The organism is Acuticoccus kandeliae, assembly GCF_003073115.1.
On sequence record NZ_QBBV01000001.1, the window covers coordinates 1,418,021 to 1,645,939 of the forward strand.

Below are 227,919 nucleotides of genomic sequence, written 5' to 3' on the forward strand. Positions count from 1 at the left end.
GAGGGCGGACCTCTCGATGGGGTGGTGCGTCGCGGCGGGGCCGAATCGAAGACGGCGTCGATGCATAAGAGCACGGCGGTTACGCCATCTTGCAATCACTTGCGCCATCGAAGACAGTCCAGGCGGCGCACGACCCCCGAGCCATGCGCGGTCTCGCACCCTGGGACACAGACGACGAGGACGTCCATGCCTACCCCGATTCTCATGCCCGCTCTGTCTCCGACCATGGAGGTTGGGACGCTGGCCAAGTGGCTCGTGAAGGAAGGCGACACGGTCTCCTCGGGCGACGTCATCGCCGAGATCGAGACCGACAAGGCGACGATGGAAGTCGAGGCCGTCGACGAGGGAATCATCGGCAAGATCCTCGTCGGCGAGGGGACGGCCGACGTCCCCGTGAACGAGCCGATCGCGATGCTGCTCGGCGAGGGCGAGGACGCGAAGGATCTCGGCGCCGCCCCGGCCGCCGCCGCCGCGAAGCCCGAGGCGAAGGCCGAGCCGGCGCCCGCCCCCGCACCGGAGAAGGCCGCGCCCGCAACGACCGAGAGCAGCGCCGAAGCGCCGCGGCCCGCGACGAATGGCGCCGCCGCGCCGGCCCCTGCGGCTGAGGGCGAGCGCGTGTTCGCCTCCCCGCTCGCAAAGCGCCTCGCCGCCGAGAAGGGGATCGACCTTTCCGCCGTCGCCGGCACCGGCCCGCACGGGCGCATCGTGAAGCGCGACGTGGAGGAGGCGAAGCCCGGCGCCGCGAAGCCCGCCCCGGCCGCCGCACCCGCACCCGCCATTGCTCCGGCCGCCGCCGCAGCGAAGGCGCCCGCCGCAGCGGCCCCCGTCGGCATGTCCGACGACCAGATCCGCGCGATGTTCGAGCCCGGCACCTATCGCGAGATCCCGCACGACGGGATGCGCAAGACGATCGCGCGCCGCCTCACCGAATCCAAGCAGACGATCCCCCACTTCTATCTCAGCGTCGATTGCGAGCTCGACGCGCTCCTGAAGGTGCGGACCGAGATCAACAACGGCGCCCCGACCGACAAGGACGGGAAGGCGGCCTACAAGCTCTCGGTCAACGATTTCGTGATCAAGGCGCTCGCGCTCGCGCTGAAGTCCGTGCCGCTCGCGAATGCGACCTACACCTCCACCGCGCGCCTTGTGCATGAAGGCGTCGATGTCGGCGTCGCCGTCGCGATCCCGGACGGGCTCATCACCCCGGTGGTGCGCAAGGCCGACCAGAAGACGCTCTCCACCATCTCCAACGAGATGAAGGACCTCGCCAAGCGCGCGCGGGACAAGAAGCTCCAGCCGTCCGAATATCAGGGCGGCTCCACGGCGGTCTCCAATCTCGGCATGTTCGGGATCCGCGAGTTCGCGGCCGTCATCAACCCGCCGCACGGCTCGATCCTCGCGGTGGGCGAGGGCGCGCAGCGGCCGGTGGTGAAGGACGGGGCGATTGCGATCGCGACGGTGATGACGGTGACGCTCTCGGTCGACCACCGCGTCGTCGACGGCGCGCTCGGCGCCGAGACGCTGCAGGCCTTCAAGGGGCTGATCGAAAACCCGATGCGCCTCTTCGTCTGAGGCGCCCGCCGCGGGCCCCGCCCGCGGCCGGCCTCAAGCCTAGTCGCGCGTCTTTCCGCGCTGGGCGAGCGCGTGCAGCGTCTCGCCGACCGCGGTGAAGTGCTTGTCCCACCCCTCCGGCGGCGTGATCTCGGCGGCCTTGCGCGCCGCGAGGGCGGGATCGCGCGCATAATCGAGGATCGCCTTGCGCCATCCCGCCCCGTCGATCGGGGAGAGATAGAGCGTCGACGCGCCTCCGATCTCGCGGTGCGGCGCGATGTCGGACGCGATCACCGGCACCCCCATCGCATGGGCCTCCACGATCGGCAGGCCGAACCCTTCCGTGAAGGACGGGGTGAGAAGCGCACGCGCGCCCGCGAGGTGGCGGGCCGCCTCCGTGTCGCTGATGCCGCCCGTCGCAGTCACGAGCGGGGCGAGCGCGTCGCAGCGCGCGATGAGGTCAAGCGCCGTCCCGTCCCCGCCGCGCTTGCCGATGATGGTGAGGCGCGGCGCATCCGGCTCCTTCTCGGCGATGTCGCGCCAGACCTGGAGCAGCATCGCCAGATTCTTCCGCCGCTCGATGCTGGAGAGATGCACGAAAGTCGGGCGGTCGGTCGCGATCGGCGCGTCGGGCGGCGAGAGGCCGGGCGCGACGTGGACGACGGAGGAGGTGAAGCGCTCCTGCGGATAGAGGGCGCGCAGCACCGATTCGGTCGCCTTCGACACGGTGAAGACGTGGTCGGCGTGGAGCGCGATGGTGTGGAGGCGCCGCTCGTGGAGGACGGTCGCGCGCGGCGTCTCGTACTCCGGATGGGTGATCGGGATGAGGTCGTGGAGGAGGACGGCGAGCGGGCCGGGGAGGGAGGCGAAGCGCGTCGGTTCGTCGAGCCCGTCATGGCCGACATTCAGCGTCACGTTGGGCGCCTCGCCCGCGTCGAGCGCCTTCGCCCCGCGCACCAGCGCCCAGAGCCGCGTGCGGCCGGCGACGCGCTCGGAGGCGAAGGCGACGCGCGAGCGGCCGCCGCGCCCGTACTGGGGCGGACTGCCGTCGGCCCACCGCTCCGACAGCACGGCGACGACATGGTCGAGCGCCTCGGGGCGCAGCATCACGAGGCGGCGCCCCCAGCGCGAGACGGCGCGCACGGTGAAGCCGGCCTGCGCCTCGGTCTGTGCCCAGCGCGCGTACATCAGCTCGATGCGGTCGATCCCCGTCGGCCCGCCGAAATGTTCGTAACGGCGCACAAGACGGCTGATGTCGAGAAAAAGGATGGGACGATGCATGGAAGTTTGACTTGCCGCCCGGTCAACAGCGCCGTCAAGTGAACGCGAAGAAAGGCCTGTGCGTTCACCCGTGAGAAGGAGGCGATCGCTATGCAACGCGCGTGCCGGATCATCCTCGCAACCTTGATGGGCGCGGTCGTCCTCGCCCCGCAGATCGCCGACGCCGCGCGGCCCGACACGCGCCGCATGACCTGCCGCCAGGTCAACGCGCTGATCCAGCGCAACGGCGCGGTGGTGATGACCACCGGCCAGTACACCTTCCGCCGATTCGTCGCCGACCGGCGCTTCTGCGATCCCTGGCAGTGGACGAAGCCGGAATATGCGCCGACGTCCGACACGCCCAAATGCCCCGTCAATGGCGTATGCTATGAGCCGCCGATCGACTTTCACATCTTCGACTGAGACCCGCCCTTGACCGTCACCGCCGTCTCGCGCGCGATCTGCCTCGCGGCCCTTTGCGCGCTCGCGACCCCGTCCGCCGCGGCGGACCCGAACCTTGCCATCGGCCGCGCCAATCATGCGAGCTACGACCGCACACGCCATTGCACGATGTTCGCCGTCGGCCCGCGCGTCGCGATCACGGCCGAGCATTGTCTCTACAAGATCGACCCGGCCGCGCTGCAGCTCCTCTTCGGCTACGACCGGATGGAGTGGGCGCTCCACGAGAGCCCGGACCGTTTCGCCGAGATCGCGCGCGACGTCGTGGCGCTCTGCCTGCCGAAGGACGCGCCGGCGACGCTGCCCGGTCCCTCGAAGCCGGTGGCGGAGGGCGACACGGTCTCCGTCGTCGGCTACGCGCGGCGTCGGCCGCACGTGCAGACGGTGACCTCCTGCAAGATCACCGCCCAGGATCCGGAGTTCCTGCTCCTCGACTGTCCGCTCGACCCCGGCACCTCCGGCGGGCCGGTGCTGAACGCGGCCGGGGAGGCGGTGGGGGTGATTTCGATGTCCGCGCCCGAGACCTCCATCGCCGCGCGCCTACCGGAGGGGGCGGCCGCCGCCTGCCGCTGAGGCGGGCCGCCTTCGCCCGCGCGAATTCCGATCGACGGGCATCTCCTGCGCGGTGGTGGGGGTTTCACGCTGCCCGCTCCGGTGCTACCGACCGCAGAGCGATCCACACCGGCGAGACGATGCCCGAACTCTTCTTGGAACTCCTGAGCGAGGAAATTCCTGCGCGGATGCAACGCCGCGCGGCCAATGATCTGACGCGCCTCGTCACCGGCGCGCTGGTCGATGCCGGCCTCACCTATGAGGGCGCGTATGCGACGGCGACGCCGCGTCGCCTGGTGCTCGCCGTCACGGGCCTGCCGCCGCGCTCGCCCGACCGGCAGGAAGAGCGCAAGGGTCCGCGCGTCGGCGCGCCCGAGAAGGCGCTCGAAGGGTTTTTGCGCGCGGCCGGCTTGTCTTCGATCGAGGAGGCTTCGGTCGAGAGTGATCCGAAGAAGGGTGATTTCTACGTCGCCCGCACCACCATCGCGGGGCGCGACACGGTCGCGATCGCGGCGGAGGTAATCGCCGACACGGTGCGCCGCTTCCCCTGGCCGGTCTCGATGCGCTGGGGCGCCGAATCCGCCGATCCCGGCTCGTTGCGCTGGGTGCGCCCGCTCACCTCCATCATCGCGACCTTCGGGCCGGAGAACGAGGATCCGGACATCGTGCCGGTGGACCTGCCGGGCGTCCCGGTCGGCGACACCACGGTCGGCCATCGCTTCCTCGCGCCCGGCAAGATCCGCGTGCGCCGGCTCGACGACTACAAGTCCGCGCTGGAGAAGGCGTTCGTCGTCGTCGACCTCGACCGGCGGCGCGACCAGATCGTCCACGACGCGCGCAACGCCTGCCACGCGCTCGGCCTCGACCTCGTCGAGGATGACGGGCTCCTCGAGGAGGTCGCGGGCCTCGTCGAGTGGCCGGTGGTGCTGATCGGGCGCTTCGAGGAGAAGGCGCTGGAGCTGCCGGACGAGGTGATCCGCCTCACGATCCGCGAGAACCAGAAGTGCTTCGTCACGCGCGACGCCGCGACGGGCGCGCTCGCCAACGCCTTCGTGCTGACCTCCAACCTCGTCGCGCCGGACGACGGGGCGGCGATCGTCGCGGGCAACGAGCGCGTGGTGAAGGCCCGCCTCTCGGACGCGCGCTTCTTCTGGGAGCAGGACCGCAAGACCCCGCTCGCCGACCACGCGAAGAAGCTTGCCGCCGTGACCTTCCACGAGAAGCTCGGCAGCCAGGCGGCGCGGGTGAACCGCATCGCCGCGCTCGCACGCGAGATCGCCCCCGCGGTCGGCGCCGATCCCGACACGGCCGAGACCGCGGCGCGCCTCGCGAAGGCCGACCTCACGACCGGCATGGTCGGCGAATTCCCCGAGCTTCAGGGCTATATGGGCCGCCGCTATGCCGAGGCCGAAGGGCGCCCGGCCGAGATCGCCGCCGCGATCGAGGAGCACTACGCCCCGCTCGGCCCCAACGACGCCGTGCCCGAGGGGCGCGTGTCGGTCGCGGTCGCGCTCGCGGACAAGATCGATTCGCTGGTGTCGCTCTGGGCCGCAGGCGAGAAGCCGACCGGCTCGGGCGACGCGTTCGGCCTGCGCCGCGCCGCGCTCGGCATCATCCGCCTCATCCTTGCGAATGGCCTGCGCCTGCCGCTCGCCGCCGACGGGGAGACCATCCTCGGCAAGGCCTGGGCGCAGCTTCGCGCGCTCGACACCTACGAGGCGATGGCGGCCGAACTGACCGGCGACGCCGGCGGGGCGGGCCGCGACATCGCCGCCGCACCCTTCATCGTCGACTTCCTGCTCGACCGCTTCATCGTGCAGCAGCGCGACAGCGGCGTCTCGGCCGACACGGTGCGCGCGATCATCCCGGTCCTGCGCACGATCGACCTCGTCGACATCGTGAACCGCATCGCGGCCCTCTCCGACTTCCTCGCTACCGAGGATGGGGCGACGCTGATGGCCGGCTATCGCCGCGCCACCAACATCCTGCGCGCCGAGGAGAAGAAGGACGGGCCGGTCGAGGGCGCGCTCGAGACGGGGGTCCTCGTCGAGCCGCAGGAGATCGCGCTCGCCGAGGCGGTCGCGGGCGCGAAGGAGACCGTCGCCGCCGCCGTCGCGCGGGAGGACTACGCCGCCGCGATGGAGGCCCTCGCGGCGCTGCGCGGCCCGGTCGACACCTTCTTCGACACCGTCCTCGTCAACGCCGAGGATCCGGCGCTGCGCCTCAACCGCCTCCGCCTTCTGGCTGCCCTGCGCGAAACGGCACTCCAAGTGGCGGATTTCTCCGCCATCTCCGGCTAATCCACCCGTCTTCGGACGACCCTTCGGAGGACAATCATGGCTGACAACGGCGCCGGCTACGACGTCATCATCATCGGGTCGGGTCCCGGCGGCTACGTGACCGCGATCCGCTCCGCGCAGCTCGGGCTGAAGACGGCCATCGTCGAGAACAAGCATCTCGGTGGGATCTGCCTCAACTGGGGTTGCATCCCGACGAAGGCGCTGCTGCGCTCGGCCGAGATCTACGACCACTTCAAGCACGCCAAGGAATTCGGCCTCGCCGCGAAGGACATCGCCTTCGACCTCGCCAAGGTCGTGGAGCGCTCGCGCGGCGTGTCGAAGCAGCTGAACACCGGCGTCGGCTTCCTTCTCAAGAAGAACAAGGTCGACGTGATCTGGGGGACGGCGAAGATCGAGAAGGCCGGCACCGTCAGCGTCGCCGATGCGCCCGAGCCGCCGAAGGGGGCGCTGAAGGGCGGCACCTACACCGCCAAGCACATCATCGTCGCGACCGGCGCGCGGCCGCGCGTCCTGCCGGGCCTCGAGCCCGACAAGGAGCAGATCTGGACCTATTTCGAGGCGATGGTCCCGAAGGAGATGCCGAAGACGCTCCTCGTCGTCGGCTCGGGCGCGATCGGAGTGGAGTTCGCGAGCTTCTTCAACTCGATGGGCGCGAAGGTGACCATCGTGGAGGTGCTCGACCAGATCCTGCCGGTCGAGGATGCCGAGATCGCCGCCCACGTGCGCAAGCGCCTGGAGAAGCAGGGGATCGAGATCCTCACCGGCGCGAAGGTGACCAAGGTCAACAAGGGCAAGACGCTGAAGGCCACCATCGAGTCCGGCGGCAAGACCGAGACGCGCGAGTGCGACAAGATCATCTCGGCGGTCGGCGTCGTCGGCAACATCGAGAACCTCAACCTCGAGGCGCTCGGCGTGAAGACCGATCGCGGCTGCATCGTGATCGACGGGTACGGGCGCACGAACGTCGAGGGGATCTACGCGATCGGCGACGTCGCGGGCCCGCCGATGCTCGCCCACAAGGCCGAGCACGAGGGGGTCGTCTGTGTCGAGGCGATCGCCGGCCTCCACCCGCACCCGCTCGACAAGCTGAAGATCCCCGGCTGCACCTACTGCCAGCCGCAGGTTGCGTCCGTTGGTCTCACCGAGGCGAAGGCCAAGGAGGGCGGGCGCAAGGTGAAGGTCGGCCGCTTCCCGTTCATCGGCAACGGCAAGGCGATCGCGCTCGGCGAGCCGGAGGGCATCGTGAAGACGGTGTTCGACGCGGAAACGGGCGAGCTTCTTGGCGCGCACATGGCCGGGGCCGAGGTCACGGAGCTGATCCAGGGCTTCGTCATCGCCATGAACCTCGAGACGACCGAGGAGGATCTGATGCACGCCGTCTTCCCGCATCCGACCCTTTCGGAAATGATGCACGAGTCGGTGCTCGACGCGTACGGACGTGCGATCCATATCTGAGCGCAGGGTGCCATCCGTCTGCCACGTTCAGGCGCCATACATTCGGGCGAACTAGGACGGGTGGAGAAACGAAAGGATCTGACCATGCGCAAGACGTTCAAACTCGGCCTCGCTGTCACGCTGGCGACGCTTCTGTCGGCTCCCGTGTACGCCGATTGCGGGTCCGACAAGAAGCCGGCTCCTGGGGAGAGCGCGCAGGCTGAGGCCAGCATCGTCGTCGCCCAGGCGCAGGACCCGGACAAGGCGCGCCGCAAGCGTCAGGCCGAAGCCCAGCGCAACCAGCAGGCCCGCGAAGCCCAGCGTGACCGCAACCAGGCCGCCCGCCAGGAGCAGGCCCGCCAGGAGCTTCTGCGCCGTCAGTCCGAGGCCCAGCAGCAGCTCGAGGCGAACCGTCGCCCGGTGCCGACGCCGCTGACCGGGAACTGATCCCGCTTTCCAAGTCCATCCGCCGGTTGCGGCGGGTTGATCATCGTTACGGCCACGGGGGCGGAGAGCCCCCGTGGCCGTAAGCATTTGTACAACCAGCGGAACGATTGGTTGTTTCAGCCGTTGCCGCCACTCTGTGCATCTGGAGACGACGCCCACCACTTCCGACCGGCCCGTCATCCGTCTCGGGCTCCGCCGCCGAATTCCATGGAACGCGGCGATCCGGCCCTCGGGGATGAAGCGAAGATGAGCGCCGTATTCAGAGTGCATACATCCGCGCTGCCTAAATTGGCATCAGCGCAATGCGAAAGGATGGGCAGATGCGACATGTGTTGACATGGGCCTTGGCCGCAGGGCTAGCCGCGACAAGTGTCCCGGCTTCGGCCCGCTTGGCCGGACCGGACCTTGCGAACGTCGCGAGTTCCGATGTGATTCTGGCACAGGGCCAGGAATCGCAGGAAGAGCAGAAGCGCCGCAAGCAGCAAGAGCGTCAGCAGCGCCAGGATCGCGCGCAGGACCGCCAGAAGCAGCGACAGGAAACGCGTGATCAACGCCAGGAGCAGCGTCAGCAGCGCCAGGCCGATCAGCAGCGCCAGCAGCGCCGCGCCGAACAACAGCAACAGCAGCAGCGTCAGGCCGACCAGCAGAAGCAGCGGCAGGCCGAACAGCAGCGCCAGCGTCAGGCTGAGCAGCAGCGTGCCCGTCAGGCCGAGCAGCAGCAGCAGCGTCGCGCCGAGCAGCAGCGCGAGCGTCAGGCCGAGCAGCAGCGTGCCCGCCAGGCCGAGCAGCAGCAGCAGCGTCGCGCCGAGCAGCAGCGTGAGCGTCAGGCCGAGCAGCAGCGTGCCCGCCAGGCCGAACAGCAGCAGCAGCGTCGCAACGAGCAGCAGCAGCAGCGCCAGGCCGACCAGCAGCGTGAGCGTCAGGCCGAGCGCCAGCGTCAGCGTCAGGCTGACCAGCAGCAGCAGCGTGAGGCCGAGCAGCAGCGCCAGCGCCAGGCCGACCGCCAGCGCGAGCGCAACGAGGCGACGCGCGATGCGAACCAGCGCGAGCGCCAGAATGTGACCGAAGAGGAGCTGCGCCGCCGCCAGCGCGAGCGTCAGGCCGAGATCGAGCGCAACCGCAACCCGGTCCCGACCCCGCTCACCGAGCCGCGTCAGGCCAATCGCAACGAAGAGCGCAACGGCAACCGTCAGCAGGGCACGCGCGAAGGCCGCCTCGACGAGCTTCGCGAGGAGCGCCGCCGCCAGGCCGGTCAGGAAGAGCGTCGTGAGCAGCGCCGTGACGAGCGTCGCGAGGCTGCCCGTGAGGAGCAGCGTCGTGAACAGCGCCGTGACGAGCGTCGCGAGGCTACCCGCGAGGAGCAGCGCCGTGACCAGCGCCAGGAGCGCCGCGAGGCCGCGCGTCAGGAAGAACGTCGCGAGCAGCGCCAGGAGGACCGTCGTCTCGAGCGTCGCCGCGAGGTCCAGCGTGCCCGTGCGGAGGATCTGCGCGAGGAGAACCGCCGCGCCGATCGTCGCGCCGCGGAGCTGCGTGACCGCCGCCAGGAGCTGCGCCAGGAGTTCCGCCGCGACCAGCAGGTGGCCGACCGCCGTCGTGAGCGCGACCGCGAGCGGGATGCCCGCGTGCGGGAGTGGGAGCGCCGTCAGGTGGCCGAGCGCCGCCGCGACGACCGCCGCTACGACTACTGGGACCGCCCCTTCTTCGATCGGGGTGATGTGATCCACCGCGGCCGTGACCGCGTGGTCTACGAGCCCTGGGGTCGTCCGTTCGTCGTCAACGCGCACCCGAACCGCTTCCGCTGGCGCGCCGACGCGTACGACATCTACGGCTACAACAATGGCTGGACCCAGACGGTCATCGTGCGCAACGACGTCCGCATCGTGACGATCAGCGACCGCTATGGCGTGCCGATCCGCCGCTATCGCGAGCTGCCGAACGGCACGACCTACACGCTGTTCAACAACATGCCGGAATGGTGGGGCGGCGACCGTGACGTGATCGTCGACGTGCGGCCGGTGACGGTGAACATCCCGCAGACGCAGTACATCGTGGAGCCGTCGCGCGCCCCGGTGGAGCAGGTCTACCAGGCCGTCACAGCCGAGCCCGTCGCCGAACTCGACCGGACCTATACGCTCAACCAGGTGCTCTTCAATCAGTCGCTGCGTGACTACATGCCCCGCGTCGACATCGACACGATCACCTTCGAGACCGGTTCGGCCGAGGTGCCCACCGACCAGATCGACACGCTCGAGGTGATCGGCGCGGCGATCGAGGAGGCGGTGGCCGACAACCCGCAGGAAGTGTTCCTCATCGAGGGTCACACCGACGCGGTGGGTTCGGACATCTACAATCTCGAACTCAGCGACCGTCGCGCCGAGTCCGTGGCGACGATCCTGACCGAGTATTTCGAGATTCCGCCGGAGAACCTCGTCTCGCAGGGCTTTGGCGAGCAGTATCTGAAGGAGCAGACGGACGGCCCGAGCCAGGTCAACCGGCGCGTCGCGATCCGTCGCATCACGCCGCTGCTCTCGACCGACGACGAGATCGCCGGCCTCGATGAAGAGGACGAGCAGGCCTTCGTCGAGTAGGAGCGCCGATCAGGCCAGGAGTTGGAAAGGGCGGGAGCAATCCCGCCCTTTTCTTTTATTCGCTGCGGACGGTTTCCTCGACGGCGAGCGCGGCGCCGAGGACGGCCTCGTCCTCGCCGGCATTCGCCGAGATGAGGAAGGAGACCGGCAGCGGCGAACGGCTCGACATCGGCATCGCGACGCCCGGCAGGTCGAGGAAGTTGCCGACCATCGTGTTGCGCAGCGTCTTGAGGTTCACCGTGTTGAAGAGGTTGGGGTCCTCATCGAGCGGGCCGATCTCGGGCGCGACGTGCGGCACGGTCGGGCCGACGAGGTAGGCGCCGTCGAGCGAGGCCTTCAGCGTCGCGGCGAGGTGCTTGCGGGCGCGGATCACGGTGAGGAGGTCGTGCGCCGTCATCGACTTGCCGCGCAGGATGCGGGCGACGACGCGGCCGTCCATCTCCTCGACGTCCGACCCGTCGACCCGGTCGCGGTGATAGTCGTACGCCTCGACCGCCGTCAGCGTGCCGTTGTCGGCCATGATGCGCGCCGCCTCGCCGACTTCCGGCACCTGGCGGGTGGAGACGGTCGCGCCCGCCTTTTCGAGCCGCTTGATGGCCGCCTCGAAGGCGTCGATCACCGCCGGCTCGCAATCGTCGAGGAAGAGCGTCTCGCACACGACGAGGTGGAGGCGGCTGATCTCCGCCCGCGTGACGGTCGGGCGCGCGCCGCGCATCGCCGCGTCGAGGAGGACGCAATCCTCAACGCTGCGGGCAAGGCCGCCGACGGTGTCGAGCGAGTAGGAGAGGGGGATGACCCCGTCCTTGCTGATCCGCCCTTCGGAGGATTTCGCGCCGACGATGCCGTTGAGCGCGGCGGGCACGCGCACCGAGCCGCCGGTGTCGGAGCCGATGGCGGTCGTCGCGAGCCCGGCCGCGACGGCGACGGCGGAGCCGGAGGACGAGCCGCCCGGAACGCGCGGCGTGTTCTCGTCGTGCGGGTTGGCGCAGGTGCCGTAGTGCGGGTTGAGGCCGAGGCCGGAGAAGGCGAACTCGGTGAGGTTCGTCTTGCCGAGCGCGACCATGCCGGCGGCGGCGAGGAGGGCGACGACCGGCGCGTCCTTCTCGGCGGGGGCGGCGTGACGCAGAAGCGCCGAGCCCGCCGTCGTGACCTCGCCTTCCATGTCGAAGAGGTCCTTCCAGGCGACGGGCACGCCGTCGAGCGGGGAGGCGGGACGACCGTCCTTGTAGCGCGCACGTGACGCCGCGGCCTCGCGCCGGGCCCGCTCGGCGGTGACGGCGAGGAAGACGGCCGAGCCTTGTGCCGCCGCGATGCGATCGAGGAGAACCTCGGTCACGGCGACGGGGTCGGCATCGCCCGTGAGATAGGCGCGGGCGAGCGGCGCGGCGGCAAGATCGGCGGCGCGGTCGGGTGAAAGGTCGGTCACGCGGAGAAACCCCCTGAAGATTGGGACTCCTCCTTAGAGCAAGCCCGAACGGGCTGTACACAGGGACGTGGCCCCTTGTGCGCCCGCGCGGGCGCCTATCGGGCCCGGATCAGGCGTTCGCGCGCGGGGTTTCTATGAGGACGCCGTCGGCCGTAGGGGGCATCGGGCCGCCATAGGCCCAGTCGAGGAGCTCGATCGTGTGGACGGCCGGCCGCGTGTCGCTGCCGAGCTGGGTGATGCAGCCGATATTGCCGGTCGCGATCAGCTCGGCCCGCGTCGTGTCGATGTTGGCGAGCTTGCGTTCGCGCAGGCGCGCCGCGATCGCCGGCTGCATGATGTTGTAGGTGCCGGCCGAGCCGCAGCACAGGTGCCCCTCCGGCACGTCCTTTACGTCGAAGCCGGCGGCGGCGAGGAGGGCCTTCGGCAGGCGCGTGATCTTCTGCCCGTGCTGCATCGAGCAGGCGCTGTGATAGGCGATGGAGATCGGCGTCGCGCGGCTCGGCGCGCCGAGATCGAGCCCGCCGAGAAGCTCGGTGATGTCCTTCGTGATGGCCGACAGCGTCGCCGCCTTCTCCGCGTAGAGCGGGTCGGTGCGCAGCATGAAGCCGTAATCCTTCACGGTCGTGCCGCAGCCGGACGCGGTGATCACGATCGCGTCGAGCCCGCGGCTCTCCCGCTCGGCCCACCAGGCGTCGACATTGCGGCGCGCGGCGTCGAGCGCGTCGTGCTCGCGCCCCATGTGGTGGACGAGCGCGCCGCAGCACCCTTCGCCCTTCGGCAGCACCACCTCGACCCCGGCGCGGTTGAGGAGGCGGATCGTCGCCGCGTTGATCGAGGGGGCGAGCACGCTCTGCGCGCAACCGGTGAGGAGGGCGACGCGCTGGCGGCGCGGCCCCTTGGCGGGGTAGCTGCCGGCGGTCGCGACCGGCGCGGGCGGCAGGCCGCCGGGCGCGAGGGAGAGCATCGCGGCGAGGCGCGTCATGAGGTTCGGCACCGGCGCGACCGTGCGCTGCGTGTTGCAGGTGGCGGGCGCGGCGAGGCCGGCGAGGGCGCGGTTCTCGTTCCCCGCCCGGCTCGAGCCGACCGGGCGCGTCGCGGGCCGGTTCGGGTCGGGGAGGGCGAGGCGCGCGAAGGGGCGGGCGAGGCGCGCCATCGAGAGGGCGGCACGGAAGCGGCGCGGATAGGGCAGGACGAACGCCAGGATCTCGCGGATCAACCGGTCGCCGAGCGGGCGCTTGTAGGTGTTCTCGATGTGCGTGCGGGCGTGGTCGACGAGGTGCATGTAGTGGACGCCCGAGGGGCAGGTCGTCATGCACGCGAGGCAGGAGAGGCAGCGGTCGACATGGCGCACGTCCGCCTCGGTCGCCGGCCGGTCCTTCTCCAGCATGTCCTTGATCAGATAGATCCGCCCGCGCGGGCTGTCCCTCTCGTCGCCGAGGAGGACGAAGGTCGGACAGGTGGCCGTGCAGAACCCGCAATGAACGCAGGCTCGCAGGACCTTGTCGCAGGATTGGATGTGCGGATCGGCGAGCTGCTCGGCCGTGAAATGAGTCTGCATGCGCTCAAGCTATTGCGGAATTTATTGTTGTTCCAGTTTCGCGTTCCGCGTTGGACATAGCTTAGATGAAGAATCCGTTCGGGTCTTCGATCTCGACGCGTTGGGCGACATTGATGAGCCCCTTCACCGACCGCGCCACCACCCAGACCGCGATCAGCGGGTAGAGGAGGAGGCCGATCCCGACGAAGGAGAGGATGAGCGCCACGACATTCGCGGCGAACCCGATCCAGAAGGTCCGGACCTGGTAGGTGTAGTGCGAGGCGAGCCAGGCGGACGGGTTCGCCCGCAGCGCCTGGTGCGCGTAGAGGACGCCGATGATCGCGACCAGCGGCAGGGCGAGGCTCGCGAGATAGGCCGAGTAGATCAGCTTCACGTTCACGACGCTCGGCCGGACGCGGAAGAGGTCCCACGCCGCGCGCTTGCCGCCCGTCTCGCCGCCCGCGCTCTTCCCGTTCGTCGCGCCGGCATCCTTCGCGCCCGCCTTGGCCTTCGCACCCTTGCGCGGGGTTGCGGCCTCGACGGAGGGGGTCGTGTCGATGGCGGGGGGCGTTTCGGCCGGGACGGAGGCGGCGTCGGCGTGACCCGCGCGGCCGGCGGCGGGGGTCGCGCTCCGGCGCGCGGGCGGCGTCGACGGTGCCTCATCGCGCGCGTCGCCGCGCGCACCGACGCTCGGCACGCTGGACCCTGACCTCGGGCGGCGCGGTGTGTGCTCGTTCATCGCCGGAACAATGATCGTGGCCGTGTTAGCGTTGCGTCGACGTCGAAGCATCGCGTCATCCACCTTAACGTGCCATGCGGCCAGGGTTCAAAATAGTTTGTGGGTCGAAGGCGTTGCGCATCCGTTCGCTGAGCGCCTCGAGCGCCGGCGCCGTCGGCTGGAAGGTCGGAACGGCGCTGCGCAGCGAGGCGGGGGCGCGGATCAAGGTTGCGTGACCGCCGCCCGAGGCCATCACCGTCGCCCGGATCGCGGCCTCGCCACCGTCACCGACGGCGGGCGTCTCGATCCAGAGGAGCCCGCCAGCCCAGTCGAAGAGGATGCGGCTTCCGGGCGGGGCGGCGGCGGCGACCTCCGGCCCCGCCGTCGGTGCGACCGAGACGCGCCAGACGACGTGCGGCGTGCCGACGAAGGGGGTGACGTCCCGCACCGCGCGCCAGAGGGCGCGGGAGGCGTCGACCTCCAGCACCGACAGGCTGTGCTCTGCGAGGAGCTTGGAGAGATGGTCGCGCCGCGCGGCGACGGAGGGGCCGAAACCCTCGAGGCGCAGCGCCGTCACCGGACCGTCGATCCCGTCCGGCGCAACGTCGGCCGGCAGGTGCGCCGCGCCCGAGACGTCGCCGGAGGAGCCCATCGCGCGCGCCATCGCCGCGACCGCGCGCTCGGGGTCAAGCCCCGTGAGGAGGAGGGTGATCTCGGTCTCGGGGCGCGGGAGAACCTTGACGGTCAGCTCCGTCGCGACGGCGAGCGTCCCCCACGAGCCGCAGAGCGCGCGGGCGAGATCGTAGCCGGTGACGTTCTTCACGACGCGCCCGCCCGCCTTGAAGGTCTCGCCACGGCCGGAGACCGCGTGGACGCCCAGCATGTGGTCGCGCACGGCGCCGGCGGTGAGGCGGCGGGGGCCGGCGAAATTGGTCGCGAAGGTGCCGCCGAAGGTGGCGCCGCCATCGACGCCGAGGAGGGGGGAGAGGTCGGGCGGCTCGAAGGCGAACATCTGGCCCTTCGCCTCCATCGCCTCGGCGAGCTCGCGCATCGTGGTGCCGGGATGGAGGGTGAGGACGAGCTCCTCCGGCTCGTAGGCGACGATGCCCGCGTGACCGGAGACGTCGAGCGTGTAGGCGGTCTGGCGCGGCGGCGCGATGGCGCGCTTCGTCCCGTTGCCGACGATCTCGAGCGGCTCTTGGGCGCTGATCGCCCAGTTGATGGCCTCCTTCACCTCCTCGGAGGTGCGTGGCGTCAGCGTTCCGCCCAACCCTCAGTCTCCTCAACGCACATCTTCGCTCTTATCGGATTCGCGGGCCCGCGCCTTGTTCTTCGGGGCAGCGGGGCCGATCCCGGCGTGGATAAAGGGGCGCGCCGATCGAACGGGGCGCGCGCCATGCCGCTAGAAGCGGGGAATGTCGGGGAAGGGGAGCTTCCCGTGATGGACGTGCATCCGGCCGAGCTCGGCGCAGCGGTGGAGCGTCGGGAACACCTTGCCGGGGTTGAGGAGGTGGTTCGGGTCGAACGCGCACTTCACGCGCTGCTGCTGCTTGAGATCGTCCTCGGTGAACATCTCCGGCATCAGGTCCCGCTTCTCGACGCCGACCCCGTGCTCGCCGGTGAGGCAGCCGCCGACCTCGACGCACAATTTCAGGATATCCGCGCCGAACGCCTCCGCCCGCTCCAATTCGCCGGGGGCGTTGGCGTCGAAGAGGATGAGCGGATGGAGGTTGCCGTCGCCGGCGTGGAAGACGTTCGCGACGCGCAGCCCGTGCTTCTTGGAGAGCTCGGCCATGCCGTTCAGGACGCGCGGCAGCTCGCGGCGCGGGATCGTCCCGTCCATGCACATATAGTCCGGCGAGATGCGGCCGACGGCGGGGAAGGCGGCCTTGCGCCCGGCCCAGAAGGTCGCCCGCTCCGCCTCCGACTGCGAGACGCGCACGTGGCTCGCGCCGAACTTGCGGGCGATCCCCTCGACCCGCTCCAGGAGATGGTCGACCTCGACCTTCGGCCCGTCGAGCTCGACGATGAGGAGGGCCTCGACGTCGCGCGGATAGCCGGCGTGGACGAAATCCTCCGCCGCGTGGATCGCGGGCTTGTCCATCATCTCCATGCCGCCCGGAATGATGCCGGCGGCGATGATGGCGGCGACGCAGGCGCCCGCATCCTCGGTGTCGGGGAAGCCGACGAGGACGGCGCGCGCGGTCTCCGGCGCGCGCAGGATGCGCACCGTCACCTCGGTGACGACGCCGAGGAGCCCCTCCGAGCCGACCATGAAGGCGAGCCAGTCATAGCCTTCCTGGTCGAGATGCTTGCCGCCGATGCGGATGACCTCGCCCTCGATGGTCACCACCTCGAGGCCGAGAATGTTGTTGGTCGTGAGGCCGTATTTCAGGCAGTGCACGCCGCCCGAATTCTCCGCGACATTGCCGCCGATGGAGCAGGCGATCTGCGAAGAGGGGTCGGGCGCGTAGTAGAAGCCCTCGTGCGAGACGGCCTGGGTGATGGCAAGGTTGGTGACGCCCGGCTGCACCGTCGCGCTGCGGTTCGCGTAGTCGATGTCGAGGATGCGGTTGAAGCGCATCATGGACATCAGCACCGCGTCGCCGAGGGGGAGCGCGCCGCCGGAGAGCGAGGTGCCGGCCCCGCGCGGGACGACGCGAATCTCGTTCTCATGACAATAGCGCAGCACCGCTGCGACCTGCTCGACCGTCTCGGGCAGGACGACGACGAAGGGCATCTGCCGGTAGGCGGTGAGCCCGTCGGTCTCGTAGGCCCGCATGCCGGTCTCATCGTCCACCGTGCCCTCGCCGGGGATGATCGCGCGCAAGGCGGCGACGATCTCGGCGCGGCGGGCGAGCGTCGCCTGGTTGAGGGCCGGCATCGCCAGTCCGGACATCGTGGCCTCCCTTATCGTTGGTGCGAGGCTGACGCGGCGGCGCCGAGAAGGCAAGCGCGTCGGCCCTCGGTGCCCACATTGTGTATGGGCCCATCGTGACCGGGCCAGCCCGGCGCCCGCTCAGCCTGCGAACATCGCCGTGCGGCTCGTTTCGGCAGTCCAATATGTGACAAGTTGCGCCGCAACATTTGACGCGACGCAACATATCGGCCGCGATGCATCCGAAAATCTATGCGAACGATTGTGGAATGTCGAAACTCTATGGGAAGTGGCCCGGAGTTTGTTGCCACCTCCGCACCTTACGACTAGAACCCACCCTGAATTCAGGCCAGAGGAGAATTGGCGTGTCGGCGGCAGTTCAGCACACTCACGACATCGACCCGAACGCGAGCGGCGAGATCCCGCAGATCGACTTCGCGGAGCACGAGCGCACGTATGAGGCGTTCCTCAACGGCGCGAAGTGGACGATCATTCTCGTCGCGATCCTGCTCTTTGGCATGTTGTTCTTCCTCGTCTGACGACCTGCCCACTAACGACTCTCTCCAATGATTGGGGGCCAATTTGAAGATCGCCGTAGCCGCTGAAGCGGACGATACGCGCGTCGCCGCGACGCCCGATGTGGTGAAGCGCTATGTGAATGCCGGCGCCGAGGTCGTGATCGAGACCGGCGCCGGCGCGACCGCGCGCGTCACCGACCAGGCCTTCCAGGATGCCGGCGCGACGATCGCCGCCACCGGCGCCGACGCCGTCTCCGGCGCCGACATCGTGCTCACCGTACGCCGCCCGACCCCGATCCTCCTCGGCGCGATGAAGCGCGGGGCGATGGTCATCGGCGCGCTCGATCCCTATGGCGACGCCGACGGGCTGAAGGCGATGGCCGACGCGGGCGTCGCCGCCGTCGCGATGGAGCTGATGCCGCGCATCACGCGCGCCCAGTCGATGGACATCCTGTCGAGCCAGGCGAACCTCGCCGGCTACCAGGCCGTGATCGAGGCCGCGTCCGTGTTCGACCGCGCCTTCCCGATGATGATGACCGCCGCCGGCACGGTTCCGGCCGCGAAGGTCTTCGTCATGGGTGCGGGCGTCGCCGGCCTCCAGGCGATCGCGACCGCGCGCCGCCTCGGCGCCGCCGTCAGCGCGACGGACGTGCGCCCGGCCGCCAAGGAGCAGGTCGCCTCGCTCGGCGCGAAGTTCGTCGCCGTCGAGAACGACGAGTTCAAGCAGGCCGAGACCGCCGGCGGCTACGCCAAGGAGATGAGCGACGACTACAAGCGCCAGCAGGCCGAGCTCGTCGCCTCCCACATCGCCAAGCAGGACATCGTCATCACGACCGCGCTCATTCCGGGCCGTCCGGCGCCGAAGCTGATCTCGGCGGCGATGGTCGCCTCGATGCAGCCGGGCTCCGTGATCGTCGACCTCGCGGTCGAGCGCGGCGGCAATGTCGAGGGCGCGGTCGCGGGCGAGGTCGTCACCGTCGGCCCGACCACGATCGTCGGACACCTCAACGTGCCGGGCCGCATCCCGACCACGGCCTCGCTCCTCTACGCGAAGAACCTCTTCACCTTCGTGGACACCGTGCTGGTCGACAAGGAGACGAAGTCGTTCGCGCCGAAATGGAGCGACGAGCTGCTCACCGCGACGCTCCTCACCAAGGACGGCGCGCTCGTCCATGAACGCTTCGGTGGCGCCGCGCCCCAGAGCGCTGCCTGACAAGGACCTGCCATGAAAGCGTACGCACAAGAAGCGGCCGCCACCGCCGACACCGCAGCCCACGCGGCCGATGTCGCGGCCGAGGCCGTGTCCGCCGCGACGGGCGGGGCGATCGATCCGACGATCTTCCGCCTCTCCATCTTCGTCCTCGCGATCTTCGTCGGCTATTACGTGGTCTGGTCGGTGACGCCGGCCCTCCACACGCCGCTGATGAGCGTCACCAACGCGATCTCCTCGGTGATCGTGGTCGGCGCGCTGCTCGCGACCGGCGTCTCCTTCGCCGACGCCGAAGGCGCGATCTGGGCGAAGATCTTCGGCTTCCTCGCGCTGGTCCTGGCGAGCGTCAACATCTTTGGCGGCTTCCTCGTCACCCAGCGCATGCTGGCGATGTACAAGAAGAAGAAATGAGCGAGCGGACCAACCCGACCGCGGCCCGCGCCATGACGGGCCGCGCCGTTAGCCCTGCGATCGCACTCCAGGCCAAGGAAGTCACAGCGCGATGACCGCCAACCTCGCCGCCATCCTCTACCTCGTCTCGGGGGTTCTCTTCATTCTGGCGCTTCGGGGGCTCTCGCATCCGGAGACCTCCCGCCAGGGCAACTATTTCGGCATGATCGGCATGGGCATCGCCGTCGTGACGACGCTTGCCCTCGGCCTGCCCGACATCACCGGATGGGTGCTGATCATCGCCGGCATCGCGGTCGGCGGCGGCATCGGCGCGGTGATCGCCCGCCGCATCCCGATGACGGCGATGCCGCAGCTCGTCGCCGCCTTCCACTCGCTGGTCGGCCTTGCCGCCGTGTTCGTCGCCGCCGGCGCGCTCTACGCGCCCGAAGCCTTCGGCATCGGCCTCCCCGGCCACATCCACGGCGCCTCGCTCATCGAGATGTCGATCGGCGTCGCGGTCGGCGCGCTGACCTTCACCGGATCGGTCATCGCCTTCGCCAAGCTCGACGGGCGCATGTCGGGCAAGCCGATCATGCTGCCGGGCCGGCACATCCTGAACGCGGCGATCTTCATCGGCCTCATCGTGATGGTCGTGCTCTTCGTGCAGACCGACTCGGTGCTCGGCCAGCGCGGCTTCTTCTGGGCGATCACCATTCTCGCCCTGATCCTCGGCGGCCTCATCATCATCCCGATCGGCGGCGCGGACATGCCCGTCGTCGTGTCGATGCTGAACTCCTATTCGGGGTGGGCGGCGGCCGGCATCGGCTTCACGCTCGGCAACACCGCGCTCATCATCACGGGCGCGCTCGTCGGCTCCTCGGGTGCAATCCTGTCCTACATCATGTGTAAGGGCATGAACCGGTCCTTCATCTCGGTGATCCTCGGCGGCTTCGGCGGCGAGAGCGCGGGCCCGGCCGGCGATCTCGGCGATCGCACCGTGAAGCAGGGCTCGGCCGAGGACGCGGCCTTCATCATGAAGAATGCCGGCTCGGTCATCATCGTCCCCGGCTACGGCATGGCGGTCGCCCAGGCCCAGCACGCGCTGCGCGAAATGGCCGACACGCTGAAGGCCGAGGGCGTGGAAGTGAAGTACGCGATCCACCCGGTCGCGGGCCGCATGCCCGGCCACATGAACGTCCTCCTCGCCGAGGCGCAGGTCCCCTACGAGGAGGTCTTCGAGCTTGAGGACATCAACTCCGAGTTCGCGCAGACCGACGTCGCCTTCGTCATCGGCGCCAACGACGTGACGAACCCGGCCGCGCGCGACGACCCGTCCTCGCCGATCTACGGGATGCCCATCCTCGACGTCGACAAGTCGAAGACGGTCCTCTTCGTGAAGCGCTCGCTGGGGTCGGGCTATGCCGGCATCGACAACACGTTGTTCTACAAGGACAACAACATGATGCTCTTCGGCGACGCCAAGAAGATGGTCGAAGAGATCGTGAAGTCGCTCTGACCGCCCCGCGCGGCAGCAGCGAAACGGCCCCGGCGCACCCGCGCCGGGGCCGTTTTCGTATGGGCGTCCCGCCTCAGCGGGGGAGGCGGGCGGCGCTCAGCTGCTGGCCCTCGTTGCGCATGCAGTCCGGGTAGGTGCTGCGCAGCGTCGCGAGCGTCAGGAGGTGGAGCGAAGAGGCGAAGTAGGTCGTCGTGCGGTAGCGGCGGAGCGCCGTCGGGACGGGCCGGCCCCGCGCCGCGCAGGCCGCGAGCGCCGCGATCGCCCGGTAGCCGGTGTCGTTCATGTCCATCACCGCGCGGTCGGCGGCGAGGTCATAGTCCTTCGGCGCACGGTTGCCGCGCACGTTCCACGCATTGTCGAAGGGCGCGAAATACTGACCCGGCACGCGCCCGCCGAGCGCCATGTAGAGCGGGATCCGCACCGCGTCGTAGGAGGACTTGCGCGGCATGGCGGAGGCCGGGGCCATGAAGCGGTCGCGGCGCAGCGTGATCCAGTCCGGGGCAAGCCCCTCGCGCCCGGTGAGGGCGGCGAGCGTCATCTGCAGCCCGCTCTGCCACGCCTCACCCCAGGGGTGGCGATCGTCGATGGAATCGAACAGCAGGAACGCGCCGTAGACATAGTAGGAGAGGTTCACGACCGGCCCGTCGACATGATGGGGCGCCTCGAAGCCGAACATCGCCGGGCGCACGCGCACCACGCCATTCCGGTCATCGAGCAGGTGCCGGCCGATCGCGTCGATCAGCGGCATCGCGGTCTTCAGAAAGCGCGCGTCGTTCCACTTCACCGCAGCGACCGACAGCGCGTAGGCGATGAGGATGTCCCCGTCCGTCGCATTGTTCGTGTCGGCGATCGCCGGATATTGGCGCGGATCGTAGAGCCAAGAGATCAGCCCGTCGCCGCGCCGCATCCGCGCCATCGTGAAGCCGAGAATGCGCTCGAACGTCGCCCGGTCGTCGGCATAGACGGAGAGGAGAAGGCCGTAGCCCTGGCCCTCGCTGTGCGACACGCCGCCCTTCTCGCGATCGATCACGCGACCGGACCTGTCGATGAAGTTCGCGGCGTAGGCGCGCCACTCGGCAGCGCCGATGGTTGTCGCGACCGCCGGGGCCCCGAGGGAGCTGGCCGTCGACGGGGCAGGGGCGATGACCGTTGAAATAACCCCCGCGAGGATTGCCAGAAATGAGGTCCGACCGAATGCCTTGAAGACCATGATACACAACTCCACCACGCAAACTCATGGTGGAAACGCGGATCTCGTCGAAAAAGCGGACCGATTTCGGCGCGTCTCTCTGTATATCAGACTTATCTTCGAAGCTTCGATCTCTGCCTAACAGATGTGTTAATAGATAAATTGACGAGGGTGTAAATAAAGATCGCCGAAATTACAGGCGTCGTGCAATTTTACGGCTGATGTATTGTGGGGAGGCCTTGCCGACGATCGCGTCCGGCGCGCGAAGCGGGTGGCGGACAAGAAAACGCTCGCCACGAGGGCGAGCGCGGAGTTGGTCTGCAATGTCAGCCCCATAAGAACCAAATCCTGAGCAAAAATTCAACTGAAAGTTTGTTCGTTGTGTGGATAATTTCTGCGACCTGTATCGCCGCCCGGCTTGGTGAATGCGTCTGAGCCCGGCGCGTGTGGGATTCTGCGCGGCTTTGTGTCCTGTGCCGGGCAGCCGGCGGGGCCGTGCGGCCGGCGCCGGGCCGGGCCGCCGCGTCCGCGCGCGCGACCGGCGGTGGATCGCGGCGCCGTCGGCCACTGGCGGCGGCTTCCAAGCCTTGTTAACAAACGTGTGAGTGCGATCGCGCCCGCCCCCGGCGGTGCGTCGACGAGACCGACCGATGAGGCCAACCTGAGAACACCGCGCGCGCGGTGATGAAGTCGCTGATGCTCCTCCCGCCCGTCCCCACCGCCGATCATGCGAGACGGTGCCGCCAGCCGGCATCGGCGCGACGCGGGCTGAAATTCTCGGCAGCCTCGACTTTGGTGAAGCGTCTCTACCCGATGTTGAGACCGTCGGGGCGGAAGGCGCTTAGTATCAGGGAAAATGTTCCGAGTTTCTCTGAGGCCCTTGATGCGAATTGGATGATGGAAATTCCTGAGAATACTTCGTCAGGGAATTCCGGCGCGTTCGGTTGAAACCGGTCCGAAGGGCTGTGATCGTGCGCGGCGACAGGAATGCGGAGACGACATGACGACTGACCTTGCCATTGCCCAGCGCGCGACGCTGCGTCCGATCGGAGAGATCGCGGCCCGCCTGGGGCTCACGGATGACGACATCATCCCCTATGGCCGGGGCAAGGCGAAGCTCGCGAACCCGCCCTCGGGGGGCGATGGCAAGCTGATCCTCGTGACCGCGATCAGCCCGACGCCGGCGGGGGAGGGGAAGACCACCACCACCGTCGGCCTCACCGACGCGCTGCGCGAGGTCGGCGCCAACGCTGTCGCGTGCCTGCGCGAGCCCTCGCTCGGCCCCTGCTTCGGCGTGAAGGGCGGGGCGACCGGCGGCGGCTATGCGCAGGTGATCCCGATGGAGGACATCAACCTCCACTTCACCGGCGACTTCCACGCCATCACTTCCGCGCACAATCTCCTGTCCGCGATGCTCGACAATCACATCCACTGGGGGAACGCGGCCGGGATCGATCCGGGGCGGATCACCTGGCGCCGCGTGCTCGACATGAACGACCGCGCGCTGCGCAACACCGTCGTCGGCCTCGGCGGGCGGGCGAACGGGGTTACGCGCGAGACGGGCTTCGACATTACCGTCGCCTCCGAGGTGATGGCGATCCTGTGCCTTGCCCGCGACAAGGCCGACCTCCACGCGCGCCTCAGCGAGATCCGCGTCGGCGCGCGGGCCGACGGCTCGCTCGTGAAGGCGGAGGAGATCGGCGCGCCGGGGGCGATGGCCGCGCTCCTCAACGACGCGGTGCTGCCGAACCTCGTCCAGACGCTCGAAGGCACGCCCGTGCTGATCCATGGCGGCCCGTTCGCCAACATCGCCCATGGCTGCAACAGCGTGATCGCCACCAAGGCGGCGCTCGGCCTTGCCGACTATGTGGTGACCGAGGCGGGCTTCGGGGCCGATCTCGGCGCGGAGAAATTCTTCGACATCAAGTGCCGCAAGGCCGGGCTCGCCCCGTCCGCTGCCGTGGTGGTCGCGACGGTGCGGGCCTTGAAGATGCACGGCGGCATCCCGCGGGGCGAACTCCAGGCCGAGAATGTCGCCGCGGTGAAGGCGGGGGCCGCGAACCTCGTGCGCCATGTGGAGAACGTCAAAGGGTTCGGCGTGCCTGTGGTCGTCGCGATCAACCGCTTCACCGCCGACACCGAGGCGGAGCTTGCCACCGTCGCCGAATGCGTCGAGGCGCTCGGCGTCGAGGCGATCCTGTGCGAGCACTGGGCGAAGGGCGGCAAGGGCGCGACGGCGCTCGCCGAGGCGGTGATCGCGCTCGCCGCCGAGCCAAGCGAATTCTCCGTCCTCTACCCCGACCGCATGCCCCTCTGGGACAAGATCGAGACGGTCGCCCGCTCGATCTATCGCGCCGGCGAGATCGTCGCCGCGCCCGGCGTGCGCGAGCGGCTCTCGCAGTGGGAGGAGGCGGGCTTCCGCGATCTGCCGATCTGCATGGCGAAGACGCAATCCTCCTTCTCTGCCGATCCGACCAAGCTCGGCGCGCCGAAAGGCTTCTCGCTGCCGATCCGCGAGGTGCGCCTTTCGGCCGGCGCGGGCTTCGTCGTGGCCCTCACGGGCGAGGTGATGACGATGCCGGGCCTCCCGCGTCACCCGGCCGCGGAGCACATCGACGTCGTCGATGGGAGGATCACGGGGCTTTCATAGTCTGGCCTGATCATGTTGGTTATGTCTGCCGGAGCGAAATAAACGTGCGCGTCCGCCACCCGGCCCGGCGGACGCCGATAAAAATGGGAGCACGGTCGCCGTGACGGCGTTGAGATGAGCGTGACGAGCGCGCGCGCGGCGACAGGCGGGGCGGACATCGATCGGCAGCATCCGATCGCGTTCACGCTCGAAGGCCGGCCGCTCTCGGGCCTTGCGGGCGACACCATCGCCTCCGCGCTCCTCGCGAACGGCATCGCCGAGATCGCGGGCGTCTCCCTCCTCGGACCCGACGCCCCCGGTGCGCTCCTCTATGCGGACGGTCTCCCCCTCCAGGTCGACGTGCCGCTCGTCGCCGGGATCCGCCTCACGCAGGACCGTCCGGCCTCGCCGCGCCTCGTGACGCGGCGCAACTGGTTCGCCCGCCTCTTCGGCCGTGCGCCGAAGCCTGCTCCGGTGGTTGCCCCGCCGGCGCCGGAGCCCTCCGACCACGTCACCCTCCATGCCGACATCGTCGTCCTTGGCGCGGGTGCGGCCGGGCTCGCCGCAGCGCTGACGGCGGCGCGGGCGGGCGCGCGCGTCGTCCTTGCCGAGGCGAGCCCCGAGATCGGCGGCGCGCTGCGCACCCTCCCGCCGGAGACGCTGGTGGATGGGCGGCCTGCCGACGAACTCCTCACCCGCATCCGCTCCGCGCTCGACCAGCTCGACGCCGTCATTCTCACCGCGACCCTCGCGGTCGAGGATGACGGCGAGACCCTCACCCTCTACCGCCGCGCGGGGAGCGGGGGCGACCTCATCCGCGTCCACGCCGCCGAGCGCATCCTGGCGACCGGCGCCGCCGACATCCTCCCGGACGCGGCGGCGGAGATCCCCGGCGTGATGACGGCGCGCGCGGCGCTCGCCGCCACCCGCCGCTACGGCCTCGCCCCCGGCGCGCGGGCCTCCGTCGTCGCCGCCGGCCCGGTGGGGCGAGACGCCGCCGAGGCGCTGCGCGCGGCGGGGGTCGAGATCAATCTCATCGAAGACGCCGCGCTCGCCGGGACGGCGCGCGGCGGGCGCGAGCGCGACCTTGTGGTCATCGACGCGCCTGCCGCGCCCTATGCGGCGCCCGGCGCCACGCCCTGGCGGCTTGCCGGGGCGGCGGCGGGGGCGGCAAGCGTCGGCGCTGCGCTCTCCTCCGGTGCGGAGGTGGGGGCGGAGGCCGCCGGTGCGATCGGCTTCATGGCCGAGGCGCGGGCGATGGCCTGCCTTCCCGACTCCGAAGGCCCCACGCTTCTCGCCGAGCCGGTCCCGGCTCTCTCGGCGCCCGTGCCGGTGGGGGTCGCGGAGGGGCCGTTCACGGGGGCGCTCGCGACGCCCTTCCGCATCGGCCCCGCGGACGACTGGCACCGCCGCCGCGCCATCTTCGAGCGGGCGGGCGACTGGCTCGTCCCGTCCGCCTATCCGCGCGCGGGGGAGCGGGCCGAGGTGGCGGCGCTGCGCGAAGCCACGATCGTGCGCGAGATCGGCGGCATCTCGGACATCTCCGCCGGCGAGCGGTTCGAGCTGAAGGGCGGGGCGGCCGCCGCCTGCCTCGACCGCTGGACGCTCGCCGACGCCACCAACCTTGCCACCGGCGCCGTCATCAACACCTTCGCCGTCGACGAGGCGGGCCGGCTCGCCGCCCCCGTGCGCGTCCTCGCGATGGGGCCGGACCAGTTCGAGATCGCCTGCCCGCCGGGCGAGACGGGCCTGATGGACCGGCTCGGCGCGGAGGAAGGCGTCGCCGTCGCCGACCTCTCCGACACCGTCTTCGCCGTTGCCCTCTGCGGGCCCGACCATGACCGCCTCCTTGCCCGGATCGTGCGCGAGCCGGTGCCCCATCTCGCGCGGCAGACCGTCGCGTGGCTGCGCTTCGATGGCGGCGCGGTGCGTCTCGCGCGCGGCGCGGTCGTGGGGCGGAGCGGGGTCGAGATCGTGCTGCCTGCGCGCTTCGGCGCCACGGTGTGGGAGCGGATGGTGGAGGAGGCCGAGGAGATCGGCGCCACCGTCTTCGGCGCCGAGGCGATGCGCATCCTGCGCGTGGAGGACGGGCTCTTCGACATTCCGCCCGGCATGGTGATCGACCCGAGCGAGATCGGGGCGGGCTATGCGCCGATGCCGGCGGCGAACGGCGCGGCGCGCGCCCTCGTCGGCCTACTGCCGCAGGGACGCCATGCGCCCGCGATCGGCGACCGGGTGACGGGGCGCGCGGGTGCGCCCGTCGGCATCGTCGTCGCGAGCTGCCCCTCGCCGATCCTGAAGCGGCGCGTCGCGCTCGCCCTCGTCGAGGGGGGACGCACGCTTGCCGGGTCGACCCTCAGCGTCGCGCGCGCGGCGGGGCGGCCGATCAAGGTGCAGGTGGTCTCGCCGCGCCTCATGGAGGTCGACGCCTGATGCACCTCGCCTGGAACGCGCCGCTCGGCGGGCTGAGCCTCCACAACGCGGACCGCACGCTCGGCCTCGAGGAGGGGCCGCCGTCGAGCCTTCTCCTCCTGCGTGTCGGCGAGGCGGAGCGCGCGGCGGTGACGCAGGCGATCGGTGTCATGCTGCCGCGCATGGGCGTCGCCCATGTGGAAGAGCCCGCGCACGGGCCGATCCGGGGGAACACGCTCGCCGTCCTCGCGGCGGGGGAGCGCTACCTCATCAAGGCCGCGATCGGCCACGCCGATGCGATCGCGGCGGAGATCGCCTCCGCGCTGGCGGCGACGGAGCACCAGCTCGTCGACGTGACGCACGCGACGGCGACGCTGATCCTGTCGGGGACAGTGGAGCCGGTGCTGTCGCGCGTCTCGACGCTCGACCTGCGCGCCTTCCGGCCCGGCGATGTTGCGGCCGCGCCGCTCGCGCGCGTCCCGGCGACGCTGTGGCGGCAGGAGGACGGGTGCGAGATCTACGTCCCGGCCTCGCGCGCGCTCTTCGTGGCGGCGCACCTCGCGCGGGCCGGGCACGTGCTCGGCCTTCCGGCCCTCGCGCTCCCCGAACGGCAGATGGCGAACGACGGCGGCCTCGCGCGGGCATGAAAAAAGCCCCGCCGGTCGGGCGGGGCTTTTCGTGTCGGTGCCGCCGGAATCAGGCGGCCTGGATCTTCTTCTTGTTGCGCAGCGCCAGCGCGCGATCGAGGAGCGTCGTGTCCGACAGGAGGCTCAGCCGCTCCTGCGGCTCCAGCCAGTCGGCAAGCTCCTCAAGGCTCTCCGCCTCGCCGAGCTTGGCGGTGGCGAGGGCCGTCGCCGCGTCGAACTTGCCCCGGCCGCGCTCGCCGGGCTCCAGCGAGAGGCGGTGGGCCCAGAAGAGGTCCTGATCGTCGGCGAGCGTGATCAGCGCGTTGCCCGGCAGCTTCGCCGGGAAATAGTGCGCGAGGCGGTTCGCGGTGCGCACGATCTCCGGCGGCTCGGATTCCTGCGGGGTGATCATCAGGTAGGCGCGGCGCAGCTTGCGGCCGAGCCACGGGGAACCGGCCGCCTTGGAGATCGGAACCGCGAGGATGAGCGCGACGAGGGTCGGCGACATCCAGGCCGCGAGCTCGGGCGAGTGGAAGAGCGCGATCGCCGCGAGACCCACGCCGACGATGACGTGCATCATGTGGTAGCGCGCCACGATCGCCCACGGCACACTCGACCCCTGGCGCGCCTGCGGGGTCCACCCGACGGCCCGGCCGAGCAGGATCGAGAACACGATCTGCGTCTGCGCGAGCATCATGATCGGCGCGATCAGCGTCGAGATGACGAGTTCGAGGAGGGCGCCCGCCATCAGGAAGCCGGAGCCGCCCGCCGCCCGCCGCGTCGGCCCGTGCATCATCGCCCGCACGAGGCCCATCGCCTTCGGCAGGAGGAGGATGACCACGGAGAGGACGAAGAGCTGGATCAGCCGTTCGACGTCGAAGGCCGGCCAGGTCGGGAAGAGGGCGAAGCCGTTCGGGAAATATTCGGGGCGGATGAACGTCGCCTGCACGGCGAGCGCCATGCCGACGAGGATCAGGAGGAGCCAGATTGGGCTCATCAGGTAGGCGAAGATGCCGATCAGGAAGTGGACACGGCTCGTCGCGCGCAGGCCCGCCGCGCCGACGATGCGGCCGTGCTGGAGGTTGCCCTGCGCCCAGCGCCGGTCACGCGTGATGATGCCGAAGAGATCCGTCGGCGCGCCTTCGTAGGAGCCCGAGATGTCGTTGCGCAGCGTCACGTTCCAGCCGGCGCGGCGGATGAGCGCCGCCTCGACGAAGTCGTGGCTGAGGATCGTGCCGCCGAAGGGGGGCTTGCCGGGGAGCTGGGGCAGGCCCGCCGCGCTCGCGAACGCCTCCATGCGGATGATGGCGTTGTGGCCCCAATAATTGCCGTCCTCGCCCTGCCAGGCGGAGACGCCTTCCGACACGATCGGCCCCGTGACGGTGTTCGCGAACTGCTGGGCGCGCGCGAACGGGGTCGTCGCACCGATCAGCATCGGCGAGGTCTGGATGATTCCGGAGCGCGGGTCGTCTATCATCGCCTGGCGCAGGTCCGCGAGGCACTTGCCGGTCATCAGGCTGTCGGCGTCGAGCACGACCATGTGCGCGTAGCGGCCGCCCCAGCGCCGCACGAAATCGGCGACGTTGCCGGCCTTGCGGTGCGTGTTGTGACGGCGGCGGCGATACCAGACGCGCGTGCCGCCGGCGAGGCGGCGCAGGTTGGTGAGCGCCTGCTCCTCGGCGATCCACGTCTCGGCGTTCGTGGTGTCGGACAGGATGAAGACCTCGAAATGCGGGCGAACCGCCTTCGGCAGGTCGTCGACCATCGCGGCGAGGGCGCTGAACACCTCGCGCGGGTCCTCGTTATAGACGGGCATCACCAGCGCGGTGAGGCCGCCCTCGGCCTGCGGGCGCGCGCCGCGAAGGCGCCGCGGGTGCCGCCGGGCGAAGAAGGCGCCCGCGATGGCGGTGCCGGCGCTGAAGCCGATCCACAGGGTCGTGACCGCGAAGACGGCGATGAGCAGCCACTCGAGGCTCGCCATGCCGCCGACGCTCGCCGCCGCGTACATCTCGCCCACCGCGAAGATGGTCACGGCGAGGGTGATGACAGCGACGGTCGTCCTGGCGGCGGCGGTGCGCCAGCCGGGCCAGCCGAAGCCAGCGAGATGGGCCGATGGAAGATGCCCTGCCCAGTCGAGATTCTGCTCGGGCATGAGCATGGGCGACGGGGGAGGAGTAAACGTTACGTTGTCCATCGATAGAGCCACTGCTCCGCTGGCTGATCGTCAGCCACTTTGAGTTGAACCCTTAGTTCGATCAGGCTTTCGCCGTCGGGATCGAGCTCGAAGCTTACGCGGAGGGTGTCCTGATCCGGGGTCGGGTAGCTCGCCAGGTTGACGATCTTGCCCGCCGAGGACTGGACGCTCACTTCGACATCATCAACTGAGTGCCCTCGCATCGCGTAGTCGATAACAAAGAGTTCCCGAGTGTCGAATTCGTTCCGCCCGATGCGCGTATTTATCACCCTCGGGCCGGACGCGACCGTAGGGGCGTCGGCATTCCAGTGGATGCGATACGTCAATTCGAACGGTTCGCCGGCCTTCACTGGCGCGTTCGGCTGCCAGTAGACGACGATATTATCATTATATTCGCGACGGCTCGGGATCTCGAACAGGACCACCGCGCCGGACTGCCAGTCGCCGATCGGCTCGACCCAGGCTGTGGGCCGCAGCTCGAACCGGGCGCCGACGTCCTCATAGTCGCGGTATTTGCGCTTGCGCTGAACGAGGCCGAAACCGCGGGGCGTCGTGTCCACGAAGGCCGACACCTGGAGGCGGGACGGATTGCTCAGCGGGCGCCACAGCCATTCCCCGGCGCCCGTGTAGATGGACAGGCCGTCGGAATCGTGGACCGCGTTGCGGTAGTCGTCGAAGTCGCTCCGGTTCACGGAGCCGAAGAGGAACATCGACGAGAACGGCGCGAAGCCGATGGTCGTGATGTCCCGACGTGGAAATAATGTCAGTTCGACGTCCGTGACAGTTGCGTCACCTGGTCGCACCGTGATGCGATAAGCCCCTGTGGTTGAGGGCGAATCCAGGATCGCGTTGACCACGACCGCCTTGGCCCCCTCCTGCGGCCGCTCGATCCAGAAGGAGCGGAAGACGGGGAACTCCTCGCCGGTCGGCTGGCCGGTGTCGATCGCGAGGCCGCGGGCCGACAGGCCGTAATTTTCGGCGGCCCCGACGGCGCGAAAATAGCTCGCACCCTGGAAGACGGCGAACTCGTCGAGCTTGTCCGGGCTGTTGATGTGGGTGCTGAGGCGGAAGCCGGAGAAGGGGATGTTCTCCTCCGGCGCGATCTCGTCGGCCGGCGGATTGAAGGTGAAGGTCGAGCGGTCGAAGAGGACGCGCTGCGCCTGGTCGCCGGTCACGAGCCACAGATCCACCGGCTGGTTGAACACGAAGCCGGCGAGCAGCGCCTCGAAGAAGAAGCGGTTCTCGGAGGAGAGGGGCACGGGCCATGGGTCGCTCGCGCGCATCGCGGCGTAGGCCTGGTGGTCCATCGTGCGCAGCGCCTCTGGGATCTCCTCCCGGCGGTCGACGAAGGGCTTGGCGGCGAGAGCCCTTGCCGCGACGATCATCTTGTCGCGCGAGAAGGGAACGGTCTCCCCAAAGGCTTGGGCCTGAGCCAGCGTCGCAAGCGCGAGAGGCGATGAACCGATCGCTGCGACGCAAGCGCCGGCAGCTGCACCCTTGAAGAGGTGCCGTCGGTCAACGGGCATCCGGCCTTCTCCTCATCTTCAGTCGCTCTCTCGTGGTCCTAGAAACGGAATGGGTCAGTTCCATGACGCGCGAATGGCATCCCGGTTCCCGTCCATGGCAGGGTTATGATGCAGTGCACAGCTACGGGAAGGGGGCATGCGTGAACCGTTGCTGAATTGCAGCGACGAGGGGCCCATCGGCGGCCGGCATCGCAAAATCGCTCAGCTTTTCCGGTGCGACGAATTGCAGGTCTGCAACCTCCCGCGCGACCGGCGTGCCCGCCCAGGTCCGCACCTCATAAAGGGGCATCAGGAGGTGGAATGTGTCGTAGGTGTGGCTCGCGAAGGTCATGGGGACGAGGGCGTCGAGGGGAACCTCGACGCCGATCTCTTCGCGCAGCTCGCGGATGAGGGCGGCTTCCGGCGTTTCGTCCGCCTCGACCTTCCCGCCCGGAAATTCCCAAAGGCCGGCCATGGCCTTCCCGGCCGGCCTCTGCGTGATCAGGATGCGGCCGCCCTTGTCGATCAAGGCGGCGGCGACGACGAGAAGGAGCCGCATCGGCGGGCTTTCAGGTGCGGTAGTCGCCGTTGATGGCGACATATTCCTTGGTTAGGTCGCAGGTCCACACAGTGTCCCGCCCGTCGCCGAGGCCGAGGTCCACGCGAATGGAAATCTCGGGCTGGCGCATGACCGCAGACGCTGCCGCTTCCGAATACTCCGGGTCGCGCTCCCCGTCGAGTGCGACGCGCACGTCGCCGAACCAGATGGCAAGCTTGTCACGGTCGGCCGGCTCGCCCGCCTTCCCGACGGCCATCACCACGCGGCCCCAGTTCGCGTCCTCGCCGGCGATCGCCGTCTTCACGAGCGGCGAGTCGGCGATGGAGCGGGCGATCTTGGCGGCGGAAGCGTCGCTCTCGGCGCCCTCCACATTGACCGCCACGAACTTGGTGAGCCCCTCGCCATCCTTCGCGACGAGGTGGGCGAGCTCCAGGGCGAGGCTCGCGAGCGCTTCGGCGAAGGCGGCCCCGTCGGGGGCGGAGAGGTCGGTGATCGCGACGCCGCTCGCGCCGGTCGCGAAGGCGAGGACCGTGTCCGACGTCGACGTGTCGGAATCGATCGTGATCTTGTTGAAGCTCTTGTCGACGGCCGCGCTCAGCGCCTGCTGAAGCACGGAGGCCGGCATCTTCGCGTCCGTCGCGATGAAGGAGAGCATCGTCGCCATGTTGGGGGCGATCATGCCGGCGCCCTTGGCGATCCCGTTGATCGTGACCGAGCTGCCGTCGAGCGTGACGGTGCGCGTCGCGACCTTCGGGAAGGTGTCGGTCGTCATGATCGCCTTGGCGGCGGCGGCCCAGCCCTCGCTCTTCAGCGAGCCGACGAGGTCGCCCATCACGGCGCCGAACTTGTCGGCCGAGAGCGGCTCGCCGATGACGCCGGTAGAGGCGAGCATCACGGATTCGGGCGCGATGGAGAGCCCTTCGCCCGCGAGCTCGGCCGAGCGGCGGGTCGAGGCGCGCCCCTTCATGCCGGTGAAGGCGTTGGCGTTGCCCGAGTTGACGAGGAGGGCGCGGGCGATGCCGGCGCCGAGATTGGCCTTGCACCAGTCGACAGGGGCCGACGGGCAGCGCGACGTCGTGAAGACACCAGCAACGCTGGTGCCTTCATCGAACGCCATAAGGAGCACGTCCGTTCGCCCCTTGGTCTTGATGCCGGCCATCGCCGTGGCGATGCGGACGCCGCCGATGACGGGCGGCTCGTCGGTCGTGGTGGGGGCGAAAGGTGAAAGCTTCATTCTTGTGTCGCGCGTTCGATCGTGGCGGTTTGCTTGAGCTTGTCGAGTTCGGAGACGTAGGCCTCGCGGATCAGCACCTGGCGGATCTGGTCGGCGACCTCCTCGAAGGTGGGCACCGCGATCGGGCGCTTCTCTTCGACCTTGATAATGTGCCAACCGAAGCGGGACTGCACGGGCGCCTCGGTCATCTGACCGGGTTCTAGGGCGAAAGCGGCCTCTTCAAAGGCCGGGACCATCTGACCCGCGCGGAAAAATCCGAGCGCGCCGCCGCGCGTCTTGGAGCCGGGGTCGGTGCTGTTCTCCTCGGCGAGCTTGGCGAAGTCGGCGCCGTTGTTCAGCTCCTCGATGAGCTTCTTGGCGGTGTCCTCGTCCTCCACGAGGATGTGGCGGGCGCTCACCTCCTCCTGCGGGCCGAGCTTGGCGACTTCCTCGTCATAGCGGGCCTTCACGGCCTCGTCGCTCACCGCGTCGCCGATCTTGCGCTCCATGTAGATTTCGCGCAGCGCCTGGGCGCGCAGATAATCCATCCGCTGCTTGAACACCGGATCGTCGGCGAAGCCGTCCTTCTCGGCGGCGGTGGCGAGGATCTCCATGTCGATGAGGAGATTGAGGACCATTTCGTCGCGCTGGCCTTCGGGGACGTTGTTCAGCGAGTCGCCAAGCGTCTGGGTGGCGATCGCAAAATCGGATGCCGTGATCGGTGCACCATTGACGGTGGCGAGCACTTGGTCATCCTGCGCCATGACCGGAGTCGTGGCAAAGCCTGCGGCAATGGCCACAGTTCCGAGAATACGCTTAAACATGGGTAAGGTCCCTTTGGGTGGGCCGAGGAGCGCTTGTTTGACATGCCCTCCGGCCAAACATATGTCGGATCGCGCGCGCTAGACAGCATTTTCGCCGCCCCGCGCTGGTTTCGTTGCCGCGCGCCGCCCGCTTCGACGAAGGACATTGGATGCTCGGCACCTTGACCAAACGCCTTTTTGGCTCGGCGAACGACCGCCGGCTGAAGGGCTACCGCAGCCGCGTTGATGCGATCAACGCCGCGGAACCCGAATTCCAGCGTCTATCCGACGCTGAGCTGAGGGCAAAAACGCAGGAGTTCAAGGACAAGCTCGCCGCAGGTGCGACGCTGGACGATCTTCTCGTCCCCGCTTTCGCCACCGTCCGCGAGGCGGCAAAGCGTGTCCTCGGCCAGCGTCATTTCGACGTCCAGCTCATTGGTGGCATGGTCCTCCATGAGGGCGGGATCGCCGAAATGAAGACCGGCGAGGGCAAGACCCTCGTCGCGACGCTCCCGGTCTACCTCAACGCGCTCTCGGGCCGCGGCGTCCACGTCGTCACCGTGAACGACTATCTCGCCCACCGCGACGCGGGCTGGATGGGGCGGATCTACGGCTTCCTCGGCCTCGAGACCGGCATCATCGTGCACGGCAAGACCGACCAGGAGCGCCGCGCCGCCTACGGTGCCGACATCACCTACGGCACGAACAACGAGTTCGGCTTCGACTATCTGCGCGACAATCTGAAATACGATATCCGCGCGATGACGCAGCGCGAGCACGCGTTCGCGATCGTCGACGAGGTGGACTCGATCCTGGTCGACGAGGCGCGCACGCCGCTGATCATCTCCGGCCCCCTCGAGGACCGGTCCGAGTTCTACAACACGATCGACACCTTCGTGCCGAACCTCGTGCCGGAGGATTATGAGGTCGACGAGAAGATGCGCACCGCGCACTTCACCGAGGTCGGCAACGAGAAGCTCGAGGTCGTGCTGCGCGAAGCGAACCTCATGAAGGGCGACTCGCTCTACGACGTCGAGAACGTCTCGGTCGTCCACCACCTCCAGCAGGCGCTGAAGGCGCACAAGCTGTTCCAGCGCGACCGTGATTACATCGTCAAGAATGGCGAGGTGATCATCATCGACGAGTTCACCGGCCGCATGATGCCGGGCCGCCGCTATGGCGAGGGCCTGCACCAGGCGCTGGAGGCGAAGGAAAAGCAGCCGATCCAGCCGGAGAACCAGACGGTCGCCTCCATCACCTTCCAGAACTATTTCCGCATGTACGACAAGCTCGCCGGCATGACGGGCACCGCCGAGACCGAGGCGGAAGAGTTCATGGACATCTACGGGCTTGAGGTCGTCTCGATCCCGACCAACGTGTCGGTCGCCCGCGTCGACGAGGACGATCAGGTCTACCGCACGCAGGACGAGAAGTACGCGGCGATCCTGGAGATCATCCGCGAGGCGCACGCCCGCAACCAGCCGATCCTCGTCGGCACCACTTCGATCGAGAAGTCCGAGCAGCTCGCCGAGCGGCTGAAGAAGGACGGCTTCCGCCAGCGCGACGTGACCGCGCCGGGTGCGGCGGTGCGCATCGGCGAGACCGGCAAGGGCGGCAAGCCCGCCTTCCAGGTCCTCAACGCGCGCTATCACGAGCAGGAAGCGAAGATCATCGCCCAGGCGGGTGTCCCCGGCGCGATCACCATCGCGACCAACATGGCCGGCCGCGGCACCGACATCCAGCTCGGCGGCAACGCCGAGATGCTGATCGCCGAGGAGCTCGGCCCGGTCGGCGAGGGGGACGATCCGGAGCGCGCGAAGAAGGAGGCGGAGATCACCGCCCGCGTCGCGGAGCTGAAGGAGAAGGCGCTCGCCGCCGGCGGTCTCTTCGTCATCGCGACCGAGCGGCACGAGAGCCGGCGCATCGACAACCAGCTCCGCGGCCGTTCCGGCCGTCAGGGCGACCCCGGCCGCTCGCGCTTCTACCTGTCCCTCCAGGACGATCTGATGCGCATCTTCGGCTCCGAGCGGATGGACGGCATGCTCCAGCGGCTCGGCCTCGAGGAGGGCGAGGCGATCGTCCATCCCTGGATCAACCGCGCGCTCGCCAAGGCGCAGCAGAAGGTCGAGGCGCGCAACTTCGACCAGCGCAAGAACGTCCTCAAGTACGACGACGTGATGAACGATCAGCGCAAGGTGATCTTCGAGCAGCGTCGCGACCTGATGCAGGACGAGAGCGTCCGCGACACGATCAACGAGATGCGCCACGACGTCGTCGACACGATCGTCGCCAAGCACATCCCGGAGAAGGCCTATCCCGAGCAGTGGGACACCAAGGGCCTGCATGACGAGGTGCAGCGCGTCCTCGCGCTCGACGTCCCGGTCGTCGACTGGGCGCACGAGGAGGGGATCGCCGACGAGGAGATCCGCGAGCGCCTAAAGAAGTCGGGCGACGAGGCGGCGGCGCGCAAGGTGGCCAAGTACGGCTCCGACATGTGGCGCCAGGTCGAGAAGTCCGTCCTCCTGCAGACGCTCGATCACCTCTGGCGCGAGCACATCGCCGCGCTCGACCATCTGCGGTCGGTCATCGGCTTCCGCGGCTACGCCCAGCGCGACCCGCTGAACGAGTACAAGACCGAGGCGTTCGAGCTGTTCGATGCCATGCTGCAGGAACTGCGCATGGCGGTGACGGCGCAGCTGATGCGGATCGAGATCCAGATCGCGCCGAACGCGCCGCAGCGCCCGGCCGAGCCCTCCGACGAGGAGTTCCAGGGCCACCACATCGACCCGATGACCGGCGAGGACGAGTTCGACGCGGCCGACTACACCGAGTCCCGCCCCGAGCCTGTCGACGAAGACGGCGACGTGGCGCTCGCGCCGGACACGCGCACGGCGGCCGCGCCCGCGCAGGCGCGCGCCTCGGCCAATGGCCAGCGCGACCCGAACGACCCGAAGACGTGGGGCAAGGTGAGCCGCAACGAGGCTTGCCCCTGCGGCTCAGGCAAGAAGTACAAGCACTGCCACGGCCGCTCGGCCTGATCGGGTGCCTCCCGGCCGGTCGCCGTTGACGCGGCGGCCGGGCCGGGCAAATTTGCGCGAGACCGGGCGGCGACCCGCCTCCCGGTGACGGTTCGGAACCGAGATCGTCGGCAAGGGCGGACACGGGCGATAGCATGAATGCACTCGCGACCAATCCGACCCTCATCCCCGAGCTTGAAGAATTCCTCGCGCTCAGCGCGCTGTCCGACCGCTCATTCGACGCGGTTTTCAGCGAGTTCTGCGAGCGGGTCCGCGCGGGCGGCGTCTCGCTAAAGCGCGCCAGCATCGCCTGGCGCCTCCTCGACCCGATCTATTTCAGCCAGAATATCGTGTGGCTCTCCGGCGAGCCGATGGCGATCGAGCGCTTCCGCCACGACCCGAGCGGGCGGCCGCAATCCTATTTGCTGTCCCCACTGAAATACGTCATCGACCACGACATCTCCTTCTTCCGCCGGCGCCTGTGCGAGACCGAGGCGCCGCGCGACTTCCCCGTCCTCGACGAGTTCGCCGAGATCGGGATCACGGACTATGTGCTGATGCTCGTCGGCTTCGGGATGGGCGAGGAGCTCGACATGCCGGGCGCGGGGATCATCCTCGGGACCTCCTCCGATGCGCCGAACGGCTTCACGGACGCGGAGATCGCGCTCTTCCAGCGGCTGAAATTCATGCTGGCGCTCGCCGCGCGCACGCAGATGCAGCGCGAGGCGGCCGAGCAGGTGGTGACGACCTATCTCGCCTCCACCGCCGGGCGCAGCGTCCTCGGCGGGGCGATCCGGCGCGGGGACGGCGCGGTCGTCGACGGGGTGATCTGGTATTGTGACCTCCGCGGCTCCACGGCGCTCTGCGAGACGCTCGGCATGGAGCGCTATGTCGACTTCCTGAACGACTATTTCGCCGCGACCGCGGGACCCGTGGCGGACGCCGGCGGCGAGGTGCTCGATTTCGTCGGCGACGCGGTGCTCGCGATCTTCCCGAAGGGGGAGGACGAGGTCGCGCGCGCCGTGGCGGCGACGGCGGAGGTCGAGACCTCGCTCGCCGCCTTCCTGGAGCGGCGGCGGGCGGACCTTCCGGGGCGGGCCGACATCTCGGACGTCGCCGGGATCGCGATCGATGTCGGCACGGTGATGTACGGCAATATCGGCATCCCGACGCGGCTCACCTTCTCGGTGATCGGCTCCACCGTGAACCGCATCACCCGCATCGAGCGGCTGACGAAGACGCTCCACGTGCCGCTTCTGGTCACCGCGCCGATCGCGGCGACGGACCCCGCGCGCTGGCGAAGCTGCGGCCGCTACGCGCTCGACGGCGTCTCCGCCCCGCTGGAAGTGTTCGCCGAGCAGCGGTTCGTGCCGGTCAGCGGATTGGCCTCGTCCCAGGCATAGGCGATCGTCTCGAAGCGTGTGAGGCGCGCGTCGAAGAGGAGAAGCTGCCCGTAGAGCGGCGCGCCGATCCCGAGGATCAGCTTCAAGACCTCGTTCGCCTCCAGCGTGCCGATGATGCCGGTCACGACGCCGAGGATGCCGTTCGCGACGCACGAATCGACGAGCGGATCGGGCGGCGGCTCGGGAAAGAGGCAGCGATAGGTCGGGAGCGGCAGCCCGTCCGCCCCGGTGAGGTGGGGGGCAAGTGTCGTCACATGCCCGTCGAACCCCGTCACAGCGCCGCTGACGAGGGGGACGCGCGCGTGATAGGCGGCGTCGGAGAGGATGTAGCGCGTCGCAGCGTTGTCCGTGCCGTCGACCGCGATGTCGCAGTCGGCGAGAAGCGCGGCGGCGTTCGCCTCCGTAAGGCGCGCCTGGTGGGTGATGACCGTGACGTGGGGGTTGAGGCGGGCGACGGCGTCCGCGGCCCGCGCGACCTTCGGCGCGCCCACATCGCCGGTGCCGTAGAGGATCTGCCGCTGGAGGTTCGAGAGCGAGACGACATCCTCGTCGACGACGATGAGCGTGCCGACCCCGGCCGCGGCGAGATATTGGATCACCGGGGTGCCGAGCCCGCCGGCGCCGATCACCAGCACACGCGCGGCTTTCAGCTTCGCCTGGCCCGGCCCGCCGACCTCGTTGAGGACGAGATGGCGGGCGTAGCGCTCCACCTCCTCGCTGGAGAAGCTCATCGGCCGGTGGACCCGAAGCCGCCGCTGCCGCGCGCCGTGTCGTCGAGCGTCTCGGCGGGGATGAGGTTCGCGCGGGTGACGGGGGCGATCACCATCTGCGCGATGCGGGCGCCGCGCTCGATCACGAACGGCTCGTCGGAGAGGTTCACGAGGATCACTTTCACCTCGCCGCGATAGTCGGCGTCGATGGTGCCGGGGGTGTTCAGCACCGTCACCCCGTTGCGTGCGGCAAGGCCGGAGCGGGGGCGGATCTGCGCCTCGTACCCGGCCGGAAGGGCGAGCGCGATGCCGGTCGGCACCATCATCCGCTGCCAGGGGGCGAGGGTGAGGGGGGAGGCGGCGTCGATGGCCGCGGCGAGGTCGAGCCCCGCGGCGCCGTCGGTCGCGTAGGCCGGGGTGAGGCCGTCCCCGTGGGGAAGGGTCTTGATGGCGACGTCGATCATGGGTGCGTCTCTAGAACCCTTTGCGCCGGATGGGAAACGGGGCTGCACCGGGCGGCGGGCGCGGGGCCCGGCGCAGCCATCGCGTCAGGCGCCGGAGAGCGCCTCGTCGAGGCGCAGGATCGTGTCGAGGAGGACCTGGGCGCCCGCGCCGCAATCATCCTCGGTGGCGCTCTCTTCCTCGTTGTGGCTGATGCCGCCCGCGCAGGGGACGAAGATCATCCCGGTCGGGCAGGTGGAGGCCATGAAGAAGGCGTCGTGCCCGGCGCCGGAGATGATGCGGCGCGCGCTGAAGCCGTTCTTCTGCGCGGACGCCGCGACGGCCTCGACCACCATCGGGTCGAAGGCGATCGGGTCCTTGCGCCAGACGCGGCGGATGTCGATCGTGACGTTGCGCTTCTGCGCGATCGCGGCGACGCGGGCGTGGAGGTCCTCCTCCATGTGGGTGAGGGCGTCCCGGTCCGGGTGGCGGAAGTCGGCCTTGAAGTGGGTCGTGCCGGGGATCGTGTTGCGCGAGCCGGGGAGGGCGAACACCTCGCCGACGGTCGCGTGGCCGGAGGGCGCGTGATCGAGCGCGATCGCCTCGATCGCGAGGATCATCTCGGCGAGCGCCACGAGCGCGTCGCGCCGCATCGGCATCGGCGTCGTGCCGGCATGGCAGTCCTGGCCGACGATGGTGCCGTCGAACCAGAGGATGCCCTGGCCGTCGGTCACGATGCCGATGGTCTTCTCCTCCGCCTCCAGGATCGGCCCCTGCTCGATGTGAAGCTCCACGAAGGCGGCGAAGCTGCGCGCGCCGACGGTCTCCGGGCCGCGATAGCCGATCCGCTCCAGCTCCTCGCCGAAGACGCGGCCATCATTGTCCTTCGTGGCGAGGGCCTGCTCCATGGGGATCTCGCCGGAGAAGACGCCGGAGCACATCATCGCCGGGGCGAAGCGGGCACCTTCCTCGTTCGTCCAGTTGATCAGCGTGATGGGGGCGCGGGTCTGGTAGCCGGCCGCGTTCATGGTGCGGATCGCCTCGAGCCCGGCGAGGACGCCGAGAATCCCGTCGAACTTGCCGCCGGCGGGCTGGGTGTCGAGGTGGGAGCCGAAGGCGATGGGGGCGGCGTCGGGGTCCGTGCCGGGGCGCGTCGCGAACATGTTGCCGAGCGCGTCGATCGCGACCGTGAGGCCCTCCGCCTCGCAGGCGGCCTTGAACCAGTCACGCACCTCTTTGTCCTCGTCGGAGAGGGTCAGGCGGCGGATCCCGCCCTTCGCCGTCCCGCCGATCTTGGCCGTCTCCATCAGGCTGGACCACAGCCGTTCCTTGTCGATTTGCAGATTGGTCGCCATGCCGCCTCCGAAATTCCGCCCGCAGACTACGCGCGAGGAGGCGGTCGCGAAAAGCGCAAAGGCTGGGCAGGCGCGCCCGTCTTCTCAACGCGCGCCGCGCGGCCCACATTGGGAGCGGCGCTTTTGCACGGGGTGAATGGCAGGGTGGCGCCGTGCCTCTTCCGTCGCGCGCCCAAACGCTTGTAGTGAGACAGAAACGGTAGATGGAGGGCGGTATGCGCCAGATCGGACACTTTATCGGCGGCAAGGTGGTGGCGGGCGCTTCGGGCCGTGAAGCGGACGTCTTCCGTCCCGCGACGGGTGAGGTTCAGGCCCGCGTCCCGCTCGCCTCGGCGGACGAGGTCCGCGCCGCCATCGCCAACGCGGCGGAGGCCCAGCCGGCCTGGGCGGCGACCAACCCGCAGCGCCGCGCGCGCGTGATGATGCGCTTCGTCGCTCTCCTCAACGAGAACATGGACGAGCTCGCCGAGCTTCTCGCCGCCGAGCACGGCAAGACTGTGCCGGACGCCAAGGGCGACATCCAGCGCGGCCTCGAGGTCGCCGAGTTCGCGATCGGCATCCCCCACCTCATGAAGGGCGAGTTCTCCGAGAGCGCCGGCCCCGGCATCGACATGTATTCGATGCGCCAGCCGCTCGGCGTCGTCGCGGGCATCACCCCTTTCAACTTCCCCGCCATGATCCCGATGTGGAAGTTCTGCCCGGCAATCGCGTGCGGCAACGCCTTCGTGCTGAAGCCGTCCGAGCGCGACCCGTCCGTGCCGGTGCGCCTCGCAGAGCTGATGATCGAGGCGGGCCTGCCGGCCGGCATCCTCAACGTCGTCCACGGCGACAAGGTGGCGGTCGACACGATCCTCACCGACCCGCGCATCATGGCGGTCGGCTTCGTCGGCTCGTCCGACATCGCGCAATATGTCTATTCGACGGCGGCCGCGCACGGGAAGCGCGTCCAGTGCTTCGGCGGCGCGAAGAACCACATGATCGTGATGCCGGACGCCGACATGGAGCAGGCCGCGAACGCGCTGATCGGCGCGGGCTACGGCTCGGCCGGTGAGCGCTGCATGGCCGTCTCCGTCGCGGTCCCCGTCGGCGACAAGGCCGCCGACGCGCTGATGGAGAAGCTCGTCCCGAAGGTGGAGGCGCTGAAGATCGGCCCCTCGCACGATGCGGACGCCGATTTCGGCCCGCTCGTGACGCGCGCCGCCCTCGACCGCGTGCGCCGCTATGTCGACCGCGGCGTGGAGGAGGGGGCCGAGCTCGTCGTCGACGGGCGCGGCTTCAAGATGCAGGGCTACGAGAACGGCTTCTACATGGGTGGCTGCCTCTTCGACCACGTCACCCCGGAGATGGCGATCTACAAGGAAGAGATCTTCGGCCCGGTCCTCTCGGTCGTGCGCGCGAAGGACTATGCGGAGGCGGTGCGCCTGCCGACCGAGCACGAGTACGGCAACGGCGTCGCGATCTTCACGCGCGACGGCGACACCGCGCGCGACTTCGTCTCCCGCGTCGAGGTCGGCATGGTCGGCGTCAACGTGCCGATCCCCGTGCCGCTCGCCTACCACACGTTCGGCGGCTGGAAGCGGTCCGGCTTCGGCGACCTCAACCAGCACGGCCCGGACTCGATCCGCTTCTACACCCGCACCAAGACGGTCACGACGCGCTGGCCGGGCGGCGTGAAGGAAGGGGCCGAGTTCGTGATGCCGGTGATGCGCTGAGCCTAGGCATCCGGCGGCCTGCTCCGGCGGGCCGCCCATTGCGGGGCGGCGCCGGCGCCGCTCCGCGCCTGTGCCGGCTCAGCGGCGCCCCGCGGCTTTGTGGGCTCAGCGGCGCTCCGCGCCGGGGCCGGAGAGGTACATGACGGCGGCCGGCTCGTAATTGTCGATGAACTCGGTGACGAGCTCGTTCGTCACCTCCCGCCGCTGCATCGGCAGGAAGTGGGCCTGGATCGATTTACCGTCGCTGCCGATGAGGTCGATCGTCGTGGTGCGGCGCTCGCGCAGGGTGGCGAGGATCGCTGCCTCGATTGCGCTGGCGCTCGCCTGGCAGGCTGAGGTCACCGTCCCGCCCGCGCCGAGCCGCATCGCGGTGCTCGTCGCCAGCATCGCCTCCGCCGCCGTGTTGGTGCGGATGATCTTGCCGTCCGGGTCGAACACCACCGCCGGGATCTCCAGATTGAGCAGCGCCCCCTCGATCCGCTGATGGTCCATGACGACCGCCCCGCGGATCGCGAGCTGGAAAGCACGGCGTGCGTGGGGAGCGATGGCGCGGTGGAGCTGCATCCCCGGCGGAATGCTGAAATTCTGTTCCTTGTAGGCATAGTGGAAGGCGAGGCAGGCGAAATGGCTCTGCGAACGGGCGAGGAAGCTGCCCGAGACGGCGCGCACATCGTCGAGCTTCGTCAGGAAATCGGCCCAGAAGGCGGTCTTGACCAGCTCCTCCTGGGGGACGTGGTCCGTCGTCAGGAAGACATCGTGGGGCTTGGCGCGTTCGGTCGCGACGCGGAAGGCGTTCATGGCCGAATATTCGGTCATGTAGTCGTGGATCAACTGGTGATCGATGTTGGCGTAGCGCACGATGACGTTGCGCGCCGGGTGCCACCGCTCGATCGCGAGCGTCGGACGGAGCTCGGGGATGGTCTGCGCGATGGTGCTGATCGACCGATCCCACGCGAGAGGATCAAAAATGCCATCATACAGTTCGCAGATGACATCGGCCTGAGTGTCCGTCACAACCTGGGATGAAATCATAGCTGGCACGAGGTTAGACGCCGCGCCATGCCCGGTTTCCTGAGCCGTTAGACGCGGAGAAAATTACAATCTAGGCGTATTTAACGCCGCGCGTGCCTAAAAGTGCAACAACTTTTCGCAACGCTCTGCACTATGCTTCTCAATCCGCGAATACGATTGTTTTCGGTGACGCAAAACCGATAAACAGTGACGCCTCTTTCAAAGAAAACCGGTTTACTTTAACGATAGAGATCTCCTTCCGATAAAAGGCGATCCCTATACGTCATGGCATCAAAGGGAATTCCACAGTTGATTTGATTTAAATCAATGGTGCTTTACGTATCCGTGCAGTCGATTCCGGCTACGCGAAAGATCCCGAAAGTTTTTTGGCATTCGGCTTTCCGCCTCTCGCGTCCGCCCCGCTTTCCGGCTGGAGGTGGGCGCGGATGAGCGGCCAGTTCGCCGCCAGGAAGGCGACATTGAGAAGCGGCGACCCGGCCTTGAACCAGGCCCAGATCTCGGTCGAGAATGCCCGGCGGATGATTTCGTTGAGGGTGGCCATCACAGCGAGATAGAGCGCCATGCGGATCGACAGGGTCCACCAGGCCGCGTCCGTCAGGCGGAACCCATCTTGCAGGGCCTTCTTGAGGACGAGGTGTCCGCTCATCAGGCCGATGGTGATCGCCAGCGCGCCGCCCGCGTTCACCAGGGTGGCGCGAAACTGGATATAGGAGGCATTGTCGAGGACGATGGTCAGCCCGCCGAAGACCGCCGTCATCAGCAACATGCCGGCCGGAATGTAGGGGAAGTGCCGTTTCTCATACCAGGAATAGCCCGCCGCGATGCCCGTCGCGACGACGAAAAGCACGGTTGCCGGGTTGAGCCCCACGATCACCAATGCCAACACGAAGACGAGGGCGGGCCCCATCTCGATCGCGAACCGCTCGAACAGCTTGCGCGTGTTCACCTGCTCCAAGGCGCTTGCCATGACCCATCCCTCTCGCGACAGGGACGGAACGTGCGGGCGCGCAGGAGGATCCCGTTTGCGTTTCGTGCCACACCTTCATAGATAGCGACCTCAGGACTAGGACAGGACGCGATGCCGATTCTCCCCCGTTTTGACGACGAAGACGAAGAAGACGAGAAGCTGAAGTCGCAGCAGTCGATTCCGGTCGACAAGCACCTCTTCGAGGCCCGGCAGGTCATGATCGTCGGCCAGATCTCCATGGATCTCGCCCGCGACGTCTGCCAGCGCCTGCTTGCTCTCGCGCATGTCTCCAACGACCCGATCACCGTGATCGTCTCCTCGCCGGGCGGGCACGTGGAATCGGGCGACATGATCCACGACACGATCGGAATGATCAGCCCGAAGGTGAACATCCTCGGCATGGGCTGGGTCGCTTCGGCCGGTGCGCTGATCTACATCTCCGTGCCGAAGGAGCAGCGCTACTGCACACCCAACACGCGCTTCCTGCTTCACCAACCGTCCGGTGGCGCCGGCGGCGCGGCCTCGGACATCGAGATCCAGGCGCGTGAGATCCTGAAGATGCGCGAGCGTCTCAACATCCTTTTCGCCAAGGCGACCGGCCAGCCGATCGAGCGGATCGAGAAGGACACCGATCGCGACTATTGGATGGGGGCCGAGGAGGCCGTCGCCTATGGTCTCGTCGGCAAGGTCGTGTCGCGCGCGACGGACCTTTCCTAACAGCGCCGTTGGCCGGCGCGGCGTCCGACCCGGCGCCGCGCGGGCCCCAGAATGTTGACCAGAGAGAGGATGATCGCGTGGCGGCAACCTTCGACGTGGCCGGTGTTTCGATTCCGAAGCTCGGCATTGGCACCTTCGAGCTCCATGACGAGGCCTGCATTCGCGCGGTGTCGTCCGGCCTCCAGGCCGGCTATCGGCACGTCGACACCGCCGAGCGCTATCAGAACGAGCACGCGGTGGGCGAGGGCATCCGCGCCTCCGGCCTCCCGCGCGACGAGGTCTTCCTGACCTCGAAGGTCTGGCACGACCATCTCGAGGACACGATGATGACGGCCGCTGCCGAAGCCTCGCTCGAGCGGCTCGGCTTCGACCGGCTGGACCTCTACCTCATCCACTGGCCGAGCCCGGACGTGCCCGTCGCGGATGCGGTGCGCGCGATCTGCCGCCTCCAGGAGCGCGGCCTCACGCGCCTCGTCGGCATCTCGAACTTCCCGGTGAAGCTCATCGAGGAGGCGGTCGCCGCCGCCACGGTGCCGCTCGCCGTCAACCAGGTCGAGTATCACCCCTTCCTCGACCAGACGAAGGTGCTGAACGCGCTGCGCAAGCACGGCATGGGGCTGACGGCCTACTGCCCGCTCGCCCGCGGCCGCGTGCTCGACAATCCGGTGATCGCCGGGATCGCCGAGAAGCTGGGCGTCACCCCGGCTGTCGTCACGCTCGCCTGGCTCATCGGCCAGGACAGCGTGCTCGCCATCCCGAAGAGCGGCTCGCCCGAGCGTCTCGCCGAGAACCTCAAGGCGGAGAGCCTCACCCTTTCGGCCGAGGACCGTGCGGCGATCGACGCGCTCGCGAGCCCTGAGGGCCGCGTCATCAGCCCGGCCTTCGCGCCGGAGTGGGACACGGCCGCCGCGTGAGCGGCGCGGAGCTTCTGTTCGCCGCGCTCCAGCCGTCGAACACGCTCCTCATCCTCTTCCTCGTCGGCTTCGCGGTGGCGCTGCGCCACCGCCGCGCCGGGCTCACCCTGCTCGGCATCGCGATCGGCCTCTATGCGGCGCTCGGCATCCTGCCGGTCGGCCGCGCCGCGCTCCTTCCTCTCGAAAGCCGCATCCCCTTCGCCGGGATCGTGGAACCGCCCGACGGGATCATCATCCTCGGCGGCTACGTGATGCCGGAGCGCTCGGCCGCACAGCACCACGTGGTCCTCAACGAGAACGGCTCCCGCTTCACCGAGGGGGCCGGGCTCGCCGTGCGCTTTCCGGACGCGAGGATCATCCTGACCGACGGGCGCGTGCGGCCGGACGGGCCGTCGGGGGCGGAGCTCGCCGCCGCCAAGCTGCGCGAACTCGGCATCGACACCAAGCGCTTCGTGGTGGAATCCCAGTCGACCTCCACCTGGGAGAATGCGCGTTTCTCCTACGATCTCGTGCAGCCGAAGCCCGGCGAGCGCTACGTCCTCGTCACGAGCGCGTCGCACATGCCGCGCGCGCTCGCGACCTTCCGCACCGCCGGCTGGCCCGTCCTCATCCCCTGGCCGGTCGCGAGCCTCGACGACGGGCGGCCGCTCTGGAAGGACATCGGCGGCTCGGTCGGCGCGAACCTCAAGAAGGTCGACGACGCGGCGCGCGAATATATGGCGATCATCCTCTACCGGGTGCTCGGGCGCACGGACGCGCTCCTGCCCGCCCTCGAGGGCGACCCGCGGTGAGGGACGCCGGCGCGGCACGCGCGCTGGCATCGCGCCGGCCCGTGTCGTATGGAGCGGGACGATCCTTGTCCCGTCGTCCCGCGAGCGCCCCATGGCTTTGACCCTCGTCATCGGCAACAAGAACTACTCATCCTGGTCGCTGCGGGCCTGGCTGGTGCTCGACCATTTCGGCTTCACCTTCCACGAGCGCCTCATCGTGCTCGACCAGCCGGACACGAAGGCCCGCCTCCTCGACGAGTCGCCGGCCGGGCGCGTGCCGGTGCTGATCGACGGCCAGCTCGCGGTGTGGGAGAGCCTCTCGATCATCGAATATTGCGCCGAGCTGAAGCCGGAGGCGGGGATCTGGCCGCGCGCGGCCCGCGAGCGCGCGATCGCCCGCACGCTCGCCTCCGAGATGCACGCCGGCTTCATGGGGCTGCGCCAGGCCTGCCCGATGAACCTCAAGGCGCGCCGACCTTTTCGCCCGCGCGGTGCGGCGGCGGAGGCCGACGTTGCGCGCTTCGAGGCGATGGTCGCGGAGCGCATCGCGATCTCGGGCGGGCCGTTCCTGTTCGGCCCCTGGTGCGCGGCGGACGCGATGTACGCCCCGGTGGTGACGCGCCTCACGAGCTATGGCTGGCCGCTGGCGGACACGACGCGCGCCTACGCCGACGCGGTCGAGACGGAAGCGAGCTTCCTGCGCTGGAAGGAGGCCGCGCTGCGTGAGACGTGGATCCTCCCCGCGGAGGAAGTGGAATAACAGTGATGGGTTGCGTGGCAGGGGAGAGACGCCGGTGAACATTGCGACGAAAGAGGAAGCCGCGGCGACGCTCGACGCGCCGATGTTCGAGCCTTCCGCCTTCGGCCTCACCGAGTTCGAGGCGGCCTGGACCGCCAAGGCCCGCGCGCTGGGGCCGACCTTCGCCGCCCGCGCCTTCGAGATCGACCGCGACGCCCGCTTCCCGACCGAGAACTACCAGGATCTGCGCGAGGCAGGCCTCCTCGGCATCTGCGTGCCGGAGCGCTTCGGCGGGCAGGGGGCGGACTATCGCGCCTACTCGCTCGTCGCCGCCGAGATCGGCCGCTATTGCGGCGCGACGGCGCTGACCTGGAACATGCACGTCTGCTCGACGCTCTGGTCCGGTCCGCTCGCCGACGATCTCGACATGGACGAGGCGACGCGCGCCGCCCACGAGGAACGCCGCGCCAAGCACTATGCCCGCATCGTCGAGGATGGCGCGGTCTACGCCCAGCCCTTCTCCGAAGGCGGCGCGGCGGCCGCCGGCGCCGTCGCCTTCTCGACCGAGGCCGAGCCCGTGGAAGGCGGCTGGATCGTACGCGGCAAGAAGATCTTCGCCTCCCTCTCCGGCAACGCCGACTATTATGGCGTGCTCTGCACGGAGACCGACGGATCGGGCAAGAAGAGCCGGCGCAACACGCTCTATCTCGCGGTGCCCGCCGATGCGGACGGCGTCTCGGTCGTCGGCGACTGGGATCCGCTCGGGATGCGCGGCACCGTCTCGCGCACGCTCCTCTTCAACGACGTGTTCGTCGCGGCCGACGAGGCGCTGATGCCGCCGGGGGTCTACTTCCAGGCCGCCTCCAACTGGCCGCACATGTTCATGACGCTCTCGCCCACCTACATGGGCCTCGCACAGGCGGCCTACGATTTCGTCGTCACCTATCTGCGCGGCGAGATGCCGGGCACGCCGCCGGTCAAGCGGCGCCAGTATCCGACGAAGCAGCTCGCCGTCGCCGAGATGAAGATCAAGCTCGAGCAGGCGAAGGCGCTCTGGTTCCAGGCGATCACCGAGGCGCGGCCGCGGCCGAGCAAGGACCAGGTGATGCGCGCCTGGGCCGCCCAATACACCGTGATGGAATACGCCAACGACCTTGCCCGCCTCGCGATCCGCACCTGCGGCGGCCAGTCGATGCTGAAGTCGCTCCCGCTGGAGCGGATCTATCGCGACAGCCGCTGCGGCGCGCTGATGCTGCCCTGGACGGCCGAGCTCTGCCTCGACCGGCTCGGCAAGGCGACCCTCTATGAAGACGGCGAGGGCGACGATTGATCGACCTCTTCGCCCCCATCGAGCGGCACGCCGCGTTCGACCCCGACAAGGTCGCGATCCGCTTCGAGGGGGATGAGACGACCTATGCCGCGCTCGCCGCCCGCGTGCGCGCGATCGCGGAGGGGTTCGTCGCGGCGGGTGTCGGGCCGGGGGACCGGATCGGGGTCCTCTCCGAGAACCACCCCGACATTCTCGCCATCCTCTACGCCGCGGCGCGCATCGGCGCGATCATGGCCCCGCTCAACTGGCGTCTCGCCGACGCCGAGCTCGCCTTCGCCCTCGTCGACTGCGCGCCGAAAATCCTCGCCTACGGACCGGGCTATCAGGACCGCGCCGAGGCGCTGGCGGCGGAGGCGAAGGGGGCCTTCGCGCTGCGCGCGATGGGGCCGGGCAGGGACCTCGCCACCGCGCCCGACGGTGCGCCGCCGCGGCTCGGCTCCCCCGGCGCCGAGTGCCTCCTCGTCTACACCTCCGGCACCACGGGGCGGCCGAAGGGCGCGCTGATCTCGCAAGGCGCGCTGCGCGGCAACGCCATCCAGTCCCAGCACATGCACCAGATGAGCGCGGCGGACCACGTCCTCACCGTGCTGCCGATGTTCCATGTGGGCGGGCTCAATATCCAGACGACGCCGGCGTTGATGGCGGGCGCGACGGTCACGATCCACGCCCGCTTCGAGCCCGAGGCGACGCTGCGGGCGATCGAGGCGGAGCGGCCGAGCCTCACCCTCCTGGTGCCGACGACGATGCAGGCCGTCCTCGCCCAGCCGGGCTTCGCGGCGGCGGACCTCTCCTCGCTGCGCGCCCTCTCGACCGGGTCGACCATCGTGCCCGAGGCGCTGATGGAGGCGTTCGAGGCGCGCGGCGTCCCCGTCCTCTCCGTCTACGGCGCGACCGAGACGTGCCCGATCGCAGCCTATGACCGGCTCGGCCTTCCCCGCCGCAAGGGCGGCACGGGGCAGGCGGGGCTCTTTACCGACCTCGTGATCTTCGACGATCGCGGCAGGGTCCTCCCCGCCGGCGCGCACGGCGAGATCGGGGTGAAGGGGGCGATCTTCTCCGGCTATCTCGGCAACGCGGCGGCGACGCGAGAGGCCTACCGCGACGGCTACGTGCTGACGGGCGACATCGGCAGCCTCGCCCCGGACGGGACGCTGACGGTCCACGACCGCAAGAAGAACATGATCGTCTCGGGCGGGGAGAACATCTATCCGGCCGAGGTGGAGCGGGTTCTTGCGGCCCACGCGGCGGTGGTGGAGTGCGCGGTGGTCGGCCGGCCGGACCCGCGCTGGCAGGAGGTGCCGGTCGCCTTCGTGCGCTGCACCGGCCCGGTGGACCCGGAGGCGCTGATCGCGCACATGAAGGCCCACATCGCCTCCTACAAGGTCGCGCGCGACATCCGCATCGTGGACGACTTCCCCCGCACGGCCCTCGGCAAGATCCGCCACGACGTGCTTCGCTCGATCGCGCGCGGGGAGGCGCGGGACGTCGCCTGAGGGGCCCCGGGCGGCGCCGCCCGTGCCCCAATCCGTCCACAGGCGGCACGGAAGCATCACGACCCCCTTGCCACCCCGGCCGAGGCGTCGTATGTGACCCGCCCTGAGGGCGCGTAGCTCAGCGGGAGAGCACCTCGTTCACACCGAGGGGGTCACAGGTTCAATCCCTGTCGCGCCCACCATCCCCTCTAGGACCTCTTCAACAATCGGCACTTTGCGCAACTGCTGAGCGTAGCTGCAGCTAGGCATTTGGCTTGAGCTCGCCACTCTGACCATATCCCAACCGTTTGATAGGTCGCTAGCGATCTTGGACGCGGCTGCAACGCTAGTTTGGTGCAGAATTTTCTACATATCTATGCGCGGTGGCTCGAAGCCGTTCTGAATGATCGTATATTTGGTCGAGCGATTCTATTTTCGCCCTCTCTTCCTTCTCTCCGTCGAAGAAGCTGATCGATTTTGTTTTGCCGTTGAAATGTAACCTCGTAAGAGGTTTTCGATTGTTGTCATCGACGATAATTCCGCAATACGATTTCTGATCTCTAATAAAAACTCGATTTACGGCAATTACGTCTCTTACAATCGCTTTTACTATCATGAATGCTTCTAGCTCGTCCTGAGTGGTGACAATTTCTTCCTCAGGGACCGAAGCCGGCGTATCGACATTTTCGTCTGGATACGTTTCAGTGCTGGCTAGGGCGCTGGAAAGTCTTGCCTGGACCGATTCTCGCAATAGATCCCTAAAAGCAGACCTAACCAGAGGGGTGAAACGTTCTCGAACGGCTTTTGTGAAGTGACCATCATGAATTGGTCCGCATATGAGCCGAACAAACTCATCTGTCGGCTCATCCATCAATTGAGTCAATTGATACTTTATTGCGGATGTATATTTAAGTCTCTCTGCTGATTCAACAATTCCGACGACGTCAAAATTATCTTTATGAAATTTTCGAATCTCAGATAGTAAATTCGCTTGTGGATCGGATATGTCGAATACAAGGAATGGCCTAATATCTAACTTATTTGGTTCTTCAATATCTGTATGAAAATGGAAATATCTTCCATTTGTTAATATTGCAAATTTTGCTGGGGTTACAGTAAAATACCTGAATAATTGTGCTAAATGTGTTTTGCTTAAATCTGAGGTTATTGGTTTGCATTCAACAAGTATTCTAACTTCTCCATCCTGTTTTATTGCGTAATCAACTTTTTCTCCCTTCTTTCCAACGGCATCAGCGGTGAATTCAGGAATAACTTCGTGCGGGTTGAAGACGTCATATCCCAGCGAATGCAGGAAGGGTAGTACGACGGACGTCTTTACAGCCTCTTCAGTCATCATCGCATCGGCGTGCTTATTTACTCGATCAGAGATGATGCGGATTGTATCTTCTAGGCTCACAAAATTTCTCCATCCCCGAAATTTATTTTTGATTGTTTCAAAGAGAGTGCATCTGCGCTGCTTATTTATCAAGCAGATTCAATGCCGGTGCCTCGGACGCCGCGGCGACCAAGGCACAGCACCTCGCAACTGAGCCGCTTAGAGCTGCGGCAAGCGTTTGAGGAGGTGGGAAGAGGTATTTACGAGGTATCGGATCGGTAAGGCGATCCGATACTACTAGACACTCATGGCCCGTACGCCACCCTAGGCAGCCACGTCGCCAGCGCCGGGAAGATGTAGACCAGCGCGAGGCCCAGGAGCTGGACGAGGATGAACGGGACCACGCCGCGATAGATGTGGCGCACCGTCACCTCCGGCGGCGCGACGCCCTTCAGATAGAAGAGCGCGAAGCCCACCGGGGGCGTCAGGAACGAGGTCTGCAGGCACACCGCCACCAGCACCACGAACCAGATCATCCGCGCGCCCGGATCGTCGGGGCCGACATCGAGCCCCGCGATCACCGGCGCCACGAACGGCAGGACGATCAGCGTGATCTCGATCCAGTCGAGCACGAAGCCGAGCAGGAAGATCAGGATGAGGACCGAGATCAGGATCCCGTCCTGCGAGAAGGGGAGGGAGGTCAGCGTGTGGTCGATGAACTCCTCGCCGCCGAGCGACTGGAACACGAAGGAGAAGGCCGTCGCGCCGAGGAAGATCGCGAAGATGAAGGCGGTCGTCTTCGTCGTCTGCTCGCACACCTCGCGCATGACGCGCGGGGAGAGCTTGCCGTGGGCGAGCGCCAGGAGCGTCGCGCCGAAGGCGCCGATGCCGGCCGCCTCCGTCGGCGTCGCGACGCCCGCGAAGATCGAGCCCAGCACCGCGATGATGAGGATCGCCGGCGGCAGCACCGACTTGATGACGCCGAACGCGTCCGACAGGCGCATCGGCTCGGCATCGGCCGGCACCGGGGCCGATTTCGGGAAGATCGCGGCGAAGACGATCATGTAGACGATGTAGAGGATGCCGAGGAGGACGCCCGGAATCAGCGCGCCCATGAAGAGGCCGCCCGCGTCGACGCCGGGCGTCCGGTCGGCCATCAGGACCAGCATGATCGATGGCGGTATCAGGATGCCGAGCGTGCCGACGGCCGAGATCGTCCCCGACGCGAAGACGGGACTGTAGCCGCTTCTGAGCATGATCGGCAGGCCGAGGAGGGCAAGCAGCACCACCGAGGCGCCGATGATGCCGGTGGAGGCCGCGAGCAGGATGCCGATCAGCGCGACGGTGATCGCGAGGCCGCCCGGCACGCGGCCAAACATCTTGACGAAATTCTCCATCAGCTCGGCCGCGACGCCCGAGCGGTCGAGCATCAGCCCCATGAAGACGAACATGGGCAAGGCGACGAGCACCCAGTTCGTCATGATCGCCCAGATGCGCTGGACGATGATGGAGAGCTGCTGGATCGTGACGCTGTAGAAGCCGTCGGAGAGCTGCGGCTCAAATACGGTCGCGGCGAGGACCGCGCTCGCGAGCGCGACGCCGCCGAGCACCCAGGCGACGGGGAAGCCGGCGAAGAGGATCAGGACGAACGAAACGAACATCCCGATGCACATGATCTCATAGAATTCCATCAGCGCGCCCCGCCATTCTCGACGCTCGTCGCGCCGCGCAGGAATGCGACGCAGCGGTGGAGACGCGCGATCGCGGTGAGGAGGAGGAGGCTGAGCCCCAGGATCAGCACGCTCTTGATGATCCAGTAGTTGGAGAGGCCCGCGGGCGAGCTCGACCGCTCATGATCGGTGTACGCCTTCAGGACGAACGGCCAGGAATAGTAGATCATCAGGAGGAGGAAGGGGATCAGGAAGAAGATGATCCCGAGCGTGTCGACCCACGCCTTCGCCTTGAGGCTGAAATTCTCGTAGAGGATGTCGACCCGCACATGGTCGTCATAGGCCATCGTGTAGGAGAGGCCGATGAGGAAGAGGGCGGCATAGATGTGCCACTGGATCTCCTCGAACTGCACGCTGCCCTGGCCGAGCGCGTTCTTCATGAAGACGTTGACGCAGATGACGGCGAGGAGCGCGACCCAGAACCAGCTCATGAACGAGCCGAAGCGCTTGATCGCCCCGTCGATCGCGCGCGAGAAGCCGGTCTCCGGCAACGCCGCGTGATGGACGATGTAGTTGAGGTCGTCCGGCTCCGTCGAAGAGATGCCGGGTGGGTTGCGGTCGGGCGTGGTCATCCATCCTCCGGGGCGGGCGCGTTGCGGGCGCGGCGTGGGCGGCCGCGCCCGGGGCATCGTCTCGGCCCGACGCGGCCCCCGCCAGGCGGCGGAGCGGCGCTCGGGGGCTCGCGCGCGGGTCTCAGCCCGCGCACGGGGGGTTATTGGCCTTCGGCGTCGTCGAAGTCGCGCGGGAGGTAGGCGAGGTCCTTCCAGGTCTTGTAGCCCTTCATGAAGGCTTCCTGGCTATCCAGAACCTTCTTGAAGTCCTCGTCCGCGGCGGCCTGCTCGGCCAGCACTTCGCCGCTCAGCTTCTTCAGGTCGTGCAGGAGGTCCTCGTTCACCTTGGTCGCCTGCACGCCGCGCTCCTTGAAGCCGCGGATGACCTCGCCCTGGATCGCCTCGCCGCGCGACAGGCTGAGCATGGTCGTCGCCGCGCACGCGGTGTCCATCATCGCCTTGGTCTGGTCGTCGAGACCGTTCCAGACGTCCTTGTTGATGATGAGGTGGAAGGCCGTGTAGGTCTGGTGCCAGCCGGGGAAGTAGTTGATCTTCGCGACCTTGTCGAAGCCGAGCGTCTGGTCGACGGCGGGCATCGAGAACTCGGACGCGTCGATCGCGCCCTTTTCGAGCGCCTGGAAGATCTCGCCGCCGGGAATGAGCGTCACCGAGGCGCCGGCCTTCTGGAGGACCTGGCCGCCGAGGCCCGCGAAGCGGATCTTGAGGCCCTGGAGGTCGGCGAGCGTGTTGATCTCCTTGTTGAACCAGCCGGCCGTCTCCGGACCGTTGATGCCGCACAGGATCGGGTGGACGTTCCGCTTGCCGTAGACCTCCTCGCCGAGGGCCTTGCCGCCGCCATCATACCACCAGGCGGTGAACTCCCAGGGCTCCATGCCGAACGGGCGCGCCGCGAAGAGCGGGGAGGAGGGGATCTTGCCGGCGTCGTAGCCGACCCAGGTGTATCCCGCCTCGATCGAGCCGTTCTGCACCGCGTCGGTCAATTCGAGCGGCGGCACGAGGTTGCCTGGCTCGAAGATGCGGAACTGGATCTCGCCCGCCGAGACCCCGTTGAGGAGATCGGCGACGATCTTCGCGTTCTCGCCGATCGCGGGCAGGTGCGACGGGAAGGCGTTCGGCACCTTCCAGCGGATGCGGTCGGTCGCGTGGGCGCCCAGAGTGAACGCAAGGGTCGCGGCGCCGGCAAGAACCAGCGTGGCAACACGCCTATTCATGAGTTTCCTCCCTCAGACATATTGTGAAACGTTTGCCGGCTGTTCGGGCGCAAGGGCTCGGTCATGTCGCGCGTATCCCCCCGCCGGATTGTTCTGATTTCGCCTTTAGGCTGCGCCGGCTGCCGGGAACGAGACCACAACACGCCGTCAGTTGGCAACTGACAAAACGCTGAGGTTGTATTTGGGCAATTGTTGCCATTTTCGTCGACCTCGCCTTGCGAGGCCGCGCCGACACGCCACACGTCAAGGTGGTTTAAAAGATTGTGAGAATTCCGAAATTTCTAAGATGGATGTGCCGCTTAGCGTTGGCGCTCTATATCCAATTTTCGGGATTGTTCGGCGCGCGTGCCATGGGGCTTCGACGCACGGCCGGATCGGGCGCGCCGGGCCGGATCATTTGGCACGCAAAAGAACACCGTGTACGAGGAGCGATCCCCGGGGAGCGCTACCACGCGTGAGCGGCGAGGATCGCCGGGCCAAAAATCCGTGTTGGCACGGGACGTGCGGCTGTGGGGAATTTATATGGGCAACGCACGGACGCGCGTCCGCCCCGTGCGTGGAGGGTATCGGGTGAGCGATTTTGATCCACGGCACGGTGAGGCCGTCCACGTCGCGAGCGGGATCGCGCGGGTGACCGCGCCGAACACGGGCCCGTTCACCGGGACCGGCACCAACACCTATTTGCTCGGCGAGACCGAGCTGATGATCGTCGATCCGGGGCCGAGCGATCCGGCCCACCTGGAGGCGCTCGTCAACGCGGTCGGCGGCCGGCGCGTCACCCACATCCTCGTCACCCACACCCACCGCGACCATGTCGACGGGCTCGGCGCGCTGCAGCGGGCCGTCGGCGGCGAGACGGTGGGCGAGGGGCCGTATCGCGACGCCCGCCCGCTGAAGCCCGGCGAGGTGAACCCGTTCGCGAGCGCGTCCGACACCGGCTTCCACCCCGAGCACCTCGTCGGCGACGGGGACCAGGTGTCGAACTCGGACGTGACGGTGACGGCCATCGCGACCCCCGGCCACACCGCGAACCATCTCGCCTTCACGATCGGCGACGACCTCCTCAGCGGTGACCATGTGATGGGCTGGTCGACGACGGTGATCGCCCCGCCGGACGGGTCGATGAAGGACTATATGAGCTCGCTCGACCGCCTGATGGCGCGACCGCACAAGCGCTATTTTCCGGGCCATGGGGATCTCATCGTCGAGCCGCAGCGCGCGGTCGCGGCGATGAAGTCGCATCGCCTGATGCGCGAGCGGGCGATCGCGGACCGCCTCAGCAAGGGCGACCGCACGATCGCCGAGCTCGTCGACGCGCTCTATGTCGGGCTCGACCCGCGCCTCAAGAAGGGGGCGGCGCTCTCCGTGCTCGCCCATCTCGAAAAGCTGGAGCTGGACCGCAAGGTGCACGCCGAAGGCTTCGGCACCGACGCGGTGTGGACGCCGGCCTGAGGCTTCATTCCGCGTCCTGATAGGCGTCGCGATAGTCCTCCCGCAGCGTCGTCTTCTGGATCTTGCCCGTCGCGGTGTGCGGGATCTCGTCGACGAAGACGACGCTGTCGGGCAGCCACCAGCGCGCGACGTGCGGGCGCATGTGGGCAAGGATTTCCGCGCCCTCCAGCGCGGCGCCCGGCTTCTTCACCACGATGAGGATCGGCCGCTCGGTCCATTTGGGGTGCGGCACGCCGACGACGGCCGCCTCGGCGACCGCGGGGTGGGACATCGCGAGATTCTCGAGGTCGATCGAGGAGATCCATTCGCCGCCCGACTTGATGACGTCCTTCGAGCGGTCGGTGATGCGCATGAAGCCGAGCGCGTTCAGCGTCGCGACGTCGCCGGTGTCGAACCAGCCCTCGCCGTCGAAATGCTCGTCCGCCGCGCCGCCATGATAGTGCGCGGTGACGGCGGGGCCGCGCACCATCAGGCGGCCGAAGGTCCGCCCGTCGCGCGGCATCGTCCGGCCCTCATCGTCCACCACCTTCAGCTCCACCGTGAAGGGCGGGCGGCCCTGCGATTCCTTCACGCGAAGGCGGCCGTCGAGGTCGAGCGCGTCGTGCTCGGGCATCAGCGTCGCCATGGTGCCGAGCGGACTCATCTCGGTCATCCCCCAGGCGTGGATCACCTCGATCCCGTAATCCTTCTCGAACCGCTCCGTCATCGCGCGCGGGCACGCGCTGCCGCCGATGATGATGCGCCGCACGGTGGAGAGGGGGCTGTTGGTGGCGTCCATATGGTTGAGGAGGCCGAGCCAGACGGTCGGCACGCCCGCGGTGCAGGTGACGCCCTCGGTCTCCATCAGCTCGTAGAGGGAGGCGCCGTCGAGCGCGGAGCCCGGCATCACCATCGCCGCCCCCTGCATCGGGGCGGCGAAGGGGAGGGCCCAGGAGTTGGCGTGGAACATCGGCACAACCGGCATGATCACGTCATGGCAGGAGGGGCCGAGCATGTCGGGCGCGGACATCGCGAGCGCGTGGATCACGTTGGAGCGGTGCGAGTAGACGACGCCCTTCGGCAGCCCCGTCGTGCCGGAGGTGTAGCACATGCCGCACGCGGCCCTCTCGTCGACCTCCACCCACTCGGCGGGCTCGATGTCGCCGAGCCACTCGTCGAACGATTCGATCGGCAGCGGGGAGGGCGGCAGGCCGGCGCGCGGGGCGAAGATCACGATCCGCTCGACGCTCTTCAATTGCGGGGCGATCGTCTCGATCATCGGCAGGAAGGTTGCGTCCGCGAAGAGGATACGGTCGGCTGCGTCGTTGATGATGAAGGCGATCTGTTCGTGGAAGAGGCGCGGATTGACGGTGTGGTGGACCGCGCCCGCCCCCATCACCCCGTACCAGAGGGCGAGGTGCCGGTCCGTGTTCCAGGCGAGCGCCGCGATCCGCTCGCCGGGGCGGATCCCGTCGGCGACGAGGCGGGCGACGATGCGCCTGGCCTCATGCCGGATCCCGGCATAGTCGGTCCGGGTGATCTCGCCGTCGGGCCGGCGCGTGACGACCTTGCGCGTCGGGTGAAAGACGCCCGCGTGATCGATGATTTTGTGGACCAGCAGTGGCCAGTCCTGCATGGAGCCGCGCATCGTTCACCCCGGCCATCCCATTTATGCAACCAAAAATGGGACGGGTTCGGCTGCCGTGCAACTCCGATTTGATCGCGCGGCAGCGATTGCGCCGCGCGATGAAGCGCTCAGGGGAAGAGGCGCGTGATCGTCCACCCCGACCCGCTCGGCACGAAGCGGAAGCGGTCGTGGAGGCGGTAGTCGCCATTCTGCCAGAACTCGATCTCGACCGGTGTGATGCGGTAGCCCGACCAGTGCGGCGGGCGCGGCACGTCGCCGGGGAATTCGGCGTCACGCTCGGCGACGCGGCGCTCGAGCTCGGCACGGTCCTTCGCCGGACGCGACTGGTCCGAGGCCCATGCACCGACCTGGCTACCGCGCGGGCGGCTCGCGAAATAGGCATCGGCTTCGGCTGGCGTCACCGGCGTCACGGTCCCGCGGACGCGGACCTGCCGGCGCAGGCTCTTCCAGTGGAAAAGCAGCGCCGCCTTCGCCGCGCCATCGAGTTCGTTGCCTTTGACACTCGTGGTGTTGGTATAGAAAACGAACCCGTCGCGGTCGTGGCCTTTCAGGAGTACGGTGCGCACGTTCGGCATGCCGCTTGCGTCCACGGTCGCAAGGGCCATGGCGTTCGGATCATTGATCTCCGCCGCGTTCGCTTCGGCAAACCAGGTTTCGAAAATTTCGTACGGGTCCGGGGCTTGTCCGGACAGCACGGAGGTATCGTTGAGGGTCGCGCTCATGCTGCGCTCACACTACATAGTGATGTCTTCATGATCAGACCGTGGTTGGGGATGACGGGGCGAGCCACCTTGCCCCGCCCTCACATTCGCTAGATTGGACAAGGATGGCGCGCGATCCATACACTGTTCTTGGGGTATCGAAGTCCGCTTCGGAAAGCGAGATCAAGTCCGCTTACCGTCGGCTCGCCAAGCGCTATCACCCTGACACGAACGCCAACGACCCGAACGCGCAAGAGCAATTTTCCGAAGTGAACACCGCCTACGAGATCGTGGGCGACAAGGAGAAGCGCCGCCAGTTCGATCGCGGCGAGATCGATGGGGCCGGCCAGCCGCGCTACCATGGGTTCGGCGGCGGCGGAGGCGCGGGCGGTGGCGATCCCTTCGCCGGATTCGGCGGTTTCTCGGGCGGCTCGCGCTATACGGGCGCGGCCGGCGCGGGCGGCGGCGCCGGGGGCGGCAGCAGCCGCTTCCGCTTTTCGACCGACGGCACCTCCGGCGTCGACGAGATCCTGCGCGAGTTCATGAGCGGGGCGAGCCGCGGCGGCGCCGAGCGCCAGTCCGGCTTCGGCAGCGCCCCGCCCCAGCGCGGCCAGGACCTCGAAGTCGTGGTGACGGTGACGCTCGAGGATCTCGCGAGCGACGAGAAGCTCCGCGTCTCGCTGCCGACCGGGCGCACTGTCGACGTCAAGATTCCGGCGGGCGCCGAGCAGGACCAGCAGATCCGCCTGCGCGGCCTCGGCCACGAAAGCCCGACCGGCGGCCAGCCGGGCGACGCGATCCTGACGCTGCGCATCGCCTCCCACCCTGAGTTCATCCGCGACGGGTCGAACCTCATCCTCGACCTGCCGATCACCCTCTACGACGCCGTCCTCGGCGCGAAGGTGCGGGCGCCGACGCTGACGGGCTCGGTCAACATCACGATCCCGGCCGGCTCCTCCGGCGGCAAGACGCTGCGCCTGCGCGGCCTTGGCCTGCCGACGAAGAGCGGGGGGAAGGGCGACCTCCTCGTCACGCTGCAGATCGACCTGCCGCGCGACCTCCCGCGCGACTTCGTCGACATGATGAAGCGCTGGCGCGAGGACGAGCCGTACCAGCCGCGCACCCCGTCCTGACCGCCTAGCCTGCGATCTCGCGAAGAAGCCACGCCGCGTGCCGTTCCAGGCCCGAAAGGGAGAGCGGGCCGCGGCGGTGGGCGAGGGGGACGTGGACGAAAAGCGTTCGCGGGTTGACCCCGAGCGCCGCGCCGTAGCTCGCATTGCAGATATAGGTCCCGGCGCTGGAGCTCGGCACGACCGGGAAGCCCGCGGCGCGGGCGCGCGCGGCGAGGCGGTCGACATCGAAGCGGGTGCGGTGCGAGCGGGGCGGCGGGGCGAGCGCCTTGCGGCCGGCCGCGTCCAGCGAGCGCGAGGCGTCGGGGAGGGAGACCCGCTCGTAGCGGATCCGGTGCGCGCGGCCCGCGACGCCGAACATCAGCACCCTCTCATAGTCCGCCGCGACCGCGGCGAGCGTGCCGCACACGTCCCATTCGGTCGCGAGCAGCAGCGTGTCGATGCCTGCGGGCGGCGCGGCGGCGATGGCGCGCACGAGGTGGCTCGTCGGGTTGTCGGGCATGCCGGGGAAGGGGCCGAAGCCGGTCACGAGCGTGCGCTTCTTCATGGCAGGCGTCCCAGGATGTCGGTGGCGGCCGCGCTCGGGGCGAGGGTTCCCTCGCGCACCGCCGCTTCCGCCTCGGCGCGCGCGGCGCCGGCGTGCTTGGCGAGGTAGGCGTCGAGCCCGTCGCGGATCATATCACGCATCCACACGACACCCTGCTCGCGCCGCCGCGTCGCGAGCCGTCCGTCCGCGGCGAGGCGGGCGCGATGGTCGAGGACGGCCTGCCACAGATCGTCGAGCCGGTCGCCGGTCGCGGCCGAGAGGGTGAGGACGCGCGGCGGATCCTCGGAGGCGAGGATCTTGACCGCGCTCAGCAACTCCGCCGCCGCCCGGCGCGCCGGATGGAGCGCGTCCCCGTCCGCCTTGTTGACGGCGATGATGTCGGCGCGCTCCAGAAGCCCCTTCTTGATGCCCTGAAGCTCGTCCCCCGCGCCCGGCAGCATGAGGGCGACGAAGGTGTCGACCATCTCGGCGACCGCGAGCTCGGACTGGCCGACCCCCACCGTCTCCACGATCACGATATCGAAGCCCGCCGCCTCCACGATCAGCATCGCCTCGCGCGTCTTGGCGGCGACGCCGCCGAGCGAGCCGGCGGAGGGAGAGGGGCGGATGAAGGCGTTCCGCTCGGCCGAAAGGCGCGTCATGCGCGTCTTGTCGCCGAGGATCGCGCCGCCGGTGCGGGTGGAGGAGGGGTCGATCGCGAGCACGGCGACGCGGTGGCCGGCGGCGACGAGCCGCATCCCGAGCGCATCGATGAGGGTGGATTTGCCGACGCCCGGAACGCCGGTGATGCCGACGCGGATCGCCTTGCCGGTGCGGTCGAGGAGCGCCTGGATCAGCGCGCTCGCCTCGGCGCGATGGTCGGCCCGGCGCGATTCGACGAGGGTGATCGCCCGCGCGAGCGCCGCGCGTTCGCCGGCGGCGACGCGCGCGGCGAGGTCGTTCAGGCCTGCGCCCGCCACACGATGCGCTGGAGCTCCGCCTTGTTCAGGATCTCGGCGGAGGGCAGACGGTCGAAGGGGCCGTCGAAGTCGGGGATGGAGAAGACCAGCTCCACATGGCTCGCGCCGCGCGCCTTGCAGATGGCCATGCCGACCCAGAGCGACTTGCCGGCCCGGCAGTCGCCGCGATTGACGCGGGCCTGGGCGAGCGTCATCCCGATGCGCTCGCCGTTGGGACCGGCGAGATGCTGGGCGACGCCGTGGACCTCGCCGACGGTGTTGCCGGGGCCCTTGAAGAACTGGACGGCCTGGACGTCGCCCACGAAGGCGGCCTGGGTCCAGACGGTGGTGTCTTCCTTGGCGGTCTGGATCGGGCGGATTTCTGCGCCCGGGGCGACGGAGGCGAGGACCTTCTCCTGGAAGGGCGTCCCGCGATGGATCGTGCCGACCCCGTCGTCCGTGATCGTGAGCCACGTGCTCGAAGACACGGTGGCCTCGGTGACGGGCTCGGCGGGCGTCGCCACGCAACCCGGCAGCATCAGGATGAGTGCAAGTAGGGAAAGTGAGCGGACCATGCCCGTGCCCTAGCAGGAGTGGATCGCACTGTCAGTGACGAGTGCGACCCATCCTCAATGCTTCGCCAAGCCGGTCGATGCAATCCTCTCGATCGATGAAACGCCCCGGAAATCTCCGATTTCCCGCTCACATTCGGCTGAACTGATGGCCCTCCTCGTCGGCCGAATCGGCGGGGGCGATGGGGGCCATGAAGTTGCCGTCCCCGTCGAAATGCAGCGAGGCGACGTGCAGGTGGCGGGGCAGGGAATGCGCCGTCGACTGGGAAAAGCGGGCGCCGCCGACCAGGGTCGCCTCGGGGCGGCGGGGCTTGTTGCCACGGTTGGTGAAGGTCATCGTCGTTTCCTCCTGTTGGGGAAGACTTGTTCTTCCCTTCGATGAGGAGACCTTGCCCGAACCCGGCTCAGCGTTCTGTGATGCCCATCACGCTTCTGTCGTTGGCGTTCCCGAAAGCACCGCGCGGCCGAAGGCGAGGGGGAGAAGCTCTTCGATCGTGTGATGGGTGACGATGGTCTGCGCGCGATTGGCGAGGATGATCTCGGCCCCTTCCACCGCAAATTCAGCGATCATCTGGCGGCAGCGCCCGCACGGGGCGGCGATGGTGTCGTCCGGCGGCAGGGCGGCCGGGTAGCCGATGACGGCGATGTGGGTGATCTCGCGCACGCCCGCGACAGCGGCGGCCGCGATGGCGTTCGCCTCGGCGCAGAGGCTGAGGCCGTAGGAGGCGTTCTCCACGTTGGAGGACGCGAAGAGGCGCCCGTCCGCCGCGCGCACCGCGGCGCCCACGTTGAACTTCGAGTAGGGCGCGTAGGCGTTGTCGGCGGCGGCGCCGGCGGCCGCGAGGAGGGCCGCCACCTCCGGACTATTCTGCGGCGGCACGCGAGGAATGACCGAGTCGCTCGTTGAGCGTCTTGAGGAGGGATTGGGCGGCGTCCGCGACGACGGTGCCGGGCGGGAAGACGGCGGCGGCCCCCATCTCGTGCAGGATCGGCACGTCGGCGGGTGGGATCACGCCGCCGATGGTGATGAGGATGTCCTCGCGCCCTTCCGCCGCGAGCGCCTTTCGAAGCTCCGGCAGGAGCGTCAGGTGCGAGCCGGCGAGGGAGGAGACGCCGACGATGTGGACGTCGTTGTCGACGGCCTGGCGCGCGCACTCCTCGGGCGTCGCGAAGAGCGGGCCGATATCGACGTCGAAGCCGAGATCGGCGAAGGCGGAGGCGATGACCTTCTGGCCGCGATCGTGCCCGTCCTGGCCCATCTTGGCGACGAGGATGCGCGGGCGGCGCCCGTCGGCCTCGGCGAAGGCGTCGGCCTGGCGCCGCACCTCTTCGATCCTGGCACCCATGCTGCCTGCCTCCCGCTTGTAGACGCCGGTGATGGAGCGCAGCTCGGCCGTGTGGCGCTGGAAGGCCGCCTCCATCGCGTCGCTCATCTCGCCGACGGTCGCCTTTGCCCGCGCCGCCTCGATCGCGAGGGCGAGGAGGTTGGCGTTGCCGCGCGCGCCCTCGGTGAGGGCGGTGAGGGCGGCGCGCGTCTTTTCCTCGTCGCGCTCGGCGCGCAGCTTGGCGAGTTTCTCGATCTGGCGGCGCCGCACGTCGGCATTGTCGACCCTCAGAACCTCGATCTCCTCCTCCATCCGCGCCTTGTAGCGGTTCACGCCGACGACGGTCTGCTCGCCCGAATCGATGCGCGCCTGCGTCTTCGCCGCGGCCTCCTCGATGCGCAGCTTCGGCGTCCCGGCCTCGATGGCCTTCGCCATGCCGCCGAGCGCCTCGACCTCCTCGATGTGTTCCATCGCGCGGGTGATGAGATCGTTGGTCAGCCGCTCGATCGCCGGCGCGCCGCCCCACGGGTCGATGAAGCGCGTGGTGCCGCTCTCCGCGGCGATGACGAGCTGGGTGTTGCGGGCGATGCGGGCGGAGAAGTCCGTCGGCAGCGCGATCGCCTCGTCGAGCGCGTTGGTGTGGAGGGACTGGGTGCCGCCCTGCGTCGCGGCCATCGCCTCGATCATGGTGCGGCCGACATTGTTGTAGACGTCCTGCGCGGTGAGCGACCAGCCGGAGGTCTGGCAGTGGGCGCGCAGCGACAGGGAGCGCGGATCCTTCGGCGCGAAATTCTTCTCCATCAGCGTCGACCAGAGATAGCGCGCGGCGCGCATCTTCGCGACTTCCATGAAGAAGTGCATCCCGATCGCCCAGAAGAAGGAGAGGCGCGGGGCGAAGGCGTCGACGTCGAGGCCGGCGGCGATGCCGGTGCGGACATATTCGAGACCGTCCGCGATGGTGTAGGCGAGCTCGAGGTCCGCCGTCGCCCCGGCCTCCTGCATGTGGTAGCCGGAGATCGAGATCGAGTTGTATTTCGGCATGTTCTCCGCCGTGTAGGCGAAGATGTCCGACACGATCCGCATCGACGGGCGAGGCGGATAGATGAACGTGTTGCGGACCATGAACTCCTTCAGAATATCGTTCTGAATGGTGCCCTTGAGGTCCTTCTGCGGCACGCCCTGTTCTTCGGCGGCGACGATATAGAGCGCGAGGACCGGGAGCACCGCGCCGTTCATCGTCATGGAGACGGTCATCTCGCCGAGCGGGATGCCGTCGAAGAGGGTCCGCATGTCGAGGATGGAATCGATCGCGACGCCGGCCATACCGACATCGCCCGCAACGCGCGGGTGATCCGAATCGTAGCCCCGGTGGGTCGCGAGATCGAAGGCGACCGAGAGGCCCTTCTGCCCCGCCGCGAGGTTGCGGCAGTAGAAGGCGTTCGACTCCTCGGCCGTCGAGAAGCCGGCATATTGGCGGATCGTCCAGGGCTTCTGGACGTACATCGTCGGATAGGGCCCGCGGATGAAGGGGGCGAGGCCGGGGGCGGTGTCGGTCGGGAAGGTGCCGATATCGGCCGCGCTCGAATGCGGGTGGATGACGATGCCTTCCGGGCTCGTCCATGGCGGCGCGGCGCTGTAGGCCGCGAGGGGACGGGCCTTGTAGGGGATGGCGGAGAAATCTGGGACCATCGTGTCAGCCCTCGAATGGCGCGGCGGCGCGCGAAGGAGTGATGGGCGGCGCTGAGAGCGGCGCGTCCGTGGCGCCGGCGCCGACGAGGTCGGCGAGCGTCGAGCCCGCCATCGCCGAGGCGAGGAGGTCGCCGAATTCCGGCCCGAACGGGCGCAGCACGCTCCCTTCGGGCGGGGCGACGGGCGTCGCGTCGGGGATCGGCGTGGGGTCGGCCGGCGGATGGCGGGTGACGCCGATGATCGTCGCCTTGCCCGCCTTCAGCGCGTCCTGTGCCGCCGCCGCCGATTGGACGACGCGCTCGGCGAGCGCACCGCTTGCGATCTCCTCGATGAGGCCCGCCTTCTCGTGCGCCTGGAAAAGCGCCCAAGCCTCCTCGCCGATCGCGTCGGTGTAGGCCTCGATCGCGCCCGATCCCGCACCGGGATCGGCGATCGCCGCGACGTGCGACTCTTCGAGGAGGAGGGACTGGATGTTGCGCGACATGCGCCGGGCGAAGGGCGAGCCGACCCCGTCGAACGGAAGCACGGTCACGCTGTCGGCGCCGCCGGTGCCGGCCGCGAAGGCAGCGATGGTGAGGCGCAGGAGATTGGTCTGCGGATCGCTCATGGAGAGCATCCGCGCGGCGGTGGTGGCGTGGAGATGGACGCGGGCCGCGACGCCGCACGCCTCGCCGAGGAGGGCGAAGAGGCGCCGTGCCGCGCGCAGCTTCGCCATGGTGGCGAACTGGTCGACCGTCGCCGTCAGCGCGACCTGGAAGCGGGGGAGCGTCCGCTCGGGGCCGACGCCCTCCGCGTCGAGCGCGCGCATGGTGGCGGCGGCGGAGGCGAGCGCGAAGGCGAGCTCCTCGGCCGGCGTGGCTCCGGCCTCGGCGACGATCCGGCCGTCGGCGCACAGGATCGTTCCGCTCGGCACGAGGTCGGCGATGGCGGTGAAGGCGCGGGCGAGGCGGGGGAACACCGTCTCCGGACGCGGCATCGTGCCGCTCGCCGCGAAGGCGCCGATCGGGTCGATCCCGGCGTGGATGAGCTGGGGTGCGGTCGCCCGCGTCTCGGCGAGCGCGAGGAGGAGGGTCAACGCCTCGACGGCCCGCCCGCCGGCCTCGACCGAGATCGGCACGAGGTCGAGGAGGACCCCGTCTAGCCGCGCGTCGAGCTCTGCGACGGAGTTGACGGTGAGGCCGCGCCCGAACGCACCCGGCGCCCCCGCGAAGACGAGGGAAAGACCCGTCGCGCCGTTCTCGAGATCCTCGCGGGCCTGGGCGGCGGCGATCGAATCATCGTCGACCCGCTGCACCACGTCCCACGCGCGGTGGTCCTCTCGCCCGGAATAGATCGCCTCGGCGGGCGAATAGAGGGGTTGGAGCACCGCACCGTCGGCCGTGTGGGTGGTCAGCGTGTCGAAGGGAGCGCCCTTCAAGGCTTTTTCCACCAACGGGCGCCACGCCTCGTGCAGACCGGCTGTCACCGTATCGACCATATCTGTTCCTCCAGGCTGGAGTATGGTCAAGGAACGGCGGAAGGCAACACGAAGGACCATGCCATGGATATCGACGCTATCCTGAAGCGGATCGACGACCACCTCGACGAGAGTGTCGCGCGGCTGTTCGCGCTCCTGAAGATCCCGTCGATCTCCACGGATCCCGCCTATGACGAGGCCTGCCGCAACGCCGCGCACTGGCTGCGCGAGGATCTCGCCGCGCTCGGATTTCTCGCCGAGGTCCGCGACACCGAGGGCAAGCCGATGGTGCTTGGCTTCCCGAACGAGGTGGCGGCGAACGACAAGCCGCACGTCCTCTTCTACGGCCACTATGACGTGCAGCCGGTCGATCCGCTCGACCTCTGGGACGCGGACCCGTTCGAGCCGCGCCTCGTCTCGCGCGAGGACGGCTCGCAGATGATCGTGGCGCGCGGCGCGTGCGACGACAAAGGCCAGCTGATGACCTTCATCGAGGCGATGCGGGCGATCCTCGCCGTCGAGGGTCGCCTGCCGGTTCCGGTGACGGTGCTGATCGAGGGGGAGGAGGAATCGGGCTCGCCGAGCCTGCCGGGCTTCCTCGCCAAGTCCGCGTCCGAGATCCGCGCCGACGCCGCCCTCGTGTGCGACACCAGCATGTGGGACGCGAAGACGCCCGCGATCGCGCTGTCGCTGCGCGGCCTCGTCGGGGACGAGATCTTCATCCGCGCGGCCGACCGCGACCTCCACTCCGGCGTCTTCGGCGGTGCGGCGCGCAATCCCAATCATGTCCTTGCAAAAATCCTCGCCGATCTGCATGACGACACCGGCAAGGTGATGATCCCCGGCTTCTATGACGGGGTGGGCGAGCCGGCACCGGCGACGCTCGCGAACTGGGACGGTCTCGGGATGAGCCCGGAGCGGTTCCTCAGCCCGATCGGGCTGTCGCAGCCGGCCGGGGAAGAGGGGCGGACGGTGCTGGAGATGGTCTGGTCACGCCCGACATGCGAGGTGAACGGGATGATCGGCGGCTACACCGGCCGCGGCTTCAAGACGGTGATCCCGGGCGAGGCGAGCGCGAAGATCTCCTTCCGTCTCGTCGGAGACCAGGATCCGGACAAGCTGCGCAAGAATTTCCGCGAGTTCGTGAAGGCGCGCGTGCCGGCGGACTGCTCGGTCACGTTCAAGGCGCACGGCAACGGCCCGGCGCTGCGCGTCGACGAGGAATGGCCGATGCTGAAGAAGGGCGCCGCCGCGCTCGCCGCGGAGTGGGGCACGGAGACCGCGATGGTCGGCATGGGCGGCTCGATCCCGATCGTCCACGATTTCAAGCACAAGCTCGGCATGGACACGCTCATGATCGGCTTTGCGCTGGAGGATGACAACGTGCATTCTCCCAACGAGAAATTCGACCTCAAGTGCTTCCACAAAGGGATCCGCTCCTGGGCCCGCGTGCTTGCCGCGCTGTGATCCGCGTTCGATCGTGAAACTTTCGACATTGTAACTGTTGCGAAGCGCAATATCTACGTAACAAAAATTACAACAGTGTCTGTATAAGTGTCGTAGCTCGACAACTCGATTGGGGGAATTTCATGAGCAACACTGGAATGGCAACCGCGTCTGATCCGCTATACGGCGAACTGACGATCAACTGGAAGTGGATGCTCGCGCTGGGCATCCTGATGACGGTTCTGGGCGTCATCGGCCTCGGTCTCACCTATGGCCTGACGATCCTCTCCGTCATGTGGTTCGGCGTGCTCTCCGTCGTCGGCGGCATCGCGCAGCTGATCGACGCGTTCAAATGCAAGGGTTGGAAGTCGGTCGCGGCGCACGTGATCCTCGGCCTTCTCTATCTCGGCGCGGGTATCGTCCTCATCACGATGCCGGTGCAGTCGGCCTGGTGGCTGACGCTCTTCATCGGCGCGATGTTCTTCGTGACCGGCATCATGCGCCTCATCCAGGCCTTCCAGATGAACGGGGCCGGCGGCTTCCGCCTGTTCATGGGCCTCTCGGGCATCGTGTCGATCCTCCTCGGCGTGATGATCTACTCGATCGTCGACTTCCCCGAGGCGGAGACGCTCGCCACCGTGGAAGGCGCGGTGGGCTGGTTCCGCGAATGGGGCTGGGTGATCGGCCTCTTCGTGGCGCTCGAATTCATCGTCCACGGCGCGTCGCTGATCGGCCTGTCGCTCGCCGCGCGCAAGGCGTCGAACTTCCTGTCCGGCCACTCGGGCACGGCCGCGACGGCCTGAGGCGCGTCGCAGATTCCTCCAAGGCGTTCGCCTTGCTGGCGAAGATCGGATGCGGGGCCTCGGCCCCGCATTTTTTTTGTGCCCGGCTCAGGCCGCGGGAAGGCCCGCGAGGGAGTGCAGCGTCACCGCGGGGGACATGTCGGCATATTCGTCGGCCTCCTGCGCGCGGTTGATCCAGACCGTGCGGAAGCCGAAGGCGCTCGCGCCCGCAATGTCCCACCGGTTCGAGGATTGGAACGAGATCGAGGCGGGGAAGAGGCGGAAGCGGTTCGTCACGAGCTCGTAGACGCGCGGGTCGGGCTTGTAGATCGCGAGCGAGTCCACGGAAATCACCGCGTCGAGGAGGTCGGCGATGCGCGCGCCGGTGACGGCGGCCTCCAGCATCTTCGGCGAGCCATTGGACAGGATCGCCGTCTGCGCGCCGCCCTGCTTCAAGGCGGCGAGGACGTCCATCACCTCCGGATAGGCGTCGAGCGTGTGATAGGCCTCGAGCAGCGTCTCGCGCATCGCCACGGGGGCGGACGAGATCTTCGCGAAGGCGAAGTCGAGCGCGTCGACCGTGAGGTCCCAGAAGTCTCGATAGCGCCCGGCGAGGCTGCGCACCCAGCTATATTCGAGCTGTTTCGCCCGCCAGAGCGCCGACAGGCGGTCCGCGTCGGGGCCGAGATCGACCGCGTGCCGGCTCACCGCCGAGTGGACGTCGAACAGCGTTCCATAGGCGTCGAAGACGTAGACCGCGTGCATGGCCTTTTCCCTCTCTCGCTCTCGTCCTACACCAGCATATCCCCCGCCGCCTCTTTCGGGCGCGTGGGCGAGGGAATGGACGCGGCTCGATCGCGGCGTCCGCCCCCAAGCGAAGGATTGAAGAACATGGTGAACTGGTCGGCAACGTGGACGTGGATGGAAGGGGACTGGTTCTCCGGCAATCAGGCGGTCATTGGCCCGCGCACCCATGCCTTCTGGCTCGGCTCGTCGGTGTTCGACGGCGCGCGCGCGTTCGAGGGGGTGACGCCGGACCTCGACCTGCATCTGGAACGCGTCAACCGCTCGGCCGAGGCGCTGATGCTGAAGGCGACGATGAACGTCGGCGAGATGACGGAGATCGTCGCCGAAGGGCTGACGAAATTTCCCGCCGGCACCCCGCTTTACATCCGACCGATGTACTGGGCCGAGGATGGCGGGCCGAGCGCGGTCGCGCCGAACACCGAATCGACGCGCTTCCTCCTCTGCCTCTACGAGACCCCAATGCCGGAGCCGAAGGGCGCCTCCATCACCGTGTCGCCCTTCCGCCGGCCGACGATCGAGACGATGCCGACCAACGCGAAGGCCGGCTGCCTCTATCCGAACAATGCGCGGGCGCTGACGCGGGCGCGCGACAAGGGCTTCGACAACGCTCTGGTGCTCGACATGCTCGGCAATGTGGCCGAGCTCGCCACCTCCAACGTCTTCATGGTGAAGGACGGGGTGGTGCTGACGCCGCGCGAGAACCGGACCTTTCTCGCCGGCATCACGCGCGGGCGCGTCATGTCGCTGCTCTCGGCCGCGGGCTATCGCGTCGAGGCGACGACCCTCACCGTCGCCGATTTCCTCAACGCGGACGAGATCTTCGCGACGGGGAACTACAGCAAGGTGACGCCCATTACGAAGATTGAAGACCGGGTTCTGCAGCCAGGACCCGTATCGCAGGCGGCGCGGACCCTTTATTGGGAATACGCTCACGCTTAAAGCTGGGCACGCATTGGGTTCGGGCGATTCGCGCTTGAAGGCGGCCTCGCCCGGCCTAATTCGCGCTGCAACGAAACCGCGCGGGGATTGCCGCGCGACAATGGAGGACGCAGATGTCGTTCCAACTTCCCGACCTGCCTTATGCCTATGATGCGCTGGCGCCTTACATGTCGGCCGAGACGCTCGAATATCATCACGACAAGCACCACCAGGCTTACGTGTCGAACGGTTCGAAGCTGCTCGAAGGTTCGGGCCTCGAAGGCGCGTCCCTCGAGGAGATCGTGAAGAAGAGCTTCGGCACGAATGCCGGTCTCTTCAACAATGCCGGCCAGCACTACAACCACATCCATTTCTGGAAGTGGATGACCCCGAATGGCGGCAAGGGCACGATGCCCTCCGAGATCGCCTCGAAGATCGATTCCGACCTCGGCGGCTACGACAAGGCGCGTTCCGACTTCCTTGCGGCCGGCGCCGGTCAGTTCGGTTCGGGCTGGGCCTGGATCGCGGTGAAGGACGGCAAGCTCGAGATCATGAAGACCCCGAACGGCGAGAACCCGCTTGTCCATGGCGGGACCCCGATCCTCGGCGTCGACGTGTGGGAGCACTCCTACTACATCGACTATCGCAACGCCCGTCCGAAGTATCTGGAAGCCTGGTTCGACAACCTCGTGAACTGGGAATACGTGGCCGAGCTCTATTCCAAGGCCTGAGGCGCTCTAAGCACCGTCAGGACGAACATGCGGCGGGACCGGAGACGGTCCCGCCGCATCTGTTTTCAGTAGCGATAGCTGCATTGGGACTGGATCAGCCGTCCCGAGATCTTGCCCGACACCGGGCCCTTCCAGGATTCGCAGGCCCCGAAGGAGGGGAAGCAGCCTGTGAAGGTCACGCCCCGCGACGGGCTCCCCCCGACGATCCCCGACACGCGCCCGACGATCTCGAACTCCGGATAGTCGCGACACTGCGGGGTGTAGGAGTTCACCTCCGAGATCATGAAGGCGGTGTTGACGCCTTGCGCGGCGGCCGGAGTGGCGGCGGCGACGGCCGCGAAGCCGGAGGCGGCGACGGCGGTGGCGAACATGGCGTTGCTGAAGAATTTCATTGTCCTGGTCCCTCTCTGGTGGCCGCTTCGTTGCGGCGATGGGACCGATATGTGCGGGCCGGATGACCACGGAAGGCGGCGGGCCGGGCCAAGCGCCCAAGCTGTGACGGGGGTCACGTCGCGGGGCGGAAAATCGTCGCCGTGGGACGATCCGGCGGGGCGATCCGGCCGGGCGCGCCGGCCGGATCGGGTGGCTACTGCCGGTAGCGGCAGCTGTTCTGGATCAGCCGGCCGTCGATGTGGCCGGAGAGGGGGCGGCGCCAGTTCTCGCACGCCGCGATGCTCGCAAAGCAGCCGGTGAAGGAGACGCCGCGGGCGGGCGAGCCGCCCATGATGCCGGAGACGCGGCCGACGACGGGCGCGTCCGGATGGTCGCGGCAGCGCGGCGTCACGGCGTCGACGCGGGCGATGAAGAACTGGGTCTCGACGCCCTGCGCCACCGCATCGCCGTGAGGCGCGAGAAGGGCGGCGGCGAGGAGCGCGGCGGGGAGGAGGGCTTTCATCGTCATCGGGGCTCCCGGGGCGAAGGTGGCGTGGTCGGGGGAGGGGCCGCCTCGGCGGCCCCACGTCCTTGGTCGGGCCGTTGCCCGTCGGCTCATGCTGCCGTGTCGCGGCCGAGGACCGCAATCACGAACGACTGAACGAGGGCGATCTCCTCCAGCCGCTTGAAGCGGCCGGATGCGCCGCCGTGCCCGGCCTCCATGTTGGTCTTGAGGAGGATGAGCGGGTCGTTGGTGGCGGTGTCGCGCAGGCGCGCCACCCATTTGGCCGGCTCCCAGTAGGTGACGCGCGGGTCCGAGACGCCGGCGAGCACCAGCATCGCCGGGTAGGCCTGCGCGCTCACATTGTCGACCGGCGAGTAGGCGTGGATGCGCCGGAAGGCGGCCTCGTCGCGGATCGGGTCGCCCCATTCGGGCCACTCGGGCGGGGTGAGGGGGAGCGTGTCGTCGAGCATCGTCGTGAGCACGTCGACGAAGGGCACTTCGGCGACGATGCAGCCGAACCGGTCGGGCGCGGCGTTCGCGACCGCTCCCATCAGGAGCCCGCCCGCCGAGCCGCCCTGCGCGGCGATGCCGCCGCGATGGGTGTATTTCTCGGCGATCAGATGGTCGGCGGCGGCGACGAAGTCGGAGAAGGTGTTCGGTTTATGCTCGCGCCGGCCCTTGTCGTACCAGTCGAACCCCTTGTCCATGCCGCCGCGAATGTGGGCGATGGCGTAGACGAAGCCGCGATCGACGAGGCTGAGCGCGTTGGCGCTGAAGCTCGCCGGGATCGTGATGCCGTAGGCGCCGTAGCCGTAGAGGAGGCAGGGCGCGCTGCCGTCGATCGGCGTGTCGACATGGTGCATCAGGCTGACGGGGACGGTCTCGCCGTCGGGCGCGGTCGCCATCAGGCGGCGCGTCACGTAGCGGCTCGCGTCGTGCCCGCTCGGGATCACCTGGCGCTTGCGCAGCCGCCGCTCGCGCGTCGCCATGTCGTAGTCCCAGACCTCGGTCGGGGTCGTCATCGACGAGTAGGAGAAGCGCAGCGAGTTGGTCTGGAACTCGTACCCCTCGCCGAGGCCGAGCGCGTAGGCCTCCTCGTCGAACGCGATCTGGTGCTCGTCCCCGTCGGCGAGGCGGCGGATCACGATGCGCGGCAGCGCGTTCTCGCGCTCCAGCCAGACGAGATAGTCGGCGAACACGATCATATCGACGATCAGGATGCCGGGGCGGTGGGGGACGATGTCCTCCCAGTTCTCCCGCGCCGGATCGTCGACCGGGGCGCGCACGATGCGGAAGTCGCGCGCGTCGCGGTTGGTGCGGATGAAGAGCGTGTCCTCGTTGTGGGCGACGTCATACTCCTCGCCCTCGATCCGCTCGGCGACGAGGCGCGGCTCGGTCGATGGGTCGAGCGCGTCGAAAAGGCGGACCTCCGAGGTCTGGTGGTCGTGCGCGTCGACGACGATGAAGCGGCCCGAGAGGGAGCGGCTCACCGAGACGAAGAAGCCCGGATCCTCCTCCTCGTAGATCAGCATCGGCGGCTCGCCGCTCTTGCGGGCGTAGACGCGCGCCGGGCGGTGGTTCTCGTCGAGCTCCACCGCGACGACGGTTTCGGCGTCGGAGGCGAAGGTGTGGGCGGGGGTGACGCGCTCGAAGAGGGTCACGTCCTCGCCGCTCTCGAGATCGCGCACGAAGAGGGTGAAAAGCTCGCCGCCGGTGCGGTCCGCCGTCCAGGCGAGGCGCTTGTGGTCGGGCGAGTGGCTCGCCGAGCCGAGGCGGAAATAGCCGGTGCCCTCGGCCTCGCGGTTCGCATCGAGGAGGACGTCCGGCGCGGTGGGCGGATTGTCCGGCCCGACCGCTTCGGCGATGTGGCGCGGCATGCGGATGAGGCGCGGATGCTCGGCGCCGTGAATGTAGGCCGAGCCGTAGCCGAAATGGCCGTCGGGGAGGGGGACGGACCAGTCGTCCTCCGCGATTCGGCCGCGCAGCTCGGCGACGAGGCGCTCCTGCAGCCCCTTCAGCGGGTCGAGCACGGCGTCGGTATAGGCGTTTTCCGCTTCCAAATAGTCGCGGATCTCCGGGGCGAGGACGGACGGGTCCGCCATCACCTCGCGCCAATTGGCCGCGCGCAACCAGGAGTAGGGGTCTTCAACCGTGATGCCGTGGTGAGTGACGGCGGTGGGACGCTGGGTCGCGCGGGGCGACCGCGCAGCATTCTTGTCGAGGCTCATTGATCCGAAGCGCTGTGGTCTGGCTGGAAGGAAAGGGCGATACCGTTCATGCAATAGCGCAATCCGGTCGGCGCGGGGCCATCGGGAAAGACATGACCGAGGTGCGCGTCGCAGCGGGCGCAGCGTGTCTCGGTCCGGCGCATGAAAAGCGAGCGGTCTTCGTGTGCAGTGACGGCGTCCTCGTCGACCGGGGCATTGAAGCTCGGCCAACCGGTGCCCGATTCGAACTTGGACTCGGAGCGGAAAAGCGGCTCTCCACAGCACACACAATTGAACGTGCCGGTCCTCTTCTCGTAGTTGAGCGGGCTCGTGAATGCCCGCTCAGTGCCGTGCTTGCGGGTCACGCGAAACTGTTCTGGCGTCAGCTCGGAGCGCCATTCCTTTTCGCTCTTCTCAACTTTCTCGCGTGCGTCTCGCGTCGGCATACTTGTGCATCCTGTTCATCATCCGGCATATGCGCCGACTTAGATGTTCTTCTAGTGGGTGGCGCGGGGTACCTCTTCGTGCCAGCGTCTTCGCTCACTCCCCGTTCATCGATCGGAGTTCCTCTTGTCGCTTCAACCGGACCTCATGCTGTGGCTCGCCTTGGCCCCATTCGTGGCGGCGCTGTTCGCACCAGCGCTCGTCGCGAGGCTGGGCGGGACCGCCGGATGGGTGCTGGCCATCGTGCCCGCGGCCCTGTTCCTCATGTTCGCATCCATGGTGCCCGACGTGGCCGAGGGTGCGAGGATCACCTACGGTGTGGAATGGGCGCCGTCCTATGGTGTCTCATATAGTCATCTGATCGACGGCTTGTCGCTGACCTTCGCGCTGCTCGTCACCGGCATCGGCACCTTCATCGTCATCTATGCCGGCGGCTATCTGAGCGGACACCATCAGCAGGGCCGCTTCCTCTCCTTCCTGCTCCTCTTCATGGGCGCGATGCTGGGGCTCGTGATCGCGGACGACCTCATCTCGATGTTCGTCTTCTACGAGCTGACCTCGATCACCTCGTTCCTGCTGATCGGCTTCGACCACACGCGCGGCCCGGCGCGGCGCGCGGCGCTCCAGGCGCTGATCGTGACGGGGAGCGGCGGCCTCGCCCTCTTCGCCGGCTTCGTCCTGATCCGCGTCGCCTCGGGCGAGACGAGCGTGTCGACCCTCTTCGCCAATCCTGAGGTCCTGCGCGACTCCGCGCTCTATCCGGCGATCTTCGTCCTCGTCGCGCTCGGCGCGTTCACGAAATCGGCGCAGATGCCGTTCCACTCCTGGCTTCCGAACGCGATGGAAGCGCCGACCCCGGTCTCGGCCTATCTCCACTCCGCGACCATGGTGAAGGCGGGCGTCTTCATCCTGATGCGCTTCTCGCCGGTGATGGGGGGGACGAGCCTTTGGGAGACGGTGCTGCCCCTCTTCGGCGGCGCGACCTTTCTGACGGGCGTGATCCTCGGCGTCCGGCAGACCGACCTCAAGCAGATCCTCGCCTACACCACGGTCGCCTCGCTCGGCCTCCTCGTGATGCTGACCGGCGTCGGGACCGAATATGCGATCGCCGGCGCGGTCCTCTATCTCGTCGCCCACGCGCTCTTCAAAGGCGCGCTCTTCATGGTCGCGGGCGCGATCGACCATGAGACCGGCACGCGCGACATCACGATCCTCGGCGGCCTCCTTACGAAGATGCCGATCACCTTCGTCGCGGCCATCCTCGGCTGCGTCTCGATGGCGGGCCTGCCGCCCCTCATCGGCTTCGTCGCGAAGGAAGTGCTCTATGACGGCGTGTGGGAGGCTGGCGGCCTCTCGGCGGTGACGATCACCGCGCTCATCGGCAACGCGCTGATGTTCGCGATAGCGGCCGCGGTCCTCATCCCCTTCTTCGCCAAGCCCGGCGCGCTGCCGAAGAAGGCGCACGAGGCGCCGCCCTCGCTCTGGGTGGGGCCGCTGACGCTCGGCATCCTCGCGCTCGTCGGGGCCCTCTTCCTGGAGGGGACGACGCACGCGGTGATCGGGCCGATGACCTCGGCCGTCGCCGGGGCCGCGGTGGAGCTTCACCTCCACCTCATCCCGACGGGGCTCTATCCGCCGGTGATCCTGACGCTCATCACCATCGGGCTCGGCATCGTCTTCTTCCTCTTCTTCAAGACGCTGCGCGGCGCGATCGCGCGGGCGCTCGAGGCGATCGGGTGGGGGCCGGACATCGGGTTCGACCAGGTGCTGCGCGGGCTCGTCCAGGGCTCCTTCGCGGTGACGCGCGTTCTCCAGCCGGGGAACATGCAGCAATATGTGACGATCACCTTCATCCTGCTCGCGGCCGTGCTCCTCGTGCCGATCGCGGTGGACGGGCTGCCGGAGTGGCGCTTCGTCGGTGAGATCGAGCAGCCCTTCGACCTTGCGATCCTCGCCCTCGCGGTCGTCGGCATCTGGGTGGTCATCGTCTCGCGGTCGCGCCTCGTCGCGATCGTCTCCCTCGGCGTCCAGGGCGTGATGGTCGCGCTGATCTTCATGCTCTATGGCGCGCCGGACCTCTCCTTCACCCAGTTCATGGTGGAGACGCTGTCGGTCGTGATCCTCGCCCTCGTGATGACGCGGCTCGATCTCAAGACGACCGATCATCGCCTGCCCTTCGACGCGGCGAAGGACGGGGTGATCGCGCTCGCCTGCGGTCTCGGCTTCGCGCTGGTGCTCTACAACACGGTGCAGCAGCCCTTCGATGACCGCCTGTCCCAGTTCTTCCTGAAGCACGCCTACGAGGTCGCGCACGGCCGCAACGTCGTGAACGTGATCCTGGTGGACTATCGTGCGCTCGATACGCTCGGCGAGATCTCGGTCGTCATGGCGGCCGGCCTCGCGATCCTGGTCCTCATCCGGATGGGGCCGGCGATCCGCAGCGCCATTGTCGGCCCGCCCGCCGAGAAGGCGGGCCCGAGCATCAGCGCGAACGCCGACGGCGCCGCCGTCGCCCCGTCGAGGTCGTCATGAGCACTCTGATCTTCCGAACCATCGCGCCGTATCTGTCGGCGCTGATGGTGCTGTTCTCCGTCTTCGTGCTCCTGCGCGGGCACAACGAGCCGGGCGGCGGCTTCATCGGCGGTCTGATCGCCGCCTCGGCGCTCGCGATCTACGGCATCGCCTATGGGGTGGACGTGGTGCGCCGGGCGCTGTGGGTCGACCCGAACGCCCTCGCCGGCTTCGGCCTCTTCATGGCCGCCATCGACGGCCTCGCGGCCATCCTCGCGGGCAAGCCGCTTTTGACGGGCATCTGGTACGTGCCTGTCATCTTCGGCGTCGAGATCCCGCTCTCGACGGTCCTCGTGTTCGACGTCGGCGTCTATTTCGTCGTCGTCGGATCCCTGTCGTCGATCGCATTGGCGCTTGAGGAGAGCGACTGATGGAAACCATCCTCTGTATCGTCGTGGGGCTGTTCTTCGCAGCCAGCATCTATCTGATGCTGTCGCCCCACATGGTCCGCATCCTTCTCGGCGTCTCGATCTTCGGCAACGCGGTCAATCTCCTGATCTTCACCTCCGGCCGGCTGACGGCGGCGGTGCCGCCGGTCCTGTCCGAACACGGCCCGCCGACGGCGCTGACGGCCGAGGGGGCCGAGGTGCCGGGCGTCTCCGAGGCCGCGAGCGCCGCGATCATCGAGGGGAGCGAGGCCGCGCACGGCGCCGCTGACGCCGCCGGGGCCGCCGTTCAGGGCGCCGCCGACGCGACGGCCGACGCCGCCCATGCGGTGATGGAGGCCGCGCTCTCGGCGACCGCCAACCCGCTGCCCCAGGCTCTCATCCTGACCGCGATCGTGATCTCCTTCTCCATCTTCGCCTTCTTGCTGGTGCTGACCTTCCGCGCCTACCAGTCGCTCGAAACCGACAATGTCGACGACATGCGCCTCGCGGAACCGACGCCCACCGTGCCGCCGCTCGGGTACTGAGGATCAGAATGCCGCATCGTCTCTTGCCGGTTGTTCTGGCGTTTCTTCTTCCGACCGCAGCCCTCGCCGCCGGCCCGTCCGACGGCGGCGCGACCACCCACGGCGCGATGCTGACCGGCCTCACCGGCATCATCCCCTGGCTCGTCGTCCTGCCGATCCTCTTCCCGATCATCGGGGCGGGCCTCACGCTGACGCTGCGCAACCGTCTCGGCCTGCAGTACCGCGTGGCGCTCGGCGCGATGTTCCTCGCCGCGATCTGCTCGGCTGCGCTCTTCGCGCAGGTCTCGGCGAACGGGCCGCTCATGATGGTGGCAGGCAACTGGCTCCCGCCCTTCGGCATCGTGATGGCGGTGGACCCGTTCGGCGCGCTCCTGGTGCTCGTGACCTCGCTCGTCGGCCTCATCGGGCTCGCTTATGCCCGGGGCGACGTCGACGAGGCAGGCACCCAGTTCGGCTTCTACACCTTCTATTGCCTGCTCATCGCCGGCGTGACCGGGGCCTTCTCCACCGGGGATATCTTCAACCTCTATGTCTGGTTCGAAGTCTTCCTGGTGTCATCCTTCGGCCTCATCGTGCTCGGCGGCCGCCGCATCCAGTTCGACGGCGCGGTGAAGTATGGCGTCCTCAACCTCATCGCGACGACGATCTTCCTGATCGCGGTGGGCGTGCTCTACGGCTTCACCGGCACGCTCAACATGGCCGACATACGCCTCGTGATCGCGGATCTCGAGACCGCGCCGGTGGTGACCGTCGGGGCAATGTTCGTGATGGCGTTCGCCATGAAGGCCGCCGCGATCCCGCTGCACTTCTGGCTGCCGGCGTCCTACCACACGCCCAAAGTCATCGTGTCGGCGTTGTTCGCGGGACTTCTGACGAAGGTCGGCATCTACTCGCTGATGCGCGTGATGATCATGCTTTTCGCCGCGAAGGGCGCGCTCTTCGTGCCGATGATCGGCTGGCTCGGCGTCGTCACCGCGCTTCTCGGCGCGGTCGGCGCGCTCGCGCAGGTGGACCTCAAGCGCATGGCCGCCTTCCTGGTGATCTCCGGCGTCGGCATCATGCTGATCGGCTTCGGCTACGGCACGGAGGCGGGCCTCACCGGCGCGATCGTCTATGCCGTCCACTCGATCATCGTGATGACGGCGATGTTCCTGGTGCTCGGCTACGCCCAGCGCCTCGCGGGCGTCACGCACCTGACGACCGGGACGGACCTCTACGCCGTCCACGGGCTCGCCGCGACGCTGTTCCTGATCTTCGGCTTTGCCGCGGCCGGCCTCCCGCCCTTCTCGGGCTTCTGGCCGAAGCTGATGCTGATCGAGGCGGGCTTCCAGACCGGAGGCACGCTCGGCATCGCGGGCGTCGTCGGCGTGATCCTCAGCGGCCTGCTCACGACGATCGCGGTCGGCCGCACCTGGGTCCTCGTCTACCTGCGCCCGCCGCAGGACGACGGCGTGCCCGATCCGGCGCCGACGCTGGCGGCCGGCGCCTCGCCGCGCCCGTTCGCCTTCTCACTCGTCCTCCTCGCGCTCATCGTCGTCGGGATCGGCCTGGTGCCGAGCCCGCTCATCGAGGCGGCGCGGCAGGGGGCGGCAGGTCTTCTCGATCCGAGCGCGTATCTGGAACGCGTTCTTGAGGTGGAGTGAGCGCGACGATGGCCATCATCCTCATCAACATCATGCTGGCGGTCGCATGGGCGGCCGTGAGCGGATCCTTCTCCTTCGTCCATCTCCTCTTCGGTTTCGTCCTCGGCGGCTTCGCGCTTTGGCTGATTCGCGAGCAGGTGGGCGGCGTCCGACACTTCCGCGGGGCGTGGAACGTCTTGAAGCTCGGGGTGATCTTCATCATCGAGCTGATCAAATCGTCGGTTCACGTGGCGAAACTCGTGCTCTCGCCCTGGCGCACGCTGGAGCCGGCGATCATCGCCTATCCGCTGACGGTTGAGAGCGATGCGGAGATCACGCTGCTCGCGAACATGATCACGCTGACGCCGGGCACGTTGTCCGTCGATGTTTCGGACGATCGCACCACGCTTTACGTCCACGCGATCGACGCGCCGGATCCGAATGCCGTCATCGCCGACATCAAGAGCGGTTTCGAGCAGCTTATTTTGAAGGTCTTCAATCCATGAGCGGCGCTGACTTCCTCACCGCCTGTCTGATTCTGTCGTTCGCGATGTTGTCGGCGGCGTTCGTGCTGTGCATCGTGCGCATCGTTCGCGGGCCGACCTTGCCGGACCGGATCCTCGCATTGGACCTTCTGGTGTCCGTTGCTGTGAGTTACATTGCCGCATTCGGCATTCGGACCGGCTTTTCCATCTACGTCGATATCGCGATCGCGCTCGGCATTGTCGGGTTCCTGTCGACCATCGCGCTGGCGCGTTTCGTGCTGCGTCGCGGGGAATTGTCGCTCGAAGACGGCACCGTGAAAGAGGACGCAAACGATGCCTGAGTGGGCGCTTTACACGGCGGGCGCGCTCTGCGTCCTCGGATCGTTCTTCGTGCTGGTGGCCGCTATTGGCGTGCTTCGGTTTAACGATCTGTACATGCGCATGCATGCCGCCAGCAAATCCGGAACGCTTGGATCCGGGCTTCTGTTGATCTCGCTGGCTGTGTATTCGCAGCAAAGCGAAGTCGTCTTGCGGGCTCTGGCCGGCGTCGCCTTCTTTCTGTTGACGACGCCTGTTTCCGCACATTTGTTGGCGCGTGCTGCCTATACCGTAGGTTATCGTCCTTGTGAGTTGACGAAGCACGACGCCCTTTCGAATCGCGCAAGTGATTGATTTGACTGCTTGGCGAGACCATGCATCTCAGCACGACAGCAATGCTGAGATGCATAGTTGGCGGTTCCTCTTCAGTGCCCTGTTGTCGCAACCTCAGCAGCATCTTTAAGGGATTAACGATTAGGAGAGCAGTGGGGCGGGCTGCTTCTGTTGCTTGATTGTGAATTTACCGGCCGCGGTCTGAAAAACGCAGCCGGTGATCTTGCAGACCTCTTGTCGCTGGAATAGATGATAGGTCGTCTGCATGGGGATGCCGTACCGTCGCCGCTTGTGACTATAGGCGGTATCCTAATACAAAGAATGAGTGACAAATGTCGGAACCCCTACAAGATTCAAACCTTATCGACCTGGCGGCGGAGATTGTTTCTGCATACGTCAGCAACAATTCGGTGGCGTCCCACGATCTTCCTAACCTGATTTCGGACGTCTACGCGGCGCTCCAGAAGACCAATGGTGGCGAGCCCGAGCCTGAGCCCGAGCCCCTGAAGCCTGCCGTCTCGGTGAAGAAGTCGATCACCCCGGACTATCTGATCTGCTTGGAAGACGGGAAGAAGTTCAAGTCGCTGAAGCGCCACCTGCGCACGCACTACAACCTCTCCCCCGAGGAATATCGCGAGCGCTGGAGCCTTCCGGCCGACTATCCGATGGTTGCGCCGAACTATGCCGCCGCTCGCTCCGAGCTTGCGAAGCGCATGGGCCTCGGCCAGCAGCGCAAGAAGCCGGCCCGCGTGTCCCGCGCCAAGGCGGCCGCGAACTAAGGAAGACCCGTCCGGCCCCGGCGCCACCCGCGCCGGCCGCGCTCTGACCGCGCGGGGAGGGACGAGAGAGGCCGCCTTCGCTCCGAGGGCGGTCGGGATGACAAAACGCACGTCGGCCGGTCCTCAGAGATCGGCTTGGCGTGCGTTTGTGTTTGGTGCGCTCGCCCCGGCCGCGACCGCGGCTCCAGCCCCGGCGCGCGCGGCGGTCTCGGCGCGCTTCAGCGCCTGCGAGAGCGCCAGATGGCGCGTCAGGTCGTAGGACCAGTGCCCGCACCGCCCACGTGCCCGCTCGCGCCGCAGCGCCGCGCGCAGACGGCGGATCTCCCGCGACTCCCCCGCCGCCGGCGCCGCCGGTTGCGCGCGCGGCGGACCATCCACAGCCTCGCCCGGATTTGCAATTAACGATTGTATAGAACTTGTTGGCGTGTTGCAGCGGGCCATGATGGCGTCCCCTATGATGCACTAAGCCGCAGGATAGTTTTCTGCAGCGAGGCGGGGACAACCCGTGTGGTTGGGGCAATTTCCCTAGCGATTCACTAAAATTGACTGTCAAACGTTAAATTGTAATTCTCTGAACTTATCCCCGCTTTCCAATCCAACTTTAAATTGTGTTTGCTGACACGCGGAACTGCCCGCCTGCAGGGGAAGGCGAAAAATGCAAACACACCAGTTCGCGGCTCTGGATGCCATGCCGTCCTACGACCCGTGGAAGTCGATAGATCGGCGCACGGTGAGACGCATGATCGAGCTGACGGTCGCCGCCGCGCTCGATCTTCCGGTCGACGAGCTCGCCGCGAAGACAAGACGCACCGCGCCGGTGGCCTTCGCCAGGCAAATCGCGATGTATTGCGCGCACGTCACCTTCGGCTGGTCGCTAACCGAGGCGGGCGAGATCTTCGACCGCGACCGCACCACCGCCTCGCATGCCTGCCGCGTTGTGGAGGATCGCCGCGATGACGAGCGGATCGACGCGATCATCCAGATCGTGGAGGATGTCCTGTCGGCGTGGCTCACCACCATCGAGAATTGCCGGACGCTGTCGCCGCGGGGCGCCGAGTGAGCGCTCTCGTGACACGGGCCCTGCGCCTTCTCGGCGAACGCGAGGTGCGCGAAGGGGATGACCGTGCCGTCCGCCTCAAGGCCGAGGAGGGGGAGATCGTCCTCGACCGCGACCTCGTCCGCACGATGCTGAGCGAGGGGCTCCTGGAGCGGCGGCAGGGCGCGCTTGCCCGCACCACCGCCGGACGGGCGCATCTGAGACGCGCGCTCTCCGCCGGGGAGGGGGCCTTCGCCGCCCAGCACCAGGCCCCGGCCGAGCGTGAGGTCGCCGGCGGGACGCGCGTGGCGGTGAACGCCGCCGAGAGCCCGCTCGCCTGGCTCGCGACGCGCAAGGACCGCGACGGGGCCCCGCTGATCACCGAGGCGCAATACCGCGCCGGCCGCCGCCTCCACCGCGACCACAGCCGCGCACGCGGCGAGGCGCGGGTGACGCAGAGCTGGGACGCGTCGGGCGTGCGCTCGGAGGCGCGGCGCGACGGCCTCTCGGTCTCGGAGGGGGCGATGGAGGCGCGGCGCCGCGTGGTGCAGGCGCTCGATACGGTCGGGGCGGGACTCGCCGAGATCCTGGTCCTCGTCTGTTGCGAGGAGATGGGGCTCGAGGCGGTGGAGAAGCGCCTGCGCTGGCCGGCCCGCTCGGGCAAGGTGGTGCTGCGCCTCGCGCTCGACCGCCTCGCCAATCACTACGGGATCGGCGATCTCGCTTCGGGCGGGGCGGCGCGCGGCATCATCCAGTGGGGCGCGGCCGACTACCGCCCGCGCGCCTGATCGGCCGGCGAAGCGGAATCTTCGGCCCGGCCGTTTACGCCGGGCCGGAAAGCGCACTATCTCCTCTTCAAAAGGGAGTGCCATGACCGACGCTGACGAGATTGCCGAAGCCTTCGAGCTCATCGACGACTGGGAAGAGCGCTATCGCTACGTGATCGAGCTCGGCAAGGAGCTGCCCGACTTTCCGGACGCGCTGAAGACCGATGCGACCAAGGTCGAGGGCTGCGTCTCGAAGGTGTGGCTCCTCACCGGCGTCGACGACGACCGTCTCGTCGTGAAGGGCGACAGCGACGCGATGATCGTGCGCGGGCTCGTGGCGATCCTCATCGCCTACTATACGGGCCGGCCGGTCGAGGCGGTGCCGACGCTCGATGTCGAGGCCTTCCTGCGCACGCTCCATCTCGACGAGCACCTGACGCCGCAGCGCTCCAACGGCCTCGCCTCCATGGTGAAGCGCATCCGCCACGACGCCACGCGCCTCGCCGCGACGACCTGATCGCGGCGCCACGCGCCGGCGTCATTCGCCGGCTGGCGGGGCCCAGCGATAGATCCAGTCCACCCGAGCCAGGATCCCCTTCGCGCCGAGCTGGCGCATCGCGAAATCGCGCGCGAGGGTGAGGGGGGCGGGCATATGGTAGATCCGCCCCTGCTGTACCGTCTGGCGCGCGAGGCGCTGGGTGCGCGGCCGCCGCGCCGCCGCGTACGCGCCGAGGGCCGCGGGGCCCACCCCATGAAGGCGCACCATCGCGCCGAGCACGGCCGCATCCTCGATCGCCATCGCGCCGCCCTGGGCGAGGAAGGGCAGCATCGCGTGCGCGGCATCCCCCACGAAGGCGACGCCGCCGCTCTCATAGATGTGGCGGGGCCGCACCCGCATCGGCCAGGGCGCCCAGTCCGCGACGTCGGCGATGGTCGGGCCGGTGCTGGTGGTGGCGAGCGCCTCGGGCGTGCGCTGCGCCTCGGGCGCGACGAGCACGCAATTCTCGTCCTCGTCCGTCAGCGCGTAGCGGACCACATGGTGGCCGTCGCCGAGGACGAGCTCGGTCCCGCCGCCGGGCGACGTGCGCCCCTTGCCACGCCACGCGATCCACCCGGTGTCCGCCGCGCTGTCGCCGACCAGCCGCTGGCGGATGCGCGAGTTCACTCCGTCGGCTGCAATGACGAGGGTCGCGGCGATCTCCTCCCCCGCGAGCCGCACCGCGCTGCCGTCCTCGGCGACGCGTTCGACCTCGCAATCATAGCGGATCTCGATCGACGGCCGCGCCTCCGCCTCGGTGAGGAGGGCGGTGTGGAGCGCGGCGCGCGAGGCGGTGAGATAGGGGGCGCCGAAGCGCGCCTCGAAACGCGCATCGTAGGGAAGGCGCGTGATCGCGCGCCGCTCGCCCGCGCCATAGACGGCGAGCGCGTTGGGCCGGGCGGCGATCGCGTCGACCCGCGCCTCGGCCCCGATCGCCCGCAGCGCCTTCACGGCGTTCGGGGAGAGCTGGATGCCCGCGCCGGCATTGGCCGCGATCGCGGCGCGGCGCTCCAGGACGAGCACCCGGTTGGCATCGCTGAGGGCGAGCGCGGCCGAGAGCCCCGCGATCCCGGCGCCGACGACGATGATCATGCGCCGTTCATTCCCTTCCGGCGGCGCGGGGTCGCGCCGCGTGTCGTGCTCAGACGGCGCCGTGGGTGGCGGTCGCGGAGGCGACGCACTCGGACGGGTCGGCCTCGTGGTGCTTCAGCGCCGGGTCGTAGACATAGACCGTGGAGCAGTAGGGGCAGATCGCCTCGCTGTCCCCGCCCATGTCGAGGAACTCGTGCGGATGGTCGAAGGGCGCGAGCGCGCCCATGCACATGAATTCGCGCGCGCCGATACGCACCCGGCGAACACCGGGCGTGTTGTGGAAGAGCGGGGTCGACCCCTCAGCCATGATGTTTCTCCATTCCGGCCGGTCCGATATCGCGGGCCCGGCTCACATGCCCAGATAGTTCGGGCCCCCGCCACCCTCGGGCGGCACCCAGTTGATGTTCTGGTTGGGGTCCTTGATGTCGCAGGTTTTGCAGTGAACGCAATTCTGCGCGTTGATCACATAGCGCGGCTCGCCGTCCTCACGGTGCCATTCATAGACGCCGGCCGGGCAATAGCGCGCCGACGGACCGTCGAAGACGCCGAGTTCAGACGACTTTTGCAAGGCCGGGTCCAGCACCTTGAGGTGGATCGGCTGGTCTTCTTCGTGATTGGTGTTCGACAGGTAGACCGAGGAGGGGCGGTCGAAGCGCGTCACCCCGTTGGGCTTCGGGTAGGCGATCGGCTTCGTCTTGCCCGCCGGCTTCAGCTTGGCGAAGTCCGGCCCGCCATGTGAGAGCGTCCCGAACAGGGAGAAGCCGAAGAGCGAGTTCGTCCACATGTCGAGCCCACCGGCCGCGAGCCCGGCAAGCGTGCCGAACTTCGACCAGAGCGGCTTCACGTTGCGCACCGGGTAGAGGTCGCGCCCGATGGTGGAGGAGCGCCAGGCGGCCTCGTAGGAATCCAGGGAATCGTTGGCCCGCCCCGCGGCAAGCGCGGCGAAGAGATGCTCCGCCGCGAGCATCCCGGAGTGGATGGCGTTGTGGCTGCCCTTGATTCGGGGCACGTTGACGAACCCCGCCGCGCAGCCGACGAGACAGCCGCCGGGGAAGACGAGCTTCGGCACCGACTGATAGCCGCCTTCCGCGATTGCGCGCGCGCCGTAGGCCTCGCGCGTCGCCCCTTCGAGCATCGGGGCGATCGCCGGGTGGTCCTTCAGGCGCTGAAGCTCCTGGAAAGGATCGAGGTGCGGGTTCGCATAGTTGAGATGGACGACGAACCCCAGCGCCATGAGGTTCTCGCCATAATGGTAGAGGAACGAGCCGCCGCCGGTGGAATTGTCGAGCGGCCAGCCCATCGTGTGCATCACGAGGCCTGGCTCGAACACGGCGTCGCTGACGCGCCAGACCTCCTTGAGGCCGATCCCGTATTTCTGTGGCTCGCGCCCCTTGTCGAGGCCGTGTTCGGCGATGATCCGCTTCGTCAGCGAGCCGCGCACGCCCTCGGCGAGGACGACATATTTGCCGCCGAGCTCCATGCCGGGGGTGAAGGAATCCTTCGGCTCACCGTCGCGCCCGACGCCGAGATCGCCGGTGACGATGCCCTCGATCGTGCCGTTCTCGCCGCGGATGAGGTCGGCGGCGGGGAAGCCCGGATAGATCTCGACGCCGAGCCCTTCGGCCACTTCGCCGAGCCAGCGGCACAGATTGCCGAGCGAGCCGACATAGTTGCCGTGGTTCGACATCAGCCCCGGCATCAGGACATTCGGGAGCGCGACGTCGCCGGCCGGGCCGAGGAAGCGGAACACGTCGCGCGTCACCGCCGTCTTCAGCGGGCAGTCCTCGCTGGTGCGCCATTCAGGGACCAGCGCGTCGAGGCCGGACGGGTCGATCACCGCGCCCGACAGGATGTGCGCGCCGACTTCGGAGCCCTTTTCCACGACGACGACGGAGATCTCCTCCTCCCGTTCGGCCGCGAGCTGCTTGAGGCGAATGGCGGTGGCAAGCCCTGCAGGACCCGCTCCGACCACAACGACGTCATAGTCCATGCGCTCGCGCTCGATGGTCATCGGTCTCCTCGTCCCCGTTCGTGTTCGGCCGCGCCCTCGACAGTCGGGCGTCGCGGCTCTTACGTTTGTCTACGTTGAAGGTAGGCGGATATGGAAGAGGCACATTTCCCGCGCGACCCCATCCGGGACTTCCTGCGCGCGAGCGGCGTGACCGCCGAGGTCGAGGAAAGTCCGCAGAATCGCTTCGCCGAGCTGCCGCCCGTGCCGATCGCGCCGCACCAGCCGGCCGCGCTCCCGAAGGCGCATCCGCGCCAGCCCGTCGCCCCTCAATGGGAGCCGCCGGCCGAGGCCGCGCCGCCCCAGGCGAGCGCGGAGGCGCGCGCCGCGGTCCACGCCGCGCGCGAGGTCGCACGTCAGGCGGCGACGCTCGACGCGCTGCGCGCCGCGCTCGAAGGGTTCGAGGGCTGTCCGCTGAAAGAGACCGCGCGCTCGACGTGCTTCGGCGAGGGGCCGGTCGGGGCCGCGATCATGTTCGTCGGCGAAGCGCCGGGGCGGGACGAGGACGAGGCCGGGCGCCCCTTCGTCGGCCGCTCCGGCCAGCTCCTCGAGAAGATGCTCACGGCAATCGGGCTCACGCGCGCCGACGTCTATATTTCCAACGTCATCCCCTGGCGCCCGCCCCTCAACCGCACGCCGAGCCCGATCGAGACGGCGACGTGCGAGGTGTTCGTGCGGCAGGAAATCCGTCTGGTGCGGCCAAAGGTCCTGGTGCCGCTCGGGGGCGCCGCGGCCAAGACATTGTTGCAGGTGGACGCCGGAATCGTGCGCCAGCGCGGCCGTTGGGTGCGCTACGCGATCGACCCGGCCGCGCCCGAGGACGCGATCGACGCTGTTGCAACCTTCCATCCGGCCTATCTCCTACGGACGCCGGCGGAGAAGCGGCGCGTCTGGTGGGACCTCATGGCCATCCGGCGCCGCCTCGAGGCCGAGCACGGTCTGCCGCCCGTCCACTGAGACGCGCGGCGCAATCGGAGACGAGGGGGAGCGATGCGGTTCTGGCGATCGCGGAAGGTGACGGTGCCGGTCGTCCGGCTCCAGGGGACGATCGGCATGGGCTCGCCGCTGCGGCCGGGCCTGTCGATGGCGGGCGTCGCGAGCGCGATCGACAAGGCCTTCGCGATGAAGAGCCCGGCCGTCGCCCTCGTCATCAATTCGCCGGGCGGGTCGCCGGCGCAGTCCTCGCTGATCTTCACGCGCGTGCGCAAGCTCGCCGAGGAGAAGGAGAAGCGCGTCTTCGTGTTCGTGGAGGACGTCGCGGCCTCGGGCGGCTACTGGCTCGCGGTCGCGGGTGACGAGATCTATGCCGACGCGACCTCGATCCTCGGCTCGATCGGCGTCGTCACCGCGACGTTCGGCTTCACCGAGCTTCTGGAGAAGCTGGGGGTGGAGCGGCGCATCTATACGATCGGCGAAAACAAGGCGATCCTCGATCCCTTCAAGCCGGAGCGCGAGCAGGACATCGCGATCCTGCGCGCCGTCCAGCAGGACATCCAGGACGCCTTCGTGGCGGTGGTGAAGGCGCGGCGTGGCGAGAAGCTGAGCAGCGACCCGGACCTTTTCACCGGCCGCTTCTGGTCGGGGACGAGCGCGCTCGGCCATGGCCTCATCGACGGGATCGGGGATCTGCGCACCGTCCTGCGCAACCGCTATGGCGCGAAGGTGGTGCTGAAGCCGATCTCGGCCGCGCGCCAGTCCTTCTGGCGCAAGAGCCTCGGCCTGTCGGCGGACCTCTCCGCCGAGGCGATGATCGGCGCCGTCCGCGCCGACCGCCTCTGGGAGCGGCACGGGCTCTAGATCGGCCGTCTCAGGCGCCCGCGAGGTCGAGCATCGCGGCGCGGAAGCGGGCGGCGATGGCGTCGCGGCGGATGTGGCGGCCGTTCTCCACGAGGCGGCGCCCGCCCGACCAGACGGTCGCGACCCGCGTCCCTTCCGCGAAGATCCAGTGGTCGATCGCCTTGTCGGCCGGCACCCACGGCACCGCCGAGTGGTCGAGCGCGAGGAGATCGGCGGCCTCGCCCGGCGCGATCCCCCGCGCGCCGCCGACCGCGGCCGCTCCCCCGGCAAGCGCGTGCTCGAAGAGGTGGCGGCCGGTGGAGCCACCGGTCGGCGCGATGACGTTGCGCAGCCGCTTCGAGAGGCGCTGCGCGTACTCCACCTGCCGCAATTCGCCCGACAGCGTGATCTCGATGTTGGAGTCGGAGCCGACGCCGAAGCGGCCGCCATTGCCGAGCACGGTCGAGGCGCGGAAGATCCCGTCGCCGAGATTGGCCTCGGTGATCGGGCAGAGCCCCACCACCGCGCCGCTTTCCGCGACGCCCTTCGCCTCGTCCTCGGTCATGTGAGTCGCGTGGATGAGGCACCAGCGCTCGTCGACCGGGGCGTTCTCCAGAAGCCACTCCACGGGCCGGATGCCGTTCGCGGAAAGGCACGCGTCGACCTCGCCCGTCTGCTCGGCGATGTGCATGTGGATCGGGCCGCCGTTGGCGAGCGGCTGGACGGCGGCGAGCTCCTCGCCCGTCACCGCCCGCAGGCTGTGCGGCGCGACGCCGAGGACACCGCCCGGAAGGTCCGCGACGAGCCCTGCCGCGCGCTCCATGAGGCGGGCGAAGGCGTCGAGGTCGTGGATGAAGCGGCGCTGGCCGTCGATCGGCGGCAGGCCGCCGAAATCGGAGTGGGCGTAGAAGACGGGGAGGAGGGTGAGGGCGATCCCGGACTCCACGCTCGCCGCGGCGATCCGCTCGCTCATCTCGGCGGGGTTCACATAGGGCGCGCCGTCCTTGTCGTGGTGGAGATAGTGGAACTCGCCGATGCGCGAGAAGCCCGCCTCCAGCATCTCCATGTAGAGCTGCGCGGCGACCGCCTCGACATGCTCCGGCCCCATCGAGAGGCCGAACCGGTACATCTGCGTCCGCCAGCTCCAGAAATTGTCGTCCGCCGGGCCGCGCGTCTCGGCAAGGCCCGCCATCGCGCGCTGGAAGGCGTGGCTGTGGACGTTCGAGACGGCGGGGAGGAGGAACTCAACCCGCTCGTCGCCCGCCACCGGCGCGACGCCGGTCTCCACGCCGCCGATCGTCCCGTCACTCAAGGTGACCCGCACGTCTCGGGCGAGGCCGCCCGGCAGGAGCGCGTTCTCGGCGTGGATGGCGGCCATCGGAATCTCCTTGCGGGGCAGGATAACGAATTTCGGCTTGCCCGTCTCGATAATAAGTATATACATAATAGCGACGCAGGCAAGCGGCGACGAAGAGCGGGGCATCGGGTGGCGGACGGGATTTCGATCTGGACCAACGCGCGGCTGGCGACGCTCGACCCGCGCCTGCCGGGCCTCGGCACGGTGGAGGACGGCGCGCTCGCGGTCCGCGACGGCCGCATCCTTTTCGCCGGCCTCCGCGCCGACCTGCCGGCCGCGCTCGCCGCCGGCGCCGAGAGCATCGATTGCGGCGGCCGCTTGATCACCCCCGGCCTCGTCGACTGCCACACCCATCTCGTCCACGCCGGCAACCGCGCGGCCGAGTTCCGGATGCGCCTTTCCGGCGCGACCTATGAGGAGATCGCGAAGGCGGGGGGCGGCATCGTCTCCTCCGTCGCCAACGTGCGCGCCGCGAGCGAGGACGACCTCGTGCGCGAGAGCCTGCCCCGCCTCGACGCGCTGATCGGCGAGGGCGTCACCACCATCGAGATCAAGTCCGGCTACGGCCTCACGGTCGCCGACGAGGCGAAGATGCTGCGCGCGGCCCGCCGCCTCGGCGAGGTGCGCCCGGTCAGCGTCACGACCACCTATCTCGGCGCGCACGCCGTCCCGGCCGAGTATCGCGGCCGCAACGGCGATTTCCTCGACGAGATCGTCCTGCCCGGCCTCGCCGCCGCGCACGCGGACGGCCTTGCCGACGCGGTGGACGGCTTCTGCGAGGGGATCGCCTTCTCGCCGGAGGAGATCGCCCGCGTGTTCGACGCCGCGTCGGCGCTCGGCCTCCCGGTGAAGCTCCACGCCGACCAGCTCTCCAACCTCTCCGGCGGCGCGCTCGCCGCGCGCTATGGCGCGCTCTCGGCCGATCACCTCGAATATCTCGACGCCGCGGGGGCGGCCGCGATGGGGGCGGCCGGCACCGTCGCGGTGCTCCTGCCGGGCGCCTACTATTTCCTGCGCGAGAAGACCGCGCCGCCGGTGGCGCGCCTGCGCGAGCAAGGCGTCGCGATCGCGCTCGCGACCGACAACAATCCCGGCACCTCGCCGCTGACCTCGCTCCTCCTCACCATGAACATGGGGGCGACGCTGTTCGGCCTCACCGTCGAGGAATGCGTTGCCGGCGTCACGCGCGAGGCGGCCCGCGCCCTCGGCCGTCTCGGCGAGATCGGCACGCTGGAGGCCGGCAAGTCGGCCGACTTCGCGCTCTGGGATGTCGGCGAACCGGCCGAGCTCGTCTACCGTATGGGTTTCAATCCGCTGCACGCGCGGGTCTGGAAAGGCCGCCGCGGCGCTGGCCTCGGAGAACGATGATGACGATCATTCTGCGTCCGGGCGCGGTGCCGCTCGCCGACCTCGCCACGATCTACTGGACCTCCGCCGACGCCCGCCTCGACCCCGAATTCGACGCGGGGATCCAGAAGGCGGCCGCCCGGATCGCCGCGATCGCGGCCGGCAACGAGCCGGTCTACGGCGTCAACACCGGCTTCGGGAAGCTCGCCTCGATCAAGATCGACGCGGCCGACACGGAGACGCTCCAGCGCAACCTCATCCTCTCCCATTGTTGCGGCGTCGGCGCGCCGCTGCCGGAGGGGATCGTGCGCCTCATCATGGTCCTGAAGCTCATCTCGCTCGGCCGCGGCGCGTCGGGCGTTCGGCTCGCGCTGGTGCGCCTCATCGAGGACATGCTGGCGCGCCGCGTGACGCCCGTGATCCCCGAGCAGGGGTCGGTCGGCGCGTCGGGCGACCTTGCCCCGCTCGCCCACCTCGCGGCGGTGATGATGGGGGAGGCGGAAGCCGTCTTCGAGGGCAAGCGCCTGCCGGGCCGCGAGGCGCTGGAGAAGGCGGGGCTCACCCCGGTGGTGCTCGCCGCGAAGGAGGGGCTCGCCCTCATCAACGGCACCCAGACCTCCACCGCGCTCGCCCTCGCCGGGCTCCTCCGCGCGCACCGTGCGGCGCAGTCGGCGCTGATCACGGGCGCGATGTCGACCGACGCGGCGATGGGCTCGTCGGCCCCCTTCGTGGAGGACATCCATCTCCTGCGCGGCCACAAGGGGCAGATCGACACAGCGGCGGCGCTGCGCGGCCTCCTCGAAGGCTCGCCGATCCGCCAGAGCCACCTCGACGGGGACGAGCGCGTGCAGGATCCCTACTGCATCCGCTGTCAGCCGCAGGTCGACGGGGCGTGTCTCGACCTCCTGCGCATGGCCGCGCGCACGCTGGAGATCGAGGCGAACGCCGTCACCGACAACCCGCTCGTCCTCTCCGACGACAGCGTCGTCTCGGGCGGCAATTTCCACGCCGAGCCGGTCGCCTTCGCGGCCGACCAGATCGCGCTCGCCGTGTGCGAGATCGGCGCGATCTCGCAGCGGCGCATCGCGCTCCTCGTCGACCCGGCGCTCTCCTACGGTCTCCCCGCCTTCCTCGCGAAGTCGCCGGGGCTGAATTCGGGCCTCATGATTGCCGAGGTCACGTCGGCGGCCCTCATGAGCGAGAACAAGCAGATGTCGCACCCGGCCTCAGTGGACTCGACGCCGACCTCCGCCAACCAGGAGGATCACGTGTCGATGGCCTGCCACGGGGCGCGCCGTCTCCTGCAGATGACGCAGAATCTCTACACGATCATCGGGATCGAGGCGCTGACGGCGGCGCGCGGGATCGAGTTCCGCGCGCCCCTCACCACGAGCCCGGAATTGCAGAAGGCGCTCGCCTCGCTGCGCGCGGTCGTCTCGCGCCTCGACGAGGACCGCTACATGGCGCCGGACCTTGCCGCCGCCGCCGCGCTGGTCTCGGAAGGGCGCCTCGTCGCGAGCGTTTCCGGCGCGCTGCTCGTCACCTTGGAGGGTTGAGGTGGCGCGCCCCCTCGACCCCGACACGAACCGGACATTTCATCCTGGGACGCAGGCCAGACGCCGCGTCCCGCATTGCACCGAGAGGAACTGACGATGGACGATCCTCGTCGCAATATGCGTGACGTGCGGGCGCCGCGCGGCAACGCGCTCAACGCCAAGAGCTGGATGACCGAAGCGCCGCTGCGCATGATGATGAACAACCTCGATCCGGACGTCGCCGAGCGCCCGCACGAGCTCGTCGTCTATGGCGGCATCGGCCGCGCGGCCCGCACGTGGGACGATTTCGACCGCATCGTCGCCTCGCTGAAGTCGCTCGAGGAGGACGAGACGCTGCTCGTCCAGTCCGGCAAGCCGGTCGGCGTCTTCCGCACCCACAAGGACGCGCCGCGCGTCCTCATCGCCAACTCCAACCTCGTCCCCCACTGGGCGACGTGGGACCATTTCAACGAGCTCGATAAGAAGGGCCTGGCCATGTACGGCCAGATGACCGCGGGCTCGTGGATCTATATCGGCACGCAGGGCATCGTTCAGGGCACCTACGAGACCTTCGCCGAGGCCGGCCGTCAGCATTATGGCGGCGACCTCAAGGGGCGCTGGATCCTCACCGGCGGGCTCGGCGGGATGGGCGGCGCGCAGCCGCTCGCCGCGGTGATGGCGGGCGCCTGCTGCCTCGCCGTCGAGTGCGACGAGACCCGCGTCGATTTCCGCCTGCGCACCCGCTATCTCGACGCCAAGGCCCACACCCTCGACGAGGCGCTCGCCATGATCGGGACGTGGACGAAGGCGGGGGAGGCGAAGTCCGTCGGCCTCATCGGCAACGCGGCCGAGATCTTCCCCGAGCTCGTCCGTCGCGGCGTGAAGCCGGACATGGTCACCGACCAGACCTCGGCCCACGACCCGATCCACGGCTATCTCCCGCTCGGCTGGACCGTCGCCGACTGGCGCGCCAAGCAGGAGAGCGACCCGAAGGCGGTCGAGGCCGCCGCGCGCGCCTCGATGAAGCAGCACGTCGCCGCGATGGTCGATTTCTGGAACATGGGTGTGCCGACGCTCGACTATGGCAACAACATCCGCCAGGTCGCGAAGGAGGAGGGGCTTGAGAACGCCTTCGCCTTCCCCGGTTTCGTGCCGGCCTATATCCGCCCGCTCTTCTGCCGCGGCGTCGGCCCGTTCCGCTGGGCCGCCCTCTCCGGCGATCCGGAGGACATCTACCGCACCGACGCCAAGGTGAAGGAGCTGCTGCCCGACGACGCGCACCTTCACAACTGGCTCGACATGGCGCGCGAGCGGATCGCCTTCCAGGGCCTGCCGGCGCGCATCTGCTGGGTCGGGCTCGGCGAGCGGCACCGCCTCGGCCTCGCCTTCAACGAGATGGTGCGCACGGGCGAATTGAAGGCGCCGATCGTGATCGGGCGCGACCATCTCGATTCCGGCTCTGTCGCCTCGCCGAACCGCGAGACCGAGGCGATGAAGGACGGCTCCGACGCGGTGTCCGACTGGCCGCTCCTCAACGCGCTCCTCAACACCGCCTCCGGCGCGACCTGGGTCTCGCTCCACCATGGCGGCGGCGTCGGCATGGGCTTCTCCCAGCACTCCGGGATGGTGATCTGCTGCGACGGCACCGAGGACGCCGACCGCCGCATCGGCCGCGTCCTGTGGAACGACCCCGCGACGGGCGTGATGCGCCACGCCGACGCCGGCTACGAGACGGCGATCGAGTGCGCCAAGGAGAAGGGCCTCCGCCTGCCGGGCATTCTCGGCAACTGAGGGGCGGGGCCGTCCGCCGAGAGAGCGCCCGCCACCGCGGCGAGCGCGATTCTCGATATGTCTAGACATTATGGCTGCCGCAGGGGGAGAGGCCGCGTTGAAACCCATCCACCAGCAGATCTTCGACGACATCGAAGGCAAGATCATGGACGGGCGCTGGCAGCCGGGGCAGCGGATCCCCTACGAGTACGAGCTTGAAGAGGAGTATGGCTGCTCGCGCATGACGGTGAACAAGGCGCTCACCGCGCTTGCCGATCGCGGCATGATCATCCGCAAGCGCCGCGCCGGCTCCTTCGTCGCCCAGCCCCAGATCGACCGCACCGTCATGGAGATCCAGGACATCGGCGCGGCGGCGCAGCTTGCCGGGCACGACTATGCCTACGAGATCCAGTCGAGCCGGATCGAGCGCCTCGGCGAGGCCGACGCCGCCCGCCTCGGCGTCGACGGCAAGCCGGAGGTGCGGCGCATCACCTGCCTCCACCTCGTCGACGGCAGGCCCCACGCGGTGGAGGACCGCATGATCATGCTCGACGCGGTGCCGCGCGCCCGCTTCGAGGGGTTCGACGCCAAGCCGCCCGGAAGCTGGCTCCTGGAGCAGGTGCCCTGGTCGGCCGCCAAGCACGTGATCACCGCGATCCCCGCCGACGCCGCCATCGCCCGCGCGCTCGACATGGCGAAGGGCGCGCCGTGCCTGCTCCTCTCCCGCCAGACCTGGCAGGGCGGGCGGACGGTGACCTATGTGGAGATCACCCACCCCGGCGACCGCTACCAGTTCACCGGCTACTTCCAGCCCCTCAGCCCGGCGTCCCACTGACGGGACGCGCCACGGCCGCGGCGGCCCGCCCGCCATCCCCGCGCAAGCGCCGGCCGCTATATCCGCTAGAGACGTCATAAGGGGCGGACGATCACGCGTTCGACGCCCGCCCCGCGGCCGCCTCTCGCGCGGCCCCGGCTGCCATGAGTTCGGGCACCCGGTCTGACATGACGAGATCCCCGCGAAGCCACCTCCGGCGCCGCACGCTTGCGGCGGGCGGATGCGCGTGCCCCGGCCGTCCATCGGCCGCACCCGTGGCGCGCCGCGCGGATCCCATCCCGAGGAGACAGACCGAGTGCGCCGCGCGTGACCCGCGCGCGGCCGAAACCAACGCGAGGAGAGCCATGGAGATCAAGCAGTTGCGCTATTTCAAGCGTGTTGCGGATGCGGGGAGCGTCTCGCGCGCCGCAGCGGCGCTCTCCGTGGCGCAGCCCGCCGTCAGCCGCCAGATCGCCAATCTGGAGGAAGCGCTCGGCACGCCGCTCTTCTTCCGCAACGGGCGTGGAGTGAAGCTGACCGACGCCGGCGAGCAGCTCTACTCCCACGCCAACGACATCCTGGAGGCGGTGCGCCAGGCCGAGCAGAATGTGCGCGACACGATGGGGATCGCGCGCGGCACGATCCTCATCGGCTCGATGCCGACGGTCGTGCGCTATCTCGCCCCGCCGCTCCTCCTCAACGTGCAGAAGGCGTTCCCGGACCTCGACCTAGAATTCACCGAGGGGATGTCCGGCTACGTCAACGAATGGCTCTCGAACGGGCTCCTCGACGTTGCGATCCTCCACGACGCGACGCGCACCCAGCATTTCCTCACCGAGCCGCTGATGTGCGAGGCGCTCGTCTTCGTGACCGCGGACACGAAGGGGGAGACGGGACCGATCGCCTTCCGAGATGCCATCGCGCGGCCCCTGGTGCTGCCACGCCGAGTGCACGGATTGCGCCTCTACGTGGAGCGCGTCGCCGCCAACATGCGCCTGCAGCTCAACGTCGCAGGCGAGCTCGACTGCGCGATGGCGATCAAGGCGATGGTGCGCGAGGGGCGCGGCGACAGCATCATGCCGCACGGCGCCGTGGCGGACGAGGAGGGCCTCGCGGTGCGTCCGGTCTCCGATCCCGCCCTGCAACGCACGCTGCTCCTCGCGACGTCGTCGCAGCGGCCGGTCTCGCAATCCACCCGCGCCGTGATCCAGGAGCTGAAGAAGCTCGTGCGCAATTTCACGAGCGGGCGCGGCTGGCCGGGGGCGGAGCGCTATAGCGACCGCCCGGCCCAGCGCCCGGCGCAGGAGCCCTACACCCCCTGTGCGGACGAGGCGCGCGCCGGCTCGTTCGACCACGCGGCGTGAAGCGTGACGCGAACGGCGCACCAGCCGGCGAACCTTCGCGGGAGGGTTGATCGCGCCCGAGAGGGACCGTAAGCCAGCGCAAGTCTACCGGAGTCGCTGAACGTGTCGAATGTCAAAGGGATCGTGCTGGCAGGCGGTGCCGGCACGCGGCTGCGACCGATCACCAACGTGATCTCGAAGCAGCTCTTGCCCGTGTACGACAAGCCGATGATCTACTACCCGCTCGGTGTGCTGATGCTTGCCGGGATCCGTGACATCCTGATCATCACCACCCCGGAGGACGCCCCGCTCTTCCACCGCCTCCTGAACGACGGGTCGGACTGGGGCATCTCGATCAGCTACGCCGTCCAGCCGAAGCCGGAAGGCCTCGCCCAGGCCTTCATCATCGGACGCGAGTTCGTCGGCAACGACCGCGTCGCCCTCGTCCTCGGCGACAACATCTATTATGGGCACGGTCTCGAGGATCGCCTCGCCGCCGCCGCGCAGCGCGAGGTCGGGGCCAGCGTCTTCGCCTATTATGTGAAGGATCCGGAGCGCTACGGCGTCATCGCCTTCGACGAGACGGGCAAGCCGTCCCGCATCCTCGAAAAGCCGCAGGATCCCCCGTCGAACTATGCCGTCACCGGCCTCTATTTCTACGACAACCAGGTTCTCGACATCGCCGCCGCGATCAAGCCGTCCCCGCGCGGCGAGCTCGAGATCACCGACGTGAACCAGGCCTATCTCGACAAGGGCGAACTCCACGCCGAGACCATGGGCCGGGGCTATGCCTGGTTCGACACCGGCACGCACGACTCCCTCCTCGACGCCGCGATGTTCATCCGCGCGCTGGAGCAGCGCCAGGGCCTGCGCATCTGCTGCCCGGAGGAGATCGCCTGGCGGCGCGGCTGGCTCAGCGACGAGGGCCTTGCCGAAATCGGTACACTCCAGGAAAAGAGCGGATACGGTCGCTACCTGCTCGACCTTCTCGACTAGGACCAAGCGTGAATTTTATCCGGTCCATTCGCCAGATTCTGCCGTTCCTCGGGCATCCGCGGTCGGCTTGGCTCCACCTGCGCTGGCACATGAAGGCGCGGCAGCACAACCGCATCCGCCAGGTCCTGCGCAAGGAATTCGACGACGCCTACTACATGCGGACCTATCCCGAGGTCCGCCGGATGCGCATCGGGCCGCTGCGGCACTACATCCTCGTCGGCTGGAAGGAGGGGAAGGACCCCTCCGAGCTCTTCTCCACCCGCGCCTATCTCGACATGTACCACGATGTCGCAGGCCAGAAGATGAACCCCTTCTTCCACTTCCTCGCCTACGGGCGGGAGGAGGGGCGCATCGCCACCATCTCGAACGCGCGCCGGCGCAACCTCCACCGGCCCGTCGAGGCGCTGAAGGTGCCGCCGATCCCGACCGAGGCGGAATGGGCCGCTGCGCCCAAGCGCGTCGTCGACCCGGAGACGGCCCCGGCGGTCAACGTGGTGATCCCGGTCTATAAGAGCCTCCAGCACGTCGCGGCGACGATCTACAGCGTCCTCGTCGCCGAGTGCGAGGTCCCGTTCGAGTGCCTCGTCATCGACGACTGCTCGCCGGAGCCCGAGGTGAGCGCGCTCCTCGCCAAGCTCGGCGCCAGCGGCCACATCCGCCTCATCGTGAACGAGACCAACAAGGGCTTCGTCACGAGCGTCAATGTCGGGATGGCGCACAACACCCACCGCGACGTCGTCCTCCTCAACGCCGACACCGTCGTCCACGACGGCTGGCTCGACCGCCTGATGCGCCCGCTGCGGGACGATCCGGAGATCGCGACGGTCACGCCGCTCTCCAACAACGCGACGATCGCGAGCTATCCGAACACCGCCGTCGACAACGCCTTCGAGCTTGAGGTCGATTCCGCGACGATCGACCGCCTCGCGGCCAAGGCGAACGGGGCGACCGTCGTCGACGTGCCGACGGGCGTCGGCTTCGCGATGGCGATCCGCCGCGCCGCACTCGACGAGATCGGCCTCTTCGACGCCGAGACGTTCGGCCTCGGCTATGGCGAGGAGTGCGATTTCTGCATGCGCGCCATCAAGGGCGGATGGCGCAACGTGCTCGCGACCGGCGTCTATGTGCGCCATTTCGGCTCGATGTCGTTCGGCCCGAGCCAGCTTGCGCGTTCGGAGAAGGCGCAGGCGCTGCTTGCCGCCAAGCACCCCGACTATGCCGGGCGGATCGCGCGCCACATCGCGGCCGACCCCGTGCTCCCCTCGCGCATCCTCCTCGACGTCGCGCGCCTCGAGGCGGCGATGGGGCCGGTCTCGGTCCTCTTCTTCAGCCACACGCGCGGCGGCGGGATCGAGACGTATCTCGAAAACACCGCGAAGACGCTGATCGACAATGGCCTGCGCGACGTCGCGCGCCGCGCGATCGTGGTGCAGACGCAGGTCCAGGGCTTCGTGAAGATCGGCCCGTTCGGCCGCAAGCCGCTGCCCTATCTGCCGAACCTCGAGGGGCTGAACCTCGAGCGGCACAAGGATCTCCTGTCGCCGCTGATCGAGCTCCTCGATCCCGAGCTCGTCCACATGAACTCCTTCGCCGGCCTCTCCGTGCCGTCCATCGCACGGCTGATGGAGGCGCTAATGTCGTCCGGCCGGCCCTACTGGCACGTCTGGCACGACCACCAGCCGCTCTGCCCGCGCCTCACCTTCCTCGACGCCGAGGACCGCTATTGCGGCGAGACGGACGCGACGCGCTGCACCGCCTGCCTCGCGGCGACGAGCACCTCGTTCGAGTGGGTGCGGATCGAGGATTGGCGCGAGCGCTTCCGCAAATATCTCTCACAGGCCGCGATGGTGAGCGCGCCGAGCGAGGCCGCGGCGCTGCGCGCCCGCCGTCTCGCCGACGTCGCGAAGGTGGAGGTCCACCCCCACGCCGAGCCCCACCTTGCCGACATCGAGCCGCTGGAGCGTGGCACGGCCGAGGACGGCAAGCGCCACATCCTGATCCTCGGCGCGATCGGGCCGCACAAGGGCGCCTACCTCATCCACGCGATGCTTCAGGACATCGAGCGCCGCAAGCTGCCGCTCCATCTCGACATCGTGGGCTACACCGCGCTGCGCGAGATCGCGAACGGGCCGAACTGCACGGTTCACGGCAAATATCATGGCGACGCGGACGCGATCGCGCGCATCCGCACGATCCAGCCGGACCTCTGCCTCTTCGCCTCGATCTGGCCGGAGACCTACCTCTTCACGCTCTCGGTCGTGATGGCGCTCCACCTGCCGACCGTCGCCTTCGATCTCGGCGCGCAGGCGGAGCGGCTGAAGGCCTATGCGCGCGGCCACGTCCTGCCGGAGCGGCTGATGGAGGATCCCGTCGCGATCAACGACGCGCTCCTCGCGCTCGACCTCGATCCCTTGTGGTCGGCGCCGGCGGCGGTGGACTTCCCCGTCGACGGCACCCTCTCGGACTATTTCAGGGCGAAGATGGCTCTGCCGGCGCCGGAGGAGACGCCGTCACCGTCTCATGAGAGAATAGCGGCCCCGGCGAGCGCAGAAACTCGCGCAGAATCAGCCGGTCCGATGGCTCTGCCTCTTTGAAGATGTGCTGACGTTCCGCCTCGCTCATGAGGTGGGACATCGAGCCGCTGGCCCGGTGGGCGTTCATGATCGCCTTGCGCTGGCGGCCCTTCTCCGCGTCGTCCGCCTCGGAGCGGTTCACCTCCAGGAGGAGGGCGAGCCCCTCCGACGAGGGTGACGGGTTCACGCGCGCGACGGGGATGTTCGTCTCGACATCGATCCCGACGGCGCGACAGAAGGCCGCGAAGACGTTCGCCTTCGCATCCCCGTAGCGGATGACGTGCACGGGATCGGCCTTCAGGAAATAGGCCCAGCGGCTGATCACGCGGAAATAGTCGAGCCCGCTGTTCAGCCGCCGCAGCGCCTTCTCGAACCACTCCTCGAAAGGCCGCGCCTCGCCGTTCTTCACCGCCTGGAGGTAGGAGGACATCGCCCACTCGTCCTGCCGGCGGATGAAGGCGACGAGCTCGTAGGAGGCCGGCGCGAAGGCCGCGGCGAACGTCTTGTAGACGTGCGGGGGGAGGGAGCCCCAGAAATACTCACTCGAGATGACGATCGTGTGGGCGCCGGTGGAGGCGGCCTCGTCCTTGATCGCGGCGACCATCTCCTCGAAATAGGCTGCGCGGTCTTCCGGCAGATCGTCCTTGTGCATCTGCCAGGCGCCCGGATGGATCGAGGCGGCCAGCAGGTGATGCGCGCCCGCGGCGACGCCGTGGCGGCTGTAGAGCACGCCCGCATCCGCCAGCGCGTCGCGCTTGGCGTAGAGCGTCGCCTGCAGGGCGGAGCTTCCGGTTTTTGTGGATCCGATGTGGAGAATCAGCCGCATCAATCGCAATCTTCAGAGGCGTTGGAGAAACAGTGGGGCAGAACGCGAGGCCGGTGGTGCCGGCCGGAGAGCCGCGAACTGGTGGAATATGCCGCCAAAATCACGCGTCCTCCATGCGGCGGCCGGCCACTCTATGCACGACAGCCTTGCATCCGACAGACTTAAGCTCGACGCGACGTTCGGGCTATGGGGAAAGACGCGCCGAAGGCGCATTAGGGGACGCGCCGCGATGATGCAACCAATGGCGCGCATGGGGGGAAGACGATGAGCGAGGCGAAGCGGCAAGTCGCCGAGGCGGCGGCGGCCCTGGTGGAACCGGGCATGCACCTGGGTTTGGGCTCCGGATCGACTTCGCTCCTGTTCGTCGAGGCGATCGGCCGGCGCGTGCGCGACGGGCTCGCGCTGCCCCCCGCGGTCGCCACCTCCAACGAGACCGAGGCGACCGCCCGCGCCGCCGGCATCGAGATCGTCGACATGTTTGCGGCCGACGCGCCGACCCGGCTCGACCTTGCCGTCGACGGGGCGGACGAGGTCGACCCCGACCTCAGCGCCATCAAGGGCGGCGGTGCCTCGCTGCTGCGCGAGAAGATCGCGGCCTCCCTCGCGGCGCGCTTCATCATCATCGTGGACGGCTCCAAGCGCGTGGCGCGGCTCGGCCGCTATCCGCTCCCCGTCGAGACGGTGCCATTCGGCTGGGCGGCGACGGCGGCGGCGATCGCGAGCGGCCTCGGCGTGACGCCGAAGCTGCGGATGAAGGACGGTGCGCCGCTCGTCACCGACAACGCGAACTACATCCTCGACTGCCCATTCGGCGAGATCGCCGACGCGCCGGCCGTCGCCGACGCGCTGTCGCGCCTACCGGGCGTCGTGGAGCACGGCCTCTTCATCGGCATGGCGAGCGACGTGCTCATCGCGGAGCCCGGCGGGATCGCGAGACTCAGCCGCGCCTGACATGGCGCGCCTCGACGCCATCCTCACCCGGACAGCCGCGGTCGCCTCGGCCGCGCTCCTCGCCCTCATCGTCCTCGCGCTGACGGTGAACGTCGTCGCGCGCACCTTCGCCCTGCCGGTGGTGGGGGCGAGCCTCGTCGCCCAATGGGCGCTGCCGGTGCTCGCCTTCGCCGCGCTCGCCTCGTTCGCCGCCCCCGGCGGGGGCTGGCGTGCGCTGCCGCGCCAGGCCCTCGTCGGCTTCGCGATCGCCTCGCTGCTGGCCGGGATGATCGCCGCCGCCGAGCGTGTCGGCGGCACCGAGCCCGTGCTCGGGATCCCGACCGCCTGGCGCTACTGGGCCTCGGCCGTCTTCGCGGCGATCGGCCTCCTCGCGGCGCTGTCGCAGGGGCGGGCGGCCGGCGCGGCGGGGCTCCTCGGCGCGGCGGTCGCGCTCCTCCCCCTGCCGCAGATGCCGATGGTGGCGGCGGTCGCCGTCTTCGGGATCGCCCTCGCGCTGGAGGTGCCGGTCGCGCTCGCCCTCATCGCCGCGGTCGTGCTCGCGCCGGGGCCGCTCTCGGACGCCGCGATGACGCAGAGCGTGATGCGGGGCCTCTCGCCCTATGTCCTCCTCGCCGTGCCGCTCTTCGTGCTCGCCGCCGCGCTGATGATCGCGGGCGGGGTCGGGGAGCGCATCGTCGACGCCGCGCGCTGGATGGCGCGGCGCCGGTCGAGCGCGCTCGGCGAGGCGAACGTCTTGACGAGCCTCCTCTTCGGTGGGGTCTCCGGGTCGAGCATCGCAGACGCCGCGCTCGGTGCGCGCCTCATCGCACCCGGCATGGTGGCGGCGGGTTACAGTCCCTCGCGCGCTGCCGCGATCACCGCCTCGTCCGCGATCCTGCCCAACGTGCTGCCGCCGTCGATCGGCCTCCTCCTCGCCGCGGCGGCGACCGACCAGTCCGTCGGTGCGCTCTGGCTCGCGGGCGTCGGCGCGGGGCTGACCCTGACGTTCGCGCTCTGGTGCGCCGTGCGCCTCACGCCGCCCAAGGCCCCCGTCGCGGTCCCCGACGCGCCCACGAAGGGCGGCCGCGCCGTCCTCGCCGGCCTCCTCCCGCCATTCCTCATCGGCGTCGTCGTCCTCGGCGGGCTGCGGCTCGGCCTCGTGACGGCGGTGGAGGCGGGGCTCCTCGCCGTCTTCCTCGCCGCGGGGATCGCGTGCGCGATGCGCGGGCTCGCGGCGCTGCCGGCGGCGCTGATGGAGGCCGCGATCCAGACCGGACGTGTCTCCCTCCTCATCGGCGCGGCGGCTCCTGTCGGCTTCCTCTTCGCGACGAGCGGCCTCAGCGCCTCCGACTTCCTGCCGGGCGGGCCGGGGATCCTCGTCCTCATCGCCGCCGTCGGGCTCTGCCTCGCCATCGGGACGGTGCTCGATGTCGGGGCGGCGATCCTGCTGATGCTCCCGGTCCTCCTCCCGGCTGCGGTGGCGGCCGGATTCGACCCCATCCACGCGACGCTCGTCCTCACCGTCGCGCTTCTTCTCGGCGGGCTCACCCCGCCCGTCGGCGTGCTCGTCCTTGTCGTGAAGGACATCACCGGCACAAGCGGCGTTTATCTCGCGGTGGTGCCGTATCTCGCCGCGCTCATTGCCGCGCTCGCCGTCATTCTTTGGATGCCGCCCTTGACGGTCGGCCTCGTCCGACTCCTCTAGATGGGGGACGGCGCCGACGATGTTTCTGCAACGATTGGATAGGTCATGTTCCGCACCGCGCTCGCCCTTCTCCTGATGATCTCGGCCGGATCCGCGGCCGCTCAAGAGAAGCTGACGCTCACCTCGCAATACGGACCGGACAAGCCGCAGACGCTTCTATGGAAGCGATTTGCCGAAATCCTCGAAGCCGAACGCCCCGGCGCCTACGACATCACCATCACGGTGTCGGGTGCGCTCGGCGGCGAGAAGGAGGAGGCGGAGGCGATCCGCCTCGGTGCGATCACCGGCGCCGAATCGACGATCGCGAACCTCACCACCTGGGTGCCCGAGGGGGCGGTGCTGGACCTGCCCTTCCTCTTCTCCGGCCCCGAGGAGATCGAGCGCGTCCTCTCCGGCCCCGCCGGCGAGGCGCTGCGCGAGGCCTATCGCGCGGAGGGGTTCGAGGTGCCGGCCTTCATCATCTTCGGCGCGCGCCATCTCCTGTCGGACCGGCCGCTGCCGACGCCCGATGATCTGAAGGGCCTCACCGTCCGCTCGCTCCAGAGCGATCTCCACGTCGCCCTCTGGCGCCACCTCGGCGCGAACCCCACCGCGCTGCCGATCACCGAGGCCTACACCGCCCTTTCGAACGGCGTCGTCGACGCGATGGACATGACGAAGTCCGGCTACGAGGCGCTGAAGCTCTACGAGGTCGCGCCCGTCCTCACCGAGACCGCGCACATCTGGGCGGTGGGCGTCGTCTATTTCGACGTGAATTTCTGGCAGAGCCTCGACGACGAGGAGCGCGCGCTCTTCGACCGGGCCGCCAAGGAGGGGGCCGCGCACTTCAACGAACTCGCCGCGGCCGAGCAGGATACGGCCCTCGCGCGGGCGATCGAGAAGGGCGCGCGGGCGGTCGAGGTCGACCCGAATCTGTGGCGTGAGGCCGTTGCGCCGTTCGTCGATGACTATGTTGCCGAGATGAACGATCCTGAGGCGCTCGCCATCCTGGAGGCCATTCGCGCATCACGTTGACGGCAAAACGTTGACGATGAGGGGGCGGGCGGCCAATTCTTGTGTCGGACCCTGCCTGATTGGAACGCCGTGACCCAGCGTGTTTTTGACGGGCACAACGATGTGCTCCTCCGCCTCTGGCAACGTGATCGAACCGGAAAACGGTTCCTGGAAGGGGGCGACGAAGGGCATGTCGACCTTCTGCGCGCCCGACGCGGCGGCCTGAAGGGCGGCATCTTCGCCACCTTCGTGCCCGATCCGCCGCGCGCGCCGCCGGAGCGGCGACCGGGCGGCACCAACGGTCCGGTCGATGCGCCGCTGCACGGATCGCTGAGCCGCGAGCGCGCGCTCGACGTGACGCTCGCCCAGCTCGCCGTCGCCTTCCGCGTCGAGCGCACTTCGGGCGGCGAGGTGCGGATCTGCCGAACCCCCGCCGAGGTCGCCGCCGCGAACGCCGCCGGCGCCTTCGCGATGATGCTCCACCTCGAGGGGGCGGAGGCGATCGGCCCCGAGCTCGACGAGCTGGAGGTTCTCTACGCCGCGGGCGTGCGCTCGCTCGGCATCGTGTGGAGCCGGCCGACGATCTTCGGCCACGGCGTCCCCTTCCGCTTCCCCTCGACCCCCGATATCGGCGACGGCCTCACCGAGCGCGGCGTCGCGCTCGTGAAGGCGTGCAACGGGCTCGGCATCATGGTCGATGTCAGCCATCTCAACGAGAAGGGCTTCTGGGATGTGGTGCGCGTCTCGGATGCGCCGATCGTCGCGACCCACTCGAACGCGCACGTGATCTGCCCCGTCTCGCGCAACCTCACCGATGCGCAGATGGACGCGATCCGTGACACCGAGGGCCTCGTCGGCCTCAATTTCGCAACCTTCTTCCTGCGCGAGGACGGGCAGCGCGCGGCCGAGACGCCACTCTCCGTGATGACGCGCCACCTCGACCACCTCCTCGAGAAGCTCGGCCCGCGCGGCGTCGCGCTGGGGTCGGATTTCGACGGTGCGCTGGTCCCGGCCGCGATCACCGACGCATCGGGCCTGCCGAACCTCGTCGCCGCGATGGCGATGGCGGGCTATGGCGAGGACCTCATCGACGCGATCACCTATCGCAACTGGCTCGACGTCATCGGGCGCACGCAGCGAATCGCCGCAGAGCCGAGCGGAACGGCCGCTTCGCCGGGCGGTTGACCCCACGACACCAATTGGGAGGGTCTCATGAGCAAGATTCCGGCCGACGCCTGGGTGATGGTGGGTGACGGCGAGAAAGCGCTCTTCCTGAAGAACAAGGGGACGACCGTCGCCCCGAACCTCGTCGTGATCCGCACGATGGAGCAGGACAATCCGTCCACCCGCGAGCAGGGCACCGACGCGCCGGGCCGCCTGAAAGACGGGCCGGGCCCGCACTCGAGCGCCGTCGAGCAGAGCGACTGGCATCGCCTCGAGAAGGAGCGTTTCGCCAAGGGCATCGCCGAGCGGCTCTACAAGGCCGCCCACCGCGGCGCGTTCGAGCAGCTCATCGTCGCGGCCCCGCCGACGGTGCTCGGCGAATTGCGCAAGGCCCTCCACAAGGAGGTCTCGGAGCGGATTCTGTTCGACGTTCCCAAGGAATTGACGAACCACCCTGTGAGTGAGATCGAGAAGGCGCTGACGGCTCACTGAGCGCGCGCTTGATACGGACGTACACCGTCCGTGATGCGTGATGAGAGCCGCGGCCCTTTCGCCGCGGCTTTCATTCGTTTTAAACGTGGCACTGGACGGCGCAGCGTCCAGCGACATCTTTTCCGCGTGTGGGCATACGCCTCGTGGTTGAAGTGACCGTCGCGGATTCTAATCTGCGTCTGATGACGAGAACGAAGGGCCAAACGTGCGCGAGCTTCTGGACCGGGTGAAATCCCCTAGGGATCTGCGGCTGCTGCCGGAGAAGGAGCTGCGCCTGCTCGCCGACCAGCTGCGCGAGGAGCTGATCGACGTCGTCTCCGTCACCGGCGGCCATCTCGGCTCCGCGCTCGGCGTCGTCGAGCTGACGGTGGCGCTGCACTATGTGTTCGACACCCCGCGCGACACGCTGATCTGGGACGTCGGCCACCAGTGCTATCCGCACAAGATCCTGACCGGCCGGCGCGAGCAGATGACGACGCTGCGCCAGGGCGGCGGCCTTTCCGGCTTCACCAAGCGCTCCGAGAGCATCTACGACCCGTTCGGCGCGGCCCATTCCTCGACCTCGATCTCGGCCGGCCTCGGCTTCGCGACGGCGCGCGACCTCCAGGGCGGCGACAACGAGGTGATCGCCGTCATCGGCGACGGCGCGATGTCGGCCGGCATGGCCTATGAGGCGATGAACAATGCCGGCGCAACGGACGCGCGGCTGATCGTCATCCTCAACGACAACGACATGTCGATCGCGCCGCCGGTCGGCGCGATGAGCGCCTATCTCGCGCGCCTCGCCTCGGGCGAGCCCTACACGACGCTGCGCGAGGCGATGAAGGGCCTCGTGCGGCGCCTGCCGCGCTTCGTGGAGCGCGGGGCGGCGCGGGCGGAGGAGTTCGCCAAGGGCATCACGATGGGCGGCACGCTCTTCGAGGAGCTCGGCTTCTATTATGTCGGCCCGATCGACGGTCACAATCTCGACCATCTGCTGCCGGTCCTGCGCAATGTGCGCGAGGCGGACAACAAGCCCGTCCTCGTCCATGTCGTAACGCAGAAGGGCAAAGGATATCCGCCGGCGGAGAACTCGGCTGACAAATATCACGGCGTCTCGAAGTTCGACGTCTTCACCGGCAAGCAGGCGAAGGGGCAGTCGAACGCGCCGAGCTATACGAGCGTGTTCGGGTCGAGCCTCGTCGACGAGGCGCGGCGGGACGACAAGATCGTCGGCATCACGGCGGCGATGCCGTCCGGCACCGGCATCGACCTCTTCGAGAGGGTCTTCCCCGAGCGCACCTTCGATGTCGGCATCGCCGAGCAGCACGCGGTCACGTTCGCGGCGGGCCTTGCCGCGAGCGGGATGCGCCCGTTCTGCGCGATCTATTCCACCTTCCTCCAGCGCGGCTACGACCAGGTCGTCCATGACGTGACGATCCAGAAGCTGCCGGTGCGCTTCGCGATCGACCGGGCCGGCTTCGTCGGCGCCGACGGGTCGACCCATGCCGGCTCGTTCGACGTCGCCTATCTCGCGTGCCTGCCCAACATGGTCGTGATGGCGGCGGGCGACGAGGCGGAGCTCGTCCACATGGTCGCCACCGCCGCCCGCCATGACGAGGGGCCGATCGCCTTCCGCTACCCGCGCGGGGAGGGGATGGGCGTCGAGATGCCGGAGCGGGGCGTCCCGCTCGAGATCGGCAAGGGCCGCATCGTGCGCGAAGGCAATTCCATCGCGATCCTCTCCTTCGGCGGCCGGCTCGGCGCGGCGCTCGAGGCGGCGGAGATCCTCGCGGGGAAGGGCCTCTCGGCCACCGTCGCCGATGCGCGCTTCGCAAAGCCGCTCGACCGGGACCTCATCCTGCGCCTCGCGCGCGAGCATGAGGTTCTCATCACGGTCGAGGAAGGGTCGATTGGCGGCTTCGGCAGCCACGTCCTGACGCTGCTCGCCCGCGAGGGCGCGCTCGATCGCGGCATCAAGGTGCGCCCGCTGACCTTGCCCGACGCCTTCGTCGACCAGGACAAGCCGGAGGCGATGTACAAGGCCGCCGGGCTCGACGCCACGGGCATCGTGGCGACGGCGCTCGCGGCGCTTGGGGTGGAAACGGTCGCGAACAGGGCTTGAGACAAACAAAATGATAAAAGTCGAATGTGTCGACGACACGCGCTCGCTGCTCGGCGAGAGCGCGGTCTGGGACGTCGAGGACGGGCTGCTCTACTGGGTCGACATCAACGCCGGCATCCTGCACCGGTTCGATCCGGCGGCGGGCAAGGGGCTGACACCGCACGAGATCGGCGAGAAGGTCGGCGGCATCGCGGTGCGCAAGGCCGGCGGGATCGTGATCAGCACCGAATCCGGCATCTACACCTATGATTTCGACACCAAGGCGCGGGTGAAGATCGCCGATCCCGAGGCCGACCGGCCCGAGAACCGCTTCAACGACGCGGCGACCGACCGGCAGGGCCGCTGGTGGATCGGCTCCGTCGGGATGATGAAGCCGCAGCGGGCCGAGGGGGCCTTCTGGCGCTTCGATCCCGACCACACCACGCACCTCTGGCTCGACGGGGTCTACACCACCAACGGTCTCGCCTTCTCCCCCGACGGCAAGACGATGTACCTGTCCGACTCCTTTCCCGAGGTGCGCACGATCTGGGCCTGCGGCTACGACACCGACACCGGGATGCCGACCGACCGGCGCCCCTTCTTCGACACGCGCGCGGTCGACGGCCGGCCGGACGGCGGCACGGTCGACGCGGACGGGTGCTACTGGATGGCGGGCGTCGGCGGCTGGCAGCTCGTGCGCCTCACGCCGGCCGGCGAGGTCGACATGATCGTCGACATGCCGGTGGAGCGGCCGTCGAAGCCGATGTTCGGCGGCAAGGGGCTCGACACGCTCTACGTCACCTCGATCGGGATCGACACCACCCCCGGCACCGACCAGCCGCAGGCCGGCAGCCTCTTCGCGGTCACGGGCCTTCCCGTCGGCGGCGTCCCGACTGAGCGTTTCGCCGGCTAGCGCGCCTGCCGCCCAGGTTGGATCAACCTGGGCGAAGAGCGTCGCGCCATCAATCGAGCCAGAATAGTCATTTGCGCGCCGGGCGGTCCGTCCGGCGCATCGTCTCAAAGTTGTCGACGACGCGCCGATCTCCGCCGCGCCCCAGCGCCCGTCCACCGATGGAACTGCGCGCCGCGTCGCCCGAAACTCAGGCGGGACGCGGCTGATCATCCCGGTTCCGGCTGCATATCAGACCTTCGGGGAATTTAATTCCCGGGGCGGGGTCTACACGCACGAGTAATTCGTGCTATCCTTCAACTATGCCAATTCCCGATGGGATGATTGTGCGGCTTCACCAAATCGGGTGTTGCTGCACTCGCGCGTCGTTGTCCTGAATTCACCACTTCGGTGATTCGGGTTCAATCACCACCTCACTTGCAAGGTGATCCACTTGTATAAGAAAATAGTCGTGCCGGTTGATTTGGCTCATCTCGATAAGCTCTCAAAAGCCATAGATGTTTCGAGTAAACTGGCGAAACTGTACGGGGCGGAAGTCTTTTACGTGGCGGTCACCGCCAACGTTCCGACCGAGGTGGCCCGCACGCCGGCCGAGTTCGTCGCCAAGCTGCGCGCGTTCACGGCGTCCGAGGCCGCACGCAACGGCATCACCGCGACCGCGAAGGCCTACACGAGCCACGATCCGAGCATCGATCTCGACGATTATCTGCCGCGCGCGATCGAGGAGGTCGGGGGCGATCTCGTCGTCATGGCCTCGCATGTTCCCGGCTTCATCGACCAGCTCTGGCCGACGCACGGCGAACATCTCGCGGCCCACACGTCCGCCTCGATCTTTCTCGTGCGCTGATCACCCGCCGCATCGAGGTCCCGTCGCGGAGCACGGCTCACGCCAAGAAAATTCGAACGTAAGGAAGACAATATGTCAGTTGAGACCGACGTTGAGGAGCTGATCCCGCCGCCCGAGGGCGATGTCGCACTGATCGAGACCGACTACACGATCGGACAGGACAACATCCAGCCGAAGGTCGGCCCGTTCGGGCTCGACATCCACAATCCGGTCTTCATGGTGTCGGGGCTGCTCATCGTCGCCTTCGTGCTGCTGACGCTGATCTTCCGCGACGCGGCCGGACCCTTTTTCGAGGGGCTGCGCGGCGCGCTGACGTCGAACTTCGACTGGTTCTTCCTGATCGCCGGCAACATCTTCGTCGTCCTGTGCCTCGTCCTCATCGTGACGCCGCTCGGCTCGGTGCGGCTCGGCGGCAAGGACGCGACTCCCGACTACAACTATATCGGCTGGTTCTCGATGCTCTTCGCCGCCGGCATGGGCATCGGCCTCATGTTCTTCGGCGTGTCGGAGCCGATCTCCCATTTCACCTCCTCCTTCGACGGGGTGAGCGTGGCGGAGGGCGTGCGCACCGACTGGGCCCCGCTCGGCGCGGCCGTCGGCGACGCGGAGGCGGCGCGCCGTCTCGGCATGGCGGCGACGATCTTCCACTGGGGCCTCCACCCCTGGGCGATCTACGCGATCGTCGCGCTCGCGCTCGCGCTCTTCACCTTCAACAAGGGCCTGCCGCTGACGATCCGCTCCATGTTCTACCCGATCTTCGGGGAGAAGGTGTGGGGCTGGCCCGGCCACATCATCGACATCCTCGCCGTTCTCGCGACGCTCTTCGGCCTTGCGACCTCGCTCGGCTATGGCGCGCAGCAGGCCTCGGCCGGCCTCCATTATGTGCTGGGGCTGCCGGGCGGGACGGACACGCAGATCATCCTCATCATCGCGATCACGGGCGTCGCCACCTTCTCGGTGCTGCGCGGCCTCGATGGCGGCGTGAAGGTGCTGTCGGAGGTGAACATGGCGCTCGCCGCGCTTCTCCTCCTCTTCGTCCTCCTCGTCGGGCCGACGCTCAGCATCCTGACCGGGTTCGGCGCGAACCTCGCCTCCTATGCGCAGGAGCTCATCCCGCTCTCGAACCCGTTCGGCCGGGCGGACGACAATTTCCGCCAGGGCTGGACCTCGTTCTACTGGGCGTGGTGGATCTCCTGGTCGCCCTTCGTCGGCATGTTCATCGCGCGCGTCAGCCGTGGGCGGACGGTGCGCGAGTTCATCATCGCCGTTCTCGTCATCCCATCGATTGTCTCGGTGCTGTGGATGACGGTGTTCGGCGGCACGGCGATCACGCTTATCAACTCGGCCGGCCTCACCGAGATCGCGGACGCGGCGCTGGAGCTGAAGCTCTTCGTCATGCTGGAGGGGCTGCCGCTGTCGACGATCACCTCGCTCGTCGGCGTGATCCTCGTGATCGTCTTCTTCGTCACCTCGTCGGATTCCGGCTCGCTGGTGATCGACACGATCACCGCCGGCGGCAAGGTGAACGCTCCGGTGAGCCAGCGCGTCTTCTGGTGCACGTTCGAGGGGCTCGTCGCAATCGTCCTCCTCCTCGGCGGCGGACTCGGGGCGCTCCAGGCGATGGCGGTGTCGACGGGCTTCCCGTTCGCGATCGTTCTCCTGCTCGCGTGCTACGCCATCGTGAAGGGGCTCCTCACCGAGCCGCGCTGACCAAGACGGGGAGGGCCGGCCCGTCCGGGCGCGGCCCTTCCGCCACAAAGCCCCGCGCCAATCCCCAGCCATGTCGCCAAAAGGGTTGCGGAGAGGCGCAGGGCGTGGCCATTTGCGCCACCATGAACCGCACGCCGCCCATCGCCATTGCGCCGATGATGGACTGGACCGACCGGCACTGCCGGGTCTTCCATCGCAGGCTCAACCCTTCGCTGCGCCTCTTCACCGAGATGGTGACGGCGAAGGCGGTGATTCATGGCGACCGCGACCGTCTCCTCGGCTTCGACGCGGAGGAGCATCCGCTTGTCCTCCAGCTCGGTGGCAACGACCCGTCCGAGCTCGCCACAGCGAGCCGCATCGCGGCCGAATGGGGCTATGACGAGGTCAACCTCAATGTCGGCTGTCCGTCCGACCGCGTGCAGGGCGGCGCGTTCGGCGCCTGCCTGATGCGCGAGCCCGCGCTCGTCGGCGAATGCCTCTCGGCGATGGGGGAGGGCGGCATCCCGGTCTCCCTGAAGTGCCGCCTCGGGGTCGACGACCAGGACACCGAGACCGCGCTCGACGCGGTCGCCGATGCGGCGGTCGCCGCCGGCGTCGCCGCGATCTGGGTCCATGCGCGCAAGGCGTGGCTCGAAGGCCTGTCGCCCGCGCAGAACCGCGACATTCCCCCGCTCGACTATCCGCGCGTCCACCGCCTCAAGGCGCGGCTCGGCACGTTCGTCGGCATCAATGGCGGGATCGCGACGCTGGAGGCCGTGGAGGCCCAGCGCGAGAGGGTCGACGGAGTGATGATCGGGCGCGCCGCCTACCAGCGCCCCGGCATCCTCGTGGCGCTCGCCGGCCTCGAAGGGGAGGCCGACTGGGCGCACCGGATCGCCGTCGCCCGCACGATGGTGCCCTATGCCGACACGCATATCGCGTCCGGCGGCCGCCTCGCCTCGGTGACGCGCCACATGCTCGGCCTCTTCCACGGCGAGCCGGGGGCGCGCGCCTTCCGCCGCACGCTGACGGTCGATGCGCTCGGCGCGGCCGACGCCTCGGTCCTGTCGCGCGCGATCGACGCCATCGAGGCGGAGGCGGAGCGCGCCAGAATGCGGCGCGAGGCGCTGATGGGAGACAGCGTGGCCGCATGAGAGCGTGGGGAGACGACCTGTCGGCGGTCGTCGGTTTCTATTCGCGTCTGCCTGTCCCGCCGTCGCGCCACGGGCTGAGCCTTGCCGAGGCGATCTGGCTGATCCCGGTCGCGAGCCTCGTGATCGCCGCGCCCGGCGCGCTGGCGCTCGGCCTCGCCGCGATCCTCGGCGCGCCGCCTCTCTTCACCGCGATCTTCGCGGTCGGGGTCATGCTCGTCACCACCGGCGCTCTTCACGAGGACGGGCTGGCCGATTGCGTGGACGGCTTCTGGGGCGGCGTCACGCGCCCACGCCGGCTGGAGATCATGCGCGACAGCCGTATCGGCGCCTATGGCGTGCTCGCCCTCGTGATGGCGATCCTCGCGAAGGTCGCGCTCGTGGAGGCTTCGCTCGCCCACGGCACGGGGGCGGCGATGTGCCTTCTGCTGGCCGCCGCCGTCGCGGGGCGCACGGTCGCGATATACCCGTGGGTGGGGCTCCCGAACGCACGCGAGGACGGGGTCGCGGTCGCCGTCGGCCGCCCGCACGGCGGCGCCTTCCGCCGCGCGCTGATCCTCGGCATCGCCGTCACCGCGCTCCTCGTCATCTGGCAGACGATCTTCGGCTTCCTCTTCGCCGGCATCGTCGCGGCGGCGAGCGCGATCGGCGTCGCGCGTCTTGCCGAACGCAAGATCGGCGGCCACACCGGCGATGTCATCGGTGCCGCAGTGGTCGCCGGCGAACTGGCATATCTCGCCACGATCATTATCTGGCTGGGAGAGTAGGTCTTCATTCGGAGCAGACGAGACTGATGCGTCACGAACCGTCGGCGGCGACACATGCGGCCCCTACATTCGCCGCGAAGCTTGCCCTCGCGCTCGCGGTGCTTTTCGCCGGGACGCTCGCCGCCGCCGCCCAGTCCGTCCCACCGATCGAGATCGACAACACCGCCCCGCAGGCGGTGAAGCTCGTCATCCTCCTCATCGTCTTCGTGGTCGTCCTCATCGGGATGCGCCGGGTGCGCGTGCCCGAGATGATCCGCTCGGCCGGCATCTGGCTCCTCGCCCTCCTCGCCCTCGTCGCGGCCTACTCCTATCGCGGCCCGATCGAGATGATGGGGCGTGAGATGATGGCGGTCCTCGTGCCGGGGACGGCGGTCATGTCGGGCGACCAGGTGATCGTGCGCCGCTCCTTCGGCGGCCATTTCGTGATCGACGGGGCCGTCGACGGCGCGCCGGTGAGTTTCCTCTTCGACACCGGGGCGAGCAGCGTCGTCCTCACCGCCGCCGACGCGGAGCGGGCCGGATTCGACCCGGCCTCGCTCGATTATCGCCTTCCGGTGATGACGGCGGCGGGCATGACCGAGGTCGCCCCCGTGCGCCTCGACGAGATCCAGGTGGGCGACATTCGGGTCGGCAATGTCCGCGCGGCGGTTGCAAAGCCCGGCGATCTCGATCACAGCCTCCTGGGCATGACCTTCCTCAATCGCCTCGATGGTTACGAGGTGCGACGCGACCGTCTGGTTCTCAATCCATGACCTCTTCCTCTTCCACGGCGAGCGACGTCTCGCCGTTCGACGATTTCCGCAGGCTCGCGAACGATGCGTCGCCCGACCACGCGTCGGCGCTCGCCCGGACGCGGGCGCGCGAGGCCGTCCTCACCAAGCCGGCGGGCTCGCTCGGCCGCCTCGAAGCGATCGCCGAGTGGCTGACGGCCGTGACCGGCCAGGCCCCGCCGAAGGTGGACCGGCCGCGCGTCGTCGTCTTCGCGGCGAGCCACGGCGTCACCGACGAGGGGGTCTCGGCCTTCCCGTCGAGCGTCAACGCGCAGATGCTGAAGGGCTTCCGCGACGGGACGGCGGCGATCAACCAGATCTGCGCGGCGGCCGGCATCGGCCTTTCCGCCTTCGACCTCGCGGTGGAGGTGCCCACCGGCAACATCGCGGTGGAGGACGCCTTCCAGTCGGACCGCGCGACCGCGGCGACGATGGCCTTCGGCCTCGAAGCGATCGCGAACGGCGTCGACCTCCTGGCGCTCGGCGAGATGGGGATCGGCAACACCACCGTCGCCGCCGCGATCTTCGCCGCCCTCTTCGGCGGCACCGGCGCGGACTGGTGCGGCGCGGGGACGGGCGTCTCGGGCGAAGCGCTGAACCGCAAGATCGGCGTCGTCGACCGCGTGCTCGCGCGCCTCGACGGGGAGCGCGATCCGCTCGTCATCCTGCAGCGCGCCGGCGGGCGTGAGATCGCGGCGATGGCGGGGGCGATCCTCGCCGCGCGCAGCCAGAAGGTGCCGGTGATCGTCGACGGGTTCGTCGCGACCTCGGCGGCCGCGATCGTCCACAAGATGGCGCCCGGCGCGACGGCCCACTGCATCTACGCCCACCGCTCGGCCGAGGCCGCGCACGCCCGCGCGCTCGATGCGCTCGGCGCCGATCCGCTCCTCGATCTCGGGATGCGGCTCGGGGAGGGGACGGGCGCGGCGCTCGCCATCTCCATCGTGCGCGCGGCGGCGGCCTGCCACAGCGGCATGGGAACGTTCGCGGAGGCGGGCGTCGACGGACCGGTGTGAGCCGACCCGCGCGGGGGCGAGCGACCGAGGCGTTCGACGGCAACCCGGCGCTCGCGCGGGAAGTCGCGGCGATCCGCGCGTGCCGCATCTGCCGCGACACGCCGCGCGGGGTCACGCTGCCGCACGAGCCGCTGCCGATCTTCCAGATCTCGGCGACCGCGCGGCTCGCGATCTGCAGCCAGGCGCCCGGCAACCGCGCCCATATCGCGGGCGTGCCATTCCACGACCCGTCGGGCGTGCGCCTCCGGTCATGGCTCGGCCTCAACGAGGACGTCTTCTACGACGCCTCCCGCGTCGCCATCATCCCGATGGGCTTCTGCTTTCCGGGCTATGACAAGAATGGCGGCGACCTGCCGCCGCGCAAGGAATGCGCCGCCACCTGGCATGATCGGCTGTTCCCGACGCTGCCGCAGATCCGCCTCTATCTGTGCATCGGCCGCCACTCCATCGCCTATCACCTCCCGGCTCTGAGAAGCGTGCCGATGACCGAGATCGTGCGGGACTGGCGCGCGATCGCGGCTGAGACGGCGCCGCACTCGCGCATCGTCCTGCCGCACCCATCCTGGCGCAACAATGCGTGGCTGAACCGCAATCCGTGGTTCGACGCCGAGCTCGTCCCGGACCTGCGCCGCCGCGTCGCCGAGACGCTCGGCCTCTGAGCCCCGGCGGGTTCGGGAAAAAATCAGTTAACCGTCGCGCGAAATGATTGACGCCTGTCGCGAATCTTGCATAGCGCTCGCGCCGTTTGTGGCGATAATGGTAGAGAGCCACGATGTGTGTCGCGTTTGGGGAACGAGGATGACGACGAACTCGCGCTGGATCCGCGCCGCCCGTGGGCTGGGGCTGACGTGTCTTGCTATCGGCTTCACCGCGACCGGTGCGCTCGCGCAGAGCGAGAACCTGCCGCCGGCCGATCCGATGACGTCCGACACCGAGCGCTTTTTCGTGGACGCGCGCGTCGTGGACGTCGCCGTCGACCAGACCGCCACCATCGCCGTGCTCGACCAGGTGGCGGCGAGCGCCTGCCCCTCGAACAATTATCTCTTCCCGCGCGACGAGCCGAAATGGTTCTACCAGACCGGCCGCCTCCTGCAGGCCGAGAAGGAGGGGGCGCTGATCCGTCTCTCCATCTCCTGCCGTGACGGGGAACAAGCGATCAACGCGATCCAGTTCCTGTCGCCGCCGAACCCGCAGGTGGCGCGCGGCGTGCCGAGCCGTGCGGCGACCGCCGCCTATCAGCCGGCGACGACGCGCTTCGCCACGCGGCCGCAGTCGGGCGCCTTCCCGCTGCCGGCGGGCGCGGCGGCACAGCCTGCCACCGGTCCCGCGCCGGTGCGCGCGATCCCGCTTCCCTGAGCCTCGGCCTCGTCCGGCGGGGCGCTCGCCCCGTCAGAAGGCCTTGAAGGTGATGATGGTCTTGGTGTCGAGGATGCCGGGGACGGCGTGGACCTTCTCGTTCACGAAATGGCCGATATCGCTGTCGCGATCGACATAGAATTTCACGAGCAGGTCATAGTCGCCGGCGGTCGAGTAGATCTCCGACGCGATCTCAGCATCGGCGAGGGCGTTCGCCACCTCGTAAGCGCGGCCGAGCTGCGCTTTGATCAGTACGAAAAATGGCGTCATGCGGTCCTCCTCCCGCCACTAGAAGCGCAAAGCGCCGCGCCCCACAAGCCCATAGAGCGAGGTTGGTCCATCCCGTCGCACAGGGGATCGTGAAGACGCCGCATTTCCCTTTGCGCGCGCGGCCACTACATTGAGGCGTTCCAAGGGGGTGCCTGCGGGCTGAGAGGCGGTTGCCGACCCCAAGAACCTGATCCGGGTCATGCCGGCGGAGGGATTGGATGGATGAGATGACACGGGGCGCACACGCGCCCGCCTTCACCGAATCAGTTGGGGATCGCGCCGGCGACGAGACGCGCGATCGGCTCGCCGCCCGGATCGCGGCGGCGGTCGACCGCCTCGCGGCGGCGCGCCCGCGCGTTCACGCGCTGGTCGCCCCGGTCGCGCAGCCCTTCGTCGCCAATGTGGCGACCGCGGTCGGGATCGACATCTCGATGACGGTCGACGCCGAGGAGATCGGCCCGATGGTCGCCCGCTCCGACGCGCTCCTCGTCAATCTCGGGATGATGGACCGGGCGCGGCGGGAGGGGGCGCTTGCGGCGGTCGCGACGGGCCGCCCGTTCGTCCTCGACCCGGTGAAGGTCGACCGCTCGCCCGCCCGCCTCGACTTCGCCCGCGACCTCGTCGCCAAGGGGCCCGTCCTCGTGAAGGGGAACCGGGGGGAGATGGCGGCGCTCGGCGCGATGCCGGCGGGCGTCGTCGCGGTCACCACCGGCCCCACCGACACCGTCGCCGCCGCCGGCCGCACCGCGCGCCTCCACAACGGCACGCCGCTCCTCGACCGGGTGATCGCCACCGGCTGCGCGGCGGGCGCCCTCTCGGCCGCGATGGTGGCGGTGGAGGAGGACCCCTTCGTCGCCGCCCTCGCGGCGCTCGCGCTGATGAGCGTCGCGGCCGAGATCGCGGCGGTCGACGCACGCGGGCCGGGCTCCTTCGCCGTCGGCCTTCTCGACAGCCTCGCCGCCACCGACGGCGAAACCCTCCTCACGCGCCTGAAGCTCGAAATCTGATGCTGGATCTTTCCGTCTATCTCGTCCTCGGCCCCGACGTCGCGGACCCGGTCTCCCTCGTGACGCGCGCGGCCGCGGGCGGCGTGTCGCTCATCCAGTGGCGCGACAAGTCCGCCTCGACGGCCGATCAGGTCGCGGCCGTGCGCCGCCTCGTCGCCGCGACCAGCGTGCCGGTGCTCGTGAACGACCGCGCCGATGTCGCGGTCGCGGCGGGCGCGGCCGGCGTCCATGTCGGCCACGGCGACCTCACACCGGCGGAGGCGCGGCTGATCGTCGGCGACAAGGCGATCGTCGGCGTCACGATCCACTCGCTGGAGGAGGCTGCGGCCGCCGACGGGGCGCCGATCGACTATGCCTCGGTCGGCGGGGTGTACGAGACGACGAGCAAGCACAACCCGCAGCCGCCGATCGGGATCGACGGGTTCGCCGCCATCGCCGCGCGGTTGCGGCGCGACCGCGCCATGCCGGTCTGCGCCATCGCCGGGATCACGCCGGAACGCGCGCGCGACCTCGCGGCGGCCGGGGCGGACGGCGTCGCGGTCATGAGCGCGATCACCAAGGCGGCGGACCCTGCCGCGGCGGCGGCTGCGCTCCGCCGTGCGCTCGCGGAGGGGCGGGCATGATCGCGCTCACCATCGCGGGCTCGGATTCGGGCGGCGGCGCCGGCATCCAGGCCGACATCAAGACCTTCTCCGCGCTCGGCGTTTACGGCGCGAGCGTCATCACCGCGATCACCGCGCAGAACACGCTCGGCGTGACGGGCGTACACGCGATCCCCGTCGAGATGGTCGCCGCGCAGTTCGACGCGGTGATGAGCGATCTCGACGTGAAGGCGATCAAGATCGGGATGCTCGCCGACATCGCCGTCATCGACCTCCTCGTCGAGCGGCTCGACGGGATCGGCATTCCGGTCGTGCTCGACCCGGTGATGGTCGCGGCCTCCGGCCACCGCCTCGTCACCGAGGACACGGTCGCGGCGCTGCGCGACCGCCTCTTCGCGCGCGCCACGATCATCACGCCGAACCTCCCCGAGGCGGCGGTGATCCTGGGCGAGGCGGAGGCGGAGACGCTCGCAGAGATGGAGGCGCAGGCCGCCCGTCTCGCCGCCTTCGGCCCGGCCGTGCTCCTCAAAGGGGGACACCTCGAGGGCGGGGAGGAGAGCGTCGACCTCTTCGTCGACGGCGATGTCGAGGTGCTGCGCTCACCGCGCATCGCGACGCGCAACACGCACGGCACCGGCTGCACGCTGTCGAGCGCGATCGCGGCGAACCTTGCCAAGGGGGCGACGCTCGCCGATGCGGTGCGGGCCGGCAAGACCTATATCTCCAGCGCGATCGCTGCGGCGGATCGGCTGAAGATCGGCAAGGGCCATGGGCCGGTGCATCACTTCCACGCCTTCTGGGACGAGACGGCCTGACGCGCCGCCCCGCGCCCGCCCTGGGGCGCGGACCGCTCTAACCAACTCAGCGAAATTTTTGAGCCGTCCGGCGTGCCGGAACGCTAAGTCGCGCCTATCAGGATGGTGCGGATCGTTCGTGACGCCTTATGTTGAGGGTCCGAACAATTCTTTCGCAGTCACGGCCCCGGCAGCGGAACTCGCTCCTATGCCGCACGTTCAAAAGATAACAGACGGCGAATTTTATCCGAAGGAGAAAGCCGATGCACAGTTTGATCTATCTCGTCGGCCTCGTCGTGGTGGTTCTTTTCGTTCTCAGTCTCCTTGGCCTCGCGTAGTCCGGCCGTCGGTTCAGACGACTGAAGAATAGATTGTGATGATGAGGAGCACACAACATGTCGACGAAGGATAACATCGATCGGGAAGTCAAGTCGGCCAAGGAAAAGGCCAACGAGGCGGCCGACGTTGTCCGCGACGCGGCGGAAAACGTCGGTTCCGATCTGAAAGGTGCCGCCGCGTCCTACGCCGAGGATGGCAAGGCCTACGCCGCGTCGCACATCACCGATTTCGCGACGGCGGTCCGCCGGGCGAGCAACGAGCTTGCCGAGCGCGACCAGGGCGTCGCGGCGCGCGTGGTGACACAGGCCGCCGACGGGCTGGAACAGGTCGCCAAGTCGATCTCGGGCACGAGCGTCGACGAGATGGTGGTGTCGGTAGAGCGGTTCGCGCGGCGCAATCCGAGCGCCTTCGTGTTCGGCACGATCCTCGCCGGCGTCGCGATCGGCCGCTTCGCCAAGGCGACGTCGGACCGCGCGTCGATGGCCGAGCCGATGGAGCCCATGCCGCACGAGACCCGCCAGCCGACGACCCCCAAGCGTCCGGTTGTGGGGCCGGCCAGCTCCATCAGCCAGTGAGGCGCACCCGATGACCTATGACCCGAACCGCTCGGAAGGGCCGAGCCCGCTGGCGCAATCGATGGCCCACTCCCGCTCGATCCCCGAGCTTCTGACGAAGCTCGTGCGCGATGTGACGGACCTCTTCCGCAAGGAAGGGGAGCTCATCCGTTCCGAGCTGCACGACAAGATCAATCAGCTTCAGATCGGCGTCGGTAAAATTGCCGCGGGAGCCATTACGATCCTCGTTGCGTTGATCGTACTGGCAGACGCGTTGGTTATTGCCGTCGCGGAGATCATCGGATCGGTTCCTGCCTCCCAGAACAACACGGGCTGGGCCGCCCTCATCGTGGGCGGTGTCTTCGCGGCGATCGGCGCGTTTCTGATCCGCAGCGGGACCACCGACCTGAAGGTGGAGAACATGGCGCCGGATCGGACGATGCTGCAGGTGCGGCGGGATGCCGAGATGGCGAAGGAGCAATTCCGATGACCCGCACGACGACACAAATCGAACGTGAGGTCGAAGCGCAACGTTATGAGGTGGAGGAGACTTTGGAAGCTCTTCGCTCGAAACTGTCCACCGGACAGATCATCGACAGCGTGTCCCGTTCGCTGATGGGCGCGGGCCGCGAAGGAAACGAGTTCTTCAGCAATCTTGGCCGTCAGGTCAAAGAGAACCCGATTCCGATCGCCCTCACGGGCATCGGTCTCGCCTGGCTGTTGATGCGCCAGGGGAAGAACGCGTCCTCCAACGGGGGCGGCGGCGGTTATTCGCCCACGCCCCTGCCGCCCTCGGGCCGTCGCGGTCCGGGTGTCGCCGCCTACGACCGCGCCAAGTACGCGGCCGACGAGGCCCGTCACGGCGCGCAATACGCGATCGGCCAGCTGAAGGCCGGCGCGTATGCGGTCAAGCACACCGGCCTTTCGGCGGCCGGGGAGGCCTATGACCGGGCCCGCTTCGCCGCCGACGAGGCGCGCTATGGGCTCGACTATGCCTCGCACCAGCTGAAGACCGGCGCCTATCGCGTGTCGGCGACGGCGAAGGACGCGGCGGCGAAGGCCTATGACCAGGCGAAGTTCGCGGCCGACGAGGCCCGCTACGGCATCCGCTACGCGACGGAGCAGCTGAAGGCCGGCGCGCACGCCGCCTCGGCGACCGGCGCCGCGGCCGCCGCGACTGCCTACGATCAGGCGAAGTTCGCCGCCGATGAGGCGAAGCTCGGCGCCGACTATGCCGCGCAGAAGCTGAAGTCGGGCGCCTACTCGATGCAGGAGACGGCGTCGAGCGCGGCGGAAGCCGCGTATGATCAGGCGAAGTTCGCGGCGGACGAGGCCAAGCACGGCCTTCGCTATGCCGCCGAGCGTCTGAAGTCGGGCGCCTACACCGCGTCCGAGTACGGCTCCAGCGCGGCGAGCGCGGCCTACGACCAGGCGAAGTTCGCGGCCGACGAGGCCAAGCACGGCCTCGACTATGCCGCCGAGCAGCTGAAGTCGGGCGCCTATGCGATGTTCGCGTCCTCCAAGGCGCGCGCGGTCTATGACCGGGCGAAGTTCGCGGCGGACGAGGCGACCCACGGCGCGCGTTATGCGGTGGACCAGCTGATGGCCGGCGCCTACGCGGTGCAGGACCGGGCCGGCGCCACCTTCGACATGCTCTATGACCAGGCGATGTTCGCCGCCGACGAAGCGCGGCACGGCCTTGCCTACGCCACCGAGCAGCTGAAGGCCGGGGCCTACGCCGTCGGCGATGCGGCGAGCTACGCCTACGATCACGCGGTCGACGCGGCCCACTCCGCCCGTTACGCCAGCCGCCGCGCGCGTCGCGGTGTGGTGGATTTCGTGAAGGAAGAGCCGCTCATCGCCGCCGCGATCGGTGTCGCGATCGGCGCGGCCATCGGCGCGGCGCTCCCCTCGACCCGTCGCGAGGACGAGTGGGTCGGCCCCTATCGCGACCGCCTGCGCGACGACGCGTACGACTACGCGGCCGACCAGGTGGACCGCGCGAGCCGCGCCGCCGAGCACGCCTTCGCCGAAGCCGAGGCGACCGCGAAGGAAGAGGGCCTCCTGCCGAAGGACGGCAGCGAGACCATCGCGGACAAGGCCGAGAAGGTCGTGCGCGCCGCGAAGGCCGCGGCCAAGGAAGAGGCGAAGGCCTGATCCAACGACCGCCAGCGCGCCGGCCGCGAGGCCGGCGCCCGGCGAAAAAGGGGCGCCACCCGGCGCCCCTTTTCTTTTGCCCGCCGCCCGGCGAGCGCGGCTGCAATTGCCTCAACACAAGGCATTCTGGCTATCTGTTGAGCGCTCGCGTGCGCCACATGCGCAGATCGGCGGCGGATTCGCGTCTTTGGGCGCACCGGCGGCCGCATCTCTAAAGCGCCCCGATTATTTTACTGCTCAATCATTCGAGCCCCGCGGGGGTGCGACAGAATGGGACGCGTGGCACGCGGGTTGCTTTGGCATTCCAATCAACGATTGGGACAGTCCGCCGCCATGTCGACATCGCCGAACCCCTTCATGGCGCGGGCCATCGAGATCAGCCGCGCGGCCGTCGCATCCGACGATGCCGCCCCGTTCGGGGCCGTCGTCGTCAAGGACGGCATCATCGTCGGGGAGGGGGTGAACCGCGTCGTCTCCACCTCCGACCCCACCTCGCACGGCGAGGTCGAGGCGATCCGGGACGCGTGTCGCAAGCTCGGCACCTGGAACCTCGAAGGGTGCGAGCTCTACACCTCCTGCGAGCCGTGCGAATTGTGCGTCGCCGCGATGTACTGGGCGCGGATCGAGCGCGTCTACTACGCCGCGCACCTCAGCGACGCCGAGGCGCTCGGCTTCGATTGCGCGACGCTGCGCACCCTGGTGCGCGCCGACCCGGACGACCGCGCCGTCCCCTATGTCCCGCTGATGCGCGAGGAGGCCGTCGCCGTGCTCGACGACTGGGCCAAGGATCCGGCCGCCTCCCGCTTCTGACCCGCCTGTCCCTTTCGCCTTCCGCTTCCCAAACCGAGGAACACCTGATGATCCAAAGAGTCGATCCGTTCGCCTTCCTGTCGCGCGGCATCGGGCGGCGACAGTTCCTGCAGGGCGCGACCGCGCTCGGTGCGACGGCTGCCTCGGGCGGCCTGCTCCTGCCGAACGGCGCACGCGCGGAAGAGACGCTGAACCTCCTCTCCTGGCCGGGCCACGCCGATCCGGCGGTCGTCGCGCCGTTCGAGGAAGAGTACGGCGTGAAGGTCATCGCCAAGGAATATGTCGGCGGCGAGAACATGCTTGCCCTCGTCAACCAGTCCCCTCCGGGCACGTTCGACGTCGTCCTCTCGGACGCCGAATATGTCGTCATGCTGCGCGATGGCGGCTTCATCGAGGAGATGGACCCGGCGGACTATCCGTTCGCCGACTTCTGGCCGGACTTCCAGAAGTTCCCGGGTCACTGGCTCGACGACAAGCTCTATTCGATGATCATCCGGTTCGGTTATCTCGGCCTTGCCTACCGGACGGACGTCCTCACCCCCGAAGAGGTCCAGTCCTATTCGGTGATGTGGGACGAGAAGCTGAAGGGGGGCGTCGGCTTCTTCGACTGGTACCTGCCGACCATGGGCTGCCTGTCGCTCTATGACGGCAACAAGGCGCCCTACGACATCGACGATGCCGCCTTCGGCAAGCTGAAGGACACGCTTTTCTCCCTCGCCCCGCAGGGCACCGGCTTCTACTCGATGGCCGACACCTTCTCCTCGCTGACGAGCGGCGCGGCGAAGTGCATTCCGGGCATCGGCGACTGGATCACGCTCCTCCTGTCGAAGGACGGCGTGCCGGTCGACGCGGTCGTCCCGAAGGAGGGTGGCGTGCAGTGGACCGAATCGATGTCCGTCATGGCCGCGTCCACCAAGAAGGACCTCGCCAAGAAGTTCATCCAGTACATGACGTCGGCCGAGGGGCAGAAGCGCTCGGCGGTGATGCCGGCCTACAACGCCTCGATCCCGTCGAAGGCGGGCTGGACGCTCCTCAACGAGGAACTGCCCGAGGAGGCGGTGCGCCTGCGCATGACGTTCGACAACCGCAACGTCATGGACGAGTACGCGGACGGGAAGATCCACATCCGCAAGACGCCCGTTCAGCAGGACATCGAAACCTGGAACGATGCCTGGAGCGAATTCAAGGCGATGTAAGATCGTTGGCGGGCGGGGTATGTTCTCCGCCCGCTTCCGCGCGCCTCGCGACGCGCACGCCGCCACGGCGGAAAGACTTGTGTTGATTGAGCCTGATGTCCGACAAAGCGGCCGATAACGAACCCAGCGCGCCGCCCGCACGGCGCCGCCGCGACGGCTTTCCGGCGATCTTCATCGCGCCGCCCATCCTGTGGCAGGTCGCGTTCTTCGTCGCGCCCCTCATCGTCCTCGTGTGGATGACGTTCTGGAAGGTGCAGAATTTCCGCCTCGTGCGGGACTTCGTGACCGACAACTGGACGCGCGTCTTCTCGCAGAGCTTCTTCTACGACGCCTATGTCCACACCTTCACGCTCGCCACGGCGAACGCGCTCCTTGCGAGCCTGATCGCCTTCCCGGCGGCCTATTTCCTCGCCTTCCGCGCCAAGCCTTTCACGCGGCAGGTGGCGATCGTGCTCCTGGTGACGCCGTTCTTCACGAGCTATCTCGTGCGCGTCTACTCGCTGCAGATCATCCTCGCCGAACAGGGCATCATCAATTACGTGCTCGGCGGGGCGGGGCTCGGCCCCATCACGATGCTCGGCAACTCGTTCGGCACCATCCTCGGATATCTGACGCTGACGCTGCCGCTCGTGACGCTCGTCCAGCTCCTCGCCCTCTCGAATGTCGACACGCGGCTGATGGAGGCGGCGGAGAATCTCGGCTGCCCGCCGCTGACGGTCGTGTGGAAAGTCGTGCTGCCGTCGGCGCGGGTCGGCCTCATCATGGCCGGCACGTTCGGCTTCCTCCTCTCCTTCGGCGACTATGTGAGCCCGCTCTTCCTCGGCGGGTCGAAGCCGCCGACCCTCTCGATCCTGATCGCGGACCAGGTGAAGTCGGGCAACCACTGGCCGCGCGCCTCGGTGGTGGCGGTGGTGATGGTGGGCACGCTCGTCACCGTCCTCCTCCTGATGACGCTGCTCGCCTATGCGCGGAAGGGCAAGCGATGAGCGCGGGGAAGAGGCGCAACTGGTCGACGATCCTCCTGCGCCTCTACGTGCTGGCGCTCTTCGCGTTCGTGCTCGCGCCGATCGTCACGCTGATCGTCTTCTCCTTCAACGCCGACCGCTTCCCCTCGCTGCCGTGGAGCGGGTTCAGCCTCGAATGGTACCGCGCGGTGCTGACGGACGCGACGATCGCGTCCGGCTTCCGCAACAGCCTCATCACCTCGGCGGTGGTGTGCGTGGTGTCGACGACGCTCGGCTTCCTCGTCGCCTATGCCGATTATCGCTTCAACTTCTTCGGCAAGACCGCCTTCGTCGCGCTGGCGGCGATGCCGCCCACCGTGCCGGTCGTCATCCTCGGCATCGCGGACCTCACCTTCATGGCGCAGGTCGGCCTTGCCGGGACGCTCCAGGCGGTGATCCTCGGCCATATCGTCTATTGCGCGCCGTTCGCGATGGCGCTGATCCGCATCCGCCTTGCCGATCTCGACCCCGACATCGAGCGGGCGGCGTGGAATCTCGGCGCGCCGCGTGGCGCGACCGTGCGGCAGGTGGTGGTGCCTTTCTGCCGCCCCGCGATCTTCTCGGCGATGGCGATCACCGCCGCCGTTTCGTTCGACGAGTTCATGATCGCCTGGTTCGTCTCCGGCATCAACGAGACGCTGCCGGTGCGCATCCTCGCCATGCTTCAGGGCCAAGTGTCGCCGCGCATCAACGCGGTCGGCAGCCTCGTCTTCATCGTCACAATCACCCTCGTGGTGCTCGCGCAGATCGCCGTCTTCTCCTTCCGGCGCACGCGCAGGAAAGCGAAAGGCTAGCGCCATGGTGCATCCCATCATGAGCCTCGAAGGGGTCCAGAAGCGCTATGGCGACCACGTCGCGGTGGAGCGGATCGACCTTCAGATCGAGAAGCGCGAGTTCGTCGTGCTGATGGGCCCGTCGGGCTGCGGCAAGACGACGACGCTGCGCATCCTCGCCGGCCTCGAGGCGCCGACGGCGGGGGTCGTGAAGATGTGGGACACCCCCATCAACGACCTGCCGCCCTGGGAGCGCGACACGCCGCTCGTCTGGCAGAATTACGCGCTCTTCCCCTTTCTCGACGTGCGGCGCAATGTGGAATTCGGCCTGAAGCAGCGACGCAAGATGGCGTCGGGCGAGCGGCGGAAGAAGGCGATGGAGTGGCTCGACCGGCTCGGGATCGCGCACCTTGCGTCACGCAATGTGGAGATGCTGTCGGGCGGACAGCGCCAGCGCGTCGCGCTCGCCCGCGCGCTCGTCATGGAGCCTGAGGTGCTGCTTCTCGACGAGCCGCTCTCCGCGCTCGACGCGCACCTGCGCATCCGGATGCAGGGCGAGCTCGCCCGCCTTCACGACGAGCTCGGCATCACCTTCGTCTACGTCACGCACGCCCAGTCGGAGGCCTTCGCGCTCGCCGATCGCGTCGTGATCATGAGCGAGGGCAAGGTGCAGCAGGTCGCGACGCCGAAGGAGATCTATCGCGCGCCCGCGAACCGCTTCGTGGCCGACTTCATCGGCGCCTCGAACGTCTTCGCCGGCACCGTGGTGGAGAGCACCGACGGGCTCGTCGTGATCGAGAACGGGACGGGGCGCTACCGCGCGCGCAACGAGGGGCGGGCGCGCACGAAGGGCCAGTCCGCGGCCTTCGTGGTCGCTGCCGACTGGATCGAGGTTGCCCAGGGGGCGGGCGAGGGCGGGGAGGGGACGAGCGTCTCCGGCCGCCTCCTGACCGAGGACTTCACGGGCGCGGTCGTCACCCTCTTCATCGAGCTGTCGGACGGGAGCCAGGTCTTCGTCCAGAAGCAGCAGCACGAACTGGAGCGGCTGAACCTCGACCGCGGGGCGGAAGTGCGCCTCTCCTGGTCGGTCGACAACACGCTCCTCCTGCCGGACTGAGCCATGCGCATCGCCGAAATGACCTTCGTGGAGTACGAGGCGCGGCTGCGGGAAACCGACCCGGTCGTCGTCATTCCCGCCGGCGCGCTGGAGCAGCACGGCCCGCATCTGCCGCTCGCGACCGACGCGATCATTCCGACCCGGCTCGCCGAGATGGCGGCGCCGCGCATCAACGGGCTGATCGCGCCGGCCTTCACCTATGGCGTGCGCTCGCAGCCGAAATCGGGCGGCGGGGAGCATTTCTGCGGCACGACCAGCCTCTGGGGCTCGACCTACGCGCTGATGCTCTCCGACGTGGTGCAGGCCTTCGGGCGGCACGGGGTCAAGAAGCTCGTCATCCTCGACGGGCACTCGGAGAACCAGCACTTCCTCGTGGAGGGGATCGAGCGCGCGCTCATCGAGCTGCGGCGTGACGGGATCACCGACATGCGCGTCATCCGCCTCGGCTACTGGACGACGATCTCGCAATCCGTGCAGGACGTTCTCTTCCCGACAGGGCCCGTGAACTGGGACCTCGAGCACGCCGCGGTGATGGAAACCTCCGTGATGATGCACCTCGAACCCGGCCTCGTGCGCCTCGACAAGATCCCCGACGAGCCGATGGCCGTCTTCCCGCCCTACGAGACCTTCCCCCTCGATCCCCGCCCGATCCCGTCCTGCGGCGCGCTTTCGTCGGCGCGCGCGGCGACCGCGGAGAAGGGGCGGGTCGTCGTCGACAGCCTGCTCGACGATTTCGCCACCATCATCCCTTCCGCCTTCGCCTGAGCTGCCAGAGGAAATCCGACCATGGCCTTCGACCTCATCATCACCAACGCCACGCTGCCGGACGGGTCCACCGGGCAGACGATCGCGGTGGAGGGGGAGCGCATCGTCTATGTCGGCCCGGCGGTCCCCGCGGGCGACGTGATCGAGACGATCGACGCGGGCGGGCGCCTCGTGTCGCCGCCGCTCGTCGACGCGCACTTCCACCTCGACGCGACGCTCGCCCTCGGCACCGACGGCAAGTACAACGAGTCCGGCACCCTCGCCGAGGGCATCGCCCTGTGGGACGAGATCCGGCCGCACCTCTCGGCCGAGAACTTCAAGCGCCGCGCGGTCGAGTATTGCCACCTCGCGATCAGCCAGGGCCTCCTCGCGATCCGCACACATGTCGACGTGACCCCGGTCAACCTCCTCGGCGTCGAGGTGCTCCTCGAGGTGCAGAAGGAGATGGCGCCCCATATCGACCTGCAGCTCGTCGCCTTCCCGCAGATGGGCTACTTCTCCTCGCCCCAGATGGCCGACAATCTGAACCGCGCGCTCGACATGGGCTGCAACGTTGTGGGTGGCATTCCACATCTGGAGCCGACCTACGAGCTCGGCCAGGAATCGGTCCAGGTGCTGTGCCGGATCGCGGCCGAGCGTGGCCTGATGGTCGACCTTCATTGCGACGAGAACGACGATCCGCTCTCCCGCCATGTGGAGATGCTCGCGTACGAGACGAAGCGGCTCGGCCTGCAGCGCCGCGTGACCGGCTCGCACCTCACCTCGATGCACTCGATGGACAATTTCTATGCGAGCCGTTTAATCACGATGATGGCAAAGGCGGAGATGCACGTCGCCGCCAATCCGCTCGCGAACATGTTCCTGCAAGGGCGCTTCGACACCTACCCGAAGCGGCGTGGCCTCACCCGCATTCCCGAGCTTCTCGCCGCGGGCTGCCTCGTCGCGATGGGCCACGACAGCGTGCTCGACCCCTGGTATCCGCTTGGGCGCGGCGACATGCTGGACGTCGCCTTCATGGCCGTCCACGCCTCCCATATGTCGAGCCGCAGCGCGATCCCGCAGACCTTCGCCTGCGTCAGCGAGATGCCGGCCGAGATCATGGGTCTCGAAGGCTACGGCCTCGCCCCCGGCTCGTATGCCGACCTCGTCCTCCACGAGGCGACCGACACGATCGAGGCGGTGCGCCTGCGCCTGCCGCGGCGTGCGGTGGTGCGGCGCGGCAAGATCGTCTCGCGCTCGATCGCGAGCGAGGTCGGCGCGCCGGTGATCGGCGGCGGCTTCGTTGGCACGCGATTGTCACTGTAATTCGTCCGGACCATTGCCAGTTTGCAAAGTCTATTGAGATCAAATCTGCTGAAAAATTGGTCATTCCGTGTCTACTATATGCCCAGGCGCGGGGGTTTACATTAATTTCGGCATTCCATTAGATCGATGCCGAGTAGATGGCTGATAAATTGTGCAAGTGCGGCGCGTGATCGATCACAGATCGTGCGCCGTTGCTTCGGTGTTGTGGCGAAAGCTTGAGATTTGCTGTCGGTGAGAACGATCCGAACGTCGCCATGCGGCTTCCGCCTCGCCGCCGCCCTCTCGCCAGACACGGCATCCGTTCACCCATGAATGCCTCAACTCTGACCAACCGCCGGCGGCCGCCGGGACAGCAGGAGAATCGAACATGAAGGCTTTGAACGTGGCGCTGGCCGCTGCGCTGGTGGGGCTCGTCGCCGCCCCGGCGATGGCGCAGACGAGCATCAAGGTGATGGGCCAGCCGGGCGCGACCGGTCTCATCCAGAAGAATTTCGAGCAGCCCTTCTTCGAGAACCTCGCCGAGACCACCGGTCTCGACCTCGACGTGACCTACACGCCCGTCGATGTCACCGGCGTGAAGGAGACCGAGCAGCTTCGCATCATGAAGAGCGGCCTGTTCGACATCATCGCGCTGCGCCTGTCCCAGGTTTCGCGTGACGAGCCGACCATTCTCGGCCTCGACCTCGTCGGCCAGAACCCGGACTACGCGACGGGCAAGAAGACGATCGACGCCTTCCTCCCGATCGTCGACAAGCAGCTCCAGGAGAAGTTCAACACGAAGCTTCTCGGCGTGTGGCCGTTCGGCCCGCAGGTCCTCTTCTGCGAGCCCGAGATCTCCGAGCTTGCCGACCTCAAGGGCCACAAGGTCCGCGTCTACGACCAGAGCCTTGCGAACTTCGTCTCCTCGGTCGGCGGCACGCCGGTGCCGATCGGCTTCGCCGAAGTGCACCAGTCGCTGGCGCGCGGCGTGATCGACTGCGCGATCACCGGCCCGAGCTCGGCCAACACCGCCGGCTGGCCGGAAGAGACGAGCTACATGCTCCCGATCGCCTTCCAGATCGCGGTCCAGGGCTACGGCATCAACCTCGACACCTGGAACAAGTTCTCCCCGGAAGAGCAGGAAAAGCTCCAGGCCGCCTTCGACAAGCTGGTCGCCGACATCTGGACCTACTCCGAGGAGATCTTCAACGACGCGGTTCGCTGCAATGTCGGCGAAGATCCGTGCGAGACGGTCAAGAAGTATGACCTGAAGCTCGTCCCGATTTCCGAGAAGGACAAAGAGACGATCCAGGGCGCGCTGAAGAACATCTCGTTCCCGGCCTGGTCCGAGATCTGCGACAAGGTCAACCCGACCTGCTCGGAAGACTGGAAGAAGACCGTCGGCGCCGCTCTCGGCTTCGAATAAGCAACACACCCAACCGGCGGGGCCCACCGGCCCCGCCGGCCCTTTTCTCGGGTCGACGCCTCCCCGCCGACCGTCTCCAAAGAGGTTGGCCATGCATGTGTTTGCCAGGGTGGCGAGCTGGCTGTTCGGGATCTCCCTCGTCGCCCTTTCCTTCTTCGTCGCGGCCGAGACGGTGTCGCGCAAGCTCTTCAACTTCTCCTTCGAGGGGGCCGACGAGCTCGGCGGCTACGTGCTTGCGATCGGCTCCTCGCTCGCCTTCACGGTCGCCCTCGTGGAGCGCGCCCATGTGCGCATCGACTTCGTCCACGGCCGCCTGCCGCTGAAGGCGCGCGCCGTGCTCGACTGGCTCGCCGTCCTCTCTCTGGCCGCATTCGGTGGCTTCCTCGTCTATGTCGGCTACGCCGTGATCGTCGACACGATCACCTATGGCAGCGTCGCGCCCACTCCCTGGGCGACGCCCATGATCTACCCGCAGGCCGGCTGGTACGCGGGCTACGTCCTCTTCGCGGTCGTCGCCGTCGGCTACGCGCTCTACGCGACCTGGCTCCTGGTGCGCGGCCGCTTCAGCGACATCTCCGCCGCCTTCGACCCGAAGGGCGCGGAGGAAGAGCTGCGCGAGGAACTCGAGGAGGTCGAGGCGCGGTGATGGCAACGATCGACGAAAGAACCGCCCTATGAGCGCCACCGCCGTCCTCATCGGCTTCGCCGCCATGCTCGCGATGCTTCTCGCGAGCTTCCCCGTCGCCGTCATCATGGTCACGACCGGGGTGGTCGGCGGCCTCCTCGTGTTCGGCTGGCCGCTCGTGCTCTCGATGGGCCCCGTCGCGTGGGGCGTGCAGAACGAGAACGTGCTGACCGCGATCCCGCTCTTCATCCTGCTCGGCGAGCTACTCCTGCGCAGCGGCCTCGCCGACAAGATGTACACCGCCCTCGCGGTCTGGTTCGTGAAGCTGCCGGGCGGGCTCCTCCACACCAATATCGGCGCGAGCGCGCTGTTCGCGGCGACCTCCGGCTCCTCCGTCGCGACGGCGGCGACCATCGGCACCGTGTCGCTCCCGAACCTCGAGCGCCGGGGCTACAAGCCGAGCCGGTCGCTGGGCTCGCTCGCCGCCGGCGGCACGCTCGGCATCCTCATCCCGCCGAGCGTCAATCTCCTGATCTACGGCTCGCTCGCCGAGACCTCGATCGGCCAGCTCTTCATCGCCGGCATCATTCCGGGCCTCCTCCTCACATTCACCTTCATGGCCTTCATCGCGCTCCAGAGCATCGTCGATGGCGGGGCCTCGGACGGGGAGGCGGACGCGCTCCTGCCGCTGCGCGAGCGCTTCGCGCTGATGCGCCACCTCATCCCGCCGCTGGTGATCTTCCTCGTCGTGATGGGCTCGATCTATCTCGGCATCGCGACGCCGACCGAATCGGCCGCGCTCGCGGTGGTGGTCGCCCTCGTCTTCATCGTGTTCGAGGGCCGACTCTCCTGGCGCCTGCTCGACACGTGCTTCCGCCAGTCGGCGAAGACGACGGGCATGATCCTCCTCATCATCACCGCCGCCTTCATGCTGAACGTGACGCTGGCGCTCGGCGGGGCGGCGCAGGCAATGACCCAATGGGTCGCCTCCTTCGGTTTCTCGGCGACCGGGCTCCTGATGATCCTGATCGTCTTCTATCTGATCCTCGGCATGTTCATGGACGTCCTCTCCATGCAGGTGCTGACGATCCCGATCGCGCTTCCCGTGGTGACGGCCGCCGGCATCGACCCGATCTGGTTCGGCATCTTCGTCGTTCTCATGTGCGAACTCGGGATGATCACCCCGCCCGTCGGCATGAACCTTTATGTCGTGCAGGGCGTTCGTACGGACGGCGGGCCGTTCATGGACGTCGTCTATGGTGCGATTCCGTATGCGGTGATCATGATCCTGTTTACGATCCTCCTCATCTTCTTCCCGGAGATCGTTCTCTGGCTCCCGCGCAACATGAGCTGACCTTGTGACACCGATTGATCCTGAGAAGGCCTGGGAACTCGACGCCTCGGCGCTCCTCGTCGCCTATGCGGCGGGGACGCTGGACCCCTTACGTGTTTTCGACATGGTTCTGGCGCGGATCGAGCGCATCGACCCGCAGCTGAACGCCTTCGTCTGCTTGTCGCCGACCGCGCGGGACGAGGCCGCAGCCTCCGCCGAGCGCTGGCGCCAGAGCATGCCCGTCGGCCCGCTCGACGGCGTGCCGATCGCGGTGAAGGACAACATCGCCGTCGCGGGGATGCCGGCGACCTTCGGCAGCGGGCTCTATGAGCGGAACGTCCCGACCGTCGACGAACTGCCGCTGAAGCGGCTGCGCGATGCCGGGGCGGTCGTGGTCGGGAAGACCAACACGCCCGAGTTCGCGGTGGAGGGCTACACGAACAACGCCCTCTTCGGCGTCACCCGCAACCCGTGGAACCCTGAGCTGACCCCCGGCGGGTCGAGCGGGGGCTCGGTCGCGGCGGTCGCGGCCGGCCTCGTCCCCGTCGCCATCGGCACCGACGGGGGCGGCTCCACGCGCCGCCCCGCCGCCTATGCAGGCCTCGTCGGCATGAAGCCCGGCAACGGCCACATCGCCCGCGCGGACGGGCTGCCGCAGATCCTCCTCGATTTCGAGGTGATCGGCACCTTCGCGCGCACCGTGCGCGACGCCGTGCTCCTCGACCGCGTGCTCGCGGGGCCCGACCGGGCCGACCCAACTTCGCGCCGCATCAAGTCGGGCGACGACGAGATCGGCCCACTGAAGATCCTCTATGTCGAGCGGCTCGACGGGAACGCGTGCGACGCCTCGATCCTCTCCGCGGTGCGCAAGGCCGCCGACGTGTTCGGCCGGATGGGGCACACGGTGATGGACGGCGAACTGCCGGTGAACACCAAGGCGCTCGCCGACGTGTGGCCGATGATCGCCGATATCGGCCTCTCGCGCGTGCTCGCGACCGAGCCCGACATGCGGGCGCTCGCGGCGGAGAAATATGTGGCGATGGCCGAGCGCGGGGCTTCCATCCCGGCGAGCGACCTTCTCGGCATCCTGGAGACGGTGGCGAAGGCGCGGCGCGAGGTGTCGGAGCTCTTCGGCAGCGTCGACCTCGTCCTGATGCCGAGCTGCGCGGCGATGCCGTGGGCGGCCGACGTGCCGTTCCCGACCGAGATCGACGGCGTCCCGGTCGGTCCGCGCGGCCATGCGGTCTACACCGGATGGGTGAACGCGGCCGGGCATCCCGCCATCGCGCTTCCCTGCGAGGTTGGGCCCGGCGAGATGCCGATCGGCTACCAGCTCATCGGGGATCTCGGCTCGGAGCGGCTGCTCCTGGCCCTCGCCGAGGCCTACGAGGAGGCCGCGCCCTGGGCCGATCGCTGGCCGCGGATCGCCGGCGTCTGAGCGCGTCCACGCCGATCAGGTCGGGCCTGATCGGCGTTTCGGCGCGAGGGCTCAGGCGAAGGTGAGGTCCACCGCGCCGAGCCCTTCGACCCAGCCCTCGACCTTCGTGCCGGGATCGACGAAGAGCATCCCGCTCAGCGATCCCGTCGTGATGATCTGGCCGACCTGGAAGCCGCCGCAGTGCGCGCCGACATTCTGCGCGAAGGCGATGAAGGTCGCGTAGGCGTCGCCGCCCGGCACCTTCTGGCGTCCGGACGTGACCACCTTGCCGTTGAAGGCGAGGCGCACCTCGGGGGTGGAGAAGTCCACCGCCGCGCCCGGCGTCTCGGGCTGCGCCCACACGAGCGCGCCGTTCAGCTGGTTGTCCGCCATCTTCACCGTGTCGGGGAGCTTGGTGAAATCCTCGAAGCGGCCGTCAACCACCTCGATCGCGGCGACCGGGGTCACGCACTCGCGCGCGGCGAGCGCGAAGTTCGGCGCGTCCACCGGGGGGAGGGGCTTGTCGAGGCGGAAGGCGATCTCGAGCTCGATCCCGCACTTGTAGAGGTCGTCGCTGCTGAAGGTGGCGCCGTTCTCGCGCAGGCCGTCGAGGACGGGGGCCGCGAGCGGGCGCTTCTCGTCCACCTTCGGACCCGCCTTCCACGCGTCCACCGGACCGCACGCCTCGGCGACGCGCTGCTGCACCGCGTCGATCGTCGGGCGATCGATGTCGGCGAAGGGGGCGGCGGCGCTGAGGGGGGCGGGCGTGCGCGACTTGCGCGCGGTGATGATGAGGTCGGCGAGGCGGTGGGCGGTGTCTTGGTTCATGCGTTTCTCCCGGCAAGGTCGGTTGGAGGGGCCGTGCCGCGTCCGGGAAGATGCGGCACGCTTGCCTCGCGACCAGTCATAGCCGTTATCGCAAGCTTGCTCCAAGCTTGCATCGCCCCGGCGCGCGCCCGGTTCCGGTCAGATGACGACGAGCGAGTTCGGCAGATAGTCGACCTTGGGCGTCTCCTCGGCCGGCATATGCGCGGCGAGGATCTCGCCTGCGGTCCCGATCGCCTCCACGAGCCCCTCGGTGAGCGCCCCCGCTTTTATGCGCACGATGAGCTGGTCGATCATCGCGACCCACGTCTCCTGCGGCACGACCTCGAAGATGCCGCGATCGGCGACCACCTCGGCGTGATGCTCGGCCATCGACACGAAGATGAGGATGCCCGTGCGGTCGGGCGTCGCGTGGATGTTGTGGGCGAGGAACATGTCGACCGCCTTGAGGTGGGCGCGCTCGCGCCGGACCGCCCGCGGCACGAGATGGACGCGAAGCGGCGTCCATTGGGAGAGGGCGAGGAGGGCGATGCCGGTCCCGAGCTGGATCATCACGAGGAGCGGCGCGCTCGTCGCCCCGAAGATGAGGAGCACCGAGGGAACGGTCAGCGCCGTGAGCAGCGCCCAGATCGCCGGGTAGAGGCGATAGTCGTCGCTCTGCTCGGCGGCGACGCAGAAGATCTCGCCCGTCGTCTTCGCCTCCGCCGCGCGGATCGCGGCGGCGACGGCGCGGTGCTGCCCTTCGCTGATCGTCACCATGAGCCGGACGCGCCCCCGCCGCCGAACGAGCCGCCGCGGCCGGAAAAGCCGCCGCTGGAGCGCCCGCGCGAGCTGCCGCCCGAGCGGCCCGGATAGAGGATGATCGGCCGCCCGCCGGAGCCGCGGCGGATGCCGCCGCCGCCGCCATTGTTGCGGCTGACGAGATACATGATGAAGACGAAGATCAGGATGTTCGCGACGACGACGAAGATCCCCTCGATGTCGTCCGCCGTGTCGGCCGCGACCGGCAGCTCGATCGGGTCGCCGTCGAGCACGGTGAGGATCGCCGCCGTCCCCGCCTCGACGCCGCGGGGGAGGTCCCCGTCGCGGAAGGCGGGCAGGATCGCCGAATCGATGATGGCGCGCGACTGCGCGTCCGTCAGCGTGCCTTCGAGGCCATAGCCGACCTCGATGCGCACGCGCCGGTCGTTCGGCGCGACGATGAGGAGGACGCCGTTGTCCGCCTCTGTCCCGATCTTCCATTCCCGGCCGAGGCGGTAGCCATAGTCGGCGATGTCGTAGCCCTGGAGGTCGGGCAGGGTGACGACAACGACCTGGGTGGACGTCTTCGTCTCGTGCGCCGCTAGACGATCGCTCAGTGTCTTCTCGACGTCGGGCGGCAGGATGTCGGCCTGGTCGACGACGCGCCCGGAGAGCGTCGGGAAGGTCTGCGCGAGCGCGGCCTCTGCGCTCAGCAGGACGAGGAGAAGGAGCGCGGACGCCGCGAGGCGCACCGCGCGATGGTCAGTTCGCATTGGGCGCCGGCGCGGGCTGGCTGTTCGACGAGGAGCCGCGCGAGAAGTCCACCTGCGGCGGGGAGAAGGTCGCCTGCGGCACCTCGAAGGTCGCCATCGGCTCGTAGCTCGAATAGAGCGTCGCGGCCCAGAGGCGGCCGGGGAAGGTCTTCAGCTCCGTGTTGTAGAGGCGCACGGCCTCGATATAGTCCCGCCGCGCCACGGCGATGCGGTTCTCCGTCCCTTCGAGCTGCGACTGGAGCTGCAGGAAGTTCTGGTTCGCCTTGAGGTCGGGATAGCGCTCCACGGTCACGAGGAGGCGGCCGAGCGCGCCTGACAGCCGCTCCTGCGCGGCGTTGAACTGCTCGACGAGGGCGGGGTTGGTCAGGTCGTCGACATTCAGTTCGATCTTCGAGGCGCTCGCGCGCGCCTCGACCACCTCGTTCAGCACCTCGCGCTCGTGGTCGGCATAGCCGCGCACGGTCTCGACGAGGTTCGGGATGAGGTCGGCGCGGCGCTGATACTGGTTCTGCACCTGGCTCCAGTCGGCCTTCGCCTGCTCCTCGAGCGTGGGGATCTGGTTGATGCCGCAACCCGCGAGGGCGAGCGGCAGCAGCAAAATCGCGGCAATTCGGGCTAGCACGTCAGCTCCTTGGCGTCTCTTGGCGCCCCCGGATCGAGGCACTTCAAGAATGCCATAAGCCGGCAAGAAGATCCCGTCACGACCCGATGGCGGTTCGGGATCGGCCGATCGGCGTCAGGCGGCGCGGCCGAACGAGGTCGGGACGTCGAGATGCATCGCCGTCCGCCGCCAGAAATCGGAGACGATCAGCGGATCGCGCACCGCGTCGACGAGGTGCCAGTCGGGCATCGAGCGGGCGAAGGTCTCCGCGCTCATCCGCCGGTCCTGCGAGGGATTGACCGCGCCGCCGGCCGAGAGCGCGATCGCGTCGAGCCGGTCGAGCATCGCCTCGGTCGACTTGCCGTGGTTCGGGAAGTCGAGCGTCAGGCTGATGCCGCGGCGCGCGAAGCTCATGAGGCCGGGCGACTGGCTCTTGCCGAAGACGCGGATGGCGGCGTGGGAGGAATATTCGCGGCGGCCGTGCGTCTCGGCGATCATCTCCGCGATCGCCTTGCGCGCGTTCGCGAACGGAATGACCGTCTGGTGCTGGTGGAGGCCGCGCGGGCCGAAAAGGCGGTTCCACTCGCCGAACCGGTCGAACGGGAAGGTGAAGGCCTCCTGCGTCATCCGCTCGGTCGTGCCGTCGGGCGGGAGGCCGCGATGCTGGAGGGCGTTGTAGGCGCGCACGGTGAGGGCGCTCACCACCGGGATCGGCGGGGTGAAGGGGACGCTCATCGCCCGGCCTATGCGGTGGGCCAGCTCCCGCGTCGGCGGGGCATGGTCGCCGATGATGAGTTTGCCGCGGCCGAATTGCGCGCCGTTCGACAGCGCGTCGACCCAGGCGAGCACATATTCATGGCACTGCGCCGCCTCCTCCACGAGGGCGAGCCCGTCTTCAAGGCCGGTGAAGGGGATGGTGGACTGAGTGATGTCGGTGGACGGCACCCGCATGCATCTGAGCGTCACCGTCTCGATGAGGCCGGTCATCCCCATGCCGCCGATGGTGGCGTCGAAGAGCGGGTCGCCGGGGCGCACGCGCAGCCGGCCCGGCTGGTCCGAGCGGCGCAGCGTGAGCGCCTCGACCGCCGCGCCGAAGGAGCCGCGGCGGTGATGGTTGCGGCCGTGAATGTCGTTCGCGACCGCGCCGCCGAGGGTGACGTGGCACGTGCCGGGGAGGGCGTGGAGCGTGTAGCGCGGGCCGATGAGGCGCAGGACCGCGCCGAGCGTGACGCCGGCATCGGCGACGAGGCGGCCATTGTGGGGGTCGAACTGGCGGATCATCGCGCCGGGGCGGCTGTCGATCAGGCGCCCGCCCTCGACCATGCAGCTGTCGCCATAGGAGTTGCCGGCGCCGAAGGGGAGGACCGGGCCGACGATGTTCGGGAAGATCGGCGCGGGCACGGCGCATTCCGCCGTGCCGCGTCCCGGCCGGCCCCACGGGGCGTATCGGGGTTTGCGCAGGTCAAACATCGCGTTTCACCTCCCACTCACGCTGCGGTTGGACAGGGCTGGCATCACCAAAATCCAATGAGCCGTCGAACGGTGATCGCGGATGCTCCACGCCGGTCCAAGGCGAAGAAACTGTCCGCGATGCGCAAAAATCAGAGCGTGACAACAAGTTTGCCTGCGCTATGACACAATTGCGCCTCATTTGATGCCGACTTGCCTCCGCGAGATCCTTCAGGTTCCGTGTCTGTGAACCATGGATGATCAACCGCCTGTCGCGCTGGGTCAAGATTAGGCGCGCAATGAGGAGCAAATATGATCAAGGTGCGGGTTACGGCGGGGCCGTATACATTCGGTGCCGTGCTTGAAGACGAGAAGGCGCCGAAGACGTGCGCCGCGATCCTGGCCGCGATGCCTTTCGAAAGCCAGGTCGTCCACGTCCGCTGGTCGGGCGAGGGGGTCTGGGTCCCGCTCGGCGAGCGCGATTTCGGTGTGACCTATGAGAACCACACGAGCTATCCCGCGCCGGGCCAGATGATCCTCTATCCGGGCGGCATCTCCGAGACGGAGATCCTGCTCGCCTATGGCGGCGTTCATTTTGCCAGCAAAATGGGCCAGCTCGCCGGCAATCACTTCCTCACGATCACCGAAGGCCTCGAGAATTTGCACGACCTTGGTGTGAGAACCCTGTGGCAAGGTGCCCAGGCTCTTCGAATCGAGCGCGTTTAAGGCTTGAGGTCGTCCCCGTCATTGGCTATGTGGCGGGGGCGGTCGGCGGAGTGTAGCGCAGTCTGGTAGCGCACCTCGTTCGGGACGAGGGGGTCGCAGGTTCGAATCCTGCCACTCCGACCACGCCTTCCCAAAATTTTCCCAATCGATTTCGCCCACTGGATCTGCACCGGGTCCAGCGTCCGCACGTGCGCATCCCCGGCGCGGTGGCCTCCGCATCTCGCGACGGCGATCGATTCCCCCGATACGTCCCCGTCACCGGCTGAAGCGCGCACCGTCGACAGTGCGGCTCATCGAGCGCGCGCCTCAGAGAAGCACGACACGAGCGCGTCCTGACGCGTTCCGCCCTGCGGACGCGCCACCCCATAAGGCCAAAGCGAAGCGGTCCGACCGCCGCGATAGCGCGCGCCGTCGCGGCGATGGGCCCGTTGCGCCGCCGTGCGCCACCCCCGGTCTCCCTCTCCAAAGTGAAGCGCAAGACACTCCGAACGGGCTTCCGTTGCCGTCCGCATTCGTTTAGGATCCTAATGTAACTAGAATTCTAGTCGGCATGAACCGGCGGGACAGGGAGGACGAGCGATGCAGTTCAAGGTGCAGATTCTCGCGGGTGCGCTCGCGGTGGCGGTGGCGGGGTTCGCCGGAGCGGCGCAGGCGGAGACGACGCTGCGCATCGGCACGGTGCTCGCGCCCAGCGACCCGATGGGGCAGGGGCTCGAAAAGTTCGCCAAGGAGGTCAAGGAGGCCACCAAGGGCGAGGTCGTCGTCGAGGTGTTCCACTCCTCGCAGCTCGGTGACACGACCGAGATGCTCGACCAGGCCCGCGCCGGCGCCAATGTCGGCACCGTGACCGACGTCGCGCGCTTGTCCGACTTCGTGCCCTCGCTCGCCATCATGTCGGCCCCCTTCCTGTTCGACACCTATGACGACGCCGACAAGTTCGCCGGCTCGCCCGAATATCTCGGCTGGGGCGACGAGCTGACCGAGAAGGCCGGCATCGTGATGCTCGCCTCCAACTGGTACCAGGGCGCCCGCCATGCGCTGACGCAGAAGCCGATCGCGTCGCCGGCGGACCTGTCGGGCGTGAAGATGCGCACCATCGGCGCGCCGGTGTGGATCGAGACCATCCGCGCGATGGGCGCCGAGCCGACCCCGATGCCCTGGGGCGAGGTCTACTCCGCGCTGCAGCTCGGCACGCTCGACGCCGCCGAGGCACAGCCCACCGCCATCTGGGGCGCGAAGCTCTATGAGGTCATCAAGGACGTGAACAAGACGGGCCACATCCAGCTCGTCACCGCCCTCGTGATCGGCGCCGACACCTGGAGCCAGATCTCGGCGGAGAACCAGAAGATCGTGCGCGAGCTCGCGGTCGAGAACGGGCGCTACGCCTCCCAGCTCACCATCGAGCTCGGCGAGAAGGCGCTCGAGGACGTCGCCGCCAAGGGCGTCGCGGTGAACGAGGTCGACCTCACCCCGTTCAAGGAGGCCGTCGCGCCGGTCTACGCGACGCTCGGGCTCGAGAAGGAGAAGGCGATCGTGGAGGACGTGCTGTCGCGCTGACCTCACGCTGATCGTCGAGGCGCACCCTCATGTATCAACGCATCGAGACGGCGTGCGCCGCCGCGCTGCTGGTCGCGATCGTCCTCCTCGTGGGCATCGCGGCCGTGTCGCGGTCGGCCGGTTCGCCGATCATCTGGTCGATCGAGGTCGCCCAGCTGATGTTCGTCTGGCTCGTGGTGCTCGCGGCCGACATCGCGTTCCAGCAGGGGCGCCATTTCGGCCTCTCCATGCTCCTCGACCGCCTGCCGCCGCGCGCGCGTCAGGCGGCGGACATCCTCAACATCCTCATCATCGCGGGGCTTCTCATCTTCCTTCTCTCCTACGCGTACAAGAACGTGGAGCTGATGCATCCGCGGCGGGTCGGGGCGATGCGCCTGCACGGTTCCTACTATCACGCCGCGCTGCTGGTCGGCTTCTGCCTGTGGCTGCGCACGCTCGCCTTTCAGCTCTTCCAGCGCGTGCGGGCGGGGGCGGCCTGATGCTTCTCCTCATCACCGGGCTCTTCGCCCTCTTCCTTCTCATCGGCCTGCCGGTCGCCTTCGCGCTGGCGCTCGCCGCGATCCCCGTCTTCGTCGCGACCGGCACGATGCCGCCGACCGTCGCGCTCCAGAAGATGGTGACGGCGACGCAGAGCTTTCCGCTGCTGGCGGTGCCCTTCTTCATCCTCGCCGGCAACCTGATGAACGCGACCGGCATCACCGACCGGCTCGTGCGCTTCGCGCGGCTCCTGACGGGCTGGCTCGCCGGCGGGCTCGGCCAGGTGTCGATCGTCCTCTCCTTCATGATGGGCGGCATCTCGGGCTCGGCCGTGGCGGACGCGTCGATGGAGGCGCGCATCCTCGGGCCGAGCATGATCGCGCAGGGCTACTCGAAGGCCTCGACGGCGGCGATCCTGGCGTTCGGGTCGATCATCACCGCGACGATCCCGCCCTCGATCGGCCTCATCCTGTTCGGCTTCATCAACGAGGTCTCGATCGGCCAGCTTTTCCTCGGCGGCCTGATCCCCGGCATCCTCCTGACGCTCGTCCTGATGGGGACGCTCGCACTCGTCGCGCGCGGGCGGGGCTGGCGGGCGGACACCGAGGTGCCGTCGACGCGCGCGCTCTGGGACGCGTTCGTCGAATCCATCTGGGCGCTCGCCTTCCCGGTGATCCTCATCGTCGGCTTCCGCTTCGGCTTCTTCACCGCGACCGAGGCGGGCGTCTTCCTCGTCTTCTACGCGCTCTTCATCGGCACGGTGATCTATCGCGACCTCACCTGGAGGAAGCTCGGTGCGGCGCTCGCCGAATCGGTGTCGGACATCGGGATGATCATGCTCCTCATCATGATGGCGGCCGTCCTCGGTTATGCCGTCACGATCGAGCGGGCGCCGCAGGAGATCACCGAGTGGGTGACCTCGCTGACGGACGATCCGCGCATGATCCTCGTCCTCGTCGTCATCCTCCTCATCGTCACCGGCATGTTCCTCGAAGGGGCGGCGAACATCCTCCTCGTCACGCCCATCGTGCTGCCGGTGCTCGTGAACGCGGGCTACGACCCGGTCCACATGGGGATCCTGATCGTCCTCCTCATCAATTTCGGTGGGCTGACGCCGCCGGTGGGGGTGATCATGTTCACGGTTTGCGGCATCCTCGACGTGCGCACGGGCGCCTTCACGCGCGCGTCGGTGCCCTTCTTTGTGGCGATGCTCGTCTTCCTCGTGCTACTCGCCGCGATGCCGTGGCTGTCGCTCGTCCTGCCGCGGGCGTTGATGTGATGGGGCGGGCGATGGGCAAGGCACGCGCAGCATGAATGTGGGTCTCCGCGCCGAAGGAGGCCGTGCCTCGACCGGCATCTATGAGGACGTGCGGCGGCGCATCATCGACATGACGCTGCCGCCCGACACGACGCTCGACCGCTCCGACCTCGCCGCCCAATATGACGTGAGCCCCGGCCCGATCCGCGAGGCGATCCGCAACCTGGAGCAGGACGGCCTCGTCCGCTCCTATCCGCAGTCGCGCACGGTCGTCACGCGCATCGACCCCGCGCGCATCGCCGAGGAGCATTTCCACCGCGTCGCGGTGGAATGCGAGGTGGTGCGCCGCCTCGCGCTGCGGGCCGACCCTTCGGCGCTCAACACCGCTCGCGGGCTCTTGCGCACGCAGGAGGCCCTCGTCGGCGACGTCACCCAGATCGAGATGTTCCGCCAGCAGGACGACGCCTTCCACGAGAGCTTCTTCCGCGATGTCGGGCTTATCGGCCTCCACCGCCACATCCGCTCACGCTCGGGCCAGCTCGCCCGCGTGCGCACGCTGGACCTGCCGAGCGACGGGAAGATGCACGCCGTCTTCAAGGCGCACATGGAGATCCTCGCGGCGATCGATGCGGGCGACCCGGCGGCCGCCAGCGATGCGATGCGCCGCCACCTCTCCGGCACGATCGAGCGGATCGACACCATCCGCCGCGAGCATCCGCACTATTTCCTCGGCGGGTGAGGGCGTCCGCGAGCGAGCGGTTGGGAGACCGGCCGGAAAACACGTAGGGTTGATCCGGAGCCGACCCACCGCCGCGCATTCGAGGAGATCTCCATGATTGTCCGCCGCGCCATGGCCCTCGTCCCCCTGGTCCTCGCCGCGCTGTGGCCGGCTGTGGCGCTCGCGCAGGACAACACCCTGTGCGCCGCGAACACCTACGCGCTCTGCTCGCACGCGCTCTGCACCTGCCGCGACGCCGACGGCCAGCCGACCGACTGCCCGACCGGCAAGGATGGCGGCGGGGAGACGGTGTGGTCCTCCTGCGAGTGTCCGGTGGTCCGGCAGAGCAAGGACGCGCTCTACAACGCCAACATCGGGAACACGGCCTGCGCCGCGCGCACGCCCGTCGCGATGCCGCCCTTCCTCGTCTCCCCGCCCGGCAGGGACACTCAGCTCATCTACTCGCAATATTCGCTGGGAGATGCGGTCCCGAACGCCGAGTTCGGCACCCTCTCGGGCGCGAAGATGCAGGTGTGCCCGCCGGCTGGGACGGGCGGCACGACCGCGCATTTCGCCAACTGCCTCGACCAGCCCTGCTTCTGGGACGGCAGCTCCGACACCGCGATCTGCTATTGCCCGGTCAATCCGGCCGGCTCGACCTGGAACACGTTCGTCGCCGGGTGCGACGCCTCGATCTGCACGACGGCGGCGGGGAAGGTGTGGTCGGCGGCGCCGGTGGACGTGACGCGCAGCGCGAGCGACGATCTCGCCCGCTTCATCTCGGGCCTCGGCACCAAGGCGCCGACGGTCGACTATTGCGCCCCCGGCTGAGAGCGCCGAGGAGGGGCGGCTAGAACTGCCAGACGCCCTTCACCCAGAAGAAGTCGCCCTTCACGCGGTTCTTGGTGTCGATCTCGGGCAGCCAGCGCGCCTCGATGAGGGCGGTGGAGCTGCCGATCGGGACGATATAGTCGAGCACCGGCCCGATGCCGACCGACCGGCCGCGGAAGCCGCCGAGGTTTGCGCCCGCGCCGCTATCGTCGGTGATCTGGGCGTAGAAGAAGGCGTTCGCGCCGACGCCGATGAACCCTTTTCCGAGCGGGAAGAGCTGCTGGACGCTCCCCTCGATGTGGACGGCCGAGCCGCTCCGATAATCGGTCGCGGGGTTCTCCGAGTTGATCGTGACGCCCGCGAAGGCGGCGGCGTTGAAGCCTTTCGGCCCGGCATAGGCGACGGAGACGGTGGGATCCGCGGTCCAGTAATTGAGGCCGGGGTTCGCGAGGTGGCCGGCCTTGTAGCTGCCGGTCGGGGCGTAGATCGGGAGGGCGAGGCTGAACTGATAACTCTCGTGCTTCCACGCCATCAGGGCGGGGACGATCGTGATGTCGCCGAGGCCGGTCGCGCGGTCGCTGCGCCGCGTCGTGTTGCCGAGAGGCCCCGTCACCTGCGCCGACACCTGCTCGTCGATCAGCGGGATGAAGACACCGGCCGAATAGAAGGCGCCGAGGATGCGGTCCTCCAGCGTGTAGATCCCGGCGACGGTCACGGCGTTCGCGGTGGCGTCGAGCCCGGCGGTGATGTTGCCGCCGACCGGAAGCTGCGCGCGGGCGCCGACGCTCCCGGTGAAGCCGAGATAGATCGTCTCGAGGAGGAGGCCGGGGTCCGTCGGCGGCACGTCGATAAGGGTGGCCGCCGTGCCGGGGACATAGTGGCCCGATCCCCCTTCCTCCGCGTGCGCCGCGGGCGACAGGATGAGCGGGATCGTGAAGAGCGCGCCGATGGCTCGTGTGATGAAGCGCATGCCGACCTCCATTCGATCGCACCGTCGGCGGCTGGCCGTCCGGACGGCGCGTAAGCTACTCTCGGTTGAGGATTGGGGCGCTTTCGTGAACAGATTGGCTGGAAACGGCCAATCGGATCGCAAACCTCGCAGGTGTTGCTTGGTTGCTACTCGCCTCGATCGCCGAAAGCAGCGTCACCGCCACTATTGAGACAGGAGACAGCGCAGCTCCGACTGGTTGAGCACTTCGATGCGCCTGTATTTGCGCCGGATCAGCCCCGCCGCCTCGAACGCGCCGAGGCACTTCACCACGGCGGAGCGGCCCATATTGGCCATCGCGGCGATGTCGTCCTGCGTCGCGTCGATCTCTGGGACCGCCTCGACCGTGTTGTCACGGATGCGCGCATCGATGAGGCGCAGGAGGATGGCGGCGATCCGCTCGGTCGAGTCGCGGATCATGAGGTCGTCCACCGCGCCGATGCTGAGCGCGATGTGCTCGACGCTGAGGCGGCCGAGACACTTCCACAGCGTCGGATGGGCCGCCGCGAGGCTGTCGATCGCGTGGAGGGGGAGGAAGAGGCACGAGGTCGGCCGCGTCGTCACGAGCGTGTAGTGGCGCGGGCAGTCGCCGAGGATCTCCATCTCGCCGAACCAGAAGCCGGGCCGGATATAGTGGGCGAAGTTCGGCCCCTTCTCGTAGGGCGCGATCTGGAAGGCGATCCCGCCCTCGACGACGCCATAGAGCCCGTTGGTCGGATCGCCCTGCCGGTAGACCGCGACGTCCCGCTCGAACTGGCGCAGCATCCCCTCCTGCAGGAACGCCTCCCGCAGCGGTTCGGGGATCCCCGCGGACCAGGAATTCTGACGCAGAAAGTCGCGCGCGCGCTCTAGGTCTCGCACAGTCCCCTCCCGTGCGGGGTCCGATCGGAGGGGCCGGCTTCGGCGTCCGATCCGCAAGCCATCTCGTTACGCAGAAGTAAATTAAATCTCACAACAAGAGACTATCGTTCAATTGTCATTGGCTGGTTTTCGTCGATCGGTCGGCATCCTATCCGCATATGCAGCAAATCCTGACGTGGTGACTTCACGATCCACGCGGAAATTTTCCAAAAGCTTATCAGGGCCCGTGCCCTATACGGCGACTTCTGTCTGAATTGGTCGTTTTCACGCAATCTGACGCACCCTGACGGCATATACCCCATACGTCTCCAAAGAAAGATGAGAAGAGACGGGGAGCCAAGGATGCTGAAAATCTTTCAGATGGTCGGCGCGCTCGGCGCCATGGCGCTTGGAACAATGCCAGTCGCGGCCCAGGACGCCCCACGCCCCAACATTCTCATCTTCTGGGGCGACGATGTCGGGATGTGGAATATCAGCGCCTATCACCGCGGGATGATGTGCTGCGAGACGCCGAACATCGACAGGATCGCCAATGACGGCATGCTGTTCATGGATCACTACGCGCAGGCCTCCTGCACGGCAGGGCGCGCGGCCTTCATCACCGGCCAGTATCCGCTGCGCGTCGGCCTCAGCACCGTCGGCCTGCCGGGCTCCCCCATCGGCCTCCAGAAGGAGGACCCGACGCTCGCCGAGATGCTGAAGCCGCTCGGCTATCGCACCGGCCAGTTCGGCAAGAACCACCTCGGCGACCGGGACGAGCACCTTCCCACCGCCCACGGCTTCGACGAGTTCTTCGGCATCCTCTATCACCTCAATGCCGGCGAATATGTCGAGCAGGTCGACTACCCGCTGGCCGCGGTGGAGGCCGCGGGGCTCGCCCAGCGCGGCATCATCCATGCGCGCGCGACGGAGGGGGGCGGCCAGGAGATCGAGGATCTCGGCGGCTTCGGCGCCGAGCGGCAGCGCAATCTGGACCAGGAAGTCCTGGAGGAATCCACCCGCTTCATCCGCGACGCGGTCGCAGCGGACGAACCCTTCTTCGTCTGGCACAACACGACGCGGATGCACTACCGCACCAACCTCAACGACCATTATGACGGCATCACCGGCACCGGGAACGTCTATGCCGACGGCATGACCGAGATGGACGACGATGTCGGCGCGCTGCTCGACCTCATCGACGAGCTCGGCATCGCCGACAACACGGTCGTCATGTTCTCGACCGACAACGGCGCCGCCTCGAACAGCTGGCCCGATGGCGGCAACCAGCCCTTCCGCGGCGAGAAGGGCCTCGGCGGCTACGAGGGCGGCTACAAGGTGCCGATGGTGGTGAAATGGCCGGGCCTCATCCCCGCCGGCACCACGACCGGCGAGCTGATGACGATGGAGGACTGGATCCCGACCATCATGGCCCAGCTCGGCCAGCCGAACCTCAAGGAAGAGCTGCTCGAGGGGCGCGAGATCGGCGGCACGCGCTACCGCGTCCACCTCGACGGGTACGACCAGACCTCGATCCTCACCAAGTCGGGTCCGAGCAACCGCAAGGAGTTCTTCTTCTTCACCGAGACCACCTTCCACGGGGTCCGCTACGGGGAGTGGAAATTCCTCTTCACCAAGCAGGACAAGTGGTTCAACGGCGTCCAGGAGGAGCTCACCTCGCCGGTGATCGTGCGCCTGGACCTCGACCCCTTCGAGCGCTTCCAGGAGGCGCGGGGCTTCGACGAGTGGCAGGAGAATCGCTCTTGGGCGATCTCGCCGGCGCTCGGCGTCGTCACGCGCTTCGTCGAGTCGTTCGAGGAATTCCCCGCGCGTCAGGCGAGCTTCTCGCCCAGCACGGCCGGGATCGTCGAAAAGATGATGTCGCCCGACGCCCGCTAAGGGAGAAAGCGGCGGCCGGACTTGCGAACCGGTACCGAACTGCGAGCCCGGACGCCTTCGAGACGACAAGAAAATGTCCATCGGAGAGGGAACGTGTTCCATGACAAAGCCACGCTACGCGCAAGTCTGGCGTCTCGGCGCCGCCATTCTCTTCGCCGCGGCCTTCACGGCGGCCGCGACGGCTGACGACGATCCGAACCTGTTGAAGGGCGCCACGAAGGGGGCGGCTGTCGGTGCGATCACCGGCGTCGGCGCCGGGAAGGGGGCCGCCGTCGGCGCCGCGATGGGTGCGGCGGGCGACGAGGACCGGGAAGGCGGGGCCGTGAAGGGCGCCGCCACCGGTGCCGCGGTCGGCGCCGTCACGGGCGTCGGGGCCGGCACGGGCGCCGCCGTCGGCGCGACGGCCGGGGCCATCAAGAAGGCCAAGCAGGATTAGAGCACGAACAAGCCGCTCGACGTCGAAGACGAGATCCTCCCGCATTCGGTGGAGCGCGGGAGGATCGGACGCACGTCAGCCCGTCATGGGTTCATGACGGGCTGAGTTTCGGAAGGAAGGGCGCCCACGGTCCGCCGCGGGCGCCACCGCCGACCGCCATGCCGGACGCGGCGCGGCGGTCGGGCCGGGTCATTGGAGGTCGATCACCAGCTCCTTGATGCGGCCGGTGAAGGCGAAGGGCGGCGCGTACTCGGTCGAGACCGGCGCGCCGCTGTCCTCGCCGACGCCGAACGTGTCGATGCCGAAGCGCGCCGCGACCGTGCGGTCGATCTCGACGGATCCCACAGCCTCGCCGTCGATGAAGAGCGTCGCCGTTCCGCCCTTGCCGAGTTCGCCCTCGGCCCCGGCATAGTCGAACGCCATCCGCACCTCCGATTCACCCGCCGGCACCGGCTTCGACGAAACGATTTGCGGGCGATACTCGTCGAACCAGTTGTAGTGATAGACGAGATTGCCGTCCTTCACGTAGAGCGCGAACCCCGCCGAGCTTCCGCCCGCCGCGACGATCACCCCTTCGCCGCCGCCCTCGGGCATCTCGATCTTGGCCGCGATCGTATGCGAGCGGTTCTTGGTGTTGGGCGAGGCCGTCTCCGGCAGCCGCGTCGCGCCCGGATAGAACACGAAGTGGGTGCGGTTCGGATCGGAGGGGGTGGGCTTCGGCACCGCGAGCCGCGCCGTGCCGCGATCGTCGAGCGGGTAGACGTGGTTCTTCTCGGCCTCCTCGTCGAAGATCGCCTTCATCGCGGCGAGCTTGTCCGGCATCTCGGCCGCGAGATCGTGCGCCTCGGAATAGTCCTCCGACAAATGGTAGAGTTCCCACTTGTCGTTCTCCCAGTTGCCGGGCGCGACATCCTGGCGCCAGGGCAGGGTGTGCTGGGCATTCGCCTTCCAGCCGTCGTCATAGATCGAGCGGTTGGAGAAGACCTCGAAATATTGCCGCGTGCGCACCTCCGGCGTATCCGCCGCGTCGAGCACGTTGAGGAAGGAGGCCCCGTCCATCGGCTTCTGCGCGATCCCGTCGACGGTGTCGGGCGCGGGGATGTGCGCGGCGTCGAGGATCGTCGGCAGCACGTCGATGAGGTGGGTGAACTGGGTCCGCACGCCGCCTTTGTCGCTGATGCGGGCGGGCCAGGTGATCACCATCGGGTTGCGCGCCCCGCCGAGATGGGAGGCGACCTGCTTCACCCACTGGAAGGGCGCGTTGCCGGCCCAGGCCCACTCCACCGGGTAGTGCGGCTCGGTGTCGGGGCCGCCGAGCGCGTCGAGCCGCTCCTCCACCTCGTCGAGGTCGGTCGGGAAACCGCTGAGGCTCTTCACCTCGTTGATCGTGCCGTCGAACCCGCCCTCCGAGCTCGCCCCGTTGTCGCCCACGATGTAGATGACCATCGTGTTGTCGGCGTCGGGAAGCGCGCGGATGGCCTCGATCAGCCGGCCGACCTCGTGATCGGTGAAGGCGAGATAGCCCGCGAAATTCTCCATCAGCTTGGCATAGACGTGCCGCTGCTGCTCGTTGAGGCTGTCCCAATGGCGCGCCCATTCCGGCCGGTCCGTGAGGTCGGCGTCGGGCGGGATGACGCCGATCTCCTTCTGACGGGCGAAGGTGTGGTCGCGGATCGCGTCCCAGCCGTCGTCGAAGGCGCCTGCGAAGCGGTCGCGCCACTCGGTCGGCGCGTGGTGCGGGGCGTGCGCGGCGCCGGGCGCGAAATACATGAGGAACGGCTTCTGCGGCGCGATGGACTTCGTGTAGCGCATCCAGTCGATGGCCTTGTCCGTCATGTCCGACATGAAGTGGTAGCCCTCTTCGGGGCTCTGGTCCGGCTCGACCGGCGTCGTGTTCTCGAAGATCACCGGATAATATTGGTGCGTCTCGCCGCCGATGAATCCGTAGAAATAGTCGAAGCCCATGCCGGTCGGCCAACGGTCGAACGGGCCGGCGACGCTGCTCTCCCAGTCGGGCGTGTTGTGGTTCTTGCCGAACCACGAGGTGGCGTAGCCGTTGTGCTTGAGGATGGCCCCGATCGTCGCGGTGCTGCGCGGGATCATGTTGTTGTAGCTCGGGAAGCCGGTCGCCCACTCGGCGAGGAAGCCGGAGCCCGCATTGTGGTGGTTGCGCCCGGTGATGAGGGCCGCGCGCGACGGGCCGCAGATCGCCGTCGTGTGGAAGCGGGTGAATTTCAGCCCCTCCTCGGCGAGCGCGTCGAGCGCGGGCGTCGGCACGGGCCCGCCGAAGGTGGAGGTCTGCCCGTAGCCGACATCGTCGAGGAGGATGATGACGACGTTCGGCGCGCCCTCGGGCGGCGTCGGCAAGGCCGGCCATTCCCCGGTCGATTCCTGGTAGGTGCGCCCGATCGTGCCGCCGAAGGGCGGGAGCGGCATCGGCAGGGCCGTCCGGTCCGGCGCTAGCGGAGCCTGCGCGAAGGCCGGTGGCGCCGCGACGGCGCCGAGTGCGATGGCGATGAGAATCCGAACAGATTTCATGGCGCGTTCCCCCCGGAGGCTGTGCCGCCTCCCACCCAGTTTGTTCTGGAATTCAGACACAAAATCTTCCGCCCAAGATACGGCAAACTTGTGTCACTTGGCGTTGCAACGCGATTACGCCACGCCCACTGAGTGTGCGCCGAACGGGGAAGATCTCTGGGAGGAATTGCGCCGGTAGACCCAGGCGGACGGCCGTCGCGGGACGGATTCGCCGAACCGGGGCTCGCGCGTCGCGGCGTTCAGGAATGGAGCGTGGGACGCGGCCGGCAGGCGAGGGCAAAGGCGCGGGGGCACGGCCTTCAGGCAGACAGGCTGTGGCGCGCGCCGTCGTCGGCGCGCGCCTCGGGGGGACGATGTTAGCGCGCGCTGCCCAGCTGGGGGCGCTCCTCCCAGCCGCCGTCGGGGCGGTGGACCCAGGCGCGGTCGTAGAGATAGGCCGTGGTGCAGGCGTGCTGCGGCATCAGGAGGACGCGGGTGCCGGGCGCGAGGTCGCCGTCCACGATCGTGTGCTCCTCGTTCATGAGGCGGATCTTGCCGTTCCAGCGGAAACGCTCGGCGAGCGGCTTGTCGGGGGAGATCGCCTTAGCCCCGGCGTCGAGGGTGATCGTGTCGCCATGCGCCGAGATCACTGTCGCGAGGACGAAGGCGGCGGGGAGCCAGCCGAGATGGGGGAGCTCCAGGTCGTGCTGCGCGCTCGAATAGGTCCAGCTGCCGGGGCAGACGCCGACCGCGACGTCGGCCGGCCACAGGTCGAAGGTGTAGCTGCCGCCCGCGATCGTGTCGGCCGCGATCCCCTCGGCCGCCAGCGCGGCGGTGAGGGTGCGCACCTTGGCCGCGAGCGCGTCGACCGCCTCCTGCCGCTCCGCGACGGTGCCCTTGATGTGTCCGTCATAGACGTGCCAGCCCTTGAAGCGGCCGGTCTCGGCGACCGTGCGGGCGAAGGCGAGCGCCTCGTCCCCGATGGGCAGGCCCGTGCGGCCGAGGCCGGGATCGAGGTCCACCCGCAGCCCGATCTTGTCGTCGGGCTTGAGCCGCTCCTTCCAGAGCGCCAGCGCGAACGGGCTGTCGACGAGCGCTTCGAGCGTGACGCCCGGGTTGGCGCGCGCCACGGCGATGAGGCGCTCGATGTTCGCCTTGTTGGCCGAGGGATAGGCCCACAGGACGCTCTTCGCCCCGGCGCCGACCGACATCTCGACCTCGGCGACGGTCGCGGCCTTGAAGGTCTTGATCCCCGCCTCGATCAGCAGCTTGACGATCCAGGGCGCGCGGTGGGTCTTGAGGTGCGGCATCAGCCGATCTGCCCCGCCCGCCGCCTCGAGGGTGCGGGCGAGATTGTGCCGCACGCGCGCCTCGTCGATGACGAAGGCGGGCGTCGCCACGCTCTCCGGCGGCAGCGTATCCGGAACGCCGGCGATGGTGGCGAAGGGGGAGAAGGTGTCCATGTCGTGTCCTCGGATCGGGCGGGCGCCGGGCGCCGCTGGTTTTTTGGCTCGTGCGGCCAGCCGTCAGGCGGCGGCCCGCGCCGGCTGGAGATTGGCGAAGATCGCCGCGACATTCGCGCCGAGCACCGCCTTCTTTTCCTCAGCGCTGAGGAAGGTGCAATAGCGGCGCACATAGTCGAGGCTCTGGCGATAGGTGCAGAAGCGTTCCACGTTCGGCATATCCGAGCCCCAGATGAGCTTGTGCGCGCCGAAAAGGTCACGCATCTGCGCGATGAGACCTTGCGCCTCCGGGTAGGGATAGTCCCATTTCCCGCCCCAGGTGATCGGAAACATGATCTCGATCAGAAGGTTCTCGTGGTGGTAGGCGGCGAGCACCTCGGCCGGGAAGTCCCATTTGCCCTCGGACGCGAAGAAGCCGACCGGCGGGCCCATCACGAGCACCCAGCGGATATTCGGATAGCGGTCCATCAGCCCGTGCAGGCGTTTCAGGTTCGCGATGTAGCTGTCGCGGCTATAGTCCGGGATCGCGGTGATCTCGAAGAAAACGGGCAGCCCCTTGGCGTCGACCTTCGACCAGAAGGTCGCGTATCGCGGGTCGTCGAAATGGATGTCGAAGCCGTTGCGCGCGTAGGCGTCGAGGGCGAAATAGACGCCCTTGAGGCCGAGCCCGATCGCGCGGTCGAACTCGGCGAGCGTCTCGTCGGTGTAGGCGCGCGGCTCGTCGACATTGAGGAGGGCGGTGAACTTGTCGGGGTACTGGTTCTGCGCGAAGGCGTTGTAGTCGTTCATCGCGCCATAGCCCCACCCGGCCTGCAGGATGGTGTGGTCGACGCCGGCATAGGTCATCTGGGCGAGCATCAGCTCGGGCGGCGCCACGATCTGCTGCATCCCGACGGGCATATATTGGGAATGGTAGTCCTCACCGTCGATGGTGAAGTCGAGCCGGCCATAATTGCCGACCCGGAAGCCCACATCCGTCAGTCCCGCCCATGAATTGTCGCCGGCCCGGAACAGCGCCGCGCCGGACATTTCCTTTCCGTCACGCGCGCGGAAGACAGAGGCGGACGTGCGCGTCTGGACCTTCTGCATGTACTTGCGGTGGATCTCGCTCGACGGGTGGCCGCAGGCTCCGGCCCAGTGCTGGAAGACGTGGGCGTGGCAATCGATGATCATCGGGTCCTCGTTGAATGGCGGTCGGGCGGGCCGGCCGTGAAGCCGGCCCGTCCCCGGTTTGGCGGCTTAGGCGAGTTCGGACAGGTACTGGTCGTAGAGGCGCTGCACCTGGCCGTTGGTGATGACGAAGTTCGCCCAGGTATCGAGGAAGAACTTCCAGGCCGGGTCGCCATGGCGGATGAGCCAGGTGTTCGGGCGCTTGTCGAAGGGGTTGTCGACGTCGACGATGTGGGCCCACGCGCCGTTGCGCTTCACGAGCGCCAGCGCGTCGCTGTCGCCCACCACGTACGCGGTGGCGCGCTTGGTGCGCACGGGCTCGGCCGCCATCACCTGCTGGCCCGAGATCGCCATGAACTTCGCCTCGGGGAAGAGGCCGGGCAGGCGCTGCTCCTCGCTGGAGCCGGCGCTGACGGAGAAGGTCACGTCCGCGCTGTTGAGGTCCTCGATCGTCTTGAAGCGCTCGGCGTCGTCCTTGTGGACGATGACGCTGCTCCCCTTCGACCAGAGCGGGCCGACATAGTTGCAGGCGAGCGCGCGCGGGATCGTGTAGACCGCCGAGGAGCCGAAGAGGTCGAAATCGTTCTTGCGCAGGCCGACCGTGGCGTTGGCGAAGGTGACCTCCTGCCAGTCGACCGTCATCTCGAGGTCGGTGGCGAGGCGCTCGACGAGCTCCTTGTAGACGCCGCGCAGCTCACCGGACTTGGCGTCCTTGTAGAACCAGAGCGGGGTCTGGGCGTAGCCGACGCGCAGCGCACCGCCGGCGCGGATGCTGTTCAGCACCGAATCCTCGGGGATGCCGCTGTCGAGAAGCTGGGCCTTGACCTCCCGGACGGAGGTTGCCGCGAGCGCGACACCGGCGACGCCAGCGACAGCGGCGCCCGTGAGGAGAGAACGGCGGTCGACACCGGTGTGACGGGGGGTCTCGGACTTGTCGTTCATGGTGGAAGCTCCCTTTGTGTGTACGAGAAAGAATCCGATCAGGCAGATCTCATTCCGAGTTTTCGGTTGAAGTGGGCGACGAAATAGTTTGCCAACATCGAGATGAGAAAGATCACGATGAAATACATCAGTGCGACGGACGTCAGAATTTCGATCGGTTCGAACCACTGATTGACGATGCGCATCGCCTCGTACATCAGGTCGGGAATGGCGATGACGGAGACGAGCGTTGACGATTTGATGACGACTGCGATCTGGTTGATGAGCGAGGGCGCCATCACCAGAAGAACTTGCGGCATCACGATATGCGCGAACACCTGCCGGTAGCGCATGCCGACGGCGAGGCCGGATTCGATCTGACCGCGTGCGAGCCCCTCGATGCCGGACCGGAACGTCTCCGCGAGATAGCCGCTCGACTGGAGCGCGAGGGCGATCACGCCCGCCGTGAAGACGCTGCGCGGGAAGCCGAAGAGTTCGGGCCAGACATAGTTGACCCAGAGAAGCTGCACGAAGATCGGCGTCGCCCGGCAGAACTCGATGTAGCCGATGGCGAGATAGCGCACGACCGGCACGTAGAGGCGGATGAGGCACGCGGTGAGGCCGAGCACGATCGCGAGCAGGAAGGCGAGGAAGCAGACCGACACCGTGACCCAGAGCCCCTGGAGGAGGGTGTCGATGTTCGCGAGGACGAAGCGGTTGAAGTTGCTGATCATGGCTCAGGCCCAGCCCCGCCGGCGCCAGCCGTTCGTCAGCCTTTGGACGAGCTGCGACGCGGTGATGATGATCAGGCAGTAGACGAGCGCCGCGCCGGTATAGAGGGGCAGGGGGCGCATCTCCTCGATGTTGATCATCGAGACGCGGTACATGATGTCTTCGACGGCGATGAGGGAGACGATCGACGTCGCCTTGAAGAGGGAGATGTACTGGTTGAGGGCCTCCGGCAGCATCCGCCGGACCGCCTGGGGAACGACGATGCGCCAGGTGATGTCGCGCCGCGACATGCCGAGCGACAGCGCCGCCTCGACCTGACCCGACGGCACGGAGCGCAGTCCCGCGCGCACCGTCTCGGCAAGGAAGCCGCTATAGGCGACGCCGAGCGCCAGCACCGCCGCGATGAAGGGGCTGAAGTCGAACCGGGTCTGGAGCAGCTTCGTCAGGAGGACGGGGAGGATGTAATAGACCCAGACGAGCAGGATATATTCCGGCGTATTGCGGAAGAATTCGGTGTAGCCGAGCGCGCCGAAGCGCAGGATCCGGATCCGGCTCAGCCGCGCGCTGCCGATGATGAAGGCGAGCACCGTCGCGAGGATGCCGGCGACCGCGAAGATCAGGATGTTGTTGGCGAAGCCGCTCAGGAGCGCGCGCCGATATTCCCAGAAGAGCGTGAGGTCGAGCGATTGGTTGAGTTGATCCAGCATCGGTCAGCTCGACATGTGCGCGACGAAGCGCCGGCAGGTCTCGCTCTTCGCCTGTCCGCCGAAGACCGCCTGCGGCGGGGCGTCCTCCTCGATCCGTCCCTGGTGGAGGAAGAGGACGCGGTCGGCGACATCGCGGGCGAACTGCATCTCGTGGGTGACGACGATCATCGTCGTGCCCTCGGCGGCGAGGCGGCGCATCACGTCGAGGACCTCCAGCGTCAGCTCCGGGTCGAGGGCGGAGGTCGGCTCGTCGAAGAGCATCACCTTCGGCTGCATGGCGAGCGCGCGGGCGATCGCGACGCGCTGCTGCTGGCCGCCGGAGAGCTGCGCGGGGTAGGCGTTCTCCTTCTCCGAGAGCCCGACCTTGGCGAGGAAGCCGCGCGCGATCTCCGTCGCATCCTTGCGGGACATGTTGCGCACGCGGATCGGCGCCTCGATGACGTTACCGAGCACCGTCTTGTGGGGCCACAGATTGAATTGCTGGAAGACCATGCCGAGCTTGGCGCGCATCGCGGCGATGCTCGCCGCGCTCGCCGCAATGCGGCGCCCGTTCGGGCCGACGGTCGCGCCGATCGGCTCGCCGTCGATATAGACTTCGCCCGCCGTCGGCTCCTCGAGATAATTGAGGCAGCGCAGGAGCGTGCTCTTGCCCGATCCGCTCGCCCCCAGGAGCGTCGTCACCGTGCCCCGGTCGATGTCGACCGAGATGTCCGTCAGGACGGGGAGCGTCCCGAACGACTTCGAGAGGTGACGCACGCTGATCATGGGTGGCTCTGCAGTCATCGCTCGCCTTTCGCCGCCTGGGGTAGGGCAATCATTGATGCTCGTGATCTTAGGGGCAATCCAGCGTGCAGGGATGCAGTCGCGCCCTGGCCGGCGTTCGCCAACCCTCACGCCACCGCGGATGGCGCAAGTCTGTGCATTATCTCTCTGATAAAACGAGGTTATTCTCTATGACCGCCTGACCGGGAGGCGGCAAGTGCCGCGATATTAGCCGCCCCTACAATAGGCGGTTATTTTGTGCTTCATTCGCTGTGCTTATGATGGATTGCAAGGATAGGCCGCGATGAGCGGGGGCTACGATCTAAGAGCGCTGGAGGTGTTCGCCGCCGTCGCCGACCTTCGCTCCATGACGCAGGCCGCCCAGCGCCTCGGCATGACCCAGCCCGCCGTCTCTCAGGCCGTACGCAATCTGGAGGAGAAGCTCGGCGTCCAGCTCCTCGATCGCTCGCGCCGTCCGCTGGTCCTCTCGGCGGCGGGGGAGTGGCTCCAGCGCACCGCGACGCAGATCCTCGGCGATGCGGCGCAGATCGCGCTCACGATCCGCCAGTTCGGGGAGGGGCAGGCGCTGCGCCTCCGGGTCGGGCTCGTGGATTCGCTCTCGGATCCGTTCGTGCCGGAGATGGTCAAGCAGCTCTCGCCCTCGGTCTACTATCTCTCGATCACCTCCGGCCTCGCGCGCACCCTGCGCTATGGGCTGATCGAGCGAAGCATCGACCTCATCATCACGAACGACCCGATCGAGGATCTGCCCGAGGGCGTGCACATCCCGATCTTTACCGAGCCCTATTTCCTCGTCCTTCCCGAGGCGTTCGACGCGGGCGCGCTCGATCTCGCCGCCCTCGTCGCGACGCGCCCCTTCATCCGCTGGAGCGCGCGCTCGTCGATGGGGGCGGACATCGACCGCCATTTCCGCCGGCTGCGGCTGGACCTCCGCCGCCAATACGAGTTCGAATCGGCCCGCACGATCCTTGGCATGGTCGCGGCCGACCTCGGCTGGGCGGTGATGACGCCGCTGTCCGTCTTCGACCTCATCCCGGTGCTCGGCCGCGTCCAGCTCGTCCCGGTGCCGGGCCCGCAATTCCGCCGCACGCTCTCGGTGGTGGCGACCGACGAGCAATACGCGCCCGTCGCGCGCCAGATCGGCCAGATCGCGGGCCGCATCCTGCGCCGCTCCTACGTGCCGCACATGATCCGCGCGGCCCCCTGGCTTCAGCTCGATGTCAGCGAGGCGCGCTCCATGATCCGCCTACAGCCGACCGAGGCGCGCCAGCCCGCCTGACGGGCGGGCGGCGCTCCGGCGGGCTCAGTCCGGGACGCCCGCGCGTCGCAGCGCATCGATCACCATCGCGCGCGAGCGCGGGTTCCGCATCGGGAGGACCCGCTCATAGTGGGAGGCGGTGACGCCGGGGGCGACCGAGAGGAGCGTGCGCGCCATCGCCTTCGCATCGTCGAACCGGCCGAGCGTGTCGTAGATCGCGATCAGCACCCAGGCGATCGTGTCGGTCCGGTCGTTCAGCGCCAGCGAGCGCTGGGCCAGCGCCAGCGCCGCCTCCGGTTCCCCTGCGAAGAGGTGGCCGCAGGCCGCCGTCGCCAGGAACACGAAGAGGTTCGGGTCCTTCGGGCAAAGCGCGATGCCGCGCTCGATGAGGGTAGTGCCCGCCTCGGTCTCGTCGCCGAACATCAGCCCGCAGCCGGCGATGAAGGTCACGAAGCCGGACCCCGGATTGATCTCCGTCGCCCGGTGGAGCGCCTCCATGCCGACCACATAATCCTGGCGCAGCATCACGAGGGCGAAGCCGCCGAGCACCACGGTCTTCGCGTCGTCGCCCCCGGCGGCGAGGGCGCGGCGGGCCCAGGCGACGCTCTGCGCGACATCGTCGGCGCCGCGGGGCGGCCACGCGCGCGTGACGCGCTGGACGAGGCCCCAGGCCGCGTGGGCGAGCGCCGGTCCGTAATTGGGGTCGAGGGCGATCGACTGCTCCAGAAGGTCGAGGGCGATCGTGTTCTCGTCGGGCTGGATCGTATAGAGGTGCGGCAGAGCCTGGAGGTAGAGGTCGTACGCGCCGATATGGCCGGCGGGCTTGCGCCGCGCACGCTCGATCTCGGCCTTGCGCACCGTCGGCTCCAGGATGCCGACGACGGAGGCGGTGATCTCGTCCTGCAGGGCGAACACGTCGTCGAGCCGGCCGTCATACTTGTCGGCCCACAGGTGCGCGCCGGTCTCCGCGTCGATGAGCTGGCCGGTGATGCGCACCCGCTCGCCCGCCTTGCGCACGCTGCCTTCCAGAACGTAGCGCACCCCGAGCTCGCGCCCGACCCGCCGCACGTCGACGGCGCGGCCCTTGTAGATGAAGGTCGAGTTGCGGGCGACGACGAAGAGCTCGTCGAAGCGCGAGAGGGCGGTGATGATGTCCTCCACCATGCCGTCGACGAAATATTCCTGCTCGGCGTCGCCCGACATGTTGGTGAAGGGGAGGACGGCGATCGAGGGCTTGTCCGGCCGGGCCGCCTCGTCCGGCTTTGCCGTGGTGGGGTTGACCTCGCGCGGGCGGGACGGTGCGCCGACCTCGATCGAATAGACCTTCATCGGCTCGGCGATGTTCTTCAGCTGCGCCTCGCCGAGATCGGTGACGGCGACCTCCAGGCGCGAGCGCACGAAGCGGTAGGCGTCGTCCGAGAGGCAGATCGCGCCGGGCGCGGCGAGCGCTTCCAGCCGCGCGGCGACGTTCACCCCGTCGCCCATGATGTCGCCGTCCTCCTCCTCGATGACGTCGCCGAGATGGACGCCGATGCGGAACACCATCCGCCGCGCATCGTCGACGTCCGCGTTCCGCTCCTTCACCGAATCCTGGATCTCGACCGCGCAGCGGACCGCCTCCACGACGCTGCCGAATTCCACGAGCGCACCATCGCCCATCCACTTCACGATCCGTCCCGAATGCTGGCGGACGGACGGGATGATCACGTCGGTCTGGACGGTGCGGAAGCGGGCGAGCGTGTCGTCCTCGTCGAGGCTCGCGAGGCGGCTGAAGCCGACGACGTCGGCGACGAGAATTGCCGCAAGCTTCCGTTTTTCAGCCACGTGGTTCCCCGCAGTGCCCTTTGGTGTGGCACTTGCCCGGCGCCATCGCGGAAATCTAGCGCAAGCTGTCGATGAGGTCCCAGAATTCGTTGCGGTTGTTCGTGCGGGGGAAGGGCTCTTCCGGCGGGTCGACGCCGAGGAAGGAGCAGATCGGCCCCCACCCGTCCTTCACGTTCGTGACGAGGAGGCGATCGGCGGGAATCGCGGCCTTAACCGCCTCGTTGTGCGCGATGAAGGCGGCCTCCATCTCGTCGACGCCGCCGTCGGCCGGGATCCCGTTCTGGAGGATCATCCGGCGCACCATCGCGATCCATTCGCGGAAGATCTCGGGCGGATCGTCCGTGCGGAAAGTGAGCTTGTGGATGGTGGCGTGGAAGCTTTCGGCCCAGGCTCGCGGATCGCGCACGCCGAGGATGAACTTCGCGTCGGGATAGGCGGCGTTCAGCTCGCGATAGAAGCGGGCCGTCGGCCAGTCGACCGCGCTGTTGTAGCCCGCATAGATGGCGTCCCAGTCCGGATCGCCGTCGAGCGCCTTGTTCCAGAGCGGAAGCTGCACCGGCATGTGCTTGGCGACCTCTTCCATGTGGAAGCAGGGGCCGAAGCCGAGCGCTTCGAGAGCAAGACGCAGCGAGTACGTTCCGGTTCGGCCCAACCCAGCGCCGATGACTGCCAGCGACACGCCCGCCTCCCTGGAATTTTTTGGAAACGTGCGACCGAACTTCGGATTCTGCAAGCGGAATCACGAAACGGATCTCACGTTTTTCGTGGGATTTTTTGCTGCAAGAAAAGCTCATCCCGCTCAAATTCTGCCGAAATGCTTTGCTCGCGTTCGTAGAGTGAAGATCTCCGCATTGGCGAGGTTCTGTATGGACGGATCCCGCGTGGAGAATTCTTTTTGGTAATAGTAATAAAAAATCTTGATAGGCGGAAAAAGTTGCCTTCAAAATTCGCCTCTCACGTTCCGCCGGTCGGTGGAGGCCGTGGCCGAGAGGGGGAAGGCGGATGGGTGGGGCGGCGGTCCGCGCGAAACAGACCAGCATCGTCCTGCCGAAGGGCGGCCGCCTACCCTCGGCCCCGCCCGACGAATATTATGAGCAGGCGATCCAGCTTCTCGGCGACACCGAGGCGCGAACCATCTTCGAATCCACCCGCCCGCGCTATCTCGTCGAACGGGTGGAGGACGAGTGCGGCCGGCTGATCGTCAGCCGGGCGCTCGGCGCGGGTGCGCTCCTGACGCCGGACATGCTCCCGCACGCCATCGGGGATGTCAGCCGGCCGATCTGGCGCGAGGCGATGCAGCTTCTCGCGATGCACGGGCTCGTGCGGGCGGTCCAGCGCAAGGGCGTCGTCGTCATGGATGCCGCGGCGTGGAACCTCCTCGATGCCAAGGTGCTGCGCTGGCACAGCCAGACCGGCCACATCGCCGAGATCGTGGAGGATCTCGCCGAGGTGCGCCGCATGATCGAGCCGTTCGCCGCGGCCCGCGCCGCCGAACGGGCGAGCATGGATGAGATCGCGTGCCTCTATCGTGCGCTGGAGGGGGTCGAGGGGCTCGTCGCGGGCGAGCACCGCGACCTCACGGCCGGGATCTATTTCCACGCCGGGATCCTGAAGGCGAGCGGCAACCGGGTGATCCACGGCATGGTCCCGATCCTCCTCCACGCGCTCTATGCGATCTATCGGGGCATCCCGGTCCAGGAGGCGGCGGCGCTCATCGGCGCGGAGATGGTCCGGCACCTGCGCGCGGTGGTGGACGCGATCGCGAACCGCGAGCCCCACGAGGCCGAACGCGCGATGAACCGCGCCATCAACAAGACGAACGCGACCTACCTGCCGTCCGCAAGCTGAAGGGGGCGGGCCCCCTCAGTGGCGGCCGTGCTTGGCGCGCAGATCGTTCATCGCCGCGGTGTAGCCGCCGCCCGATCCGTCGATGAAATGGAAGTGGCGGCTGTCGGTATAGGCCGGGACGATGCAGGTCATCAGCGCGGCGTCCTGGCTGAAGAGGCCGTAATGGAGGGCCTCGTCCGCCTCCGCCGCCTTCAGGTGATCGCGCAGCGCCGTCTCCAGCGTCGCGTCCGCGTCGAGGGTGAGCTGGAGGGCGTCGCCGTACTTGCGATAGTCGGCGTTGAGCCGCAGGAGCGCGCGATAGGCGGCCGGATCGAAAGAGCCGACCCGCATCCCCGTCGCGAACAGGAACCAGCCCATCAGCGCATGGGCGGCGGTGCGCACCACGCGGAGCGGCCCGCCGCCCGCCGCCCGCGCTTCGAGCCGCAGCGCGGACGGGGAAAGCATCGCGAGGGACGGGCCGTCGGTGGGGACCGGGTGCGCGTCGGGTGCAGCATCGATGAGGGCGAAGAGCGTGTCGAGGGCGGCGATGAAGGCCGGCTCGCCCGCGCCGCCCGGCTGCACGACGAGGGACAGCATCCGCCCGTTCTCCGCCCCGATCGGCCGCCATCGGCAGGAGAGGCCCTCAAGGTCGGGGCGCGCGCCCGGCGGTCCGGCGGGGACGGCGAAGTCGCCGGCCTTCATCCGCGCCTCGACCCAGGCGAGCCCGCCCCCCGCGAAGACCGCGTAGCCGACATGCGGCGTCGGGCGGAAGATCGCGATGCGCACATCGTGGCCGGCCGCGCGCACGGTTTCGACGGGGGTGAGCGCGGCGCGCAGCGTCATGCCGAGCGCGTCGCGGACCCAGGCCGCCGTCGCCGACAGCGTCTCGCCGAGCGCCGCGGCGTCTTCGGCGGGGACGGCGAAGGCGCATCCGTCGCCGCCGAAGGTGAAGGGGAAGTCGCGCGTCGCGAGGCGGTTCATGAGGCCCGAGATCGCCGCCGCGCCGGCGATGTTGACGGCCTTCTGACGCCCCCGCGCGATCTCGTCCGTGGAGCGGACGACGTCGGTGACGCCGAGGACCCAGCCGTCCGGCAGCGGGCGGTAGATGTCGGAATGGGTCACGTCGGCGAAGTTGCGGAACGTGTCGAACGCCTCAAGCCGGCCACCCATGCGCCCCTCCCGCGACCTCACCCGTTCGAAGATATAGGGTCGGAGCGGCGGCGATGGCTCCTAGGATGACCAACCTCGCTATGCCACAATGCGTCACACGCTTTGAGGCCCGCCATTGTCTACCATCTACCTCCATATCGGGATGCCGAAGACCGGATCGACCGCGATCCAGAATTTCTTCCACCGCCAGCGGGCGCGGGCGAAGACGGCGGGGCTGATGTACTCGTCCGTCGCCGGGGTGAACCACGGCAGGTTTCTCGATTCCCAATATTCCTACGCGCGGCCCAACGTGGCGCAGCGCCTCGCGCGGCTCGGCGCGTCGCACATGCTGGCGGAGCGGGAGGAATCGCGCGCCGCTTTCATCGCCGAGATGCAGGGGGCGGTGGACGAGGGGCTCGACGGGCTGCTCTCGGCGGAGAATCTCAGCGAGATGCTCGCGAAGGAGCTCGTCGCGCTGCGCGACAGTCTGCCGATGTTCGACCGCTTCGTGGTGCTCGGCTTCGCGCGCCCGCCACACGCCTGGAACCGCAGCATGGTCCAGCAGAGCCTGAAGGACGGGGTGGGCTTCGAGAGCCACGTCCAGACGCCGCGCGTCCCCGTCTATAGCCGCCGCTTCGGCCAGCACCTCGCGGTCTTCGGCGACAATGTCCGCCTCAAGATCTTCCATCGCTCGAAGCTCGTCGAAGGCTGCATCCTCCAGACCCTCCTGACGATGATGGACGGGGACCGGAGCGCGCTCGCCTCCGCCCGCGCGCCGCGCGTGAACGAATCGATGAGCCTCACCAGCGCGAAGCTCCTCGTCCTCCTGAACGAGGGGCAGGCGCGGCGCTCCTTCGCCAAGCTGCCGGGGCGGATCGCGGACGAATTGGGGCGCGGCTTCAGCGGCGCGTTCTTCGAGGAGGCGTTCGCGAGCGAAAAACCCTTCACCCGCTATCCGCAGAAATTCCTGTCCCGGATCCTCGCGATCCCCGGCCCGAAATTCCAGGTGCCGCTGGAGGTGGAGGAGGCGGCGGCCGAACGGGTCGAGACGGAGGTCGGCTGGATCTCCGACCTCCTCGGCGAGGACATCCGGCAGTTCGACGACCGGCAGAGCGGCGAGCGGATGCGCCTCAAGGAATACGCCACCTTCTCGGACGCCGAGGTCGACGCCATCGTCGCGACGATCGAGCGGATCAACGCGAAATAGACCCGCGGCACGACCGCTCGGGCAATCCGGGCAGGTGCCCGCCGCCGGGCCTCAGGTGAGGCGCGCCCCGGTCTCGCCGAAGGCCATCGCCCGCGCGGCGTCGAGGCGGACATGGACCGCGCCATCGGGCCGGGCGTCGGAGGCGGGCTGGACGAGGCGGAGGAGCCCCGCCGCCGTCTCCACATGGACGAGGCGGCTCGTGCCGAGCTCCTGGACAACGTCGACGCGGCCGGGGAGCGTGTCGTCGGACGGGCCGGAGGCGACGGAGAGGTCGTCCGGCCGGATGCCGATCTCGATCGCCGTTCCGTCCGCCACCCGCAAGAGGGCGGGGACGGGGAGGCGGGGGCCGGCCGCGAGCGCTGCCCGCCCCGCCTCGACATGCGCGGCGAGGAACTGCCCCTTCGCGACAACCTCGCGCCAGGGCCGACGGCGAGCCTCCACCTCCTACGTCGGGCGCGGCAATTGCAATGTCCTCATCACCGACGAGCTGACCGCGAACGCGATCCTGTCCCTCGACCCCTGACGGCCTCAGCCGCCGCGCCGATCGAGGACGAAGCGCCCGCGTTCGGCGACCGGCCGGCTCGGATCGGCCGCAAGGCGCGTGGCGAGCGCGGTCCCGGCATCGCCCAAGGCGTGGCGATGGGTGATGAGGGTGTCGGCCGCGACGCGCCGCACCGCCACCGCCCGGTCGGCCGCGGCTTCCCCCAGAAGGGCGAGGCGATCCGGCGGGTTCGCAAGGGGGCGCGTCGCGAAGCGCGGGACCCGTCGGCGCTCGTTGTAGACCTTGTCGATCCATTCCCACCCATGCCCGACGCGCCATCGCACTTCTCCCGCGAGGAGGATGCGGGTCGCCTCCGCCCGGAGCTGCGGCTGCCGGGCGTCTCGGGCGAGGCGGGGGAGCGCCGCATCGAGGGACGGGCGACGGGCGGCCTGCGTCAGGATCAGCGCGGCGGGCCCGGTCGTCGCCGCGAGGAGCCTCTCGGTCAGCACTCCCGTGACACTCGGGATGCCGATCGCTCGGTCGAGCGCGCCCTGGCTCTCCTGCGTGATCCGCCCCCAGGCGGCGCGGTGCGGCAGCAGCGCCATGAGGGCGGCGACGATGGTCTCGGGCGGGCTGGCCGCCGCCACCCGCGGCACCGCCGCCTGCGCCGCCACCTGCACCTGCGGCACCCAGTCATTGAGGCGGCGGATCAGCATCGCCGCGAGCACCATGCTGGGCGCCGACCACTCGATCGTCTCGAGTGCCCGTTCCCGGCGATAGCCGTCCCCGTTCACGAGATCGAGCCACGGCACGAGAGGCGACGACCGCGTCGGCAGCATGATACCCCAGAACCGCCGGGGCCGGCGGAGGGCCTCGGCGATCGCCCAGCGGATCAGGGCCTCGGCCCGGCCGGGATCGAGCCCTGCCGTTACGGCGACATAGGCTGCGAAGCGTGGATCGTCGGGGGCCGGCGGCCGGTGGGCGCGCGCGAGCGGCCGGATGGCGTCGACAAGGCGATCGTCGATCGTGCGCATGTGCCCTCCGCGCGTCTGCGGGCCGCGCCTCAGCCGGCGGCTGGCGGCCCCGCGCTCGCCTCGGCGAGGGTGCGCAGGATCGCGCCGCTCTCGCGGTCCATCGGATAGAAGCATTCGAGCGCGAGCTCGGACAGCGTCACGTCGGTGGCTGTGCCGAACACGGTGGTCGTGCTGATGAGGCGCAGCGTGCCGTGCGCCGTCGCAAGCTCGAGGGGGACGGTGAGGGCGCGCTTCTCCTCCTCCGCGTTGGCGCGATAGGGGCGCGCGCCGGGCGGGACGGGGTAGGTCCGCAACTCGGCAAGGAGCGTGGCGAGCACCGGATCGGCGGCCCGCTCCACCTCCCGCGCCACGCGATGGACGAGATGGGCGCGCCACTCGCGATAATTGGCGATGTGCGTGCCGATCCCGCCGGGGGCGAGGGAGAGGCGCAGGACGTTGACCGGCGGGGTGAGGAGGGAGGGATCCGCGCTCGCGAAGAGGCGAGCCGCGACGGCATTGTGCGCGGTCAGCGTCCAGTGCCGGTCGACGGCGATGGCGGGGTTCGGGGCGTGACCGTCGAGGATCGCCTGCACCTGGGCCGTGAGGTCCAGCGCGGCCCCCTCGAGCGCCTCGTCACGGAAGGTCGGGGCGTAGCCGGCGGCGAGGAGGAGGGCGTTCTGCGCGCGCAGCGGCACGTCGAGCCGCTCGGCGAGGCGGAGCAGCATCGCGCGGCTCGGCGTCGCCCGCCCGGTCTCCACGAAGCTGAGATGCCGCTGCGAGACCTCCGCATCGGCCGCGAGCACGAGCTGGCTCACCCGCCGCCGCTGGCGCCAGCCCTTCAACAACACGCCGACGGATTGGGGAGCCTCGCTCATGCCCCCTTCGTAGGGCGCCCGCCGCGGCCCGTCTACGACCTCGGAGGTAATCGCGATGCCGCGCGGCCGAGGGCACGGTCCCTCGACCCGGCCCGCGTGGGGCCGGCCATCGGGAGAACCTCATGCAAGACGATCGCACCATTTTGCGCCGCATCCTCTACCTCGACGCCGCGACCTGCGCGGCGATGGCGCTCCTCTGCCTCGCCGCCCGCACGCCTCTCTCCGCGGCAACGGGCCTGCCCCCCGGCCTCGTCCTCGGCGCGGGCCTCGCCCTCGTCCCGTCGGCTCTCTTCATGGCGGCGGTGGGGCGCGGCCGCCCGCCGTCCCGCGCCAGCACGGGGCTGGTGGTCGCGGGCAACGCGCTCTGGGTCGCGGCAAGCCTCGCCCTTCTCGCCCTCGTCCCGCTGACGGGCCTCGGCGTGGCGTTCGTGCTTCTCCAGGCGGGGGCGGTGGCGCTGCTTGCGACGGCCGAGGCGAGGCTCATGGCGCCTGCCGCGCGGATCGGGGCGGCATCGTGACGGCCGGGCAGGGGGTGCCGGCGCCGTCGGCCGCGCCGGCGGACGGGCCGCCGGCCTACGCCGTCGGCTGGCTCCGGAACGTGCGGATGGGGCCGGACATCGCCGCCTATCTCCGCGGCATCGACGCGACGCTCGCTCCCCATGGCGGCCGCTTCCTCATCCACGGCGGCCCGGTGACGCCGCTGGAGGGGTGGTGGGAGGCCGATCTCATCGTGATCGCCTTCCCCTCCGCCCGCGACGCCGCCGCCTGGTACGCGAGCGAGGCCTACCAGGCGCTCCTGCCGCTGCGCACAGGGAGCAGCGAGGGGCTCGTGGCGATCGTCGAGGGCACGGAGGCGGGTCACAGGGCGACGGATATTTTGCGGGGTGGTGAGTGAGGGCCGCTCCGGGCCTGATGACAAGGAGCTGGCGTTTGCTGACGCGCGCCATCAGCCCATCAGCCCATCAGCCCATCGGGCGATCCGCGTCCGCCTCGTCCGCGCCGCTTTGCCGGCGCCGAAGGGCGGGCGTCCCACTCCCGCGCCACGGCAGGCGGCCCTCCAATTCGATCTGGAGGGCGAAGCTGAGGAAGGTGCGGATGAGGACGATGAGGGCGAGGACGGCAAGGTTCGAGACCGTCGGCTCGATGAGGACCGTGCCGATGATGTCGGCCGCGACCAGCAATTCGAGGCCGAAGAGGATGCCGCGCCCGAGGCTCATCCGGTAGCGCTGGTAGACCGCCTCCCAGCCCCCGGGCTCGCGCTTCCGGCCCGCGACGATCCACACCCCCGACACGACCCCGACGATGATCGCGATCACGCCGAGAAGCTCGATCCCGGCCGAGATCGTATGGAATATCTCTTTCAGCAACCGCCCCTCCCGCGCGCTTCACCCGGTCGGGGAGGGCTACCCGCCGAGGCAGGTCCGCAAAGCTGAGCGAAACGCATCTTCGTATCCGGATAGCTCATCGCTACTGTTCGCCCGCCATCTTCATAGTCATTGCCAAAGCCTCTTCCCAAAAAGATCTCACGGAGATTCACATTCATAACAATCACAAAGGCAGGTAGTGTTTTGTGACAAGTCCGCCCGTGGCGCGGGGCGCCGCAGGGCGGGACGTCGTGAGCCTCAGAACAAGAACGACAGAAGGTGGAGTGGACGTCATGCCGAAACGAATGCTTGTCGCCGCGCTGTTGGCGGCCCTCGCGGCGCCGGCCGCATGGGCCGACGGGGCGGTCCCGCGATCGCTCGTGACGCCCGACAGGGTCGAGACCTCGCAGGGCACGTTCGAGTTCCACGAGGGGGTGCCGACGGAGGCGAGCGCGGCAGCCCTCTTCGACCAGCTCGATTTCACCTACGCCTACCGCGCCTTCACCGACACGATGCGCGGGGTCAGCATCCGCGCGCTGCGCAAGGGGCTCCTGGATATCGGCGTCAAGAAGAACGAGGTGCTCGTCTTCTCCGAGCTGATGGACGCGAAATCGCTGTTCCTCACCGCAAATGCCGACACGATCTACGTCATGGGATGGCTCGATCTCAGCGACGGGCCGGTGGTGCTGGAGACGCCGCCCAAATTCCTCGGCGCGGTGCAGGATGCGTGGTTCGGCTGGGTCATCGATCTCGGCCTGCCGGGGCCGGACCGGGGGCTCGGCGGCAAATATCTGATCGTCCCGCCGGGCTATGAGGGGACGCTGCCGGAGGGCGGCTATTTCATCGCCCATGCGAAGACGACGGGCATCGTCTGGTTCGGCCGCTCCTTCCTCGACAAGGGCAGCGATCCGAAGCCGGTCGTGGAGACGATCCGCGGCGCGACGCGGATCTATCCGTTCAAGCCCGGCGGCGTCGGCACCCCGATCGCCGCCTTCCTTGCCGGCAAGGCGATGCTCGGGCCGATCGAGGAGCCGGGCCCGACCGTCTTCCACGAGGGCAGCGGCAAGGTGATGAACACGGTGCCGCCGAACGACTGGTCCTATTTCGAGATGCTGAACGAGATCGTCCAGGCCGAGCCAGCGACCTCGCTCGACGCGGAGCTGATGGGCCCGATCGCGGCGCTCGGCATCGTGAAGGGCAAGCCGTTCGCGCCGGACGCGCGGATGAAAAGGATCATGACCGACGCGCTTGCCGTCGCGAATGCCGCCTCGCGCAACGTCTTCCTCAACCCGCGCGATCCGGCCTGGTTCTTCTACCCGGACTCGTCCTGGTACAATTTCCTCTTCGAGACGGGCTACCAGTTCGAGACGCCGATCCCGGAGATCACGCGCGAGGGGGCGAAGCCTTTCCCGCCGACCGGCTATCGCACGATGGATGCGCGCACGAGCTTCTTCTACGGCGTCACCGGCATCACCCCGGCGATGGCGATGCGCCTCACCGGCATCGGCTCGCAATATCTCCTCGCGATGCGCGACGCGGACAAGAAGGTCTTCGACGGGGCGGCGACCTACAAGGTGACGCTGCCGAAGGGGATTCCGCAGGCGAATTTCTGGTCGCTCACGGTCTACGACAACATGACCCGCTCGATGCTCGACACGCCCCAGCGCTTCCCGCGGGCGGGCAGCCAGTCCTACCCGACGCCGGCGGCGGAGGCGGACGCGGACGGGGCCACGACGGTCTATTTCGGGCCGGAGAAGCCTGAGGGCGTTGCGGACGGGAACTGGATCCAGACGACGCCCGGCAAGGGGTGGTTCGTGATCCTGCGCCTCTACAGCCCGCTGGAGCCCTTCTTCGACAAGAGCTGGCGGATCAGCGAGGTTAGCCGCGTCGAGTAGGCGCATACCGCAGGGGCTTTCCCTCGCGATTGCCGTTGTGCAATGCTTTGCGCAGAGCGCAACCGGACCGCGAGGGGCCTCGGTGACCAAGAAGACGCGCACGACGGACGCCGCCAGCAAGACGCCGCCCGCCAAGAAGGGGAGCGCGCCTGTCCTGTTGTCCGGCGGCAATCCGCAGATCCCGAAAGGGGAGGGTGACGGTCCGGTCCAGGCCTATATCGCGGCGATGCCGGGATGGAAGCAGGAGATCGGCCGCAAGCTCGACGCGCTGGTCGTGGCGGTCGTCCCGGATGTCGCGAAGGCGGTGAAGTGGAACTCGCCCTTTTACGGCGTGCCGGGCGAGGGGTGGTTCCTCAGCTACCATTGCTTCACGAAATACGTGAAGGTCACCTTCTTCCGCGGCACCTCGCTCACCCCCGTGCCGCCCGGCACCTCCAAGACGCCGGAGGTGCGCTATCTCGACATCCGCGAGGACGACCCGTTCGACGAGGCGCAGATCCGCGACTGGGTGAGGCAGGCAAGCGCGCTCCCCGGCGAGAAGCTCTGAGCCAAGCGCCTCACGCGGCGAGGCGCGCCGCAAGGCTGTCGCCCGTGCGCCAATGCACGGCGGACCAGCCGGCCGCGCGCGCCGCCTCGACATTCGCCGCCGTATCGTCGACGAGGGTGAGGTTCGCGCCCCCCGTGCCCGCCGCGCGCTCGGCCGCCGCGAAGAAGGCGGGGTCGGGTTTGCACGCACCGATGGCGGCCGAATAGACGATCCCGTCGACATGGTCCGCGAGGGCGAGCGTCTCCATCAGGTGCGCCGCGCGCATGTGCTCCTGGTTGGTCGCGAGGAGGATGCGCAGCCCCTCTGCCCGCATCGCGTCGCACTCGGCGAGGAGGGCGGTGTCGAGCGCGCTGTCATTGGCGAACCAGTAGGCGAGGAAGTCGGAAGGGGCGAGGTTCGGGGCGATCGCCGGCAGGCACGTCTCCAGCGTGTCGAGGAGCGCCTTGCGGCCCGTCACGATCGCGCGCCAGTGCGGGGCGAAGAACTGGGCCTGGAGGGCGGCGGGCGCGATGCCGAGATCGCGCTCGATGTCGTGCGCCCAGGAGCGGCCGTCCTGCGGCCGTCCGTTCACGAGCACCCCGTCGACATCGAGCATCAGGCAGCGTGTCATGTCCCCTCGCGCGGTGAGGCGGCCGCCCCGGCCGCGCGCGAGTGATGGCGGGTCGGCGGCGCGGGGGCAACCGCCCGCCTCGCATCGGGCTACAGGATCTGCGCGAGAAAAGCCTTCGTGCGCGCATGCTGCGGGTTGGTGAAGAAGGCCTCGGGCTCCGCACGCTCCACGATCTCGCCGTCGGCCATGAAGATCACGCGGTGGGCGACGGCCTGCGCGAAGCCCATCTCGTGGGTCACGCAGATCATCGTCATCCCCTCCTCGGCGAGCCAGATCATCGTGTCGAGCACCTCTTTCACCATTTCGGGGTCGAGGGCGGAGGTCGGCTCGTCGAACAGCATCAGCTTCGGCGACATGCAGAGCGCACGCGCGATCGCGACGCGCTGCTGCTGGCCGCCGGAGAGCTGCGCCGGATATTTCTTCGCCTGGTCGGCGATGCGCACGCGCTCCAGATAGGTCATCGCGATGGTTTCGGCCTCGGCGCGCCGCACCCCGCGCACCTTCATCGGCGCAAGCACGCAATTCTCCAGCACCGTCATGTGCGGGAAGAGATTGAACTGCTGGAACACCATGCCGATGTCGCGCCGCACGAGCTCGGTCGCCTTGCGGTCCGCGCCGAGCGTCACGCCCTCGACGACGACGTCGCCATTCTCGATCGGCTCGATCATGTTGATGCAGCGGATGAGGGTCGATTTGCCGGAGCCCGACGGGCCGCAGATCACGATCCGCTCGCCGAGATGGACGTCGAGGTTGATGTCCTTCAGCGCGCGGAACGAGCCGTAATATTTGGACACGCCGTTCATCGAGACGAGCGTCTCGCCCGCTTCGATCCGGCGCCGTTCCTGGGACGTGGTGGCGTTCACGGGGGCTCCTATCGCGTCGACGCGGCGAGCCGGTGCTCGAGGCGCATGCTCCAGAAGGAGAGCGGCCAGCACACGGCGAAGTACATGAGGCCGACGACGCCGTAGACGATCATCGGCTGGTAGGTGGCGTTGTTGATGTATTGCCCGCTGCGCATCAGCTCGGTGAAGCCGACGATCGAGGCGAGGGAGGTGCCCTTGATGAGCTGGACGAGGAAGCCGATCGTCGCCGGCAGCGAGATCCTGAGCGCCTGCGGCAGCACCACATAGCGCATGCGCGAGGCGTAGGAGAGGCTGAGCGCGAAGGCCGCCTCGGACTGGCCGCGCGGCACGGCCTGGATGCACCCGCGCCAGATCTCGCCGAGGAAGGCGCTCGCGTGGCAGGTGTAGGCGACGCAGATCGCCGTCCACGGGCTCACATTGATGCCGAGAATGCCGATCCCGAAATAGACGAGGAAGAGCTGCATCAGGAGCGGTGTGCCCTGGAACACCTCGATCAGATATTGCGCCGGCAGCCGCACGAGGCGCTTCGGCGAGACGCGGCAGAGCGCCACGACGAGGCCCCCGATGATGCCCCCCACGAACGCGACCGCGGCGATCGCGAGCGTCCACTGGAGGCCGATCAGGAGGAGGATGAAGTCGTCGAGCCCGAATGTCCTGACCATGGGCGTCACCGCGTCGGGTAAGAGAAGAGGATGCGGTCGAGGACGTTGAAGATCCTCGTGAAGACGCTCGACATGATCAGGTAGAGCGCCGTCGCGGCGAAGTAGATCTCGAAGCTGCGGAAGGTCACCGAGTCGAGGCGCTGCGCGACCGCCGTCAGCTCGCTCGCGGAGATCGCCGAGGCGATGCTCGAGGTGAGGAGGAGCAGGATGAACTGGCTCGTCAGCGCCGGGTAGATCGCGCGCATCGCGGGGGTGAGGATCACGTAGCGGAAGATCTGGAGGGGGCGCAGGCCGAGCGCGAAGCCGGCCTCCCACTGCCCCTTGGCGATCGAGGCGACGCCGCCGCGCATGATCTCCGCGGCGTACGCCCCGCCATTCAGGGCGAGGGCGACGAGGGCCGCCGTGTTGGGGCTCATGCGCACGCCGAGGCTCGGCAGGCCGAAGAAGAAGAAATAGAGCTGCAGCAGAAAGGGCGTGTTGCGGATGATCTCGATGTAGCCGATCGCGATCCAGCGCAGCAGCGCCACGCGCGAGGAGCGCGCCTGCAGGGTCAGGAGGGCGATGATGGTCGCGGCGATCATCGACAGCGCCGAGAGGCGCAGCGTCATCAGCGCGCCGTCGAGGAGCAGCCCGTAATTGTCCCAGACGACGCTGAAGTCGAATTCGTAAGCCACGATCGCGCGGGCCCCTCAGTCAAGGCGGGCGGCCGCGGATTGGATCCGCGGCAGCCCGCACCGGTCGCTCGTGCCGATCACTGTTCCGTGGTGAACGGAATTTCCGGCAGAGAGGTCGGGAATTCCGGATGATCGGTGCCGAGCCAGCGCTGGCTGATCTCGTTCAACTGGCCGCTTTCCTCGATCCGATTGAGGAAGTCGTTGAGATACTCGTTGAACTCCTTGTCGCCCTTGCGCGTGGCGATGCCGGTCCACTGGTTGTTGACGACGATCTTCTTCTCGAGATTGTGGCCGGGGTTCGACTGGTCGAGCATCTTGAGCGGGAAGATGGCGAGGCCGACGGCGTCCGCCTGGCCGGAGAGGACGGCCTGGACGGCCGAGGCGTCGTCGTCGAAGCGCAGGACCGTCGTGTCGGACGGCGCGTTCTCCGTCACCGCGATGTCGATCACGTTGCCGCGGTTCACCGCGACGCGCATCCCGGCGAGATCGGCATAGTCGGAGATGTTCTTGTCCTTGCCGGCGACGACGAGGTTCACGTTCGCGACGTAGGGGCGGGTGAACTGCACGACCTTCGCCCGGTCCGGGAACATGCCCATCGAGGCGATGAGAAGGTCGACCTTGTTCGTCATCAGCGTCGGAATGCGGCTCGTCACGATGACGCGCTCATATTCCGGCTTCACGCCGAGATCGGCCGCGAGCAGCTCCGCGACGTCGATGTCGACGCCGACCGGCTCGCCCTTGGCGTTGGTGAAGCCCCAGGGCGGCTCACCGCCGAGGACGCCGACGCGGATCGTGCCGCGCTCCTTGATCTCCTCCAGCGCGCCCGAGATGGCGGCCGGTGCGAAGGTCGCCGAAGCGACCGCGGCGGTGACGACGCCGAGGACCGCCCGGCGCGTCGCCTTTCCAAGCTTGAACATCGTTTTCTCCCCATGTGGCGCGAGTGGTCTTCGTTCTGTGGGGCCACTTCGCGATTGAGCTCGATCGTGCGCGCGGGGCGCGCTCGAAGCTTCGTGGCGCGCGCGACGAGCGGGTCGTCGCGCGTGCCGTGTCGTCGGAACGTGCCGTCATGCGCCGGCGCGGGGCCGGCGCGGGCTTTAGTGGATTTCGGTCCGGTCGGCGCCCTTCAGCGACAGCAGCTCGCGCGCCTCGTCGGGGGAGGCGACGCTCATGCCGAGCGACTCGATGACGTTGCGGATGATGCCGACCTGCTCGGCGTTCGTTTTCGCGAGGCGGCCGGGACCGGCCCACAGGCTGTCTTCCATGCCGACGCGCACGTTGCCGCCGAGCGTCAGCGCCATCGTCGCGATGCGCATCTGGTTGGAGCCCGCGCCGAGGACGGACCAGCGATACTGGTCGCCGAAGAGGCGGTCGGCGGTGCGCTTCATCATCATGACGTCTTCGGGATGCGTGCCGATGCCGCCGAGAATACCGAATACGGACTGGATGAAGAGCGGCGGTTTCACGAGGCCGGCGTCGAGGAAATACTTCAGATTATAAAGGTGCGCGATGTCGTAGCACTCGAACTCGAAGCGCGTGTCGTTGCCGCCGCACATGGTGAGCACGTATTCGATATCGGCGAAGGAGTTGCGGAAGACCGAATCCTTCGAGCGCTCCAGCGCCGGACGCTCCCAATCGTGCTTGAAGTCCTTGTAGCGCTCCAGCATCCGGTGCAGCGCGAAGTTCATCGAGCCCATGTTGAGCGAGGCGACCTCGGGCTTGAAGACCGCGGCCGGCTTCGCGCGCTCCTCCTTCGTCATGCCCGGACCGCCGCCGGTCGTCAGGTTGATGACGGCGCTCGTCGCCTGCTTGATCTGCGGGAGGAAGCGCCCGAACGCCTCCGGCGTCTGGTCGGGCTCGCCCGTCTCCGGGTTGCGCGCGTGGAGATGGATGATCGACGCGCCGGCCTCGGCCGCACCCACGGCGGCGTCGACGATCTCTTCCGGCGTGACCGGCAAATGCGGCGACATGGACGGCGTGTGGATCGCGCCCGTCACCGCGCAGGTGATGATCACCTTGTTCTGAGTAGCCAAAATTTCCTCCACGACGGGCTCAATTTGTGAGTCACGCGGCCCGTATGTATCGTTATGTCCCACATAGTGAGACAAAAGTTTGTGTTGTCAACTCAGATCTCATATGAATGGACTGTGACGCAGTGGGTGGCAGGCAGTGACGACGCAACTGGATTCCGAGGCGGTCGACGGCGGACGCGAGGTGCAGGGCGCACAGACCCTGCTGCGCGGCCTCGACATCCTCCTGTTCATCGGCATGTCGCCGCAGCCGCTCCGCTTTCGCGATCTCGAGACCGCCATCAACATCCCGCGCGCGACGCTGCACCGCCTCGTCGCGGCGCTCACGAGCCGGGGGCTCCTGCGCTATGACGAGCGGGCGAAGACCTACTCGGTCGGGATGCGCGTCCTGGAGCTGTCCCGCCGCACGCTCGACACCAGCGGCATCATCCGCACCACCAAGCCCGAGATCGGCCGCCTCGCGCGCCACCTGAAGCGCACCATCCTGGTGCAGGTGCTCGACGGGGCGGACGTGTTCGTCCTCGATTTCGAGGATTACGACCTCTCCTTCGCCCGCCTTGTGCGCGCCTGGCCGCGCTCCAACGCGATCGAGACGGCGGCGGGGCGGGCGATGCTCGCCGCGATCCCGCGCGACAAGTGCGAGCAGCTCCTGCGCCGCGCGGAGGACAGCCCGGACATGGAGCGCATCTGGGGCGACCTCAGCATTGCGAAGGCCCTCGGCTACTCGGTGATGGCGCACGAGCCGGGGTCGGGGAAGGCGAGCGCGGCGGCCGCGATCGTCGACACCACGGGCTACCCGATCGCCGCGCTCTCCTGCCAGCTCGACGCGAACGCCTCATCGGAGGAGCTGCACGAGATCGGCCGCACCATCGCGGAGGGCGCGCGCCGCGCCTCCGGCCAGGTCCGCATCGGGTTCGCGACGCCGACGATCCTGCCGCGCCCCGAGACCCCGGCCGCGCCCGCCTACGATCTCGAGGTGCTGCCGACCGGGCGCGACTTCGTCGGCGACAATCCGATCTGGCACGCGAGGAGCGGGCGGCTCTACTGGGTCGACGTGCTCGCCCCGGCGCTGCGCTGGTGGGAGCCGGCGACGCGGGCGGTCGGCCGGGTCGAGCTCAGCCACATCACGGCCGGCCTCGCCTTCGACACGGACGACCGCCTCATCGCGCTCGGCGAAAGGGGTGTGTGCGTCCTCGATCCGGAGGAGGGGCGGCTCTCGACGATCCTCGACCCGGAGGCGGACCGCAAGGACAACCGCTTCAACATCGCCTCGGTCGACCCCATGGGGCGGATCTGGGCGGGCACGATGGCCGTCAACCACGAGGTGGGGAAGGGAAGCCTCTGGTCGATCGAGGCGGGGCTCGTCGCCAAGCGCCGCCTCGACCGGGTGGGGATGCCGAAGAATGTGGCCTTCGACGCGGCGAGCCGGCACATGTATTTCGCCGACACCGCCGAGCGGACCGTGTTCGTCTACGAGTTCGACCTCGCGCGCGGCGAGCTCGGCGCGCGGCGGCCTTTCGTGGTGGGCGACGCGTCCAGCCAGCCCGGCGGCATCGCGATCGACGCCGAGGACCATGTCTGGGTGACCTTCCTCGGCGGGTGGTGCGTGCGGCGCTTCGCGCCCGACGGGACGATGGTGGCCGAGATCGTCCTGCCGATCCCGATGCCGATGAATTGCGCCTTCGGCGGGCCGGACCTCAAGACGCTGTTCGTGACGAGCACCTGGATCCGGATGCCACATGGTCTCTCGGCGCAGGCGCCGAGCGCGGGCCAGCTCATCGCCGTCCACGGCGACGTCGCCGGCCGGCCGACCCCCGCCGTGCGATTCTAGATCATCCCGCGCTCGATAGAGCGCGGACAAGATGATCGCTAATCCAGATCATCCCGTGCTCGATAGAGCGCGGCTCTAGGCGGCTTCGCAGATCTCCAGGATGACGCGCATATAGATGCGGATCATGTCGAGATAGTCGGCGACGTCCACCCGCTCGTCCGGCATCGTGTTGTAGCGACCGCCGGGGCCGCACACGACGCCTTCCATGCCGAGCTCGGCATAGAAGTGGCCGGCGTCCGTGCCGTAGAAGCGGGCGGGGCCGACGGCGCCGGTCGGCTGCGGCGCGCCGCGCACCGCCTCATACGCCCGGTTCACCGCCTTCACGATCGGACTGTCGGGGGAGACCTCGAAGGCGGGCATCGCCGGTGCGTCGCCGCGCTGGCGCGGGGTGAGGGTGTATTCGAGGCCCGGAAAGCGCGTCGCGAGTCCGTCGAGCTCGGCGCGGATGTCGGCCGTCGCGCCGGCGAGCGTCTGGCCCGGCGCGAACCGCCCCGCCCCCTTCAGCACCACGACGTCGGCGACCTGCGGCGGGCGCCAGCCCTCCATCTGCGGCCCGAGCCCGCCCTGGATCACGCCGACATTGACGCGGTTGATGCTCTCATGGGTCGGCGAGCGGGCGCCGGAGAAGGTCATCGCGTTGAGGCGGGGGATGAGGTCGCACGCGGCCGCGATCGCGTCGACCGCCTCCTCGCGCTTCGACAGGTGCCGCGTGCGGCCCTTCAGTTCGATCGTGAACTGGTAGCCCTCGCCGTGCATCGTGAGGGCGGCGAGGTCGGTCGGCTCGGAGTTGACGAAATAGTCCGCCCGCACGCCCGCCTTGATGGCGTTCCAGGTGCCGATCCCGCCCTGCAATTCGCCGACGACAAAGGTGAGGATCACGTCCCCTTTCAGCCGAATGCCGGCCTCGATGAGGGTGCGGACGGCGCAGAAATAGGCCGCGTCCCCGGCCTTCATGTTCGAGACGCCGATGCCGTAGATGAACTCCGGCGTCACGAGCCCGCGATAGGGGTCGACGGTCCAGCCGGTCGTCACCGGGTTGGTGTCGAGATGGCCGTTGAAGAGGAGGCTCTTGCCTCCGCCCGTCCCGCGCCAGCGCCCGATCGCGTTGTGGCGCGCGCCGCCCTTGCCGTCGTCGAACGCCTGGTGCTCGGCCTCGATGCCGATTTCGGCGAGCGCGTCGACCATGGAGCACACGAGGCGTGCCTCGCCCTCGGTCTCCGAATGGCTCGGCTGACGCACCATCGCGCTCAGGAAGTCGAGGCAGCGCGCCTCGTCGATGTCGGGCAGGCTCAGCATTCGGTGAGGGTCCTCGGATAGAGGGTGAGGCGGCGCGGCCCGCTCTCCTCCACGAGCACGGTCTCGGAAAAGGCGAGACCGCCGGCCGAGCAGTAGATGTGGAAGACCATGCCGGGCTCCATCGGCCAGTCGGCCGCGGGCGTCAGCACCCGCGTGAAGTCGGAGGTGCGGATGGAGGAGAAGTGGAAGAAGCCGAGCGTGTAGCCGGTGGGGTTCACGTAGTCGGTCCTGAGGCCCGCCGCGATCAGCCCCTCGCGCACGATGGCGTCCACGTCGGCCCCGCGCGCCCCCGGCACCATCGCCGCGATCTGCCGGTCCTGCAGCGCCACGATGGTGCGCGCGTTGTCCTGCAGTGCCTCCGGGGCGGGGCCGATGATCGCCGGCCGCATGATGCGCGCGCCGTAGCCCATCACCGTCGGCACGAACTCAAGGTGGAGCATGTCGCCGGGGCCGAGCCCGTCCTCGTGCATGTGGCCGTGAAGGAAGCCCCAGCCATTGCCGGAGCGCGTCACCGGGCCGACGCGGCCATGGTCGGCGCCGTGCCGCAGGAAGGCCGCGCTCGCGATTCCGGCGATGTCGCGCTCGCTCATCCCGGTGCGGAAGGCGCCGAGCGTGTCGGCCATGGCGTTGTCGCACACCGCGGCGGCGCGCTCCAGGTAGCCGATCTCGGCCGACGACTTGTTGAGCCGCAGCGTGCGCACGACCCCGGTGAAGGGGGAAAAGCGCGCCTCGGGCAGGGCGGCCTGAAGCCGCGCGAAGAGGGCGAGCGTCATCGAATGGGAATCGTGGTCGATGCCGATCGCGCCCCGGTCGTGGCCCATCGCGCGGATCGCGGCCGCGGCCGCCGCGATCTGGTCCTCCCAGTCGACGGTCGGCACCCAGTCGCTGAGCCAGCTCCGCTCCAGGAACGGGTCCGCGTCGAGCCGGCGCACCACCATCACCGGGTCGCCGGTGATGGGGACGAGGCAGCCGCGCCAGACATTCTGCGAGATCGTGTAGCCGGTGAGGTAGTGGAGGCTCTCGGTGTCGTCGATGATGACGAGGTCGAGGCTCGCCGCCGCCATCGCCGCCCTCACGCGGGCGAGGCGGTCGCGGAACTCCGCCTCGCTGAAGAGGAGGGAGGGGCCGGGCCCGTCCCGCCGCTGGATCTCAGTAGCCACTCGCAAGGTCCACCTGGTTGAGGAGCGGCTTGCCCGCGCAGGCGCGGCGGATGTTCTCGGCGACCTGGTCGGCCGCCGTCGCGGGGGTGGTGCTCGCGGCGATGTGGGGCGTCACCGTCACGCTCGGGTGTGTCCAGAAGCGGCTGTCCTGCGGCAGCGGCTCGGTCGCGAAGACGTCGAGCGTCGCCCCGCCCACCTGGCCGCTGTCGAGCGCATCGAGGAGGGCGGCCTCGTCGACGACCGCCCCGCGGGCGATGTTGACGATCTTCGCCCCCCGCGGCAGCGCGGCGAAGGCCTCGGCGTCGAGCATCCCGCGCGTCGCCTCGGTGAGCGGCAGGATGCAGACGAGGATGTCGCTCTGGCCAAGGAAGGCCTTCATCTCGTCGGCACCGGCGAAGGTGGTGACGCCCTCGACCTCTTTCGGCCGCCGGCTCCAGCCGGAGACGGTGAAGCCGAGCGAGAGGAGCGTGCGGGCGATGTCGGTGCCGATCACGCCGAGCCCCATGATGCCGACGCGGCAGCGCGCGTTCAGCGGCGGGCGCTGATAGATCCACTCGCGCGTCTTCTGCCGTTCGGCGAAGGTCGCGAAGCCGCGATGGTAGCCGATCACCGCATGGAGGACGTAGGTCGCCATCAGCTGGTTGAGGGTCGGGTCGACCATGCGCGCGATCGGGATGTCGCGCGGCAGGTCCGGATCGTGGAAGAGCGTGTCCACGCCGACACCGAGATTGAGGATCGCCTTGAGGTTCGGATAGCGGCCGAACTCGCCGTGCGGGGCGCGCCACATGAGGGCGACGTCGACCGTGTCGGGGTCGCCGATCTCGGGCCACACGCGCATGTCGAGTTCGGGGATGCGCGCCAACAACTCGCGCCGCCAGTCCTCCACATTGTCCGGAAGACCCTTGAAGACGAACCCGATCACTGTGCTGTTTCCTTCCCTATGATGCGGCAGGTCTCGGCCTGCCATCCGACATTGACGCTCTCGCCGGGGGCGTAGCGCGGCGTTCCGGGCGCATCGGGGAGCCGCATGATCGCGGAGCCCGACGGCGCGTCGAGGAGGTATTTCGTGGCGTTGCCGAAGTAGATGCGCTGGGTGACGACCATCGGCTGCGCGTTGGCCGCCTCGCTCGGCGCGAGATGCTCGGGCCGAACCATCACGAGGCAGGGCGCGCCCGGCGAAAAATCGTGCGGGACATCGAGCATCTGGCCGCTCGCGAGGCGCACGCGCCCGTCCGGCGCGATCTCGGCCGGCCACAGATTGGCCTCGCCGATGAAGCTCGCGACGAACTCCGTCGCCGGGTCGCGATAGAGGACGTCCGGCGCCGCGATCTGGACGATCTTGCCCCGGTTGAGCACGGCGACGCGGTCGGAGATGGCGAGCGCCTCGTCCTGGTCGTGGGTGACGAAGAGCATCGTCGTGCCGAGCTCGCGGTGGATGCGCTGGAATTCGGCGAGCATCTCGCCGCGCAGATGCCGGTCGAGCGCGGAGAGCGGCTCGTCGAGGAGGAGGAGGGCCGGACGCGGGGCGAGTGCGCGGGCGAGCGCGACGCGCTGCTGCTGTCCGCCGGAGAGCTGCGCGGTGCTGCGGGCGGCCATCCCGTCGAGGCGCACCATCGCAAGCATCTCCGCGACCCGCGCGTCGATCTCCGCCCGCGGCCAGCGCAACGAACGAAGCGCGAAGGCGACGTTCTCCGCGACGCTGAGATGGGGGAAGAGCGCGTAGGACTGGAAGACGACGCCGATATCGCGCCGGTGGGCCGGCACGCGCGATTGCGGCTTGCCCTCGATATAGATCTCGCCGCTGCTGACGGTCTCGAACCCTGCGATCATGGACAGGATCGTGCTCTTGCCCGAGCCCGAGGGGCCGAGGAGCGTCAGGAGTTCGCCGCGCGCGAGTTCGAAGGAGGCGTCGGCGACGGCGCTGACCGGGCCGAAGCGCTTCCAGACATTGTCGAGGCGCAGGAGGGTGTCGCTCATCGCGTCGGCCCCCGCTTGGCGCGCTGTCCGAGGATGAACGGCACGAGCACGACCGCGACGGAGAGGAGGACGAGAAGGGAGGAGACGGCCGGGATGATCGGGCTGATCTCCTGGACGCTGTCCCACATGCGCTTGGGCAAGGTGCGCGTGTCGATGCCCGCCACGAAGATCGTGATCATGACCTCGTCGAAGGAGTGGAGGAAGGCGAAGAAGGCGGCGGTGATGGCGGACGGCGCGATGATCGGCAGCGTCACGCGGCGCAGCCGCGCGAGGGGCCCGGCTCTGAGGCTCGCGCCCGCCCGGTCGAGATTGGCGTCGAACCCGCGCAGCGCCGCGATGAGGACGACGAGCGCGATCGGCAGCGCCCCGATCGTGTGGCCGAGCGCGAGGCCCACATAGGTGCCGTTCATGCCGATGCGCGAGAGGAGGAAGAAGACGCTGATCGCGATGATGATCGAGGGCAGCACCAGCGGCGACATGATCACCGCGTAGACGGCGCTCACCCAGCGCGCCGAGGAGCGCGTGATCGCGAGCGCGGCGGGGATCGCGAGCGCCATCGTGAAGACCACCGTCATCAGCCCGACGATGAGGCTGTTGCGGAAGGCCTCCATCCAGCTGGGGTCCGACAGGATCGCCGCGTACCAGCGGAAGGAGAGCGCCTTCGGCGGGAATTGGAGGAAGGAGGTGCCGTTCAGCGAGAGCGGCAGCACGATGAGGATGGGCAGCGCCAGAAAGACGAGCGTCAGCGCGCCGATGAGATAGGGGAGCGCCGGCCAGAAGGGCTCCATCACCCGGTCGAGGATCGCGGTGATGCGCCAGTCGCGGACCTTATGCGTGCGCACGATCCCGGTGGACTTCTCCGCGACCATCGAGAAGCCGCCGAAGGCGCGCTGCATGAAGAAGAGGAGCGCGAAGGAGGTGGCGAGGAGCACCGCCGCGAGCGCCGAGGCGAAGCCCCAGTTGAGGAGGCCGACCTGCTGCTCGATCAGCATGGCGATCATCGTCTCGCGCGCCGAGCCGAGCATCGCGGGGGTGATGAAGAAGGCGAGCGCGGTGACGAAGACGAGGATGAAGGCCGAGCCGATCGCCGGATAGGTGAGGGGCAGGAAGACGCGGCGGAAGGCGGAGAAGCGGGCCGCGCGCAGCGAGCCCGCCGCCACCATCAGGCGCGGGTCGAGCGCGCGCATCGTGTTGAAGAGGATCAGCACCATGTACGGCAGGAGGACGTGCACGGAGGCGATGATCACGCCCGTCCGGTTGTAGATGAGGCGGACCGGCGCGTCAGTGAGGCCGAGCGCGCGCAGCGTCACGTTCACGACGCCGTTGTTCCCCAGCATGAAGATCCACGCATAGTTCCGCACGAGGACGCCGGTGAAGAAGGGCACGAGCACCAGGATCATCAGGATCCCGGCGAGCCGGGGCGGCACCAAGGCGAGGAGATAGGCGAGCGGATAGCCGAGAATGAGCGCGATGACGCTGATCGTGAAGGCTATCTCGAAGGTGTTGAGGAGGACGCGCAGATAGAGCGGCGTGCTCGCGAGGCGCAGATAGTGCGACAGCGTCGGCTCGGGCTCGGTCACGCTGAGGCGCAGCACGTCGGCGAGCGGCAGGACGTAGATCGCGATGATGAAGACGAGCACCGGCAGGATGAGGAGGGCCGGGCCGAAGCGGGGGCGGGAGAGGTTCATCATGCGCCGGTTGCCGGACCGGGAGGGATGGCTCGCATCCTCCCGGCCTTGCGATGGGTGAGGACTATTGGAGCGTCGCGCCGAGGCAGGCCTCGGACCAGGCGTCGCGGTTCTCGGTCCACCACGCCTCGTCCTTGCGATACATCTGCGCCATGTGGTCGGGGTTCGTCGGCATCTTGGCGGCCGTCTCCTCGTCGAGGAGGGCGAAGGCGTCCGGGTTGGTCGGCGCCATCGCGGAGGCCTTGGCGAACGCGGCCTGCTTCTCCGGTGCGATCGTCGAGGCGACGAAATCCATCGCGTTGGCAAGGTTCGGCGCGTTCTTCAGGATGTACCAGGCGTCGTAAGTCCACTGGCCGCCATTCCAGACGATCTCGACCGGGGCGCCCTCGTCCTTCAGCGTCTGGATGCGGTTGGTCGGCGCCATCGCCATCACCACCTCGCCCGAGGCGAGCATCTGGCCGGGCTGGCTGGCGTTCGTCCACCACACGACGTTCGGCGCGAGTTCCTTCAGCTTTTCCGCCGCGCGGTCGATGTCGAGCGGGTAGAGCGCGTCCATCGCCACGCCGTCGGCGAGGAGGGCGGCCTCCGGCACCGGGCGCGAGGCCGAGCCGCAGGCCGCGATCGCGCGCAGGCCCGGAAATTTCTCGAAGTCCCAGAAATCGGCCCAGGACTGGGGCTGCGGGCCCCCCTCGGGGAAGGCGGCGGTCGAGAAGCTCATGCCGTGCGCGTAGACGTAGGCGGCAAGGCCGTGCTCGAGCTTCATCTCGTCCGGGATCTTGGCGAGCGCGTCCTGATCGAACACCGAATAGTCGATCGGCGCCCACAGGTTCTGGCCCTCGCCGATGAGGTAGAAGGCGAGGTTGGTCGCGGTCATGTCGTAGGCGGGGGAGCCCGATTCCACCTCGGCGCGCGAGCGCTGGATGTCGGGCCCGGTGTCCTCGCGTACGGTGACGCCCGCGGCCTCGGCGAACGGGGCGAAGAAGACCTGGCGCATCTGGTCGGCGAGGCTGCCGCCCCACGTGACGATCACGAGATCGTCCGTCTTGTCCTGCGCCATGGTCGGGCCAACGAGCGCGGCGGCGAAGCCGACGCCCATGATCGTCGCGCGGAGAAGCGAGGCGCGCCGCGCACGCACCCTGTGGTTCGACATCCGACACACCTTTTTGCTGAGGCTCATCGCGGTATCCAAGCGATCGCTGGTTGATAAGTCCAATAAAAAAGTGTCACGCTATTTATATGAAAAACGATATCAAAGACCGGCTCGTCTCTTCGCAGATCCGCTGCTTTCTGGCGCTCGCGCGGCACCTGCATTTCGGGCGCGCGGCGGCCGAGCTCGGCATGGCGCAGCCGGGTCTCAGCCAGATCATCCGGCGGCTTGAGGAGGATGTCGGCACCGAGCTCTTCACGCGCACGACGCGCAATGTGGAGCTGACCCCCTCCGGCCAGGCCTTCCTGCTCCACGCGGAGCGGGCGGCGAACGAGTCGGGCCGCGCGGCCGACCTTGCGCGCATCTTCGCACGCGGCGGCACCGGGCGACTGCGGATCGGCTTCATCCAGCCCGCGATGTATGGCCGCCTCCCGGCCGCCATCGCCTCGATGCGGCGCGATCATCCCGACGTGGATCTCGACCTCATCCACATGTCCTCGACCGAGATCGCTGCGGGGCTCATCGCGGGCCGGCTCGATCTCGGCCTGATCCGCCCGCCGATCAACACGCGCGGCCTCAGGATCGGCACGATCGCGCGCGAGGGGTTCGCGGCGGTGCTGCGCCCGGACCATCCGAAGGTCGATGCGAAGCGGCTGACCGTGCGCGATTTCGCCGACGAGCGCTTCGTCTATTTCCGCTCCTCCGAGAATGACAGCTTTCCAGAGCAGGTGGCGATCAGCTGCCGCCTCAACGGCTTCGCGCCGAATTTCGTCGCGCAGACCACCAGCGTCGCCGCGACCCTCACCCTGGTGATCGCCGGGATGGGCATTGCCATCATGCCGCGCTGGACGCGCAATGTCGCGGGCACCGGCCTCGTCTTCCGCCCGCTGGACGACATGCCGACGATCGTCGAATTGTCCCACGCGCGGGCTGATGACGCGGCCGAGGATGCGCTCGCGGAAGCCTTCATCGACCGGTTGACCGAAGCGGGGGCGGCTGCGCCATAGGGCCGCGCGCGCTGGCAATCGCCGGGCGGGGTTCCTCAATTCGTTGGGTGGCCGCGGTGGCGGCGGTGAGGGGAGTTCGGATGAACGATATCTCGGTCCTCGGCGCAGGGGCGTTCGGCACGGCCCTCGCGATCGCCCTCTCGCACCACGGCAACCGCGTGCGCCTCTGGGCGCGAGACGGTGCGGTCGCAGAGGCGATGGCGGCCGAGCGCGTGAACGCGCGCCGCCTGCCGGACGCGCCCTTTCCCGACACGCTCGCCGTGACGGACGATCTCAACGAGGCTGTCGCGGCCGAGACGCTCCTCCTCGCGGTGCCGATGCAGGCGCTGGGCGGCCTCCTCGCCACGGTCCGCCCCGCGGACGGGACGGCGCTCGTCGCGTGCTGCAAGGGGGTGGACCTTTCGACCGGGCTCGGGCCGACGGGGGTGATCGCGGCGGCGGCGCCGGGCGCGGTCGCGGCCGTCCTCACGGGGCCGAGCTTTGCGAGCGACATCGCCCATCGCCTGCCGACCGCGCTGACGCTCGCCTGCGCCGACGCCACCGTCGGCACGCGCCTCCAGCACAGCCTGTCCACCTCCGTCCTGCGCCTCTATCTCAGCCGCGACACCGCCGGGGCAGAGCTCGGCGGGGCGCTGAAGAATGTCGTGGCGCTCGCGGCGGGGATCACGATGGGTGCGGGTTTCGGCGAGAGCGCGCGCGCGGCGATCATCACGCGCGGCTTCGCCGAGATGCTGCGCTTTGCAGAGACGACGGCGGCCGATCCGGACACGTTGCGCGGGCTCTCGGGGTTCGGCGACCTGACGCTGACGGCGACCTCTGAGAAGTCGCGCAACTACACGACCGGCCTCGCCCTCGGCCGCGGCGAGCCGGTACCGGCCGGCAAGACGATCGAGGGGATCGCGACCGCGCAGGCGGTGGCCCGGCTCGCGGCCAAGCGCGGCGTTCCGATGCCGCTCACCGCGATGGTGGTGGCGGTGACGCGCGGCGAGGTCTCGGTGGAGGAGGCGGGGGCCGCGCTCCTCGCCCGGCCCCTCAAGGAGGAGTGAGGCCGCTCAGAGCGGCGCTGCGACGCGGTCGAGCGCGGCTGACAGCCCTTCCGGCGAGGCGTCCCCGCTCACCCAGCCGAGATAGCCGTCCGGCCGCACGAGCCAGGCCATGCCGGGGCGGGCGGCGTAGGCTTCCCCGAACTCGCCCGCGCTGTCGGCGAGGATCGGCAGCGGGTCGTTGCCCATGAGCGCGCATTCGGCCGGGGCGATCGCGTAGGCGGCCGCCGCCGTGCCGAGCCGGTCGCGCAGGTGCGCGGCCATCGCGGCGAGCCTGTCGACCCCGCCCGCATCCGCGCCGATTGCGCCGAGGAGGACGTGGCGTCCGCGGCCGAAGCGTTCGTGAAGGCGGAAGGGGCGCTGCACATATTCGCGCGTCAGTCCGCCCGCGTTCGGGGCGCGGTCGCCGGCGGCGAGTTCCGCCTCGGCGGCGTCCGCCCGGTCGTCCGCCACGATGGGGCTGTCGCGATAGCCGACGAGCAGCTGCGTCTCGCGCATCCCCGGCGTCGGCGCCTTGCGGGCGAAGACGGCGCTCAGCGCCCGGCTCGTGCTCTCCACGACATCGAGCCCGACCGCTTGCCGCTCCGCCGAGTAGCTCGCGAGGAGACCGGGCGCGGCGACGCCCTTCAAGGCGAGGGCGAGCTTCCAGGCGAGATTGTGCGCGTCCTGGAGGCCGGTGTTCATGCCGAGACCGCCGACCGGCGGGTGGATGTGCGCGGCGTCCCCCGCGATGAAGGCCCGCCCGCGCCCATATTCGGGCACGATGCGGTGGCTCACATGGTAGACGGACGACCAGTGGAGGTTGGAGAGGCCCGTCCCTTTCGGCAGGTACGGGAGGAGCATCGCCTTCAGTTCCTCGAGCGTCGGCGGCGGGTCGCCCGAGGGGGGCTCCGCGCCCGCCGGAAGGGTCGAGGACAGGCGGTAGCGCTTCGGAGAGCCCGCGACCGGGACGGCGGCGAGCGTCACCCCCGTCGCGCTGTCGCCGAAGCGGTAGAAGCGGCCGCGGGTGAGATCCCAGTCGACCTCCAGGTCGCCGAGCACGAAGGTCTGCGGATATTTCTCGCCCTCGAAGGCGATGCCGAGGGTCGAACGCACCTTGCTGTGCGCCCCGTCGCACCCGACGATGTAGCGGCATCCGACGGTGTGCCGCGCGCCGTCGGGACCGATGAGCGTCGCCTCGATCCCGTCCGCCGTCTCGGTGAAGGTGTCGAGCGCCGTCCCGTATTGGACGCGGCCGCCGTGGGTGTGGAGGCAGTTCTCCAGGATGCGCTCGGTCTCGAACTGGGCGAGCGCGAGGCTGCCGAAGGGGAGGCCGGGCGGGATGTCGAACGACATCGTCTCCGTGAGGTCGTCGAAATTGTTGAGCCCGCGCAGCCAGATGCCGTGGTCGATCGCCTCGTGGGCGATGCCGAGATCCTCGAAGATCTCCAGCGTGCGCGCGGTGATCCCGAGCGCCTTGCTGAAGAAGGCACGCTCGCCCATCTGGTCGACGATCATCGTGTCGATGCCGGCGCGCGTCAGCTCTGTCGCGAGGAAAAGGCCGACCGGCCCCGCACCGACGACCAGCACCTCAGCAGCATTCTTCATCGCGACCGTCTCCGCATGCCGATGACAGGACGATGGATACCCCGCGTGATCCCGCCGCGACAGCACCAAAAATGTCGGGATTCGTCGCGATCGGCGGGGCGGCATCGCGATCGCTCTGATTTTTCTGCAATTTTTTCGCGTAAGCCGCGCATCAAATCTTTCGTTTTTCGACAATTGCGCGCCCTATTGGCCCGTCGCACTCCAGCGGGCAGACATCGATGACGATCGTGATCGCGCTTCTTCTGGGCATCGTGGCCGGCTTGCGGGCGATGACCCCGCTCGCGGCCGTCAGCTGGGCGGCGGCGACGGGGCAGCTCGCTCTCGCCGGCACCTCACTGCAGTTTCTGGGTGCGGCGGTGACGCCTTGGATCACCTCGCTCCTCGCCCTCGCCGAGCTCGTCACCGACCAGCTCCCCTTCACGCCGAGCCGCAAGGTGCCGATGCAGTTCGGCACGCGCATCGTGGTCGGCGCGCTCGTCGGCGCGGCGGTCACGCTGCCGTCGGGCGGGTGGATCGCCGGAGCGGTTGCGGGCGTCGTCGGCGCCGTCGCCGGGACCTATGGCGGCGCGGCGGCCCGTGCGGCGATGGCGCGCCATTTCGGCCGCGACCGCCCCGCCGCGTTCATCGAGGACGCGGTGGCGATCGCGCTGGCGGCCCTCGCGGTTCTCGCGTTGTGAAGGTGGACGCGATCGTCATCGGCGCGGGGCAGGCGGGGCCCACCGTCGCCGCCCGTCTCGCCGGGGCCGGCAAGCGTGTCGTCCTCATCGAGCGCGCGGCGCTCGGGGGCACCTGCGTCAACACCGGCTGCACGCCCACGAAAGCGATGGTGGCGAGCGCCTACGCGGCCCATCTCGCCCGCCGCGCCGCCGATTTCGGGGTGAGCGCCGGGCCGGTCGGCGTCGACCTCGCGGCCGTCGTCGCACGCAAGGATCGGGTGGTCGCCCGCTCGCGCGACGGGCTCGAAGACTGGCTCGGCGCGACCGAGGGGCTTACCCTGAAGCGCGGCCACGCCCGCTTCGTGGCGGCGGATGCGGTGGAGGTCGCGGGCGAGCGGATCGAGGCGCCGCTCATCGTCCTCAATGTCGGCGGCCGTCCCTCCATGCCGGATTTTCCGGGCGTCGCCGACGTCGCGTCGCTGAACTCCTCGACGATCCTCGACCTCTCGACGCTGCCCCGGCATCTGGTGGTGGTCGGTGGGAGCTATGTCGGGCTGGAATTCGCGCAGATGTTCCGCCGCTTCGGCGCAGCGGTCACCATCGTGGAGCGCGCCCCGCGCCTCGTTGCGCGCGAGGACGAGGCGACCTCGGAAGCGCTCGCCGCGATCCTGCGGGAAGAAGGCATCACGGTGCGCACCGGGGCCGACTGCATCGCCCTCGCACCCCATCCGGACGGGGTCAACGTCCACGTCTCCTGTACGGAGGGCGCGCCGGAGGTGGTGGGCAGCCACGTCCTCCTCGCGGTCGGGCGGGTGCCGAACACGGACGATCTCGGCCTCCCGGCGGCGGGTGTCGCGACCGACGCGCGCGGCTTCATCACCGTCGACGACCGCCTCCAGACCAACGTCCCCGGCATCTATGCGCTCGGTGACTGCAACGGGCGCGGCGCCTTCACCCACACCGCCTACAATGACGGCGAGATCCTCACCGACAATCTCCTTTCGGGCGACGACCGCAAGGTGAGCGACCGGATCCCCGCCTATGCGCTCTACACCGACCCGCCGCTCGGCCGCGTCGGCCTCTCGGTCGCCGAGGCGAAGGCGGCGGGGCATCGCGTCCTCGTCGGCGAGCGGCCGATGACGCGCGTCGCGCGCGCGGTGGAGAAGGGGGAGACGGCCGGCTTCATGAAGGTCGTCGTCGATGCCGACAGCGGGCGGATCCTCGGCGCGGCGCTCCTCGGCGTTGGCGCGGACGAGGCGGTCCACGCGATCCTCGCCGCGATGGCGGGAGGGCTCGACGCGAGGGGCCTCGCGCGCACCGTCTTCATCCATCCGACCGTGTCGGAGCTGATCCCGACCATCCTCGGCGAGTTGAAGCCCGTCGCCTGAGCCGCCTCACGCGCCGGGCGCGATCGCCCGTGCCTTCTGCGTCGCGGCGTCGAGGCCCTCGGCGACCGCCGCCTCGATCGGCGAGGCGCGCATCGCGAGGAGGCCGGCCGCCGTGGTGCCGGCATATCGGATCATCGCCTCGACATACTCGGCGGGGCTCTCCGGCGTCGTCGCGAGGAGCGCGCCGCTCCCGCGGAAGAGCTGGCGCACGGCCCGCTCGGCGACATCCGGCGCGACCCCCTCCCGCCGCGCATAGGCGGCCATGCATTCGGCGAAGTAGGCGACGAAGCCCGGCACCGGGCCGGTCATCGCGGTGAAGACGTCGATCTGCGCCTCGTCCGGGAGGATTTCGGTCGTGCCGATCGCCTCGAAGAGGGTGCGCGCGAGGGCAATGTCGGCGGCGGTCGCGCGGGGGCGGCGAAGAAGGGGGAGTAGGCGAGGCCGATCTCGGCGGCAGGGCTCGACATCGCGCGGATCACCCGCGCGGCTCCGGTGATCTCGGCGAGGCGTTCCACGGAGACGCCCGCCATCACCGAGAGGACGAGCCTGTCCGCCGCCGGCACGCGGAGCCCCGCCGTCGCGGCGGGCGGCAGCGCGAAGAGGACCGCGTCCGCCATCGCGGCCGCGGCGGCGAGGTCGGTCGTGACCCGGACGCCGGCGTCGGCGGGCACGCCCTCGGCACGGCCGCTACGGTTGGCGAGGACGAGGCGCTCGGGCGGGAGGACGGCGCAGGAGAGGAGGCGCCTTGCGATGGCGCCGCCGAGCGCGCCTGATCCGAGGATCGCGAGCGTCGCGTCGAGGCGGCCGGCCAGCGCCGCTGTGTCATGAGGCATGGGGGCTCAGTTCGGGCTTGCGGGGCGGATCACGGGGCCTGCAGGATCAGCTCGGTCGGGGCAACACGCCCGGCGGTGATGTTCGCCACCATGTTCTTCAATTTCTGCGGCCCCGTCTCGCCGATGAGGAGATGGGTGCCGAGGACCGGTGCGCCCTGCGCCTCCATCCGCGCGCGCTGCTCGGCGAAGAAGTCGAGTGCGATGGGGGTGCGGTCCTCGCTGGACAATTCGCGAAGGCCCGCATGCTTCGCCGCCGCGCGATACTCCTCGAGGGGCGCGAGGAAGGAGGTGTCGGGCGTCTCGGCCCAGGGGACCGGGAATTCGATGGGGTCCGGCCCGGTCTTCATCACGTCGTAGACGGCGAAGATGCCGCCCGGCTTCAAGACGCGCGCGGCCTCGGCCATGACGGCCTCCTTGTCGGGGATGTTCATGCCGACATGGAGGAGGAGGGCGAGATCGAACGTCTCGTCGTTGAAGGGGAGCTCCGTCGCGCTCCCGACCTCGTAGCGCGTGCGGTCGGCGAGGCCGACGAGGGCGGAGAGGGCGCGCGCGGTGTCGACGAACTCGGGCGTGAGGTCGACCCCCGTCACCATCGCCCCGGTTTCGCCCGCGATGAAGCGGGCCGTGCCGCCGATGCCCGAGCCGATGTCGAGCACCCGCGTCTCCTGCGAGACGTTGAGCTTGTGCAGAAGGTTTTGCGTCGCCGCGACCCCGCCAATATGGAACTCGTCGACCGTCTTCAGATCCTCGGCCGTGACGGCGTTCTCCTCGATGCCCATCGTTTGGAGCGCGGCGAGGATGCGCTCCATCAGCCGTCCGCTCGTATAATGGTTCGCCACCGACGCATCGAGATTCATCGGAGAGCCTCCTCTTCAACGAATGCGAAATCCTACCACGCCGGGCCCGGCAATTCTGGTATTTCTCGCGGCGCGCGGCAGGCGACCGCGATCCCGGCCGCACCGAAGCTTTGCCCGCGGGGCCGGCGGAGCGGTACGCGCCTTGCAGATCGGGGATGCAACGCAAGGAGGCGAGGTGCCCAACATGATCTTCGAACCGTCCCGATCGGACCGGGCGCGCCACCGGCCGGCCGGAGCCCAGCCATGAGCGCGCGCTTCGAGGCGGTGATTGCGGGGATCGACGCCGCCAACGCCGCCGATCCCTCGCGCGACGCCGCGACGGGCGAGCCCGCCGCGCTTCTCTACGGGCAGCGCATGTCGCAGGAGCTCGACCGCCTCGCCCCCGACGCGTCCGAGGCGCTGAAGATCGCCGCGCGCGGGCAGCACATCGAGCGGTGGAAGAGCCCGCGCGAGTCCTATCCTGAGGGGCGGGAGGGCTATCTCGCCTGGCGCACCGACCTTGCGAAATTCCACGCCGGCCAGGTGACGGCGCTCATGGAGGCGGCGGGCTACGATGCGGCGGAATGCGAGGCGGCGGCGACGCTCCTGCGCAAGGAGAACATCAAGTCGAACCCCGACATGCAGACGCTGGAGGACGTGATCTGCTTCGTCTTCGTGCGCCACTATCTGGCGGACTTCATGCCGAAACATTCGGACGAGGACCTGAAGCGCATTCTGTCGAAAACGGCGCGGAAGATGTCGCGCGAGGCGCGGCAGCGGATGGCGGAGGAGTTCGACCTCCCGGCCGATCTCGCTCCGGCCCTCGCGCGCCCGGCCTGAGGGCCCAGCAGGCAAAGAAAAGCCCCCGCCGGGCTGGGCGGGGGCTTCTGTGTCCCGGACGGGATGCCGGGCCTATTCGGCGGCGACCATCGTGAGGCCGCGCGCCTCGCTCGCCTCGGACGGGCGGCGGGGGGCGGACGTCTTGTAGTGCGTCCCGTAGATCATGGCGCCGACGAAGGTGAGGCCGCCGACGAGGTTGCCGATCACGGTCGGGATCTCGTTCCAGAGGAAGTAGTCGCCCCAGGTGAAGTTCGCGCCGAGAAGAAGGCCGGACGGGAACAGGAACATGTTCACGATCGAGTGCTCGAATCCGAGATAGAAGAACACCAGGATCGGCATCCACATGGCGATGACCTTGCCCGAGACGGAGGTCGACATCATCGCGGCGACGACGCCGGTCGACACCATCCAGTTGCACATCACGGCGCGGACGAAGAGCGTCAGCATCCCGGACCAGCCCGCCGCGGCGTAGCCGAGCGTGCGCGCCTCGCCGATATGGCCGATCTTCTGGCCGACCGCGTTCGGCGCTTCGCTGAAGCCGGTGGTGAAGATGATCGCCATGAAGACCGCGACCGTCATCGCGCCGGCGAAGTTGCCGACGAAGACGAGGCCCCAGTTGCGCAGGACGCCGCGCACGGTGACGCCGGGGCGCCGGTCGAGGAGGGCGAGCGGACAGAGCGTGAAGACGCCGGTGAGAAGGTCGAAGCCGAGAAGGTAGAGCGTGCAGAAGCCCACCGGGAAGAGGAGGGCGCCGATGAGGAAGTTGCCGGTGTTGACGGCGACCGTCACCGCGAAGGCCGCGGCGAGGGCCAGGATCGCGCCCGCCATGTAGGCGCGGATCAGGGTGTCCTTGGTGGACATGAAGATCTTCTGTTCGCCCACGTCGACCATCTTCGACGCGAACTCCGAGGGCTGGACGTACGACATTTCAGCGTTCCTTCAGCGATTGGCGTGGGAGGGAGGAGTCAGGCGTTCGCCCGGAGGGCGAGGTGGATCGTCCGCCCGTCGAGGCGGACATCGAATGTGCGGATGGCGCCGTCGTCGGCGCCCTGGGCGCGGCCGTCACGCAGCGAGATCACCCAGTTGTGGAGCGGGCAGGTGACGCACCCGTCGTGGACGATCCCCTGTGAGAGGGGGCCGCCGCGATGGGGGCAGCGGTCCTCCACCGCGAAGATCTCGTCGTTCGCGGTGCGGAACACGGCGACGGTCGTCTCGCCGAGTTCCACGCAGCGGGCGCCCTGGGGCGGGATGTCGTCGATGGTGCCGACGACGGCATAGGCGGCGCGGTTCAGGGTGATCGCGTTCATCATGCGAGCTCCGGCTGGAGGATGGCGAGCGGCTTGAACTCGTGCTTGTCCTTGCCGGAGACGCGCTCCGACCACGGATCGGTCTGGGCGAAGGCCTGGGAGTGGACGAAGCGGTCATAATATTCGCGCCGCTTCTCTGTGTTCTCGAGGATCTGGCGGCGGACCTCGTCGTAGCCGACGCGCTTGGCCCACTTGTAGATCCGCTCCAGATAGAAGCCCTGCTCGCGGTACATCTGGATGAGGGCGGCGATCACCTCGATCGTCTCCGCCTCGTCCTTCACGAGGCCGAGCACTTCCGTCCCCTTGATGTCGAGACCGGCGGCGCCGGCGAAGTGGACCTCGTAGCCGCTGTCGACGCACACGACGCCGACATCCTTGCAGGTGGCCTCGGCGCAGTTGCGCGGGCAGCCGGAGACGGCGAGCTTCACCTTGGCCGGTGTCCAGGAGCCCCACAGGAAGCGTTCGAGCTTCACGCCGAGGCCGGTGGAGTCCTGCGTGCCGAAGCGGCACCATTGCGAGCCGACGCAGGTCTTCACCGTGCGCAGCCCCTTGGCGTAGGCGTGGCCCGAGACGAACCCGGCCTTGCCGAGATCCTCCCACACCGCCGGCAGGTCTTCCTTGCGGATGCCCAACATGTCGATGCGCTGGCCGCCGGTGACCTTCACGGTCGGAATCGCGAACTTGTCGACGACGTCCGCGATCGCGCGCAGCTCCTGCGAGGAGGTGAGGCCGCCCCACATCCGCGGGACCACCGAATAGGTGCCGTCCTTCTGGATGTTGGCGTGGACCCGCTCGTTGATGAAGCGCGACTGGGAATCGTCCTCATATTCGCCCGGCCAGTCGGCGACGAGATAGTAGTTGAGCGCGGGCCGGCACTTCGCGCAGCCGCCCGAGGTCTTCCATTCGAGCTCCTGCATCACGGCCGGGATCGACTTCAGCCCCTTCGCCTTGATGAGGCGGCGCACGTCGGCGTGGCCGAACGCGGTGCAGCCGCACATTGCCTTGACGGCGTTGGCGTTGAAGGCGTCGCCGAGCGTTGCGGACATGAGGTTCTCGACGAGCCCGGTGCACGAGCCGCACGAGGCGGACGCCTTGGTGTGGGCGCGCACATCGTCGAGGTTCGCGAGCCCCTTCTCCTTGATGGTGCCGACGATCTTGCCCTTGCAGACGCCGTTGCAGCCGCAGATCTCCGCGTCGTCGGGCAGCGCCGCGACGGCGGCGACCGGGTCGAAGGCGCCCCCGCCCTGGTGCGCCTGGCCGAAGACAAGCGTGTCGCGCATCTGCGAGATGTCCGTTCCCTTCTTCAGGAGATCGTTGAACCAGGCCCCGTCCTTCGTCTCGCCATAGAGGACGGCGCCGATGATCCGCTCGTTCTGGAGGACGAGGCGCTTGTAGATGCCGCGCGTCGCGTCGCGCAGGACAATCTCCTCGCGCCCCTCGCCGTCGGCGAAGTCGCCGACCGAGTAGAGGTCGACGCCCGTCACCTTCAGCTTGGTCGGGGTGTCGGCGTGGATGAAGGCCTTCGTGCCGTCGGTGAGGCGGTCGGCTGCGACGCGGGCCATGTCATAGAGCGGGGCGACGAGGCCGTAGACGCGCCCGCCGACCTCGGCGCATTCGCCGATGGAGAAGATCGAAGGGTCTGAGGTGCGCATGCCCTCGTCGACGACGATGCCGCGAGCGACCTCCAGCCCCGCCTCCTTGGCGAGCGCGGTGCTCGGGCGGATGCCGACGGCCATCACCACCAGCGAGGCGTCGAGGACGGTGCCGTCCTTCAGCTCCACGCCCGTGACGTGGGTGTCGCCGAGGATGGCCTTCGTGTCGGCGCCGCAGCGGATCTCGATGCCGCGCTCGGCGAGCGTCTTTTCGAGGAGGTAGCCGGCGGCGGGGTCGAGCTGGCGCTCCATCAGCGTTGGCATCAGGTGGAGGACGGTGACCTCCATGCCGCGCGCCTTGAGGCCGGCCGCGGCCTCGAGGCCGAGGAGGCCGCCGCCGATGACGACCGCGCGCCCGCCCTTCTCAGCCGCCGCCAGCATCGCGTCGACATCGTCGAGGTCGCGATAGGCGCTGACGCCGGCAAGATCGTGGCCGGGGACCGGGATGATGAAGGGGGAGGAACCCGTCGCGATGACGAGCGCGTCATAGGAGGCGCTCACGCCCTTGTCGGACGTGACGGTCTTCGCGGCGCGGTCGATTTCGGTGACGCGGTGACCCTTGTGGAGGGTCACATTGTGGCGGGCGTACCAGTCATCGTCATGGATGACGATCGCCTCGTACGTCTTCTCGCCGGAGAGGACCGGCGAGAGCATGATCCGGTCATAGTTGACCCGCGGTTCGGCGTTGAAGATCGTCACGTCGAACGCGCCCGGCGCCGCCTCGAACAGATGCTCCAGCATCCGCCCGGGGGCCATTCCGTTTCCAACGATGACAAGCTTGGTCGTTGCCATGGGCACGCGCTCCTGGGGTTGTTGGAAAACACCGGAGCGCGAATACGGCACCGCGCTCCGAAAGGCTGAGAAGCCAGAACGGAGTGAGCAGCGCCGTTGCTGCATGCCCTCGAAGGGCAATGTCGGGAGACCGCTACATTGCGGACGCTAGATGATTAGCGGTGAATCAGCCTGCATCAAAGCTCAAAATTTGTTCAGGCTGAACGAATTTCAGGCTGTTCTTCAGGCAGGCGGCGGGTTGCTTGGGGAACACTGGACTCCGCCGGTTGGACGCTTATGAATCCCCGTCGGCCGCCTGTTTGCGCTGCAATGCAGCAGCGAGCGCGGCGACGACGTCTTCGGCGACATAGGGCTTCTTGATCGCCCGCGTGCCCGGCGCGACGTTCGCCGGAAGCTCGATCGTCTCGCCATAGCCCGTCACGAAGATGTAGGGGATGCCCTTCGCGTTCAGCGGGGCGACGAGCGAGAAGCTCGTCTCGCGGCCGAGATTGACGTCGAGCATCGCGACATCGATCGTCTCGTTCGAGACGATGCGGTGCGCGTCGGTGAGGCTCATGGCGGTGAAGACGCCGGCGAGACCCTTCTCGAGGAGAAGCTGCTCGGCGTCGAGCGCCATGATCATGTTGTCCTCCACGAGGAGGGCGGTGAGGCCGACGAGCGCGTGCGGCGGCGCGACCTGTTCGACACGCCGCTCCTGCGCCACCGGCTCGCTCTTGCTCTCCAGCGAGAAGATGCGCGGCGGAAGGACGAAGTTCGCCTCCAGCCCCTGGAGGCGCCAGTTGAGCGTCGCCTCTCCGCCGAGCTCGTGCGGGATCGAGCGCTCGATGATCGTGGAGCCGAACCCGCGCCGCTGCGGCGGCTGCACCGACGGGCCGCCGCTCTCGCGCCAGTCGATCGAGCAGCAGCCATTGTCGTCGATGCGCCAGTTGACGCTGACCGACCCGCGCGAATCGGACAGCGCGCCGTATTTGGCCGAGTTCGTCACCATCTCGTGGAAGACGAGGGCGAGGGTGGAGAAGGCCTGCGCGTCGACGAGGATCGGCGGGCCCTCGGTATGGATGCGCGTCGCCTTGTCGCCGACATAGGCCTCCGCCTCGGTCTCGATGAGGTGGGAGAGGTCCTGCGCGGCGTAGCTGTGGTCGGTGATCTGGTCGTGGGCGCGGGCGAGCGCCTGGATGCGCCCGGCGATGATGCCGGCGAAATCGTCGATCGAGGTGGCGCTGCCGCGGCTCTGCAGCATGATCGCGCGCACGAGGCCGAGGATGTTCCGGACGCGGTGGTTCAGCTCCGCGATCAGCAATTCCTGCCGCTGCGAGGCCTCGGTCTGGACGCGTTCATTCTCCTCCTTGAAGCGCAGCAGCACTTCGAGGATCGCGACGCGCAGCGCCTCGGCGGACTTCTTCTCGAGCGTGCTCCAGGCCGCGCTCTTGCCACGCACCGTCTCCTGCCACGCCTCGAAGCTCTTGCGCGGGGTGAGGCGGGGGCCGTTCGGGCCGTAGATCGCCTCCTTGTGCTTCGGATCGCCCGCCCAGGTCACGGTCTGGACGATCTCGCGGCGGAAGAACATCAGATAGTCGCGCGGGGAGCGGGAGATCGGGATCGCGAGGAGGCCGGTCACGCGGTCGGCGAAATCGGCGGCGTTCGGATAGACGCTCGCAAGCTCCTCCGTCGCGTAGACGCGGCTCGCGGTCGCCCGGTTGAGGAAGCGCGCGAGGGCCGGAATGTCGTCCGGGAAAGGGCAGATCCCGACCGTGCGCGCCTTTCCGCCGGCCCACACGGCGAAGCCGTCGGCCGGGATCATGTCGCGGAAATCGGATGCGAACTCGATGAGATCGTCGAGCTTCGGCGTGGAGGAGACGAGGCGGCCGAGCACCTTGTCGTGGATGTTGCGGGCGGCCTCCTCGCTTTCGCGCATCTGCTTGGAGAGGCGTCCCTCGATAACGAGGGCGATGATCTGGCCGAAGAGCTCCAGCGTCGAGCGCAGCTCCATCGACGTGCGGCGCGGGGCGTAGTGGTGGAGCGCGAAGAGGCCCCAGAGCTGCCCGCCGATCACGATGGAGATCGAGAAGGAGGCGCCGACCCCCATGTTGGTCAGATATTCGATGTGGATCGGCGACACGGCGCGCGTGACCGAGAGGGAGAGGTCGAGCGTCGTCCCGTCCGGATCGACGCCGGGGATGATCGGCACCGTCGGGTCGCCGACATCGGCGATGATGCGGGTCGGGTTCTTGATGTAGAGGCGGCGGGCCTGGCTCGGAATGTCGGTCGCCGGATAGTTGAGGCCGAGGAAGGATTCGATGTCCCGCCGCGCCGCCTCCGCGAGCACCGCGCCGGATCCGTCGGGGGCGAAGCGGTAGAGCATCACGCGGTCGAAGCCGGTGACGGCGCGCAGCTGCCGGACCGCCTCGTTGTAGAGCGAGGCAAGGTCGGCGCACCGCTCGATCCGGCGGATCATGCTCTTGATGAGGGTGCCCGAATTGTTGACCGAGGTGTGGACCGGCTCGGCCTCGATCACGATCGTGCGGTTGGAGATGTGGACCGCGATGTCGAAGCGGGCGCCGGTGCCGGCAAGGTCCACGCCGAAGATCCGCTCCGACCCGTCGCCGGGGGCGAGGCCCTGCAGGCGGTCGCGCACCTCGTGGATCGCGACCGTCGAGATCACCTCCGAGATCGGCAGGCCGAGGCACTCTTCGGGTGCGATGCCGGTGATGTCGGCGATGTTGGCCGAGACGTGCTGGACCATCCAGTCCATGGAGACGGCGATGAGATAGCCGAAGGACTGGATGCGGCCGAGGAGGTGGATCGGTTCACGATCGCAGTTCGTCAGATCGACGGGGAAATTCTCTGGCGTGTCGTTCATCAGATTGCCGTGGCCGCCCGCGCTGCGGTCGAGCCGAAATAGTCGAAGGTTTTGCGGGCCGTGTCGAGGACGCGGGCGACATCGTCGTCCTCGAGCCTCGCCGAGACCGCGTTGAAGGCGGCGAAGACCGGGCCGGGCGCGGCGGCGGCCGTCAGATAGGTGAGGGCGATCGCCTCCTCGCGCGCGGCGCGTCTTGCCGCGAGCGGGCGCACGAGCACCCGCGCCCCGAGGCGAGACCCGTCGAGCACGTAGAGGATGCCGGCGGCGGCCGCGAGGTCCGCGGTCTCGCCCTCGAACGGGTGCGGCGCGGGAAGGGCGGGGATCTCCATCGCCGCGAGGTCGGCCGCGAGCGCGTCGGTGAAGACGGGCCTGTCAGCAGCGATGTCGGCCGGGATCGCGGGCACGATCCAGGCCTCCAGCGCCGCGTGGCAGGCGTGGTTCATGCGCAGGAAGGCGCGATAGGTGGCGAGCGCCGGCTCGTCGATCATGGTCTCGAAATGGCGGTCGAGCGCGTCGTGCGCGGCGGTCGTCGCCTCGCGCAGAAGGCCCCTGAGGTCGGCGGGCTGGAGCGGGGTCTTGACGAGATCGGAGTGGTGCAACGGAGCGGCCCTGGTCAATTCTGCGGCGTGGTCGGCGGGCGGCGCGGCCCGGGAGGCGGACAATGCGGCGCCTCGACTGGTGATGAGGTCGGTTCGGGTCTCAAATCGGTTCGGTCCGCCTCAAACAGGGTTTGCGAGCATCGCCACTCGCGACGGGGCTTCTCCCACGGCTTCGCACGTAGCTAAGGCGGGCCGCCCCTTCGGCAAGCGTCCACACCATTCTTAGCAAGAGGGGAGGCCCCTCCGAAACAATCTCGTTTAGCGTGTCGCGCGATTTTTGTGCGACCGCGTCGCACCCCGTGCTCTAGCCCGCGACGACCGTGATCCGCTCGGCCGCCCGCGTGATCGCGGTGTAGAGGTGGCGGGCGCGATCGTCGCGAAAGGCGAACGACTCGTCGAAGAGGCACACATTGTCCCACTGCGAGCCCTGCGCCTTATGCACGGTAAGCGCATAACCGTAATCGAACTGGTCGTAGTCGCTGCGCTCGAAGACGGGGATCTCGTTCGCCCGGCCCTCGAAGGGGAGGCGGTGGGCGTTGACGGCGATGCGCACGTCCTTCGCATCGGTGTCGGCCGAGCGCACGTGGAGCTTGATGCCGGAGCGCAGCTCCCGCTTCACCGCGTGGACCGACCAGAGGCTCCCATTATAGAGCCCCTTCGCGTGCCGGTTGCGCAGGCACACGAGCCGGTCCCCGACCTCCGGCATTGGGTTGGTGAAGCCGAGGATCTCGCGCATGCGGGCGTTGAAGCGGGTGCGCGTGCGGTTGAGGCCGACGAGGATCTGGTCGGCCGTGCGCGCCTCCTCGCCGTCGAAATCGCGGCGCGGGACGACCTTGCTCTCCCCATAGGTGCCGTGGGTGAGGCCGCGCCCCTCCCTGACGTCCATCGAGAGGCGGATGATCGGGTTCTCGGCGGCCTGACGGTGGATCTCGGTCAGCATCACGTCCGGCTCGCCGGAGGTGAAATAGGCCGTGCCCTGGACCGGCGGGAGCTGGGCCGGATCGCCGAGCACCAGGATGCGCGCGCCGAAGGAGAGGAGGTCGCGCGCGAGCTCCTCGCCCACCATCGACACCTCGTCGATGATGACGAGCGCGGCCCCGCGCACCGGGCTCTCATTGTTGAGGACGAAGCTCGTGATCCCGTCCTCGTCGCGCGCGCTGTAGATGAGGGCGTGGAGCGTCGTCGCCCCGACGCAGCCCATCGCGCGCATGACCTGCGCCGCCTTGCCGGTGAAGGCGCCGTAGAGGACGCGGCCGGAGACGCTCTCGGCGAAGCGGCGGGCGAGGAAGGTCTTGCCGACGCCGGCATAGCCCGCGAGGTAGAACCACTGGCGCGCGTCCGGATCCTTCAGCCAGCGGTCCACCGCCTTGAGGGCGGCGTCCTGCTCGGCGGAGAGTTCGGGACGGGCCATTCTGTCGTGCTTCCTCGGCGATGACGGGCGGCGGCGGGGCGTCCACCGTCGGACCAAAAGGTGTACATCGGGTGGACGCGGGGCTGAACCCCCGCCCGCCCCAGGGATAGGTTCAGACCGAGCGCGTGAGGCCGCCGTCGATGCGCAGATTCTGCCCCGTCATGTAGGCGGCCGCGTCCGAGGCGAGATACGAGACGAGCGCGCTCACCTCGTCGGTCGTGCCATACCGGCCCATCGGGATGCGGGCGCGGCGGTCCTCCTTCTCCGGCAGGCTGTCGATGAAGCCGGGGAGGATGTTGTTCATGCGCACATTCTCGGCCGCATATTTGTCGGCGAAGAGCTTGGTGAAGGCGGCGAGCCCGGCCCGGAAGACGCCCGAGGTCGGAAAGAGCGGGTCCGGCTCGAAGACGGCGAAGGTCGAGATGTTGATGATCGCGCCCGCGCGCTGCGCCGCCATCAGGGGCGCGACGAGCCGCGTCGCCCGCACGACGTTGAGGAGATAATAGTCGAGCCCCTTGTGCCAGTCCTCGTCGGGGATCGCGAGGAGGTCGCCCTTCGGCCCGTGCCCGGCCGAGTTGACGAGGACGTCGATCCGTCCCCACCGGTCCATCGCCGCGTCCACGAGGCGCTGCAGGTCGGCCGTCTCGAGGTTGGAGCCGGTGATGCCGACCCCCCCGAGCTCGCCCGCGAGCGCCTCGCCCTTGCCGGAGGAGGAGAGTATCGCGACCCCGAACCCGTCCGCCGCGAGCCGCCGCGCCGCGCCCGCGCCCATCCCGCTGCCGCCCGCGCTCACCAGCGCCACCTTGGTCTCGGCCATGTCCCCGCTCCTTCACCTGGTCCGGGCGTGGGGTAGCAGGGAGGGGGCCGGCGGGAAAGTCTCGGCGGCGGCGCGGCCGCGGGGGGCCATGCCTTGCCGCTCCCGCCGAGGCGCGAGTGTCGCCCGGCGAGGGTCGAGCCTCAACCCCCGCTGGCGCTCTTCGGGGTTGACCCTCGACCCTCGCCGGGCGAGCGCGGTGCCAGTCGGCTCCGGGGGAAGGTCGGGCTTCGTCTCTCCAAGGGAAGGGTGAAGGGCGGCCGTGGGGCGGGCGTGCTTTTGCCGGGCCGCCTTGCGGGCGGCCTGGTGGGGTGAGGGCGGGGCGGGTTAGACCGAGACCGATTCGAGGAGAGTCTCCTCGCTGATCGTCGACTTGTCGCCGGTCAGCGTCACCGCGCCGCGCTCCAGAACCACGAACTCGTCGGCGAGGTCGTAGGCGAAGCTGAAATATTGCTCGACGAGGATGATCGCCATCGTCCCCTGGTCGCGCAGATATTTGATGACCTCGCCGATCTGCTTGATGATGTTCGGCTGGATGCCCTCGGTCGGCTCGTCCATCAGGAGGAGCTTCGGCTTGGTGATGAGGGCGCGGGCGATCGCGAGCTGCTGCTGCTGGCCGCCCGAGAGGTCGCCGCCGCGCCGCTGCAGCATCTGCTTCAGGACCGGGAAGAGTTCGTAGATCTCGTCCGGGATCCTGTGCTCCCTGCCCGGAAGGCAGGCATAGGCGGTCTCCATGTTCTCCTTGACCGTGAGGAGGGGGAAGACGTCGCGCCCCTGCGGCACCACCGCGACGCCCTTGTGGGCGAGGATGTGGGGCGGCGGCGTGCCGATCTCCTCGCCGTCCAGCATATAGGTGCCGGAGGAGCGGTGATGCGTCCCGGCGATGGTCTTGAGGAGGCTCGTCTTGCCGACCCCGTTGGTGCCCATCACGCAGGTGACCTTGCCGACCTCCGCGTTGATCGCGACGTCGTAGAGGATTTGCGACTGCCCATAATGCAGGCAGACATCGTGCATCGAGAGCATCGGCATGGTCAGCGTCCCAGATAGACTTCGATCACGCGCGGATCGTTGGTGACGTGGTCGAGCGAGCCTTCGGCGAGCACCGACCCCTCGTGGAGCACGGTGACGCGGCAGTCGAGCTGGCGCACGAAATCCATGTCGTGCTCGACGACGATGACGGCGCGCGTGGTCGCCGCCTCGCGCAGGATCTCGGTCGTGTGGCGCCGCTCGGCGACCGTCATGCCCGCCGCCGGCTCGTCGACGAGGAGGAGGCGGGGGTCCTGGGCGAGCAGCATCCCGATCTCGAGCCATTGCTTCTGGCCGTGCGAGAGCTCGCCGGACTTGCGGGCGAGCTGGTCGGACAGGTTGATCTCCTTGGCAAGGGCATGGACGCGGTCGACGTCATCCTCGCTGCGGCGATAGAGGAGGGTCGTGATCGGGTCGCGATCCTTCTTCAGCGCCATGATGAGGTTGTCGAAGACGCTCTGGTCCTCGAACACGGTCGGGCGCTGGAACTTGCGGCCGATCCCGAGCCGGGCGATCTGCGCCTCGGATTTTCGCAGGAGCGAGATGTTGTTCTCGCCCCAGGTGACCTTGCCCGAATTTGGCCGCGTCTTGCCGGTGACGATGTCCATGAAGGTCGTCTTGCCGGCGCCGTTCGGGCCGATGATGGCGCGCAGCTCCCCCTCCTCGATCTCGAAGGAGAGATTGTTGATCGCCTTGAAGCCGTCGAAGGAGACCGAGACGGCGGAGACTTCGAGGAGCGCGCTCATCAATCGACACTTCCTGTGCTGGCCTCGGCCGCGACGACCGGTTTGGGCTTGGCCTTCGCCTTGGCGGGGCGCCGCTTGAACACGTCGAAGATCCCGGCGATGCCGCGCGGGGCGTAGACGGTGACGATGACGAAGGAGAGGCCGAGGAGGACCTGCCACCAGTCGACCCACTGGATCGTGTAGAAGCCGAGATTGATGTCGGGCGCGCGTCCGCCGGTGAACCAGGTGGACAGGAGCGAGACGAAGGCCGCGCCGATCACCGCCCCGTAGAGCCGCCCACGCCCGCCGATCGCGACCCAGACCGCGAGATAGATCGAGGCGATCGGGGCCATTTCGGCCGGGTTGATGATGCCGGCCTGCGGATAATAGAGGGCGCCCGCGACGCCCGCGATCACCGCCGTCAGGGTGAAGACGAAGAGCTTGTAGTGCTCGACCGAGTAGCCGAGGAAGCGCACGCGCGCCTCGTCGTCCCGGATGCCGCGGATGATGGAGCCGAATTTGCCCGACACGAGCCAGGCCGCGAGCACGTAGCCGAGGCCGAGCGCCACCGCCGAGGCGACGAAGAAATAGATCGAGATCTCCGCCTGCGGCACGTTCTCCGCGCCCGGAATGATCTGCAGGCCGGAGAGGCCGTTATTGCCGCGCAGGCCGTTCTCGTTCTGGAAGAGGTAGAGCGAGAGGGCGAGGGTGAGCGCCTGGGTGAGGATCGAGAGATAGACGCCCGTGACGCGGCTGCGGAAGGCGAGCCAGCCGAAGACGAGCGCGAGGACGCCCGGCACCAGCACCACGAGGAGGAGCTGGATCGGCAGGCTCCAGGCGAACATCCAGATGGCCGGGATGTCGCTGCCGCCGACGACGCCGAAGATCTGCGTGCCGATGGCGTCCTGGATCTCCTGCGGGGTCGGGGGGAGGGCGGCGCCGGCCGCGGCCTCCACCACGATCGCCTCGGTGCGGGCGTACATCAGCCACATGCCGATCATGTAGCCGCCGAGCCCGAAGAAGGCGAAATGGCCGAGCGAGAGGATGCCCGTGTAGCCCCAGATGAGGTCCATCGCGATGGCGACGAGGCACAGGCACAGCGTCATGCCGAGCGTCTTCACGAGGCTCGTCGACAGGAAGCCGCCGCTCACCTCGGAGAAGGAGACGACCGTCACCGTGAAGATCGCGAGGAGGCTCAGGACCACGATGACGTGCGGCTGATAGATGACGGAACGCGTGCGCATCATGCCTCCGCGGCGCGGCCTTTGAGGGCGACGATCCCTCGGGGCCGGAACTGGATGAAGATGATGATGAAGACGATCATGTAGGTCTGCGCCGCCAGCGTGTTGGACGGGTTGAACCACTCGATCCCCTTCTGGAGGAAGCCGATCAGCGTGGCGCCCGCGAGCGTGCCCCACACATTGCCGACGCCGCCGACGACGACCGTCATGAAGCTCTGGACGATGTAGGCCTGGCCGATCTCGGAGGTGACCTGCGCGAAGAGGCCGATGGCGACGCCCGCGATCCCGGCGATGCCGGAGCCGAGGCCGAAGGTGAGCATGTTCACGCGCTCGCGGTCGATGCCCATCGAGGAGGCCATGCGCGGGTTCTGCCGCACCGCGCGCACTTCGAGCCCGAGCCGCGTCCGGTTGAGGACGAAGAGCAGGAGCAGGAAGAAGACGACCGCGAGGACGAAGATCGCGATGCGGATATAGGAGATCGCGACGACGTCGTTGAAGACGAGGGCGCCGTCGAGCCAGCCGGGGGCGGTCAGCGGGCGGGCCTGGGTGCCGAAGATGTTCTTGGCGAGCTGCTGGAGGGCGATCGACACGCCGAAGGTGGCGAGCAGCGTCTCGAGCGGCCGATGATAGAGCCAGCGGATGACGAGGCGCTCCAGGAGGACGCCGGCCGCGAAGGTGATGATGAAGGCGAGCGGCAGGGCGACGACGATCGAGAGCGTACGGTCCGGCACGAATTGCTGGACGACGTAGCCCGTATAGGCGCCCATCATGATGAACTCGCCGTGCGCCATGTTGATGACGCCCATCACGCCGAAGGTGATGGCGAGGCCGATCGCGGCGAGGAAGTAGATCGAGGCGAGGCTCAGCGCGTCGAGCGCGAGGTCGGCGAACTCGTTGAGGTGGACGCGGAAATTGATCGCGCCGATCGTCCCGAGGACGGCCTCGGTGACGGCCGGGTTCTCGGCATAGACGTCGTAGAAATTGAACTCGTCGACGAGGGCGGTCCGCTCCGCCTCGGTGAGGGCGGGGGAGACGGCGCCGTCGGCGGCGAGCTTGACGTAGGCCGCGTCGCGCGCCTCGCGCGTGTTGAGGGTCGTGATCGGGATGCCCGCGACCGAACCGTCCGCGATGTTGGCGGTCAGGGCGGCATCCTTCGCCGCCGCGTTGATCGTCTTCGGGGCGAGGTTCTCGCCGACGAGGAAATCGTAGGCCGCGTCGTAGCTGAATTCGTCGCTGCCGGGGCTGAGCTCGCGCGCGACGTTCGCGTCCTCGAGCTCTTCGCGCGAGGCTTTGCGGGTCGTCGACAGGAGCGGGTTCAGCGTGGCGCGCGCCTCGACGCTGAGATCGCCGGCGAGGCTCTCGATGGCGCTGACGCGCGTCGCGATGTCCTCGTCGAAGCGGATGGTGAGGAGGCGTTCGAGGCGCGTCATCGTCGCCTTGATGCCGGGCTCGGCCTCCTCCTGAAGCGCTTCGCGCAGGATGGGGAGCTGGTCGGCAGAGGGATTGCGCGAGATCGCGTCGAGGCTCGCGCGGCGGGCCGCCGGGTCCGGGTTGGTGAGCTGGAACTGGACGAGGGCGCTGTTGATGAGGCCCTGGATGCCGCTGTTCGGCTTGATCTGGTCGACGTCGCGGCGGCCTGCGGTGCCGAGCTCCTCGTCCGTCACCACATGGCGCAGGACGTAGGTGTCACGGTCCGCGCCGGGGGCAACGAGGAAGAAGCGCCCGTCCGATTTCCTGCGCCAGAGCTCGCGGTCGCGCCAGCGCGTGAGGACGGTCTCGGCCCCTGGCAGGTCGCTGTCGCGCAGGGCCTCGATCGCCGGCTCGATCGTGCGGCGGGAGCTTTTGTCGATGAGCTCGGAATTCTGGAGAAGGAGCTCCTCGATCGGCGTCGGGGCGGGCTGAGCGATGGCGCTGGCCGTGGCGAGGCAGACGAGAAGTCCGGCGAGGAGCAGTCGAAACGGGCGAAGCATTCGATGATAACGGAGGGGTTTTGAGGCCCCTCCGTTCCCTGCGTTAGTGGGCGGGGATTAGTAGTTCGACTTGATCTGAACGCAGGTCTTGGTTTCGGTGTTGTACATGCCGCACTTCAGGTCCTTCCAGTCCGAAGTGAGGACAGCGGATTCCGGCAGGAAGTCCGTCCAGGCATCGCCATCGACCTCTTCGGTCTCGCTGATGATGTCGAACTGACCGTCGGCCTGGATCTCGCCGATGAGGACCGGCTTCGACAGGTGATGGTTCGGGAGCATCTTGGCGGTGCCGCCCGTGAGGTTCGGGAACTCCTGGCCGATCATCGCGTCGGAGACGGCGTCGACGTCGGTCGTGCCGGCCTGCTCGACGGCCTGGACCCACATGTTGAAGCCGATATAGTGGGCTTCCATCGGGTCGTTGGTCACGCGGTTCTCGCCCATGCGCGCCTTCCACGCGGCGACGAACTCCTCGTTCGCCGGGGTGTCGGCGGACTGGAAGTAGTTCCACGCGGCGAGGTGGCCGACGAGGTTGGAGGTGTCGAGGCCGGAGAGCTCTTCCTCACCCACCGAGAAGGCGACGACGGGGATGTCGTCGGCGGAGACGCCCGAGGCCGCGAGCTCCTTGTAGAAGCCGACATTCGCGTCGCCGTTGATGGTGGAGATCACGCCGACCTTCTTGCCGTCGGCGCCGAGCGCGACGACGTCGGAGACGATCTTCGACCAGTCGGAGTGACCGAACGGGGTGTAGTTGACGAAGATGTCCTCGGCGGCGATGCCCTTGTCCTTCAGGTACTGCTCGAGGATCTTGTTCGTCGTGCGCGGGTAGACATAGTCCGTGCCGAGGAGGGCGAACTTCTCAACGCCGAGCTCGTCGAGGAAATAGTCGACCGCCGGGATCGCCTGCTGGTTCGGCGCGGCGCCGGTGTAGAAGACGTTCTTGGAGCTTTCCTCGCCCTCATACTGCACCGGGTAGAAGAGGAGGCCGTTCAGCTCCTCGATCACCGGGAGCACCGACTTGCGGCTCACCGACGTCCAGTTGCCGAAGATCACGTCCACGTCGTGCACGGTGAGGAGCTCGCGCGCCTTTTCGGCGAAGAGCGGCCAGTCGGACGCGGGGTCGACGACGACCGCCTCGAGCTGGCAGCCGAGGAGACCGCCCTTCTCGTTCTGCTGATCGATGAGCATCAGCATGGTGTCCTTCAGAGTGGTCTCCGAGATCGCCATGGTGCCGGAAAGGGAGTGCAGGATGCCGACCTTGATGGGGCATGCCTGTTGGGCGGCGGCCGGGCTCGCGAAGCCGATCGCGGCAGCGCCGGCCGTGATCATAAGGGCGCCGAGGGTTTTCTTTTGATGCATTGTCCTCTCCTCTACAGAGTGCGTCGTGACGCCGAGCAACTCGGGGGAGGCCATGCAATTCGATTGCCAAGTTGCGGTCATGCCCGCCTCAAAGTTGTCAAGTTTGAGACACGTCGGCGACAAATCCACGTTTGAAACAATCGGTTTCTTGCGTGGATCTTTTGCATAAAAATCAAGGGTTTCCGGACGCGACCGAATAATGGAAGGTGTCGCGCTTCCATTCGTGCGAACTGCGATGCCCTTTCGATTCATTCATACTGGCGACCTGCACCTCGACAGCCCGCTGACCGGGCTCGGCGCCCACGAAGGCGCCGACGCGCAGAAGGCGAAGCGCGTCGCCGGCGCCGCCCGCGCCGCCTTCGTCGACCTCGTGGACGAGGCGATCCGGCGCGAAGTCGACGCCTTCCTCATCGCCGGCGATCTGTGGGACGGGGACTGGCGCGACCTCTCCGCCGGCCTCTTCGTGCAGGGCGAGATCGCCCGGCTCGGCCGCGCGGGGATCATGAGCTTCGCGATCCTCGGCAACCACGACGCGCAGAGCCAGGTGACGGACCGGATCCGCAATCTCGACGGGCTTCACATTTTTGCGAGCGACCGGGCGACCTCCGTCGAATGCGGCGAGGCGGTGATCCACGGCCAGAGCTTCGCGACGCCCGCCGTCCACGACAACCTCGCCGCGCGCTATCCGGAGGCGGTGCCGGGGCGGATCAATATCGGCCTCCTCCACACCGCGCTCGACGGCTCGCTCGGCCACGGCAACTACGCCCCGTGCACGCTCGCCGACCTCTCCGCCCGCCAATATGATTATTGGGCGCTCGGACACGTCCACACGCGCCAGATCCTCCAGCGCAATGGGCGGGCGGACGGGGGTTGGGCGGCCTTCTGCGGCGTCCTCCAGGGGCGGCACGCGCGCGAGACGGGGCAGAAGGGCGCCTGGTACGGGGTGATCGATGCCGACGGGGTGCGCCTAGAGGCGGTCGACCTTCACCATGTCGGCTGGTTCCTCGCCGAGGCCGATGTCACCGAGGCCGACGCCGAGGAGGCGATGCGCGCGGCGATCGAGGCGGCGGTCGCGGGCGCGCCGGCGGCCTGCGATGTCGTCGTCCTGCGCGTGCGCGTCACCGGCCGCACGGCGCAGCATTTCCGCCTCGCGAACAGCCTGCGCAGCCTCGATGGGGATGCGCGCTTCATCGCGAGCGCCGTCGATGCGCGGCGCGTCATGATCGAGGAGGTCGTGCTCGCGACGACCCCGCCCGAGGATGGGGGGATGGCGCGGCTGCCGCAGCATTTCGAGGCGATGCTCGCGCGGGCGGCGGCCGATCCCGCGGTCGCGGCGGCGGCGGCGGAGGCGGTGACGGAGGTTCTCTCGCTTCTGCCCGGCCCGGTGCGGCGCCAGCTCCTGGAGCGCAATCCCGACCTTCTTCCCTTTGACGCGACGGGCGACCTCTCCGGCCTTCTCGCGGAGGCGGCGCGCCGCACGGCCGCGCGGATCGCGGGCTCCTGATGCGCATCGCCTCGATCCGCCTCAGCCGCTACGGCCAGTTCGAGGAGGCGGACTTCGCCTTCGCGAAGACCGGCCCGGCCGATCTCCACCTCGTCGTCGGCCCGAACGAGGCCGGCAAGACGACGCTGAAGCACGCCCTCGTGGATTTCCTCTTCGGCGTGCCATCGCGGAGCCCGCCCTACGCCTTCCGCTACGACCGCCGGCAGATCCTGCTGGAGGCGGGGCTGGAGCGCGCGGGCCGCGCCTTCTCGCTCCAGCGCACGACCGGGCGGGCGAGCCTCTCGCCGGTGGAGGAGGGGGCAGTCCTCGCCGAGGCGCTCGGCGACATGGACCGGGACATTTATCTGAGGACGCAGGCCTTCTCCCATCACGAGATGCGCGTCGATTCCGATGCGCTCCACACTTCGAAGGGCGACCTGCGCGACCTCCTGATGCGCGATGCGGGCGGCCTCGCCCACGCCGTCTCCGCCCTCGACGCGCTGGAGAAGGAAGCGGGCAATCTCTTCGACCGGCGCAAGAACCGGTCGAGCGAATATATGAAGCTCGAGAAGGCCTGGCAGGAGGCGCAGGCGCGCTACGACGCGCACGAATTGTCGGCCGTGAAACACGCGGATCTGCGCCGCAATCTGAGCGACGCCGAGACGCGCCTCCACACCCTCAGACGCGATGAGAAGGAGGCGGAGATCGCCCTCGACCGGCTCGCGCGGCTGATCGAGCTATCGCCGCGCGTCGCCCGTGCCGAGGCGCTGAAGGACGCGCTCGCCGACGACGGCGTCCCGCGTCTCGCGCCGAACGCTGTGGAGCGGCTGCGCGCGGCAGAGGACGAGCCGACGCTGCGCGAACAGCTGCGCCAGGCCGAGGCGCGGCGCGGGGCGATCGACGAGGCGCTGGCGGCGCTCGTGCCGGACGAGGCGGTGCTGACGCTCGCCCCGGAGATCGAGGCGGTCGAGGCGCGGTCGATCCGCCTTTCCGCAGCCGAGGAGGAGCGGGGCCGCATGGTGAGCGCGGAGGAGGGGGCGCTCGCCGCCGCCGCGCGGACGGCGCGCGGGCTCGGCCTCGCGGTTGGCACGGGGGATGCGGCGGCGCTGACGGCCGCGCTCGTCCCGTCGATTGCGCGCGCGGCGCTGCGCCGCCACCTCGCCTCGCGCGACGGGCTCGAACGCGCCGTCGTCCATGCACGCGAGTTGCTGGAGTCCGGCGTGGTCGAACTGCCCGAGGAGCAGGGGCAGCCCGACGAGGCGGTCGAGGCGGCGCTTGCCCAGGCGCGCGCGCTCGGCGAGATCCGCACGCGCTGGGCGAACGAGGTCAGCGCGTGCCGCGACGCGCGCACCGCTTCGGCCGCAGCGGACGAGGCGGCGGCCGGCGATCCCGCGACCGACGCGGCCCCGCCTCCGGTCGAGGACGGGCGCGCCGCCGAGAAGCGCATCGTAGACGCCGAGAACGGGCTGGAGCGGCAGGAGGAGCGCGTTGCCGTGAGCGCGGAGGATGTGGCGCGCGCCCGCGAGATCCTGACCGCCAAACGCCAGGCGGACCTGCCGACCGAAGAGCGCCTCGCCGCGCTCCGCGCGGCCCGCGATGCGCTGTGGGGCGAGATTCGCGCGGGTCGTCCGGCCGAGACGGCGGGCGACGAGTATGAGGCGCGCGTCGGGGCGGCCGATCGCGCGTCCGACGACCGCTTCGCCCACGCCGAGGCGCTGACCGACGAAAAGCGCGCCGCGACCGCGCTCGCCGAGGCGGAGGCGCTGCACGCGTCGCGCGTCGAGCGGCGGGACCAGTTGCGGGCCGCGCGTGACGAGGCGCGGCGCGTCTGGCAGGCGCGGCTCGAGGAGGCGGGGCTCGCGCGGGTGCCGGCGGACTACGCCGCGTGGTTCGCGCGGCGCAAGGCGCAGCGGGACGCGGCGGCGGCGCTCGATGAGGCGCAGGGGCGGCTCCAGCGCCTCCGCGCCCGGTTCGTGCAGGTGCTGGAGGCCGCCGAGGCGGCGCTCGGGCGGCCGCCCTCCGGTGCGTCGGACGGGGCCGACCTCGTGCCCGCCATCGAGGACGCGATCACCCTCCTGGAGGCGCGGCAGGACGCCCTCCGTTCCGCGAATGCCGAGGCGAAGGCCGCGCGCGACGCCTACGAGAAGGCCGAGCGCGACCGGCCCGCGCGCGAGAAGGCGCTCGCCAAGGCGGAATCCGATCTTGCCGCGTGGACGGCCCTGTGGCGGCGCGATCTCGCCGCCGCGGGGATCGACGCCGACATCGACGCCGAACGGCTCGACGCCCTCTTCGAGGGGATGGAGGCGATCGAGGACGCGCTTGACGAGGCCGGCCGCGCCGCCGCCCGCGTCAGGGACACGGACCGCGATCTCGCGGCCTTCGGCGCCGAGACGCAGCGCCTCGCCGGGCTCCTCGGCGAGGCGGAGGTCGGGGGACCGCGGATCCTGGCCCGCCGCCTTGTGGAGCGCCTGCGCCGGGCCGAGCAGGACGCCGCGCGCCGGGCCGAGCGGCATCGCGAGCGTGAGACGGCAGAGAGGGCGGTCCGCGCCGCCGCCGAAGCGCACGAGAGCGTGCGGGCCGCGATCCTCGCCGATCTCGACGCCGCGGGCCTCCCGGCGGACGCCCCGCTTGCTGCCCTCCAGCAGGCCGCCCGCGCCTCGGACGAGCGCCACCAGATGGAGACGAGCCTCGCCGAGATCCTCGCGGAGATCGCGGCGAAGGGATTCGCGTGGGACGAGATCGTCGCCGCGCTCGCCGATGAGAGCGAGGCCGACCGCAGCGCCTCACGCGCTGCGCTCGCCGACCGCCTCGCCGCGCTGAAGGCGGACATTGCGGAGGCGGGGGTCGCGGTCGGCTCCGCGCGCGAGCGCCTCCACCGCGCCGAGGCCGACAGCGCGAGCGGCACCGCCGCCGAGGCCGCCTTCGAGCGCAACACGATCGCGATCGCGATGGCCGATGTCGCCGCCGAGGCGATCGCCCGCCGCCTGGAGGTCGCGGTGCTGCGCGCCGCGCGCGACGCCTTCGCCGCCGAGAATCAATCACCGGTCCTGGAGCGCGCCGCCGAGAATTTCACCCTTTTCACCGGCGGCGCCTACGACAGGCTCGTGATCGATGACGGGCCGGACGGCGGCTTCCTGCGCGCCCATCGCCCGGCCGATGATCAACTTGTGGACGTGACGCAGATGTCGGCCGGAACGCGCGACCAGCTCGTCGTCGCCGTGCGCCTCGCGGCGGCTGTGGATTGTGCGCTGCCTTTCCTCGCCGACGACCTGTTCGTGAACGCCGACGAGACCCGCACCGCGGCTGGTTTCCGCCTTCTCGCCGGGCTCGCTGAGGGGCGGCAGGTCATCTATTTCACCCACCATTCGCACGTCGCCGACGTCGCCAGGGCGGCGCTCGGGGAGAACCTCTCGATCGTGCGTATGAGCTGACCGCAGCGAGGGTCCTCAACCGGGACCTAACGTTGTCCATTTGTAATTGGCGTAGATCTTGTTAGTCTTTCGGAACGAAGGCGGCGAACAAGTTCGTCGTGGCTAACCGGTTGATGGTCTTGGGAGGTAAGGGCCGATAACCGGCGGCGCGACCAGCACTATTTTGGTTCCGAGAGGTGCAGGGAAATGAGTGTCCGCGGCGATGGGAAGGAGTGTGAGACCGGCGCGCAGCCGTTCAAGCGCGAGGCCTCGCCAAAGTGCTCGCACCGCACCCACAGCCGGACCTATTCGCGCCCGCGTACCGCCTTCGCCACCCGCCGCTACGCCGCGCTCGACCTCGGCACCAACAATTGCCGCCTGTTGATCGCCGAATCACGCGGATCGGGATTCCGCGTGGTCGACGGCTTCTCGCGCATCGTCCGCCTCGGCGAGCGCCTCTCGCGCGACGGGGTCCTGTCGGACGAGGCGATGGGGCGGGCCATCGATGCGCTTAAAATTTGTGCAACGAAGCTCTCCGCCGCCGGTGTCTCCCGCTCGCGACTGATCGCGACGGAGGCATGTCGTGCCGCCACCAACTGCGGCGACTTCACCGGCCGCGTTGCAACCGAGACCGGGCTCGACCTCGAGATCGTCGACCGTGAGACCGAGGCGCGCCTCGCCGTCGCCGGCTGCTCCCCCCTCGTCGATGACGGGGCGGAGGGCGTGCTTCTCTTCGATATCGGCGGCGGCTCGTCGGAGATCGTCTGGCTCGACCTCACGAGCCGCTACCACCTGGAGGGCACGGCCCTCGTGCGCTGCATCCGGGCGTGGACCTCGCTCCCCGTCGGCGTCGTGACGCTCGCCGAGCGGCATGGCGGGACGGAGGTCGATGCCGGCGTCTTCGCCGCGATGGTGGACGACGTGTCGGCGATGCTCGCCAAGATCGACCAGCGCGGCGTCCTCTCCGAGGCCGTCGCCCGCGGCAAGGTCCATCTTCTGGGCACCTCCGGCACGGTGACGACGCTCGCGGGAGTCTTCCTCGGCCTCAAGCGCTATGACCGGCGTCAGGTGGACGGCACCTGGCTCGAACAGCGCGAGGTCGACACGCTGATTGCGCAACTCCTCGGAATGGGCTTTGAAGAGCGCGTTGCGAACCCTTGCATCGGCGCCGACCGCGCGGATCTGGTGCTCGCCGGATGCGCCATATTGGAAGCGATCCGCCGCCGCTGGCCCTGCCAGCGCCTGCGCGTCGCCGACCGTGGCCTGCGCGAAGGAATGTTGATGGAGCTCATCGAAGACGACCGGCTCGCGATTCAGCGCAGCCGTCGCATGCGCTTTGCCGAGGCGAGTGCCGCCCCCGCGCCGTCGCTCGTCTGACCCATGCCCAAAGGCAAGCAGGGTGGTGGCCGCGCCGGCAGCTCCGGCGGCGGGTCGGGTGGTTCCAAGAAGTCTGCGCTCGGCGGCGGTGATCGCGGCCTGACGAAGCGCGTGAAGACCGCGAAGGGCCGCAAGCTCTCCTCCACGCTCTGGATCGAGCGCCAGCTCAACGATCCCTATGTGCGAAAGGCCAGAGCCGAGGGCTACCGCTCCCGCGCGGCCTACAAGCTGATCGAGATCGATGAGCGCTATCCCTTCCTGAAGCGAGGCCAGACCGTCGTCGATCTCGGCGCGGCGCCGGGCGGGTGGAGCCAGGTCGCGGCGCAGCGGATCGGTGCGACGGAGGCCGCGCCCGTCGTCGCGATCGACATCCTGCCGATGGACCCGCTCGACGGGGTCACGATCCTCACCCAGGATTTCGCCGCGGACGACGCGCCGGCGGCGCTGCTTGAAGCGCTCGGCGGACGGCGGCCCAACGTGGTGCTGAGCGACCTTGCGCCCGGCACGACCGGCCACCGCGCGACCGACCATCTGCGGATCGTCCACCTTGTGGAACTCGCCCACGAGTTCGCGCGCGAGACGCTGGCGCCCGGCGGCACCTTCCTCGCCAAGGTGTTCCAGGGCGGGACGGAGGGCTCGATCCTCGCGGCGCTGCGCAAGGACTTCACCACCGTGCGGCACGTGAAGCCGCCGGCCTCCCGCTCCCAGTCGCCCGAGACCTACGTGCTCGCGACCGGCTTCCGCGGCGCCAGCGGCGGCTGAGAGCGGTTCGCCATCTCCTCGCCCGCATCGGGCGGGAGGCGGAGATAGAAGACGATCGCGACCAGCGAGAAGGCCGTCACCGTGAGGAAGGCGGCCATGAAGTCGCTGAGGAGCAGCACATGGTCGGCGCGGAAGGCGCGCTGCATCTCAACGACGCCCGCCGCCACCGCGACGCCTGTCGCGAGCGAGATCTGCTGGCCGACGCTGTAGAGGCTCGTCGCAAGGCTCATGCGCGCCGGCTCCACCTCGGCATAGGCGAGCGAGTTGAGGCAGGTGAACTGGAGCGAGCGGAAGAAGCCGCCCGCGAGGAGCACCGACACGATCAGGATCGCCGGCGGGTTGAAGGTGAAGAGCGCCATGCCGAGGATCGCCGCCGACGAGATCACCCCGTTCCACAGGAGCGTCGTGCGGAAGCCGAAGCGGTGGACGATCGGCAGCGCCGTCATCTTCATGAGGAGGGCGCCGATCGAGGAGAAGAAGACGTAGGTCCCCGCCTCGAACGCGTTCATGCCGAGCCCGAGCTGGAGCGTCAGCGGCAGGAGGAAGGGGATCGAGCCGATCCCGATGCGGAAGAAGAAGCCGCCGACCGTGCTCGTGAAGAAGGTCGGCAGGCGGAAGAGGGAGAGGTCGAGGAGGGGCGTCGGCGTCTTCGCCGCGTGACGCAGATAGAGGAGGAGCGAGAGCGCCCCCGTCACCACCATCGCGATCGCGACCGGCAGCGGCAGCATGTTCTGGCCGAGGACGGAGAGGCCGAAGACGAGGCCTGACAGGCCGACGCCGGAGAGGATGAAGCCGACCGCGTCGAGCGGGCGCCGTACCTCGCTCTTCACCCCGTCGATGAAGAGGCTGACGAGGAGGATGCCGACGAGCCCCACCGGCACGTTGATCCAGAAGATCCAGCGCCAGTCGAAATAGGTGGAGATGAAGCCGCCGACGGGCGGGCCGAGGATCGGGCCGATCAGCGCCGGGACGGTGAGCCAAGCCATCGCGCTCAAAAGCTCGTTCTTCGGCGTCGAGCGCAGGAGGACGAGGCGACCGACCGGGGTCATCATCGCCCCGCCCGCGCCCTGCACGATCCGCGCGAGCACGAACTGGGGCAGCGAATCGGCCATCGAGCACAGGATGGAGCCGAGGATGAAGACGCCGATCGCGGCGCGGAAGACCACGCGGGCACCGAATCGGTCGGCGGCCCAGCCGGAGATCGGGATGAAGGTCGCGAGGCTGAGGAGATAGGAGGTCAGCGCGAGCTTCAGCCGGATCGGGTCGGTCCCGATGTCGGCGGCGATCGTCGGCAGGGCGGTCGCGATGATGGTCGAATCGAGGTTTTCCATGAACAGCGCCGAAGCGATGATCAGGGCGGTCGTTTGCGGACGAGTCACGACGCCTCACTGGCAGTATTTGTGGCCGCCTCTCGGCGGAATCGGGCACCGCTGGGCGGTAATGACAGGGGAAAAGGGCGGCGTGAATCCGTCGTCCGTTCCGACAGAAGGGGCGCGGAGAGGGAAGGGGAAATATCCATTCAGTCGTCCGGCTGACCATTACATAGAGCAACCGCCGCCGGACTGTATACCCACTGGCGCAACGCTCGCGCGGCAGCCATGCACTGACGGAACCCGTGCATCCCTGCCGCGGACCGTTGAAGTTTCGGGTCTGCCTGAGATATGAGGCGCAACGGCGGACCGACCCGCCGGCCCCGCCATGGGGGCGGGTAAGGGGGAAGAATGGCTGAGTTCGTGAGCCTCGCGACCGGAGAAGCTCTCACTTTCGACGACGTCCTGTTGACGCCCGGCCACTCGGAAGTACTGCCCGCGCAGACGTCGCTCGCCTCGTTCGTCACGCGCGAACTGCCGCTGAACATTCCGATTTTGTCGGCCGCGATGGACACCGTGACCGACGCCAACCTCGCGATCGCGATGGCCCAGGCCGGCGGCATCGGCATCATCCACCGCAACATGACGCCCGACGAGCAGGCCGCCGCGGTCCGCAAGGTCAAGAAGTTCGAGAGCGGCATGATCGTCGATCCGCTCGTGATCGGACCCGACGCGACGCTGTTCGACGCGCTGTCGCTGATGGAGCGGAACGGCATATCCGGTATTCCGGTGGTCGAGAATGGCGGCACCGGCGGGCACACCAAGGGCCGCCTCGTCGGCATCCTCACCAACCGCGATGTCCGCTTCGCCTCCGACCCGACGACGCCGGTGCGCGAGCTGATGACCGCGAAGGGCCTCGTCACCGTGCAGGACGGGGTGGACCAGGACGAGGCGAAGCGCCTCCTCCACCAGAACCGCATCGAGAAGCTCCTCGTCATCGACGATGCCGGCAACTGCACCGGCCTCATCACCGTCAAGGACATGGAGAAGGCGCGGGCCTATCCGAACGCGGTGAAGGACCCGCAGGGCCGCCTTCGCGTCGGCGCGGCGACCACCGTCGACGATGCCGGCTTCGACCGGGTGGAACGGCTCATCGATGCGGGCGTCGACCTCGTCGTCGTCGACACCGCGCACGGCCACTCCTCGCGCGTTCTCTCCACCGTCACGCGCGTGAAGGCGATCTCCAACCACGTCCAGGTCCTCGCCGGCAATGTCGCGACCGCCGACGGGACCAAGGCCCTCATCGATGCCGGCGCGGACGCCGTGAAGATCGGCATCGGGCCGGGCTCGATCTGCACGACGCGCGTCGTCGCGGGCGTCGGCATGCCCCAGCTCACCGCCGTCATGGAAGCGGCCGCCGCCGCCTCCGGCAGCGACACGCCGGTCGTCGCCGATGGCGGCATCAAGTTCTCCGGCGATCTCGCGAAGGCGCTCGCCGCCGGCGCGTCCTGCGCGATGGTCGGCTCGCTGCTGGCCGGCACCACCGAGGCGCCGGGCGAGGTCTATCTCCACCAGGGCCGGTCCTACAAAGCCTATCGCGGCATGGGCTCGATCGGTGCGATGGCGCGCGGCTCCGCCGACCGCTACTTCCAGTCCGAGGTGCGCGACACCATGAAGCTCGTGCCGGAAGGCATCGAGGGGCAGGTGCCGTTCCGCGGGCCGGTCGCGAATGTCCTTCATCAGCTCACCGGCGGCCTGCGCGCCGCGATGGGCTATGTCGGCGCGCGCGACCTCGCCGAGCTACGCGAGAAGGCGCGCTTCGTGCGCATCACGAACGCGGGCCTTGCCGAGAGCCACGTCCACGACGTCGCGATCGTGCGTGAGAGCCCGAACTATCCGGCCGGCCGCTGACCGGATGGCCGTGACGTCCATCCTCTGCATGCGGCCGGCTCGGGCCGGCCGTCGCTGCCCGGAGGGGCGCTAGATGCGCCCGGCCGGGCGCATCGCGGGCGCCATCGAGGTTCTCGCCGAAATCGATGCCCGTCATCGGCCGGTCGCCGACGCGCTGAAGGATTGGGGCCTGTCGCACCGCTTCGCGGGCTCCGGTGACCGGGCCGCCATCGGCAATCTCGTCTACGACGCGCTGCGCTGGCGCCGCTCCTCGGCCTTCCGCGCCGGGGAGGAGACGCCGCGCGCGATCGTGCTGGCGACGCTGCGCTTCCGCTGGGGCGTCGGCCTTGCCGACCTCGGAACGCTCGCCGAGGAGCAGTTCGGTCCGGGCACGCTCACCGAGGCCGAGCGCGCCGCCTTCGAGACCGACCGCCTCTCGGTCGCCCCCCTCGACATCCAGGCCGACATTCCCGAATGGCTCGTCCCGGCCTTCGAGGAGAATTTCGCCGAGGACTGGCTGGAGGAGGCGACGGCGCTCGCCGCGCGCGCTCCGCTCGACCTGCGCGTCAACACGCTGAAGGCGGAACGGGGGAAGATCCTCTCCGCGCTGTCGCGCCACGGCGCGAAGGCGACGCCGATCAGCCCGGTCGGCGTGCGCCTGCCGCCGCGCGCCGGGTGGGAGCGCTCGCCTAACATCGTGCGCGAGGAGATCTACCAGCGCGGCCATGTCGAGGTGCAGGACGAGGCGAGCCAGGCTGCCGCGCTCCTCGTCTTCGCGCGGCCGGGCGAGCAGGTTCTCGACCTGTGCGCCGGCGCGGGCGGCAAGACGCTCGCCCTCTCGGCGCACATGGACAATCGCGGCCAGATCCACGCGACCGACGCCGACCCCAACCAGCTCGCCCCGATCTATGAGCGGCTGAAGCGGGCGGGCGCGCGCAATGTCCAGGTCCACGCCGCCGGCAGCGACCTCTCGGCGCTGGAGCGGCGGATGGACCGCGTCCTCGTCGACGCCCCGTGCTCGGGCAGCGGCACCTGGCGGCGGCGGCCGGAGACGAAGTGGCGCCTCAGCCCCGAGGCGCTCGAGCGCCGCCTCGACGAGCAGGAAGGCGTCCTCGACAAGGCGCGCGACTATGTGCGGCCGGGCGGCTATCTCGTCTACGTCACCTGCTCGATGCTCCCGCAGGAGAACGAGGCCCAGGTCGACGCCTTCCTCTCCCGCTCCCCCGACTTCGAGGAGGTCTCGGCGGGCGAGGCGTGGGAGGAACTCTTCGGCGTCGGCGGCCCGAAACCCTGGAGCGCCAACGGGATGAGCCTCACCATGACGCCGGCGGCGACGGGGACGGACGGCTTCTTCCTCGCGGTGATGGAACGCGTCTCGTCCTGAGGCTCGGGTCATGCCGGCGGCGTCGCCCTCGGGCCGTGCCGCGGGGCCGCCGTCGGCCTCGGCAAGCGTGGCGCGGCGATGGGGCGGGCGTCAACGGCTGCGCCGTCCTCCACTGCGTTCCGGCCCTCCGGGTGACCCCCGCCCCATCGCCACGCCATGCCCGTGGCATGACGGCTCCGGAGGAATGACAGGGCCCGACTCTCCAGAGGAATGATGGGGGGGCGGGTGGGGATGCCTTGTGACGTCGCGGCGGCGTGGATCGTGGTGCCGCTGTTGGGGGTGCCGTGCCGCGCGGGGCCGCCGTCGGTCTCGGCAAGCGTGGCGCGGCGATGGGGCGGGCGTCAACGGTTGCGCCGTCCTCCACTGCGTTCCGGCCCTCCGGGTGACCCCCGCCCCATCGCCACGCCATGCCCGTGGCATGACGGCTCCGGAGGAATGACAGGGCCTGACTCTCCAAAGGAATGATGGGGGGGGGGGGGGGATGCCTCGTTCCGCTGGCCGGCGTGTCGGGGCGCGGGCGGCAGCAATGCAGTGGATGAGGGGGTGGGGCGTCAATTCTTGCTCGCGAGATGCGAGACCCTGTGGCATCAGTTCGCGATGAAGCACGACACCATCCTCATCGTCGATTTCGGCAGCCAGGTGACGCAGCTCATCGCGCGGCGTGTCCGCGAGGCGGGCGTCTTCAGCGTCGTGGTGCCGTTCACCGAAGCCGAGCGCGCCTTCCAGGAGGTGAAGCCGAAGGGCGTCATCTTCTCCGGCGGGCCCGATTCCACCCACGCCGCCGGCTCGCCCCGCGCGCCGCAGGCCATCTTCGATGCCGCAATCCCGATCCTCGGCATCTGCTACGGCCAGATGGTGATGACGACCCAGCTCGGCGGCCGCGCCGAGCCGGCCGATCACCGCGAGTTCGGCCGGGCCGAGGTGGAGGTCGTCTCCGACAGCCCGCTCCTCGACGGGATCTGGTCGAAGGGCGAGACGCACACCGTCTGGATGAGCCATGGCGACCGGGTCGAGGTGCCGCCGCCGGGCTTCCGCGTCATCGCGCGCTCGCACGGCGCCCCCTTCGCCATCATCGCCAACGAGGAGCGCCGCGCCTACGGGCTGATGTTCCATCCCGAGGTCGTGCACACCCCGGACGGGGCGCGCATCATCGAGGCCTTCGTGCGCCGGATCGCCGGGGCGAAGGGCGACTGGTCGATGGCGGCCTTCCGCGCCGAGGCGGTGCAGTCGATCCGCGACAAGGTCGGCGACGGACGCGTCATCTGCGGCCTCTCGGGCGGCGTCGATTCCACCGTGACCGCCGTCCTCCTCGCCGAGGCGATCGGCGACCGGCTCACCTGCATCTTCGTCGACCACGGCCTCCTGCGCGAGAACGAGGCGCGCGACGTCGAGGCGATGTTCGCCGGGCGCAACGACGTCGTCTTCAACAAGGTCGACGCGAGCGGCCTCTTCCTCGACGCGCTCGAGGGCGTCACCGACCCCGAGGCGAAGCGCAAGACGATCGGGCGCCTCTTCGTCGAGGTGTTCGAGAAGGAGGCGAAGTCCATCGGCGGCGACTTCCTCGCCCAGGGCACCCTCTATCCGGACGTGATCGAGAGCGTGTCGGCGACCGGCGGGCCGTCCGTCACGATCAAGTCGCACCACAATGTGGGCGGGCTGCCGGAGCGCATGGGGCTGAAGCTCGTCGAGCCGCTGCGCCTCCTCTTCAAGGACGAGGTGCGCGCGCTCGGCCGCGAGCTCGGCCTCTCCGAGACCTTCGTCGGCCGCCATCCCTTCCCGGGGCCGGGCCTTGCGATCCGCCATCCGGGGCCGGTGACGCGCGAGGGGCTCGCGGTGCTGCGCCGCGCCGACGCGATCTATATCGAGGAGATCCGCGCGGCCGGGCTCTACGACGTGATCTGGCAGGCCTTCGCCGTGCTCCTGCCGGTGCAGACGGTCGGCGTGATGGGCGACGCGCGCACCTATGAGCGCGTGCTGGCGCTGCGCGCGGTGACCTCCACCGACGGCATGACGGCCGACATCTATCCCTTCGACCCCGCCTTCCTCGGCCGCGTCGCCTCGCGCATCGTGAACGAGGTGAGGGGGGTGAACCGCGTGGTCTATGACGTGACGTCGAAGCCGCCGGGGACGATCGAGTGGGAGTGAGCCCGGCGTTCTAGCCGGGCGGGTGGCGGCTTCGGCCGCTGGGCGGAGTCAGTCCGGCGATGCCGTCGCGCAGTGGGCCTCCGGGTGCGCCTCGTGCGCGGCGAGGGCTTGCTCGAAATCCTCGGCCAGCGCTGCGACAGTGATCGTCGCGAAGCGCTTCATCAGCAGCGCCTCGGCCTCGCCGAGGGTCGCCTCCATCCGCGCGTCCACCGCCTTCTCCACGAGGCAGTCGGGGTCGTCGACGTGCGGGCCGATATTGAAGAGCGGCGGCTTTCCGATCGCGGTGTAGACGTCGAGAAGCGTGATGGCGTCGAGCCCGCGCTTCAGCTCCCAGCCGCCGCCATGACCCTTCTCCGACGCCACGAACCCCTTGTCGCGCAGGCCGGCCATCATCCGCCGCACGACGACGGCGTTCGTCCCCAGCATCCTGGCGATGTCCTCCGACGTTGCTCGCTTCACGTGCCGGTCCATGTGGATGAGAACGTGGAGCATGCGGGACATGCGGCTGTCGCGCGGCATTCGGATCGGTCCTTTCCGGGTGGGTGCCCGTTCGCGGTCTCACTCACGTAACAATATAAGGTTTCTGAGTTGACCGTCGTCGGGTTTTTACGTAACTCAATGAGGTGCGTAAAAACGGAGGGCGTCGGATCGTGGATTTCGACATCGTCATCGTCGGCGGGAGTTTCGCCGGGCAGGCGGCGGCTTTGCAGCTCGGGCGGGCGCGGCGGCGGGTGTTGCTGGTCGATGCCGGGGCGCCGCGCAACCGCTTCGCGCGGACCTCGCACGGCTTCCTCGGGCAGGACGGAGAGGCCCCGGCGGCGATCATGGCGCGCGCCGCGGCGCAGCTCGCGCGCTATCGCACGGTCGAGCAGCGACGGGACGAGGCGGTCGACGCCGCCGTCGCGGGGGCGGGCTTCACCGTCACGCTGGCGGAGGGCGGGGCGGTGTCGGCGCGCCGGCTGATCCTCGCGACGGGTGTGCGCGACGTGCTGCCGGATCTGCCGGGGCTTGCGGAGCGCTGGGGCGTCAGCGTCCTCAATTGTCCCTATTGTCATGGGTATGAGCTGGACGAGGCGCCTCTCGGGGTGCTCGCGACGGGTCCTCTCGGGGCGAAGCAGGCGATGGTCGTGCCGGATTGGGGGCCGACGACCCTCTTCACGCAAGGGATCGATCCCGCGCCCGACGAGGCGGCGGCGCTCGAAGCGCGCGGGGTCGCGATCGAGCAGGCGGCGGTCGCGGCGCACTTCGGGCCGAGCCCGGCGCTCGCGGGGGTGCGGCTCGTCGATGGGCGGGAGATCGCGCTCGCAGGGCTTTTCATCGCGCCGCCGACGGTGCCGGCGAGCGACCTCGCGGCGCGCCTCGGCTGCGCCTTCAAGGACGGGCCGACGGGGCCGATCGTCGCGACGGACGCGATGCAGGCGACCTCGGTGCCGGGCGTCTTCGCGGCCGGCGACGCGGCGAGCGCGATGCCCAACGCGACGCTTGCCACCGCGGCCGGCGTGATGGCGGGGGTCGCCGCCCACCATTCGATGATCTTCGGCGAGGGAGACGCGACATGAAGACGAATTTCGACGAGATGCGCGCCGATCCCCAAGGCTACTGGGAGAGGCGCTACAAAACCGGGTCGCCGCACTCCAGCGGGCGGCCCGGCACAGCGCTCCGCCGCTTCGTCGAGCCGCTCGCGGCTGGGCGCGCGCTGGAGCTCGGCTGCGGCAAGGGCGACGATGCGGTGTGGCTCGCGGGGGCGGGCTGGTCGGTCGTGGCGGTCGAGATCGCGGCGGCGGCGATTGAACTTGCGGCGGCGAACGCGGCGCGGGCCGGGGTGGCGGACCGCATCCGCTTCGAGCAGCACGACCTGTCGCGCGCCTTTCCGGACGGCACGTTCGATCTGGTGGTGGCGAGCTTCCTCGCTGCTTTCCCACGCGAAGAGGTGCTGCGGCGCGCGGCCGGATCCGTCGCGCCGGGCGGGCATCTCCTCATCATCGAGCACGGCTCGCGCCCGCCCTGGTCGACCGCGCCCGACGACTGGCGCTTTCCGGTCGCCGCGGAGACCGTGGAGGCGCTTGCGCTGGAGGAGGGGGCGTGGCGGCCGGTCCATGTCGGCTCGCTGGAGCGGGAGATGACGGGGCCGGAGGGCGAGAGGGCGAGCGTCCTCGACACCGTGGTGTTCCTGCGGCGCCTCTAGCGTTCGTCGCCGGAGGCGGGCGCTGCGCGCCGGCGCGGCCCATCAGAGGCGGGAGAGCTCCTCGGCGAGGATCTGCTGCACGAGGCGGATGCGGGGGCTCGGTGCGAGCGCCTGGTGGGTGATCAGCCAGAGCGGCACGCGGATCGGGTCCATCTCGGGGACGAGGCGGACCATCCCGTCCGTGCGCTCGGCGATCGGCGTCAGCATCGCGGCGACCCCCATCCCGCGCCTCGCCATCTCCCAGACGGTGATCGACGAGTCCGACAAGAGGCGGAAGTTGGCGGGCTCCATGGGGATGCCGGTCGACTGGAGGTGGGTGGCGAAGCTGACCGGGTCCTCGAACCCTATAAGGCCGGCGCTGGCGAGGTCGGCCGGCGTCTTCGGGTGGCCGTGGCGGCGCACCCAGTCGCGGGAGGCGTAGAAGCCCGCCTCCGTGTCGAGGATATGGCGGCCGGTGAGGCCGGCGCGGTCGGGCGGGACGTGGCGCAGCGCGATGTCGGCCTCGCGCCGGTGGAGGTCGCTGAGGGCGTTGGAGGCGAGGATCGCGACGGTGATGTTCGGCGCCTCTGCGCGGATCTGGGCGACGATCTCGGGCAGGATGTAGGCCGACAGCGCGTCGGTCGCGGAGAGGGTGACGCGGCCGCCGATCGTCTGCGCCTCGCCACTCGCCGCGAGGGCGATGGCGTCGGCCGCCTCGCGCATCGGGTTGACGTGGGCGAGGAGCGCGGCACCGGTGTCGGTGAGGACGAGCTTGCGGCCGATCCGCTCGAAGAGGGTGAGCCCGAGCTCGGCCTCGAACGCCTGGATCTGGCGCGACAGGGTCGGCTGGGTGAGGCCGAGCGTGCGTGCGGCGGCCGAGAGCGAGCCGGCCGTCGCGGTCGCGTGGAAGGCGCGGATGTGGTTCCAGTCCATGCGGTTCATGCGATAATGTATATAGATTCTGCAAATTTCGGCAATTTTCAAAGTTTGTGCATATGCCTATCTCCACCCCGCAACGGAGAGACGAGCATGAGCATCGCGCGCGACGCCCGCTTCTGGGACAAGGCGTCCCGGAAATATGCACGGGCGACGATCGGGGATCCGGCCGGGTATGAGCGGACCCTGGTGCGCACCAGGGCGGTGCTTCGGCCGGGCGACCATGTCCTGGAGCTCGGGTGCGGGACGGGGTCGACGGCGCTGCGGCTCGGCGGGGGCGTCGCGTCCTATGTGGCGACGGACATTTCGGCGGGGATGATCGGCATCGCGAACGAGAAGCTCGCCGAGGCGCCGGTGCCGGGGCTCGCCTTCCGGGTCGCGACGGCCGAGGACATGGCGGCGGAGGCGGGGCGGTTTGATGCGGTCCTCGCCTTCAACTATCTCCACATGGTGCGGGACGTCGCGGGGACGCTTGCGGCGATCCGCACGGTCTTGCGGCCGGGCGGGCATCTCGTCACGAAGACGCCGTGCCTCGGCGACATGAACCCCCTGATCCGGGGGATCGCCGTGCCGGTGATGCAGGCGGTCGGGAAGGCGCCGCATGTCACCTCATTCCGGGCGGACGCGCTCGCCTGGATGATCGAGGCGGCGGGGTTCGAAATCCTCGCCGTCGAGCGGCACGGCAGCGGGAAGGCGGATCACCGCCCCTTCATCCTCGCCCGCAAGGGGTGAGCGGGACGCCCGCGCGCCAAGCGTGCCTCACGCCTCGTCGGCGGCGCTCTTGGTGCGGGGACCGCTGCGGAAGAGGACCGGCAGGAGCAGGAGGATGCCGGCGAAGGAGGCGACCAGGAGGAGGGTCGACATCGCCGCGACGCTTGGGTCCGCGTAGGACTGGAGCTGCTGCATCAGGCGCAACGGCAGCGTGTCGCCGCGCGTGATGAAGAGCGAGAGCGAGAAATTGTCGAACGAGATGAGGAAGGCCGTCACCGCGCCCGCGATGACACCGCCCCGGATCATCGGCAGCGTCACGCGGAAGAAGGTGCCGATGGGGCCGACGCCGAGATTCATTGAGGCGCGCTCCAGAGACTGGTCGTAATTGGCGAGCGAGGCCGTCACCATCGCGACGACGTAGGGGAGGCCCATCACCGCATGGCCGAGCGTTGCGGCGAGAAGGCCGGGGCGCAGATCGTAGGTCGAGAGGGTGAACAGCATCGCGAGGCCGAGGACGATGCCCGGCATCGCGATCGGCATCATCACGGCGGTGCGCACAAAGGCGCGGCCGCGGAAGCGGTAGTGGTTGATCGCAAGGGCCGCGCCCGTGCCGGCGATCGTCGCGAGCACGGCGTTGCCGAGCCCGATGATGATGCTGATGAGGAGGCCTTCGATGAATTGCGGCTTCTGGAGCGCGTAGGCGAACCACCGCAGGCTCACGCCCTCGATGGGGAATTGAAGCCGCTCGCCGCTGTTGAAGGCGACCACCATCGCGATGGCGATGGGGCCGAGGAGGAAGAGGATCACGAGCGCCGCGTAGAAGCGTCCGGGAAGGCCGATGGAGGGTTGTTCGCGGTCCATGCTCAGATCCCCGCCCAGGGCGCGATGCGGCGCAGAATGGCGTTGGCGATGAGGAGGAAGGCGGCCACCGCGACGAGCACGACCGTCGCCATCGCGCCGGACAGCGCCCAGCTCGCGTTGATGGAGGACTCGTAGTAGATCGCCGGGGCGAGCATCTGGAAGCGCGTCGTGCCCATCAGCGAGGGGATGACATAGTCGCTGAGGACGCCGGCGAAGACGAGCTGGATGCCCGCGATCGCGCCCGGAAGCGAGATCGGCAGGACGACGCGGCGCCAGGTGAACCAGCGCCCGCCGCCGAGATTGGCCGAGGCGAGGAGCATCTCCGAATTCACCTTCTGCATCGCCGTCAGCAGCGGGACGATCATCAGCGGCAGGTAGCGGTGGACGAGGCCGATCACCATGCCCTCCACCTCGTTCATCATGCGGATCGGGGTGGTGATGAGGCCGAGCCCCAAGAGGGCGCTGTTGATGACGCCGCTGTCGGCGATCAGCACCATCCAGCCGAAGACGCGCATGATCACGCTGACATAGATCGGGATGTAGATCGCCCACAGGAGCAGCGCGCGCGTGCGCCCGTGCGCCCGCGTCATCGCCCAGGAGAGCGGATAGGCGATGATCAGCGT

General features: G+C 68.7%; 207 protein-coding genes, 2 tRNA genes and 1 riboswitch (1 of these 210 running past the window's edge). Of the genes, 114 read left to right on the forward strand and 95 right to left on the reverse strand.

Annotated features, from left to right (window positions below; genetic code table 11):
• Positions 1-186: 186 nt before the first annotated feature.
• Positions 187-1,572 carry a pyruvate dehydrogenase complex dihydrolipoamide acetyltransferase gene (locus tag DBV35_RS06510; protein ID WP_108659378.1) on the forward strand — a complete coding sequence of 462 codons (1,386 nt, stop codon included), beginning with the start codon at positions 187-189 and terminating at the stop codon, positions 1,570-1,572.
• Positions 1,573-1,611: 39 nt separating this feature from the next.
• On the opposite strand, the gene DBV35_RS06515 is transcribed toward DBV35_RS06510, so the two are convergent.
• A complete protein-coding gene (locus DBV35_RS06515) occupies positions 1,612-2,832 on the reverse strand; it encodes a glycosyltransferase family 4 protein (protein ID WP_108659379.1) in 1,221 nt (406 codons plus the stop codon).
• A 90-nt stretch (positions 2,833-2,922) separates the two neighbouring features.
• Between DBV35_RS06515 and DBV35_RS06520 the strand changes: the two genes are divergently transcribed.
• From DBV35_RS06520 to DBV35_RS06540, 5 genes are all read left to right on the forward strand, one after another.
• On the forward strand, positions 2,923-3,234 hold the full coding sequence (locus DBV35_RS06520) for a hypothetical protein (RefSeq protein WP_108659380.1): 312 nt from the start codon (positions 2,923-2,925) through the stop codon (positions 3,232-3,234).
• Between the two features lie 9 nt (positions 3,235-3,243).
• Positions 3,244-3,843, forward strand: coding sequence for a trypsin-like serine peptidase (locus tag DBV35_RS06525; protein WP_108659381.1), 600 nt, complete (start codon positions 3,244-3,246; stop codon positions 3,841-3,843).
• A gap of 119 nt (positions 3,844-3,962) precedes the next feature.
• Positions 3,963-6,122 carry a glycine--tRNA ligase subunit beta gene (gene glyS / locus DBV35_RS06530; protein ID WP_108659382.1) on the forward strand — a complete coding sequence of 720 codons (2,160 nt, stop codon included), beginning with the start codon at positions 3,963-3,965 and terminating at the stop codon, positions 6,120-6,122.
• A gap of 36 nt (positions 6,123-6,158) precedes the next feature.
• Positions 6,159-7,577 carry a dihydrolipoyl dehydrogenase gene (gene lpdA / locus DBV35_RS06535; protein WP_108659383.1) on the forward strand — a complete coding sequence of 473 codons (1,419 nt, stop codon included), beginning with the start codon at positions 6,159-6,161 and terminating at the stop codon, positions 7,575-7,577.
• 84 nt (positions 7,578-7,661) lie between these two features.
• On the forward strand, positions 7,662-8,003 hold the full coding sequence (locus tag DBV35_RS06540) for a hypothetical protein (protein ID WP_108659384.1): 342 nt from the start codon (positions 7,662-7,664) through the stop codon (positions 8,001-8,003).
• 356 nt (positions 8,004-8,359) lie between these two features.
• Here DBV35_RS06540 and DBV35_RS29990 read toward each other — a convergent pair whose 3' ends face one another.
• Positions 8,360-9,727, reverse strand: coding sequence for a hypothetical protein (locus tag DBV35_RS29990; protein WP_117434471.1), 1,368 nt, complete (start codon positions 9,725-9,727; stop codon positions 8,360-8,362).
• Between DBV35_RS29990 and DBV35_RS06550 the strand changes: the two genes are divergently transcribed.
• Positions 9,650-10,591: an OmpA family protein gene (locus DBV35_RS06550; RefSeq protein ID WP_157961608.1), complete on the forward strand. Its 942-nt coding sequence runs from the start codon at positions 9,650-9,652 to the stop codon at positions 10,589-10,591. The two genes, DBV35_RS29990 and DBV35_RS06550, sit on opposite strands and share 78 nt — an antisense overlap.
• A gap of 55 nt (positions 10,592-10,646) precedes the next feature.
• Here DBV35_RS06550 and DBV35_RS06555 read toward each other — a convergent pair whose 3' ends face one another.
• From DBV35_RS06555 to DBV35_RS06575, 5 genes are all read right to left on the reverse strand, one after another.
• Complete coding sequence (locus DBV35_RS06555; RefSeq protein ID WP_108659386.1) at positions 10,647-12,017, reverse strand: amidase; 1,371 nt, start codon at positions 12,015-12,017, stop codon at positions 10,647-10,649.
• Between the two features lie 109 nt (positions 12,018-12,126).
• Positions 12,127-13,575 carry a heterodisulfide reductase-related iron-sulfur binding cluster gene (locus tag DBV35_RS06560; protein ID WP_108659387.1) on the reverse strand — a complete coding sequence of 483 codons (1,449 nt, stop codon included), beginning with the start codon at positions 13,573-13,575 and terminating at the stop codon, positions 12,127-12,129.
• A 61-nt stretch (positions 13,576-13,636) separates the two neighbouring features.
• Entirely contained in the window at positions 13,637-14,251 is a 615-nt protein-coding gene (locus DBV35_RS06565; RefSeq protein WP_108659388.1) for a DUF4870 family protein, read from the reverse strand.
• A gap of 106 nt (positions 14,252-14,357) precedes the next feature.
• Positions 14,358-15,542: a glycolate oxidase subunit GlcE gene (gene glcE / locus DBV35_RS06570; RefSeq protein WP_205648487.1), complete on the reverse strand. Its 1,185-nt coding sequence runs from the start codon at positions 15,540-15,542 to the stop codon at positions 14,358-14,360.
• A 132-nt stretch (positions 15,543-15,674) separates the two neighbouring features.
• Positions 15,675-17,171 carry an FAD-linked oxidase C-terminal domain-containing protein gene (locus DBV35_RS06575; protein ID WP_108659389.1) on the reverse strand — a complete coding sequence of 499 codons (1,497 nt, stop codon included), beginning with the start codon at positions 17,169-17,171 and terminating at the stop codon, positions 15,675-15,677.
• Between the two features lie 344 nt (positions 17,172-17,515).
• Between DBV35_RS06575 and DBV35_RS30975 the strand changes: the two genes are divergently transcribed.
• From DBV35_RS30975 to DBV35_RS06595, 4 genes are all read left to right on the forward strand, one after another.
• Complete coding sequence (locus DBV35_RS30975; protein ID WP_205648488.1) at positions 17,516-17,689, forward strand: aa3-type cytochrome c oxidase subunit IV; 174 nt, start codon at positions 17,516-17,518, stop codon at positions 17,687-17,689.
• A 43-nt stretch (positions 17,690-17,732) separates the two neighbouring features.
• The gene (locus DBV35_RS06585; RefSeq protein ID WP_108659391.1) at positions 17,733-18,881 is read left to right on the forward strand and encodes an NAD(P) transhydrogenase subunit alpha; all 1,149 of its coding nucleotides are present in this window, start codon (positions 17,733-17,735) and stop codon (positions 18,879-18,881) included.
• 12 nt (positions 18,882-18,893) lie between these two features.
• A complete protein-coding gene (locus DBV35_RS06590) occupies positions 18,894-19,289 on the forward strand; it encodes a proton-translocating transhydrogenase family protein (RefSeq protein WP_108659392.1) in 396 nt (131 codons plus the stop codon).
• 91 nt (positions 19,290-19,380) lie between these two features.
• Positions 19,381-20,784, forward strand: coding sequence for an NAD(P)(+) transhydrogenase (Re/Si-specific) subunit beta (locus DBV35_RS06595; RefSeq protein WP_108659393.1), 1,404 nt, complete (start codon positions 19,381-19,383; stop codon positions 20,782-20,784).
• A 73-nt stretch (positions 20,785-20,857) separates the two neighbouring features.
• On the opposite strand, the gene DBV35_RS06600 is transcribed toward DBV35_RS06595, so the two are convergent.
• Positions 20,858-21,994: a family 8 glycosyl hydrolase gene (locus tag DBV35_RS06600; RefSeq protein WP_108659394.1), complete on the reverse strand. Its 1,137-nt coding sequence runs from the start codon at positions 21,992-21,994 to the stop codon at positions 20,858-20,860.
• Between the two features lie 979 nt (positions 21,995-22,973).
• On the opposite strand from DBV35_RS06600, the gene DBV35_RS06605 reads away from it, so the two are divergent.
• From DBV35_RS06605 to DBV35_RS06615, 3 genes are all read left to right on the forward strand, one after another.
• Positions 22,974-24,623 carry a formate--tetrahydrofolate ligase gene (locus tag DBV35_RS06605; protein ID WP_108659395.1) on the forward strand — a complete coding sequence of 550 codons (1,650 nt, stop codon included), beginning with the start codon at positions 22,974-22,976 and terminating at the stop codon, positions 24,621-24,623.
• 114 nt (positions 24,624-24,737) lie between these two features.
• On the forward strand, positions 24,738-27,035 hold the full coding sequence (locus tag DBV35_RS31270; RefSeq protein ID WP_108659396.1) for an FAD-dependent oxidoreductase: 2,298 nt from the start codon (positions 24,738-24,740) through the stop codon (positions 27,033-27,035).
• A complete protein-coding gene (locus tag DBV35_RS06615; RefSeq protein ID WP_108659397.1) occupies positions 27,035-27,661 on the forward strand; it encodes an aminomethyltransferase family protein in 627 nt (208 codons plus the stop codon). Before DBV35_RS31270 ends, DBV35_RS06615 begins: the two co-directional genes overlap by 1 nt.
• Positions 27,662-27,710: 49 nt before the next feature.
• Here DBV35_RS06615 and mdoH read toward each other — a convergent pair whose 3' ends face one another.
• From mdoH to DBV35_RS30985, 5 genes are all read right to left on the reverse strand, one after another.
• Positions 27,711-29,792 (reverse strand): glucans biosynthesis glucosyltransferase MdoH, encoded by a 2,082-nt coding sequence (gene mdoH, locus DBV35_RS06620; protein ID WP_157961609.1) that lies wholly within the window; start codon positions 29,790-29,792, stop codon positions 27,711-27,713.
• A gap of 29 nt (positions 29,793-29,821) precedes the next feature.
• Complete coding sequence (locus tag DBV35_RS06625) at positions 29,822-31,360, reverse strand: OpgD/OpgG family glucan biosynthesis protein (protein WP_108659399.1); 1,539 nt, start codon at positions 31,358-31,360, stop codon at positions 29,822-29,824.
• Positions 31,361-31,481: 121 nt separating this feature from the next.
• Positions 31,482-31,898, reverse strand: coding sequence for a (deoxy)nucleoside triphosphate pyrophosphohydrolase (locus DBV35_RS06630; protein ID WP_108659400.1), 417 nt, complete (start codon positions 31,896-31,898; stop codon positions 31,482-31,484).
• A 10-nt stretch (positions 31,899-31,908) separates the two neighbouring features.
• The gene (argJ, locus tag DBV35_RS06635) at positions 31,909-33,132 is read right to left on the reverse strand and encodes a bifunctional glutamate N-acetyltransferase/amino-acid acetyltransferase ArgJ (protein WP_108659401.1); all 1,224 of its coding nucleotides are present in this window, start codon (positions 33,130-33,132) and stop codon (positions 31,909-31,911) included.
• Positions 33,129-33,992 (reverse strand): peptidylprolyl isomerase, encoded by an 864-nt coding sequence (locus tag DBV35_RS30985; RefSeq protein ID WP_245943860.1) that lies wholly within the window; start codon positions 33,990-33,992, stop codon positions 33,129-33,131. Before DBV35_RS30985 ends, argJ begins: the two co-directional genes overlap by 4 nt.
• Before the next feature lie 92 nt (positions 33,993-34,084).
• Here DBV35_RS30985 and secA point away from each other — a divergent pair, with 92 nt between their 5' ends.
• Both secA and DBV35_RS06650 read left to right on the forward strand, forming a co-directional pair.
• Complete coding sequence (gene secA / locus DBV35_RS06645; RefSeq protein WP_108659402.1) at positions 34,085-36,952, forward strand: preprotein translocase subunit SecA; 2,868 nt, start codon at positions 34,085-34,087, stop codon at positions 36,950-36,952.
• A gap of 134 nt (positions 36,953-37,086) precedes the next feature.
• Positions 37,087-38,334, forward strand: coding sequence for an adenylate/guanylate cyclase domain-containing protein (locus DBV35_RS06650; RefSeq protein WP_108659403.1), 1,248 nt, complete (start codon positions 37,087-37,089; stop codon positions 38,332-38,334).
• On the opposite strand, the gene DBV35_RS06655 is transcribed toward DBV35_RS06650, so the two are convergent.
• From DBV35_RS06655 to DBV35_RS06665, 3 genes are all read right to left on the reverse strand, one after another.
• Positions 38,244-39,065, reverse strand: a complete 822-nt coding sequence (locus DBV35_RS06655) for a HesA/MoeB/ThiF family protein (RefSeq protein ID WP_108659404.1) — start codon at positions 39,063-39,065, stop codon at positions 38,244-38,246. The genes DBV35_RS06650 and DBV35_RS06655 overlap by 91 nt on opposite strands.
• On the reverse strand, positions 39,062-39,508 hold the full coding sequence (gene dut, locus DBV35_RS06660; protein ID WP_108659405.1) for a dUTP diphosphatase: 447 nt from the start codon (positions 39,506-39,508) through the stop codon (positions 39,062-39,064). The genes DBV35_RS06655 and dut overlap by 4 nt, the downstream gene beginning before the upstream one ends.
• 84 nt (positions 39,509-39,592) lie before the next feature.
• Positions 39,593-40,840 (reverse strand): Zn-dependent hydrolase, encoded by a 1,248-nt coding sequence (locus DBV35_RS06665; protein WP_108659406.1) that lies wholly within the window; start codon positions 40,838-40,840, stop codon positions 39,593-39,595.
• Between the two features lie 215 nt (positions 40,841-41,055).
• Between DBV35_RS06665 and DBV35_RS06670 the strand changes: the two genes are divergently transcribed.
• On the forward strand, positions 41,056-42,552 hold the full coding sequence (locus tag DBV35_RS06670; protein WP_108659407.1) for a CoA-acylating methylmalonate-semialdehyde dehydrogenase: 1,497 nt from the start codon (positions 41,056-41,058) through the stop codon (positions 42,550-42,552).
• Positions 42,553-42,657: 105 nt separating this feature from the next.
• Here the strand turns inward: DBV35_RS06670 and DBV35_RS06675 are convergent, their stop codons facing one another.
• Both DBV35_RS06675 and DBV35_RS06680 read right to left on the reverse strand, forming a co-directional pair.
• The gene (locus tag DBV35_RS06675; protein WP_108659408.1) at positions 42,658-43,566 is read right to left on the reverse strand and encodes a hypothetical protein; all 909 of its coding nucleotides are present in this window, start codon (positions 43,564-43,566) and stop codon (positions 42,658-42,660) included.
• A gap of 358 nt (positions 43,567-43,924) precedes the next feature.
• Positions 43,925-44,551 (reverse strand): inner membrane-spanning protein YciB, encoded by a 627-nt coding sequence (locus tag DBV35_RS06680; protein ID WP_108659409.1) that lies wholly within the window; start codon positions 44,549-44,551, stop codon positions 43,925-43,927.
• Positions 44,552-44,662: 111 nt separating this feature from the next.
• Between DBV35_RS06680 and DBV35_RS06685 the strand changes: the two genes are divergently transcribed.
• From DBV35_RS06685 to DBV35_RS06715, 7 genes are all read left to right on the forward strand, one after another.
• Entirely contained in the window at positions 44,663-45,268 is a 606-nt protein-coding gene (locus DBV35_RS06685) for an ATP-dependent Clp protease proteolytic subunit (protein WP_108659410.1), read from the forward strand.
• A 77-nt stretch (positions 45,269-45,345) separates the two neighbouring features.
• Positions 45,346-46,182, forward strand: coding sequence for an aldo/keto reductase (locus DBV35_RS06690; protein ID WP_205648489.1), 837 nt, complete (start codon positions 45,346-45,348; stop codon positions 46,180-46,182).
• Positions 46,179-46,973 (forward strand): YdcF family protein, encoded by a 795-nt coding sequence (locus tag DBV35_RS06695; RefSeq protein WP_157961611.1) that lies wholly within the window; start codon positions 46,179-46,181, stop codon positions 46,971-46,973. The genes DBV35_RS06690 and DBV35_RS06695 overlap by 4 nt, the downstream gene beginning before the upstream one ends.
• 91 nt (positions 46,974-47,064) lie before the next feature.
• On the forward strand, positions 47,065-47,712 hold the full coding sequence (locus DBV35_RS06700; RefSeq protein ID WP_108659412.1) for a glutathione S-transferase family protein: 648 nt from the start codon (positions 47,065-47,067) through the stop codon (positions 47,710-47,712).
• Between the two features lie 82 nt (positions 47,713-47,794).
• A complete protein-coding gene (locus DBV35_RS06705) occupies positions 47,795-49,021 on the forward strand; it encodes an acyl-CoA dehydrogenase family protein (protein WP_108660592.1) in 1,227 nt (408 codons plus the stop codon).
• Positions 49,021-50,514, forward strand: coding sequence for a class I adenylate-forming enzyme family protein (locus DBV35_RS06710; RefSeq protein ID WP_108660593.1), 1,494 nt, complete (start codon positions 49,021-49,023; stop codon positions 50,512-50,514). Before DBV35_RS06705 ends, DBV35_RS06710 begins: the two co-directional genes overlap by 1 nt.
• A gap of 107 nt (positions 50,515-50,621) precedes the next feature.
• A tRNA-Val gene (locus tag DBV35_RS06715) sits at positions 50,622-50,696 on the forward strand.
• 143 nt (positions 50,697-50,839) lie between these two features.
• Here the strand turns inward: DBV35_RS06715 and DBV35_RS06720 are convergent.
• From DBV35_RS06720 to DBV35_RS06735, 4 genes are all read right to left on the reverse strand, one after another.
• A complete protein-coding gene (locus tag DBV35_RS06720; protein ID WP_108659413.1) occupies positions 50,840-51,910 on the reverse strand; it encodes a type I restriction endonuclease in 1,071 nt (356 codons plus the stop codon).
• Between the two features lie 224 nt (positions 51,911-52,134).
• Positions 52,135-53,520, reverse strand: a complete 1,386-nt coding sequence (locus tag DBV35_RS06725) for a TRAP transporter large permease (RefSeq protein ID WP_108659414.1) — start codon at positions 53,518-53,520, stop codon at positions 52,135-52,137.
• Positions 53,520-54,131 carry a TRAP transporter small permease subunit gene (locus DBV35_RS06730; RefSeq protein WP_157961612.1) on the reverse strand — a complete coding sequence of 204 codons (612 nt, stop codon included), beginning with the start codon at positions 54,129-54,131 and terminating at the stop codon, positions 53,520-53,522. Before DBV35_RS06730 ends, DBV35_RS06725 begins: the two co-directional genes overlap by 1 nt.
• A gap of 140 nt (positions 54,132-54,271) precedes the next feature.
• A complete protein-coding gene (locus tag DBV35_RS06735; RefSeq protein WP_108659416.1) occupies positions 54,272-55,342 on the reverse strand; it encodes a TRAP transporter substrate-binding protein in 1,071 nt (356 codons plus the stop codon).
• Between the two features lie 570 nt (positions 55,343-55,912).
• On the opposite strand from DBV35_RS06735, the gene DBV35_RS06740 reads away from it, so the two are divergent.
• Positions 55,913-56,794: an MBL fold metallo-hydrolase gene (locus DBV35_RS06740; RefSeq protein ID WP_205648491.1), complete on the forward strand. Its 882-nt coding sequence runs from the start codon at positions 55,913-55,915 to the stop codon at positions 56,792-56,794.
• 4 nt (positions 56,795-56,798) lie between these two features.
• Here DBV35_RS06740 and DBV35_RS06745 read toward each other — a convergent pair whose 3' ends face one another.
• Both DBV35_RS06745 and pdxH read right to left on the reverse strand, forming a co-directional pair.
• Positions 56,799-58,409 carry a long-chain-fatty-acid--CoA ligase gene (locus tag DBV35_RS06745; RefSeq protein WP_342752350.1) on the reverse strand — a complete coding sequence of 537 codons (1,611 nt, stop codon included), beginning with the start codon at positions 58,407-58,409 and terminating at the stop codon, positions 56,799-56,801.
• Between the two features lie 119 nt (positions 58,410-58,528).
• Positions 58,529-59,143 (reverse strand): pyridoxamine 5'-phosphate oxidase, encoded by a 615-nt coding sequence (gene pdxH, locus DBV35_RS06750; RefSeq protein WP_108659419.1) that lies wholly within the window; start codon positions 59,141-59,143, stop codon positions 58,529-58,531.
• A 104-nt stretch (positions 59,144-59,247) separates the two neighbouring features.
• Between pdxH and DBV35_RS06755 the strand changes: the two genes are divergently transcribed.
• A complete protein-coding gene (locus tag DBV35_RS06755; RefSeq protein WP_108659420.1) occupies positions 59,248-60,255 on the forward strand; it encodes a DnaJ C-terminal domain-containing protein in 1,008 nt (335 codons plus the stop codon).
• Between the two features lie 4 nt (positions 60,256-60,259).
• Here the strand turns inward: DBV35_RS06755 and DBV35_RS06760 are convergent, their stop codons facing one another.
• From DBV35_RS06760 to DBV35_RS06790, 7 genes are all read right to left on the reverse strand, one after another.
• Positions 60,260-60,799, reverse strand: a complete 540-nt coding sequence (locus DBV35_RS06760; protein WP_108659421.1) for a pyroglutamyl-peptidase I family protein — start codon at positions 60,797-60,799, stop codon at positions 60,260-60,262.
• The gene (gene meaB / locus DBV35_RS06765; RefSeq protein ID WP_108659422.1) at positions 60,796-61,758 is read right to left on the reverse strand and encodes a methylmalonyl Co-A mutase-associated GTPase MeaB; all 963 of its coding nucleotides are present in this window, start codon (positions 61,756-61,758) and stop codon (positions 60,796-60,798) included. Before meaB ends, DBV35_RS06760 begins: the two co-directional genes overlap by 4 nt.
• Complete coding sequence (locus DBV35_RS06770; RefSeq protein WP_108659423.1) at positions 61,740-62,312, reverse strand: DUF1131 family protein; 573 nt, start codon at positions 62,310-62,312, stop codon at positions 61,740-61,742. The genes meaB and DBV35_RS06770 overlap by 19 nt, the downstream gene beginning before the upstream one ends.
• Positions 62,313-62,439: 127 nt before the next feature.
• Entirely contained in the window at positions 62,440-62,646 is a 207-nt protein-coding gene (locus DBV35_RS06775; RefSeq protein WP_108659424.1) for a hypothetical protein, read from the reverse strand.
• An 87-nt stretch (positions 62,647-62,733) separates the two neighbouring features.
• Positions 62,734-63,165 carry a cytidine deaminase gene (locus DBV35_RS06780; RefSeq protein WP_205648492.1) on the reverse strand — a complete coding sequence of 144 codons (432 nt, stop codon included), beginning with the start codon at positions 63,163-63,165 and terminating at the stop codon, positions 62,734-62,736.
• Between the two features lie 7 nt (positions 63,166-63,172).
• Entirely contained in the window at positions 63,173-65,323 is a 2,151-nt protein-coding gene (scpA, locus tag DBV35_RS06785) for a methylmalonyl-CoA mutase (RefSeq protein WP_108659426.1), read from the reverse strand.
• Positions 65,324-65,327: 4 nt separating this feature from the next.
• Positions 65,328-66,740 (reverse strand): methylmalonyl-CoA mutase family protein, encoded by a 1,413-nt coding sequence (locus DBV35_RS06790; RefSeq protein WP_157961613.1) that lies wholly within the window; start codon positions 66,738-66,740, stop codon positions 65,328-65,330.
• A gap of 123 nt (positions 66,741-66,863) precedes the next feature.
• Here DBV35_RS06790 and DBV35_RS06795 point away from each other — a divergent pair, with 123 nt between their 5' ends.
• On the forward strand, positions 66,864-68,246 hold the full coding sequence (locus DBV35_RS06795; RefSeq protein WP_108659428.1) for a dipeptidase: 1,383 nt from the start codon (positions 66,864-66,866) through the stop codon (positions 68,244-68,246).
• Between the two features lie 122 nt (positions 68,247-68,368).
• Positions 68,369-69,028, forward strand: a complete 660-nt coding sequence (locus DBV35_RS06800) for an HdeD family acid-resistance protein (RefSeq protein WP_108659429.1) — start codon at positions 68,369-68,371, stop codon at positions 69,026-69,028.
• Between the two features lie 87 nt (positions 69,029-69,115).
• Here DBV35_RS06800 and DBV35_RS06805 read toward each other — a convergent pair whose 3' ends face one another.
• Entirely contained in the window at positions 69,116-69,772 is a 657-nt protein-coding gene (locus DBV35_RS06805; protein ID WP_108659430.1) for a haloacid dehalogenase type II, read from the reverse strand.
• Positions 69,773-69,898: 126 nt separating this feature from the next.
• Between DBV35_RS06805 and DBV35_RS06810 the strand changes: the two genes are divergently transcribed.
• Positions 69,899-70,753, forward strand: coding sequence for a branched-chain amino acid aminotransferase (locus DBV35_RS06810; RefSeq protein WP_108659431.1), 855 nt, complete (start codon positions 69,899-69,901; stop codon positions 70,751-70,753).
• Between the two features lie 113 nt (positions 70,754-70,866).
• Positions 70,867-71,463, forward strand: a complete 597-nt coding sequence (locus DBV35_RS06815; RefSeq protein ID WP_108659432.1) for a superoxide dismutase — start codon at positions 70,867-70,869, stop codon at positions 71,461-71,463.
• A 65-nt stretch (positions 71,464-71,528) separates the two neighbouring features.
• Here DBV35_RS06815 and DBV35_RS06820 read toward each other — a convergent pair whose 3' ends face one another.
• The 4 genes from DBV35_RS06820 to msrB all read right to left on the reverse strand — a co-directional run bounded on the left by DBV35_RS06820 (position 71,529) and on the right by msrB (position 74,993).
• Positions 71,529-71,855: a hypothetical protein gene (locus DBV35_RS06820; RefSeq protein ID WP_108659433.1), complete on the reverse strand. Its 327-nt coding sequence runs from the start codon at positions 71,853-71,855 to the stop codon at positions 71,529-71,531.
• Between the two features lie 194 nt (positions 71,856-72,049).
• Positions 72,050-72,364: a hypothetical protein gene (locus DBV35_RS06825; protein WP_108659434.1), complete on the reverse strand. Its 315-nt coding sequence runs from the start codon at positions 72,362-72,364 to the stop codon at positions 72,050-72,052.
• Positions 72,365-72,450: 86 nt separating this feature from the next.
• Positions 72,451-74,568 carry a S9 family peptidase gene (locus tag DBV35_RS06830; RefSeq protein WP_108659435.1) on the reverse strand — a complete coding sequence of 706 codons (2,118 nt, stop codon included), beginning with the start codon at positions 74,566-74,568 and terminating at the stop codon, positions 72,451-72,453.
• A complete protein-coding gene (gene msrB / locus DBV35_RS06835; RefSeq protein ID WP_108659436.1) occupies positions 74,565-74,993 on the reverse strand; it encodes a peptide-methionine (R)-S-oxide reductase MsrB in 429 nt (142 codons plus the stop codon). Before msrB ends, DBV35_RS06830 begins: the two co-directional genes overlap by 4 nt.
• Positions 74,994-75,138: 145 nt before the next feature.
• Here msrB and DBV35_RS06840 point away from each other — a divergent pair, with 145 nt between their 5' ends.
• The 11 genes from DBV35_RS06840 to DBV35_RS06895 all read left to right on the forward strand — a co-directional run bounded on the left by DBV35_RS06840 (position 75,139) and on the right by DBV35_RS06895 (position 84,332).
• Positions 75,139-77,523 (forward strand): putative monovalent cation/H+ antiporter subunit A, encoded by a 2,385-nt coding sequence (locus tag DBV35_RS06840; protein WP_108659437.1) that lies wholly within the window; start codon positions 75,139-75,141, stop codon positions 77,521-77,523.
• Entirely contained in the window at positions 77,520-77,933 is a 414-nt protein-coding gene (locus DBV35_RS06845; RefSeq protein WP_108659438.1) for a Na+/H+ antiporter subunit B, read from the forward strand. Before DBV35_RS06840 ends, DBV35_RS06845 begins: the two co-directional genes overlap by 4 nt.
• Positions 77,933-78,475: a Na+/H+ antiporter subunit C gene (locus tag DBV35_RS06850; RefSeq protein ID WP_108659439.1), complete on the forward strand. Its 543-nt coding sequence runs from the start codon at positions 77,933-77,935 to the stop codon at positions 78,473-78,475. The genes DBV35_RS06845 and DBV35_RS06850 overlap by 1 nt, the downstream gene beginning before the upstream one ends.
• 8 nt (positions 78,476-78,483) lie before the next feature.
• Complete coding sequence (locus DBV35_RS06855) at positions 78,484-80,118, forward strand: proton-conducting transporter transmembrane domain-containing protein (protein ID WP_245943861.1); 1,635 nt, start codon at positions 78,484-78,486, stop codon at positions 80,116-80,118.
• The gene (locus tag DBV35_RS06860; RefSeq protein WP_342752351.1) at positions 80,115-80,603 is read left to right on the forward strand and encodes a Na+/H+ antiporter subunit E; all 489 of its coding nucleotides are present in this window, start codon (positions 80,115-80,117) and stop codon (positions 80,601-80,603) included. Before DBV35_RS06855 ends, DBV35_RS06860 begins: the two co-directional genes overlap by 4 nt.
• Entirely contained in the window at positions 80,600-80,923 is a 324-nt protein-coding gene (locus DBV35_RS06865; RefSeq protein ID WP_108659440.1) for a cation:proton antiporter, read from the forward strand. Before DBV35_RS06860 ends, DBV35_RS06865 begins: the two co-directional genes overlap by 4 nt.
• On the forward strand, positions 80,916-81,254 hold the full coding sequence (gene mnhG, locus DBV35_RS06870; RefSeq protein WP_108659441.1) for a monovalent cation/H(+) antiporter subunit G: 339 nt from the start codon (positions 80,916-80,918) through the stop codon (positions 81,252-81,254). The genes DBV35_RS06865 and mnhG overlap by 8 nt, the downstream gene beginning before the upstream one ends.
• A gap of 311 nt (positions 81,255-81,565) precedes the next feature.
• Positions 81,566-82,012, forward strand: coding sequence for a Ros/MucR family transcriptional regulator (locus tag DBV35_RS06875; RefSeq protein ID WP_108659442.1), 447 nt, complete (start codon positions 81,566-81,568; stop codon positions 82,010-82,012).
• A gap of 739 nt (positions 82,013-82,751) precedes the next feature.
• A complete protein-coding gene (locus tag DBV35_RS06885; RefSeq protein WP_205648493.1) occupies positions 82,752-83,072 on the forward strand; it encodes a helix-turn-helix domain-containing protein in 321 nt (106 codons plus the stop codon).
• A gap of 8 nt (positions 83,073-83,080) precedes the next feature.
• Positions 83,081-83,836, forward strand: a complete 756-nt coding sequence (locus tag DBV35_RS06890; protein ID WP_157961614.1) for a DUF6456 domain-containing protein — start codon at positions 83,081-83,083, stop codon at positions 83,834-83,836.
• 82 nt (positions 83,837-83,918) lie between these two features.
• Entirely contained in the window at positions 83,919-84,332 is a 414-nt protein-coding gene (locus DBV35_RS06895) for a SufE family protein (protein ID WP_108659446.1), read from the forward strand.
• Positions 84,333-84,353: 21 nt separating this feature from the next.
• Here the strand turns inward: DBV35_RS06895 and DBV35_RS06900 are convergent, their stop codons facing one another.
• Genes DBV35_RS06900 through DBV35_RS06910 form a run of 3 tightly spaced genes read right to left on the reverse strand, consistent with a single transcriptional unit; the run spans position 84,354 to position 87,456 of the window.
• A complete protein-coding gene (locus DBV35_RS06900; RefSeq protein ID WP_108659447.1) occupies positions 84,354-85,445 on the reverse strand; it encodes an FAD-dependent oxidoreductase in 1,092 nt (363 codons plus the stop codon).
• A gap of 49 nt (positions 85,446-85,494) precedes the next feature.
• Positions 85,495-85,752, reverse strand: a complete 258-nt coding sequence (locus tag DBV35_RS06905; RefSeq protein WP_108659448.1) for a zinc-finger domain-containing protein — start codon at positions 85,750-85,752, stop codon at positions 85,495-85,497.
• Between the two features lie 42 nt (positions 85,753-85,794).
• Positions 85,795-87,456 carry an electron transfer flavoprotein-ubiquinone oxidoreductase gene (locus DBV35_RS06910; protein WP_205648494.1) on the reverse strand — a complete coding sequence of 554 codons (1,662 nt, stop codon included), beginning with the start codon at positions 87,454-87,456 and terminating at the stop codon, positions 85,795-85,797.
• A 90-nt stretch (positions 87,457-87,546) separates the two neighbouring features.
• On the opposite strand from DBV35_RS06910, the gene DBV35_RS06915 reads away from it, so the two are divergent.
• Both DBV35_RS06915 and DBV35_RS06920 read left to right on the forward strand, forming a co-directional pair.
• Positions 87,547-88,410, forward strand: coding sequence for a uracil-DNA glycosylase (locus tag DBV35_RS06915; RefSeq protein WP_108659449.1), 864 nt, complete (start codon positions 87,547-87,549; stop codon positions 88,408-88,410).
• Positions 88,411-88,443: 33 nt separating this feature from the next.
• Positions 88,444-89,250 (forward strand): S49 family peptidase, encoded by an 807-nt coding sequence (locus DBV35_RS06920; protein ID WP_108659450.1) that lies wholly within the window; start codon positions 88,444-88,446, stop codon positions 89,248-89,250.
• 10 nt (positions 89,251-89,260) lie between these two features.
• On the opposite strand, the gene DBV35_RS06925 is transcribed toward DBV35_RS06920, so the two are convergent.
• Complete coding sequence (locus DBV35_RS06925) at positions 89,261-90,607, reverse strand: formimidoylglutamate deiminase (RefSeq protein WP_108659451.1); 1,347 nt, start codon at positions 90,605-90,607, stop codon at positions 89,261-89,263.
• A gap of 108 nt (positions 90,608-90,715) precedes the next feature.
• Between DBV35_RS06925 and hutI the strand changes: the two genes are divergently transcribed.
• From hutI to DBV35_RS07035, 22 genes are all read left to right on the forward strand, one after another.
• Positions 90,716-91,954 carry an imidazolonepropionase gene (gene hutI, locus DBV35_RS06930; protein WP_108659452.1) on the forward strand — a complete coding sequence of 413 codons (1,239 nt, stop codon included), beginning with the start codon at positions 90,716-90,718 and terminating at the stop codon, positions 91,952-91,954.
• Positions 91,954-93,489 (forward strand): histidine ammonia-lyase, encoded by a 1,536-nt coding sequence (gene hutH, locus DBV35_RS06935; protein ID WP_108659453.1) that lies wholly within the window; start codon positions 91,954-91,956, stop codon positions 93,487-93,489. Before hutI ends, hutH begins: the two co-directional genes overlap by 1 nt.
• Positions 93,490-93,585: 96 nt before the next feature.
• A complete protein-coding gene (gene hutU / locus DBV35_RS06940) occupies positions 93,586-95,259 on the forward strand; it encodes a urocanate hydratase (RefSeq protein WP_108659454.1) in 1,674 nt (557 codons plus the stop codon).
• Positions 95,260-95,329: 70 nt separating this feature from the next.
• Positions 95,330-96,073: a histidine utilization transcriptional repressor HutC gene (locus DBV35_RS06945; RefSeq protein WP_425428444.1), complete on the forward strand. Its 744-nt coding sequence runs from the start codon at positions 95,330-95,332 to the stop codon at positions 96,071-96,073.
• A gap of 344 nt (positions 96,074-96,417) precedes the next feature.
• Positions 96,418-97,416, forward strand: coding sequence for a LysR family transcriptional regulator (locus DBV35_RS06950; protein WP_170134885.1), 999 nt, complete (start codon positions 96,418-96,420; stop codon positions 97,414-97,416).
• Between the two features lie 102 nt (positions 97,417-97,518).
• A complete protein-coding gene (rfbA, locus tag DBV35_RS06955; RefSeq protein WP_108659457.1) occupies positions 97,519-98,391 on the forward strand; it encodes a glucose-1-phosphate thymidylyltransferase RfbA in 873 nt (290 codons plus the stop codon).
• 89 nt (positions 98,392-98,480) lie between these two features.
• Positions 98,481-100,985 (forward strand): glycosyltransferase, encoded by a 2,505-nt coding sequence (locus DBV35_RS06960; RefSeq protein WP_157961615.1) that lies wholly within the window; start codon positions 98,481-98,483, stop codon positions 100,983-100,985.
• A gap of 1,069 nt (positions 100,986-102,054) precedes the next feature.
• Positions 102,055-102,741, forward strand: coding sequence for a ribose-5-phosphate isomerase RpiA (rpiA, locus tag DBV35_RS06965; RefSeq protein ID WP_108659459.1), 687 nt, complete (start codon positions 102,055-102,057; stop codon positions 102,739-102,741).
• Between the two features lies 1 nt (position 102,742).
• Positions 102,743-104,425 (forward strand): TRAP transporter large permease subunit, encoded by a 1,683-nt coding sequence (locus DBV35_RS06970; protein ID WP_108659460.1) that lies wholly within the window; start codon positions 102,743-102,745, stop codon positions 104,423-104,425.
• 45 nt (positions 104,426-104,470) lie between these two features.
• Positions 104,471-105,439: a TRAP transporter substrate-binding protein gene (locus tag DBV35_RS06975; RefSeq protein WP_108659461.1), complete on the forward strand. Its 969-nt coding sequence runs from the start codon at positions 104,471-104,473 to the stop codon at positions 105,437-105,439.
• 69 nt (positions 105,440-105,508) lie between these two features.
• Positions 105,509-106,603: a dipeptidase gene (locus DBV35_RS06980; RefSeq protein ID WP_108659462.1), complete on the forward strand. Its 1,095-nt coding sequence runs from the start codon at positions 105,509-105,511 to the stop codon at positions 106,601-106,603.
• Positions 106,604-106,630: 27 nt separating this feature from the next.
• Positions 106,631-107,074, forward strand: coding sequence for a baeRF12 domain-containing protein (locus DBV35_RS06985; protein ID WP_108659463.1), 444 nt, complete (start codon positions 106,631-106,633; stop codon positions 107,072-107,074).
• A 205-nt stretch (positions 107,075-107,279) separates the two neighbouring features.
• Entirely contained in the window at positions 107,280-109,178 is a 1,899-nt protein-coding gene (gene dxs / locus DBV35_RS06990) for a 1-deoxy-D-xylulose-5-phosphate synthase (RefSeq protein ID WP_108659464.1), read from the forward strand.
• A 10-nt stretch (positions 109,179-109,188) separates the two neighbouring features.
• Positions 109,189-110,070, forward strand: coding sequence for an SMP-30/gluconolactonase/LRE family protein (locus DBV35_RS06995; protein WP_108659465.1), 882 nt, complete (start codon positions 109,189-109,191; stop codon positions 110,068-110,070).
• Positions 110,071-110,491: 421 nt separating this feature from the next.
• Complete coding sequence (locus tag DBV35_RS07000; protein WP_281262219.1) at positions 110,492-110,914, forward strand: universal stress protein; 423 nt, start codon at positions 110,492-110,494, stop codon at positions 110,912-110,914.
• A gap of 72 nt (positions 110,915-110,986) precedes the next feature.
• Complete coding sequence (locus DBV35_RS07005; protein ID WP_108659467.1) at positions 110,987-112,624, forward strand: BCCT family transporter; 1,638 nt, start codon at positions 110,987-110,989, stop codon at positions 112,622-112,624.
• Between the two features lie 122 nt (positions 112,625-112,746).
• A complete protein-coding gene (dusA, locus tag DBV35_RS07010; RefSeq protein ID WP_108659468.1) occupies positions 112,747-113,757 on the forward strand; it encodes a tRNA dihydrouridine(20/20a) synthase DusA in 1,011 nt (336 codons plus the stop codon).
• Entirely contained in the window at positions 113,754-114,521 is a 768-nt protein-coding gene (gene cobS / locus DBV35_RS07015) for an adenosylcobinamide-GDP ribazoletransferase (protein WP_108659469.1), read from the forward strand. Before dusA ends, cobS begins: the two co-directional genes overlap by 4 nt.
• Positions 114,522-114,547: 26 nt before the next feature.
• Positions 114,548-115,273, forward strand: a complete 726-nt coding sequence (locus DBV35_RS07020) for a retropepsin-like aspartic protease family protein (RefSeq protein ID WP_108659470.1) — start codon at positions 114,548-114,550, stop codon at positions 115,271-115,273.
• On the forward strand, positions 115,270-116,307 hold the full coding sequence (cobT, locus tag DBV35_RS07025) for a nicotinate-nucleotide--dimethylbenzimidazole phosphoribosyltransferase (RefSeq protein ID WP_108659471.1): 1,038 nt from the start codon (positions 115,270-115,272) through the stop codon (positions 116,305-116,307). The genes DBV35_RS07020 and cobT overlap by 4 nt, the downstream gene beginning before the upstream one ends.
• A 71-nt stretch (positions 116,308-116,378) precedes the next feature.
• Positions 116,379-116,966, forward strand: a complete 588-nt coding sequence (locus tag DBV35_RS07030) for a uracil-DNA glycosylase family protein (protein ID WP_245943929.1) — start codon at positions 116,379-116,381, stop codon at positions 116,964-116,966.
• Between the two features lie 139 nt (positions 116,967-117,105).
• Positions 117,106-117,663 (forward strand): hypothetical protein, encoded by a 558-nt coding sequence (locus DBV35_RS07035; protein WP_108659473.1) that lies wholly within the window; start codon positions 117,106-117,108, stop codon positions 117,661-117,663.
• A gap of 33 nt (positions 117,664-117,696) precedes the next feature.
• On the opposite strand, the gene DBV35_RS07040 is transcribed toward DBV35_RS07035, so the two are convergent.
• On the reverse strand, positions 117,697-117,933 hold the full coding sequence (locus DBV35_RS07040; RefSeq protein ID WP_108659474.1) for an Lrp/AsnC ligand binding domain-containing protein: 237 nt from the start codon (positions 117,931-117,933) through the stop codon (positions 117,697-117,699).
• A 134-nt stretch (positions 117,934-118,067) separates the two neighbouring features.
• A riboswitch (TPP riboswitch) is annotated at positions 118,068-118,164 on the forward strand.
• On the opposite strand from DBV35_RS07040, the gene DBV35_RS07045 reads away from it, so the two are divergent.
• The 17 genes from DBV35_RS07045 (at position 118,152) to DBV35_RS07125 (ending at position 135,157) form a co-directional block, all read left to right on the forward strand.
• On the forward strand, positions 118,152-118,940 hold the full coding sequence (locus DBV35_RS07045) for a hydroxyethylthiazole kinase (RefSeq protein ID WP_205648496.1): 789 nt from the start codon (positions 118,152-118,154) through the stop codon (positions 118,938-118,940). (Overlaps the previous riboswitch by 13 nt.)
• Positions 118,940-119,563 (forward strand): thiamine phosphate synthase, encoded by a 624-nt coding sequence (gene thiE, locus DBV35_RS07050; RefSeq protein WP_108659475.1) that lies wholly within the window; start codon positions 118,940-118,942, stop codon positions 119,561-119,563. The genes DBV35_RS07045 and thiE overlap by 1 nt, the downstream gene beginning before the upstream one ends.
• Positions 119,560-120,357 (forward strand): bifunctional hydroxymethylpyrimidine kinase/phosphomethylpyrimidine kinase, encoded by a 798-nt coding sequence (thiD, locus tag DBV35_RS07055; protein WP_108659476.1) that lies wholly within the window; start codon positions 119,560-119,562, stop codon positions 120,355-120,357. Before thiE ends, thiD begins: the two co-directional genes overlap by 4 nt.
• Positions 120,358-120,731: 374 nt before the next feature.
• Complete coding sequence (locus DBV35_RS07060) at positions 120,732-121,250, forward strand: hypothetical protein (protein ID WP_108659477.1); 519 nt, start codon at positions 120,732-120,734, stop codon at positions 121,248-121,250.
• Between the two features lie 10 nt (positions 121,251-121,260).
• Complete coding sequence (locus tag DBV35_RS07065; RefSeq protein WP_211099935.1) at positions 121,261-121,719, forward strand: phage holin family protein; 459 nt, start codon at positions 121,261-121,263, stop codon at positions 121,717-121,719.
• 62 nt (positions 121,720-121,781) lie between these two features.
• Positions 121,782-123,386, forward strand: coding sequence for a hypothetical protein (locus DBV35_RS07070; RefSeq protein WP_205648497.1), 1,605 nt, complete (start codon positions 121,782-121,784; stop codon positions 123,384-123,386).
• Positions 123,387-123,719: 333 nt separating this feature from the next.
• A complete protein-coding gene (locus tag DBV35_RS07075; protein WP_108659479.1) occupies positions 123,720-124,196 on the forward strand; it encodes a nucleoside deaminase in 477 nt (158 codons plus the stop codon).
• A 47-nt stretch (positions 124,197-124,243) separates the two neighbouring features.
• Positions 124,244-125,392, forward strand: coding sequence for an ABC transporter substrate-binding protein (locus DBV35_RS07080; protein ID WP_108659480.1), 1,149 nt, complete (start codon positions 124,244-124,246; stop codon positions 125,390-125,392).
• Positions 125,393-125,487: 95 nt separating this feature from the next.
• Positions 125,488-126,378: an ABC transporter permease gene (locus DBV35_RS07085; RefSeq protein WP_108659481.1), complete on the forward strand. Its 891-nt coding sequence runs from the start codon at positions 125,488-125,490 to the stop codon at positions 126,376-126,378.
• Entirely contained in the window at positions 126,375-127,190 is an 816-nt protein-coding gene (locus DBV35_RS07090) for an ABC transporter permease (protein ID WP_108659482.1), read from the forward strand. The genes DBV35_RS07085 and DBV35_RS07090 overlap by 4 nt, the downstream gene beginning before the upstream one ends.
• Before the next feature lie 4 nt (positions 127,191-127,194).
• Positions 127,195-128,286 carry an ABC transporter ATP-binding protein gene (locus tag DBV35_RS07095; protein WP_108659483.1) on the forward strand — a complete coding sequence of 364 codons (1,092 nt, stop codon included), beginning with the start codon at positions 127,195-127,197 and terminating at the stop codon, positions 128,284-128,286.
• A 3-nt stretch (positions 128,287-128,289) separates the two neighbouring features.
• On the forward strand, positions 128,290-129,051 hold the full coding sequence (locus DBV35_RS07100; protein ID WP_108659484.1) for a creatininase: 762 nt from the start codon (positions 128,290-128,292) through the stop codon (positions 129,049-129,051).
• A 21-nt stretch (positions 129,052-129,072) separates the two neighbouring features.
• Positions 129,073-130,356 carry a cytosine deaminase gene (locus DBV35_RS07105; RefSeq protein WP_108659485.1) on the forward strand — a complete coding sequence of 428 codons (1,284 nt, stop codon included), beginning with the start codon at positions 129,073-129,075 and terminating at the stop codon, positions 130,354-130,356.
• A gap of 367 nt (positions 130,357-130,723) precedes the next feature.
• Complete coding sequence (locus tag DBV35_RS07110; protein WP_108659486.1) at positions 130,724-131,761, forward strand: TRAP transporter substrate-binding protein; 1,038 nt, start codon at positions 130,724-130,726, stop codon at positions 131,759-131,761.
• 91 nt (positions 131,762-131,852) lie between these two features.
• Complete coding sequence (locus DBV35_RS07115) at positions 131,853-132,407, forward strand: TRAP transporter small permease subunit (RefSeq protein ID WP_108659487.1); 555 nt, start codon at positions 131,853-131,855, stop codon at positions 132,405-132,407.
• A gap of 28 nt (positions 132,408-132,435) precedes the next feature.
• Entirely contained in the window at positions 132,436-133,740 is a 1,305-nt protein-coding gene (locus DBV35_RS07120; protein WP_108659488.1) for a TRAP transporter large permease, read from the forward strand.
• A 4-nt stretch (positions 133,741-133,744) separates the two neighbouring features.
• Positions 133,745-135,157: an amidase gene (locus tag DBV35_RS07125; protein ID WP_245943863.1), complete on the forward strand. Its 1,413-nt coding sequence runs from the start codon at positions 133,745-133,747 to the stop codon at positions 135,155-135,157.
• 51 nt (positions 135,158-135,208) lie between these two features.
• Here DBV35_RS07125 and DBV35_RS07130 read toward each other — a convergent pair whose 3' ends face one another.
• From DBV35_RS07130 to DBV35_RS07150, 5 genes are all read right to left on the reverse strand, one after another.
• Entirely contained in the window at positions 135,209-135,964 is a 756-nt protein-coding gene (locus DBV35_RS07130; protein ID WP_108659489.1) for a hypothetical protein, read from the reverse strand.
• Between the two features lie 138 nt (positions 135,965-136,102).
• A complete protein-coding gene (locus DBV35_RS07135) occupies positions 136,103-136,720 on the reverse strand; it encodes a TPM domain-containing protein (protein ID WP_108659490.1) in 618 nt (205 codons plus the stop codon).
• Positions 136,714-137,475 (reverse strand): TPM domain-containing protein, encoded by a 762-nt coding sequence (locus DBV35_RS07140; RefSeq protein WP_108659491.1) that lies wholly within the window; start codon positions 137,473-137,475, stop codon positions 136,714-136,716. Before DBV35_RS07140 ends, DBV35_RS07135 begins: the two co-directional genes overlap by 7 nt.
• On the reverse strand, positions 137,465-138,097 hold the full coding sequence (locus DBV35_RS07145; RefSeq protein WP_108659492.1) for a LemA family protein: 633 nt from the start codon (positions 138,095-138,097) through the stop codon (positions 137,465-137,467). Before DBV35_RS07145 ends, DBV35_RS07140 begins: the two co-directional genes overlap by 11 nt.
• 114 nt (positions 138,098-138,211) lie before the next feature.
• Entirely contained in the window at positions 138,212-139,477 is a 1,266-nt protein-coding gene (locus DBV35_RS07150; RefSeq protein ID WP_157961616.1) for an FAD-binding oxidoreductase, read from the reverse strand.
• Between the two features lie 363 nt (positions 139,478-139,840).
• On the opposite strand from DBV35_RS07150, the gene DBV35_RS07155 reads away from it, so the two are divergent.
• The 7 genes from DBV35_RS07155 to DBV35_RS07185 all read left to right on the forward strand — a co-directional run bounded on the left by DBV35_RS07155 (position 139,841) and on the right by DBV35_RS07185 (position 145,092).
• Complete coding sequence (locus tag DBV35_RS07155; RefSeq protein WP_211099968.1) at positions 139,841-140,251, forward strand: DUF3830 family protein; 411 nt, start codon at positions 139,841-139,843, stop codon at positions 140,249-140,251.
• 46 nt (positions 140,252-140,297) lie between these two features.
• Positions 140,298-140,374 (forward strand) — tRNA-Pro (locus DBV35_RS07160).
• Between the two features lie 456 nt (positions 140,375-140,830).
• A complete protein-coding gene (locus DBV35_RS07165) occupies positions 140,831-141,808 on the forward strand; it encodes a C4-dicarboxylate TRAP transporter substrate-binding protein (protein WP_108659495.1) in 978 nt (325 codons plus the stop codon).
• A 29-nt stretch (positions 141,809-141,837) separates the two neighbouring features.
• The gene (locus tag DBV35_RS07170; RefSeq protein ID WP_108659496.1) at positions 141,838-142,287 is read left to right on the forward strand and encodes a TRAP transporter small permease; all 450 of its coding nucleotides are present in this window, start codon (positions 141,838-141,840) and stop codon (positions 142,285-142,287) included.
• Positions 142,287-143,564: a TRAP transporter large permease gene (locus DBV35_RS07175; RefSeq protein WP_108659497.1), complete on the forward strand. Its 1,278-nt coding sequence runs from the start codon at positions 142,287-142,289 to the stop codon at positions 143,562-143,564. Before DBV35_RS07170 ends, DBV35_RS07175 begins: the two co-directional genes overlap by 1 nt.
• Before the next feature lie 31 nt (positions 143,565-143,595).
• Positions 143,596-144,282, forward strand: coding sequence for a GntR family transcriptional regulator (locus DBV35_RS07180; protein WP_108659498.1), 687 nt, complete (start codon positions 143,596-143,598; stop codon positions 144,280-144,282).
• Positions 144,283-144,375: 93 nt separating this feature from the next.
• A complete protein-coding gene (locus tag DBV35_RS07185) occupies positions 144,376-145,092 on the forward strand; it encodes a hypothetical protein (protein ID WP_108659499.1) in 717 nt (238 codons plus the stop codon).
• 19 nt (positions 145,093-145,111) lie between these two features.
• Here DBV35_RS07185 and DBV35_RS07190 read toward each other — a convergent pair whose 3' ends face one another.
• Positions 145,112-146,062 (reverse strand): SphA family protein, encoded by a 951-nt coding sequence (locus DBV35_RS07190; protein WP_157961617.1) that lies wholly within the window; start codon positions 146,060-146,062, stop codon positions 145,112-145,114.
• Between the two features lie 183 nt (positions 146,063-146,245).
• The gene (locus DBV35_RS07195) at positions 146,246-146,941 is read right to left on the reverse strand and encodes a Crp/Fnr family transcriptional regulator (RefSeq protein WP_157961618.1); all 696 of its coding nucleotides are present in this window, start codon (positions 146,939-146,941) and stop codon (positions 146,246-146,248) included.
• 342 nt (positions 146,942-147,283) lie between these two features.
• On the opposite strand from DBV35_RS07195, the gene DBV35_RS07200 reads away from it, so the two are divergent.
• Positions 147,284-148,819 (forward strand): arylsulfatase, encoded by a 1,536-nt coding sequence (locus DBV35_RS07200; protein ID WP_211099937.1) that lies wholly within the window; start codon positions 147,284-147,286, stop codon positions 148,817-148,819.
• Between the two features lie 100 nt (positions 148,820-148,919).
• Positions 148,920-149,255, forward strand: a complete 336-nt coding sequence (locus tag DBV35_RS07205; protein WP_117434473.1) for a glycine zipper family protein — start codon at positions 148,920-148,922, stop codon at positions 149,253-149,255.
• Positions 149,256-149,444: 189 nt separating this feature from the next.
• On the opposite strand, the gene DBV35_RS07210 is transcribed toward DBV35_RS07205, so the two are convergent.
• From DBV35_RS07210 to DBV35_RS07240, 7 genes are all read right to left on the reverse strand, one after another.
• Positions 149,445-151,793, reverse strand: a complete 2,349-nt coding sequence (locus DBV35_RS07210) for an arylsulfatase (RefSeq protein ID WP_108659502.1) — start codon at positions 151,791-151,793, stop codon at positions 149,445-149,447.
• Positions 151,794-152,149: 356 nt separating this feature from the next.
• Positions 152,150-153,235: an alanine racemase gene (locus DBV35_RS07215; RefSeq protein ID WP_108659503.1), complete on the reverse strand. Its 1,086-nt coding sequence runs from the start codon at positions 153,233-153,235 to the stop codon at positions 152,150-152,152.
• 63 nt (positions 153,236-153,298) lie between these two features.
• On the reverse strand, positions 153,299-154,408 hold the full coding sequence (locus DBV35_RS07220) for an amidohydrolase family protein (RefSeq protein ID WP_108659504.1): 1,110 nt from the start codon (positions 154,406-154,408) through the stop codon (positions 153,299-153,301).
• 66 nt (positions 154,409-154,474) lie between these two features.
• Positions 154,475-155,347, reverse strand: a complete 873-nt coding sequence (locus DBV35_RS07225; protein WP_108659505.1) for a substrate-binding periplasmic protein — start codon at positions 155,345-155,347, stop codon at positions 154,475-154,477.
• 38 nt (positions 155,348-155,385) lie between these two features.
• Positions 155,386-156,060, reverse strand: a complete 675-nt coding sequence (locus DBV35_RS07230; RefSeq protein WP_108659506.1) for an amino acid ABC transporter permease — start codon at positions 156,058-156,060, stop codon at positions 155,386-155,388.
• A gap of 3 nt (positions 156,061-156,063) precedes the next feature.
• Complete coding sequence (locus tag DBV35_RS07235; protein ID WP_108659507.1) at positions 156,064-156,765, reverse strand: amino acid ABC transporter permease; 702 nt, start codon at positions 156,763-156,765, stop codon at positions 156,064-156,066.
• A gap of 3 nt (positions 156,766-156,768) precedes the next feature.
• Positions 156,769-157,530 carry an amino acid ABC transporter ATP-binding protein gene (locus tag DBV35_RS07240; protein ID WP_157961619.1) on the reverse strand — a complete coding sequence of 254 codons (762 nt, stop codon included), beginning with the start codon at positions 157,528-157,530 and terminating at the stop codon, positions 156,769-156,771.
• Positions 157,531-157,831: 301 nt separating this feature from the next.
• Here DBV35_RS07240 and DBV35_RS07245 point away from each other — a divergent pair, with 301 nt between their 5' ends.
• Complete coding sequence (locus DBV35_RS07245; protein ID WP_108659509.1) at positions 157,832-158,827, forward strand: LysR family transcriptional regulator; 996 nt, start codon at positions 157,832-157,834, stop codon at positions 158,825-158,827.
• A 24-nt stretch (positions 158,828-158,851) separates the two neighbouring features.
• On the opposite strand, the gene DBV35_RS07250 is transcribed toward DBV35_RS07245, so the two are convergent.
• Both DBV35_RS07250 and DBV35_RS07255 read right to left on the reverse strand, forming a co-directional pair.
• Entirely contained in the window at positions 158,852-160,630 is a 1,779-nt protein-coding gene (locus tag DBV35_RS07250; protein ID WP_108659510.1) for an adenylate/guanylate cyclase domain-containing protein, read from the reverse strand.
• 55 nt (positions 160,631-160,685) lie between these two features.
• Positions 160,686-161,309: a sulfotransferase family protein gene (locus DBV35_RS07255; protein WP_108659511.1), complete on the reverse strand. Its 624-nt coding sequence runs from the start codon at positions 161,307-161,309 to the stop codon at positions 160,686-160,688.
• Between the two features lie 323 nt (positions 161,310-161,632).
• Between DBV35_RS07255 and DBV35_RS07260 the strand changes: the two genes are divergently transcribed.
• Entirely contained in the window at positions 161,633-162,478 is an 846-nt protein-coding gene (locus DBV35_RS07260) for a FadR/GntR family transcriptional regulator (RefSeq protein WP_108659512.1), read from the forward strand.
• A 15-nt stretch (positions 162,479-162,493) separates the two neighbouring features.
• Here the strand turns inward: DBV35_RS07260 and DBV35_RS07265 are convergent, their stop codons facing one another.
• Positions 162,494-163,627 carry a DUF3095 domain-containing protein gene (locus tag DBV35_RS07265; protein ID WP_108659513.1) on the reverse strand — a complete coding sequence of 378 codons (1,134 nt, stop codon included), beginning with the start codon at positions 163,625-163,627 and terminating at the stop codon, positions 162,494-162,496.
• Between the two features lie 115 nt (positions 163,628-163,742).
• Between DBV35_RS07265 and DBV35_RS07270 the strand changes: the two genes are divergently transcribed.
• Positions 163,743-164,813, forward strand: a complete 1,071-nt coding sequence (locus tag DBV35_RS07270) for a hypothetical protein (RefSeq protein WP_108659514.1) — start codon at positions 163,743-163,745, stop codon at positions 164,811-164,813.
• A 51-nt stretch (positions 164,814-164,864) separates the two neighbouring features.
• Here DBV35_RS07270 and DBV35_RS07275 read toward each other — a convergent pair whose 3' ends face one another.
• The 3 genes from DBV35_RS07275 to DBV35_RS07285 form a co-directional block, all read right to left on the reverse strand.
• A complete protein-coding gene (locus tag DBV35_RS07275; RefSeq protein WP_108659515.1) occupies positions 164,865-165,254 on the reverse strand; it encodes a TOBE domain-containing protein in 390 nt (129 codons plus the stop codon).
• Between the two features lie 87 nt (positions 165,255-165,341).
• Positions 165,342-166,328 (reverse strand): hypothetical protein, encoded by a 987-nt coding sequence (locus DBV35_RS07280; RefSeq protein ID WP_108659516.1) that lies wholly within the window; start codon positions 166,326-166,328, stop codon positions 165,342-165,344.
• Between the two features lie 29 nt (positions 166,329-166,357).
• On the reverse strand, positions 166,358-167,182 hold the full coding sequence (locus DBV35_RS07285; RefSeq protein WP_108659517.1) for a helix-turn-helix domain-containing protein: 825 nt from the start codon (positions 167,180-167,182) through the stop codon (positions 166,358-166,360).
• A 122-nt stretch (positions 167,183-167,304) separates the two neighbouring features.
• Here DBV35_RS07285 and DBV35_RS30995 point away from each other — a divergent pair, with 122 nt between their 5' ends.
• A complete protein-coding gene (locus DBV35_RS30995) occupies positions 167,305-167,700 on the forward strand; it encodes a hypothetical protein (protein ID WP_157961620.1) in 396 nt (131 codons plus the stop codon).
• Entirely contained in the window at positions 167,697-168,077 is a 381-nt protein-coding gene (locus tag DBV35_RS31000; protein ID WP_245943864.1) for a DUF1330 domain-containing protein, read from the forward strand. Before DBV35_RS30995 ends, DBV35_RS31000 begins: the two co-directional genes overlap by 4 nt.
• A gap of 67 nt (positions 168,078-168,144) precedes the next feature.
• On the opposite strand, the gene DBV35_RS07295 is transcribed toward DBV35_RS31000, so the two are convergent.
• The gene (locus DBV35_RS07295; protein WP_108659519.1) at positions 168,145-168,549 is read right to left on the reverse strand and encodes a DUF1622 domain-containing protein; all 405 of its coding nucleotides are present in this window, start codon (positions 168,547-168,549) and stop codon (positions 168,145-168,147) included.
• A gap of 290 nt (positions 168,550-168,839) precedes the next feature.
• Between DBV35_RS07295 and DBV35_RS07300 the strand changes: the two genes are divergently transcribed.
• Entirely contained in the window at positions 168,840-170,441 is a 1,602-nt protein-coding gene (locus DBV35_RS07300) for a DUF1254 domain-containing protein (RefSeq protein WP_108660602.1), read from the forward strand.
• Positions 170,442-170,523: 82 nt separating this feature from the next.
• Entirely contained in the window at positions 170,524-170,988 is a 465-nt protein-coding gene (locus tag DBV35_RS07305; RefSeq protein WP_245943865.1) for a DUF1801 domain-containing protein, read from the forward strand.
• A gap of 10 nt (positions 170,989-170,998) precedes the next feature.
• Here DBV35_RS07305 and DBV35_RS07310 read toward each other — a convergent pair whose 3' ends face one another.
• From DBV35_RS07310 to kce, 6 genes are all read right to left on the reverse strand, one after another.
• Positions 170,999-171,598 carry an HAD-IA family hydrolase gene (locus tag DBV35_RS07310; RefSeq protein ID WP_108659520.1) on the reverse strand — a complete coding sequence of 200 codons (600 nt, stop codon included), beginning with the start codon at positions 171,596-171,598 and terminating at the stop codon, positions 170,999-171,001.
• A gap of 89 nt (positions 171,599-171,687) precedes the next feature.
• Positions 171,688-172,401 (reverse strand): amino acid ABC transporter ATP-binding protein, encoded by a 714-nt coding sequence (locus DBV35_RS07315; RefSeq protein ID WP_108660604.1) that lies wholly within the window; start codon positions 172,399-172,401, stop codon positions 171,688-171,690.
• A gap of 68 nt (positions 172,402-172,469) precedes the next feature.
• Positions 172,470-173,123, reverse strand: coding sequence for an amino acid ABC transporter permease (locus tag DBV35_RS07320; protein ID WP_108659521.1), 654 nt, complete (start codon positions 173,121-173,123; stop codon positions 172,470-172,472).
• Between the two features lie 5 nt (positions 173,124-173,128).
• Entirely contained in the window at positions 173,129-173,797 is a 669-nt protein-coding gene (locus DBV35_RS07325; RefSeq protein ID WP_108659522.1) for an amino acid ABC transporter permease, read from the reverse strand.
• Positions 173,798-173,874: 77 nt separating this feature from the next.
• Entirely contained in the window at positions 173,875-174,714 is an 840-nt protein-coding gene (locus DBV35_RS07330; protein ID WP_108659523.1) for a transporter substrate-binding domain-containing protein, read from the reverse strand.
• Between the two features lie 177 nt (positions 174,715-174,891).
• On the reverse strand, positions 174,892-175,827 hold the full coding sequence (gene kce / locus DBV35_RS07335; protein ID WP_108659524.1) for a 3,5-dioxohexanoate:acetyl-CoA acetone transferase: 936 nt from the start codon (positions 175,825-175,827) through the stop codon (positions 174,892-174,894).
• A gap of 136 nt (positions 175,828-175,963) precedes the next feature.
• Between kce and DBV35_RS07340 the strand changes: the two genes are divergently transcribed.
• Complete coding sequence (locus tag DBV35_RS07340; protein ID WP_108659525.1) at positions 175,964-177,655, forward strand: SMP-30/gluconolactonase/LRE family protein; 1,692 nt, start codon at positions 175,964-175,966, stop codon at positions 177,653-177,655.
• Positions 177,656-177,730: 75 nt separating this feature from the next.
• On the opposite strand, the gene DBV35_RS07345 is transcribed toward DBV35_RS07340, so the two are convergent.
• The 6 genes from DBV35_RS07345 to DBV35_RS07370 form a co-directional block, all read right to left on the reverse strand.
• The gene (locus tag DBV35_RS07345) at positions 177,731-178,951 is read right to left on the reverse strand and encodes a M20 family metallopeptidase (RefSeq protein WP_108659526.1); all 1,221 of its coding nucleotides are present in this window, start codon (positions 178,949-178,951) and stop codon (positions 177,731-177,733) included.
• Entirely contained in the window at positions 178,945-180,111 is a 1,167-nt protein-coding gene (locus tag DBV35_RS07350) for a M24 family metallopeptidase (RefSeq protein ID WP_205648498.1), read from the reverse strand. The genes DBV35_RS07345 and DBV35_RS07350 overlap by 7 nt, the downstream gene beginning before the upstream one ends.
• Complete coding sequence (locus tag DBV35_RS07355; RefSeq protein WP_205648499.1) at positions 180,101-181,033, reverse strand: 2-hydroxyacid dehydrogenase; 933 nt, start codon at positions 181,031-181,033, stop codon at positions 180,101-180,103. Before DBV35_RS07355 ends, DBV35_RS07350 begins: the two co-directional genes overlap by 11 nt.
• Positions 181,030-182,088 carry an ABC transporter ATP-binding protein gene (locus DBV35_RS07360; RefSeq protein WP_108659528.1) on the reverse strand — a complete coding sequence of 353 codons (1,059 nt, stop codon included), beginning with the start codon at positions 182,086-182,088 and terminating at the stop codon, positions 181,030-181,032. The genes DBV35_RS07355 and DBV35_RS07360 overlap by 4 nt, the downstream gene beginning before the upstream one ends.
• Complete coding sequence (locus tag DBV35_RS07365; protein WP_108659529.1) at positions 182,085-183,779, reverse strand: ABC transporter permease subunit; 1,695 nt, start codon at positions 183,777-183,779, stop codon at positions 182,085-182,087. Before DBV35_RS07365 ends, DBV35_RS07360 begins: the two co-directional genes overlap by 4 nt.
• 61 nt (positions 183,780-183,840) lie before the next feature.
• Positions 183,841-184,953, reverse strand: a complete 1,113-nt coding sequence (locus DBV35_RS07370) for an ABC transporter substrate-binding protein (RefSeq protein WP_108659530.1) — start codon at positions 184,951-184,953, stop codon at positions 183,841-183,843.
• Positions 184,954-185,012: 59 nt separating this feature from the next.
• Between DBV35_RS07370 and DBV35_RS07375 the strand changes: the two genes are divergently transcribed.
• Both DBV35_RS07375 and DBV35_RS07380 read left to right on the forward strand, forming a co-directional pair.
• Entirely contained in the window at positions 185,013-185,930 is a 918-nt protein-coding gene (locus DBV35_RS07375; protein WP_108659531.1) for a LysR family transcriptional regulator, read from the forward strand.
• Positions 185,931-186,010: 80 nt separating this feature from the next.
• Complete coding sequence (locus DBV35_RS07380) at positions 186,011-186,976, forward strand: NAD(P)H-dependent glycerol-3-phosphate dehydrogenase (RefSeq protein ID WP_108659532.1); 966 nt, start codon at positions 186,011-186,013, stop codon at positions 186,974-186,976.
• Between the two features lie 6 nt (positions 186,977-186,982).
• On the opposite strand, the gene DBV35_RS07385 is transcribed toward DBV35_RS07380, so the two are convergent.
• Entirely contained in the window at positions 186,983-188,560 is a 1,578-nt protein-coding gene (locus DBV35_RS07385) for an FAD-dependent monooxygenase (RefSeq protein ID WP_108659533.1), read from the reverse strand.
• 218 nt (positions 188,561-188,778) lie between these two features.
• On the opposite strand from DBV35_RS07385, the gene DBV35_RS07390 reads away from it, so the two are divergent.
• Together DBV35_RS07390 and DBV35_RS07395 are read left to right on the forward strand one after the other, a co-directional pair.
• A complete protein-coding gene (locus DBV35_RS07390; protein ID WP_108659534.1) occupies positions 188,779-189,237 on the forward strand; it encodes a DUF4126 family protein in 459 nt (152 codons plus the stop codon).
• Positions 189,234-190,604 (forward strand): FAD-containing oxidoreductase, encoded by a 1,371-nt coding sequence (locus DBV35_RS07395; protein WP_108659535.1) that lies wholly within the window; start codon positions 189,234-189,236, stop codon positions 190,602-190,604. The genes DBV35_RS07390 and DBV35_RS07395 overlap by 4 nt, the downstream gene beginning before the upstream one ends.
• A 6-nt stretch (positions 190,605-190,610) precedes the next feature.
• On the opposite strand, the gene DBV35_RS31005 is transcribed toward DBV35_RS07395, so the two are convergent.
• From DBV35_RS31005 to DBV35_RS07405, 3 genes are read right to left on the reverse strand one after another with little or no spacing between them, the layout of a single operon-like run.
• On the reverse strand, positions 190,611-190,913 hold the full coding sequence (locus tag DBV35_RS31005; RefSeq protein WP_245943866.1) for a pyrroline-5-carboxylate reductase family protein: 303 nt from the start codon (positions 190,911-190,913) through the stop codon (positions 190,611-190,613).
• Positions 190,910-191,437, reverse strand: coding sequence for a pyrroline-5-carboxylate reductase family protein (locus tag DBV35_RS31010; protein ID WP_245943867.1), 528 nt, complete (start codon positions 191,435-191,437; stop codon positions 190,910-190,912). Before DBV35_RS31010 ends, DBV35_RS31005 begins: the two co-directional genes overlap by 4 nt.
• 29 nt (positions 191,438-191,466) lie before the next feature.
• On the reverse strand, positions 191,467-192,294 hold the full coding sequence (locus tag DBV35_RS07405; protein ID WP_108659536.1) for a class I SAM-dependent methyltransferase: 828 nt from the start codon (positions 192,292-192,294) through the stop codon (positions 191,467-191,469).
• Positions 192,295-192,537: 243 nt separating this feature from the next.
• Here DBV35_RS07405 and DBV35_RS07410 point away from each other — a divergent pair, with 243 nt between their 5' ends.
• A complete protein-coding gene (locus DBV35_RS07410; protein WP_108659537.1) occupies positions 192,538-193,113 on the forward strand; it encodes a DUF4202 domain-containing protein in 576 nt (191 codons plus the stop codon).
• 72 nt (positions 193,114-193,185) lie between these two features.
• Here the strand turns inward: DBV35_RS07410 and DBV35_RS07415 are convergent, their stop codons facing one another.
• From DBV35_RS07415 to urtA, 12 genes are all read right to left on the reverse strand, one after another.
• Positions 193,186-194,040, reverse strand: coding sequence for a formate/nitrite transporter family protein (locus tag DBV35_RS07415; protein WP_108659538.1), 855 nt, complete (start codon positions 194,038-194,040; stop codon positions 193,186-193,188).
• Between the two features lie 38 nt (positions 194,041-194,078).
• Positions 194,079-194,420 (reverse strand): nitrite reductase small subunit NirD, encoded by a 342-nt coding sequence (gene nirD / locus DBV35_RS07420; protein WP_108660606.1) that lies wholly within the window; start codon positions 194,418-194,420, stop codon positions 194,079-194,081.
• On the reverse strand, positions 194,420-196,864 hold the full coding sequence (nirB, locus tag DBV35_RS07425; protein WP_108659539.1) for a nitrite reductase large subunit NirB: 2,445 nt from the start codon (positions 196,862-196,864) through the stop codon (positions 194,420-194,422). Before nirB ends, nirD begins: the two co-directional genes overlap by 1 nt.
• Positions 196,865-197,138: 274 nt before the next feature.
• Complete coding sequence (locus DBV35_RS07430) at positions 197,139-199,724, reverse strand: HWE histidine kinase domain-containing protein (protein WP_108659540.1); 2,586 nt, start codon at positions 199,722-199,724, stop codon at positions 197,139-197,141.
• Positions 199,724-200,323, reverse strand: coding sequence for a biliverdin-producing heme oxygenase (locus tag DBV35_RS07435; protein ID WP_108659541.1), 600 nt, complete (start codon positions 200,321-200,323; stop codon positions 199,724-199,726). Before DBV35_RS07435 ends, DBV35_RS07430 begins: the two co-directional genes overlap by 1 nt.
• Before the next feature lie 304 nt (positions 200,324-200,627).
• Positions 200,628-201,734, reverse strand: a complete 1,107-nt coding sequence (locus DBV35_RS07440) for an ATP-dependent DNA helicase (protein ID WP_108659542.1) — start codon at positions 201,732-201,734, stop codon at positions 200,628-200,630.
• A gap of 112 nt (positions 201,735-201,846) precedes the next feature.
• Positions 201,847-202,551: an SDR family oxidoreductase gene (locus DBV35_RS07445; protein WP_108659543.1), complete on the reverse strand. Its 705-nt coding sequence runs from the start codon at positions 202,549-202,551 to the stop codon at positions 201,847-201,849.
• Between the two features lie 324 nt (positions 202,552-202,875).
• Positions 202,876-203,571, reverse strand: coding sequence for an urea ABC transporter ATP-binding subunit UrtE (gene urtE, locus DBV35_RS07450; RefSeq protein WP_108660607.1), 696 nt, complete (start codon positions 203,569-203,571; stop codon positions 202,876-202,878).
• 8 nt (positions 203,572-203,579) lie between these two features.
• The gene (gene urtD, locus DBV35_RS07455) at positions 203,580-204,320 is read right to left on the reverse strand and encodes an urea ABC transporter ATP-binding protein UrtD (RefSeq protein ID WP_108659544.1); all 741 of its coding nucleotides are present in this window, start codon (positions 204,318-204,320) and stop codon (positions 203,580-203,582) included.
• On the reverse strand, positions 204,320-205,543 hold the full coding sequence (urtC, locus tag DBV35_RS07460) for an urea ABC transporter permease subunit UrtC (protein WP_211099938.1): 1,224 nt from the start codon (positions 205,541-205,543) through the stop codon (positions 204,320-204,322). The genes urtD and urtC overlap by 1 nt, the downstream gene beginning before the upstream one ends.
• On the reverse strand, positions 205,543-207,510 hold the full coding sequence (gene urtB, locus DBV35_RS07465; RefSeq protein ID WP_108659546.1) for an urea ABC transporter permease subunit UrtB: 1,968 nt from the start codon (positions 207,508-207,510) through the stop codon (positions 205,543-205,545). Before urtB ends, urtC begins: the two co-directional genes overlap by 1 nt.
• A gap of 57 nt (positions 207,511-207,567) precedes the next feature.
• Positions 207,568-208,863 (reverse strand): urea ABC transporter substrate-binding protein, encoded by a 1,296-nt coding sequence (gene urtA, locus DBV35_RS07470; protein ID WP_170134886.1) that lies wholly within the window; start codon positions 208,861-208,863, stop codon positions 207,568-207,570.
• A 235-nt stretch (positions 208,864-209,098) separates the two neighbouring features.
• Here urtA and DBV35_RS07475 point away from each other — a divergent pair, with 235 nt between their 5' ends.
• The 4 genes from DBV35_RS07475 (at position 209,099) to DBV35_RS07490 (ending at position 215,895) form a co-directional block, all read left to right on the forward strand.
• Positions 209,099-210,367 carry a metallophosphoesterase family protein gene (locus tag DBV35_RS07475; protein ID WP_170134887.1) on the forward strand — a complete coding sequence of 423 codons (1,269 nt, stop codon included), beginning with the start codon at positions 209,099-209,101 and terminating at the stop codon, positions 210,365-210,367.
• Entirely contained in the window at positions 210,367-213,777 is a 3,411-nt protein-coding gene (locus tag DBV35_RS07480) for an AAA family ATPase (RefSeq protein WP_108659548.1), read from the forward strand. The genes DBV35_RS07475 and DBV35_RS07480 overlap by 1 nt, the downstream gene beginning before the upstream one ends.
• A 186-nt stretch (positions 213,778-213,963) precedes the next feature.
• Positions 213,964-215,133 (forward strand): Ppx/GppA phosphatase family protein, encoded by a 1,170-nt coding sequence (locus tag DBV35_RS07485; RefSeq protein ID WP_108659549.1) that lies wholly within the window; start codon positions 213,964-213,966, stop codon positions 215,131-215,133.
• A gap of 3 nt (positions 215,134-215,136) precedes the next feature.
• A complete protein-coding gene (locus DBV35_RS07490; protein ID WP_108659550.1) occupies positions 215,137-215,895 on the forward strand; it encodes an RlmE family RNA methyltransferase in 759 nt (252 codons plus the stop codon).
• Here the strand turns inward: DBV35_RS07490 and DBV35_RS07495 are convergent.
• Complete coding sequence (locus tag DBV35_RS07495) at positions 215,853-217,274, reverse strand: MFS transporter (RefSeq protein WP_281262220.1); 1,422 nt, start codon at positions 217,272-217,274, stop codon at positions 215,853-215,855. The two genes, DBV35_RS07490 and DBV35_RS07495, sit on opposite strands and share 43 nt — an antisense overlap.
• A 342-nt stretch (positions 217,275-217,616) precedes the next feature.
• Here DBV35_RS07495 and guaB point away from each other — a divergent pair, with 342 nt between their 5' ends.
• The 3 genes from guaB (at position 217,617) to guaA (ending at position 222,624) form a co-directional block, all read left to right on the forward strand.
• On the forward strand, positions 217,617-219,116 hold the full coding sequence (guaB, locus tag DBV35_RS07500) for an IMP dehydrogenase (RefSeq protein ID WP_108659552.1): 1,500 nt from the start codon (positions 217,617-217,619) through the stop codon (positions 219,114-219,116).
• A 73-nt stretch (positions 219,117-219,189) separates the two neighbouring features.
• Complete coding sequence (locus tag DBV35_RS07505; protein WP_108659553.1) at positions 219,190-220,479, forward strand: RsmB/NOP family class I SAM-dependent RNA methyltransferase; 1,290 nt, start codon at positions 219,190-219,192, stop codon at positions 220,477-220,479.
• Between the two features lie 597 nt (positions 220,480-221,076).
• A complete protein-coding gene (gene guaA, locus DBV35_RS07510) occupies positions 221,077-222,624 on the forward strand; it encodes a glutamine-hydrolyzing GMP synthase (RefSeq protein WP_108660609.1) in 1,548 nt (515 codons plus the stop codon).
• 48 nt (positions 222,625-222,672) lie between these two features.
• Here guaA and DBV35_RS07515 read toward each other — a convergent pair whose 3' ends face one another.
• Entirely contained in the window at positions 222,673-223,143 is a 471-nt protein-coding gene (locus DBV35_RS07515) for an Rrf2 family transcriptional regulator (protein WP_108659554.1), read from the reverse strand.
• A gap of 131 nt (positions 223,144-223,274) precedes the next feature.
• Between DBV35_RS07515 and DBV35_RS07520 the strand changes: the two genes are divergently transcribed.
• Positions 223,275-224,183 (forward strand): NAD(P)/FAD-dependent oxidoreductase, encoded by a 909-nt coding sequence (locus DBV35_RS07520; RefSeq protein WP_108659555.1) that lies wholly within the window; start codon positions 223,275-223,277, stop codon positions 224,181-224,183.
• Positions 224,180-224,809: a class I SAM-dependent methyltransferase gene (locus tag DBV35_RS07525; RefSeq protein WP_245943868.1), complete on the forward strand. Its 630-nt coding sequence runs from the start codon at positions 224,180-224,182 to the stop codon at positions 224,807-224,809. The genes DBV35_RS07520 and DBV35_RS07525 overlap by 4 nt, the downstream gene beginning before the upstream one ends.
• A 42-nt stretch (positions 224,810-224,851) precedes the next feature.
• Here the strand turns inward: DBV35_RS07525 and DBV35_RS07530 are convergent, their stop codons facing one another.
• Entirely contained in the window at positions 224,852-225,721 is an 870-nt protein-coding gene (locus tag DBV35_RS07530) for a LysR family transcriptional regulator (protein WP_245943869.1), read from the reverse strand.
• 96 nt (positions 225,722-225,817) lie between these two features.
• On the opposite strand from DBV35_RS07530, the gene DBV35_RS07535 reads away from it, so the two are divergent.
• Positions 225,818-226,456 (forward strand): class I SAM-dependent methyltransferase, encoded by a 639-nt coding sequence (locus tag DBV35_RS07535; RefSeq protein WP_108659557.1) that lies wholly within the window; start codon positions 225,818-225,820, stop codon positions 226,454-226,456.
• A gap of 27 nt (positions 226,457-226,483) precedes the next feature.
• Here DBV35_RS07535 and DBV35_RS07540 read toward each other — a convergent pair whose 3' ends face one another.
• Together DBV35_RS07540 and DBV35_RS07545 are read right to left on the reverse strand one after the other, a co-directional pair.
• The gene (locus tag DBV35_RS07540) at positions 226,484-227,296 is read right to left on the reverse strand and encodes an ABC transporter permease (RefSeq protein ID WP_108659558.1); all 813 of its coding nucleotides are present in this window, start codon (positions 227,294-227,296) and stop codon (positions 226,484-226,486) included.
• Positions 227,297-227,298: 2 nt separating this feature from the next.
• Positions 227,299-227,919, reverse strand: partial view of an ABC transporter permease gene (locus tag DBV35_RS07545; protein ID WP_108659559.1) — the 3' portion only. The gene runs 237 nt beyond the window's last position; 621 of the gene's 858 nt are visible here — the last part of the coding sequence; its start codon lies beyond the right edge, outside the window — the gene reads right to left on this strand; it ends in the stop codon at positions 227,299-227,301.

Excerpts from the sequence above, each read along its gene's own strand:
- DBV35_RS06510 (WP_108659378.1), top strand. The coding sequence starts at position 187 with ATGCCTACCCCGATTCTCATGCCCGCTCTGTCTCCGACCATGGAGGTT.
- DBV35_RS06515 (WP_108659379.1), bottom strand. The coding sequence starts at position 2,832 with ATGCATCGTCCCATCCTTTTTCTCGACATCAGCCGTCTTGTGCGCCGT.
- DBV35_RS06520 (WP_108659380.1), top strand. The coding sequence starts at position 2,923 with ATGCAACGCGCGTGCCGGATCATCCTCGCAACCTTGATGGGCGCGGTC.
- glyS (WP_108659382.1), top strand. The coding sequence starts at position 3,963 with ATGCCCGAACTCTTCTTGGAACTCCTGAGCGAGGAAATTCCTGCGCGG.
- lpdA (WP_108659383.1), top strand. The coding sequence starts at position 6,159 with ATGGCTGACAACGGCGCCGGCTACGACGTCATCATCATCGGGTCGGGT.
- DBV35_RS06540 (WP_108659384.1), top strand. The coding sequence starts at position 7,662 with ATGCGCAAGACGTTCAAACTCGGCCTCGCTGTCACGCTGGCGACGCTT.
- DBV35_RS06560 (WP_108659387.1), bottom strand. The coding sequence starts at position 13,575 with ATGCAGACTCATTTCACGGCCGAGCAGCTCGCCGATCCGCACATCCAA.
- DBV35_RS06575 (WP_108659389.1), bottom strand. The coding sequence starts at position 17,171 with ATGTCCGGACTGGCGATGCCGGCCCTCAACCAGGCGACGCTCGCCCGC.
- DBV35_RS06590 (WP_108659392.1), top strand. The coding sequence starts at position 18,894 with ATGAAAGCGTACGCACAAGAAGCGGCCGCCACCGCCGACACCGCAGCC.
- DBV35_RS06595 (WP_108659393.1), top strand. The coding sequence starts at position 19,381 with ATGACCGCCAACCTCGCCGCCATCCTCTACCTCGTCTCGGGGGTTCTC.
- DBV35_RS06600 (WP_108659394.1), bottom strand. The coding sequence starts at position 21,994 with ATGGTCTTCAAGGCATTCGGTCGGACCTCATTTCTGGCAATCCTCGCG.
- DBV35_RS06605 (WP_108659395.1), top strand. The coding sequence starts at position 22,974 with ATGACGACTGACCTTGCCATTGCCCAGCGCGCGACGCTGCGTCCGATC.
- DBV35_RS31270 (WP_108659396.1), top strand. The coding sequence starts at position 24,738 with ATGAGCGTGACGAGCGCGCGCGCGGCGACAGGCGGGGCGGACATCGAT.
- DBV35_RS06615 (WP_108659397.1), top strand. The coding sequence starts at position 27,035 with ATGCACCTCGCCTGGAACGCGCCGCTCGGCGGGCTGAGCCTCCACAAC.
- mdoH (WP_157961609.1), bottom strand. The coding sequence starts at position 29,792 with ATGCCCGAGCAGAATCTCGACTGGGCAGGGCATCTTCCATCGGCCCAT.
- DBV35_RS06625 (WP_108659399.1), bottom strand. The coding sequence starts at position 31,360 with ATGCCCGTTGACCGACGGCACCTCTTCAAGGGTGCAGCTGCCGGCGCT.
- DBV35_RS06630 (WP_108659400.1), bottom strand. The coding sequence starts at position 31,898 with ATGCGGCTCCTTCTCGTCGTCGCCGCCGCCTTGATCGACAAGGGCGGC.
- argJ (WP_108659401.1), bottom strand. The coding sequence starts at position 33,132 with ATGAAGCTTTCACCTTTCGCCCCCACCACGACCGACGAGCCGCCCGTC.
- secA (WP_108659402.1), top strand. The coding sequence starts at position 34,085 with ATGCTCGGCACCTTGACCAAACGCCTTTTTGGCTCGGCGAACGACCGC.
- DBV35_RS06650 (WP_108659403.1), top strand. The coding sequence starts at position 37,087 with ATGAATGCACTCGCGACCAATCCGACCCTCATCCCCGAGCTTGAAGAA.
- DBV35_RS06655 (WP_108659404.1), bottom strand. The coding sequence starts at position 39,065 with ATGAGCTTCTCCAGCGAGGAGGTGGAGCGCTACGCCCGCCATCTCGTC.
- dut (WP_108659405.1), bottom strand. The coding sequence starts at position 39,508 with ATGATCGACGTCGCCATCAAGACCCTTCCCCACGGGGACGGCCTCACC.
- DBV35_RS06665 (WP_108659406.1), bottom strand. The coding sequence starts at position 40,840 with ATGGCGACCAATCTGCAAATCGACAAGGAACGGCTGTGGTCCAGCCTG.
- DBV35_RS06670 (WP_108659407.1), top strand. The coding sequence starts at position 41,056 with ATGCGCCAGATCGGACACTTTATCGGCGGCAAGGTGGTGGCGGGCGCT.
- DBV35_RS06680 (WP_108659409.1), bottom strand. The coding sequence starts at position 44,551 with ATGGCAAGCGCCTTGGAGCAGGTGAACACGCGCAAGCTGTTCGAGCGG.
- DBV35_RS06685 (WP_108659410.1), top strand. The coding sequence starts at position 44,663 with ATGCCGATTCTCCCCCGTTTTGACGACGAAGACGAAGAAGACGAGAAG.
- DBV35_RS06700 (WP_108659412.1), top strand. The coding sequence starts at position 47,065 with ATGGCTTTGACCCTCGTCATCGGCAACAAGAACTACTCATCCTGGTCG.
- DBV35_RS06705 (WP_108660592.1), top strand. The coding sequence starts at position 47,795 with ATGTTCGAGCCTTCCGCCTTCGGCCTCACCGAGTTCGAGGCGGCCTGG.
- DBV35_RS06725 (WP_108659414.1), bottom strand. The coding sequence starts at position 53,520 with ATGGAATTCTATGAGATCATGTGCATCGGGATGTTCGTTTCGTTCGTC.
- DBV35_RS06730 (WP_157961612.1), bottom strand. The coding sequence starts at position 54,131 with ATGACCACGCCCGACCGCAACCCACCCGGCATCTCTTCGACGGAGCCG.
- DBV35_RS06735 (WP_108659416.1), bottom strand. The coding sequence starts at position 55,342 with ATGAATAGGCGTGTTGCCACGCTGGTTCTTGCCGGCGCCGCGACCCTT.
- DBV35_RS06745 (WP_342752350.1), bottom strand. The coding sequence starts at position 58,409 with ATGCAGGACTGGCCACTGCTGGTCCACAAAATCATCGATCACGCGGGC.
- pdxH (WP_108659419.1), bottom strand. The coding sequence starts at position 59,143 with ATGAGCGCGACCCTCAACGATACCTCCGTGCTGTCCGGACAAGCCCCG.
- DBV35_RS06755 (WP_108659420.1), top strand. The coding sequence starts at position 59,248 with ATGGCGCGCGATCCATACACTGTTCTTGGGGTATCGAAGTCCGCTTCG.
- DBV35_RS06760 (WP_108659421.1), bottom strand. The coding sequence starts at position 60,799 with ATGAAGAAGCGCACGCTCGTGACCGGCTTCGGCCCCTTCCCCGGCATG.
- DBV35_RS06770 (WP_108659423.1), bottom strand. The coding sequence starts at position 62,312 with ATGGTCCGCTCACTTTCCCTACTTGCACTCATCCTGATGCTGCCGGGT.
- DBV35_RS06775 (WP_108659424.1), bottom strand. The coding sequence starts at position 62,646 with ATGACCTTCACCAACCGTGGCAACAAGCCCCGCCGCCCCGAGGCGACC.
- scpA (WP_108659426.1), bottom strand. The coding sequence starts at position 65,323 with ATGGTCCCAGATTTCTCCGCCATCCCCTACAAGGCCCGTCCCCTCGCG.
- DBV35_RS06795 (WP_108659428.1), top strand. The coding sequence starts at position 66,864 with ATGGATATCGACGCTATCCTGAAGCGGATCGACGACCACCTCGACGAG.
- DBV35_RS06800 (WP_108659429.1), top strand. The coding sequence starts at position 68,369 with ATGAGCAACACTGGAATGGCAACCGCGTCTGATCCGCTATACGGCGAA.
- DBV35_RS06805 (WP_108659430.1), bottom strand. The coding sequence starts at position 69,772 with ATGCACGCGGTCTACGTCTTCGACGCCTATGGAACGCTGTTCGACGTC.
- DBV35_RS06810 (WP_108659431.1), top strand. The coding sequence starts at position 69,899 with ATGGTGAACTGGTCGGCAACGTGGACGTGGATGGAAGGGGACTGGTTC.
- DBV35_RS06815 (WP_108659432.1), top strand. The coding sequence starts at position 70,867 with ATGTCGTTCCAACTTCCCGACCTGCCTTATGCCTATGATGCGCTGGCG.
- DBV35_RS06820 (WP_108659433.1), bottom strand. The coding sequence starts at position 71,855 with ATGAAATTCTTCAGCAACGCCATGTTCGCCACCGCCGTCGCCGCCTCC.
- DBV35_RS06825 (WP_108659434.1), bottom strand. The coding sequence starts at position 72,364 with ATGACGATGAAAGCCCTCCTCCCCGCCGCGCTCCTCGCCGCCGCCCTT.
- DBV35_RS06830 (WP_108659435.1), bottom strand. The coding sequence starts at position 74,568 with ATGAGCCTCGACAAGAATGCTGCGCGGTCGCCCCGCGCGACCCAGCGT.
- msrB (WP_108659436.1), bottom strand. The coding sequence starts at position 74,993 with ATGCCGACGCGAGACGCACGCGAGAAAGTTGAGAAGAGCGAAAAGGAA.
- DBV35_RS06840 (WP_108659437.1), top strand. The coding sequence starts at position 75,139 with ATGCTGTGGCTCGCCTTGGCCCCATTCGTGGCGGCGCTGTTCGCACCA.
- DBV35_RS06845 (WP_108659438.1), top strand. The coding sequence starts at position 77,520 with ATGAGCACTCTGATCTTCCGAACCATCGCGCCGTATCTGTCGGCGCTG.
- DBV35_RS06850 (WP_108659439.1), top strand. The coding sequence starts at position 77,933 with ATGGAAACCATCCTCTGTATCGTCGTGGGGCTGTTCTTCGCAGCCAGC.
- DBV35_RS06855 (WP_245943861.1), top strand. The coding sequence starts at position 78,484 with ATGCCGCATCGTCTCTTGCCGGTTGTTCTGGCGTTTCTTCTTCCGACC.
- DBV35_RS06865 (WP_108659440.1), top strand. The coding sequence starts at position 80,600 with ATGAGCGGCGCTGACTTCCTCACCGCCTGTCTGATTCTGTCGTTCGCG.
- mnhG (WP_108659441.1), top strand. The coding sequence starts at position 80,916 with ATGCCTGAGTGGGCGCTTTACACGGCGGGCGCGCTCTGCGTCCTCGGA.
- DBV35_RS06875 (WP_108659442.1), top strand. The coding sequence starts at position 81,566 with ATGTCGGAACCCCTACAAGATTCAAACCTTATCGACCTGGCGGCGGAG.
- DBV35_RS06885 (WP_205648493.1), top strand. The coding sequence starts at position 82,752 with ATGATCGAGCTGACGGTCGCCGCCGCGCTCGATCTTCCGGTCGACGAG.
- DBV35_RS06895 (WP_108659446.1), top strand. The coding sequence starts at position 83,919 with ATGACCGACGCTGACGAGATTGCCGAAGCCTTCGAGCTCATCGACGAC.
- DBV35_RS06900 (WP_108659447.1), bottom strand. The coding sequence starts at position 85,445 with ATGATCATCGTCGTCGGCGCCGGGATCGCGGGGCTCTCGGCCGCGCTC.
- DBV35_RS06905 (WP_108659448.1), bottom strand. The coding sequence starts at position 85,752 with ATGGCTGAGGGGTCGACCCCGCTCTTCCACAACACGCCCGGTGTTCGC.
- DBV35_RS06910 (WP_205648494.1), bottom strand. The coding sequence starts at position 87,456 with ATGACCATCGAGCGCGAGCGCATGGACTATGACGTCGTTGTGGTCGGA.
- DBV35_RS06915 (WP_108659449.1), top strand. The coding sequence starts at position 87,547 with ATGGAAGAGGCACATTTCCCGCGCGACCCCATCCGGGACTTCCTGCGC.
- DBV35_RS06920 (WP_108659450.1), top strand. The coding sequence starts at position 88,444 with ATGCGGTTCTGGCGATCGCGGAAGGTGACGGTGCCGGTCGTCCGGCTC.
- DBV35_RS06925 (WP_108659451.1), bottom strand. The coding sequence starts at position 90,607 with ATGGCCGCCATCCACGCCGAGAACGCGCTCCTGCCGGGCGGCCTCGCC.
- hutH (WP_108659453.1), top strand. The coding sequence starts at position 91,954 with ATGACGATCATTCTGCGTCCGGGCGCGGTGCCGCTCGCCGACCTCGCC.
- hutU (WP_108659454.1), top strand. The coding sequence starts at position 93,586 with ATGGACGATCCTCGTCGCAATATGCGTGACGTGCGGGCGCCGCGCGGC.
- DBV35_RS06945 (WP_425428444.1), top strand. The coding sequence starts at position 95,330 with ATGGCTGCCGCAGGGGGAGAGGCCGCGTTGAAACCCATCCACCAGCAG.
- DBV35_RS06950 (WP_170134885.1), top strand. The coding sequence starts at position 96,418 with ATGGAGATCAAGCAGTTGCGCTATTTCAAGCGTGTTGCGGATGCGGGG.
- DBV35_RS06960 (WP_157961615.1), top strand. The coding sequence starts at position 98,481 with ATGAAGGCGCGGCAGCACAACCGCATCCGCCAGGTCCTGCGCAAGGAA.
- rpiA (WP_108659459.1), top strand. The coding sequence starts at position 102,055 with ATGAGCGAGGCGAAGCGGCAAGTCGCCGAGGCGGCGGCGGCCCTGGTG.
- DBV35_RS06970 (WP_108659460.1), top strand. The coding sequence starts at position 102,743 with ATGGCGCGCCTCGACGCCATCCTCACCCGGACAGCCGCGGTCGCCTCG.
- DBV35_RS06975 (WP_108659461.1), top strand. The coding sequence starts at position 104,471 with ATGTTCCGCACCGCGCTCGCCCTTCTCCTGATGATCTCGGCCGGATCC.
- DBV35_RS06985 (WP_108659463.1), top strand. The coding sequence starts at position 106,631 with ATGAGCAAGATTCCGGCCGACGCCTGGGTGATGGTGGGTGACGGCGAG.
- DBV35_RS06995 (WP_108659465.1), top strand. The coding sequence starts at position 109,189 with ATGATAAAAGTCGAATGTGTCGACGACACGCGCTCGCTGCTCGGCGAG.
- DBV35_RS07005 (WP_108659467.1), top strand. The coding sequence starts at position 110,987 with ATGTCAGTTGAGACCGACGTTGAGGAGCTGATCCCGCCGCCCGAGGGC.
- dusA (WP_108659468.1), top strand. The coding sequence starts at position 112,747 with ATGAACCGCACGCCGCCCATCGCCATTGCGCCGATGATGGACTGGACC.
- cobS (WP_108659469.1), top strand. The coding sequence starts at position 113,754 with ATGAGAGCGTGGGGAGACGACCTGTCGGCGGTCGTCGGTTTCTATTCG.
- DBV35_RS07020 (WP_108659470.1), top strand. The coding sequence starts at position 114,548 with ATGCGTCACGAACCGTCGGCGGCGACACATGCGGCCCCTACATTCGCC.
- cobT (WP_108659471.1), top strand. The coding sequence starts at position 115,270 with ATGACCTCTTCCTCTTCCACGGCGAGCGACGTCTCGCCGTTCGACGAT.
- DBV35_RS07035 (WP_108659473.1), top strand. The coding sequence starts at position 117,106 with ATGACGACGAACTCGCGCTGGATCCGCGCCGCCCGTGGGCTGGGGCTG.
- DBV35_RS07040 (WP_108659474.1), bottom strand. The coding sequence starts at position 117,933 with ATGACGCCATTTTTCGTACTGATCAAAGCGCAGCTCGGCCGCGCTTAC.
- DBV35_RS07045 (WP_205648496.1), top strand. The coding sequence starts at position 118,152 with ATGGATGAGATGACACGGGGCGCACACGCGCCCGCCTTCACCGAATCA.
- thiE (WP_108659475.1), top strand. The coding sequence starts at position 118,940 with ATGCTGGATCTTTCCGTCTATCTCGTCCTCGGCCCCGACGTCGCGGAC.
- thiD (WP_108659476.1), top strand. The coding sequence starts at position 119,560 with ATGATCGCGCTCACCATCGCGGGCTCGGATTCGGGCGGCGGCGCCGGC.
- DBV35_RS07060 (WP_108659477.1), top strand. The coding sequence starts at position 120,732 with ATGTCGACGAAGGATAACATCGATCGGGAAGTCAAGTCGGCCAAGGAA.
- DBV35_RS07065 (WP_211099935.1), top strand. The coding sequence starts at position 121,261 with ATGACCTATGACCCGAACCGCTCGGAAGGGCCGAGCCCGCTGGCGCAA.
- DBV35_RS07075 (WP_108659479.1), top strand. The coding sequence starts at position 123,720 with ATGTCGACATCGCCGAACCCCTTCATGGCGCGGGCCATCGAGATCAGC.
- DBV35_RS07080 (WP_108659480.1), top strand. The coding sequence starts at position 124,244 with ATGATCCAAAGAGTCGATCCGTTCGCCTTCCTGTCGCGCGGCATCGGG.
- DBV35_RS07085 (WP_108659481.1), top strand. The coding sequence starts at position 125,488 with ATGTCCGACAAAGCGGCCGATAACGAACCCAGCGCGCCGCCCGCACGG.
- DBV35_RS07090 (WP_108659482.1), top strand. The coding sequence starts at position 126,375 with ATGAGCGCGGGGAAGAGGCGCAACTGGTCGACGATCCTCCTGCGCCTC.
- DBV35_RS07095 (WP_108659483.1), top strand. The coding sequence starts at position 127,195 with ATGGTGCATCCCATCATGAGCCTCGAAGGGGTCCAGAAGCGCTATGGC.
- DBV35_RS07100 (WP_108659484.1), top strand. The coding sequence starts at position 128,290 with ATGCGCATCGCCGAAATGACCTTCGTGGAGTACGAGGCGCGGCTGCGG.
- DBV35_RS07105 (WP_108659485.1), top strand. The coding sequence starts at position 129,073 with ATGGCCTTCGACCTCATCATCACCAACGCCACGCTGCCGGACGGGTCC.
- DBV35_RS07110 (WP_108659486.1), top strand. The coding sequence starts at position 130,724 with ATGAAGGCTTTGAACGTGGCGCTGGCCGCTGCGCTGGTGGGGCTCGTC.
- DBV35_RS07115 (WP_108659487.1), top strand. The coding sequence starts at position 131,853 with ATGCATGTGTTTGCCAGGGTGGCGAGCTGGCTGTTCGGGATCTCCCTC.
- DBV35_RS07120 (WP_108659488.1), top strand. The coding sequence starts at position 132,436 with ATGAGCGCCACCGCCGTCCTCATCGGCTTCGCCGCCATGCTCGCGATG.
- DBV35_RS07130 (WP_108659489.1), bottom strand. The coding sequence starts at position 135,964 with ATGAACCAAGACACCGCCCACCGCCTCGCCGACCTCATCATCACCGCG.
- DBV35_RS07135 (WP_108659490.1), bottom strand. The coding sequence starts at position 136,720 with ATGGTGACGATCAGCGAAGGGCAGCACCGCGCCGTCGCCGCCGCGATC.
- DBV35_RS07140 (WP_108659491.1), bottom strand. The coding sequence starts at position 137,475 with ATGCGAACTGACCATCGCGCGGTGCGCCTCGCGGCGTCCGCGCTCCTT.
- DBV35_RS07165 (WP_108659495.1), top strand. The coding sequence starts at position 140,831 with ATGCAGTTCAAGGTGCAGATTCTCGCGGGTGCGCTCGCGGTGGCGGTG.
- DBV35_RS07170 (WP_108659496.1), top strand. The coding sequence starts at position 141,838 with ATGTATCAACGCATCGAGACGGCGTGCGCCGCCGCGCTGCTGGTCGCG.
- DBV35_RS07175 (WP_108659497.1), top strand. The coding sequence starts at position 142,287 with ATGCTTCTCCTCATCACCGGGCTCTTCGCCCTCTTCCTTCTCATCGGC.
- DBV35_RS07180 (WP_108659498.1), top strand. The coding sequence starts at position 143,596 with ATGAATGTGGGTCTCCGCGCCGAAGGAGGCCGTGCCTCGACCGGCATC.
- DBV35_RS07185 (WP_108659499.1), top strand. The coding sequence starts at position 144,376 with ATGATTGTCCGCCGCGCCATGGCCCTCGTCCCCCTGGTCCTCGCCGCG.
- DBV35_RS07190 (WP_157961617.1), bottom strand. The coding sequence starts at position 146,062 with ATGCGCTTCATCACACGAGCCATCGGCGCGCTCTTCACGATCCCGCTC.
- DBV35_RS07200 (WP_211099937.1), top strand. The coding sequence starts at position 147,284 with ATGCTGAAAATCTTTCAGATGGTCGGCGCGCTCGGCGCCATGGCGCTT.
- DBV35_RS07205 (WP_117434473.1), top strand. The coding sequence starts at position 148,920 with ATGACAAAGCCACGCTACGCGCAAGTCTGGCGTCTCGGCGCCGCCATT.
- DBV35_RS07210 (WP_108659502.1), bottom strand. The coding sequence starts at position 151,793 with ATGAAATCTGTTCGGATTCTCATCGCCATCGCACTCGGCGCCGTCGCG.
- DBV35_RS07215 (WP_108659503.1), bottom strand. The coding sequence starts at position 153,235 with ATGGACACCTTCTCCCCCTTCGCCACCATCGCCGGCGTTCCGGATACG.
- DBV35_RS07220 (WP_108659504.1), bottom strand. The coding sequence starts at position 154,408 with ATGATCATCGATTGCCACGCCCACGTCTTCCAGCACTGGGCCGGAGCC.
- DBV35_RS07225 (WP_108659505.1), bottom strand. The coding sequence starts at position 155,347 with ATGAACGACAAGTCCGAGACCCCCCGTCACACCGGTGTCGACCGCCGT.
- DBV35_RS07230 (WP_108659506.1), bottom strand. The coding sequence starts at position 156,060 with ATGATCAGCAACTTCAACCGCTTCGTCCTCGCGAACATCGACACCCTC.
- DBV35_RS07235 (WP_108659507.1), bottom strand. The coding sequence starts at position 156,765 with ATGCTGGATCAACTCAACCAATCGCTCGACCTCACGCTCTTCTGGGAA.
- DBV35_RS07240 (WP_157961619.1), bottom strand. The coding sequence starts at position 157,530 with ATGATCAGCGTGCGTCACCTCTCGAAGTCGTTCGGGACGCTCCCCGTC.
- DBV35_RS07245 (WP_108659509.1), top strand. The coding sequence starts at position 157,832 with ATGAGCGGGGGCTACGATCTAAGAGCGCTGGAGGTGTTCGCCGCCGTC.
- DBV35_RS07260 (WP_108659512.1), top strand. The coding sequence starts at position 161,633 with ATGGGTGGGGCGGCGGTCCGCGCGAAACAGACCAGCATCGTCCTGCCG.
- DBV35_RS07265 (WP_108659513.1), bottom strand. The coding sequence starts at position 163,627 with ATGGGTGGCCGGCTTGAGGCGTTCGACACGTTCCGCAACTTCGCCGAC.
- DBV35_RS07280 (WP_108659516.1), bottom strand. The coding sequence starts at position 166,328 with ATGCGCACGATCGACGATCGCCTTGTCGACGCCATCCGGCCGCTCGCG.
- DBV35_RS07285 (WP_108659517.1), bottom strand. The coding sequence starts at position 167,182 with ATGAGCGAGGCTCCCCAATCCGTCGGCGTGTTGTTGAAGGGCTGGCGC.
- DBV35_RS30995 (WP_157961620.1), top strand. The coding sequence starts at position 167,305 with ATGCAAGACGATCGCACCATTTTGCGCCGCATCCTCTACCTCGACGCC.
- DBV35_RS07300 (WP_108660602.1), top strand. The coding sequence starts at position 168,840 with ATGCCGAAACGAATGCTTGTCGCCGCGCTGTTGGCGGCCCTCGCGGCG.
- DBV35_RS07310 (WP_108659520.1), bottom strand. The coding sequence starts at position 171,598 with ATGACACGCTGCCTGATGCTCGATGTCGACGGGGTGCTCGTGAACGGA.
- DBV35_RS07315 (WP_108660604.1), bottom strand. The coding sequence starts at position 172,401 with ATGAACGGCGTGTCCAAATATTACGGCTCGTTCCGCGCGCTGAAGGAC.
- DBV35_RS07320 (WP_108659521.1), bottom strand. The coding sequence starts at position 173,123 with ATGGTCAGGACATTCGGGCTCGACGACTTCATCCTCCTCCTGATCGGC.
- DBV35_RS07330 (WP_108659523.1), bottom strand. The coding sequence starts at position 174,714 with ATGTTCAAGCTTGGAAAGGCGACGCGCCGGGCGGTCCTCGGCGTCGTC.
- DBV35_RS07345 (WP_108659526.1), bottom strand. The coding sequence starts at position 178,951 with ATGCTGAGCCTGCCCGACATCGACGAGGCGCGCTGCCTCGACTTCCTG.
- DBV35_RS07360 (WP_108659528.1), bottom strand. The coding sequence starts at position 182,088 with ATGAGCGACACCCTCCTGCGCCTCGACAATGTCTGGAAGCGCTTCGGC.
- DBV35_RS07365 (WP_108659529.1), bottom strand. The coding sequence starts at position 183,779 with ATGATGAACCTCTCCCGCCCCCGCTTCGGCCCGGCCCTCCTCATCCTG.
- DBV35_RS07370 (WP_108659530.1), bottom strand. The coding sequence starts at position 184,953 with ATGAGCCTCAGCAAAAAGGTGTGTCGGATGTCGAACCACAGGGTGCGT.
- DBV35_RS07375 (WP_108659531.1), top strand. The coding sequence starts at position 185,013 with ATGAAAAACGATATCAAAGACCGGCTCGTCTCTTCGCAGATCCGCTGC.
- DBV35_RS07380 (WP_108659532.1), top strand. The coding sequence starts at position 186,011 with ATGAACGATATCTCGGTCCTCGGCGCAGGGGCGTTCGGCACGGCCCTC.
- DBV35_RS07385 (WP_108659533.1), bottom strand. The coding sequence starts at position 188,560 with ATGAAGAATGCTGCTGAGGTGCTGGTCGTCGGTGCGGGGCCGGTCGGC.
- DBV35_RS07390 (WP_108659534.1), top strand. The coding sequence starts at position 188,779 with ATGACGATCGTGATCGCGCTTCTTCTGGGCATCGTGGCCGGCTTGCGG.
- DBV35_RS31005 (WP_245943866.1), bottom strand. The coding sequence starts at position 190,913 with ATGACCGGCCCGGTGCCGGGCTTCGTCGCCTACTTCGCCGAATGCATG.
- DBV35_RS31010 (WP_245943867.1), bottom strand. The coding sequence starts at position 191,437 with ATGCCTCATGACACAGCGGCGCTGGCCGGCCGCCTCGACGCGACGCTC.
- DBV35_RS07405 (WP_108659536.1), bottom strand. The coding sequence starts at position 192,294 with ATGAATCTCGATGCGTCGGTGGCGAACCATTATACGAGCGGACGGCTG.
- DBV35_RS07410 (WP_108659537.1), top strand. The coding sequence starts at position 192,538 with ATGAGCGCGCGCTTCGAGGCGGTGATTGCGGGGATCGACGCCGCCAAC.
- DBV35_RS07415 (WP_108659538.1), bottom strand. The coding sequence starts at position 194,040 with ATGTCGTACGTCCAGCCCTCGGAGTTCGCGTCGAAGATGGTCGACGTG.
- nirD (WP_108660606.1), bottom strand. The coding sequence starts at position 194,420 with ATGAACGCGATCACCCTGAACCGCGCCGCCTATGCCGTCGTCGGCACC.
- nirB (WP_108659539.1), bottom strand. The coding sequence starts at position 196,864 with ATGGCAACGACCAAGCTTGTCATCGTTGGAAACGGAATGGCCCCCGGG.
- DBV35_RS07430 (WP_108659540.1), bottom strand. The coding sequence starts at position 199,724 with ATGAACGACACGCCAGAGAATTTCCCCGTCGATCTGACGAACTGCGAT.
- DBV35_RS07440 (WP_108659542.1), bottom strand. The coding sequence starts at position 201,734 with ATGGCCCGTCCCGAACTCTCCGCCGAGCAGGACGCCGCCCTCAAGGCG.
- DBV35_RS07445 (WP_108659543.1), bottom strand. The coding sequence starts at position 202,551 with ATGGCCGAGACCAAGGTGGCGCTGGTGAGCGCGGGCGGCAGCGGGATG.
- urtE (WP_108660607.1), bottom strand. The coding sequence starts at position 203,571 with ATGCTCTCGATGCACGATGTCTGCCTGCATTATGGGCAGTCGCAAATC.
- urtD (WP_108659544.1), bottom strand. The coding sequence starts at position 204,320 with ATGAGCGCGCTCCTCGAAGTCTCCGCCGTCTCGGTCTCCTTCGACGGC.
- urtC (WP_211099938.1), bottom strand. The coding sequence starts at position 205,543 with ATGCGCACGCGTTCCGTCATCTATCAGCCGCACGTCATCGTGGTCCTG.
- urtB (WP_108659546.1), bottom strand. The coding sequence starts at position 207,510 with ATGCTTCGCCCGTTTCGACTGCTCCTCGCCGGACTTCTCGTCTGCCTC.
- urtA (WP_170134886.1), bottom strand. The coding sequence starts at position 208,863 with ATGCATCAAAAGAAAACCCTCGGCGCCCTTATGATCACGGCCGGCGCT.
- DBV35_RS07475 (WP_170134887.1), top strand. The coding sequence starts at position 209,099 with ATGCCCTTTCGATTCATTCATACTGGCGACCTGCACCTCGACAGCCCG.
- DBV35_RS07480 (WP_108659548.1), top strand. The coding sequence starts at position 210,367 with ATGCGCATCGCCTCGATCCGCCTCAGCCGCTACGGCCAGTTCGAGGAG.
- DBV35_RS07485 (WP_108659549.1), top strand. The coding sequence starts at position 213,964 with ATGAGTGTCCGCGGCGATGGGAAGGAGTGTGAGACCGGCGCGCAGCCG.
- DBV35_RS07490 (WP_108659550.1), top strand. The coding sequence starts at position 215,137 with ATGCCCAAAGGCAAGCAGGGTGGTGGCCGCGCCGGCAGCTCCGGCGGC.
- guaB (WP_108659552.1), top strand. The coding sequence starts at position 217,617 with ATGGCTGAGTTCGTGAGCCTCGCGACCGGAGAAGCTCTCACTTTCGAC.
- DBV35_RS07505 (WP_108659553.1), top strand. The coding sequence starts at position 219,190 with ATGCGCCCGGCCGGGCGCATCGCGGGCGCCATCGAGGTTCTCGCCGAA.
- guaA (WP_108660609.1), top strand. The coding sequence starts at position 221,077 with ATGAAGCACGACACCATCCTCATCGTCGATTTCGGCAGCCAGGTGACG.
- DBV35_RS07515 (WP_108659554.1), bottom strand. The coding sequence starts at position 223,143 with ATGCCGCGCGACAGCCGCATGTCCCGCATGCTCCACGTTCTCATCCAC.
- DBV35_RS07525 (WP_245943868.1), top strand. The coding sequence starts at position 224,180 with ATGAAGACGAATTTCGACGAGATGCGCGCCGATCCCCAAGGCTACTGG.
- DBV35_RS07530 (WP_245943869.1), bottom strand. The coding sequence starts at position 225,721 with ATGGACTGGAACCACATCCGCGCCTTCCACGCGACCGCGACGGCCGGC.
- DBV35_RS07535 (WP_108659557.1), top strand. The coding sequence starts at position 225,818 with ATGAGCATCGCGCGCGACGCCCGCTTCTGGGACAAGGCGTCCCGGAAA.
- DBV35_RS07540 (WP_108659558.1), bottom strand. The coding sequence starts at position 227,296 with ATGGACCGCGAACAACCCTCCATCGGCCTTCCCGGACGCTTCTACGCG.